This is a genomic window from Brevibacillus sp. FW301-21C12A, from assembly GCF_058788915.1.
The window spans coordinates 1-179,889 of sequence record NZ_JBYTBG010000003.1 but is presented as its reverse complement, the minus strand read 5'-3'; the positions used below and the strand labels follow the sequence as shown (position 1 = coordinate 179,889).

The 179,889-nt window shown below is 55.0% G+C and carries 180 protein-coding genes, 7 tRNA genes, 2 pseudogenes, 3 riboswitches and 1 other annotated feature; of the genes and pseudogenes, 49 read left to right on the top strand and 140 right to left on the bottom strand.

Going from position 1 to position 179,889, the window contains the following annotated elements:
- A partial coding sequence (locus AC3WQH_RS03670; protein WP_309520735.1) for a peptidoglycan-binding domain-containing protein occupies positions 1–294 on the bottom strand: 294 nt, incomplete at its 3' end.
- 393 nt (positions 295–687) lie between these two features.
- On the opposite strand from AC3WQH_RS03670, the gene AC3WQH_RS03665 reads away from it, so the two are divergent.
- Positions 688–1,002 (top strand): ArsR/SmtB family transcription factor, encoded by a 315-nt coding sequence (locus AC3WQH_RS03665; protein WP_007784302.1) that lies wholly within the window; start codon positions 688–690, stop codon positions 1,000–1,002.
- Positions 1,003–1,428: 426 nt separating this feature from the next.
- Positions 1,429–2,515 (top strand): annotated as a pseudogene (locus AC3WQH_RS03660) (saccharopine dehydrogenase family protein).
- Between the two features lie 215 nt (positions 2,516–2,730).
- On the opposite strand, the gene pyrE reads toward AC3WQH_RS03660, so the two are convergent.
- From pyrE to AC3WQH_RS03540, 24 genes are all read right to left on the bottom strand, one after another.
- Positions 2,731–3,369, bottom strand: a complete 639-nt coding sequence (gene pyrE / locus AC3WQH_RS03655; RefSeq protein ID WP_007784299.1) for an orotate phosphoribosyltransferase — start codon at positions 3,367–3,369, stop codon at positions 2,731–2,733.
- 30 nt (positions 3,370–3,399) lie between these two features.
- Positions 3,400–4,137, bottom strand: coding sequence for an orotidine-5'-phosphate decarboxylase (gene pyrF, locus AC3WQH_RS03650; protein ID WP_007784296.1), 738 nt, complete (start codon positions 4,135–4,137; stop codon positions 3,400–3,402).
- A gap of 49 nt (positions 4,138–4,186) precedes the next feature.
- The gene (carB, locus tag AC3WQH_RS03645) at positions 4,187–7,402 is read right to left on the bottom strand and encodes a carbamoyl-phosphate synthase large subunit (protein ID WP_007784294.1); all 3,216 of its coding nucleotides are present in this window, start codon (positions 7,400–7,402) and stop codon (positions 4,187–4,189) included.
- Entirely contained in the window at positions 7,386–8,483 is a 1,098-nt protein-coding gene (locus tag AC3WQH_RS03640) for a carbamoyl phosphate synthase small subunit (protein ID WP_005833371.1), read from the bottom strand. Before AC3WQH_RS03640 ends, carB begins: the two co-directional genes overlap by 17 nt.
- A gap of 64 nt (positions 8,484–8,547) precedes the next feature.
- On the bottom strand, positions 8,548–9,828 hold the full coding sequence (pyrC, locus tag AC3WQH_RS03635) for a dihydroorotase (RefSeq protein ID WP_007784292.1): 1,281 nt from the start codon (positions 9,826–9,828) through the stop codon (positions 8,548–8,550).
- Positions 9,795–10,736: an aspartate carbamoyltransferase catalytic subunit gene (locus AC3WQH_RS03630; RefSeq protein ID WP_005833375.1), complete on the bottom strand. Its 942-nt coding sequence runs from the start codon at positions 10,734–10,736 to the stop codon at positions 9,795–9,797. The genes pyrC and AC3WQH_RS03630 overlap by 34 nt, the downstream gene beginning before the upstream one ends.
- Before the next feature lie 184 nt (positions 10,737–10,920).
- Positions 10,921–12,255 carry a solute carrier family 23 protein gene (locus tag AC3WQH_RS03625; RefSeq protein WP_005833377.1) on the bottom strand — a complete coding sequence of 445 codons (1,335 nt, stop codon included), beginning with the start codon at positions 12,253–12,255 and terminating at the stop codon, positions 10,921–10,923.
- 181 nt (positions 12,256–12,436) lie between these two features.
- Positions 12,437–12,976, bottom strand: a complete 540-nt coding sequence (pyrR, locus tag AC3WQH_RS03620; RefSeq protein WP_005833379.1) for a bifunctional pyr operon transcriptional regulator/uracil phosphoribosyltransferase PyrR — start codon at positions 12,974–12,976, stop codon at positions 12,437–12,439.
- A gap of 210 nt (positions 12,977–13,186) precedes the next feature.
- Positions 13,187–14,530, bottom strand: coding sequence for a hypothetical protein (locus tag AC3WQH_RS03615; RefSeq protein ID WP_492331911.1), 1,344 nt, complete (start codon positions 14,528–14,530; stop codon positions 13,187–13,189).
- Between the two features lie 104 nt (positions 14,531–14,634).
- Positions 14,635–15,036, bottom strand: a complete 402-nt coding sequence (locus AC3WQH_RS03610) for a VOC family protein (RefSeq protein ID WP_005833383.1) — start codon at positions 15,034–15,036, stop codon at positions 14,635–14,637.
- An 18-nt stretch (positions 15,037–15,054) separates the two neighbouring features.
- Positions 15,055–15,984 carry an RluA family pseudouridine synthase gene (locus tag AC3WQH_RS03605; RefSeq protein WP_025844996.1) on the bottom strand — a complete coding sequence of 310 codons (930 nt, stop codon included), beginning with the start codon at positions 15,982–15,984 and terminating at the stop codon, positions 15,055–15,057.
- Between the two features lie 58 nt (positions 15,985–16,042).
- The gene (lspA, locus tag AC3WQH_RS03600; RefSeq protein WP_005833386.1) at positions 16,043–16,495 is read right to left on the bottom strand and encodes a signal peptidase II; all 453 of its coding nucleotides are present in this window, start codon (positions 16,493–16,495) and stop codon (positions 16,043–16,045) included.
- Positions 16,496–16,569: 74 nt separating this feature from the next.
- Positions 16,570–17,211: a serine/threonine-protein kinase gene (locus AC3WQH_RS03595; RefSeq protein WP_005833387.1), complete on the bottom strand. Its 642-nt coding sequence runs from the start codon at positions 17,209–17,211 to the stop codon at positions 16,570–16,572.
- Positions 17,212–17,366: 155 nt separating this feature from the next.
- The gene (locus tag AC3WQH_RS03590) at positions 17,367–18,797 is read right to left on the bottom strand and encodes a phosphoglucomutase/phosphomannomutase family protein (RefSeq protein ID WP_283857937.1); all 1,431 of its coding nucleotides are present in this window, start codon (positions 18,795–18,797) and stop codon (positions 17,367–17,369) included.
- An 11-nt stretch (positions 18,798–18,808) separates the two neighbouring features.
- Positions 18,809–20,770 (bottom strand): glycoside hydrolase family 15 protein, encoded by a 1,962-nt coding sequence (locus AC3WQH_RS03585; RefSeq protein ID WP_005833391.1) that lies wholly within the window; start codon positions 20,768–20,770, stop codon positions 18,809–18,811.
- A gap of 49 nt (positions 20,771–20,819) precedes the next feature.
- Entirely contained in the window at positions 20,820–23,195 is a 2,376-nt protein-coding gene (locus AC3WQH_RS03580; protein ID WP_429775763.1) for a sugar phosphate nucleotidyltransferase, read from the bottom strand.
- Positions 23,196–23,244: 49 nt separating this feature from the next.
- The gene (locus tag AC3WQH_RS03575) at positions 23,245–26,097 is read right to left on the bottom strand and encodes a 1,4-alpha-glucan branching protein domain-containing protein (RefSeq protein WP_290426288.1); all 2,853 of its coding nucleotides are present in this window, start codon (positions 26,095–26,097) and stop codon (positions 23,245–23,247) included.
- A gap of 14 nt (positions 26,098–26,111) precedes the next feature.
- Positions 26,112–26,756, bottom strand: a complete 645-nt coding sequence (locus tag AC3WQH_RS03570; RefSeq protein WP_429779426.1) for a DUF4912 domain-containing protein — start codon at positions 26,754–26,756, stop codon at positions 26,112–26,114.
- 404 nt (positions 26,757–27,160) lie between these two features.
- Entirely contained in the window at positions 27,161–27,940 is a 780-nt protein-coding gene (locus tag AC3WQH_RS03565) for a DUF4247 domain-containing protein (protein ID WP_005833399.1), read from the bottom strand.
- A gap of 12 nt (positions 27,941–27,952) precedes the next feature.
- Complete coding sequence (locus tag AC3WQH_RS03560; protein WP_005833401.1) at positions 27,953–28,459, bottom strand: DUF4178 domain-containing protein; 507 nt, start codon at positions 28,457–28,459, stop codon at positions 27,953–27,955.
- 27 nt (positions 28,460–28,486) lie between these two features.
- Complete coding sequence (locus tag AC3WQH_RS03555; protein ID WP_025845009.1) at positions 28,487–28,891, bottom strand: DUF350 domain-containing protein; 405 nt, start codon at positions 28,889–28,891, stop codon at positions 28,487–28,489.
- A gap of 119 nt (positions 28,892–29,010) precedes the next feature.
- Positions 29,011–29,676, bottom strand: coding sequence for a PspA/IM30 family protein (locus AC3WQH_RS03550; protein ID WP_005833405.1), 666 nt, complete (start codon positions 29,674–29,676; stop codon positions 29,011–29,013).
- A 115-nt stretch (positions 29,677–29,791) separates the two neighbouring features.
- A complete protein-coding gene (locus AC3WQH_RS03545) occupies positions 29,792–31,972 on the bottom strand; it encodes a DNA topoisomerase III (RefSeq protein WP_007784264.1) in 2,181 nt (726 codons plus the stop codon).
- 97 nt (positions 31,973–32,069) lie between these two features.
- Positions 32,070–33,032: a DUF2515 family protein gene (locus tag AC3WQH_RS03540; RefSeq protein ID WP_492331910.1), complete on the bottom strand. Its 963-nt coding sequence runs from the start codon at positions 33,030–33,032 to the stop codon at positions 32,070–32,072.
- Positions 33,033–33,344: 312 nt separating this feature from the next.
- Here AC3WQH_RS03540 and shc point away from each other — a divergent pair, with 312 nt between their 5' ends.
- Complete coding sequence (gene shc / locus AC3WQH_RS03535; RefSeq protein ID WP_429782174.1) at positions 33,345–35,246, top strand: squalene--hopene cyclase; 1,902 nt, start codon at positions 33,345–33,347, stop codon at positions 35,244–35,246.
- Positions 35,247–35,255: 9 nt separating this feature from the next.
- Here the strand turns inward: shc and AC3WQH_RS03530 are convergent, their stop codons facing one another.
- Positions 35,256–35,453, bottom strand: coding sequence for a spore germination protein GerPD (locus tag AC3WQH_RS03530; RefSeq protein ID WP_005833411.1), 198 nt, complete (start codon positions 35,451–35,453; stop codon positions 35,256–35,258).
- Positions 35,454–35,614: 161 nt separating this feature from the next.
- Between AC3WQH_RS03530 and AC3WQH_RS03525 the strand changes: the two genes are divergently transcribed.
- Genes AC3WQH_RS03525 through AC3WQH_RS03500 form a run of 6 tightly spaced genes read left to right on the top strand, consistent with a single transcriptional unit; the run spans position 35,615 to position 37,557 of the window.
- Complete coding sequence (locus tag AC3WQH_RS03525; RefSeq protein ID WP_005833413.1) at positions 35,615–35,875, top strand: spore germination protein; 261 nt, start codon at positions 35,615–35,617, stop codon at positions 35,873–35,875.
- Positions 35,872–36,096, top strand: a complete 225-nt coding sequence (locus AC3WQH_RS03520; RefSeq protein WP_005833415.1) for a spore germination protein GerPB — start codon at positions 35,872–35,874, stop codon at positions 36,094–36,096. The genes AC3WQH_RS03525 and AC3WQH_RS03520 overlap by 4 nt, the downstream gene beginning before the upstream one ends.
- A gap of 34 nt (positions 36,097–36,130) precedes the next feature.
- A complete protein-coding gene (locus AC3WQH_RS03515) occupies positions 36,131–36,745 on the top strand; it encodes a spore germination protein GerPC (RefSeq protein ID WP_005833417.1) in 615 nt (204 codons plus the stop codon).
- A 1-nt stretch (position 36,746) separates the two neighbouring features.
- Entirely contained in the window at positions 36,747–36,932 is a 186-nt protein-coding gene (locus AC3WQH_RS03510; RefSeq protein WP_122952808.1) for a spore germination protein GerPD, read from the top strand.
- A gap of 14 nt (positions 36,933–36,946) precedes the next feature.
- Positions 36,947–37,339, top strand: coding sequence for a spore germination protein GerPE (locus AC3WQH_RS03505; RefSeq protein WP_005833421.1), 393 nt, complete (start codon positions 36,947–36,949; stop codon positions 37,337–37,339).
- Between the two features lie 2 nt (positions 37,340–37,341).
- Positions 37,342–37,557 carry a spore germination protein gene (locus AC3WQH_RS03500; RefSeq protein WP_005833423.1) on the top strand — a complete coding sequence of 72 codons (216 nt, stop codon included), beginning with the start codon at positions 37,342–37,344 and terminating at the stop codon, positions 37,555–37,557.
- 114 nt (positions 37,558–37,671) lie between these two features.
- On the opposite strand, the gene AC3WQH_RS03495 is transcribed toward AC3WQH_RS03500, so the two are convergent.
- Positions 37,672–38,271, bottom strand: coding sequence for an Hsp20/alpha crystallin family protein (locus AC3WQH_RS03495; protein ID WP_005833425.1), 600 nt, complete (start codon positions 38,269–38,271; stop codon positions 37,672–37,674).
- A gap of 88 nt (positions 38,272–38,359) precedes the next feature.
- Complete coding sequence (locus tag AC3WQH_RS03490) at positions 38,360–39,715, bottom strand: LCP family protein (RefSeq protein ID WP_492331909.1); 1,356 nt, start codon at positions 39,713–39,715, stop codon at positions 38,360–38,362.
- Between the two features lie 226 nt (positions 39,716–39,941).
- Here AC3WQH_RS03490 and AC3WQH_RS03485 point away from each other — a divergent pair, with 226 nt between their 5' ends.
- Together AC3WQH_RS03485 and AC3WQH_RS03480 are read left to right on the top strand one after the other, a co-directional pair.
- Positions 39,942–40,865: an NAD(P)/FAD-dependent oxidoreductase gene (locus AC3WQH_RS03485; protein WP_005833428.1), complete on the top strand. Its 924-nt coding sequence runs from the start codon at positions 39,942–39,944 to the stop codon at positions 40,863–40,865.
- Positions 40,866–40,886: 21 nt separating this feature from the next.
- Positions 40,887–41,372 (top strand): NUDIX domain-containing protein, encoded by a 486-nt coding sequence (locus tag AC3WQH_RS03480; protein ID WP_005833429.1) that lies wholly within the window; start codon positions 40,887–40,889, stop codon positions 41,370–41,372.
- 99 nt (positions 41,373–41,471) lie between these two features.
- Here AC3WQH_RS03480 and AC3WQH_RS03475 read toward each other — a convergent pair whose 3' ends face one another.
- From AC3WQH_RS03475 to AC3WQH_RS03305, 35 genes are all read right to left on the bottom strand, one after another.
- Positions 41,472–42,860, bottom strand: a complete 1,389-nt coding sequence (locus AC3WQH_RS03475) for an MFS transporter (protein WP_007784246.1) — start codon at positions 42,858–42,860, stop codon at positions 41,472–41,474.
- 15 nt (positions 42,861–42,875) lie between these two features.
- The gene (locus AC3WQH_RS03470; RefSeq protein WP_005833433.1) at positions 42,876–44,015 is read right to left on the bottom strand and encodes a mandelate racemase/muconate lactonizing enzyme family protein; all 1,140 of its coding nucleotides are present in this window, start codon (positions 44,013–44,015) and stop codon (positions 42,876–42,878) included.
- Complete coding sequence (locus AC3WQH_RS03465; protein WP_286086004.1) at positions 44,002–44,763, bottom strand: TraR/DksA C4-type zinc finger protein; 762 nt, start codon at positions 44,761–44,763, stop codon at positions 44,002–44,004. The genes AC3WQH_RS03470 and AC3WQH_RS03465 overlap by 14 nt, the downstream gene beginning before the upstream one ends.
- Before the next feature lie 565 nt (positions 44,764–45,328).
- Positions 45,329–46,411, bottom strand: a complete 1,083-nt coding sequence (locus AC3WQH_RS03460) for a YncE family protein (RefSeq protein WP_492331908.1) — start codon at positions 46,409–46,411, stop codon at positions 45,329–45,331.
- 249 nt (positions 46,412–46,660) lie between these two features.
- Positions 46,661–49,447, bottom strand: a complete 2,787-nt coding sequence (ileS, locus tag AC3WQH_RS03455) for an isoleucine--tRNA ligase (RefSeq protein ID WP_007784237.1) — start codon at positions 49,445–49,447, stop codon at positions 46,661–46,663.
- A gap of 47 nt (positions 49,448–49,494) precedes the next feature.
- Positions 49,495–49,758 (bottom strand) — a binding site (T-box leader).
- A gap of 71 nt (positions 49,759–49,829) precedes the next feature.
- The gene (locus tag AC3WQH_RS03450) at positions 49,830–50,315 is read right to left on the bottom strand and encodes a DivIVA domain-containing protein (protein WP_007784235.1); all 486 of its coding nucleotides are present in this window, start codon (positions 50,313–50,315) and stop codon (positions 49,830–49,832) included.
- 99 nt (positions 50,316–50,414) lie between these two features.
- Positions 50,415–51,188, bottom strand: a complete 774-nt coding sequence (locus AC3WQH_RS03445; protein WP_007784233.1) for a YlmH family RNA-binding protein — start codon at positions 51,186–51,188, stop codon at positions 50,415–50,417.
- A 10-nt stretch (positions 51,189–51,198) separates the two neighbouring features.
- The gene (locus AC3WQH_RS03440; RefSeq protein WP_005832947.1) at positions 51,199–51,462 is read right to left on the bottom strand and encodes a YggT family protein; all 264 of its coding nucleotides are present in this window, start codon (positions 51,460–51,462) and stop codon (positions 51,199–51,201) included.
- Between the two features lie 29 nt (positions 51,463–51,491).
- The gene (locus AC3WQH_RS03435) at positions 51,492–51,917 is read right to left on the bottom strand and encodes a cell division protein SepF (protein WP_005832949.1); all 426 of its coding nucleotides are present in this window, start codon (positions 51,915–51,917) and stop codon (positions 51,492–51,494) included.
- Positions 51,918–51,959: 42 nt separating this feature from the next.
- Positions 51,960–52,664, bottom strand: a complete 705-nt coding sequence (locus AC3WQH_RS03430; protein WP_026557382.1) for a YggS family pyridoxal phosphate-dependent enzyme — start codon at positions 52,662–52,664, stop codon at positions 51,960–51,962.
- Positions 52,665–52,667: 3 nt separating this feature from the next.
- Positions 52,668–53,504, bottom strand: coding sequence for a peptidoglycan editing factor PgeF (pgeF, locus tag AC3WQH_RS03425; protein ID WP_026557383.1), 837 nt, complete (start codon positions 53,502–53,504; stop codon positions 52,668–52,670).
- Positions 53,505–53,579: 75 nt separating this feature from the next.
- Positions 53,580–53,864: a YlmC/YmxH family sporulation protein gene (locus AC3WQH_RS03420; RefSeq protein WP_005832955.1), complete on the bottom strand. Its 285-nt coding sequence runs from the start codon at positions 53,862–53,864 to the stop codon at positions 53,580–53,582.
- Between the two features lie 160 nt (positions 53,865–54,024).
- Complete coding sequence (gene sigG, locus AC3WQH_RS03415) at positions 54,025–54,804, bottom strand: RNA polymerase sporulation sigma factor SigG (RefSeq protein WP_005832957.1); 780 nt, start codon at positions 54,802–54,804, stop codon at positions 54,025–54,027.
- 147 nt (positions 54,805–54,951) lie between these two features.
- A complete protein-coding gene (sigE, locus tag AC3WQH_RS03410; RefSeq protein ID WP_005832959.1) occupies positions 54,952–55,674 on the bottom strand; it encodes an RNA polymerase sporulation sigma factor SigE in 723 nt (240 codons plus the stop codon).
- Positions 55,675–55,676: 2 nt separating this feature from the next.
- Entirely contained in the window at positions 55,677–56,639 is a 963-nt protein-coding gene (spoIIGA, locus tag AC3WQH_RS03405; RefSeq protein ID WP_005832960.1) for a sigma-E processing peptidase SpoIIGA, read from the bottom strand.
- A 260-nt stretch (positions 56,640–56,899) separates the two neighbouring features.
- Complete coding sequence (ftsZ, locus tag AC3WQH_RS03400) at positions 56,900–58,048, bottom strand: cell division protein FtsZ (RefSeq protein ID WP_005832962.1); 1,149 nt, start codon at positions 58,046–58,048, stop codon at positions 56,900–56,902.
- A gap of 148 nt (positions 58,049–58,196) precedes the next feature.
- Positions 58,197–59,450 (bottom strand): cell division protein FtsA, encoded by a 1,254-nt coding sequence (ftsA, locus tag AC3WQH_RS03395; protein ID WP_005832964.1) that lies wholly within the window; start codon positions 59,448–59,450, stop codon positions 58,197–58,199.
- A gap of 143 nt (positions 59,451–59,593) precedes the next feature.
- The gene (locus tag AC3WQH_RS03390) at positions 59,594–59,941 is read right to left on the bottom strand and encodes a small basic family protein (protein ID WP_005832967.1); all 348 of its coding nucleotides are present in this window, start codon (positions 59,939–59,941) and stop codon (positions 59,594–59,596) included.
- A 2-nt stretch (positions 59,942–59,943) separates the two neighbouring features.
- On the bottom strand, positions 59,944–60,690 hold the full coding sequence (locus tag AC3WQH_RS03385) for a DUF881 domain-containing protein (RefSeq protein WP_309478769.1): 747 nt from the start codon (positions 60,688–60,690) through the stop codon (positions 59,944–59,946).
- A 24-nt stretch (positions 60,691–60,714) separates the two neighbouring features.
- A complete protein-coding gene (locus tag AC3WQH_RS03380; protein WP_005832971.1) occupies positions 60,715–61,425 on the bottom strand; it encodes a DUF881 domain-containing protein in 711 nt (236 codons plus the stop codon).
- Between the two features lie 21 nt (positions 61,426–61,446).
- Positions 61,447–62,244, bottom strand: a complete 798-nt coding sequence (locus tag AC3WQH_RS03375) for a cell division protein FtsQ/DivIB (RefSeq protein WP_005832973.1) — start codon at positions 62,242–62,244, stop codon at positions 61,447–61,449.
- A gap of 144 nt (positions 62,245–62,388) precedes the next feature.
- A complete protein-coding gene (gene murA, locus AC3WQH_RS03370) occupies positions 62,389–63,645 on the bottom strand; it encodes a UDP-N-acetylglucosamine 1-carboxyvinyltransferase (RefSeq protein ID WP_025845050.1) in 1,257 nt (418 codons plus the stop codon).
- A 15-nt stretch (positions 63,646–63,660) separates the two neighbouring features.
- Entirely contained in the window at positions 63,661–64,566 is a 906-nt protein-coding gene (gene murB / locus AC3WQH_RS03365; protein ID WP_005832977.1) for a UDP-N-acetylmuramate dehydrogenase, read from the bottom strand.
- A 105-nt stretch (positions 64,567–64,671) separates the two neighbouring features.
- Positions 64,672–65,775, bottom strand: a complete 1,104-nt coding sequence (gene murG / locus AC3WQH_RS03360) for an undecaprenyldiphospho-muramoylpentapeptide beta-N-acetylglucosaminyltransferase (RefSeq protein WP_005832979.1) — start codon at positions 65,773–65,775, stop codon at positions 64,672–64,674.
- Positions 65,776–65,829: 54 nt separating this feature from the next.
- Entirely contained in the window at positions 65,830–66,927 is a 1,098-nt protein-coding gene (gene spoVE, locus AC3WQH_RS03355) for a stage V sporulation protein E (RefSeq protein ID WP_025845057.1), read from the bottom strand.
- A gap of 66 nt (positions 66,928–66,993) precedes the next feature.
- On the bottom strand, positions 66,994–68,358 hold the full coding sequence (gene murD / locus AC3WQH_RS03350; protein ID WP_005832981.1) for a UDP-N-acetylmuramoyl-L-alanine--D-glutamate ligase: 1,365 nt from the start codon (positions 68,356–68,358) through the stop codon (positions 66,994–66,996).
- Positions 68,355–69,326 (bottom strand): phospho-N-acetylmuramoyl-pentapeptide-transferase, encoded by a 972-nt coding sequence (gene mraY, locus AC3WQH_RS03345; RefSeq protein ID WP_005832983.1) that lies wholly within the window; start codon positions 69,324–69,326, stop codon positions 68,355–68,357. Before mraY ends, murD begins: the two co-directional genes overlap by 4 nt.
- Positions 69,327–69,370: 44 nt before the next feature.
- Positions 69,371–70,849: a UDP-N-acetylmuramoyl-L-alanyl-D-glutamate--2,6-diaminopimelate ligase gene (locus tag AC3WQH_RS03340; RefSeq protein ID WP_492331907.1), complete on the bottom strand. Its 1,479-nt coding sequence runs from the start codon at positions 70,847–70,849 to the stop codon at positions 69,371–69,373.
- A 145-nt stretch (positions 70,850–70,994) separates the two neighbouring features.
- Positions 70,995–72,923: a stage V sporulation protein D gene (locus AC3WQH_RS03335; protein WP_007784200.1), complete on the bottom strand. Its 1,929-nt coding sequence runs from the start codon at positions 72,921–72,923 to the stop codon at positions 70,995–70,997.
- Positions 72,924–72,989: 66 nt separating this feature from the next.
- Complete coding sequence (locus AC3WQH_RS03330) at positions 72,990–75,443, bottom strand: penicillin-binding protein (RefSeq protein WP_492331906.1); 2,454 nt, start codon at positions 75,441–75,443, stop codon at positions 72,990–72,992.
- A gap of 103 nt (positions 75,444–75,546) precedes the next feature.
- Complete coding sequence (gene ftsL / locus AC3WQH_RS03325) at positions 75,547–75,960, bottom strand: cell division protein FtsL (protein WP_005832993.1); 414 nt, start codon at positions 75,958–75,960, stop codon at positions 75,547–75,549.
- Positions 75,961–75,997: 37 nt separating this feature from the next.
- Positions 75,998–76,942, bottom strand: coding sequence for a 16S rRNA (cytosine(1402)-N(4))-methyltransferase RsmH (rsmH, locus tag AC3WQH_RS03320; RefSeq protein ID WP_026557387.1), 945 nt, complete (start codon positions 76,940–76,942; stop codon positions 75,998–76,000).
- 17 nt (positions 76,943–76,959) lie between these two features.
- The gene (gene mraZ / locus AC3WQH_RS03315; protein WP_025845067.1) at positions 76,960–77,391 is read right to left on the bottom strand and encodes a division/cell wall cluster transcriptional repressor MraZ; all 432 of its coding nucleotides are present in this window, start codon (positions 77,389–77,391) and stop codon (positions 76,960–76,962) included.
- 151 nt (positions 77,392–77,542) lie between these two features.
- Positions 77,543–78,802, bottom strand: coding sequence for an adenosylhomocysteinase (locus AC3WQH_RS03310; protein ID WP_007784192.1), 1,260 nt, complete (start codon positions 78,800–78,802; stop codon positions 77,543–77,545).
- Between the two features lie 166 nt (positions 78,803–78,968).
- Positions 78,969–79,907 (bottom strand): LysR family transcriptional regulator, encoded by a 939-nt coding sequence (locus AC3WQH_RS03305; protein WP_007784190.1) that lies wholly within the window; start codon positions 79,905–79,907, stop codon positions 78,969–78,971.
- Between the two features lie 127 nt (positions 79,908–80,034).
- Between AC3WQH_RS03305 and AC3WQH_RS03300 the strand changes: the two genes are divergently transcribed.
- The 4 genes from AC3WQH_RS03300 to AC3WQH_RS03285 all read left to right on the top strand — a co-directional run bounded on the left by AC3WQH_RS03300 (position 80,035) and on the right by AC3WQH_RS03285 (position 84,102).
- Positions 80,035–81,312, top strand: coding sequence for an APC family permease (locus AC3WQH_RS03300; RefSeq protein ID WP_197186679.1), 1,278 nt, complete (start codon positions 80,035–80,037; stop codon positions 81,310–81,312).
- Positions 81,313–81,463: 151 nt separating this feature from the next.
- Complete coding sequence (locus AC3WQH_RS03295; RefSeq protein ID WP_005833002.1) at positions 81,464–82,165, top strand: FadR/GntR family transcriptional regulator; 702 nt, start codon at positions 81,464–81,466, stop codon at positions 82,163–82,165.
- Positions 82,162–83,373 (top strand): CynX/NimT family MFS transporter, encoded by a 1,212-nt coding sequence (locus AC3WQH_RS03290; RefSeq protein ID WP_005833004.1) that lies wholly within the window; start codon positions 82,162–82,164, stop codon positions 83,371–83,373. The genes AC3WQH_RS03295 and AC3WQH_RS03290 overlap by 4 nt, the downstream gene beginning before the upstream one ends.
- Positions 83,374–83,511: 138 nt before the next feature.
- On the top strand, positions 83,512–84,102 hold the full coding sequence (locus AC3WQH_RS03285; protein ID WP_492331905.1) for a hypothetical protein: 591 nt from the start codon (positions 83,512–83,514) through the stop codon (positions 84,100–84,102).
- 61 nt (positions 84,103–84,163) lie between these two features.
- Here AC3WQH_RS03285 and AC3WQH_RS03280 read toward each other — a convergent pair whose 3' ends face one another.
- The 10 genes from AC3WQH_RS03280 to AC3WQH_RS03235 all read right to left on the bottom strand — a co-directional run bounded on the left by AC3WQH_RS03280 (position 84,164) and on the right by AC3WQH_RS03235 (position 94,742).
- Positions 84,164–85,219: an S-layer homology domain-containing protein gene (locus tag AC3WQH_RS03280; protein WP_005833008.1), complete on the bottom strand. Its 1,056-nt coding sequence runs from the start codon at positions 85,217–85,219 to the stop codon at positions 84,164–84,166.
- Between the two features lie 225 nt (positions 85,220–85,444).
- Positions 85,445–87,064 (bottom strand): bacillithiol biosynthesis cysteine-adding enzyme BshC, encoded by a 1,620-nt coding sequence (gene bshC / locus AC3WQH_RS03275; RefSeq protein WP_007784182.1) that lies wholly within the window; start codon positions 87,062–87,064, stop codon positions 85,445–85,447.
- A 113-nt stretch (positions 87,065–87,177) separates the two neighbouring features.
- Positions 87,178–87,735 (bottom strand): helix-turn-helix domain-containing protein, encoded by a 558-nt coding sequence (locus tag AC3WQH_RS03270; RefSeq protein WP_005833012.1) that lies wholly within the window; start codon positions 87,733–87,735, stop codon positions 87,178–87,180.
- Between the two features lie 52 nt (positions 87,736–87,787).
- Positions 87,788–88,186: a DUF3397 family protein gene (locus AC3WQH_RS03265; protein ID WP_005833013.1), complete on the bottom strand. Its 399-nt coding sequence runs from the start codon at positions 88,184–88,186 to the stop codon at positions 87,788–87,790.
- Positions 88,187–89,149: a ketopantoate reductase family protein gene (locus tag AC3WQH_RS03260; protein ID WP_238500896.1), complete on the bottom strand. Its 963-nt coding sequence runs from the start codon at positions 89,147–89,149 to the stop codon at positions 88,187–88,189. It lies immediately after the preceding gene.
- 705 nt (positions 89,150–89,854) lie between these two features.
- Positions 89,855–91,393, bottom strand: coding sequence for an acyl-CoA carboxylase subunit beta (locus AC3WQH_RS03255; protein WP_005832704.1), 1,539 nt, complete (start codon positions 91,391–91,393; stop codon positions 89,855–89,857).
- A 16-nt stretch (positions 91,394–91,409) separates the two neighbouring features.
- Positions 91,410–92,183 carry an enoyl-CoA hydratase-related protein gene (locus tag AC3WQH_RS03250; protein ID WP_007784177.1) on the bottom strand — a complete coding sequence of 258 codons (774 nt, stop codon included), beginning with the start codon at positions 92,181–92,183 and terminating at the stop codon, positions 91,410–91,412.
- A 14-nt stretch (positions 92,184–92,197) separates the two neighbouring features.
- Positions 92,198–93,112, bottom strand: a complete 915-nt coding sequence (locus tag AC3WQH_RS03245; RefSeq protein ID WP_005832709.1) for a hydroxymethylglutaryl-CoA lyase — start codon at positions 93,110–93,112, stop codon at positions 92,198–92,200.
- Between the two features lie 52 nt (positions 93,113–93,164).
- Positions 93,165–93,377 carry a biotin/lipoyl-containing protein gene (locus AC3WQH_RS03240; protein ID WP_005832711.1) on the bottom strand — a complete coding sequence of 71 codons (213 nt, stop codon included), beginning with the start codon at positions 93,375–93,377 and terminating at the stop codon, positions 93,165–93,167.
- An 18-nt stretch (positions 93,378–93,395) separates the two neighbouring features.
- Complete coding sequence (locus tag AC3WQH_RS03235) at positions 93,396–94,742, bottom strand: acetyl-CoA carboxylase biotin carboxylase subunit (protein ID WP_005832712.1); 1,347 nt, start codon at positions 94,740–94,742, stop codon at positions 93,396–93,398.
- 274 nt (positions 94,743–95,016) lie between these two features.
- Here AC3WQH_RS03235 and AC3WQH_RS03230 point away from each other — a divergent pair, with 274 nt between their 5' ends.
- On the top strand, positions 95,017–95,484 hold the full coding sequence (locus AC3WQH_RS03230; RefSeq protein ID WP_005832713.1) for an N-acetyltransferase: 468 nt from the start codon (positions 95,017–95,019) through the stop codon (positions 95,482–95,484).
- A gap of 69 nt (positions 95,485–95,553) precedes the next feature.
- Here the strand turns inward: AC3WQH_RS03230 and AC3WQH_RS03225 are convergent, their stop codons facing one another.
- The 3 genes from AC3WQH_RS03225 to AC3WQH_RS03215 form a co-directional block, all read right to left on the bottom strand.
- Positions 95,554–96,198, bottom strand: a complete 645-nt coding sequence (locus AC3WQH_RS03225) for an RsfA family transcriptional regulator (RefSeq protein ID WP_005832715.1) — start codon at positions 96,196–96,198, stop codon at positions 95,554–95,556.
- 141 nt (positions 96,199–96,339) lie between these two features.
- A complete protein-coding gene (locus AC3WQH_RS03220) occupies positions 96,340–97,098 on the bottom strand; it encodes an enoyl-CoA hydratase/isomerase family protein (protein WP_005832717.1) in 759 nt (252 codons plus the stop codon).
- Positions 97,099–97,281: 183 nt separating this feature from the next.
- Complete coding sequence (locus tag AC3WQH_RS03215) at positions 97,282–97,659, bottom strand: Spx/MgsR family RNA polymerase-binding regulatory protein (protein WP_005832718.1); 378 nt, start codon at positions 97,657–97,659, stop codon at positions 97,282–97,284.
- Positions 97,660–97,982: 323 nt separating this feature from the next.
- Between AC3WQH_RS03215 and AC3WQH_RS03210 the strand changes: the two genes are divergently transcribed.
- Both AC3WQH_RS03210 and AC3WQH_RS03205 read left to right on the top strand, forming a co-directional pair.
- Entirely contained in the window at positions 97,983–98,681 is a 699-nt protein-coding gene (locus AC3WQH_RS03210; protein ID WP_007784168.1) for a helix-turn-helix transcriptional regulator, read from the top strand.
- Between the two features lie 160 nt (positions 98,682–98,841).
- Positions 98,842–99,108 carry a DUF2626 domain-containing protein gene (locus tag AC3WQH_RS03205; RefSeq protein ID WP_005832721.1) on the top strand — a complete coding sequence of 89 codons (267 nt, stop codon included), beginning with the start codon at positions 98,842–98,844 and terminating at the stop codon, positions 99,106–99,108.
- A 32-nt stretch (positions 99,109–99,140) separates the two neighbouring features.
- On the opposite strand, the gene AC3WQH_RS03200 is transcribed toward AC3WQH_RS03205, so the two are convergent.
- Positions 99,141–100,277, bottom strand: coding sequence for a class I SAM-dependent methyltransferase (locus AC3WQH_RS03200; RefSeq protein WP_492331904.1), 1,137 nt, complete (start codon positions 100,275–100,277; stop codon positions 99,141–99,143).
- Between the two features lie 112 nt (positions 100,278–100,389).
- Here AC3WQH_RS03200 and AC3WQH_RS03195 point away from each other — a divergent pair, with 112 nt between their 5' ends.
- Positions 100,390–101,463 (top strand): hypothetical protein, encoded by a 1,074-nt coding sequence (locus tag AC3WQH_RS03195; RefSeq protein WP_007784163.1) that lies wholly within the window; start codon positions 100,390–100,392, stop codon positions 101,461–101,463.
- A 13-nt stretch (positions 101,464–101,476) separates the two neighbouring features.
- Here AC3WQH_RS03195 and AC3WQH_RS03190 read toward each other — a convergent pair whose 3' ends face one another.
- The gene (locus AC3WQH_RS03190; protein ID WP_290426265.1) at positions 101,477–102,766 is read right to left on the bottom strand and encodes a CapA family protein; all 1,290 of its coding nucleotides are present in this window, start codon (positions 102,764–102,766) and stop codon (positions 101,477–101,479) included.
- A 94-nt stretch (positions 102,767–102,860) separates the two neighbouring features.
- The gene (locus AC3WQH_RS03185; RefSeq protein WP_007784159.1) at positions 102,861–103,508 is read right to left on the bottom strand and encodes an MBL fold metallo-hydrolase; all 648 of its coding nucleotides are present in this window, start codon (positions 103,506–103,508) and stop codon (positions 102,861–102,863) included.
- 60 nt (positions 103,509–103,568) lie between these two features.
- Here AC3WQH_RS03185 and AC3WQH_RS03180 point away from each other — a divergent pair, with 60 nt between their 5' ends.
- Entirely contained in the window at positions 103,569–104,069 is a 501-nt protein-coding gene (locus AC3WQH_RS03180) for a hypothetical protein (RefSeq protein ID WP_005832730.1), read from the top strand.
- 149 nt (positions 104,070–104,218) lie between these two features.
- Here the strand turns inward: AC3WQH_RS03180 and AC3WQH_RS03175 are convergent, their stop codons facing one another.
- Together AC3WQH_RS03175 and AC3WQH_RS03170 are read right to left on the bottom strand one after the other, a co-directional pair.
- A complete protein-coding gene (locus AC3WQH_RS03175) occupies positions 104,219–104,755 on the bottom strand; it encodes a hypothetical protein (protein WP_005832732.1) in 537 nt (178 codons plus the stop codon).
- A gap of 76 nt (positions 104,756–104,831) precedes the next feature.
- A complete protein-coding gene (locus tag AC3WQH_RS03170) occupies positions 104,832–105,278 on the bottom strand; it encodes a hypothetical protein (protein ID WP_005832734.1) in 447 nt (148 codons plus the stop codon).
- A 134-nt stretch (positions 105,279–105,412) separates the two neighbouring features.
- On the opposite strand from AC3WQH_RS03170, the gene AC3WQH_RS03165 reads away from it, so the two are divergent.
- Positions 105,413–105,892, top strand: a complete 480-nt coding sequence (locus AC3WQH_RS03165; protein WP_007784154.1) for a DinB family protein — start codon at positions 105,413–105,415, stop codon at positions 105,890–105,892.
- A 360-nt stretch (positions 105,893–106,252) separates the two neighbouring features.
- On the opposite strand, the gene AC3WQH_RS03160 is transcribed toward AC3WQH_RS03165, so the two are convergent.
- A complete protein-coding gene (locus AC3WQH_RS03160) occupies positions 106,253–107,587 on the bottom strand; it encodes a PhoH family protein (RefSeq protein ID WP_007784152.1) in 1,335 nt (444 codons plus the stop codon).
- 199 nt (positions 107,588–107,786) lie between these two features.
- On the opposite strand from AC3WQH_RS03160, the gene AC3WQH_RS03155 reads away from it, so the two are divergent.
- Entirely contained in the window at positions 107,787–108,407 is a 621-nt protein-coding gene (locus AC3WQH_RS03155) for a YhcN/YlaJ family sporulation lipoprotein (RefSeq protein ID WP_005832742.1), read from the top strand.
- A 92-nt stretch (positions 108,408–108,499) separates the two neighbouring features.
- Here the strand turns inward: AC3WQH_RS03155 and AC3WQH_RS03150 are convergent, their stop codons facing one another.
- From AC3WQH_RS03150 to AC3WQH_RS03140, 3 genes are all read right to left on the bottom strand, one after another.
- Positions 108,500–109,708, bottom strand: a complete 1,209-nt coding sequence (locus tag AC3WQH_RS03150) for a trans-sulfuration enzyme family protein (RefSeq protein WP_025845106.1) — start codon at positions 109,706–109,708, stop codon at positions 108,500–108,502.
- Entirely contained in the window at positions 109,705–110,868 is a 1,164-nt protein-coding gene (locus AC3WQH_RS03145) for an aminotransferase class I/II-fold pyridoxal phosphate-dependent enzyme (protein WP_492331903.1), read from the bottom strand. The genes AC3WQH_RS03150 and AC3WQH_RS03145 overlap by 4 nt, the downstream gene beginning before the upstream one ends.
- A 95-nt stretch (positions 110,869–110,963) precedes the next feature.
- Positions 110,964–111,089: riboswitch (SAM riboswitch) on the bottom strand.
- A gap of 89 nt (positions 111,090–111,178) precedes the next feature.
- Positions 111,179–111,634: a pyridoxamine 5'-phosphate oxidase family protein gene (locus AC3WQH_RS03140; protein ID WP_003843022.1), complete on the bottom strand. Its 456-nt coding sequence runs from the start codon at positions 111,632–111,634 to the stop codon at positions 111,179–111,181.
- Between the two features lie 175 nt (positions 111,635–111,809).
- On the opposite strand from AC3WQH_RS03140, the gene AC3WQH_RS03135 reads away from it, so the two are divergent.
- Entirely contained in the window at positions 111,810–112,118 is a 309-nt protein-coding gene (locus tag AC3WQH_RS03135) for a DUF5665 domain-containing protein (RefSeq protein ID WP_035317338.1), read from the top strand.
- A 6-nt stretch (positions 112,119–112,124) separates the two neighbouring features.
- Here the strand turns inward: AC3WQH_RS03135 and AC3WQH_RS03130 are convergent, their stop codons facing one another.
- The 3 genes from AC3WQH_RS03130 to AC3WQH_RS03120 all read right to left on the bottom strand — a co-directional run bounded on the left by AC3WQH_RS03130 (position 112,125) and on the right by AC3WQH_RS03120 (position 114,357).
- Complete coding sequence (locus AC3WQH_RS03130; RefSeq protein WP_492331902.1) at positions 112,125–113,513, bottom strand: hypothetical protein; 1,389 nt, start codon at positions 113,511–113,513, stop codon at positions 112,125–112,127.
- Positions 113,514–113,756: 243 nt separating this feature from the next.
- Positions 113,757–114,029, bottom strand: coding sequence for a hypothetical protein (locus AC3WQH_RS03125; protein WP_122952923.1), 273 nt, complete (start codon positions 114,027–114,029; stop codon positions 113,757–113,759).
- Positions 114,030–114,039: 10 nt separating this feature from the next.
- Positions 114,040–114,357, bottom strand: a complete 318-nt coding sequence (locus AC3WQH_RS03120) for a YlaH-like family protein (protein ID WP_005832756.1) — start codon at positions 114,355–114,357, stop codon at positions 114,040–114,042.
- Positions 114,358–114,601: 244 nt separating this feature from the next.
- On the opposite strand from AC3WQH_RS03120, the gene AC3WQH_RS03115 reads away from it, so the two are divergent.
- Positions 114,602–115,075 (top strand): glutathione peroxidase, encoded by a 474-nt coding sequence (locus tag AC3WQH_RS03115; protein ID WP_005832758.1) that lies wholly within the window; start codon positions 114,602–114,604, stop codon positions 115,073–115,075.
- An 87-nt stretch (positions 115,076–115,162) separates the two neighbouring features.
- Here AC3WQH_RS03115 and typA read toward each other — a convergent pair whose 3' ends face one another.
- Positions 115,163–117,004: a translational GTPase TypA gene (typA, locus tag AC3WQH_RS03110; RefSeq protein ID WP_005832760.1), complete on the bottom strand. Its 1,842-nt coding sequence runs from the start codon at positions 117,002–117,004 to the stop codon at positions 115,163–115,165.
- 137 nt (positions 117,005–117,141) lie between these two features.
- On the opposite strand from typA, the gene AC3WQH_RS03105 reads away from it, so the two are divergent.
- On the top strand, positions 117,142–117,756 hold the full coding sequence (locus tag AC3WQH_RS03105; RefSeq protein WP_005832762.1) for a YhcN/YlaJ family sporulation lipoprotein: 615 nt from the start codon (positions 117,142–117,144) through the stop codon (positions 117,754–117,756).
- A 77-nt stretch (positions 117,757–117,833) separates the two neighbouring features.
- Here AC3WQH_RS03105 and speD read toward each other — a convergent pair whose 3' ends face one another.
- The 4 genes from speD to AC3WQH_RS03085 all read right to left on the bottom strand — a co-directional run bounded on the left by speD (position 117,834) and on the right by AC3WQH_RS03085 (position 120,748).
- Entirely contained in the window at positions 117,834–118,238 is a 405-nt protein-coding gene (gene speD, locus AC3WQH_RS03100; RefSeq protein WP_005832764.1) for an adenosylmethionine decarboxylase, read from the bottom strand.
- A gap of 236 nt (positions 118,239–118,474) precedes the next feature.
- On the bottom strand, positions 118,475–119,071 hold the full coding sequence (locus tag AC3WQH_RS03095; RefSeq protein WP_005832766.1) for a hypothetical protein: 597 nt from the start codon (positions 119,069–119,071) through the stop codon (positions 118,475–118,477).
- Positions 119,072–119,418: 347 nt separating this feature from the next.
- A complete protein-coding gene (locus AC3WQH_RS03090; protein ID WP_005832768.1) occupies positions 119,419–119,925 on the bottom strand; it encodes a DUF4446 family protein in 507 nt (168 codons plus the stop codon).
- A gap of 223 nt (positions 119,926–120,148) precedes the next feature.
- Complete coding sequence (locus tag AC3WQH_RS03085; protein WP_492331901.1) at positions 120,149–120,748, bottom strand: YkzI domain-containing protein; 600 nt, start codon at positions 120,746–120,748, stop codon at positions 120,149–120,151.
- 224 nt (positions 120,749–120,972) lie between these two features.
- Here AC3WQH_RS03085 and AC3WQH_RS03080 point away from each other — a divergent pair, with 224 nt between their 5' ends.
- Positions 120,973–121,599: a YktB family protein gene (locus AC3WQH_RS03080; RefSeq protein WP_005832771.1), complete on the top strand. Its 627-nt coding sequence runs from the start codon at positions 120,973–120,975 to the stop codon at positions 121,597–121,599.
- Positions 121,600–121,747: 148 nt separating this feature from the next.
- On the opposite strand, the gene AC3WQH_RS03075 is transcribed toward AC3WQH_RS03080, so the two are convergent.
- A complete protein-coding gene (locus AC3WQH_RS03075) occupies positions 121,748–122,710 on the bottom strand; it encodes an NAD(P)H-dependent flavin oxidoreductase (protein ID WP_005832773.1) in 963 nt (320 codons plus the stop codon).
- Between the two features lie 163 nt (positions 122,711–122,873).
- Here AC3WQH_RS03075 and AC3WQH_RS03070 point away from each other — a divergent pair, with 163 nt between their 5' ends.
- Positions 122,874–124,346, top strand: a complete 1,473-nt coding sequence (locus tag AC3WQH_RS03070) for an aminotransferase class I/II-fold pyridoxal phosphate-dependent enzyme (RefSeq protein WP_005832775.1) — start codon at positions 122,874–122,876, stop codon at positions 124,344–124,346.
- A gap of 130 nt (positions 124,347–124,476) precedes the next feature.
- The gene (locus AC3WQH_RS03065) at positions 124,477–126,513 is read left to right on the top strand and encodes a dihydroorotate dehydrogenase (protein WP_492331900.1); all 2,037 of its coding nucleotides are present in this window, start codon (positions 124,477–124,479) and stop codon (positions 126,511–126,513) included.
- Positions 126,514–126,539: 26 nt separating this feature from the next.
- On the opposite strand, the gene AC3WQH_RS03060 is transcribed toward AC3WQH_RS03065, so the two are convergent.
- The 5 genes from AC3WQH_RS03060 to AC3WQH_RS03040 form a co-directional block, all read right to left on the bottom strand.
- Entirely contained in the window at positions 126,540–128,681 is a 2,142-nt protein-coding gene (locus AC3WQH_RS03060) for a hypothetical protein (protein ID WP_005832780.1), read from the bottom strand.
- 109 nt (positions 128,682–128,790) lie between these two features.
- A complete protein-coding gene (locus tag AC3WQH_RS03055; protein ID WP_005832781.1) occupies positions 128,791–128,916 on the bottom strand; it encodes a GapA-binding peptide SR1P in 126 nt (41 codons plus the stop codon).
- Between the two features lie 137 nt (positions 128,917–129,053).
- Positions 129,054–129,857 carry an alpha/beta hydrolase gene (locus AC3WQH_RS03050; protein ID WP_005832783.1) on the bottom strand — a complete coding sequence of 268 codons (804 nt, stop codon included), beginning with the start codon at positions 129,855–129,857 and terminating at the stop codon, positions 129,054–129,056.
- 137 nt (positions 129,858–129,994) lie between these two features.
- Positions 129,995–130,294 (bottom strand): DUF3055 domain-containing protein, encoded by a 300-nt coding sequence (locus tag AC3WQH_RS03045; RefSeq protein ID WP_005832784.1) that lies wholly within the window; start codon positions 130,292–130,294, stop codon positions 129,995–129,997.
- 104 nt (positions 130,295–130,398) lie between these two features.
- Positions 130,399–130,923: a MarR family winged helix-turn-helix transcriptional regulator gene (locus AC3WQH_RS03040; RefSeq protein ID WP_005832786.1), complete on the bottom strand. Its 525-nt coding sequence runs from the start codon at positions 130,921–130,923 to the stop codon at positions 130,399–130,401.
- Positions 130,924–131,101: 178 nt separating this feature from the next.
- Between AC3WQH_RS03040 and AC3WQH_RS03035 the strand changes: the two genes are divergently transcribed.
- On the top strand, positions 131,102–131,530 hold the full coding sequence (locus AC3WQH_RS03035) for a DUF1885 family protein (protein ID WP_005832788.1): 429 nt from the start codon (positions 131,102–131,104) through the stop codon (positions 131,528–131,530).
- Positions 131,531–131,753: 223 nt separating this feature from the next.
- Positions 131,754–132,392, top strand: coding sequence for a glycoside hydrolase family 73 protein (locus AC3WQH_RS03030; protein ID WP_005832790.1), 639 nt, complete (start codon positions 131,754–131,756; stop codon positions 132,390–132,392).
- Positions 132,393–132,542: 150 nt separating this feature from the next.
- Here the strand turns inward: AC3WQH_RS03030 and AC3WQH_RS03025 are convergent, their stop codons facing one another.
- From AC3WQH_RS03025 to dapD, 5 genes are all read right to left on the bottom strand, one after another.
- On the bottom strand, positions 132,543–132,905 hold the full coding sequence (locus tag AC3WQH_RS03025; RefSeq protein ID WP_007784123.1) for a DUF4912 domain-containing protein: 363 nt from the start codon (positions 132,903–132,905) through the stop codon (positions 132,543–132,545).
- A gap of 113 nt (positions 132,906–133,018) precedes the next feature.
- Entirely contained in the window at positions 133,019–133,615 is a 597-nt protein-coding gene (locus AC3WQH_RS03020; RefSeq protein WP_005832793.1) for a hypothetical protein, read from the bottom strand.
- Between the two features lie 292 nt (positions 133,616–133,907).
- Positions 133,908–135,041, bottom strand: a complete 1,134-nt coding sequence (locus AC3WQH_RS03015) for an N-acetyldiaminopimelate deacetylase (RefSeq protein ID WP_025846348.1) — start codon at positions 135,039–135,041, stop codon at positions 133,908–133,910.
- 3 nt (positions 135,042–135,044) lie between these two features.
- Positions 135,045–136,259: an aspartate aminotransferase family protein gene (locus tag AC3WQH_RS03010; protein WP_007784118.1), complete on the bottom strand. Its 1,215-nt coding sequence runs from the start codon at positions 136,257–136,259 to the stop codon at positions 135,045–135,047.
- Positions 136,260–136,273: 14 nt separating this feature from the next.
- Positions 136,274–136,984, bottom strand: coding sequence for a 2,3,4,5-tetrahydropyridine-2,6-dicarboxylate N-acetyltransferase (gene dapD / locus AC3WQH_RS03005; protein WP_005832798.1), 711 nt, complete (start codon positions 136,982–136,984; stop codon positions 136,274–136,276).
- A 117-nt stretch (positions 136,985–137,101) separates the two neighbouring features.
- A riboswitch (Lysine riboswitch) is annotated at positions 137,102–137,291 on the bottom strand.
- A 155-nt stretch (positions 137,292–137,446) separates the two neighbouring features.
- On the opposite strand from dapD, the gene AC3WQH_RS03000 reads away from it, so the two are divergent.
- Positions 137,447–137,890, top strand: coding sequence for a flavodoxin (locus tag AC3WQH_RS03000; protein WP_005832801.1), 444 nt, complete (start codon positions 137,447–137,449; stop codon positions 137,888–137,890).
- 102 nt (positions 137,891–137,992) lie between these two features.
- Complete coding sequence (locus tag AC3WQH_RS02995) at positions 137,993–138,538, top strand: GNAT family N-acetyltransferase (RefSeq protein ID WP_310669839.1); 546 nt, start codon at positions 137,993–137,995, stop codon at positions 138,536–138,538.
- Here AC3WQH_RS02995 and AC3WQH_RS02990 read toward each other — a convergent pair whose 3' ends face one another.
- From AC3WQH_RS02990 to AC3WQH_RS02980, 3 genes are read right to left on the bottom strand one after another with little or no spacing between them, the layout of a single operon-like run.
- The gene (locus AC3WQH_RS02990) at positions 138,539–139,357 is read right to left on the bottom strand and encodes an EcsC family protein (RefSeq protein ID WP_005832805.1); all 819 of its coding nucleotides are present in this window, start codon (positions 139,355–139,357) and stop codon (positions 138,539–138,541) included. It abuts the gene before it with no gap.
- Positions 139,358–139,386: 29 nt separating this feature from the next.
- Positions 139,387–139,581: a hypothetical protein gene (locus AC3WQH_RS02985; RefSeq protein ID WP_005832807.1), complete on the bottom strand. Its 195-nt coding sequence runs from the start codon at positions 139,579–139,581 to the stop codon at positions 139,387–139,389.
- A 58-nt stretch (positions 139,582–139,639) separates the two neighbouring features.
- Positions 139,640–141,580: a hypothetical protein gene (locus AC3WQH_RS02980; RefSeq protein ID WP_310669838.1), complete on the bottom strand. Its 1,941-nt coding sequence runs from the start codon at positions 141,578–141,580 to the stop codon at positions 139,640–139,642.
- Between the two features lie 299 nt (positions 141,581–141,879).
- Here AC3WQH_RS02980 and AC3WQH_RS02975 point away from each other — a divergent pair, with 299 nt between their 5' ends.
- The gene (locus AC3WQH_RS02975) at positions 141,880–142,680 is read left to right on the top strand and encodes a class I SAM-dependent methyltransferase (protein ID WP_007784112.1); all 801 of its coding nucleotides are present in this window, start codon (positions 141,880–141,882) and stop codon (positions 142,678–142,680) included.
- Positions 142,677–143,354, top strand: a complete 678-nt coding sequence (locus tag AC3WQH_RS02970) for a hypothetical protein (RefSeq protein WP_290426262.1) — start codon at positions 142,677–142,679, stop codon at positions 143,352–143,354. The genes AC3WQH_RS02975 and AC3WQH_RS02970 overlap by 4 nt, the downstream gene beginning before the upstream one ends.
- Before the next feature lie 84 nt (positions 143,355–143,438).
- Here AC3WQH_RS02970 and AC3WQH_RS02965 read toward each other — a convergent pair whose 3' ends face one another.
- From AC3WQH_RS02965 to AC3WQH_RS02955, 3 genes are read right to left on the bottom strand one after another with little or no spacing between them, the layout of a single operon-like run.
- Positions 143,439–144,959, bottom strand: coding sequence for an HlyD family secretion protein (locus tag AC3WQH_RS02965; RefSeq protein WP_005832817.1), 1,521 nt, complete (start codon positions 144,957–144,959; stop codon positions 143,439–143,441).
- Between the two features lie 19 nt (positions 144,960–144,978).
- Positions 144,979–146,430, bottom strand: coding sequence for an ABC transporter permease (locus AC3WQH_RS02960; RefSeq protein ID WP_005832818.1), 1,452 nt, complete (start codon positions 146,428–146,430; stop codon positions 144,979–144,981).
- 25 nt (positions 146,431–146,455) lie between these two features.
- Positions 146,456–147,157, bottom strand: coding sequence for an ABC transporter ATP-binding protein (locus tag AC3WQH_RS02955; RefSeq protein ID WP_005832820.1), 702 nt, complete (start codon positions 147,155–147,157; stop codon positions 146,456–146,458).
- A 197-nt stretch (positions 147,158–147,354) separates the two neighbouring features.
- Between AC3WQH_RS02955 and AC3WQH_RS02950 the strand changes: the two genes are divergently transcribed.
- Together AC3WQH_RS02950 and pdxK are read left to right on the top strand one after the other, a co-directional pair.
- The gene (locus tag AC3WQH_RS02950; protein WP_005832822.1) at positions 147,355–147,525 is read left to right on the top strand and encodes a hypothetical protein; all 171 of its coding nucleotides are present in this window, start codon (positions 147,355–147,357) and stop codon (positions 147,523–147,525) included.
- Between the two features lie 170 nt (positions 147,526–147,695).
- Positions 147,696–148,508, top strand: a complete 813-nt coding sequence (pdxK, locus tag AC3WQH_RS02945; RefSeq protein WP_005832824.1) for a pyridoxine/pyridoxal/pyridoxamine kinase — start codon at positions 147,696–147,698, stop codon at positions 148,506–148,508.
- Positions 148,509–148,588: 80 nt separating this feature from the next.
- Here the strand turns inward: pdxK and rarD are convergent, their stop codons facing one another.
- Positions 148,589–149,497: an EamA family transporter RarD gene (gene rarD, locus AC3WQH_RS02940; protein WP_005832826.1), complete on the bottom strand. Its 909-nt coding sequence runs from the start codon at positions 149,495–149,497 to the stop codon at positions 148,589–148,591.
- A gap of 261 nt (positions 149,498–149,758) precedes the next feature.
- On the opposite strand from rarD, the gene AC3WQH_RS02935 reads away from it, so the two are divergent.
- The 3 genes from AC3WQH_RS02935 (at position 149,759) to AC3WQH_RS02925 (ending at position 151,628) form a co-directional block, all read left to right on the top strand.
- Positions 149,759–150,667 carry an EamA family transporter gene (locus AC3WQH_RS02935; RefSeq protein ID WP_197186686.1) on the top strand — a complete coding sequence of 303 codons (909 nt, stop codon included), beginning with the start codon at positions 149,759–149,761 and terminating at the stop codon, positions 150,665–150,667.
- Between the two features lie 131 nt (positions 150,668–150,798).
- A complete protein-coding gene (locus tag AC3WQH_RS02930; RefSeq protein ID WP_005832830.1) occupies positions 150,799–151,263 on the top strand; it encodes a DinB family protein in 465 nt (154 codons plus the stop codon).
- A complete protein-coding gene (locus AC3WQH_RS02925; RefSeq protein ID WP_005832832.1) occupies positions 151,260–151,628 on the top strand; it encodes a glyoxalase superfamily protein in 369 nt (122 codons plus the stop codon). The genes AC3WQH_RS02930 and AC3WQH_RS02925 overlap by 4 nt, the downstream gene beginning before the upstream one ends.
- 284 nt (positions 151,629–151,912) lie before the next feature.
- Here the strand turns inward: AC3WQH_RS02925 and AC3WQH_RS02920 are convergent.
- The 3 genes from AC3WQH_RS02920 to AC3WQH_RS02910 all read right to left on the bottom strand — a co-directional run bounded on the left by AC3WQH_RS02920 (position 151,913) and on the right by AC3WQH_RS02910 (position 152,164).
- A tRNA-His gene (locus AC3WQH_RS02920) sits at positions 151,913–151,988 on the bottom strand.
- Between the two features lie 20 nt (positions 151,989–152,008).
- Positions 152,009–152,082: transfer RNA gene (locus AC3WQH_RS02915), tRNA-Met, on the bottom strand.
- An 8-nt stretch (positions 152,083–152,090) separates the two neighbouring features.
- Positions 152,091–152,164: transfer RNA gene (locus AC3WQH_RS02910), tRNA-Gly, on the bottom strand.
- A gap of 419 nt (positions 152,165–152,583) precedes the next feature.
- On the opposite strand from AC3WQH_RS02910, the gene AC3WQH_RS02905 reads away from it, so the two are divergent.
- Positions 152,584–153,399 (top strand): hypothetical protein, encoded by an 816-nt coding sequence (locus tag AC3WQH_RS02905; protein WP_005832834.1) that lies wholly within the window; start codon positions 152,584–152,586, stop codon positions 153,397–153,399.
- Between the two features lie 154 nt (positions 153,400–153,553).
- Here AC3WQH_RS02905 and AC3WQH_RS02900 read toward each other — a convergent pair.
- From AC3WQH_RS02900 to AC3WQH_RS02870, 7 genes and pseudogenes are all read right to left on the bottom strand, one after another.
- Positions 153,554–153,934: pseudogene (locus AC3WQH_RS02900) on the bottom strand (LysR family transcriptional regulator substrate-binding protein); the annotation flags it as partial.
- On the bottom strand, positions 153,907–154,923 hold the full coding sequence (locus tag AC3WQH_RS02895; RefSeq protein ID WP_429779399.1) for an ABC transporter substrate-binding protein: 1,017 nt from the start codon (positions 154,921–154,923) through the stop codon (positions 153,907–153,909). The gene AC3WQH_RS02895 and the pseudogene AC3WQH_RS02900, both read right to left, overlap by 28 nt.
- Positions 154,924–155,046: 123 nt before the next feature.
- Positions 155,047–156,642: a helix-turn-helix domain-containing protein gene (locus tag AC3WQH_RS02890; RefSeq protein ID WP_429779400.1), complete on the bottom strand. Its 1,596-nt coding sequence runs from the start codon at positions 156,640–156,642 to the stop codon at positions 155,047–155,049.
- 340 nt (positions 156,643–156,982) lie between these two features.
- A tRNA-Leu gene (locus AC3WQH_RS02885) sits at positions 156,983–157,069 on the bottom strand.
- 11 nt (positions 157,070–157,080) lie between these two features.
- Positions 157,081–157,156: transfer RNA gene (locus AC3WQH_RS02880), tRNA-Val, on the bottom strand.
- Positions 157,157–157,258: 102 nt separating this feature from the next.
- Positions 157,259–157,332: transfer RNA gene (locus tag AC3WQH_RS02875), tRNA-Glu, on the bottom strand.
- Positions 157,333–157,336: 4 nt separating this feature from the next.
- Positions 157,337–157,429 (bottom strand) — tRNA-Ser (locus AC3WQH_RS02870).
- 286 nt (positions 157,430–157,715) lie between these two features.
- Here AC3WQH_RS02870 and AC3WQH_RS02865 point away from each other — a divergent pair.
- Positions 157,716–158,000, top strand: a complete 285-nt coding sequence (locus AC3WQH_RS02865) for a phospholipase A2 family protein (RefSeq protein ID WP_007784666.1) — start codon at positions 157,716–157,718, stop codon at positions 157,998–158,000.
- 139 nt (positions 158,001–158,139) lie between these two features.
- The gene (locus AC3WQH_RS02860) at positions 158,140–158,343 is read left to right on the top strand and encodes a hypothetical protein (RefSeq protein ID WP_005829080.1); all 204 of its coding nucleotides are present in this window, start codon (positions 158,140–158,142) and stop codon (positions 158,341–158,343) included.
- A 147-nt stretch (positions 158,344–158,490) separates the two neighbouring features.
- On the opposite strand, the gene AC3WQH_RS02855 is transcribed toward AC3WQH_RS02860, so the two are convergent.
- From AC3WQH_RS02855 to AC3WQH_RS02840, 4 genes are all read right to left on the bottom strand, one after another.
- The gene (locus tag AC3WQH_RS02855) at positions 158,491–158,634 is read right to left on the bottom strand and encodes a hypothetical protein (protein ID WP_197186690.1); all 144 of its coding nucleotides are present in this window, start codon (positions 158,632–158,634) and stop codon (positions 158,491–158,493) included.
- A 205-nt stretch (positions 158,635–158,839) separates the two neighbouring features.
- On the bottom strand, positions 158,840–159,652 hold the full coding sequence (thiM, locus tag AC3WQH_RS02850) for a hydroxyethylthiazole kinase (RefSeq protein ID WP_197186691.1): 813 nt from the start codon (positions 159,650–159,652) through the stop codon (positions 158,840–158,842).
- 1 nt (position 159,653) lies between these two features.
- Complete coding sequence (locus AC3WQH_RS02845; RefSeq protein ID WP_237716657.1) at positions 159,654–160,160, bottom strand: hypothetical protein; 507 nt, start codon at positions 160,158–160,160, stop codon at positions 159,654–159,656.
- 230 nt (positions 160,161–160,390) lie between these two features.
- The gene (locus AC3WQH_RS02840) at positions 160,391–161,572 is read right to left on the bottom strand and encodes an RtcB family protein (protein WP_007784671.1); all 1,182 of its coding nucleotides are present in this window, start codon (positions 161,570–161,572) and stop codon (positions 160,391–160,393) included.
- A gap of 219 nt (positions 161,573–161,791) precedes the next feature.
- Here AC3WQH_RS02840 and AC3WQH_RS02835 point away from each other — a divergent pair, with 219 nt between their 5' ends.
- From AC3WQH_RS02835 to AC3WQH_RS02825, 3 genes are all read left to right on the top strand, one after another.
- Positions 161,792–163,099, top strand: a complete 1,308-nt coding sequence (locus tag AC3WQH_RS02835; RefSeq protein WP_005829087.1) for a helix-turn-helix transcriptional regulator — start codon at positions 161,792–161,794, stop codon at positions 163,097–163,099.
- Entirely contained in the window at positions 163,086–163,892 is an 807-nt protein-coding gene (locus tag AC3WQH_RS02830) for a WYL domain-containing protein (protein WP_007784673.1), read from the top strand. The genes AC3WQH_RS02835 and AC3WQH_RS02830 overlap by 14 nt, the downstream gene beginning before the upstream one ends.
- 101 nt (positions 163,893–163,993) lie before the next feature.
- Complete coding sequence (locus AC3WQH_RS02825; protein ID WP_492331899.1) at positions 163,994–165,115, top strand: N-acetylmuramoyl-L-alanine amidase family protein; 1,122 nt, start codon at positions 163,994–163,996, stop codon at positions 165,113–165,115.
- Here the strand turns inward: AC3WQH_RS02825 and AC3WQH_RS02820 are convergent.
- The 10 genes from AC3WQH_RS02820 to AC3WQH_RS02775 form a co-directional block, all read right to left on the bottom strand.
- The gene (locus tag AC3WQH_RS02820) at positions 165,112–165,576 is read right to left on the bottom strand and encodes a hypothetical protein (RefSeq protein ID WP_492331898.1); all 465 of its coding nucleotides are present in this window, start codon (positions 165,574–165,576) and stop codon (positions 165,112–165,114) included. The two genes, AC3WQH_RS02825 and AC3WQH_RS02820, sit on opposite strands and share 4 nt — an antisense overlap.
- A 163-nt stretch (positions 165,577–165,739) precedes the next feature.
- Entirely contained in the window at positions 165,740–166,399 is a 660-nt protein-coding gene (locus AC3WQH_RS02815; RefSeq protein WP_007784680.1) for a YitT family protein, read from the bottom strand.
- A gap of 277 nt (positions 166,400–166,676) precedes the next feature.
- The gene (gene cobU, locus AC3WQH_RS02810; protein ID WP_492331897.1) at positions 166,677–167,243 is read right to left on the bottom strand and encodes a bifunctional adenosylcobinamide kinase/adenosylcobinamide-phosphate guanylyltransferase; all 567 of its coding nucleotides are present in this window, start codon (positions 167,241–167,243) and stop codon (positions 166,677–166,679) included.
- A 13-nt stretch (positions 167,244–167,256) separates the two neighbouring features.
- Positions 167,257–168,033, bottom strand: coding sequence for an ABC transporter ATP-binding protein (locus AC3WQH_RS02805; protein ID WP_005829098.1), 777 nt, complete (start codon positions 168,031–168,033; stop codon positions 167,257–167,259).
- Positions 168,034–168,040: 7 nt separating this feature from the next.
- The gene (locus AC3WQH_RS02800; protein WP_025846378.1) at positions 168,041–169,078 is read right to left on the bottom strand and encodes a FecCD family ABC transporter permease; all 1,038 of its coding nucleotides are present in this window, start codon (positions 169,076–169,078) and stop codon (positions 168,041–168,043) included.
- A gap of 2 nt (positions 169,079–169,080) precedes the next feature.
- Positions 169,081–170,058, bottom strand: coding sequence for an ABC transporter substrate-binding protein (locus tag AC3WQH_RS02795; RefSeq protein WP_492331896.1), 978 nt, complete (start codon positions 170,056–170,058; stop codon positions 169,081–169,083).
- 150 nt (positions 170,059–170,208) lie between these two features.
- Positions 170,209–170,357, bottom strand: a riboswitch (cobalamin riboswitch).
- Positions 170,358–170,492: 135 nt separating this feature from the next.
- Complete coding sequence (locus tag AC3WQH_RS02790; RefSeq protein ID WP_340673322.1) at positions 170,493–171,440, bottom strand: MBL fold metallo-hydrolase; 948 nt, start codon at positions 171,438–171,440, stop codon at positions 170,493–170,495.
- 77 nt (positions 171,441–171,517) lie between these two features.
- Entirely contained in the window at positions 171,518–171,649 is a 132-nt protein-coding gene (locus tag AC3WQH_RS02785; RefSeq protein ID WP_005829104.1) for a YbaK/EbsC family protein, read from the bottom strand.
- Positions 171,627–171,896 carry a cupin domain-containing protein gene (locus AC3WQH_RS02780; RefSeq protein ID WP_327991187.1) on the bottom strand — a complete coding sequence of 90 codons (270 nt, stop codon included), beginning with the start codon at positions 171,894–171,896 and terminating at the stop codon, positions 171,627–171,629. The genes AC3WQH_RS02785 and AC3WQH_RS02780 overlap by 23 nt, the downstream gene beginning before the upstream one ends.
- Positions 171,897–172,123: 227 nt before the next feature.
- Positions 172,124–172,882 carry a MerR family transcriptional regulator gene (locus AC3WQH_RS02775; protein ID WP_122953226.1) on the bottom strand — a complete coding sequence of 253 codons (759 nt, stop codon included), beginning with the start codon at positions 172,880–172,882 and terminating at the stop codon, positions 172,124–172,126.
- Positions 172,883–173,002: 120 nt separating this feature from the next.
- On the opposite strand from AC3WQH_RS02775, the gene AC3WQH_RS02770 reads away from it, so the two are divergent.
- Positions 173,003–173,173 (top strand): hypothetical protein, encoded by a 171-nt coding sequence (locus tag AC3WQH_RS02770; RefSeq protein WP_005829110.1) that lies wholly within the window; start codon positions 173,003–173,005, stop codon positions 173,171–173,173.
- Between the two features lie 158 nt (positions 173,174–173,331).
- Here the strand turns inward: AC3WQH_RS02770 and AC3WQH_RS02765 are convergent, their stop codons facing one another.
- The 5 genes from AC3WQH_RS02765 to AC3WQH_RS02745 all read right to left on the bottom strand — a co-directional run bounded on the left by AC3WQH_RS02765 (position 173,332) and on the right by AC3WQH_RS02745 (position 177,763).
- Positions 173,332–174,264, bottom strand: coding sequence for a manganese-dependent inorganic pyrophosphatase (locus AC3WQH_RS02765; RefSeq protein ID WP_005829112.1), 933 nt, complete (start codon positions 174,262–174,264; stop codon positions 173,332–173,334).
- Between the two features lie 190 nt (positions 174,265–174,454).
- Complete coding sequence (locus AC3WQH_RS02760) at positions 174,455–175,021, bottom strand: PepSY domain-containing protein (RefSeq protein ID WP_005829114.1); 567 nt, start codon at positions 175,019–175,021, stop codon at positions 174,455–174,457.
- A gap of 91 nt (positions 175,022–175,112) precedes the next feature.
- A complete protein-coding gene (locus AC3WQH_RS02755; protein ID WP_005829116.1) occupies positions 175,113–175,694 on the bottom strand; it encodes a PepSY domain-containing protein in 582 nt (193 codons plus the stop codon).
- Entirely contained in the window at positions 175,691–177,064 is a 1,374-nt protein-coding gene (locus AC3WQH_RS02750; protein ID WP_005829117.1) for a sensor histidine kinase, read from the bottom strand. The genes AC3WQH_RS02755 and AC3WQH_RS02750 overlap by 4 nt, the downstream gene beginning before the upstream one ends.
- 6 nt (positions 177,065–177,070) lie before the next feature.
- The gene (locus AC3WQH_RS02745; RefSeq protein WP_025846388.1) at positions 177,071–177,763 is read right to left on the bottom strand and encodes a response regulator transcription factor; all 693 of its coding nucleotides are present in this window, start codon (positions 177,761–177,763) and stop codon (positions 177,071–177,073) included.
- 303 nt (positions 177,764–178,066) lie between these two features.
- On the opposite strand from AC3WQH_RS02745, the gene AC3WQH_RS02740 reads away from it, so the two are divergent.
- From AC3WQH_RS02740 to AC3WQH_RS02730, 3 genes are all read left to right on the top strand, one after another.
- Entirely contained in the window at positions 178,067–178,717 is a 651-nt protein-coding gene (locus AC3WQH_RS02740; protein ID WP_005829121.1) for a TetR/AcrR family transcriptional regulator, read from the top strand.
- 334 nt (positions 178,718–179,051) lie between these two features.
- Positions 179,052–179,180, top strand: a complete 129-nt coding sequence (locus AC3WQH_RS02735) for a hypothetical protein (RefSeq protein WP_429777061.1) — start codon at positions 179,052–179,054, stop codon at positions 179,178–179,180.
- Positions 179,181–179,328: 148 nt separating this feature from the next.
- Entirely contained in the window at positions 179,329–179,805 is a 477-nt protein-coding gene (locus AC3WQH_RS02730) for a GrpB family protein (protein ID WP_310669832.1), read from the top strand.
- Positions 179,806–179,889: the final 84 nt, after the last annotated feature.

Below are 179,889 nucleotides of genomic sequence, written 5' to 3'. Positions count from 1 at the left end.
ACCTTGACCTGCTCCGCCACCGATGCCTTTGCCGCCGCCTTGACCTGCTCCGCCACCGATGCCTTTGCCGCCGCCTTGACCTGCTCCGCCACCGATGCCTTTGCCGCCGCCTTGGCCTGCTCCGCCACCGATGCCTTTGCCGCCGCTTCCGCGATGCGGATTTGAGACTACGCGGTCATAGGCGTAAACCATCCGTTGCATGGTGCGCTTGTCCACAGAACCTGTTGCGGGCAAGCCGTGCTTTTTCTGAAAATGCTTGACACCACTCACCGTGACATTCGTCGTAGTATCCATTGATTTGACCCGAATAGCTACCTAATGATTTCAACATCCCTTGGATCACATAGACGTCTGGTCCTTGGGCCCCTTTTCCTACTGCCAGCCCCGTGTTCGGGATGAAAAAGAGCAGCGCCAGCGCCAAAACGCATAAACTGAATACTTTTCTGATTTTCCCCTTTGTTTCTCGGGAGGCTGTACTCCCATACCATTGCTTCATGACCAAAGCACCTTCCTTCAATTTTTTGTACCCCCCTTACTATTACCTGTTTTTCTTTACAATTACATCTATCCCATGAGAGGGACAGAGCGATTTTCCTTTGAAAAATCAGCTTTTTTTCGTGTTGCAAAAAAAAAGGAAGAAGCTTTATACTACGTTCAAATGATTAAGTTTATTAACGGAGTGTGGCTATGAGTCATCCAACCTGTAACGAAAAGGCCATTCAAATTTTCATGCAATTGAGCCCTTATTTCCAAGGGCTAGGAGATCCGGTTCGCCAGCAAATTGTCGCTCTGCTGATTGACAAGGAGAGTTTGAACGTCTCTCAAATCGCCGAGCATATCCCCATGTCCAGACCGACAGTTTCCCATCATTTGAAAATTTTGCGGCAGGCTGGATTGCTTCAGGCTAAGAAGAAAGGGACAGAGATTTACTACCGTCTGGAAATTGCGGAGGCGATCAGCCTGTTTAAGCAGCTCGTCCAATTTGTGGAGGAAGAATGTTAGCAGAGCGATTGGGTGAGACAGGCGTTTGATTTTTGCGGCTGGTCGTGATTCGTTGAAATCTACAACCCGTGGAGGAACCAGGAGAAATAAGCGAGGTCTTTTGGACTCGGACCGAGCCTGCGGGAAAAAAACGCGCTTTCAAGCGTCCACCTTGAACGACTCCCCAGAATCCCCGGCTTTGGATGCGGTTTTCTCTTTCCCCACAGGCGGGCAGTCTCCACTTCCTTGTTGGAGGCACAAGCACCTTGAACGTTTTCTCCCGGTTCCTCCCTCCACTGCGGCACCGATCCAAGCGCCTTTCACAGCGACTATAGCGACCATACGGGTAGCCATCGAAACAAACACCCAGGGACAAAGCGTCCCTTTTCTTAACTCCTTTATGTTAATAAACTTAAATAAATGAACATTTCATCCAAGGAGATTATCATGCGTGAGACAACGGAGAAAAAAGTATTGATTGCAGGCGGATTCGGGACTGTCGGCAGCCAAATCGCCAAAATTTTGCACGGCCAAAACCAGGAGCTACTGTTGCTGCTGGGCGGCAGAAATCCGGGAAAACCGCTTCCTTTTGCTTCCCCGCGACTGCATCCGCTGCTCGTGGACACGACAGCGCAAGATCCGCTTGCCCACGCCCCCGAAGATTTGGCGTTGATAGTCAACGCGGTCAACGATCCCGACGACGCCCTGTTGCTTGCTGCCGTCTCGCGCTGCATTCCGCTTGTGGACATTACGCGCTGGACCGAGCGATTCACGCGCCCAATCGACCGGCTGGCCAGCAGCGAGCTTCAATCTCCGGTTGTTCTCGCCTCTGGCTGGATGGGTGGCACGCCAGCTCTGTTCGGCAAACTGCATTCCGCTGACCTGCAAGAGGTGACGATCGACATTTTTGCGCTGTACGCTACCAAGGATAAGGCCGGGCCGAATTCTGCTGCTTACATGAACCGTTTGACCATTCCGTTCAATATCTACACGAAAGGCGCGGCGAGAACGGTCGTGCCCATGTCGGAGCCGCTTGCCGTTACGTTCCCGAACGGCTTTCGCACGAACTGCTATCGGCTGGACACTCCCGATCACCTGACGCTCGTGCAGACGCCGCCTGTCACCTCCGCCAGCTTCCGCATCGCTTTCGATCAGAAATGGTCGACGGCGGCGCTAGTTTCGCTCGTGCGCAGCGGCTTATGGAAGCTGCTTGGGCAAAAGGTGCGGCAAAGCATCCTGTACAATCCGGGCCAGGGCGCGGCTCACGAAGTCGTCGTGCAAATCGAGGGACGCGATCAGCGCGGCGTTCGCATACGTCGCCAGGTAGAGATCAGCGATCCAAATGGCCAGACCCATCTGACGGCGACAGGCGCGGCCATCCAGGCCCAGCGCATACTGGCAGGCGAGGGGCAAAGCCGCTACACCCGGCATCTTTTTTCCGGAAAACTTGGCCGCGTCGCAAGCCGATGAGCCGTGGATCACTGCTTATTACGAAGCGGAAGGGGTGCAAATCCGGTTGAAACGTTTGAGCTGATCCGCACTCACAATCCGCTTGCCGAAAAAAGCAAGCAGCGGCGGACTTTCTAGACCAGAGGCCAGCGAGCAAAGCACGAATGCCTGTCAGCCAATGCAAAGACGCTTCTCTCTCCATTCCTGCGCCGCAACAGTGCGAAAAAAAGCAGGAAAAAAAGAGTGGAGCAGTTTTCTCAACTGTCTCCACTCTTCACAAACTTTTGGCCCATAAGCGTATTATTCAAAAAACGTCCGCGGGGATTTGCGCCATTCGCCCAGCACGGTTTCCTGCTCGGCTGTAATCACGCCTTGCTCTTTCGCTGCCTCAAGCAGTGCGGTGTAATGGGAAATCGTCGTGCAAGGAATGCCTGCCTCGGCAAACAAAGCTTCGGCATCGGGGAACTGGTAGCTGAAAATCGCCACTACGCCAAGCACTTCGCCGCCCTCTGCCTGAACCGCTTGCGCTGCTTTCAGGGAACTGCCGCCTGTGGAAATCAAGTCTTCAATGACCACTACTTTTTGCCCTGCAGACAGCGCACCCTCGATCTGGTTTTGTCTGCCGTGGCCTTTGGCCTTGTCGCGCACGTAAATCATCGGCAGGTCGAGCAGCTCAGCGACCCAGGCCGCGTGGGGAATGCCCGCTGTAGCCGTTCCCGCCACGACTTGCGCGTCCGGATAACGCTCCTTGATAAGCGCGGCAAACGCGCCCGCAATCGCCCGACGCACATGCGGATAAGACATCGTAATCCGGTTGTCGCAATAAATCGGGGATTTGATCCCGGAAGTCCAGGTAAAAGGCTGTTCCGGGCGCAGGTGAACCGCTCCGATTTCCAAAAGGTGCGCCGCAATCTGTTTCGCCGTTGTCGTTGTCGTCATTTCTTCCATCCCTTCCCGCGTGAATGCTTGTTACGCACGATCTGCCTCGACCGCTGCCACGATGCTTTGCCATACGCCTGCCGGATCGCTTGCCCCGGTGATGGCGCGTCCGATCACGAGATAGTCGCTGCCCAGGCGGAAAGCCTGTTCCGGAGTCGTAATCCGCGTCTGGTCGCCCTGGTCTGTCCCCAGCGGGCGAATGCCAGGTGTCACGGTGACAAACGAGTCGCCCGCCGCCTTTTTAATCATCGGCACTTCAAGCGGCGAAGCGACAACCCCGTCCAGTCCTGCCTGCTTGGTCATCATCGCGTAGTGTACCACTACGTCTTCCACCGAACCTGGAATCGCCAGCTCGTGGTTCATCGTTTGCACGCCTGTAGAGGTCAGCATCGTCACTCCGATCAGGAGAGGACGACGAGCGCCAGCCGCTGTCCCCTGCTCCAGTCCTTCCCTCGCCGCTGCCATCATCGCCACGCCGCCAGCCGCATGGACGTTGACCATGTCCGCTCCGAGACGGGCAAGGCTTTTCATCGCGCCTTTGGCTGTGTTCGGGATGTCGTGCACCTTCAAGTCGACGAACACCTTCAACCCTTTTTCTTTCAGGTACGTAACGATGGCAGGTCCTTCGGCATAGGCCAGCTCCATCCCCACTTTTACGTAGCGGATATGCCCTTGCAATGGCTCCAGGCATTTTTTCACTTCATCCATCGTGGAAAAGTCGAGCGCAACAATCATACGCTCCCGCACATCTGTCAGTTGTTGTTGCACACTGCTCTCCCCTTTTTCTCCCTGCCGCCATGGCTTGGGTCCGTTTCGTTTATACAGTCACCGCTGCGACTTTGGCACCTGCGCGTTGGGCAGGCATCGCTTCTGTCGAGAAGGTGATCGTTTCCAGTACGTGCAGCAGGGCCGCAGCCGTATCCAGCGACGTCAGGCAAACCGCGCCGTTCTCCACTGCTTCGCGGCGAATGCGGAAGCCGTCGCGCTGTGGCGTTTTGCCTTTTGTCAGCGTGTTGAGCACGATGTTGGCCTCGCCTGTATGGATCACGTCGAGCAAATTCGGCGTACCCTCGGACAGTTTGTTAACACGCGTCACAGGCAGGCCCGCCTGTTCCAGATAATCCGCTGTGCCCGCTGTCGCCATCAGCTTGAAGCCGAGGTGACGGAAGCGTTTCACGATTGCGAGCGCCTCTTCCTTGTCTTTGTCGGCGACCGTTACGAGCAAGGTGCCTTGCGTCGGGATGTTCATGCCTGCTGCGACCAAGCCTTTGTACAGCGCTTTGGCCAGGGTGCTTTCGCGTCCCATTACTTCCCCGGTGGACTTCATTTCCGGTCCGAGCGTAATATCCACACGGCGCAGCTTCGCAAAGGAGAACACCGGAACTTTTACCGATACGACAGACTCTTCCGGATGGTAGCCAGGCGTGAAGCCTTGGTCGGCAATCGAGTGACCGAGAATCGCTTTGGTCGCGATGTTCGCCATCGGGATGCCTGTCACTTTGGACAGGAATGGCACTGTACGGGACGAGCGCGGGTTAACCTCGATCACATACGGACGATCTTTGTAGATGACAAACTGGATGTTGAGCAGCCCTTTGATTTGCAGTGCCCGCGCCAGCTTCGTCGTCATCTCGATCAGCTCGTCTTTGATCGCCTGGGACAGCGATTGCGGCGGATAGACCGCGATGGAGTCGCCGGAGTGCACCCCTGCGCGCTCGATGTGCTCCATGATGCCCGGGATCAGGACGTTTTCCCCGTCGCAGATCGCATCGACTTCGGCCTCTACCCCGACCATGTAGCGGTCGACCAGTACCGGATGATCCGGGTTGACCTTCACTGCTTTTTCCATGTACTCCAAAAGCTCAGACTGATTGTAGACGATCTCCATTGCGCGTCCGCCGAGCACGTAGGATGGGCGAACGAGTACCGGGAAGCCGAGCGCTTCCGCTGCTACCACTGCTTGCTCCACGGAGGTTACCGTCTTGCCTGGCGGTTGTGCGATGTCGAGGCTGCGCAGGAGCGCTTCGAACTTCTCGCGGTTTTCCGCTGCGTCGATGTTTTCCAGGCTCGTTCCGAGAATGTTGATACCGCGTTCCGCCAGCTTGTCAGCCAGGTTGATGGCGGTTTGGCCGCCGAACTGGACGATTACGCCTTCCGGTTTTTCCACATCGAGAATGTTCATCACGTCTTCGATGTACAGCGGCTCGAAGTACAGCCGGTCCGAAGTGTTGAAGTCTGTCGATACCGTTTCCGGGTTGTTGTTGATAATGACGGCTTCGTAGCCTGCTTCGCGCAAAGCCCAGACAGCGTGCACGGTCGCATAGTCAAATTCGATCCCTTGGCCGATGCGGATCGGGCCGGAGCCGAGCACGACCACGCGCTTTTTGCCTGTTTCGATGCGCTCGTCCTCTACTTCGTAGCTGGAGTAGTAGTACGGCGTTTGCGCCTCAAATTCGGCTGCGCACGTATCGACCATTTTGTACACAGGGACATAGCCTTTTTCCTTGCGCAGCGCGCGGACTGCTTCTTCCGTTTCGCCGCACAGTTCGGCGATTTTGCGGTCTGTGAAGCCCATCCGTTTTGCTTCGAACAGCTTCTCAGCCGTCAGACCTTTTGCCAGCTCCTGTTCAAAAGCAACCATTTTATGGAACTTGTGCAGGAAGAACAGGTCGATCTTCGTCAGGCTGTGCAGCTCCTCGATGGTCCAGCCGCGGCGCAGCGCCTCTGCCACGAGGAACAGTCGCTCGTCATCCGCATGCACCAGACGGGTCTTCAGTTCCTCTTCGCTGATTTCCTCTGCTCCTTTGATCTCGATGTGGTACGTGCCGATCTCCAGGGAACGGATCGCTTTCATGATCGATTCTTCAAACGTGCGTCCGATCGCCATGACTTCGCCTGTCGCTTTCATTTGCGTACCGAGCTTGCGGTTGGCAGACTGGAACTTGTCAAACGGCCAGCGCGGAATTTTGCTCACGATGTAGTCGAGCGTCGGCTCGAAGCAGGCGTACGTTTGCCCAGTTACCGGGTTTTTCAGCTCATCCAGTGTGTAGCCGATCGCGATTTTCGCCGCCATTTTCGCGATCGGGTAACCTGTCGCCTTGGAAGCGAGCGCAGAAGAACGGCTCACGCGCGGGTTTACCTCGATGACGTAATATTGGAAGCTATGCGGGTCGAGCGCGTACTGCACGTTGCAGCCGCCTTCGATGCCGAGTGCGCGGATGATGTTCAAGGCAGACGAGCGCAGCATTTGATACTCGCGGTCGGCAAGCGTCTGGCTCGGCGCGACGACGATGGAGTCACCCGTGTGCACGCCAACCGGGTCGATGTTTTCCATGTTGCAGACGACGATGCAGTTGTCGTTGGCATCGCGCATGACTTCGTACTCGATTTCCTTCATGCCAGCAATGCTGCGCTCGATCAGGCATTGCGTAATCGGCGAGTATTTCAGGCCGCTCGCGACAATTTCGCGGAGGCTTTCTTCGTCTTCACAAATGCCGCCGCCCGTTCCGCCCAAGGTGTAGGCTGGCCGCACGATGATCGGGTAGCCGATCTCGTTGGCAAAATCAACGGCTTCCTCTACCGTGCTGACGATGACCGATTCCGGCACAGGCTCGCCCAACTCCTTCATGAGGGCGCGGAACAGCTCGCGGTCTTCTGCTTGCTTGATCGATTCCAGCTTCGTGCCGAGCAGCTTCACGTTTTCCTGCTCCAAAATGCCCGCTTCGGCAAGCGCGACAGCCATATTCAAGCCCGTTTGGCCGCCGAGCGTAGGCAAAAGTCCGTCCGGCTTTTCCTGGCGGATGACGCGTGCTACAAATTCAGGCGTGATCGGCTCGATGTACACTTTGTCCGCCATGTTGGTATCGGTCATGATCGTCGCCGGGTTGGAGTTAATCAGGACAACCTCCATCCCCTCTTCTTTCAGCGCTTCGCAAGCCTGTGTGCCTGCGTAGTCAAACTCGGCAGCCTGCCCGATGACGATAGGACCAGACCCGATCACGAGGATTTTTTTCAGGTTAGCGTGTTTTGGCATAGTTTTTTTCCTCCTTAGCGGTTTCCAGCATCGCAAGAAACTGGTCGAACAGGTAGCCGGAGTCGTATGGGCCTGGAGCCGCTTCCGGGTGGTACTGGACGGAGAAGGCGTTCTTCGCTCTGTTACGCAGCCCTTCGACTGTTCCGTCATTGAGGGCGATATGCGTAATTTCCAGCTCGGTTCCTGCGAGCGAATCTTCTTTTACGGCGTAGCTGTGGTTCTGGGATGTAATGTATGTGCGCCCGGTCGGCAGCTCTTTTACCGGATGGTTGCCGCCGCGGTGTCCGAATTTCATTTTCATCGTGTCGGCGCCAGAGGCGAGTGCGAACAACTGATGGCCGAGGCAGATGCCGAACAGCGGGTATTCCCCGAGGATGCCGCGAATCATTTCGATCGCTTGCGGCACGTCTTTCGGGTCGCCAGGGCCGTTGGACAACAGGATGCCGTCTGGCTGGATGCGGCGAATTTCTTCCGCCGTCACGTTGTACGGCACGACCACCACATCACAGTTGCGCTTGGTCAGCTCGCGCAAGATGCCGTGTTTGGAGCCGAAGTCTACCAGCACGACGCGATGGCCTGTACCTGGGCAACTGAAGACGCTTTTCGTAGAGACGCGCGATACTTGATCGGTCATCAAGGCAGTGTTGTTCAGGGCTGCGAGCAGTTCGGCCAGCGGGGCTTCGCTCGTCGTAATCATGCCCTTCATCGTGCCGTGGTAGCGGATTTTTCGCGTCAGCATCCGCGTGTCAACGCCTGCAATCCCCGGGATGTCGTATGTTTTCAGCAGCTCATCCAGCGTGTTCGTATTCCGCCAGTTGCTCGGCATATCGCAATGCTCGCGGACGACGAAGCCGTGAATGTACGGACGAACAGCTTCGAAGTCGTCGCGGTTGATCCCGTAGTTGCCGATCAGCGGGTACGTCATGGTCACGATCTGTCCGCAGTAGGACGGGTCAGACAAAACCTCCTGGTAGCCCGTCAGTCCTGTGTTGAACACCACTTCCCCGTAGGATTCCTTCGTCGCTCCGAACGCCGTTCCGATAAATTCCGTTCCGTCTTCCAAAATCAATCTTGCACGCATCTATGCTCCTCCTTCATTTTCGTGGTAAAGCCGCCTTCTCCGTGGGGCACTGGCGTGTGTGGCTCTACGCCTCTTGATGTACGATCTTGCCGTCTACCAGCGTGAGGATCGGCCATCCTTTGCACGGCCATCCGGCAAACGGTGTATTGGTCCCTTTGCTCGCAAAGGTGGTCGGATCAATCGTTTTTTCTGTCGCAAGGTCGATGACGGTCACGTCTGCTACCGCTCCGACTTCCAGGCGTCCGTACGGCAGCCCGAAAGCTTTCGCTGGCTGCACCGTCAGCAGCTCGACCAGTCTTTGCAAAGTCAGCTCGCCTGTTTGCACGAGGTGCGTATAGAGCAGCGGGAAGGCTGTCTCCAGACCGACGATGCCGAATGGCGCGCGGGCCATGCCGTTCGCTTTTTCTTCCTGGGTGTGTGGCGCATGGTCTGTGGCGATCATGTCGATCGTGCCGTCTTTGAGTCCGGCGATCAGCGCCGCGCGATCCTCGCGGGAGCGAAGCGGCGGGTTCATTTTCCAGTTGGTGTCGAGGCTGTCCGGGATGTCCTCGTCGCACAAAAGCAGGTGGTGCGGCGTCACTTCGCACGTCACGTTGACGCCGGCGCGTTTTCCGTCGCGCACCAGGCGCACGGATTCTTTGGCACTGATGTGGCACACGTGGTAGTGCACACCTGTCTGCTCCGCCAGCAAAATGTCGCGTCCGACGTGGACGGACTCCGACTCGGAAGGAATGCCAGGCAGTCCGTGGCGCGCTGCGACCACGCCGTCGTGCAGGGCGGCTCCCGGGATCAGCAGATCATCGTCTTCGCAGTGAGCCACGATGGACAGCCCCAGCTCGGCTGCTTTTTTCATCGCTTTTTTCATCATCGCGGTCGACTGCACGCCGACACCGTCATCGGTCAGGGCAAAAATTCCCGCTTCTTTCAAGGCGGCGAAGTCCGTCAGCTCTTTGCCCAGTTGGCGCACGGTGATCGCGCCGTACGGAATCACGCGAGCCAGTCCCGCTTCGCGCGCTTTGTCCAAGATGTACGTCACCGTGTCCACGCTGTCGATGGACGGGCGCGTGTTCGGCATGCAGGAAATCGTGGTAAAGCCGCCGCGCACCGCCGCTTTTGCTCCTGTCTCAATCGTTTCTTTATGCTCGAAGCCTGGCTCGCGCAAGTGGACGTGGACGTCGATCAGTCCCGCGCTAATCATTCCGCCTTTGCAATCTACCCATTCATGGCCGTCGCGGGAGAGCTTTTCGCCCATCGCCGCGATCCGTCCATCTTCTACCAATATTTCTACCGGAGTGAGTTCCCCCGCCTGATTTAGTACGTTGCCGTTGCCAAGGATGATTCCCATTTTGTTTCGCTCCCTTTCAGCAGAGTTTCCAGCACAGCCATTCTAGCTGCGACTCCGTTGGTTACTTGTTTTTGAATCAAGGATGTTTCGCATTCTACCAGATCGGTGTGAATCTCAACTCCGCGATTGACCGGGGCCGGATGCATGATGACCGCGCCTGGCTTCATCATTTTGGCCCGCTCAAGCGTGAGGCCGAACGCCTTGTGATACTCTTCCTTGGAGATGTAGAGCGATTCGGTGTGGCGCTCCAGTTGCACGCGGAGCATCATGACGACGTCCGCTGTCTGAACCGCTTCCTCCATGCCGACGACTTTGACGCCTTGCGGAATTTGCGCTGGCATCATCGTCGGCGGGCCTGCGAGCAGCAGATTGATCCCGAGCTTCGGCATGGCGTGCAGATGCGATCCCAGTACGCGGCTATGGCGCAAGTCTCCGATAATCGCTACCGTCAAGCCCTCCAGCATCCCAAACTGCTGCTTCATGGTCAGCAGGTCGAGCAGGCATTGGGTCGGATGCTCGTTTGTTCCGTCGCCCGCGTTGACCAGCTTCAGGTCAACGCTTTGGGCGAGCTCTTGCAGCAGTCCTTCTTTTTTCGTGCGGATCACGGCTGCTTCCACGCCCATCGCTTCCAGCGTGCGGATCGTGTCGTACACCGTCTCGCCTTTTACGGTTGAGGAGGTTTCCGGAATGAAGTTCAACACATGTGCGCCGAGTCTTTTTTGTGCCACCTCGAACGAGAAGCGGGTTCTGGTGCTGGCTTCAAAGAACAGATTCGCCACGAAGCGGCCGTGCAGAATGTCTGCCTGCTCGCCCGGTCTCTCGGTCCAGTAATGCGCGCGGTCCAGGAGCTGGACGATCTGTTGTTTGGACAAGTCTTTCAAGCCAATCAGGTGCGCTAGGTTGTTCATCGAAATCCCTCCGATTACTCTGTTTTTTCCTGTTTTATCGAAAGAAAAAAGCTTCTTGGCTCACGTTGCCTGTCGCAAGGCAAGCGAGACAAGAAGCCGATCCGGCGCCATTTCTGGGCAGCCAAAACGACGTTCTATGCCTTGCCAGCCTCTCGGGACTGGATTTAAAGGAATGAGGAACGTTTTAGGCAATTTGTTTTTCGTCTTCGCGGGACGCTTCCCCCATCGCCGACTCTTTGCCCGGCAGGATGAGGTGCAGGAAGATTCCCAGGAAGGTGGAGAAAGCGATATTGTCAATGGTCAGGTCGCTTAGCAACCCGACACCGGCAAAGCTGATTTTGTATCCGCCAATTCCCGTTACCAGGATGGCAGCCGCGACGATCATGTTGCGCTTGTTGGCAAAATCCACTTTGTTTTCTACGTACATCCGCAAGCCTTGCGCTGCGATAATCCCGAACAGGATGATCGAGACGCCGCCAAGCACCGGAGTCGGAATCGTCATCAAGAGAGCGCTGATCTTGCCGTTGAAGGCGAACAGGATGGCGAATACCGCAGCCAGGCCGATGACCACTCTGCTGTAAACGCGGGTGATCGCCAGAACCCCGATGTTTTCGCCGTATGTCGTCGCAGGCGGTCCGCCGATGAAAGCCGCCAGGGAAGTGGCGATCCCGTCCCCGAGCAGGCTGCGGTGCAGACCCGGATTTTTCATCAGGTCGCGATCCATGACCTTGCTTGTAACCAAGAGGTGGCCCAGATGCTCGGCCAGGGTTACGAACGCGACTGGCGCGATGACGAGCGCCGCGATCCAGGCAGAACCGTCACTGATGACACTCATCACTTCGCCCACCTTGAGCGGCGGAGCGGCAAACACTTTTGCTTGCACAACCTTTTGAAAATCAATCAGTTCAGGGTGACGAACGAGCGAGTACGCATAACCGACGATAATTCCGATCAGAATGGGGATCAGGCCAAGGAAACCGCGCAGCATCACCGCTGCCAGGATGGTCACCAGCATGGTCACCAGCGAAATTTCAATCGAAGTCAGCGACATTTGCGACTGGCCGTCTACCGTCACCTTCGTCGCCATGTCTACCGCTACGCCAGCCAGGCTCAGCCCGATGACGACGATGACCGAAGCGATGACGACCGGAGGCAGCACTTTGTCCAGCCATTTGACGCCTGCCTTTTGCACGATGCCTGCGACGATGATGTACACGATCCCTGACAGGAAGCAGCCGAGCAAGGCCGTTCCGACTCCGTGCGACGCCGTCACTGCGATAATCGGACCGATGAAGGCGAAGGACGAGCCGAGGTAGTTCGGAATTTTCCCTTTGGTGATCCAGAGGAACAAGAGCGTCCCGATCCCGCTTGTCAAAAGGGCGGTAGCGACATCCAGCCCGGTCAGGATCGGCACCAGAACGGTTGATCCGAACATCGCGAACAAGTGCTGAATGGACAGTGGCAGCAGTTTGGAAATATGTGGTGTTTCATCGACGTCTACATAGTTTTTTTGGCTCATGACTTTATCTTCCCCCTGTGTTTCTTTATTCTTCCCTCTCGTCGCTGTTGTTTTCGCTCTTTCGGCAAACAAAAAGCCTCTTTGTGCGGACACAAAGAGGCCAGCTTCACCATATGCGCATGGGAAGATTCCTGCCTCTTGTCGACCTCACGGGATCGCTTATTAAAGAGGATTCATTCAATTAGATGAGCTGACGGATGGACACGATATCCATCACGTCTACCTCCGACAGTTGCACATCGACGATTTCTGTGCGTGCCGTCGGCAAATTTTTTCCAACGAAGTCCGGGCGAATCGGCAGCTCGCGATGACCGCGGTCAACGAGTACCGCCAGTTGAATCATCCGCGGACGCCCGCTGTCGATCAACGCATCCAAAGCGGCGCGTACCGTCCGTCCGGTATAGAGGACGTCATCCACGAGAATGACGGTCTTTCCGGTGATCTGCTCCGGAAGCTGCGAACCTTGCAGCACCGCATCCTCCGACTTGTGCTGGAGATCATCGCGGTAAAACGTAATGTCCAGCTCTCCGACCGGTACTTTGACGTTTTCGATCATCTCGATTCTTTCGACCAGGCGCTTCGCGAGGTAAATCCCTCTGGTCTTGATGCCAACGATGATACAATCCTCGACACCCTTGTTTCGCTCGATAATTTCGTGAGCGATACGAGTAAGCGCGCGGCGGATGGCCGCTTCATCCATGATGACACTTTTGTTAATCATCTCGATCCCTCCTCGACGGGAACAGTGGCTTTACGAAAAAAGGCTCCTTGTCAGGAGACAAGAAGCCGTCGGACAAAGAGGCCAGCTCGCGCTATGCCTGCTTGTCATTCCGTGCCCTTGCCAGCCTCACTGGACTGGATTTAAAGGTTCCATTCGTCAATTAGGATTATGTCACGAAACAAGCCCGGTGTCAACGCAATGGAAAGAAATCTAACTATTCCAATAGACAGCGATCCATTCCGGCAAGTAGTTGGCGTAGTAGCCAATATCGCCTGTAATGCCTTTGACCAGCTCGCTTTCTTTTCCGTCTGCCTGATAGAATAGCGAACCGTGCTCGGCCCGATCGAGTCGCAGGAACAAAAGCTTGCTGCCGTCCGGTGACGGGGACGGATAATAATCAGCCGTTTGCTCCGCGCCTTTTGTCCAAGGCTGTTCCGCACCGTTCGCGTCCCTCGCCCAGATGCGCTGGCCGGGAACCATCACCTTTTTCGGATCAAACGCATAGTTTGTCGCTTTTCCTCTGGAAAAAAACAGCGTGTACGGCGGCTTTGCCGTCCAGACCGGATACGTATCCACGCTGTCAGCCGGGCTCGCCGAGACGACTTTGCCGTCGCGATTTGCCAGCTTCAGATGTTTGTTTTGCGTCGCCATCCGGTCCGTCCCGTCGATGAAGGCGAGCTGCTGGCTGTTCGCCGTCCAAGAGAGCCACTGCGGGTAAGCCAGACCTGTGCCCGGCTCGATCGGCTTTTTCGCTGGCTGCTTCAGGTTGAACAACTGGATTGGCACGCCGTCCGCAGACAGCGAAGCGGCGTTGTATCGCACGTAGTAGGCGACGAGCTGGCCGTCGGGCGATACGTTCATCCCTGTGGCTGCCAGGGCGTAAATGCCTTCTTCGACATTGGGCGGTTCCGCGAGCGGATAAGTAGCCAATGGCTGTCCGGCCAGATTTTGCAGGACGAACGTCATCGGACGGTTTTTCCCCGCCTCTGTGGAAGTCAAAATCGCTTCTCCGTCCGGCATCCAGGTGAAGTCGAAGAAAGCGGCAGGCGTCGCAGCTCCTGCGGCCACTTCTCCGTTGTCGCGGACTTCCTTGAGCACGAGCACGCCTCGAGGCTGCTCGCTGCTGCCTGCATTGACGATATAAGCCACCTGGTTTCTTTTCGGCGACCATTTCGGCACTCCCGTGACGGGCCTGTCGTCGAGCTGAACCGCTCCGCTGCCATCCGCGCGAACGAGCCACAAGTAGCCGGGGGCGGAATAACGGTCGGCTCCTTTGTATTTCACGAACAAAAGCCATTGGCCATCACCGGACCAGCCGACGATTTCCGCCAGTCCGTCTTTCGTAATCGGCTTTGGCGCTCCATTTTTGTCCTGTAGGTCCAGCAAGTACAACTGTTGGTTGCTCGTAAAAGCGATCTGCGCCGGAACGGTCACTTCCTTGTTGCTTCTGACCGGGAGCTGCCCCTGTTCGGCTGCCATGGACTGTCCACCCGCAAGCGCCAGCATGCCGAGCATCGCCGCCACAGAGACCGCTTTGCGCCATATTCGGTTCATGAGTATCCCCTCCTCGCCAAACTCGATTGAAAAAACGCCAGAAAAAAACGGCTGCCCTCTTCTAGCGTTTTCGAATCCCAAAGCCTTTATGCCTTTATGTACGATCACAAGCTCGCAGGTGCAAGCAGCAAAAAGCGATTGCCGTACAAATCCTCAAAAATCGCTTCCATGCCGTAGACGACTTCGACAGGCTCGCTGACAAACTTCACGCCGCGCTGACGCATCGTTTCATACGTCTGCCAAAAATCGTCCGTCTCCCACACCCACATCGGGTTTTTGCCGACGGCCGCGAGCATCTCCCGTGCGATCTCCTCCCGGTGCCAGTGGGTCGGATCATGCAGCACGATTTCCAGCTCCTGGCCGGGAAGGCCGACCGTCAGCCAGCGCGAGCCGTCGTCCATGCGCGTGTCCATCCGTTTTTCAAAGCCGAGCTTTTCCGTGTAAAATTGCAGAGCTTCCTCGCAATCGCGAACGTACAGCGTCACATGCGCCAGTCTTTTCAGCACTTGCCTTCCTCCCGTCTTTTACGCCTGTCTGAGAAAGTCTACGAGATCGCTCAAATCTTTCGGCATGGGCGCCTCGAACTCCAGCCGCTCCTGCGTGCGCGGATGAGTAAAGCCGAGCGTCTTCGCATGCAGAGCCTGTCCGTCGATCTCCAGCGTGTTTTTCGGTCCGTATTTCGGATCGCCCGCCAGCGGATAGCCGATGTATTTCATATGGACGCGAATTTGGTGCGTTCGGCCCGTCTCCAGTTTCAACTCCACCAGCGTGTATTCCTTGAAGCGCTCCAGCACGATAAAATGCGTCACAGCAGGCTTGCTGTTTTCAAAGACGACCGCCATCTGCTGGCGATTTTTCGGGTCGCGTCCGATCGGCGCGTCGATCGTGCCCATCTCGTGCGGAATGACCCCGTGGACGATCGCGATGTATGTGCGCGTCACAGAGTGCTCCTTCAACTGTTCAGCCAGGCCGACATGCGCCTTGTCGTTTTTCGCTACCATGAGCAGCCCTGACGTGTCCTTGTCGATGCGATGCACGATTCCCGGGCGAAGGACGCCGTTAATGCCGGACAAATCTTTGCAGTGCGCCAAAAGTCCGTTGACGAGCGTACCGCTGTAATGCCCCGGAGCAGGGTGAACCACCAGTCCGCGCGGCTTGTTGACGACGACGACGTCGCTGTCCTCGTAAACGATCTCAAGCGGCATCGGCTCCGGCTTGATTGCCATTTCTTTTGGCGGCGGAACGCGCAGCGTAACCTCATCTTCTGCCTGCAGCTTGTAGTTGCTCTTGATCGGCTCCCCGTTTACCGTTACGCGACCTTCCTTGATCCACGCCTGTACCTGCGAGCGCGACCAGTCTTCATTTTGCAGCGTGATGAACTTGTCGATCCGCTCGTTTGCGTCCTCAGGCTCCACGTTCCAATCATAACGTTCGAATAGTTGCGTGTCGTTCATGTTTGTCTCCTCACAAAGTTACTGTCCGTACCCCGTTTCGTATCACCCGAAACGGGCATTACCGTCCGCTTTTCCTGCCTTCCAGGAAGACATCCAACAGCAAAATGCCGACGCCGATCGTAATCGCCATGTCCGCGACGTTGAAAATCGGGAAGTTAATCAGGGTGAAATCCAAAAAGTCCACGACTTGTCCGGTCGTTGCGCGGTCGATAAAATTACCGATGGCCCCACCCAACACGAGGGACAATGCGAAAGAAGCGCGCGGCTGTTTTTTGCCGAGGCGGATCAGCGAATACACGATGCCGACGACGACGGCAACCGTAATGACAATAAAGAGCCAGCGCTGATTTTGCAAAATGCCGAACGCGGCCCCCATGTTGCGGTGCGAGGTGAGATGAAACACATCCGCGATCAACGGGATGGATTCTCCCCGCTCCATATGGTTCACTACAAGGTGCTTGGTCCACTGATCCAGTCCAATAATCACAGCCGCAATAAGAAAATACAACAATGGAACGTCCTCCTTCATCTGCTTCGACCAGCCATGAAAACACAATGTCAAATGCTCATTTTACCAGAGTGCGCTCACGTGAACAAGCGCCTCGCCTTTTTGTACAGCCGATACCCTTTGCGCACCCCGTTGAGCACCCACAACGGAATTTTCCAGCCACGGTCCTTCAAAAACGGAAGGTATATCTTGTAGTACGCCTTGCGCAAATCCCGCCATTTGCTGTCCGGAACGTTCTTGTAGTAGTCCGAGACGTCAATGAGGTACCCCCGCCCCTGGTCCATCAGCACGTTTTTGCCGTGGACGTCGTGCGGAAACAGCCCCTTTTCGCGCGCTTCCTTCAGTGCCCGCTCCACGTCCTCGATCACCTGAGGCGGGATGGGGATGCCAAAACGAGCGCAGTCAAACAAAGAAATGCCGTTGATTCGTTTAATGACCAGATAGCCTTCGCCATAGTCGTACATCATCGGGAACGAGCGCGTCTCCCCGAGCTTTTTGTACACCTCGATCTCCTGCTCCCAGCCTGGTCTGCCTGGGGCGTACAGCTTGATGACCACACGCGGATAATCGGGATGGGCAAAGACGGCGGCGTAGTTGCCGGTGCCGACCAACTCCCACGGATAGGGGATGTGCAGGGCGACGACCGGATCGTCAGGCGACTGGCTTTCTATCTTTACTTCTTTCAAAAAAGCTTGCAACACTTCTCGGTCAATGCGCATAGGTCCCCATCTTTCATTCCATACCGGCTTCTTTATGTTGATTCTAGCAAAATGAATTTTTTTTAAAAACCCCGTAAGCAAAAAAACTCCCAAGCGGCCGAAAACGCAAAAAGAAGAACGAGGCAGCTATGTGCCCGCTCTTCCTTGCTATTGGCTCATACATTGATTTCCGAAAACCAGTCCCGAATCGCTTCTTGCAGCTTGGAAAGCGAAGTCGCATTCGTCGCCTCGCAGTAGATGCGCACCAGCGGCTCCGTGCCCGAAGGACGGATGAGCACCCAGTGCCCTTCTTCCAAAAGCAGCTTGATCCCGTCCATCCGGTTGATCCCTTGCACCGCGTACGGACCGATCCGTTCCGGCGGCGTGGTCACCATCTGCGAAATCCACTTGTCTTTTTCCGCAAGCCGCATGTCGATGCGCGTATGGAACAGCTCGCCGAACTGATCGTACACATCGCGCAAAATCTGGTCGATCTCCTTGTTTTCATAGGCGACCAGCTCTGCGAGCAGCAGATTAATCAGCACCCCGTCTTTTTCAGGGATATGGCCGAGAATGCTCGCGCCTCCGCTCTCCTCGCCGCCGATCAGGACGTCTCCCTTGCGCATTTGTTCCCCGATGTATTTGAAGCCGACAGGCGTCTCCACCAGTTCCAGCCCGTAGCGCTCTGCCATATGGTCGAGCAAATGCGTGGTCGCTACCGTGCGCACGATGCGCCCGGTCAGCTTGCGGTTTTTCACCAGGTGATAGGTCAACAGGACGAGCACATCGTTTGGCGGAATGTATTGTCCAAACCGATCCACGACGCCGAAGCGGTCAGCGTCGCCGTCATTGGCAAGCCCGAGTGTCGCCTTGCGTTCCAGCACTTCTTTTTTCAGCAAGCCGAGATGCTTGTCATTTGGCTCAGGCAAATCCCCGCCGAAAGCCGCGTCTGGCGTCTCCCGGATGCCGATCGTCTTCACCCCGGCTTCTACCAAAAGCGAGCTGACATACCCCTTGCCTGCCCCGTGCATCGCATCCACCACCACGTGCAGGGACGACCCGCGCAAAATGTCCATGTTGACGATGCGCCGCAGATGCGCCTCGTAATGGGGCCGCAGCACGATCACTTGCAGCAGCCTGTCGCGGGTCGCATCTGCCAAAGAAACCGTCGGCACCTCTTTGGCGGATGCGATCTCGCTGATCCAAGCTTCCAGCCGGGCGGTAATTTCCGGCGTCGCCGGACCTGCGTACTCGGGAATGTATTTGATGCCGTTGTACTCAGGCGGATTGTGGCTGGCGGTGACCATGATCGCTCCGCTGGCGGCAAAATGCTTGACCCCGAAAGCGACAGCAGGCGTAGGGGCCGCCTCATTGACCAGGTAAGAGCGTATCTGGTTCGCGGCCAGCACGCTGACGATTTCCTCGGCGAATCGCCGACCGAGAAAACGCGTGTCGTGCCCGACCAAAATCGGCTGCTCCTGTTGGCCGATTTCTTTTGTATAGCTGGCGATAGCTTGCGCGACTATGCGGACATTTTCCATCGTAAAGCCGTCCGCCACGATGTCGCGCCAGCCGTCCGTACCGAAACGGATTGCGGTCATCTCCATCTCTCCCCTCGTTAGCGCAACTCATTCACTTTTTCCAAATAACGCAGAACAGTAGCTACGAACGTAGCATGAGACCAGGTCAAAGGCGCAACCGATACGGGAGCACCCGAATACGGGTCAAGCTGCTCGGACAGCACGCCGCTTTGCAGCGAATGGCGCACGACCCACAGAAGCCTGTTTTTCGGCTCTTGCAATTCTTCGAGCGATTTTGCCTTGGCGATCTCCCAATCCGCCACCCATAGCGTGCAGATGATCCACGGGTTTCCCGGCACTCTGGCAATATCGTGCGACTTTTTGAAGTAGTAGTCGCCCTGGTAGCGGGCGAAGCCGCCTACTTCCGTGTCGACCCGCAGGCTCTTTTTCACAGCCTCCATCGTGCGCTGCACGCGCGGATCGTCCACCGGGAACACTTCGAGGGCAAACAGCGCGTACAGGCTGCTTTCCACCGTAAAGTCTTTTTCCACGCCTCCGTCCGGGCGCAAGTAAATGCCGCGCAAAAACCGGCCGATCCCCGGGTCGTACAAATGCTTTTCCATAGCGGCGCGAATGCTTTTCGCCCCGTCCTCGTAGCGCTTGTGGCGGCGGTCGTCGCCGAACAGTTGCGCAAACCGCGCCGCAGCCATCAAGCCCGCGTACACCGTGGCGCTCGTGAACGTGAAGATGCCGCGCCGCTCCTCCCACAAGTCATAGCTCGGCTTCGGCAGCTCCAGGGTCGGGTGAACGTATTCCAGCAAAAAGCGGGCAGCCGGGCGAACGAGTGTCGCATACAGCGCCTGGCAGTCTTCAATCTGCTTGCCGCTCTTGTACTGCTCCCAAAGGGCGTACAGCACCAAAGCCGTCTCATCCTCCTGAATCGGGAGCTGGACTTCGCCGTCTACGACGTACGGATGCCAACTGGAGCCGACAGAGCCGTCCGGGTTGTATTTGTGCTGCAAATAGCCGTCTTCGTTCAAGGCTTGCGCGCAAAACGTAAAAAACGGAGCGACCGTTCCCGTGTAGCCGGCCTTCGCCATGGCGCTGGCGATCAGCGCCCCGTCCCGCGGCCACATGTAGCTGTAGTGGTCGCGGTTAAACTGGAGGATGTCGGAGTCGTTCGCGGCGAGAATCGCTCCGTTCTGGTCGATCTGCGTCCGCACGAGAAGCAAGCTGGTCTTGTACAGATGGACGACCTCCGGGGGAAGGTCGGCGAAATCCCGCTCTTCCTTGTTCACCCAGCGCCGCCAGTACACGGCTACCCGGCCCAGCAGCCGATCCGGGTCGTTGTCCAGCACGTACTGGTTCAGCGTTCTCACGGCGTCGTACGAATCCCCGACGCACAGCCAGTAGTACATCGTTTTTTCCTCGTGCGGCTGCAGCAGCAAGCGAAACGAAATCGTGCTGTCCACAGAGCCTTGCGCGATCGGATTGCCGGCGAGCAGCCCATCTTCCGCGTCGCGCCACGTTCCTTCCGCATAGTTGAACCGCTTGATGCCGACGCTGAACTGGTCGATTCCGCCTTCCGGTGTTTTGCCGTTGGCCATCATGTACACGTTGCGTTTGTAGTGATAGACAGTGGAGAGAATCGGGTCGTACACGGCGGTGTCCCCGACCTCCGTCTCGTTCAGGCTGAAGTCGTGGTTGAAAAACAGCCGGATCTCCCGCGCCTCGCTGGCATGATTGCGGACGCACACTTTTTTCAAATAAATCGGATCGCGCTGGTGCACGCCATCTGCCATCTGCAAGGAGACGGCCAGATGCTCATGATGGGCATGAACATCTGTCACCAGCGACTCCCGGTCATAGCCAAGCTGCCGCTTCCAGCCATCCTCATCGAGCCAGGAGAACCGTCCCTGTACCCAGATTCCCAGCTTACTGAAATGTCCGCCGACATGATTCAGTTGGCCTACATACGGATAGTAAAGATCGCGCATGTGCAGCCTGTCGTCAAAATTAATCAAAAGTTTCCCGTTCCCGACGACGAGCGGTCTCGGCATGCCTTCACATCCTTCCTTCCCGTACTCAGGCTGTCGATTCTCTTTTTCCTCATTGATACTCCGCAATCCGTCTGGCGTAGGAGGAGGCGAGCGTTGCCGCCGTTTCTGCCGTCGCTCCTTGCGAAATGACTCTGACGTGCGAATCTTCCGAGTCAGGCAAAATCAGCACCCAGCCGTTCGTATCGTAAACCTTGATTCCGTCCACGAGTTCAAGCAGCTTGCCTTTGTTTTCCTCCAGCACTTTGCGCATCACTTTGCCTTTCGCTCCCCATGGGCAAAAGACCGTTTTGCGCTCCATATGGCACGCAGGCAGAAGCTCCAGCAGCACGCTGAGCGGCTTTTCCTCCTGGGCTAGGTAGGACAGAATGCTCATCAGGCTGTACACCGCGTCAAACAGCGGATGGAAACGCTCGTCGGACGCTACCTCCATCATCGCGCGCGGCGCTACTTTCGTCCGCACGACCTCGATTTGCAGCAGCCCGGCGAGGTGCTCCAGCTCGGCTGGCGCGCTGACTGGCAAGCCGATCCGCTTGTGGCGACCGCTGCAAGCCAAAAGCTGCAAGGCCAGCAGTTGCTCCGTCGACAGCTTCGCGCCTTCCTCGGTGAACAAGGCGAACGCTTCTCCGTTTTTGTCCAGGCGTATGCCGAGATCGGCTTTCTTTTTGCTGATGCCGTCCTGGATCGCTCCATACGTGACCGTCACGCCCAGATCGTGAAGCAGCGGGGCGAGAAAAGTCGGGAAAAACCGCGTTTCGCTGTCGATCAACAGGTGAAAACGCTGGCGCTGGATGGATGGCACATCAAGCTGCTCGGCCAAGGCGCGCAAGTAAGCTTCCTGGACCTGATGCTCGACGTGCAGTTCGCCCAAATGGTGCAGGTTGCGCACATACGTCTCCTGCCAGTAGGCATTTTCGATTTTCCGCTCCATGTCGCGCGAGATCGGCAACCCTTTCTGGTCGATGAACTGGAGGACGATCTCTTTTTCGTCTCCGTTTTCATTCATGAATACATGGATGCCGCCGATGCACGCGAGCGAGCGGACGCCGTAGCGGATGAGCGGGGAGTTGCCAACGCCGAGATCCACCGTGTCAATGCCCGAGGAGCACAAGCTCGTCATGATGCTGTGCTTGAGCAACTGGGCAAAAGGATGCGAGCACGCAGACAGCGCGATTTTGCTGCCGGGCTTTTGCAAATAGGCATATGCGGCAGCGAGCCGCGTCACGAACTCCGGCGTGATGTCTATATTGCCGATGCCTTTGATCCCGCTGTTTCCGAACAAATTTTTCGTCTGCTTCATGCCGTAGATGAGAGAAGTCGTCACGATCGCGCTTTCTCCCACTTCCTTGTCCGGCCAAATCTTGACGCCTGCCTTCACGACGGATTTCGCGCCGATCAGGCAATTGTCGCCGATGACCGCACCGTCTCCTGTCTGCACGCAATCGGCAATGCGGACATTGCGGCAGAGTGTGGTCCCGGTGATTTCCGTCTTTTTCCCGATGACGTTGTTCTCCCAGAAGATCGCTCGCGACAGCTTGCTTCCCGAGGAGACGACGGTGTTGTCTCCGAGCACGGTATAAGGCCCGACCTCCACTCCCGCCTGCAGGTGTACATTTTCACTTATATAAACCGGCCCCTCCAGCCGCACGGAAGAGTCGACACGGACGTGATTTTCCAGAAAAATGCGCGGGGCAATTTCCTGGGCTTTGATCTCCAGGTTGACACGGCCGTCCAGCAGGTCAAACTGTGCCTGGCGATATACTTCCAGAGAGCCGATATCCGACCAGTACCCGCTCGCTTCGTAGCCGTAGAGCGGTTTTTGCTCCTGTAAAAAGTACGGAAAAATTTCTTTGCTGAAATCGACTTCTTTTTTTTCTTCTATATAAGACAGCACTTCCGGCTCGCAGACGTACATCCCGGTGTTGACCGTATCGCTGAACACTTCCGCCCAGCTTGGCTTTTCCAGGAAACGGGTGATCCGCCCGCGTTCGTCCGTCATGACGACGCCGAACTCCAGCGGCGTCTCCACACGGGTGAGAATCAGCGTAGCCAGGGCGTCATTCTGCTCATGAAAGCGAATCGCCGCCGTCAGATCAATGTCTGTGAGCGTATCCCCGCTGATGACGAGAAACCGTTCATCGAGAAAATCGGCGCAGTTTTTCACGCTGCCCGCCGTTCCGAGCGGCGTCGTCTCTTCAAAGTACACGAGGGAAACACCGTAGCGCGAACCATCGCCAAACGTATCGCGGATGACATCAGGCAGGTACTGGAGCGTGACTGCAATCTCTGTAATTCCGTGCTTTTTCAACAGATCGATCGTGTACTCCATGCACGGCCGGTTCAAGAGTGGCACCATTGGTTTTGGAGTATGGGACGTTAACGGACGTAGACGTGTACCTTTACCACCAGCCATAATTACTGCCTTCATCTTTTTTCCTTCCTCCTTCATCATCGTTGCGAGCATGCGCTGTTTGTGCTTATTTCTCCGATAGCGCCAGACGGTTTACGCCAAGCGATCGGTACTCCTCTATGGTCTGGGTCGCCAAAGCCGTCCAGTTGTAATGGTGCAAGACGTCGTTTTGCGCTGTTTGCGCCATCTGACGCCGTTTTTCCGGGTCCTGTAAAAGCCAGCGAAGCTGATCGGTGAGCGAATCCGGATTTCCCGCGTACATCGTCGCTCCGTTTTCTCCGTGCCGGACGATTTCGCGAAGCCCGCCCGTATCGGCCACCAAAACCGGCACTCCCAGCGCCATCGCTTCCAGAGCCACGATGCCAAATGGCTCATACAGACTGGGGAAAACCGCGAGATCAGCCAGCAAAAACAGTTGGTCACGCCGTGCGTCGTCGACAAAGCCGAGAAACTTCACGCGGTCCGCTATGCCCATCTCTTCTGCGCGCCGCTGCCACTGCCCTTGCATCGGCCCTTTGCCCGCAATGAGCAGCGTGGCGTGGCCGAACTCGTAGCGCAGTCTGGCCATCGCTTCGAGCAGAAGGTGGACTCCTTTTTCCTGCACCAGACGCCCGACAAAAAAGAGGACGGGCCCGTCGCCAATCGACAGCTCTTCGCGCAGCTTGCCTTTGTCGAATGCTGGCGGCGGAGCCAGATCGACACCGTTGTATATGACGCGCAGCTTCGACTCGGGGATGCCGAACAGCCGCCGCACTTCCTCTGCCATGTAGTGGCTGCAAACAATGACCCGATCCGAAGCGTGGGCAAGTGTTCGCTCGCTCTCGTGAATCCGCTCCTGAAACGGCGTGTGAATCCCTTGGTGCCGCCCGTGCTCCAGGGCGTGGATCGTGCTGATGAGCGGCAGCGAGTAGCGCTCCCTGATTTCCATGGCGGCCCAGCCGACCAGCCAGTCATGGGCGTGAATGATGTCAGGCCGCACGCCGCTATTCCACAAGCGTTCGGTGGCATCTGCCATCGCCAGGTTAAGCTGGAACACCCATGACAGAAAGTCTTCTTGCTCTGCGGGAATGTACGTCGGCAAACGGTGTACGTGGACACCATCCATGACTTCCTCCGCCACGCTCCAATCCGATGCCCGGGTCAGCACGTGCACCTCAAGGCCCTGGCGCACCAGATGCCGGGCGAGATCGTAGACGGCGCGGCCGAGCCCGCCCACCACGTGCGGCGGAAATTCCCAGGCCAGCATCAGGACGACTCCGGCCGGCTCCGGCCCTTTGCTTGCCGCTACTAGCTGACGCGATACGTTCACTCTATGCGTTTGTTTAGGCAAATAGTACGTCTCATCCATGTGGGGAAAAATCGGGAAAGCAGTCTCCATCTGGGCAATTTTCTCTATGTCCAGTCTGTTTTCGCGAAGCATCGCGAGCAACTCGCGCATGCCCGCCAGGTGATCGTGGGTCCGGCGCACCGCGTATTCGACGACGGTTTGCCCATCCAGGATGAACGCCCAGTCGCTGCTTTGTGCCAGCATCAGCTCTCTGGCCGCCTGGCGCAAGGCGCGGCTGGCAAGCTCGTCGTGCTCTGGCTCCTGCCCGCCGTTCTCGTAAAAAGCGGTCACGGCCTCAATCAAGTCGCGCTCCGCCTGATGCAGATGCCGATAAATCCAGCCGTTTTTTTCATTCAGCCACACTTCCCCGTAGCCGTTGCGTCCCCAGGTCGACATCGGCAAAAATCCGCGGTCTTGCTCGGGGTACTCCGCGAGGTACTCCGACGGGGTAATCAGCTTCACCGTTTGCGAATCGCACGCGGTCTTGCGCAGCAAATAGTCCAGAAACTGCGGCCCCTCGTACCACCAATGCCCGAACAGCTCGGCGTCGTACGTGGCGACGACCAGCGGCTTGCGGTCCATCCACGCTGCCGCCGCTTCGACCTGGCGCTCCCGGTGGTACAGGAAGTGGCCTGCATGCGAAGCGGCCTTTTCCCGCGCCCAGTCCGGCTGATACAACTGCTTTTCCCCATGGGGTCCCGTGATCCGGTGGTATTTCAACCCGGTATGTATGCGGATGCCGGCAGGGTGGATGTACGGCTCGATGTAGTCCATATCCCTGTCGAAGCCAATATCCCGGTAATATTCCCGGTAATCGTAGTCGCCGGGATAGCCGTTGGAGGAGCTCCACACCTGGCTGGAAGCAACTTCATCCCTGGCGAATGCCACCACGTCATGGCCAGTGCCGAGCGGGGCGAGCACGCCTCTTCTCGGTTGGGGCGTTGCGTGCTCAATCGTGTGGGAGTCGACGAAAAAGTAGTGCAGCCCTACCTCTTTCAGCAGCCGATCCAGCCCTGGCGTATAGCCGCACTCCGGCAGCCAGATTCCGCGCGGGCGCCTGCCCAGGATTCGTTCGTGGGTGTCGATCCCTACCCGAAGCTGCGCCAAAATCGCTTCTTCGGTTTCTACAAAAGGCAGAAACGCGTGTGTCGCCGCGCATGTAATCAACTCCAGGCAGCCGCTGTCGGCGACCCGCTTGAAGCCTTCGACGAGCCGGTAATCCAGCTTGCTGCAAAACGAGGCGATCCCGCGAAACCGTTCCAGGTACATTTTGGCGATGCGCTGTTCTTGCGGGTTGTTCGCCGCACGCTTTACTTCTTTGCCTGCCAGCTCCACCGTTTTGGCGAGATGCGCGCGAAACCGCGTCACGATAAGCTCGTCGTCGAGCATCGACAGCAAGGTAGGAGACAAGGCAAGCGTCATGCGAAAAGCGATTTTGTCCGAGAGAAGCTTGTCGAATACCATGAGCAGCGGGATGTAGCATTCCAGCATGGCTTCGTACATCCAGCGCTCTTCCAGGCGATCGTCCCGGTCCCCGTGCCGTACGTAAGGCATGTGGGCGTGCAGCACGAGGGAGAGATAACCGTTATGCACAGTGGACACCTCACTTATTTGGATGTTTTCGAATAGAGGGAATACGAGGAAAAGTTCTCAAACCAGGCAGGTGTTGAAGGATCGGGTGCAGGCTCCACCAACGGCTCTCCCCAGGCAGCTTTTGTATTTCGCGGAGTCACGACCACATCCGAGCGCAAAATCGGACAAAAGCGGCCATGCTCAAATAAACCGAAGTCCATGATATACGTCCGCCCTGGCAACACGTCGTACACGTACCAGGAGTGCGCATCCTCGTTCACCAGGATGTCTCTGACAGAATGGGCATTTTGGCCATCGAACAGGTGCTCCGTCACGTCGTACAAGCGCAATCCCTTTTGAATATGGCGAAAATCTGCCCGTAAGTACGATGCCACCATTCTCATTCGTGGCCAGGTGATTTCCCAGTAGACGAACAGTACGGTCGGACCTTGCGCCATTACTTTGACGATATCCCGCCCGTAAAAGGCCGGAAGCTGCCAATCCCCGTCTCGTAGGGATGGCCGCGAAGGCGTCTGTCGATTCTCCGACGACACACGCTCCACCTTCGCCCTGTCTTTTTGCAGACGATATTTTACCTGGCCTATGGTCAACCCGCATTCTTTGGCAATTTGTGCGATGGATTTGGATTGTGCACGCAATTCGAGAATTTTTTCCAGCATCGTGATGCGCTCCTTTCCGCCAAGTTTCCCTTCCGCTATCCACTTGCATGTCGTCTTTATATATTCACAATGTCATCATAGCGAAAGCTGTTAACAAAGGCTGTCGAATGTTGGACGCACATCCCTTCTTCTTTTGTCGATAAACAATCATGTTTTCGTCACTGCCAAACAAAAGTCGAGAAAGCAGCTTTGGAAATCGCTTTCACAAGTCGAAGGCTGCCTCGCTTTCTTTCCCCGGTTTTTCGTGTACTCTACATCTTACAAAGGCAACAGAGCTTCCATGCTTTGCTTTATGAAAAATTGATTACAAAACATTGTTGGAACAAGCGAATTTTTTTTAAGGCAGGGCTGCCGCTTGTTCAGGCACGCAAAAAACCCGCCTTGTCAGCGGGTTGGTCTTGCGCTTATCTGCGTTTCGTAATTCTGCCGGAGCTTCCTACCTTCGTGCGCGGAGGCGACTTGCTTTTCGGCTTGGTAAAAACCGAGGATTTTTTCGAGGAAACGGACGAGTTGCTGTCGGACGAGCGAATAATTTTGCCTGTGCTCCCGCTAGACGACGTATCCTGCTTTTTGAACAGGTTGCCGTCCTGGCCGACTTTAGCGCTGCTCTTCTTCTTGCTGTCGCTGCGCTTTGTAATGCTGCCCGTGCCTTCCTTCGTGATCGGCGGCGCAGCCTTTTTCTCCGCCTCGGACGGCACGTGGTAGCTGCCTGTCGGCTTGTAAATGTCCTTGCTCGAATAACCGCGATAGCTGCCCTTCGAGCTTTTTTTATGTCCATCGAACAGGTCGTCGAGGACGCTGGCCAGGATGTAGCCCTGTAAAAAGGACGAATCGTAGTTTTCCCGGACGTACTCCTTCGTATCGACCTCAATCAGCGTGTCGGACGGCTTCGCCTGATCTTGCTGCAAATGGTACAGCTCGTCAGGGTAGATGAGGAACATGTGCTCTGCATCTTCTTTGGAAATCTCGTCCGGCTGCTTCTGTTCAGCAAGCTCCTTCGCTACCTCAGGCACCGTCTTGTTTTCAGCGCGGTAAATGCGCGACGTCTGCCCGTTATCTTTTGTGGAGACGGATTCGAGCGGATAGCTCTCGCCAATCGCGGGGCTGCCGCAGCCGGCCATTGACAGCAGAAGCACCGCCGGAATCAGCAAAAGCTTGATCCATTTCATCCAATCGTTCGGCATGCCCACCCCTCCTTACGTTCCGCGAAGTACCTGCACATCCGCTGGCAATACCGCCTCTCCTTCGTACAGCATGAATCTTCCATCCTGCCATTCGATCCGCAGCAGCTCGCGGCCATCGGATTGAAACTGCCAGATGTACTGCTCGCCGGACGTATGGAACGGCGCTTTGCCAACCACCTGGACTCTTCCGTTGTACTGCTCCTCCAGATGGTACGTCACATCGTCCATTTCAATCGTGGTCGGCACCTCGTCAACCGAATCGAGGCGGCCGTCGATGACGCTGTAAAGCTGAAAAATCGTTTTTTCGCGTTCTTCGATGTATAAGTAGCGGATGGTCGTTCCATCCTGCAAAGTCAGCATCGTCGCGTTGCGGCTCGCATTGGTCGACTTACCCGTGACCTGGTAGGTAACAAGCGAGACTTCCACCACGTCACCGGGTCCTACTGTCAGGATGCTCTTTTCCGGCGCAGGCGGCTCATGCTTGGCAAATAAGTTTTGAATGCGTTTGAACAAACTCATCTGGTCCTACTCCTTCCTTAGCCTTCCCTAGACCAATGCGCCGAGAATGAGCGCCCCTACCACGTGCAGCGATCCCGCCACCATGGCGTGTCCTACCATGCCTTGCTGGGTTCCGCGCTCCAGGTCAAGTCCGGTAAAGGTTTTCAACAACAGCTCGGCGATTTTCTCCAACAACAGCAAGATGATAAATGAGACCACAGATACCAACAGCGCGATCCACAGATCGTTCGAATTGAGAATTGACTGCGACAAAATATACCCTTGGGCAAACAGCTTCATCACAAAGCGGGTTGTGACAGCCACGTTGCCTTTTTTGATTTCGGCGATGTCCTTGTATTTTGTGAACAGCGTGTCAATCCACATCAACAAAAACAGCAGAATGCCGCCAGCACCCGTCCAGACCAGCATCCCCAGTATTTGCTGCAAATCCACGTCGATCCCCCCGTAGCCCAAAAGAGTTGAGAAAGCTCGGCTTCGCCACCTGTTTTGGACGAAGCCTTTTCGTTGTCATTTCGATTTCCTCAAGGAAAAAGGGGCACCGCCCAAGCGGTTTACCCCTCGTATTTTTTCAACAGCGCGGCCAGCTCGTCTTCCACCTGCTGGTCTTTGGACAGTTTCGCGATTTCGTCGTCGAGCGAGCTTTGCTTTTTGTACAGCTCCCCGCTTGCTTCTGCCTCCGCTTCCATTTGCAGCGCTTTTTCTTCCATGCGCTTTAAGCCCGCCATCGCCGAGTTGCTGTCGAATCCGGCCATCGTCTGGTTGATCGTCTTCTGGGCTTTCGCCGCATTCACGCGGGCGACGAGCGTCTCGCGCTTGTTTTTCAGCTCGGTAATCTGTTTTTTCATTTCCGCCAGCTTGTCGCGCAGTCCGTCTGCCGCCAGCTTGTTTTTCTCGTAAGCTTCCTTGTATTCGGCCATTTTTTGTTCAGCCGCTTTCTTCTCTTCCAGTGCGCGGCGGGCCAAGTCGATATTTTTCGCTTGCGCAGCTACGTGTGCCTGCTCATCGCGCTTTTTCACCAGCGCTTCCTGCTCTTCATACAGCACCTTGAACTTTTTCTCCAGGGCGATCTGGGCAGCGACCGCTTTTTCTGCTTCATTCAGGTCGTCTTGCATATCGCGCAAATATTGATCGGTCATTTTGATCGGATCTTCTGCTTTTTCAATCAGGGCATACAGGTTGGACATGGTCAAATCGCGAAGCCGTTTAAAAATGGACATGGTTCGTTCCTCCTTCAGTACGTGCCGGGTAATTCGGCCCAGTTTCGCCGCACCCTTTATACATGTATCTACGTTACTTACGCAAGCAAGTTTCAAAATGATGCGGATTTCTTTTTCAAGAGCTTTTTTCTGCCAACGACGGCACGCTGATTTTCGCCTTTTTGTCCGCTTCGTCCCATTGCAAATAGGCGTCGAAGCGCTCTTTTCCTTTGGCAAAGCCTTTGATGAGATTCGTCTTGCCCGTCTCCATCAGCTTTTTCACGGCAGCGGGCGTGATCTTTTTGCTCATGATCGTCTTCGATACGGTCACGGTGCACTGCGACTTTTTGTAGTTGGCGCACCCGTAAAAATCGCCCTTGTCCACGAAATCCCCGCCGCATGCCCGGCAGGTCGCCACTTTGGAGCCGAGCGAAAACTTCGTCGCCTGCTTCGATTTGGGCAGCGCCTCGACGTCGTAGCCTTCCAGTTTCCACTCGCGCGACTGCTCGACGGCATCTTCGACGATTTTATGCGAGAGCTTGCGCACTTGTTCCATGAAAACTTGTGCGGAGGCTTCTCCCTGCCCGATCTCCTGGAGGCGCTGCTCCCATCTTGCCGTCATTTCCGGGGAGGCGAGAATTTTGTCGCCGATCACGTCAATGAGCAGCATGCCCTTTTGCGTCGCAAACACCTGGTTTTTGCGCACCTCGATGTACTTGCGCTCTTTGAGCATGTTGATGATCCCGGCGCGGGTCGCTTCCGTGCCCAGCCCTTCCGTTTTCATCAGCACCTTTTCCAGCTCCTGGTTGTCGAGATGCTTGCCCGCTGTCTTCATCAATGTAATCAACTGGCCTTCCGTGTAGCGCTTGGGCGGCTGGGTCTTGCTCTCCTTGGCCTCTACCTTGTGCACTTTGCCCGTCTCGCCTTTGGCGAGCGGCGGCAGCACCGCTTCCTTGTCGTCCTTTTCCTCGTCGAACAAAACATCGCGCCAGCCTGCGCGAATTTGCACCTTTCCTTTGCTGATGAACACGGCGCGGCCATCGACGAGCGTCGTCACCGTCGTGTAGTCGAACAGCGCGCTCTCCTGGTGCGCGGCGATCAGGCGTCTGGCGACCAGGTCGTATATTTTCCGCTCCTCGTCGCTCAGCCTGGAGACGGTCGGCACCTGCTCGGTGGGAATGATCGCATAGTGATCGGTCACCTTTTTTTGGTTCACGTACCGCTTGTCCTGGGCGATGGACGCTTTGGACAGCGGAAAGTGCGACTGGTACTCAGGCTGCTTGGACAGCTTCGCCAAAATGTCGGGAAACGTCTTCGCCTCTTCTTGCGTGACAAACGACGAATCGGAGCGCGGGTACGACAAAATCCCTTTCACGTACAGCTTTTGTGCGATTTCCAGCGTCTTTTGCGGCGAGAACTTGAACATTTTGTTCGCGGTGGCCTGCAGCGAGGAGAGGTTGAACAGGTACGGCGGCAAAAATTCTTTGCGCTCCGTCTCCACCTCGCTCACCTCTGCCGGCTTGTCCCGGCAAAAAGCGGCGATTCGCTCCGCGAGCTGCGGGTCGAGAATGCGCGATTCCCCGTCGTCCTTGTGCCAGACGCCTTCGTAGCGCTTCTTGCCGATCGCAAACGTCGCCTTGACCTCCCAGAACGGCTCGGGCTTGAAGGCGGCGATCTCCTTTTCCCGCTTGACGACCAGCGCGAGCGTCGGCGTCTGCACCCGGCCTGCGGAAAACACGTCGTTGATCCCTTTCTGCTTCAACAGCAGCGTGTAGACGCGGGAAGCATTCATCCCGACCAGCCAGTCTGCGCAAGAGCGGCTGTACGCCTCGTGGTACAGATTGCGCGTCTGCGTCTCGTCGAGCAAAGCGGCAAACCCTGCGGTAACGGCGCGCTCCGTCAGCGAAGAAATCCACAGCCGCTTCATCGGCTTCTTCACTTTGCACATTTCGACGATGGTGCGGACAATCAGCTCCCCTTCCCGCCCCGCGTCGCCCGCGTGAATAATTTCCGTGACGTCCGCGCGTTTCAGCAACTGTTTGATGATGCCAAACTGCTTTGCCTTTGACTTCATCACCTGATGCTGAAACGACTCGGGGATGAGCGGCAACGTGGCGATCGACCATTTTTTCCACGCCGGGTTGTACGCCTCTGGCGGCACCAGCTCACAGATGTGCCCGACCGCCCAGGTAAAAAAGGCCCCCTTGGGAAAAAACCGATTGGGGTGCACTTCGAGGAAGCCTTGTTGTTTTCTATGGGGAAACGGACTGGCAAGCTTCATGGCCTGGTCCGGTTTTTCTGCTATGACAACTTTCATGCCTGCTCTTCTCCTACGTGTGTAATCTCTCTTCCTATTTTACTACATTCGGCAAGCGAAGCTGAAAAAATTGGCAACAGCTTATCAGGCGCCGCTGTTACGAGCCAAGCAGCTTCGCTTTTGCCAGCACCGCCCGCTCGATTTTTTCCGGCGCCTGGCAGTACGCGTCCTCTGCCCGGGAAAAAGTCGACTGGTCCCGTGACAAAACGAGCTTGTGCACGACGCCTTTTGTGGCCGGGTACCAATCCACTGCCGTCGGCGGCTCGTGCCGGACTGGCTTCCAGGCTTGCCGCAGGGCGGGGGAATACAACCGCCGGGCGCCCGGCAAAAGCTGGCAGCTCGCCAGTTTTTTCTGGTACGGCTTGCCGGGTGCCGTCTCGCGCAAGTCGTGGAACAGATGCGGCCAAAAGTCTTTGCGGGAGCCGGTATGCGGCTTGTGGCTGGCCCACGCTATTGCGCCTTCCTTGATCTCGTTGTCGCAAAACAGCAGGCTGTACAGTCTTTTCCCCAGCTCGATGCGCTCTGCCAAGGAAGCAAAATGAAAAACAGGTTCGCCTGCAAGCCGCAATGCTCCGTCCTCCTGGCCCGCCGCCCGGTACGGAAACAGGATCAGATTGAGCCGCAGTACCTCCTGCAAAGCAAACGGCAGTGTCTTCACCACAGTAGTCTGATAGGCTTCGTCGCCCATCATGTGCGTCTGCAAATAATGCTGTTCGTTCACAATCAGGCCGATCGAAAGCAGCTTGCTGTCGCCTGTTTTCCAGAAATGGTTCCAGACAGCCTGCATGAACACAGAGACTTCCAACTCGGGAAGAAGGTGAAAAAGGTTGGTCTGTCGCTTCAGGCTCTCCTCATACAGTAATAATTGAGGGTACGCATCTTGAAAAATCAGCCAGTTGCCCCGCTCCAAAAACGCAAAATAGTCGTGCTGTACTTTTGCGGGAAGCAACTGCAGCAATAGCTCGCCGCGAAGATCGGTCATGCTCCAGCCGGCGTTGCGCGATACGAGGTGCGCCAAAAGGGACCAGTGAACTTCCGGATGCTTGTGAAAAAAAGTCAAATAGGCGCTCGTTCGGTCCAGGTTGTCGGCGTTGCTCGCTGCTGTCTTGCGCCTGATTTCGGCGATCGTGTCCTGTTCTGTTGTGACGAGGGAGTTGGCTGCCTGCCTCGCTTCTTGCTTTCGCTAGCTCGCGTGCGAGCGGCCATAGAGCCGGATTCGCATGCCATGACCATCCCATACAGATCCCTCCTGCCTGGCGAACGCATTTTTTGTACAGATAAGAATGGATAAAATTCTTATCCAGTATAAGGGCAACGAAGGCTGCGCCAAAGGCTTGGCGCAGCCAGGTTTTCTACATGGAGGTGGTTTTCGTTGCGCGAAGTACGCGAAGAAATCAGCCGGATTCAGTCTGTTGTCCTGCACAGCCAACAGCAGGACGGCTCCTGGCGCTTCTGTCTGGAAAGCTCTCCGACGACAGACGCCCACATGATTATCTTATTGCGGACGCTCGGGATTGATGATGAGCGGCTCATTGACGGGCTGACTGCGCGGATCACCGCCCTTCAGCAAGAAAATGGCGCATGGAAGCTGTACCCGGACGAGGCCGAGGGAAATCTCTCGACGACTGTAGATTGCTACTATGCGCTACTGCTCTCGCGTCGCTATGAAAAAAAGGAGCCGCGGATGGCTCGCGCTCGCGCGTTTATTCGCGGCAAAGGCGGCTTGAGCGAGGCGAACCTGCTGACGAAGTTTGCCGCTGCCTTGGCGGGGCAGTACAAGTGGCCCGCTCATTTTCTCGTGCCTGTAGAAATTGCGCTCTTGCCTCCTAGCTCTCCGATCAGCTTTTACGATTTTGTCGGGTACGCCCGTGTGCATCTGGCGCCGATGATGATTGTCGCTGACCGCAAATACGTCAACGTGACGGCGGATACCCCCGATCTGTCCGATTTGTATGTGAACCCTTCCATCGCTCCCGGCGTCTATCCCCATCGGCTGCTGGAGCGCTTCACGCGGGACGGACAAAGCTTTTTGTCCTCTATCCACGAGTACGTGTTGCGCTTGCCGTTTTTACCCGGCCTGCTGCACGAGCTATCCTTGCGCAGATTGGAGCAGTTTATCCTCGCGCGCGTGGAGGCAGACGGGACGCTGTACAACTACTCGACCTCGACGTTTTTCATGATTTTTGCCTTGCTCGCCCGCGGCTACTCTTTGCGTGATCCGCTGATCGCAAAAGCGATGTCAGGTTTGCGCGATTCGGTCTGCCAAACGGCGGAAGGCGCGCACTTGCAACTGGCGACCTCTGCCGTCTGGGACACGGCGCTGCTGTCGCACGCCTTGCAGCAAAGCGGCCTGCCCGCAAGCCACCCTGCCATCCAGCGGGCGAACCGCTATTTGCTCAAAAAACAGCAACATACGTACGGAGACTGGAAAATTCGCAATCCGGGAGGGGTTCCTGGCGGCTGGGGCTTTTCGGACTACAATACGATGAATCCGGATATCGACGACACGACAGCGGCCTTGCGCGCTCTGCGCAGCCAGTCCCGCCTGGATAAAGCAACCGCTGCCGCCTGGAAGCGCGGGCTGGATTGGCTGTTGTCCATGCAAAACGACGATGGCGGCTGGCCTGCCTTCGAAAAAAACACGGACTCCCCGCTCATTTCCAGCCTGCCGATCGAAGGCGCAGACACGGTCAGCACCGACCCGTCCTCGGCCGATTTGACCGGAAGAACATTGGAGTTTCTCGGCCGTTACGCCGGGTACAAAGAGAACGACGCGCCTGTCCAGAAGGCGGTTCGCTGGCTGCTCGCCCGCCAGGAAGCAGACGGCTCCTGGTACGGCAGATGGGGCATCGCCTATTTGTACGGGACGTGGGCGGCGCTCACCGGGCTGATGGCAGTCGGCGTCTCCCCCGCTCATCCGGCGGTCCAGAAAGCGGTCGACTGGCTGACGCGACAGCAAAATGCCGACGGCGGCTGGGGCGAATCGTGCCACAGCGACGAGCAAAAAACGTACGTCCCCCTCGGCGCCAGCACGCCATCGCAAACGGCATGGGCGCTCGATGCCCTGATCGCCGTACATCCCCGGCCGACTCCGGCTATTGAACGCGGCATCGACTATTTATCCAGGCAAAGCCAGGCGGCAGACTGGACCACCGCTTATCCGACGGGCGGCGGACGCCCCGGCGGCACTTATTTTGCCTATCACAGCTATCGCTGGATTTGGCCGCTGCTCGCCCTTAGCCACTACCAGAGCAAATACGCGTCCGCAAGCTAGACGAGGCGATCAGTCGCCTCGTCTCGTTGGTGTGGTCGGCCGGATCGGAACGTCTTTGCTGAAAATGAGCGAGTCGTCTGCCGTGTCAAAAACCGACGAGCAACTGATGACGTCCGCGTCCCCGATCAGCACGAGCGATGACTGCTGCACGCCGCCCATCTTGATTTCTCCCACGGCGATTTTTTTGTTGTTGACCTTCATGTTCATCGCGTTTCCCCTCCTTTTTCCATCCTCGCAAAACTCTTCTGCCTGTCGCTGATGTATCGTATGCCCACGCTGCCCGGTGCGAACCGCAAAAGCGCGAAAAACAGGTATGAACACCCAGTGCCGTCACACATACAATACAAAAAGGACTCTTCCGAGGGGATGTGTCGAAGCTGCCAGCTATTGTTGGAGTCATCAACGTAAACAGCATAAGCGGCGTCTTCAATGTCGGAGACGTCCGCAAAATCTCGCCTGTCAGCTACTCCAAAACTTTTGCTGGCGGCGGATCGTTCAACTCCGGAACGAATCTTTCGTTCAAGATTCCCCGCAGCGTCGTCTACGTCAATGAGACAGCGGGCAACGAGCTGCCGATCTTTGTAGAGGATACAAGCGATCCGGCGGCAAAGGGACGGGATTTTTCATGAACTTTTTCGTTCATCAAAACATCGTCATCCACAACTTGAAAATTGATGGCATCACCAACTCGTCGGTTTGCCAAATTGGCAGTGCAGGTATGATTAAACCGTTATCCCAAATGTACAACACAGGCGGATTCACAGAGCCGGCTCCCCCTGCGGGGCCATTGCCCGAGACTTCGTCAGAGGAGTTCATTCCGCTTGTGCCTTTGGTTTCGCCTTCCCTCTAACCGGCTTTACGTTTGATGAAGAAGGATGATCGTCATGTACATGGGTCCCGAAATGATGCAGTATTTGCAACAGTTACATGACTATATACAAACGCAGAACAAAAAAATGGAAAAAATGAAGCAAATGATAGAAGAACTGCAACAGGATGTCAAAGAGTTAAAGGAAAAGCAGGTTCCTTCCGTCATCAAAAACGAATACAAATTTGATCTGCTGAAAGTCGAACGGTTGGAAGGAACGCTCAACATCGGGCTTAATCCAAAGAGCAACGATTCCGGCATCGGCGATTTTTCCATTAACCAGAGCATGGATGTGCCAAACGGGGAGAAAAAGAACACACCTTTGTTCGAACGAGTGCAAAAAGAAATTTACCGTTACCTGAAAGCGGACGCCTACCATGTGCTGGAACGAATCGAGGAAGAGTGCGGTTATCCGCTCAATGACGACTATCGCGATTTTATTTTGGAGGATATCAAGAAGCAGATCGACCAACGCATCCGTTATTATGTCAATCAGCTTCAGACCGATGAATGGGAGCCTGAACAGATCGACGTCTGGGCGGGAAAAATCGTCCAGAAGGTCAAGCGCGATATCGAAAAAACGTGTGAAGGCTTTGTCAAAAATCTCCCGCGCGAGGTGAACGAACCCTGATATGATCTACCAAGTGATAAACAGCGACATTTGCGTGCGCAGCGTTTCGATCGATGCCCTGTCGTCGTCCGCCTCCCTGTTTATCGGCGACACGACAACGGTCACGCTGCTCTCGTCCTACGAAACGCCACCCGAGTCGATGATTCTCGGAGCGATTCCGGTTGATACGGCGCTCACTCCACCTTGAGGAGGTTCCTATTGATGCACCGCAGAACGAGCCATGTCAAGAAGCTGAACAGCATTTCCATCGACTCCTCCTCTGTCTTGCAGATCGGGGACTCGAAGGAAGTCAACGCCCGCTCCAACATTTTGGCGGTCCAACGGGAAAAAGCGATTTTTTACCAGCACGAATTTGAATTTGCCGATTACGCTGTTTTTTCCGTGCCGTTACCCGCTCCTTGCCCTGCCGAGCCGATTTGCCTCGATACGTTTCACGACTGTCCCCGCATTCACGTCAAAAAGGTCGACGTACCGTTTACTGCGGCATCGTCGCTGATCCATATCGGCTCAACCGACTGCCTGACCTTGGAGACTCGCGTGAAAACCATCCGCCACCTGCTTCGCGACGAGCCCAAGCGCGAGAGGAGGAGCTAGCCGTGCCTTCCGTGGTCGGAGCGGTCAACATCAACAGCAACTCCGGGACTGTCAACTTCGGGGACACCTTGAACATCTCGCCCAAAACCGCATCCAAGACTTTCTCCGGTTCCGGTGGCGGCAATACGGGCAACGTCGTGAACACGATCAACGGCGCCAACGCAACCAATACGCTCGATCCGAGCATCGTCGATCAGCCGCTGGTTGGCAATATATGAACGGACAGTGTTAATGGCTTACATTAGCACTGTTTTTGTTTGGGCGCGGACATGCTCCCCCGTCCCTTGCAAGTTGCGGGAAAAGGAAAAGAGGAGGGCCGAAAAGTCCCTCCTCTACAGCTTCGCCTTGAATGTTGTTTTTCGTTCGCGGTAATCGGCATCGCGCTGCAAATAAATTTCCAGCAAGCCATCCTGGTACTGGGCTCTCATCCCTTTGGCGATCACCGGAGCAGGCAGTTCGATCTTGCGGTGAAACGAACCGTAGCTTCTCTCCGCCTGCACGCATGAGCCTTTGTAGTCCGGCTCCTTGACCAGCCCTTTGATTTCGAGCACTTTTTGTTCGACAAGCGAAAGCTCCAGGCTGTCGCGCGCAAAGCCCGGCAGCTCGCAGCATACGATCACGGACTGCTCCGCCAGGAACACATCCGTCGGCGGGTAGCCCTCGGTTTCTTCGACCTGCACCACCCGCAGCGGCCTATCCGTTGCTGGCTTTTTCCGGTTTTTTTGGATGGTCGGCACGACTTTCGCGGCCGTGCTCGGCGACTGGTTCGGCGATTTTTGGCTGAGCGCCGCAATGTTTTCCCAAAAATTCGCATCCATGATCTGGTTCATCTGGCGCAAGGCCCCCCACGGATGGTCTTTGTCCAGGTTCAGCTTTGCCAGGCTTTGCGATGCCTTTTGCAGTTGCTTCATCGTCTCCTGCCAATTTTTCAAAGAACATCGCCCCCTTCCCGAAAGCGGGCAGCGCTTCCGCTCCCTGGCAGTATATGTGCCCGGCTTTGCGGAGGGTGCAAAAAAATCGTTACGTTTGCCCACTGCCCCCGCCATCTGGCGCAGGAGCTGGCGGCGCGAGAATATCAGGCGGCGGCATGTCGCTCGGATACGACTCGCTGTCCTGGCCTGCTTCTCCACCCGGCACAGGTGTCGGCTCTGCTGGCGTCTCTGGCTTCGGCTGCGGTTTTGGCGCCGGAGTCGACGGCTTCTGCGGCTGCGGCTTCGCTACTTCCGATTGCGAAGAGGTCGACGGCTTCGTAGTTTGCGGTCTGGTCTCTGTTTTCATCTCGACTTTGGCTATTTCCGCTACCGCCGCATCGCTGAGCTTGTCGCTGGCTTCTGCCACTCCCAGCTCTTTCTGCAGCGTGCTGCGGACCGCCTGCATGTTCTCCTTCGGCCACAGAGAGTACGGAAAGCTCCAGATCGCGCCGTTTTCCAACGAGACGATATTGTCGGAAGAGATGCTGCCAAAGTCCATGGCCAGCCCTTTGATCTGGTCTTTGGACAGATCGGTTTTGATATGCTTGCCGACGGTCGCCATTACCTCCGTCAAGTGGGTAATTCCGTCCATCGAAACCATTTTGTCCGCGACAGCGCGAATGACCTGCTGCTGGCGGCGGTTGCGGTCGAAGTCGCTGGAGTTGTAGGCGCTGCCGCGTCTGTCGATCCGGTGTCTGACGAAGCCAAGCGCCTGCTCGCCGTTCAATACTTGCGTGCCTTTTTTCAAGCTGCGGTAGACGCCCTGCTTGGGCAGCTCGTACACCAGGTCGCGGTCCACGTCTACCTTGACGCCGCCGAGCTTGTCGACCACAGCGGTAAAACCTTCGAAGTCGAGCTGGACGTAGTGATTGACCGAGACACCGAGCATGTGCTCCAGCGTCTTTTTCAGCACCGTCATGCCATTTTCCGTGACAGGCTGTCCTTTGCTCTCCGCCAATTTCTTTTTCCCTTCGCCAATCGAAAAAACTTCGTTAATCTTGTGATAGCCTGGCTCGCCAGGAATTTGGACCCGCGTGTCACGGGGCAGCGACACCATCGTTACCTTTTTCGTGACAGGGTTAGCGACAGCGATGACCAGCACATCGGTGTTCAGCATCCCGATGTTGGCGCGCGTGTCCAATCCGACGATGACAAAGGAAATGGATTTCTGTTCCTCATACGGCTGCTCCACGACTGGCTGATCGGGAAGCTTGTACGGGTTTTTCGTCACGTCCTCCAATGTTTTGTCCACCTGGTTCAAGGCATACCCCGCCCCGACCGCAAGCAAACAGAGGAACAGGCACGCAGCCAGAAGCAGATACATCCGCTTGGATCGCTGTCCGCGTTTTTTTCGTTTCCGCGGCGTCTTCACAGGAGCCACTTGTTTTTCGTTCTTGGCCTGCACGCAGGTTCACTCCTTTTCCCATGGTGCCAACATTTCCGTTCAATTTTTCTATTATTCTGGAAAACCATGTCCCATTTTACCACATTTTGCTGTCAAATTGTAGGTGACGGTCAAGGCCACGCACCTGTTTTGTCGTTTTGGCGGTGAGTCCTTGCACTCCGGAAACGAAACAGGTAGTCTAAAACTATTGGGAAATCGGAAACAGAAAAGATCGGGGGACTGGAGAGTGGAACACGTACAGGTGCTGATCGCAGGCGGCGGCATCGCGGGTTTGTCTGCCGCTATTTGGTGCCAACGATTGGGGTTGTCTTGCTTGCTGGTGGAAAAATCGGATCGGCTCGGAGGGCAATTGCACCAGATTCACAATGAAATCTGGGATTTTCCTCCGCGGGTGTACCCTCGGGGCGCTTCGCTTCTCGACGAGTTGTACCAGCATCCTACCATCCAAAACCTGAATGTCCGGCTGGGAGAAGAGCTGTTAGCCATTGACCGCGATGCGCACATCGTGACGACCTCCAAGACTGCCTATCGCGTCGACTATCTGCTTATCGCTACGGGCGTTACCCCCAATGAGATCCCGGCCCTCAACGGCTGCAAGCGCGTCCTGCCCCCCGCTTTTTCCTCTACAGCGGAAGCTACATCGGTCGCAGGGCTGGCGCTTGCCGTCATCGGCGGAGGGGATCGCGCGCTGGAAAGCGCCGTCAATCTCGCCAGGCATGCGCGCCATGTCTACTTGCTGATCCGCAGCAACCATCTGCGCGCCCGCCCCGAGTGGCTGCGCAAAATCGCGGGGCTGCCCAATTTGTCTTTGCTGTGGGAGACGGAAGTAACAGGCTACCAGGACGAAGGAGAGCGGCTGTGCTTGACGCTGGCCTCGCGACGGCCTGAAAATCCGCCAACGCTGGCCGTCGACTGGATTTTGCCGCGCATCGGCGTCCATGGCAACTGCGCAGGGCTGGGCGGCCTTGCCACGTTTGGCGAAGGGTATTTGAAAACAGATGAATTTCAGCGCGCGGACGATTCGTGGATTTACGGCACGGGTGACGCCACCAATGGAGCCGCCTATGCCAGCCTGTCCCTCGCTGTCGGGCAAGCGATGAAAGCAGTCAAGCATATTTCCATGCAATATCGCTCATCTACCCCGTTCTGATCGTAGAAAGGAGAGCTGTTCTTGTACGCTTTTTCAGATGATTTCGGTTTGCCTGTGCAGTTGACCTTTGACCCCGACGAATATCGCCTTCATCCGGCAGGCCACGTGCTCATTCTCCCTTTTTATGACGGAAAGCTGCTGTTTACCCGCCACCGCAGCCGGGGCGTAGAGCTGCCCGGAGGAAAAATCGAGCCTGGCGAAAGCAGTCTCGCCGCTGCCGTCCGGGAAGTGTACGAAGAGACGGGAGCTGTGCTGGAAGGCATTGAGCGAATCGGCCAGTACACGCTTGCCGGCGGACAGCGAAAAGACATCTACATCGCAAAAGTGCTTACATACGCTGCGACGCCTTCTGGCTCTGACGTGACGGAAACAGTCCTCTTCGACACCATTCCGCGTGATATCAAAAGCGACGGGCAGTTCAGCCGCATTTTGCGCGACGATGTCTATCCTCTGACGCTGGAAAGAGCGTTGCTGCATCCGTTTGCTGCCCCATCTGTCCGCTCCTGACCATAAGCGCATAAGCTGTTCACACAAACAAACAGGCACGTCCCTGCTGCTGCTTCGATCCCCATTTTCCTGAGGGAGAGCTGCGCAGGGCTGCCTGTTTCAGTTTTTTTCCTTTTCTTTTTTCCCGGACAAGATACGTGCAAACAAGTCGTTCACATCGAAGCCGTACTTCTCGATCGCCCGCGCCCGCCGCTTTTCCTGCTGCGTCCCCGGCTCGATCCCGAGCACCTCTGACACTTGCCGCCACGCCTTCGTTTCGCGCTCTTTGGCAGCATCCTGCTCCTGGTTTTGCCCGCCTTGTTCGGCCTGCTTCGGCTTCAAGAAAAAAATGGCCAAAATCGCGAAGACAAGCGACAAGCCGGCAATCGAGAAAAACATGACCGTCCGGGAGATGCCGAGCAGCCAGGTGAAAATCGGCGGCCCGACAGCCACGCCGATAAAGCGGACGCCGCTGTACAAAGACGTAATCATGCCCCGCTCCGCTTTTTGCACCGCTCCTACAATCATCGAGTTCAGGCAAGGCAAAATCATGCCTGTACCGATGCTGCCGATGATGAGAATGCCGATCAGCGCATAGGCGCCTTTTACAAAGCTGGCGAGAACGTACGACGCCGCGAGCAGAAACATCCCGACGATCACAAACAGGCGCATCAGGCCTAGCTTCTTTTTGATAATCAGCCCTGTCACATAGGCAGCGATGCTCATGACGAGCAGCGGAATCGCCAAAAATCCGCCTTTGATGACGCCGTCGATCTTGTATTTTTCCTCCAGCAGATCAGACAGGTAGAACAGAACGCCAAACAGCGTGAACAGGCAGATGCTGCCGATAAAAAACGCGGGAACGAGCCATTTGCCGTGCTGCTTAAACACCTGTGCGATTCTGTGCAAATACTGCTTGACCGGAAGCGGCTGCCGCTCCTGCTTCTTTTCCTTGGTCAAAAACAGGAACAGCACAAGGACGACGCCGCAAATGATCGGGAAAGCGAGAAAGACCATGTACCAGGAAATGAGCGCAAGCAGCGCCCCGAAAATGGGACTGAGCACTTTGCCCATCCCGTTCGATGTCTCCATCAGGCCGAGCGCTTTGCTCTCTGACGCTCCCTCGAACAGATCGCCGACCAGCGCCATGGCAATCGGCGCTGTCCCGGCTGCGCCGATCCCTTGCAGGACGCGCCCGCCCATGATGAGCATGTACGGCTGATCGAGCCAGAGTGCCGCAAGCCCCGCCAACAGCCCGCCCGTCCCGTACAGGGCGAGCGAGATCAGGATGACGATTTTGCGGCCAAAACGGTCAGACAAGTATCCAGCCAGCGGAATCACGATTCCGGCGGCAATGGAAAAAGCCGTAATCAACAGACTGGTCTGGAGCGAAGTCAGCTCCATCTTGTTTTTCATCGTGGGCAGGACGGGAATGAGCATCGAGTTGCCAAGCACCATGACTAACGGAATCCCTGTCAGCCCAATCAGGTTTTTCGCATTTTGCGCCATACGAAACTCCTCGTCTCACGCATATGCGCTGCCATCCCAGCGCGTGGCGTTGATAATCTCCCAATTCGGCTCCATGCCGATCCCCACTCCGCTCGGGATGGCTACTTCACCGTTGACTGGGTACAGCGGAAAGAGGTGTGTGAACGGATTTTCCATGACATCCCACTCGACTGGCTCGATCTGTTCGCTGTCCATTTTGCTCCAGGCAGGCAAGCATGCTTGCGCGAACAGCGTGTACAGCCGAGCCAGCCCGCCATCAAACGAATGCGGCGACACGCGATAGCCAAATTCCCGCGCCATTTGCAGATGGGTCCGGTAGCTCTCGATCCCTTCTGTGTGCAGCAAATCCGGCTGTGCGATATCGAGCGCCCCCGCTTTGAATAGCGGCAAAAACTGCGCACAGCGGACCAGGTTTTCCCCGCCCGCAAGCGGAATGGGCAATGCGGCACGCAGCTTGGCGTATTCTTCCGTGCGCTCCATCGGCATCGGCTCTTCCAGCCACAGCCAGTTCGGATAGCGCTCGATTATGCGCGTCCACTGTCTGGTGGTCGCCAGATCGTAGCTTTGGTTGGCGTCAAGCGCCACCTGTACCTCCGGCGAGAGCATGTCCATCAACTGAACAATGTGCGCCTGATCTTCTCGAACGGAGCGGCCGCCGATTTTTACCTTGAACCTGGTGAATCCTGCTGCGAGAGCGGCTGCCACCTGGTTGAGCGAGTGCGTCATCCAGTCCTCGCGCTCCGCATACGACTGAAAGGATGCGTAGACGGGAATGGTCCGGTGGAGCGCCCCGCCCCATAGCTGGCAGACCGACATCCCCGCTGCCTTGGCGACGATCTCTGTCAACGCCATGCTGACCCCTGCTGCCGATCGCTGGTGCCATTTGTTGACGATCGCTGCGATCTGTGTCCGGCTGGACGCATGCTTGCCGAGCAAAAAAGGGACGATCCGCTCGCGAAACCCGCGGTCCAGGGTGGGCAGCCAATCGACAATTTCGCCCCAGCCATCGATCCCGGCTTGCGTGATGATGCGGATGAGGTACGTGCTGCGGTAGCGCTTGTACCCGTTGGCGTCCCCGTAGGCTTGCGTCAAGCGGTGCAACAGCGGATAAGTCTCGACGCGTTCGATCAGCAGACTGCGGTCATTCCACGCCATCGCGCCCCTCGCGCGGTTCGTTTTGCGACTCATACTCGTCGTAGGGGAGGAAGTTGCCTTTTCCTTCGCCTTTGTGCATGTAGTCTTCGTATGTTGCACTGCGCATGAAGTGCACGCTGTCGGGACCATGGTAGCCGTCGATATCGGTGTAGCCGATTTCTTCTACGGCTTCGACGTACCCATCCGGCTCGTCGCTTTCGATGTACATTTCGCCATAGTCGGCTTTATCGCTGTCCTGGAAGGAGAACGGCGTGCTGGATGTGCCCCACGACTCGACGATCTGCCAGGCGTCTTCCCCGTCGAAGCCGTTTTGCCCTTCTTTTTCGTCGAGCGACGTGCGGCCAAACGGGGGCTGCAAAAACTCTTCCTCGATCGGCCGGGATTCGTTCACATGGGGCGCAGGCGCGTGTTCCTTGCACGTCTGCGCCTGGGGCAAGGCTTCGAGTCGCTCGGCAGGAATCGGCTCGCCACAGACGGTGCACAGCCCGTATGTCCCTTCTTCCATGCGGGTCAGCGCCTGTTCGATTTCTTTTAATGTCTCGCGGTCGAGGCTGTCGAGGGCGAGGTCTTTTTCCCGTTCAAACAGCTCGCTGCCGATGTCGGCCGGATGGTTATCGTACATGGAAAATTCCTGCAAGGAGGTCGTCATCGGCTCTCGCATGCCGTAATGATCCTGTACGCGGTCTTCGAGTTCTTTTTTCTGCGCAAGCAGCTTTTCCCTGAAGCTGGCCAGCATTTTTGGGTCCACGTCGGCCACCACCTTTGTTTGGTTTCCTCAACTGGTAGTATGGCTTTGCAGGCGGGAAATAACCGTTTGAAGTGATTGGGGAAGGGTATGGGTGTGGCTTGTTCGTTCGGTTCTCGTGCTCTGCAAGACCCTGGCTCCGTCAAGCTTACTTGTCAACCTCGGCTTGCGGATTGTTCGTTGCTGTTTTGTCAGGTATAGCAGCTTTTGGTGTTCGCTCGGTTTTCTTTTTTAAAAGCTTCTTAATCGTTGCTTCCCTGGAGGCGAGGAAAGAGGAGAAATCGCTGTAGCTTCTTGGGGCCCCTGCAGGAAGCTTTGCTGCCCGGCTCCGTGGAAAAAACGAAACCGCGTCCAAAGTGGTTGACTCAGGATGCTTCTCAGCGTGGACGCTTAAAAGCGTGTTTCGTTTTTTCCACTCCGCCTCGGTCGGGACCCCAAAGAGCTTTCGCGGATTTCTCCTCTTTCCTCGTCAGGGGCTTGTAGTTGTTCGGCGAGGCTTAAAAAATTTGCTTATGCAACGGAAAAACCGCGCAGCAAAAAACAGCCCTGTTAGTGAAGGGCCGTTTCATTATTCTTTCGGTATGGGATTGCTTGAGTCTGGAACAACCAGCACTTTTGTCGGCCACTCGCCAACGTCCACTTGCTGTATTTGCTTTCGCTCCTGCGTATCAATCACGCTTACCGTTCCCGGCACAAAATTCGCAACAAGAAGATGGGAGCCAGCCAGGGCAATGGAAGACGGGGTTTCCGAGCGAATCTTGGTTATCAGCTTCATTGTTTTCAAGTCGTAGACGGAAATCATCTCCCCGCTCATATCCAAATCCGTATAATGATTGATAAAAGCAAGATCGTCCTTGCGCACAATCTGCTGCGGGAACGACTCTTCCAGATCGATTTCCTGTAAAACGGAATCATTCTTTTTGTCCAACACTTTTATTTTACTTGTATAGGCTTCTGGCTGCTTTACCCATCTCGGCTTTGGCCCTTTGGCGAATCCCGCATAGACCGCGATATTTTTTTCCGGATACGAAATGACATTGGTAGGCGGAAGCTCTTGCGGCATGTCTTTCGTTTCCAGTATTTCGTATTTTCCGGCTGTCCCTTTCCCCACGCGAACTTTTTTGGCATACGGGCCAAATTTGTTCGGTCCTCCCGCATTGACATGCATCGTGACTCCATTCGCTTCGGGGATGAAGGAACTGACAGCGCCGGGAACGGTAAACGTGTCAATCAGCGAAAAAGATTCCAAATCGACAAGCATAAGCGGAAAGCCAGATTGTTGGACCGAAGAGGAAGCGATATAGGCTACCCGATCATGAATAAATATTTTCTGGGGAATGTAGGGCAAGGTTAGCGTTTGATACGAGAGATCATGGACGTTTATGGCATACAAGTTTTTCAACGCCGGCTCAATTCCACAGTCAATCGCGTACAAGGTCTGCCCATCCACCTGCCCATCAATCAGAAATTCGCCGATTTTCTTTTCCCCTACGACCTTGTAGTCTTTATTCAAGATGACGACATTGGCTTTCCCCCTCTCTTTGATAACGGCCAAATGCGGTGTTTCCTTTTTTACAGGTAATTCATTCACCGTCTGACAAGCCGTTGACAAAAGGATGATTACCAGAAGAAACACCAAGTACTTTTTCATACGGATCCCCCTCCAATCATACGGAAAAACGGACCGAAACAAAGCTGCCTCGGTCCATTGACAGAAAAAATTACCAACTAAACCCATTTGTGGTTATTATGACATAGTCATTTACTTTATCGTAAATTAATATTTTGCAATTTTGTTAATAATTTGCACCAAAATCTTCGACCATAGTTCGACCATAGATGGGACCGAAAAAACCTGCCATCCCTTTAGGAATGACAGGTCCTGAAAAAACATCTGAAATTACGATTCAGCTACATGCGCATAATGCTGCTCCACGATATCTGCGCAGCGCACGCAGATAGATGGATGCGCTTCGCGGGCGCCTACGTCCTGCTTCACGACGCGGCAGCGTTCGCATTTTTGGCCGTCAGCCGCGGAGACGACAACCGCGATGCCTTCGAGTTGGGCAGCTTCTGCCGGAGCGGCTTCGCCTTGGGCGTGCAGGTCGACATGAGCGACGATGAACAGGTCGGCCAGATCGTCCATGGCCGCCAATGCTTTTGCTGCTTCCTCTGTTTGCGGATAGAGCGCCAGCTTCGCGTCGACGGAGTTGCCGAATACTTTGTTGCGGCGCGCTTCTTCCATCGCTTTGAGCACCTCGTCGCGGACAGCGAGGAACGCGTCCCATTTGCTTTCCGCTTCGGCAGAGAAGCTCAGGTGCTGCTCGTCGCCTTCCGGCATGTCGGTCAACTGCACGCTTGGCTCGGTCACGCCCGGGATGAAGGACCATACCTCGTCGGCGGTATGCGGCAAAATCGGCGCTACCAGCTTCACCAGGCTGAGCAGGCAATCGTACATGACCGTTTGGGCAGCGCGGCGTTTTACGCTGTCAGGCGCTTCGACGTACAGACGGTCTTTGCAGATGTCCAGGTAGAAAGCAGACAGGTCGATCACGCAGAAGTTGTGCACCGCGTGGAAAACGGTATGGAACTGGTATTCGTCATACGCCTTGCGGGAGCGCTTGACGACCTTCGCAGCTTTTGCCAAGACATAACGGTCCAGCTCGCCCAGTTGCTCATACGCTACGCGGTCTTTCGCCGGGTCAAATCCATCGAGGTTGCCCAGCAGGAAGCGGAACGTGTTGCGGATTTTGCGGTACACCTCGGCGATCTGGTTCAGGATCGCATCGGAAATGCGCACGTCTGCCTGGTAATCGACAGAAGCTACCCACAAGCGCAGGATGTCGGCGCCCAGCTTGTCGATGACTTGCTGCGGCACAACCACGTTGCCGAGCGACTTGGACATTTTGCGTCCTTCTCCGTCGAGAGCAAAGCCGTGGCTCAGTACCGCCTTGTACGGTGCCGTGCCATAGACGGCAACGCCTGTGGACAGCGAAGAGTTGAACCAGCCGCGATATTGGTCGGAGCCTTCCAGGTACATGTCAGCCGGCCAGGCGAGGCCGCGCTCGCGCAGAACCGCCTGGTGGGAAGAACCGGAGTCGAACCATACGTCCATGATGTCTGTTTCTTTGCGGAAATCTTTGCAGTCGCACTTGCTGCAAGCAAGCCCTTGCGGAATCAGCTCGTTTGCTTCGCGGGCAAACCAGACAGCGGAGCCTTCTTTGCGGAACAGCTCGGCAATGTGGTTGATCGTCGTGTCGTTGATGATCGGCTCATTGCACGATTTGCAATAAAAAATCGGAATCGGAACGCCCCAGACGCGCTGGCGGGAAATGCACCAGTCGCCGCGGTCGGCGATCATGTTTGCGAGACGGGTTTCTCCCCAATGCGGAATCCATTTCACGTTTTTGATCGCTTCGAGCATTTGCTCGCGAAAGCCGTCGATGGAAGCGAACCATTGCTCGGTCGCGCGGTAAATCACCGGCTTTTTCGTCCGCCAGTCGTGCGGGTAGGAGTGCGTGAAGAAGTTAAGCTTCAGGAGCGCTCCGTTTTCTTTCAGCTTCTCGGTGACCGCCTTGTTGGCATCTTCGTAGAAAAGACCTTCAAAACCAGGAGCTTCACTGGTCATTTTTCCTTCATGGTCAACCGGGCAAAGCACGCCGAGATTGTATTTTTGTCCGACAGCGAAGTCGTCTTCCCCGTGTCCAGGAGCGGTATGCACGCAGCCTGTACCGGCATCCAGTGTCACGTGCTCGCCCAAAATCAGCGGCGATGGACGGTCGTAGATTGGATGCTTCGTCACTACGCCCTCCAGCTCCTGTCCTTTGAAGCTGGCGAGAACTTCTACGTTTTCCCAGCCGATTTCCTTGCTGGCTGCTTCGATCAGGCCGTTTGCCACGAGGAATTTGCGGCCATCGGCTTTGACGACGCTGTACTCCAGTTCAGGATGAAGCGAGATCGCCAGGTTTGCCGGGATCGTCCACGGTGTGGTCGTCCAGATGACAACACCTGTTTCGGTATCCAGCTTGCCTTTGCCATCTACGACCTGGAAGCTTACGTAGATGGAAGGAGAACGCTTGTCTTTGTATTCGATTTCCGCATCAGCCAGTGCCGTCTCGGAAGACGGAGACCAGTAGACACAGCGAAGTCCTTTGTAAATGTAGCCTTTTTTCGCCATCTCGCCGAACACGCGAATTTGGTTGGCTTCGTACTCAGGCAAAAGCGTGACATACGGATTTTCCCAGTCGCCGCGAACACCCAGTCGCTTGAACTGATCGCGCTGCTTGTCGATGTAGGACCAGGCGTACTCTTCGCAACGCTTGCGGAAGTCGTTGACCTCGATGTTGCGGCGATCCAGTCCTTGAGCGTTGACAATCGCCTGCTCAATCGGCAAGCCGTGCGTATCCCAGCCCGGGATGTACGGCGCGTAGAAACCTGCCATGGACTTGTAGCGAACGATGAAGTCCTTGAGAATTTTATTCAGCGCGTGCCCGATGTGGATGTCTCCGTTCGCATAAGGAGGGCCATCATGCAAAACGAACGAAGGGCGTCCTTCCGTGCGGGCCAGCACTTGTTGATAAATGTTTTGCTCTTCCCACTTCTCCTGGATTTGCGGCTCGCGTGTCGGCAAGTTGCCGCGCATCGGGAAATCGGTTTTCGGTAGCGATAAGGTTTTGCTGTAGTCCATAGCCTGCTTCACTCCTAAAAATAAATAAAAGCCTTCCTTCATCCCAAAAAAGGGACGAGAGAAGGCTCCCGTGGTACCACCCTGATTGAACAAACCCGTCGGCAAACATGCAGAGGGATTCGTTCCACTCGTTCATTCGTAACGGGAATGACGCGCTCACTTACTTGCCTGCCTCAACAACGTGCGGCCAAGCTTTCGGATTTTGAACTCCCGGGTGATTTTCAGCAGAGGCGACTGGTCGGGCTTTCACCTGTTCCCGACTCTCTTTGACAGTGCTGTTTCCGCGTACTCTTCCCGTTCATCGTCTTGTCGTGATATGGATTAATGTTTTCGAAAAAGTTGTTTTTCATTATAGTACCATCATCGGCACAACGTCAATGTTTTATTCAACAACTACCGCAGAATCCGCCTGCTCGATGTCGTCCCATGCTCCGTGCTCCAGCATTTCCAGTTGGGCCTCCAGCAGCGTGCGGAAGCGCATGCGGTAAACGGACGCGCGTTTTTTCAATTCTTCGATTTCAATCGCAATTTTGCGAGACTTCGCCAAGGCTTCGTTGACAATCCGGTCCGCGTTTTTCTCGGCTTCCTTCAAGATCAGTTGCGCTTCCTTGCGGGCATTGGACTTGACATCCTCCGCCGTCTCCTGGGCGACGAGAATCGACTTGCTCAAGTTTTCTTCCAGGCTCTTATAGTGGTCCACACGCTCATTGAGAATGGCGATCCGTTCTTCCATTTCCTTTTTCTCTTTAATCAGGAGTTCAAAGTCTTTGATGACCTGATCGAGAAATTCGTTCACTTCGTCAATGTTGTAGCCGCGAAAGCCTGTGCTGAATTCTTTATTGTGTATATCCAATGGCGTTAATGGCACATGAACCCCCCACTTTTCCCGATAATTCGTACTTATGTTTTCGACAGAATCGACATTGTTTCCTGCCTTATTTTACATTTTTTTGCGCCCTCGTTCATTTTATGTAACCAGTCCGACAATCATGCGCAGTCTTCCGCTGCGCGTCGGGCCGGCTATCTCCAAAATTTTAAACCGCCCGTATCCGGCGAGCGACACCATGTCGCCTTGCTGCAATTGGGTCGAAGGATCTTCCGTAACCTTCCAGTTGACCTTGACTTTGCCCGCGCGAATCGGCACCAGTGCCTTGGCCCGGGACATATTGTGCACTTCCCCGATTACCGCATCAATTCGCGGCGAAGGCACGGTGATCGTTTTTTCGGCAAAGCGGGTCGCAGGCGGGGTAAACGACTCCCACGCCACGCGTTCAAACTGCACCGAGGTCCGGTGAATCTGCGTCACCTGCGTGCAGACAAAATCCGCGACTTCCTCGGCCACAATCGCATAGCATGTCCCGACGTCCGTCAGCATGTCGCCGAACTTTTCCCGCTTCATCCCCGCATGCAGCAGCGCTCCCATCACATCGCGATGCTCCAGGGTGTGGAAGCGCTGGTCTGCCTTGATTGCCAACAGGGCAAGCCGGAAGTCCTCGGGCTCCACTTCGATGTACTCCGGATGAATGAGGACGCGCACCCGCTCGGCGCCTTCATAGCCGCCGCTCGCGGAAATTTTCACATCGCGCACTTGCGACGTAAGGCTTTTCATAATGTGCCATTGCCGTGGATCCACAAAATCAGTAAGGCGCATGGCCTGCTTACGCTCTACCAGCGTCAGCATTTCCAGCGCCCGTTCCACAAAGGGACGTTCTTCTTTTGCAAAATGATCGAATACGCTCATAGCACTCGTCCTACAGCAGTTTTTCCAGAATGCTGAACAAGCCATACTGGGCAAAGCGAAGGGCAATCAAAGCGACGATGGGCGAAATATCAATGAAACCGAGTGTGGGAATAAATCGGCGAAACGGAGCCAGATAAGGCTCTACCAGTCTCTCCAGCAGTTGGCCGATGCCAGTCGCCCGCATTTGCGGCACCCATGACATCAAAATGTAGGCAATAATCATGTACTGATACACTGTAAAAGCAAAATTTAAAATGGTAAACAAGTACGCCATTAGCTCACCCTTTTTATCGTGTTAGTCCGTTACTCTTCCATAACGCTGGAGATCGTTCCTTGAATATCTACATGGTCCGGGGTGCATACAAAAATCGTATCGCCCACCTTTTGAATGTCTCCATTCAGCGCGTAAACCGTCCCGCTCAAAAAGTCGATAATTCTTTTGGCCTGATCTTTTTCCACCCGATGCAGATTGACTACCACAGGTCTGCGATGACGAAGGTTGTCGGCAATGTCTTGCGCATCGCTATAATGACGGGGCTCACAGAGAATCAAACGGATTCCCTCCTTTTCCCGCGCTTGGAACGGCACTACGTTATTGGCCCGGCTGACAGGCTGCTGCTTTTTGTGGTGAGAATCGTATTCGTCGCGTTCCTCTTCTACCGTGGTTTCCTCGATGTATTCCTCGTTATCCAGCCCCAGAAACCCCATCAATTTGTTCATGACACCCATACGCTACCTCCTCTCCTGCTCGTTGTCGCGTCTGTTTCTTCCCTATTCCGGCTTGACCAAAACAGAGCCAAGACGAATATATGTAGCTCCCTCTTCAATTGCCACTTCAAAATCACTGGACATGCCCATGGACAATTCTTCTATGTGAGCATGCGGGAACGCGCATTCATTGATCCGCGCTTTCCACTCGCACAGTCCGCGAAATACAGGTCGCGCCTCCTCCTGATCTTCGACAACAGGCGCCATCGTCATTAATCCGACGATCTTTATATGTTTCATATTACTGGTTTCACGCAAAAAAGCCAATACATCGTTGGGACTAAGCCCAAATTTTGTCTCTTCCCCGGAAATATTGACCTGCAAAAAGCAGTTGACGACCTGGTCGATCGCCTCGGCTCGGCGATTCAGCTCCTGGGCGAGCGAGAGGCGGTCCAGCGAATGAATGTACGGGAAACGCCCGACGACTTCTTTTGCCTTGTTCGTTTGCAGATGCCCGATAAAATGCCAGATGCCTCTCTCTTTGTGCAACTCGTATTTCGGCAAGGCATCCTGCACCCGGTTTTCCCCGATATGCTCGATCCCGACATCCAGCAAATCACCGATGGCCTGCTCGTCGACGTATTTGGTCACAGCGATGATTTTCACTTCCTCGCGCCGACGGTTCGCCCTCTCGCAAGCCGCCTGAATGCGCGTCTCAATCGCCGCCAATCTTTCTTTCAACACTTCCTGCTCCTTGATTTTCACGATGCCCTATCTCCCTTCTGTTTCCTTCCAGCCGATATACGAAGCCATTCGTCCTGTCATTTTGCCCGGCCCGGCTTCTTTTCGATGCGAGAAAAACAAGTCTGTCCGGCAGCTTGTACACCAGTCCGTCACCAACATATTTGCCCGGGAAATCCCCGCTTCCCGCAAAATTTCCGTATTTAACTGCCGCAAATCGAGCATGTACTTCCCTTCTGTGGAGGCAGAGACTGCCGTCTTCCAGTTTTCCGCACTCGTCCGCACCTGCGTCATGATCCGTTCATCCACCTCGTAGCAGCACCCCCCGATGGATGGCCCAATCGCGACGCGGATGTCCCCCGGCTTCGCCTTATAGTGCGTTTGCAGCGCCTTCACCATTTCCTCGGCAATACGCCCGACCGTCCCTTTCCAGCCTGCGTGGGCAAGCCCGATCGCTCCTGATGCCGGGTCGAGAAAATAAAGCGGAACGCAATCAGCGTAAAACGACGTCAGCAAGACTCCCTTTTGCTGCGTGAACAGCCCGTCTGTTGCGGCAATGACGTCTCCGAGGCTCTCTTTTCCCGCACCTCCCGCCGTCACCTGACAGACGCGGTTGCCGTGCACCTGGTCGGCGCATGTCCACGCCTCAAACGGCATCCCGACATGCTCGGCCAGCTTTTTTCGGTTCGCGATCACATGCGCCGGGTCGTCTCCCACGTGCAGTCCCATATTAAACGAGCCGTACGGTTCCTCGCTTTCCCCGCCAAGGCGAACCGTAAAGCCCGCCACGAGCCCCGGGAAATGCGCTTGCCAGTCCGCCAGCGCCAAAATGGATTTTTCCTCTTCCAAGACAAACGGTTCTCTCATCCTGTCACCTTCCTCATATGGCTTATCATACCATAGCCGAAAAGAAAAGAAAGGCTAACTGCCGCCTTTCTCCCTTTACTCCCTGTATTCATCCCCGCCAGAGGTTCTGGCTTCTACCTTGAGTGCCTCCTCCATCCGGACCAGCACCACATCTTTCCCGATCTTCACAATATTGCGCCACGGAATGACGTAATCATTCCCGGAGGAAAAGAACCCGAGGAATTTGCCTGGCCCCGGCACGACAATCGCTTCCACGCGTCCGTGGCGCAGATCAATCTCCAAATCGGATATCGTCCCCAGCCGCTTCCCATCCAGGATGTTCACCACTTCTTTTGTCTGGAAGTCAGAGATTTTTACCATTCTCCTCACCCACTTTTCTCCGTTACTTTCAGTATATGAACCAGCGGGAGAATATGTCCTCCTCGGCCCGAAAAAACAAGAGCGGCTCTTTGCGGCGGAGCGCCTGCGGGAATAAAAAAACCCAACGGTACAAGACCGTCGGGACCTATGTCGTTTCTCATTACGATTGGACGTGCTTTTGCATATGGGCGATGGCTGCCTTCTCCAGCCGGGAAACTTGTGCCTGCGAAATTCCGATTTCCTCTGCTACTTCCATCTGGGTTTTTCCCTCGTAAAAGCGCATGGATAAAATCATTTTTTCCCGATCACCCAGACGTTGCATCCCTTCGCGGAGGGCGATTTCTTCGACCCATGTGACATCCTTGTTCTTTTCATCGCTGATTTGATCCATGACGTAGATGGGATCTCCCCCATCCTGATAGATCGGCTCAAAGAGTGATACGGGGTCCTGAATCGCATCGAGCGCGAACACGACGTCCTCCTTGGCGACGTTCAATTCCTGAGAAATCTCGGTAATGGTGGGCTCTCGCGAATGCTTGTTGGTCAGGTTGTCTCGCACCTGAAGGGCTTTGTAGGCGATGTCCCGCAGCGAACGGGAAACGCGAATCGGGTTGTTGTCGCGCAGATAGCGCCTGATCTCCCCGATAATCATCGGGACGGCGTACGTAGAGAACTTCACGTTTTGCCCCAGATCAAAGTTGTCGATCGCTTTCATCAATCCGATGCAGCCTACTTGAAACAGATCGTCGACGAACTCTCCGCGATTGTTGAACCGCTGAATCACACTCAACACCAGACGCAGGTTGCCGTTGACCAGTTTCTCACGGGCAGCCAGCTCACCGCTTTGCAGGCGCTCAAACAAATCACGCATTTCTTTGTTTGTCAGCACCGGAAGCTTGGAAGTATCTACCCCGCATATCTCTACCTTATTGCGCGTCACGTCTTTCCCTCCTCGAAGCAAGAAAAAAGTCCCTAACCCGGTTGTCTTGAAAGGCCGCGTACTGACGCGTAGCCGCCAAGAAGGTGGCAAAAGCCACCATCTGTTACGGTTTAGGAACAGTATCCCCTGAGGCTGGGAAAATATGCGCTAGACCATTTTGTTGAATTCTTTTCGCAACCGTTTTATAATTCGCTTTTCCAAACGGGAAATATACGACTGGGAGATTCCGAGCAGATCGGCCACGTCTTTTTGTGTCTTCTCCTCTTCGCCTGCCAGGCCGAAGCGCAGCTCCATGATGATCCGCTCCCGCTCGGACAGCTTATCCAGCGCTTTTTTCAACAGCTTGCGGTCCACCTGGTCCTCGATATTTTTATAGATCGTGTCGTTTTCCGTGCCGAGCACATCCGACAGCAACAGCTCGTTGCCATCCCAGTCGATGTTGAGCGGCTCGTCAAAAGACACCTCGGAGCGGATTTTGTTGTTGCGGCGCAAATACATCAAAATCTCGTTTTCGATACAGCGGGAGGCGTATGTCGCCAGCTTGATGTTTTTCTCCGGGTCAAACGTGTTGACCGCTTTAATCAAGCCGATCGTCCCGATGCTGACCAAATCCTCAATGTTGATCCCCGTATTTTCGAACTTGCGGGCAATGTAGACGACCAGCCGCAGATTGCGCTCGATCAGCATACCGCGCACCGCAGGATCGCCCGATGGCAGGCGTCCCAGGAGCACTTCCTCTTCTTCTCGCGTCAACGGTGGAGGCAATGCTTCACTCCCGCCAATATAATAGACTTCTTCAGCGCGTACACCAATCCACAGCAGGAAACGGTACCAGGTCAACTGGAGTTGTAGGCGAAGTTTTACATACATGATTAGCCCTCCTGTTTGAGAATAAAGGTAGGTTCTTGCGTATATGCTTCCATCATGGCAGGATGCACGATCGCTTGGTACTTCCCGTCGGCTGAGAGCGGAATCGGGTTCAGCCCGATCAGCACTTTTTCGGTTTCATAACGAAGCCCTTCCTGTACAACCAACACATGATCTGGCTTGATCGCAAGCAAAAAATCCATTCCCCGCGACACGCTCCGATACGGGATCAGGCGCACGCGAGACTGCCATTCGATCGGCAGGTCATCCCAGGATCCGTCCAGCTTCTCCCACACTCCACCGTTTTCATCGGTTTGTCGGAGAAGCGACGGCGGAAGCAGATGAGCCAGCATGCGACTTTCGATAATCATGACCGGCAGACGCGTAATCGGCTCGTGGAGCTGATTGCCTGTGTCCACCAAACCGCGGCAAATGACTTTCTCCTTGGCTATGGTCACGACGACATCGACGAGAAACGTTTCGATCCTGCGCGGCTCCTGGATCGCCTTGTAGCTCTTTTTCCCTAGGAAAAAGACGAGCGTGAAGCCGACGGCAACAATCGCGAGCGTAGGCTTGAAGCCGACGCCAAACCCGTCATTGTGCGTCACAACCAATCCGTTGACGATTTCGTTTTGCGGGGCCAAAAAATATTGCAGACCGAATACCCCGCCTCCAAAGACAAAAGCGACAAAGTAAAAGATGATTAAGTTTTGCGCAAACGACAACAACCTCCTGTTACCAAATGCAATCCAGAGCATGAGAATGGAAAAGAGCAGTTTGACTGACCATTGATACATGGATGAAAACGCCGGGAAAAAGAAAAAGACCAGATACGAGCACCCGAACAAGGCGGCCGCGATCATTCTCCACCACACCACGCGCTCTTTGCGAAAATACGCCGTAAACCAGAGCAACAAGGTATCAATGGCGAGGTTGAGGAGTAGAATGATATCAAGATACACAACCACTTGCTCTCACCTCCGATCTGGTTTCGCCTTGGCGAAAATCCGAGAGCTGCAAGAGTTGCCAAGTGTGTTTTCGGCCAGTGCTGCGCTGCCTACGTACACTGGCTTCTATCAGTAAAAGCAGTATATATCAATGTGTATGTAAAGTCTGTCAATTCTTGACGGTGTTTTTTTGGATTTTTTGTCTAACACTTTCTGGTCTACGCACGCAAAAAAGCCTCGTTCCCGCAAGTAAGGGAACAAGGCTTTTCGTTTTGGCGACACTATTTTTTGTTACGACGACGATTGCGCAAAAATGCCGGAATATCGAGGTTGTCGAGGTTGCTCATGGAGAAGAGGGACTTGTCATCCTCTTCTTCCTTCGCACGACCCGTATTCACGTTGGAAATCGGCGTCGGGCGGTTGCCGGCCGTGCTGATCGGCTGTTGCTGGCGACGAGGCGCTTCTGCCGCGCGCTGCGTTTGCTCGAAGCCGGTCGCAATCACCGTAACCACCAGTTCGTTTTTCAAGTCTTCGTTAATGACCGCACCGAAAATCATGTTGACATCCGGGTCTGCTGCGGAAGAAACGATGTCGGCTGCTTCATTTACTTCGTACAGGCTCAGATTCGTACCGCCTGTGATGTTCATCAGGACACCGCGTGCGCCGTCGATGGACGTCTCCAGAAGCGGGCTGGAAATAGCGCGGCGAGCCGCTTCTGCCGCACGGTTTTCCCCGCTGCCTACGCCGATCCCCATCAGGGCGGAGCCGCGCTCGGTCATGATCGTTTTCACGTCAGCGAAGTCGAGGTTGATAAGCCCCGGTACCGCGATCAGGTCGGAAATCCCTTGCACCCCTTGGCGCAGGATGTTGTCCGCTTCACGGAATGCTTCCAGCATCGGCGTATTTTTATCGACGATTTCCAGCAAACGGTCGTTTGGAATGACGATCAGCGTGTCTACTTTTTCCTTGAGCGCAGCAATTCCGGCTTCACCGTGCTGGGAACGCTTGCGGCCCTCGAAGGAAAACGGACGGGTTACAACGCCAACGGTGAGAGCGCCCAGTTCCTTGGCGATCTCTGCAACTACAGGAGCCGCCCCCGTACCCGTTCCTCCGCCCATTCCCGCTGTAACGAACACCATGTCCGCACCGCGCAGGGCATTTTCAATCATATCGCGGCTTTCTTCCGCTGCTTTTTTTCCGATTTCAGGATTCGCGCCTGCTCCGAGACCGCGCGTCAGTTTTTCGCCAATTTGCAGTTTGATGTCTGCACTGGACAATTGGAGCGCCTGGGCATCGGTGTTCAAGGTGATGAACTCTACCCCTTTCAAACCGCCTGCAATCATGCGGTTGACTGCGTTGCTTCCGCCGCCGCCGCATCCAATTACTTTAATTCGTGCAAAGGATTCCATGTCCATATCAAATTCCAGCATATTGCTAGTCCTCCCCAATTCAACATAAAAACTTCGTGGCCCAAGAAGCCGATTGACAAAACGAATGGGACATCCCGTTATTCTCTTCCATGTTTTTCGAAGAACGAAACGTTCCAATTTTCGCCATTGTGTTAACTACGGCAAGCGACTAAATAAACTCGCTAAACCAGTTTTTCACTTTTTCCATTAAACCGCCGCCTTCTTTCGGCTGCTTCACAACGGTTTGCTTCTGAGTGCCCTTGAATGAGGGGGTGACGCGTACGCTGCGGCGCTCCATCAACTGCAAGGCATATTGAATCAAACCTACCCCTGTGGTGTAGGCAGGATCCCGCACTCCGATGTAATCAGGAATTGCGATGCGAACAGGTGCGTCCAATTCTTCTTTTGCCAATTCCAGCATGCCAGGCATCGCTACGGTACCGCCTGTGAGAACGTAGCCACCTGCAATCTCGTCGCGGAAGCCCAGCTTGTAGACGGCCTCCTCGACCAGTTGGAATATTTCTGCAGCGCGCGGCTCAATGATATTGGCCAAATCCACTTGCGTAAACTGCTTTTCGACTTCACTGCCAATCCGGTTCACCTTGAACTTCACATCTTCAGAAGCTTCGTCGATCAATGCACACCCGTTTTTTATCTTCACGCGGTCTGCTACATCCGTATGTGTGCGCAATCCCAATGCAATGTCGCTCGTAATGTGGTCGCCACCGATGCCGATCACGGTGGTCGCTGCCAACTTCCCTTGCTCGAATACACCGATCGTGGTAGAACCCGCACCGATGTCGACAAGAACGACACCCATGTTTTTGTCATCTTTGGAAAGGGCGACAGTGCTAGCCGCAAGCGGTTGCAAGAAAATTCCAGCCACGCGCAAATTGGTCCGTTGAGCACAGCGAACAATGTTATGTACAACCGTCTTCAATCCGGTCACAATGGTACCTTCCATTTCCAGTCGGACGCCAATCATGCCCCGCGGGTCTTTTATACTACCTTGCCCGTCTACGATGTACTCCTTTGGAACTACCTCAATGATTTCACGGTCCGGTGGAATCGCTACGACCTTCGCTGCCTGAATGACGCGTTGGATATCTTCTTCTCGTATCTCACGGTCTTCGCTGGATACAGCGACAACCCCTTGGGTTTCATGCAACTCGATATGGTTTCCAGTGATCCCCACATACACTTCTTCGATTGAAACGCCAACCATGCGCTCGGCATGGTCAACCGCTTCCCGGATGGCATGCACGGTTTGGTCGATGTCAACAATCACGCCTTTCTTGATGCCTTCAGAATGTGATTGTCCGACGCCGATGATGTTGATGGAACCGTTGTTGATTTCGCCGATCATGACGCGTACTTTGGATGTTCCAATGTCTAGGCTGACGATGAGTTCATTACTTACCAAACCTGTGACACCTCCCCTGCTACGTCTTTTGTCTTGCTAATAAAATGAGAACACCTGCATAAATTATTCCACACAGGACAACCATTCCCTTTTTTTCATATAGAATTTTTGTAAAAAAATGACCTTCTTCCCATTAGTTACGGCTATTCCTGCTGATTGATCCAACGGGATAGAACAATTCTCCTAATTACGGCCAGGTTATTGAAAAGACGCACCCCGAAAGCCACAATCGCCGCCAGGTAAAGATCAATCCCCAGGAAGCCGCCGATGAAGGCAAGGCCGGCTGCAAACAGCGTATTGAAAAAGAATCCGGACATGAAGATCCGAACGTTGAAGGTGCGCTCCAGAAACGAGCGGATTCCCCCAAAGATCGTGTCCAATCCAGCCAAGAGGGCGATGGAGAGATAGCTGCTATACTCCTGGGGCACGCGCCAATCCAGAAGGAAGCCGACAGCGAGACCGACAATCAGTCCGATAAGCGGGAGCCACATGGTTACGAATCTCCTTTTTCTTTTACAGGTTTCATAAATTGAATGACGCGTGTTTCTTTGTTTGCAGAAATCATCAGCTTGTCCCGTTTTTCGGCCAGCACCTTTTTATTCGCGAGCCGGAAGTTCTCTTCGACCCCTTCCAGCTTCAAGGCGGACAGCAGTACTTCGGGCTCCCCCAATGCTTTTATTTCATACGGAGGTTTAATCGTCCTCGTATCGATCTGAATGACATCCCCGACATTGCGAATCGCAGAGGTGGCAACCAACCTGTGCTCATTGATGGATACCGCCTGCGCTCCGTTCGCAAACAGGATATTGACCAGCCAACGCAAATCTTCATCGTCAATCGTGTATTCCCCTACAACAGGCACCTGCATGTGATCGTCCAGAATCGGCTCCTCGGGCATGGGGGCATCGACGACTTGCAGCACAATGCCTTCTCCTTCCACTTCCACCATTCCGGCCAACCGGCGGTTTCGTTCCAGCTCTTCTTTCATGACAGAAATGCTCTCGTCTTCACTTAGCGAGGTTTCGTATTGGTAGTACAACTGATTGTACTTGGAAATATCTGCAAGCAGGTTCTTGTGTTTCTCCAGTTCTTTTTGCAGCGTGGTCCGAAGTTCCGCGATGCTGCGAGACTCCTTATGTACGGGATGTAAGCTGCTGCGCAACTGTACAGCCAACATCACACCTATGATAGCACTAATAACGGCAAGAATAAACGTGATTTTACGGCTTTTTTGTAACATGGGGCAAACGCATCCTTTTCCCTTTTAGGAGTGTTTCGTTTTGGCGTCGCCGACGAAAGCCGGCAGTTGCAACTTGTCCTTTTTCGCCAGGTCGATTTGAACAAAATCTTGCAGGGAGTGCAGTACTCCCCCCGGCAAATTGAGAGCACTCTCCATCGTCTCCGGATTGCCGATTGCCGAAATCACAAAGGGAGCCGCTGACTTGATCCCGTTGACGATAATCGTCGGCCCGACACAGCGGATGGAAGAGTTGCTCACCAGCCGCTGGCCGTTGATGCTGATCGCCTCCGCTCCCGCTGCACGCAGCTCGTTGACGACCAGGCGGACGTCCTGCTCATGCACGATGAAGTTGGCGATGTCCGAGCTGCTGGCGGCCGTTTGGCTGTCTTGCATCGTGATGACGATTCCCGGCCCTTCTACGGCTACTACGCCAGAGAGCATCCGCGCGGCTTCCAGTTGGCTGAGCGTTTCGGCTGCTTCCGATTTTCGCTGCGCCATCGCTTCCTCGACTTTGCCCACCTGCCGCTGCAGATCGATCAGTTGTTTTTCCAGATGCCTGTTTTGTTCTTTTTCGGACAAAATCCGATCGTTCAATTGCGTTTCCTGCTGGAACAACTGATCGTTCAGCCGCTCTTTGCGCGTGAGCTTGGTAGTCTCAAACGAGGTCGCTACCAAAAAACCGGTACAGAAGGTCACAACAGTTAAATACAAATGAAACTTGCGGCGACGACTCATTGTCTGCTTCCCCTTTTTCCTTTACTGCGGCTTTTCTGTTTGCTGCTGGTTGTCCGTAAGCGGCACGCCATCGCTTCCCGCCGCGCCGTATGGAACAAACCACGGCTGCTCAAACATGGAGAGCACCCCTTTGGTACCTGCGGGCAGCTCAGCCACGATTGCCGGATACCAGTTCAACATTTTGTCGAGCTTGTAGACCACACTGCGCACTTCGTTTCCGTCGCGCATGTACAAGGTCACCCGCTGCTTATCGTACACCGTTGGCGTCAGAGTTATGTCCGAAATCTCTGCGAGCACGTTCGGCGTCAGTCTGGATAACGCTTTGGCGAGGTTCGGGAGGAGCTCAGGCGCTGTCCAGGAGCTGATTAACGGCCTGTCCACCACGCGATCGGCAAAATTCACCTGCTTCAATACTTTCCCGTTTTCGAGCAGCGGATAGCGGCTGCCGTCCTGGCCGTTCCAGAAAGCGACCCGCTTCAGCTCTGTCACGTGCAGGCGGATGACTCCCGGGAACGAGCGGCTGACCGTTACGCTTTTGATGCCTTCCAGCGGCTGCAGGTTGCTCTGCACGCTGCTCTCCCATACGTTGAGAAATTGCATGTCGCGCGCGAGGCCAGACTGCTGGACAATTTGCTCCGCTGGGTAAATGTCATTGCCGATCACTTGAATTTCCTGCACTTTGCTGTATGGTGATCGAATAAAAACGATGATAAGTACGGTAAGAAAAAACAGCACCAAGAGAAAAACTAGCTTGCGGTTTCCTTTTCTTCTGGGGCGTTGCTGCTTGACTTGCGGAATGCGTTCTTCAAATACCGCCATGGCCGAATCCTTCCTCATGCATTCTAGGCTCATCGCCCGCAAGATTACTCAAAACAAAAGAAAATAAAAGGTTTTTTTCCAAATAATTGCCACTTTACAAAACAGGGAAAGCGGCATAGCACTATGCCGCTTGTCTTCCCTCGATCATATCGACACCCTCGTAATATCGGCTCCCAGCCTGCGCAATTGCTCTTCCAGCCGATCGTACCCGCGATCGATATGATGGATCTGGTTCACCGTGGTAATGCCTTCTGCAGCAAGCCCTGCCAAGACCAAAGCAGCTCCTGCTCGCAGATCCGTCGCTTCCACACTCGTGGCGGTCAGCTTCCCTACGCCGCGAATGATGGCAGAGCCGAGATCTACGTATATAGAGGCGCCCATTCGCGCCAATTCATTCACATGTTTGAATCTTCCTTCGAAAATCGTTTCCTTGATGACGCTGGTTCCCCTCGCCTGTGACAGAAACACCATCAACTGCGCCTGCAGGTCTGTCGGAAACCCTGGGTATGGCGAGGTGATGATCCGGTCGTAGGCACGCGGACGGGAGTTGCTTTTGATTTCCATTATATCATGGCGGGTTTTGATTTCAACACCGCAGCTACGGGCAACCTCAATCAATGCTGTGAGCTGCTCAGGCAGCGTGTTCGTCAGTTCGACATGGCCCTGGGCAATTCCGACCGCCAGCACGTACGTACCCGTGACAATTCTGTCGGGGATGATCCGGTAGCTGACGGAACGAAGCCGCGGCACGCCGCTGATCTCGATCGTATCGGTGCCTGCGCCCCTGATCCGCGCGCCCATGGCGTTCAGAAAGTTTTGCAGGTCGATAATCTCCGGCTCTCGGGCCGCATTGCAGATGCGTGTCGTCCCTTTTGCCAAGACCGCCGCCATCATGATATTTTCCGTCGCACCCACGCTGGGGAAGGAAAGAAAGATATTGGTCCCGCGCAATTGCTTTGCCCGAAATGTAATGTAGCCTTCGGATTCTTCTATTTTAGCCCCGAGTGCCGTAAGACCGGACAAATGCAGGTCAATTCGGCGTTCACCAATGTCGCAGCCGCCGGGACGCGATATGGTGACTTCACCCAACCTGGCCAGAAGCGGCCCGGCGAGAAAAATAGAAGATCGCATCTGGCTCATTAAATCATCTGGTACATGCGGGACGGAGACAGACGTTGTATCCAGATCGACGCAACCGTCCACATGCTTCGTGTTGGCCCCCAGCGCCGTCAATATTTCCAACATGACCTTGATATCTTTCAAGTGGGGGACATCGTAGATATAGAATTGCCCTTCCGCAAGCACAGCAGCGGCAAGGATAGGAAGAGCAGCGTTCTTAGCTCCTTGGATCCGAAGCGAACCGGACAGAGGTCTTCCGCCTTCGATCGCAAAAGTCTCCAAACTTTCACCTCCGTGTTACCCCTCGCCCACCACCAGAACTTCCGGATGCAGATCAATTCCGTATGTCGCAAGAATTGTGCTCCGTACATGCTCGATTAAGGTGAGGACGTCGGTAGCCGTGGCTCCTCCGCAATTCACGATGAAATTGGAGTGTTTTTCCGAAACCTGAGCTCCGCCGATTCGATAGCCTTTCAGCCCTGCTGCCTCGATCAGACGTCCTGCGTGGTCGTTCGGCGGATTGCGGAACACACTGCCGGCGCACGGCATCTGCAACGGCTGTGTCTGGCGTCGCCGCTCCTTGTTGGCAGAAAGCGTAGCGGAAATTTGCTTGCGATCACCAGGGCGCAGCTTGAAACGGGCCTCCAGCACGATCCCTTTTTCTCTCTGCAAGAGTGAAGTCCGATAGCTAAAGCTCAGTTCCTCGTTACTCAACACCTTACATTCGCCGTTTGCAAAAAGGATTTCGGCTTCAATAAGAATACGTGAAAGATCAGATCCGTGTGCCCCTGCATTCATATAGACGGCTCCGCCTACCGTACCAGGAATCCCTCCTGCGAATTCCATCCCTGTCAATCCCATCTTGCCTGTCTCCACCGCCAGGCGGATCATGGAATATCCGGCACCCACACACACCTCTTCATCCCTGAACTCGCAGTGGCTCAAGCCCTCAGCCACTTTGAGCACGGCTCCGCGAATCCCTCCGTCCCTCACCAGAAGGTTGGAGCCGCGCCCGATAACACTCCAAGGAATTTCATGACGATGGATGATTTGCAAGGCTTTTAGCAAGGATTCTTTGTCCTTGGGCTGGATCAACAAATCAGCAGGACCCCCGATCCGCCAAGTCGTATGATTGGCGAGAGGTTCATTGGTCCACACTTTTTCGATTCCTGCTTGCTTCAGCTCATCTGCGATTTTTTTCATTTGTGAACCTCCTGATACGTTTGCTAGGTCGGACCTTTAAGTCTTCTCACGTGTTTGCTCCATACTATGCCATCGCCCAGAGCGGCGTGACAATCGCCCATCCGATCATTTTTTTCCGGAGACTTCCTGCAGCGTGCGAACGATCTCGGTCGCTGCCTGCGGCATTCCGAGCGACAGGGCGCTTTCCTTCATCTGCGCCCACCGCTCACGGCTTTGCAAAAGGCTCTCTACCTCGCCCAGCAGGCGCTCGCCGGTCAGTTCCTTTTCGACAATGACCCGCGCTGCCCCTGCCCGTTCCAGGCCGCGCGCATTTTTCTCCTGATGGTTGTTGGTCACGTACGGAGAAGGGATGAGGATCGACGGCACGCCGAGCGCCGTCACTTCGGCCAGCGTGGACGCGCCGGCACGTCCAACCAAAATATGCGTCGCCGCCAAAACGTCCGGCATGTTATGGACGAAAGGAAGCACGGAAAGGTTTTCGGGAAGCTTCCCTTTTGCGGCAAGTTGTTTGGAGATGTTCTCGAAATGAACGTCACCCGTTACATATACAAAATGAGTATCGGCATATTGGCCCAGTTGTGTGACGACAGCTAGCACCGCTTCATTGATCGCTCGTGCGCCGCGACTGCCGCCAAAGATCAGGACGATTCGCTTGCCAAAGTCTACCCCGAGAAAGCTTCTTCCCGCCTGCGCGTTGCCGTGCATCACTTCTGTCGCGCGCGGGTTGCCGGTAAAGACTGTTTTGCCCTTGGGAAAATAGGCGAGCGACTCCGCAAACGACACCGCCACCCGCGTAGCCGACTGCGACAAAAACTTGTTGGTCAAGCCCGGGACGACGTTTTGCTCGTGAATCAGCGTCGGAATGCCCAGACGGGACGCCGCGTACACGACCGGGCCGCACACGTATCCGCCAGTGCCGACGACGACATCCGGCCGGAAGTCGCGCAGCATTTTTTTCGCCTCGGACACCGCGCGAACGAATTTCCACAAAGTCTTGATGTTGTCCAGCGACAGCTTTCGCTTCAAGCCGCTGATCTCGACAGACTGGAACGGAATTTCCGTGCGCGGTACAAGCTGCGCCTCCAGCCCTTTTTTACTGCCGATATACAAAAAGGCAGCCTGCGGTGTTTGGCGAGAAACTTCTCTCGCCACCGCAAGCGCCGGATAAATATGTCCACCTGTGCCACCGCCTGTTAGGACGACGCGCATACAATCACACCCTTATTTTTATGCAGGGAAAAAAACTGGCTTCCTGCTGAAAATTCATGATCGGGAAAAGCGGGAAATGTTCAAGAGAACGCCGACCCCTGTAAGCATCAAGGTCAGGGATGATCCTCCGTAGCTTAGAAACGGCAGCGTAATCCCGGTAACCGGGAACATGCCCGTGACGACGCCGATGTTGATGACGACCTGAATAGCGATCATGCCGATGATCCCGAGCGCAAGGAGGCTTCCGAACAGGTCTGGCGCCGTAATCGCGGTGCGCATCCCTCTCCACAACAGCAGCAGGAACAAAAGCAGGATGAGCGTGCCGCCGATAAACCCCAACTCCTCCGCTACGATGGAAAAAATGAAGTCGTTGTACGGCTCCGGCAAGTACAGATGCTTCTGCCTGCTTTGTCCCAAACCGAGGCCGAGCAAGCCGCCTGGGCCAATCGCATACAGCGACTGGATGATTTGGTACCCGGTATTGAGCGGATCAGACCATGGATCGAGAAAAGACGTAATCCGCTTGATGCGGTAAGGGGCCGACAACACCAGCCCGATAAAGCCGACGACGCCAATCATCCCCAGACCGACGAAGTGGCTGATTCGCGCTCCCGAGGCAAAAATCATCACAACCGCCGTTCCCATCAGGACGGTGCCGGTTCCCAGGTCCGGCTGGAGCATGATGAGCCCGAAGCAGACCATCGGGATCGCCAGGGCAGGCATCAGCCCTTTTCGGAACAGGACGATCTGTTTTTGGTTGTCCGACAGCCAGCGCGCCAAAAACGCGACGACGCCGAGCTTGGCAAATTCGCCAGGCTGAATCCCGAAAGCCCCGAAGCCAAGCCAGCTTTTGGAGCCGTTCACTTCGATCCCGATCACGAGAACCAGTATCAACAAGCCGATACTCATGTAAAAGCCCGGCTTGGCCCATTGTTTCCACACCCAGTAGTCAATGTTCATCGTAATGTACATGGAGGTAATGCCGAGCAAAGCAAAAATGAGCTGCCGCTTGGCAAAGAAGTACGGGTCGGAAAAAGGCGGCTTCTGGGCGACGATCGCACTGGCGCTGTACACCATCACGATGCCAATTCCCAATAAAAAAAGTGTTGCAAAAATAATTACGAAGTCGGGGGCAGAGCGTACCTTGCTCATAGTGCCAGGTCATCCTTTCTCATGCCGTCCCGTATTGCGCTGTATTCATGAGGCTTTCGTGGGACGTTATGCTAGGCTTGTTTTAAGTCTATGCACGCCGTCCTTAAACATGCTCCCCCTGACCTCAAACGAAGGGAACATATCCCAGCTCGCACACGCCGGGCTGAGCAGTACTACGTCTCCTGATTGCGCCAACCGGGAAGCAGCAAGAACGGCTTTTTCCACAGTATCGACATGGATTCGCTCGTTAATCCCTGCTTCTTCCGCACGCGCAAGCAAAATCGGCGCTGTCTGCCCGAGCGCGACGACCGCTTTGACCCGTCCTTTCATGACAGGCAAAAGCTCCCGAAAATCGACGCCCCGGTCAAGGCCGCCGCAAATCCAGACAACAGGCTCCTGGCACGCCTGCAGCGCGCGGGAAGCCGCTTCCGGATTGGTCGCTTTGGAGTCGTTGTAATATTTGACCCCGGCAATGGAATCGACGTATTCCATGCGATGCTCCACGCCAGGAAAAGTAGACAGCACCTGCACGATGGCGCTTGTATTGGCACCAGCCAGCTTGGCGACGAGAATCGCAGCCAGGGCGTTGTCCAAATGCGGAACAGTCATATCCGCTACCGCGATGATGTCATCCGACTGGCCCTGTCCATCTGTAAACCGGATCACGCCATCCTGGACAAAAGCGCCTCTCGGAACTTGCTGCGTCTTGCTGAAGTAGTAGACACGGGCAGGCAGCTCGCCGCATTTGGCGAGAATCTCCGGCTGGTCAAACGGCAGGATCGCGATATCATCTGCTGTTTGGTTGGCGAACATTTTCAGCTTCGCGTCCAGATACGCCTCCATCGTATGGTGGTAGTCGAGATGAGCAGGATACAGATTGAGCAAAACACCGATGTGCGGACGAAACTCCCTCGTCCCCATGAGCTGGAAGCTGCTCAGTTCGGCCACGAGCCACTGGTCCGGGCCCGCTTCTTCGGCGAGGCCGCACAAAACCGTGCCGATGTTGCCGCCAACGAGCACATCCAGGCCCGCTTCCTTGAGGATTTGTCCGACGAGCGTCGTCGTGGTTGTCTTTCCGTTGGAGCCTGTAATGCCGATGATCGGTGCCTTGGCAATCTGGGAGGCTAGCTCCACCTCCGTCACGACAGGAATTTCCAGTGCGAGCGCCTGCTGCACAGGCGGCGCTTCGTACGGAATCCCCGGATTTTTAACGACGAGCGCCACGCCCGGATGAATCAAATCGTCCGGATGGTGGCCGCAAATGACGGTGATCCCGAGCGCCTCCAGTTCCTCGATGCCACCTGCTTCTTCGCGCGGCTTTTTATCGTTGACCACGACATGAGCGCCAAAGCGGTGCAGCAGTTTTGCCACTGCCACACCGCTTTTCGCCATTCCTAAAACGACTATGTGCTGGTTTTGATAACGAATCATCTGATTGTCACCACCTCAAGATATACGCCCAATCCGGCAAAAAACATCCCGACCAGCCAGAAGGTGACGACGACGCGCCACTCGGACCAGCCTGTCAATTCAAAATGATGATGGAGCGGACTCATGCGAAAAATCCGTTTGCCGCGCGTTTTGAAAGAAACGACCTGCAAAATGACGGACAGTGTCTCCACGACGAACACGCCGCCGATAATCGCCAAAAGCAGCTCGGTTTTCGTCATGATCGCAATTCCCGCAAGCGCTCCCCCCAAACCGAGCGAGCCTGTGTCTCCCATGAACACGCGGGCCGGATGCGCGTTGAAGACGAGGAAGCCAAGAACGGCCCCGACGACGGCGGCGCTGAAAATCGCCGTGTCGTAGTCCTGCCCGAACCAGGCAATGATCGCGTACGCGCCAAAGGCGATGGCTCCTGTCCCTGCCAAAAGTCCGTCCAGGCCGTCTGTAATGTTCACGGCGTTGGTCGTGCCGACGAGCAAAAACAGCAGGAACGGGAAGTAGAAATAGCCGAGCTCCAGCTTCCACGGCGTTCCGGGCAGATGCAGCGACGTGTCGTGCCCCATCATGAGCAGCAAAACATACGCGCCGATTGCCAGCAAAATCTGACCGGCAAACTTCTCTTTGGCGGTCAAACCGAGGTTGCGTTTTTTTCTGATTTTGATAAAGTCGTCCAAAAACCCGATCAGACCGTAGCCGAGTGTCACCAGTAACAGGAAGTAAATTTCCATGTTGGCATTGGCAAACTTCAACACGGTAAAGATAAGTGCCAAAAGAATGATGGTACCCCCCATGGTAGGGGTCCCAGCCTTCTTGTAGTGCGATTGCGGTCCTTCCTCGCGAATGGCCTGCCCGAATTTCAGGCGGCGAAGGAAGGGAATAAACAGTGGGCCAATCAGTACGGCAATGAGAAACGCGGCGACGATCGTGACGATTAGGACGTTGTCAGCGAACATGCCCGAGCCTCCTTTCTTTCGATGCCAATGTGTCGCATCTGTCTCTATTCTTGGTTGTACCGGGCAATCGCTTCCCGTGCTACTTCACGGTCGTCGAAGGGCAGTACTTGATCTTTAATAATCTGGTACGTCTCATGACCTTTTCCGGCGATCAAAATGACGTCGTCAGCCTTTGCCAGCGAGATGGCATGATGAATCGCTTCGCGGCGGTCTGTCACCGCTGTGTAACGGGAAGCGTCCACGTCGCGCACGCCAGCCAGCATGTCGTCGATAATCGCTTGCGGCTCCTCGGAGCGAGGGTTATCTGATGTTAAGACGGTCATATCCGCATACTTCGTTGCGATCTTCGCCATAATCGGGCGCTTCGTGCGATCGCGATCTCCGCCGCAGCCGACGATGCAAAATACGTTGCCTTTGGCAAACTCTTTGACCGTCACCAAGGCGTTCTCCAGGCTGTCCGGCGTATGGGAGTAGTCGACCAGAACGGCGAACGGCTGTCCGGCATCGACCGACTCGAATCGCCCGTTCACACCGAGGACCGCCTCCAGGCTGGCCTTGATGTCTTCGAGGCTCACGCCTTCTGCCAGTGTAACCGCGATAGCGGCCAATGCGTTGTACACATTGAATTTGCCCATCAGCTTCAGGTTGAGGCGAATGGTGCCTGCAAAGGTTTCCGCTGTAAACGACGTTCCCTTGCTCGTGATTTCGATGTCCTTCGCGCGCACGTCCGCCGGCTGGTCGATCCCGTACGTAAGGACGCGCGCAGGGGTCACCGTCGCATACAGCTTCGACGCCTCGTCGTCTGCGTTCAGCACGGCTGTCTTCAGGCGGTTCGGGTCGTAGTGGTTCCCGAACTGGGAAAACAGCAGCGACTTGGCATAGCGGTAGTTTTCCATCGTTTTATGGTAGTCGAGATGGTCCTGCGTCAAATTGGTGAAGACTGCGGTATGTATGTCGCAGCCGCGCACGCGTCCCTGCTCCAGCGCGTGGGAGGACACCTCGATAATCGCGTAGTCTGTATGGACATCGCACATGCGACGGAAGCTTCTTTGCAGGTCCACGGCATCGGGCGTCGTGTTTTTCACTTCTTCCGTGACATCCCCGATCCGCATGTGGATCGTGCCGATCAAGCCTGTTTGCTTGCGCTGGTCGCGCAGGATCTTGTCGATCAGATGAGTGGTGGTCGTCTTCCCGTTTGTTCCGGTAACCCCAATCACCTTTAACTCTCTTGTGGGAGATCCGAAAATGCGATCAGCCAGCATAGCCATTGCCCGCCGGGTGTCCGGCACCCTGACAATAGTCGCTGGCACGTCCAGATCTTGTTCGGATAGCACGGCGACGGCGCCATTTTTCACCGCCTGGGCCGCAAACGCATGACCGTCCACGGTGTACCCTGTCAGACACACAAACAAGTAGCCGGGCTTCACCTGGCGCGAGTCTGCTGTCAAACCCGTAATCTCCATACTGTCATCCCCCGAAACCTTCACTGGCAACAAAGGCATGAGCAGATCCCGTAGAAACATGAAACAGGCACCCCATTCTCCAACTAGTATAGACAGAAATTTGCCCTTTTTTACGAAAGGAAACCGATCCATTTCTGTGACGAACAAAGGCAGAGCGACTGTAGACAAGCCTACTTCCCTCCGCCTTCGAAATCTCATTTTATAGCTAATTGGTCAATTTGTCACCAAGATGTATGCGAATTTTTCCGCCCTGGTCAATTTTCACGCCAGGCGCAGGCGACTGCTGAATGACATAGGTCCCTTTTCCGGAAACGACCAGCGGAAGCGTCTCATACGTCTGCACGACGTCCTTCATCGTCTGCCCGACCATGTTCGGAACCTCGATCGGCTCGCGCTCGCCCAATGCCTTGTTGATCTCCTTGGCGATGCCGTCCTTGCGCTTGGGCACATTCATATACTGCAGGGAAGATTCGATAATGCTCTTGACGCTCGGCGCGGCAATCAGTCCGCCAAAAGCCAGCGCCTTCGGATTATCGACCGCGAAGTAGACGACGATTTGCGGATCGTCCGCAGGGGCGAAGCCGATAAACGACACGATGTACTCCCCGTCCACGTAGCGGCCGTTTCTGACCTTTTGCGCGGTTCCCGTTTTTCCGCCGACCCGGTAGCCTTCAATATAGGCCTTGTTTCCTGTTCCTTGGGCCACGACGCTCTCCAGCGCATACCGCACCTTGGCAGAGGTTTCCGCTGAAATCACCTGGCGCACCTCGGTCGGAAGCGTCCGCGCTACAATATCGTGTGTGACGCTATCCCGCCATTCCTTGGCGACAAACGGCTTCATCAGCTTCCCGCCGTTAATCGCAGCCGAGACTGCGGCCATTTGCTGGATCGGCGTGACCGATACCCCTTGGCCAAACGAAGTCGTGCCAAGCTCGACAGGTCCGACGCGACTGAGATTGAACAACAGCCCGTTCTCTTCCCCGATCAGGTCGATGCCTGTTTTTTGCCCGAAGCCAAATTTTTTGATGTATTCAAACAGCCGCTCTTTTTGCAGGCGCTGCCCCATCGTTACAAAGCCGGGGTTGCACGAGTTTTCCACGACTTCCAGCATCGTCTCCTGTCCGTGCCCTTGCCGCTTCCAGCAGCGCAGCCGCTTGCCTGCCACGGTAATGAAGCCGGGATCGTAGAAGCTTTCCTCCAAAGAGACTACGCCTTCGTTCAAAGCGGCAGCGAGCGTGACGATTTTGAAGGTCGAACCTGGCTCATACGTTTTCCAGATCGGCAAATTGCGGTTGTACACTTCTGTCGGATAGTTTTGATACTCGTCCGGCTGGAAGGTCGGACGGCTGCCCATCCCCAAAATTTCTCCGGTCTTCGGGTTCATCGCGATGGCGAGAACATCGTCCGGCTGATAAGCGACGACGGCCTGGTCCAGCTCCCGCTCGATAAACGACTGGATGGCGCTGTCGATCGTCAAATACATGTCCATCCCGCTCACCGGAGGGACGTAATCTTCGGAGCCTCCGGGCATGACGCGCCCTTTGGCATCGGACGGAAAAGAAATGTGCCCCTCGGTTCCTTTCAGAAACGGGTCGTAAATTTTTTCCAGTCCGGTCAAGCCCTGATTGTCAATTCCGGTAAAGCCGAGAATGTGCGCGGCCATGCTTCCGTTCGGATAAAAGCGTTTGGAGTCTCCGGCCAAATAAATCCCCGGCAGGTTCAACTCCTGAATTTTCCGCGCTTTTTCGATCGGCAGCTTTTTTCCGCCTGGAATCTTGTCGTTGCTCATCTGTTTTTTGGTGATGGCCTGATAAACGTCTTCTTCTTTTTGCTCCAAAATGATCGCGAGCTGCCGGGCCGTCTCCTTCGGGTCCTTGATTTGCGCGGGGACGGCGACTACCGTTGGCACCGTCATGTTTGACACCAACTCGTTGCCGTTCCGATCCAAAATCCGGCCGCGATTCGGCTTGAAGTCGATTTCCCGGTTCAACAGTTGGTCAGCCATCTGGGCAAGCTTCGGTCCTTCGATCAATTGCACATACCCGAGCCGGGTGATGAGCGCCGTGTACAGGACAATGCCGATGACCAGCGATATGAAAATGCGACGGCGTACAGTAGCATTGGATACCCGCAAAGCGAGTCCCCCCTCGGAAATAGGTTGTCTCTTCCTTACCTTATTCCTTGGGGGGACGGGATAGAACTATGGGGTTGCGCTTGTTTGGCTGGCATCTGTGCCGGCAGGAGGGGCTCCCTGGTTCGACTCTGCCCCGCCCTGCTGGCCTGTCGATTGTCCAGCAGGCTGTTCCGTTTGTTCAGCCGGATCGGTCGCTGCACCTGTTCCGGCCGGAGGCGCCGTTCCTGACGGTGGAGCGGTTCCGGATGTCGCCGCTCCGTCCTGAGCTGGAGACGGCGCTGGCGGCTGCGATTCGGACTGCAGCGTGATCTGCAGCTTTTCCTTGCCGTTTAGCGCTGTGCCCGGCGCAATGCTCTGCTGTACGACAAAGCCCGTGCCCGTAGCGTGGACATCAATGTCGAGCAGCGAGGCAAATTCCATGACTTCCCTGAGCGACTTCCCTTTGAAGTCAGGCATTTTCGCGCCCGTCAAGCGGTCCGATACCAAAATGATTTGCTTCCCAGGCACTACCTGTTCGTAGGCGGCAGGGTACTGCTCCACGATCTTGGTCCCGGTTCCGAGTACTGTCACGGTCAAATTGTCCTGCTTCGCTCGCAGTTGCGCCGCTGTCGTGGACATGCCCACGAACTTCGGCAGCGTCTGGCTTGCAGCAGACTGAGCCGCCTGTACCTGCTCCTGTGCGGCCGTAGCGGTCGACTTGCCTTTCCCGCTGTCGGCTGCTGCGCGGGGCAGTTCTGGCTGCTGCTGCAAGTATTGCAGGCTGCGCTCCATGATCGACTTGAACGTCGGCGCGATCATCATTTTGCCCCAGTACGCGTACCATTCTTTCGTATCGGGATCGTCAATTACGACGTAGACGAGCAGGCGCGGATTGTCTTTCGGCGCAAAGCCGATAAACGAAGCGATGTAGTGCCCGTCCATGATCTTACCTGTGTTCGGATCGTACTTTTGCGCGGTACCGGTTTTCCCGGCGACGTGGTAGCCGTCGATGGCGTACAGCTTCCCTGTTCCGTGCTCGCCGGTCACGACCGTTTCCAAAATGTCGCGGGTCTTCTTCGCCGTCGCCTCCGAGACGACCCTTCTCACGACTTCGCGCTCGCTGCGCTTCACGACCGCTCCTGTATGCGGATCGCGCATTTCCTTGACGATATGCGGCTTCAACAGCTCGCCGCCGTTGGCGATGGCCCCTACTGCCATCACCTGCTGGATCGCCGTAACCGTCACCCCTTGTCCGAAGGTCGTCGCGGCCCAGTCGCGAGGAGACTGCGGTTTTTCCAAGTTAATCAGGGTTCCTTCTTTTTCGTAGGGCAACTCGATTTCAGTCAGGGAGCCCATCCCGAACTTTTTGAAGTACGCCCTGAGCTTCTCCAGCTTCAGACGCTCGTAGCCGAGCTTCGCGAACATCACGTTACTGGAGCGTTGCACCCCTTCCAGAAACGAAATTCTGCCCCAGCCCACCCCGTTGTTATGGTCGCGAATCGGAACTTGTCCCTTGATCGTGTACTTCCCGGAGTCATACGTCTCATTCGGGTTGAACAAGCCTTCCTCAATCGCGGCGGCCAGCGTAATGATCTTGAACGTGGAGCCAGGCTCGAACATGGAGGTGATCGCGTGGTTCGTATAGTTCGAAATCCCGTTATAGTACGTATTGGGATTAAATTGCGAACGATTGCCCATCGCCAAAACTTCGCCCGTCTGCGGGTCGGATACGATGACCGTCATCCCTTTTGGCTTGTACTGCCGATCCACCACATCCAGCGCTTGTTCGACGTAATCCTGAATTTGCCTGTCGATGGTCAGATAGACATCGTAGCCGTCTTTTGCCGGGATGTATTCGCCTTCTCCATCCGGTAGCTGGTAGCCAGCTCCGTCTCTTTTATACTGCATCTGCCCTTCTTCTCCGGCCAGCTCCTTGTTGAGCTGCAGTTCGATCCCCATCTTCGGCTCATCGTACAGATCGAGATACCCGATCACGTGCGAAGCAAAGCTGTTGTTCGGGTAGACGCGTCTTGTCGTCTCATTCAGAAAAATCCCCGGAAGCTGATTTTCTTCCACCTGCTTACCGCTTGGCAGCTTCGGATATTGCAACTCCAAAATCCGCTTTTTCTGCTCTTCGCTGATTTTCCTTCCGTAGCGGCCCAGCTCCACCACCTTGTTCGGCTTGGTCAGCATCTTCACCAATTCAGGCACCGGAGCGTTGAGAATGGGGGCCAGACTGTTTGCTGTGTAGTAAGGGTCCTTGACGACGTCCTGATCTTTTTCATCCCGCCCTTTCAGCCTGGCGTTCACGGTGTATGCCTTGCCTTGGAAGGCGAGAATTTCGCCGTTTCGGTCTTTGATGGCACCGCGCGTCGGCTGCAGGGTCCGATTCCGGTCCCATTGCTCCTGTGCCTGTCCCATGATTCGAGCTGCGTCTACCGTTTGAATCCAGTAGATCCGAATGCTCAAGCCTGAAAAGATCAAAATCAGGCATAACGCACAAATGAGGATGCGCCAATTCACGAGTCGTTTCGTTTCCATTTCCACTCACTCCATCACGTCAATGATCGCCTGCCTGAATCGGCACGGACAGTCAAGCGTAAGAAAAAAATGTTACCGCACAATTGACGCAGTAACATTGATTTTAAGGCTGGTTTGGCTGTTGTTGTTGAAGCGAACTCGCCTTTACTTTCCCCTGACCAATCGTATGTACGGCATTCGCGTTGTACACCATGCCTTGTCGCTCTGCTTCTCTCTGGATGCGATCGCGATTGCTGAGCTGCTCGATCTGAAGCTTCAGAGTGGCGTTTTTCTCGGCTACCAGACGGTTTTCTTTTTTCGTGCTCTGGATTTCGTAATTCATCTGGGAGATTTGCGAGTACCTGACTCCGACCATCCCCAGGCCGATCACTGTCAACGAGATAAACAAGAGATAGAGCAATTTTTCGCCTGTCGGAATGGTTGGTTTGATTCGGATCGTTCGTTTTGTTGTCTTGGTGACGGAGCGGGACTGCTTCTCCAGCTCCATTGCCAGATTCCCTTGGTAGTAGTAGCTCAACGCTTTCTCACCCCTTTTTCCTCGTTGCTGTCTCCCTCTACACCTTCTCGGCTACCCGCAGCTTCGCAGAACGCGCGCGTGGATTGGCCGCAAGCTCCTCTTCCGACGGCAAAATCGGCTTGCGCGTGATGACTTTGACAATCGCTTCGTTCCCGCACGTGCAGATCGGAAACGACGGCGGGCATGTGCAGCCCTTGGAATAATCTTGATACACCTGCTTGCAAATCCGGTCTTCCAGCGAATGGAACGTGATGACGCTCACGCGGCCACCCGGATTCAAAATATCAATGGCATCGGCGACAGCTTCTTTGAATGCATCCAGTTCATCGTTGACGGCAATGCGGATCGCCTGAAACGTCCGCTTCGCAGGATGTCCTCCTGTGCGCCGCGCTGCTGCCGGGATTCCTTCCTTAATCAGCTCGACCAGCTCGCCTGTTGTACGAATCGGCTGCTTTTTGCGCTGCTGTACAATTTGCCGGGCAATCCGCCGGGAAAATTTCTCTTCTCCGTACAGCCAGATGATCTTGGCAATCTCCTCTTCGTCCCACTCGTTGACGATGTCGTAGGCCGAAAGCGGCGCTTGCTGATCCATTCTCATGTCGAGCGGCGCGTCCGCATTGTAGCTGAAACCGCGTTCGCCTTCGTCGAGCTGCGGGGAAGACACCCCCAGATCAAACAAAACTCCATCTACACCTGTAAGCCCCAAATCTTTGACAATCTCTTTCAGATGGCGAAAATTGCTTTTGACCAGTGTTACCTTGTCCATATAGGGAGCCAGTCTTTCCCGGGCGTTGTCGTGCGCCCAGTCATCCTGATCGATCGCAATCAGGCGGCCGCCCTCGGTCAAACGGGACGCGATCAGGCTGCTATGTCCCGCTCCACCGAGCGTGCAGTCCACATAAATGCCCCCGGGCCGGATGTTCAGGCCGTCTACAGCTTCGTCCCTCAGTACGGTTACGTGATGAAACGACAATGTCGTCACTCCTGTTCTTCTCGCTGCTACAAATTAAAATCAACCAGTTTCTCAGCAATTTCTCCAAAAGAGCCTTCCGACTGGGCGAAATAATCTTCCCAACGTTCTTTGCTCCACACCTCTACGCGGTTGGATACGCCAATGATGACACATTCCTTTTGCATACCGGCATGCTCGCGCAGATTGGGCGGTATGTTTACCCTTCCCTGCTTGTCCCACTCACATTCGGTTGCGCCGGAAAAGAAAAACCGTGTAAACGCGCGTGCATCCGCTTTTGTAAAGGGAAGAGTCTTCAGTTTTTCCTCAAGCTGCTTCCACTCTTCCATCGGATAGGCGAACAAGCATTGATCGAGTCCGCGGGTAATGACAAAGGAAGCTCCCAGTCCTTCACGGAATTTGGCAGGGATCGTCAGGCGGCCTTTTTCATCGATGCTGTGCTGGTATTCCCCCATGAACACGCCCTAGTCCCCCACTTTCCTGTCCTTTGGCTCCACTTTCCCCCACTTTTCCCCACTTTGTCGCCTACTTGCTATTATAAAAAAAAATCCTGCATTTGTAAGCAGGATTTTTTCGTTGAATTTTTTGCCGGGAAAGGACGGTTTTCGCGAACTATTCGACCCAGCTATCGAGATATGCTTTTTGCTCGTCGGTCAATTTGTCGATGCCGATGTTCAATGCTTCCAATTTGTATTGGGCAACCATTGCATCCAGCTCGTAAGGTACGTTCAGCACTTTTTTGCCGATGTTTTTGTACTGTTCGTTGACATACGCCAGCGAAACAGCTTGCAGGGCAAAGGTCATGTCCATGATCTCTGCCGGGTGGCCGTCGCCTGCTGCCAGGTTTACGAGGCGTCCTTCTGCAAGAAGGTACAGTTTTCGACCGTCTGCCATGACAAATTCTTCAATATCTTTGCGCACGATTCGCTTGGATGTCGACAGGGCGCCAAGCTCCACTTTGTTTACTTCGACATCGAAGTGGCCTGCGTTGGACAGGATCGCGCCGTCTTTCATCACTTCAAAATGCTCTTTGCGGATCACGTCGCGGTTTCCGGTCACGGTCACGAAGTAGTCGCCGTGCTTCGCCGCTTCGCTCATCGGCATTACTTCGAAGCCGTCCATGTACGCTTCTACCGCTTTGATCGCGTCGATTTCGGTCACGATGACTTTCGCGCCAAGACCTTTCGCGCGCATCGCCACACCTTTTCCGCACCAGCCATAGCCGGCTACGACAACGGTTTTCCCTGCTACGACCAGGTTGGTTGTGCGGTTGATGCCATCCCATACGGATTGGCCTGTACCGTAACGGTTGTCAAACAAATATTTGCAGAAAGCGTCGTTCACCGCTACCATCGGGAACTCCAGCTTGCCTTCTTTTTCCAATGCTTTCAAGCGCAGAATCCCTGTTGTCGTTTCCTCTGCGCCACCGCGCACTTGCGACAAGAGATCGCGGCGCTCGCTGTGCAGGATGGTCACCAGGTCGCCACCGTCGTCGATAATCAGGTCAGGGCGCGTCTCCAGCGTTTTAATCAGGTGCTCCTTGTACTCGGCTGGATCTGGATTGTACTTCGCAAAAACGCGGATGCCGTCTTCCACCAGCGCCGCGCAAATGTCGTCCTGAGTGGAGAGCGGGTTGGAGCCTGTAATCGTTACTTCAGCGCCACCGGCTTGCACGACTTTTGCCAGGTACGCGGTTTTTGCTTCCAGGTGCAAGGAGATCGCCACTTTCAGTCCTGCAAATGGCTGCTCTTTTTCAAAACGCTCGCGGATGCGGTTGAGAACGGGCATGTGCTCTTTTACCCAGTCAATTTTCAAATGGCCGCTGTGTGCAAGCGACATGTCTTTTACAATGCTTTCAGAAACGGTGTTCATGTATGGGTAGACCTCCTTTTATCTCATAAACACAACCCTGTCTATCATATCATACGCAAGTACAACCATCATCTCTTTTTCCTGTTCCCGCCAATTTTTCGGCACACGGCTGCAGGTGTCGCCCCGCGAACGGCTGCGCTGCTGAAAGCGAGCCTCGCCGCTGCTGTCAGATCGCATCCGCCTTCGCTGCCGAAATGGCGTTTTTTGCTGCGCCCTGCTGCTGTCCTGCATTTGTCGTCAGCAGCTCCAAAAACCGCAGCAGCGCCTGTGGCATCCATTTTTTCTTATGATAGACCAGTTGGCGGTAGACGCGGACTTCCGGATGGGAAAAAGGCAGGATGGTGAGCGTACCGTTTTTCGCTTCTTCGGCGACGGCGATGTAAGGAACGAGCGCAATCCCTAAATCATATGCGACGCATTGCTTGATCGCTTCCAGACTGCCGAACTCGGACGACGATTCGATCGTCGCTCCGGCGTCGCGCAGGACAGACTCCATGATCGAGCGGTAGCTGCATCCGGCTTCGGTAAAAATCCAGTTTGCTCCGGCGAAATCGCGCGCTTCGAGCTTTTCCACCCGGGCCAGCGGATGGTTGGGCGCGGCGATGACCACCAGCTTTTCTTCGCCGAGATTGGTGTTCACCAAATCGGGATGATCCTGTAGCCAGTCGAGCACGAAGGCGAAGTCGTAGTGCCCCTCCTTGACGCCCTGACGCAGTTCGTGACAAATTCCCGGCTTCAACAAAATGCGCACGCGCGGGTGCTCCGTGCGAAATGCTTGCAAAAAAGGCGGGAGGAAAAAAGCGGCGAGCGATTCCACCGTGCCAATGCGCAAGGTGCCAGCCAACTGCGCCTGCTCGGACAGGTTGGCCCTCGCTTCGTCCAGCACCGCCAGCAGTTGCTCGCTGTAGGCGAGAAGGGCTTCTCCGGCGTGGGTCAGTCTGATTTTTCGCCCCCACCGCTCAAACAGCGTGACGCCAAAATCCGCCTCCAGGTTTTGAATCTGCGTCGTCACGCTGGATTGCGCATAGCCCAGCACCTCTGCCGCGCGGGTAAAGCTCTGGCATTTGGCTACCTCGCGAAAGGTCAGCAAGTAGCGCGTATCCAAATTCCTCTCCCTCCTTTTTCATCGAAAAAACCGATTTTGATTATCTAATATTATAGATAACTCCGATGATTATGTCTATGCTACACTACCTCTACAAACAACCGAACGATAAAGAGAGGGAACATTCATGGAAAAAGCAACTGTGCAAACAGCGGGCTTCGCCAAAACGCTGCGGCTGCCGCAAATCGTCGCCTTGTACATCGGGGCCGTCATCGGGTCCGGCGTGCTGCTCATCCCGGGGCTGGCGGCAGAAAAGGCAGGCCCCGCCTCGATCCTCGCCTGGCTGGTCATGTCGATTCTCGTCTTGCCGATGGCACTCACGATGGGACTGCTGTCCGCCCGCTACCCAAGTTCCGGCGGCGTCTCCACCTTTGTCCGCACGGCCTACGGCGACCGCTTCGGCAACATCGTCGGCTGGTTTTTTCTATTATCTGTGCCCATCGGCGCCCCGATCCTCAGCGTGACCGGAGCCAACTATCTCGCGGTGCTGCTCGGCTGGGGCGACACGCAAATTTACGCGGCGGCTGCGCTCATTTTGACCGCGGTGCTCATCATGAACGTGTTAGGGATGCACGTTGCCGCTCGCGTGCAAACGATCGTCGTCGCGCTCATTATCTCGATTTTGATCGTGGCCGTCGTCGCTGCGCTGCCGCACGCTTCCGCCGCTCACTTCACTCCGTTTGCCCCCAACGGCTGGCTTAGCGTCGTGCAAGCGGCAGGGCTGTTATTTTGGTGCTTTATCGGCTGGGAGGCGGTCACGCACTTGTCCGAGGAGTTCGTCGATCCGGCGAAAAATGCCATCCGCGGCGTATTGTGGAGCGCGGGCATCGTCGCCCTCCTGTACTTTGCCGTCGCGTTCATGACGGTCGCCACTCACAGCTATGGCGCAGGCATCTCGGCGGCAGCGCTGTCCGTCATGGTTCAACTGTCACTCGGGCCTGTCGGCGGCTGGATCGTGGCTGTGACTGCCTTGTTTATTTGCATCGCCACCACCAACGCCTACATCGGCGCGGCGGCGCGGATCGCCTATGCGCTGGCGCAGGAAAAGATCGCGCCCCGCTGGTTTGGGCTGCTGCACGCGAAATACCGGACGCCGATCGGCGGGCTGTTGTTCCTCTCGCTCTGCTTTGGCGTGGTGCTGACGGTCCTGTATGCAGGAGTGATTGACCTGGCCCGGCTGATCGAGCTGCCCAACGCCACGTTTTTTGCCACCTACATCGGCGGGTGTCTCGCCGGAATCCGGCTGCTGCGCAACCATCGTCTCGGACGGCTGGCTTCCTGGACGTCGCTCGTCTTCACTGTCGCGCTTTATCCATTTCTGGGCTGGTCCGCGCTCTATCCGCTCGTGATCGCCGCCTTGCTGCTACTCTGGCAAAAGCGCATGGAAAAACGCATGACCGCGTAGCATCAAGACAGGTCGTTTCTTCTTCCCGGGAAACGCACCTGTCTTTTTTTGCGCTTGCAAACAGTTTCCTCGCTCATGAATCTTGCCCGTCGTCTTTCCCCATGCTAAAATGGCGACATTCCCAATCGTCGGATGTTTGGAGGTTTATCCTATGACATTGCAAAAACCTGTCCGCTCTTCGCTCGTGAAACAGATTGCGGAACAACTGGTGCAGCGGATCGAATCAGGCGCGTGGAAGGTCGGAGAACGCATCCCGCCTGAGCCGGAGCTGGTGGAGCAGCTCGGCATCAGCCGCAACACGCTGCGCGAGGCGGTGCAGGCGCTGATCCACACAGGCATGCTGGAAGCGCGCCAAGGCGATGGCACTTACGTCCGCTCGTCCAGCGAGTTCGGCGCAGCGATGCAGCGACGGCTACGGCGCTCGACCTTGCTGGAAATTTTGGAGGTGCGGTACGGACTGGAGCGCGAAATCGCCCGGCTGGCTGCCATGCGCAGGACGGATGCCGATTTGCTGCAAATCCGGCAAAAGCTCGACGCTTCCCTCTCGCTCAGGCACGATCCGCAAGCGTACATCACCGCTGACGTGGCGTTTCATATCGCGGTCGCCCACGCGACACACAACAGCGTCATGATCGACCTGTACGAGCAGATGACCGAATCCTTGCGCCTGTCTGTCAGCGGCACGCTGGATTTCCACGACCTGTTGGACCAGCAGGCAATCACACATACGGCTCTCGTCCAAGCGATTGCCGAACAAAGTCCTGACGCGGCGGAAGAAGCGGCAAGCAACCTGATTCAAGCCAGCAAAACAGCTCTCACGGAGCTGATCGAGAAAGGAGGGATGGACGCATGAGCCCTGCCACCCTGACAGCAGCGAAAAGCAAAGCGCAGCCTGTCACTCCCAAACCGTTTCTCATCATCGCCGGAATTATTTTGATTACATTTGCCATGCGCTCTCCGCTGACGGCTGTTGGCCCTCTGGTCGGCTCCATCCAAGGCGACCTCGGCCTGTCCAATGGAATGTCCGGACTGCTGACTACCGTTCCTTTGCTCGCCTTCGCGCTGCTCTCGCCGCTGGCACCGGGCATCGGGCACCGCTTTGGCACGGAGCGCACGCTCTTTGCCGGACTGCTCGTCGTCCTCATCGGGCTGATTCTGCGCTCGTCCGGCTTCGTCTTCACACTGTTCGCCGGAACCGCCCTGATCGGAGCAGGCATCGCCATCTGCAACGTGCTGCTGCCCGGCCTGGTCAAGCAGCGCTTCCCGCAAAAAGCCGGGTTGATGACCAGCGTGTACACGACCACGATGTCGATGTGTGCCGCGCTCGCTTCCGGCATCAGCATCCCGCTCGCCAGCACAGGCGGCTGGGGTTGGCAAGGCTCGCTCTTCTCCTGGGCGCTCCCGGTCCTGTTCGCCATCGCCGTCTGGCTGCCGCAGCTTCGCGCTGACGGAAGCCAGCCAGGAAAAAGCACGGGCGAAAAAAGCAAACAAGGGCTGTGGAGCTCGCTGCTCGCCTGGCAGGTCACGCTGTTCATGGGCTTGCAGTCGTTTCTGTTTTACTGCACGATCGCCTGGCTGCCTACGCTCTTGCAGCAGCACGGCATCAGCCAAACCAGCGCCGGATGGATGCTGTCGCTCGTGCAGGCGGTCAGCCTGCCTGCGAGCTTTTTCACCCCTGTGCTCGCTTCCCGCTTGACGAATCAGCGTTTGCTCGCGGCTGTAGTCGGCCTCTTCTCCCTCGTCGGCTTCGGCGGGCTTTTGCTCGGCACAAGCGAGCTTCTGCTCTACCTCTGCCTGTTGCTGCTCGGCCTCTCGCAAGGCGCCTGCATCAGTCTCGCCCTCACCTTTATCGTCATTCGGGCCAAAGACGTGCGCCAGGCCGCCCGGCTATCCGGCATGGCCCAGTCTGTCGGCTACTTGCTCGCTGCGGTCGGCCCGATTTTTGTCGGCTTTCTCTACGATTTGCAGCACTCCTGGACCGTGCCGCTCAGCCTGCTCTGCCTCGTCAGCGTGTTGGTCGTCACAAGCGGCATCGGGGCCGGGCGCAATCAAACCGTTTGAGCGTCACGTCAAAAAGCGTGCGGACCGTCACTGGTACCCGCACGCTTTTTTCTTTTGGAGGCAGAAGCGCCTTCCCGCGCTTGTTATATGGTAAAATATAGAAAAAGAGCGGCACAGGCCAAGGAAAGGTGGCGAATCATGAGACGCTTGTGGTTGTTCAGCTTGACGCTCCTGCTGTTTTTGCCAGGATGCGGGGAACCGGAAGTGGAAGTCACGCTGCCGAAAGAGGTGGAAAAGCGCATGGAGGAGCAGCTTCACGTCGACATTGTCGTTCCGCCTGCGGAAAAGCTCGCGGTCAAATACGCCGAAATCCGCTACCCGCCGATCGTAAACCAGCAGCAGATCGCCGGCCCCTCTGTCGCCGTCATTGTGTACACCGATGAAAAAGGCGAGCTTCTGCCACTGACTGACGAGCAGCGCGCCGTGATGCGAAACAGGCAGCAACGCGAACTGTTTTACGGTGAATACGCTGACAGGCCGGTCATCATCATGGAAATCCACACGATGAAAAATTTCCTCGCCGACGCGCAATCACAGCTCATCGAAGGAATGGCGGTCGAGTACGGGCAAAAGGAAACCGACTCAGGGACGTACGCCTTTTACAGCTTCAATTACGATGACACCGCTTATACGACCACCTTTTTGCTCCAAAACGGGATGACCACAGAAGCTGCCGTCGACTTCAACCGCAAGCTGATCCGCCTGCTTAAAGGCCAGGGGGAGTCGTAGCGCGTTTTCCTCAAAATCGCAAAAAGCTGGATGCAAAGCACCCAGCTTTTTTTGTTGCCCGCTATTCGTCTTTGCCAATCAGCCGGAACGTCTTGCCGTCCGCAGACGAGAGGTAAAAAGTTTTGTCGACGCTGCCGCCCAGTTCGCCCGCGTAGTATTGGACGGTCAGTCTGTACTTGTTCGTGCCGATTTTGGCGAAGTACAAAAGTTCATTGAATTGCGGAAAACGCACGAAGTCGTAAATTTCGTATTTCATGAACGAGAAATGCTCGCGCAAAAAAGACTCGCTGACATTCAGCTTGTTTTGCTTCACATACGCGACGAGGTCGTCGTAGCGCCTGATCTTTTTCTGGTCCATCACATCGCGGACAAACGCCGCTACGGCATCGGTCATCGCCTTTTTCTCGCTCTCGCTCACCTGGCCCGGGAACAGCTCTTCCATTTTGCTGTCCAGTCGGGTCAGCATCGCGACGGCCTGCGCTCTGCTGATCGTTTCTTGCGGGCGGAACGTGCCGTCCGGATAGCCGGAGAGAAGCCCCATTTTGTACGCCGGATAGACGGTCATGACCTCATGCTCGTTTTTGGGCGACAGGTCGGAGAAAAACCGCGCCGTCGTTCCCCGGTATTTTTCGCCCTCGGACTGATGGCCGAGCGCTGCCAACAGAAGGCGCGCCGCCTCCAGCCGCGTCATCCCATCCGTCGGTTTGCCTGTCGTCATGATGCCTGCTGCCGCCAAGTGGCGATACGTTTGCTCCGACCAGCGGCCCGAAGCTTTCGCTACATACGTCTCTTTGACAAAAGCGTCCGGCTCGTGTCCTTTGTAGGACGGGAGCACGCGCTCTATCAACGAAAGAAACTGCTCCTGTGTCACTGTTTTCTCCGGTTGAAACGTCCCGTCCGGGAAGCCTTGAATCAACCCGGCTTTGGCTGCCTGCTCAATCTCCTTGGCCGCCCAATGTCCTTTTGTGTCGAGGAAGGAGACGGAAGCGGTGACGGCCTTTTCCTCCCTGGCCTGGGCCTGATTCGACTCGCCAAGTGCTGTGCCTGCCCAGGCCATCGACAGGACAAGCGCCCATACAGTGGCTTTTTTCCCGAATAGTCGCGACTTGTTCTCCATCCCGAGTACCACCTTTCTTCACAGGAATTCCGTTATTCGTAGGACGCAAACTTTGTCGGAAAAGTTTCGGCATACGCCGTAGAAATTGTTTCCATTTTCCAAACACGCAAGAAAAATCAGCGAAGCCAAGCGATTCGCAGCGCCTTCGTTGCACGAAAAAAAGCCGACTGGCCGTCTAGGACGATCAGCCGACTTTTTGTTTTCATCCGTTTTGTTTTTTGCCTGTTACACGAAAAAGAGTTGATGAGTGCCGTCGTGAGCAAACGGAGCCTCGACCAGACGGTCAACCAGTTCCAGCCCGTACTTGTTCGCGAAGGGGAAAAAACAGAGCTTGCGTTCCTGCAAGCCGCCCTCGGGCAAAAGCGTCGTCTCGATCCGCTTGATCCGGTTATAGGCGACATCTTCTTTTTGCTGCAAGGAGCGAATCAAACGTTCCTCCAAAAAGGACACCTGCTCAAGCAACAGCGCACTGTTCTTTTCCGCCAGGCCGCGCATTCCCGGGTCCAGACGCAGCACCTCTTCCACGAGCGGACGGTACATGGCCAGGATTGATTCGCGCGCACTGGCAAATTGCTCATGCAGCGGATGCGGCCCTTGCTTTTTCTCCCACTCGGCTTTCCAGCCCGCAAAGTCGGTCAGCACCTGTTCGACCGTAAGCTCCAGACTCTCCAGCAGACGGAGGTGAGCGCCTTCCACGAGGGTGATGGACATGCGCGGCAAAACAATCGGCATCTGCATCCCGAACAGCTCGAAAACTTCGCGATAGTACGCCCAATAGGCGATCTCGCCTGGCCCCCCGATGAAAGCCACAGTCGGAAACAAATGCTCCTGCATCAGACCGCGCGTGACGACATTGGCGCTGAATCGCTCAGGCTGCTCCTGGACCAGCCGCAGCAATTCCTCGCGACTGTACGACTGCCGTCTGTTGACAAAGCGATCCAGATGCCGGGACAATAGCAGCCGGTCTTCCCCTTCGTAGATGAACAGGTTGGCCTGTTGCTCGTCAACTTCAAGCTGCAACGGATACCCGGCCGCTGCGATCCGGTCTTTTGCCTTCACGAGCAGGCGGGCCATCTGCTCGTTTTGTTCGATCACCTGCTGAAACACGGGGCGTTCCAGCTCCCGTACGAACGGCAGCGATGACTCGACGAGGATCAGCCCATGCTTTCCGAACAGTTGGGCCATCAGCCGGGCAAACCACTCCGCCACCGTAGCCGAGCTTTTGGCTGTTTGCGTCAGCAATTCCCGCACGTTTTTCGTTTCGGCTGTCTCAGTTTGTTCCTGGAAAAAAGCATCCAGGAACTGCATACACACCTCTTCTTCCAAAGCCAGCTTGCTTGCCGACATGCGCCCTTTTTTTCGCAGCTTCAGCCGTTCCTTGTGCAGACGGGTATCGCTATCCGCCGCCCAGTACACATGATCGATTTCATCAATGTCATGGTCTTCTCCGGCGATCCAAAAGACGGGGACGACGTTTGTTTGCAGTTCGGCCGACAGCTTTCGCGCTGCCTGAATCAAATGAACCGCTTTGTTGATCGTGTACAGCGGGCCTGTGAGGACTCCTGCCTGCTGGCCGCCGATGACGACATATGTATCCGGCTGCTTCAGTAATTCGATGTTTTTCAGCGCTTCGGGGTGAGTGCCTATTGCTTCATTAAAGTTATGTAAGCCTTCCGCCAGTTGCTTCCGCTCGAAGGTTTGCGTGGAGAGCCACTTCAACCGTTCCCGGTATGACTGATCTTGGTAGGGATTGTGCGCGAATAAGGACAAAGCAGATTCGTTCTGCTGCTGGTACTCTCGTGCCAGCCGATTTGCCAATGGAAGCGCAACACGTTCAACATTCATGCTAGCTCACCTTTCTTAGGGCGATGGTCACTGCAAATTATACCACGCTAGCCATCCACAAAAAACAAGACAACCCGCCAAAATGGGTTGTCAAAGTGTAGCGCTGTTTTTTCTTAAAATTGAGGCGGTGTGACAGACCAGATCAGAACGGCTTCCACGTCGCCGCTGTTTTCAATCGTGTGCGATTTGCTGCTGTCAAACGAGATGCTGTCGCCTGTCTCCAGCACGTGCTCTTCATCGTTGAACCTCGCTGTCACGCTTCCGGCGATCACCGTAAAGCATTCCTCGCCTTCGGTCTGGACGAATTTGTCCGCGACCATTTCTCCTGGCATCAGCCGGACCTCCAGCATGCCCAGCTTGGCGCTCCCTCCCATTGAGAGCAACGAATACGTGCCTGTCGATTCGGGAAAAACCAGTTGTCTGCGCTTTTGCAGACGTGTCACGTGTACTTGCTTTTGATCGATGTCCTCGAAGAAATGAATGATCGGGGATTCCAGCGCCTTTGTGATTTTCCACAGCGAATCCAGCGATGGCTGGGAAATTCCCCGCTCCACCTGACTGAGTAGCCCTTTGCTCAGCCCCGTTTTTCCTGCCATGATCTCCAAGGTAAATCCACGTTCTTTTCGAATCATCCGAATCTTATGTCCGATGCTCTCGATGGGAAGTCGCATAGTTCCAACCTTCTTTCTTATCGGAATAAATACGATATGTATAGCCAGTGCGTTACACCACATCCATCGTCTTGATTATGCCCGTCGTAAACAGCACTATATAGACAAGTCCAAACCAGAGAAACGACAACCGCCAAGCGGAAAATCCTACCTTTTTCAAGGAGAGCTTCCCTTTCAACTTCACCTGGAACCAGCCTAGCAGCACAATCGTCACCAGGAAAAAGCAGCTAACCCACCACCAGGCTGACATCGCTTCTGGCCAGATGAGCTCGTACGCGGAAACAGCGGAACGAATCACCAAAAAATTCGTGATATTCACCGCCCAACGACCTGCCAATCTTTTGTTCCGCTTCACCATGTACACAATCAAATAGACAAGCGGAAATCCTAAGAATGGCACTACGGTCAGCGTCCCCCAAAAATAGGACCAGAAAGTTGTCCACATGGCCATCTACTGTCGCCTCCCCTCCTTCCCTATTCCCATGCCAGATTTTAGAAGAATGACGCGAAGCAAGGTCTCGTGCAACGGAGTAGGAATCCCGGACTTTTTTCCTAGTTCGACAAGATAACCGTTGATTGATTGTACTTCCGTAGACCTATTTTTCATCACATCTTGCAGCATAGAGGAAAGATTACGGGAAGTACTTCGGCAAATAACGACAATTTCCTGCCAGTCTTTTTCCCCAATTTTTTGTCCAGCGAAAGCAGCTACCTGCGCGGCTTCATCAAACAAATCGCGCATCAGCGCTTGTGTATGCGAACTGTCGAGGAGTGCCCCGTTCGGGATTTCAAACAATGCCGTAAGCGGATTTATCAAGGCATTGGCGAGCAGCTTTCTCCACGCATGCGGTTCAATCGCTTTTTCGTAGATTGCCGTAATCCCCGCAGCCGATGCCCATTCGACAAAGGAAGCGATCACGGGATCTCTGCTGTTTCTCTCCTGCCATGGTCCGACACGCAAAGTGCCTGTCCCGGTATGCTCCACTTCCGTCGCGGAATGCCTTCTGGCTCCTTCTGTGTGAATGGCGAAAAAGCATTGCGCGTCCGCAAGCACTTCTGCGAGCATTTCCTGGTGCCCCATCCCGTTTTGCAGCGCGACGACGCGCGCGGCAGGATTCAAGTCGGTCAGCGCCGGAAGCAACGGAGGCAAATCAGGCTGCTTGACGGCGAGCAGGTACAGGTTCCCTGCAGGCAAGCCAGCTTCAATGGGGCGGGCAGGTACCATCACCTTTGTTTTTGTGCCGTCCAGACGCTGGAGCGAAAGTCCTTGTTCCATGAGTTGATTCGCCTGAAGTGAACTGCGCGTAACGACGGTCACGGACAGTCCAGCGAGCGCAAGCCTTGCTGCGTACAGCAAACCAACGGAACCACCGCCAACTACGACCACTTGAAAATCGCTAGTTACTGGCTGCATTTGTTCACCTACATTAATCAATACTTATTTTATAAGAATAGCAGAGTTTAGGAGATTGTTCAATTGATTGGAACAAAAAAAGATCGCAATTATCGAAAAATTCTCTGTTGATTCTTTCGTTTACATGGCCGGATGAGGTGAAAACTTTGGGTGTAGTACGTGCTGTGTTTTAAAAGCGGCCTTCATCGGCACTTTTGGTGCGGCGAGGAAAGAGACGAAATCGCTGTAGCTTCTTGGGCTCCCTGCTGGAGGGCTGGACTGCCTGGCTGCGGGGAAAAAGCGAAACCACGTCCAAAAGTGGTTGATTCAGGGAGCTTCTCAGAGTTGGACGCTAAAAGCGTGTTTCGCTTTTTCCCCGCAGCCTCGGTTGGGAGCCCAAAGAGCTTTCGCGGATTTCGTCTCTTTCCTCGTCAGGGGCCAAGGGGGATGTCGGAGGGGAAAAAGAAAGGGCAAGGTAAAAAGATTGGACAAGAATTAAAGAAGAAGTGCGGGCATTCGTGTAGACCTTTCTGGGAGCTATCATTCTACCTGCTCGACCATTCGCAATGCTTTTTGAATCTGCTTCCTTGCCTTGGGCAGCCTGACTTCCTGATTTACAATACAAAAATCAACATCGAACGAAAGAAACAGCTCGCAGAGGAATTTACCTTTTCGCCAGCCAAAAAAGACTGCCGCCCAAAGGCGACAGTCTCCAGCCATTCCCTCCTACACCGGATAAACCGGATGCTTCCGGTCGGAGAACACTTGCCGTTTGTCCTTGTAAATCTCGTAGCGCGCAATCAGGTCCTGGCGCAAGCTGCTCGGCGGAACGATCGCGTCGACGATCAGGTTCGAGGCCAACAGGTACAGATCGATGTCCTCCTGGTACTCCTTGCGCTTTTCCTGAATGAACGCCTGGCGCTCGGCCGGGTCTTCGATGGCCTGAATTTTGTTGCTGTAAACGGCGTTCACCGCTGCTTCCGGGCCCATTACCGCGATTTGCGCGCCGGGCAGGGCGATACACGCATCCGGCTCGAACGCCGAGCTGGCCATCGCGTACAGTCCTGCTCCGTACGCCTTGCGCACGATGACGGAAATTTTCGGTACGGTCGCCTCGGCCATCGCCGAAATCATTTTCGCCCCGTGGCGGATGATGCCCGCGCGCTCCACCGCTGTGCCGATCATAAAGCCCGGGACATCGGCCAGGAACAGGAGCGGGATGCCGAACGCGTCGCACAGCGTAATAAACCGCGCCGCCTTGTCGGCCGAATCGACGAACAGGACGCCGCCCTTCACCCGCGGCTGGTTGGCGATAATCCCGATCGGCTTGCCGTCCAGACGGGCAAGACCTGTAATCAGCTCCTGGGCAAACAGCTTTTTAATCTCGAAAAACGAATCCGCATCGACCAACGATTGAATGAGATCGTGCATGTTAAAGGGCGCGTTTTGATTTTCCGGGACAATGCTGGAGATGTCCTTGGCCGTTTCGATAGGGCCTTTAGCCGCTGCCAGCGGAGGCTGTTGCGTGTAGTTGGCCGGAAAGAAGCTCAAGTAGGTGCGCGCCGACCGAATCGCTTCCTCTTCATTGGCAGCCAGCACGTCGCCGCAGCCGCTCACCGAGCAGTGCATCCGGGCGCCGCCCAGCTCTTCCAGGCTCACCTTTTCCCCGATCACCATTTCGGCCATGCGCGGGGAGCCAAGGTACATGCTCGCGTTTTTGTCGACCATGATGACAATGTCGCAAAATGCCGGGATGTACGCTCCGCCTGCAGCGGACGGGCCGAACAGGATGCACACTTGCGGAATTTTTCCGGACAGCTTCACCTGGTTGTAAAAAATCCGGCCCGCTCCCCGTCTGCCAGGGAACATTTCCAGTTGATCCGTAATCCGCGCCCCGGCCGAGTCGACGAGATAAATCAGCGGCACGCGCATTTTTTCGGCCGTTTCCTGAATGCGGATGATCTTTTCCACCGTCCGCGAACCCCAGGAGCCAGCCTTGACCGTAGAGTCATTGGCCATGACGCACACTGTCTGGCCGTTTACTTTTCCGATGGCGGTCACGACGCCGTCTGCCGGCAAATCTCCCGCCATGACATTGGCGAACAGCCCGTCCTCGACCATAAATTCATCGTCGAACAACAGCTTCAGCCGATCGCGGACAAACAGCTTGTTTTGCTCCTTGAGCTTTTCGTGGTACTTGGCATCGCCACCTTGCTGGATTTGCGCGATCTTTTCCTGCAACGTCTCTTCCAAATGTTTGCTCATCGGCTACTCCCCCTCGTCACTCTCCGCGATAGTTCGGTTTTCGTTTTTCGGCAAAGGCTGCCAGCCCCTCCAGGCGATCTTTGGTCGGAACGAGCAACTGGTAGGCGTTGCTCTCGATCAACAGCCCTGCTCCCAGCTCGACCTCGCCCCCGCAGTCAATCGCGAACTTCGCCTGTGCGAGCGCCAGCGGAGCGTTGTTCGCAATCTGGGCAGCCATCTCCAGCGCTGCGCCCATCAGTTGCTCCGCAGGCACGACGCGGTTGACCAGCCCGATCGACAGCGCCTCGTCCGGCTGGACGCGCCGCGCAGTAAAAATCAGCTCTTTGGCAATGCCCTTGCCCACCAGCCGCGGCAGGCGTTGCGTCCCGCCCGCTCCCGGAATAATCCCGAGCGACGTCTCCGTCAAGCCCATTTGCGCCTGATCGCTCATGATCCGCAGATCGCAGGCGAGCGCCAACTCTGTGCCCCCGCCCAGCGCCAATCCGTTGATGGCGGCAATGACCGGCTTCGGCAGCTTTTCCAGCTCGCTGAACGTGTCGCGAATCGTCCGGATGTAGTGCTCGACCTGTTCAGGCGACATGCCGCGCCGCTCCTTCAAATCCGCGCCCGAGCAAAACGCCTTGTCTCCCGCTCCTGTCACGACCACGACGCGCGTGCTGCGATCGCCCGCCAACTCTGCGACAAGCTGTCTCAGCTCGGTCAATGTCGCGAGGTTCAGGCAGTTGAAAACGTCCGGCCTGTCAATCGTCACGACACCGACCATGCCCTCTTTTTGGTAAGAAATCGTCATGTAGCCCTTCCTCTCTACGTATGCTCCTCCAACTGGCGTTTTGCCAGGTTTGCTTTCAGCACTTTCGACGACAGCTCCCGGCCAAGCTGCTCCTGGATGTAGGCGCCTGCTTCCGTCAGTCGGTTCAGGTCGACTCCGGTTTCATAGCCCATGCCGTGCAGCATGTAAACCAGATCTTCCGTCGAGATGTTGCCTGCCGCGCCGGGAGCGTACGGACAACCGCCCAGGCCGCCAATCGAGCTGTCAAACGTGCGGATGCCTTCTTCGAGCGCCGCCACCACATTCGCCAGACCCGTTCCGCGCGTGTCGTGAAAATGCCCGGCCAAGCGCTCGGTCGTAACATCTTTCACAAGTTCCGCAAAAATCTCGTGTACCTGCTTCGGCGTCGCCACCCCGATCGTGTCCCCGAGCGAAACCTCGTACACGCCCATCTCCAGCAGCGCATCGGTGACTCTACGGCTGTTGTCGACAGGAACGTCGCCTTCGTACGGACAACCGAAAACGGTGGAGACGTACCCGCGCACGCGCATCCCGAGAGCGAGCGCCTCCTTCGCCACTTCCGCCAGCACGGGAAAAGTTTCCGCGATGCTCTTGTTAATGTTTTTGCGGTTGTGGCTCTCCGAGGCGGACATGAACAGGGCGATTTCATCGAGACCGCACTGACGCGCCCGCTCCAGACCGCGCACATTGGGCACAAGGGCGCTGATCTGCACACCTTTTTTTTCGACAGGCAAAATCCCTCGCAACACTTCTTCCGCGTCAGCCAACTGCGGAATCCAGCGCGGGTTGACAAAGGAGCTTGCCTCGATCCTCTCCAGTCCCGCATCCAGCAGCTTGTGGATCAAGGCGATTTTCGCCTCTGCGGGCACGATGGCACTCTCATTTTGCAGCCCGTCTCGGGGGCCAACCTCTACAATTTGCACCTTCACGCTCATCCCGCCTCCTTTCCTAGCGACCGCTCAGTTTGAAAGGAAAAAAATACTACTCGAGAACGACGATAACGTCGCCATCGTTGACAAAGTCCCCGACGTTCGCTTTGACTTCCACGACTTTGCCTGCTTCCAGCGATTGCACCGGCACTTCCATTTTCATCGATTCCAGCACGATGACGTCCTGGCCGTCGCTAATTGTGTCGCCTGGCTGCACCAGGACGGAAATGACTGTTCCTGCCATGTTTGCGGTTACTTGCTTCATGAATGACCCTCTCCTTGTTTAGTGATTGGATTTGGCTTGGCGCTCGGTGATAAACCAGGTGGTGTAATCTCCGGCCTGGAAATGCTCGTCTGCCAATACTTCCTGTAAAAACGGAATGTTCGTTTTAATACCAGTAATCAGAAAATGGTTCAGCGCTTCCTGCGCCCTTTGCACCGCTTCTGCGCGGGTCTGCCCGGAAATAATCACCTTGGCGATCATCGGATCGTAAAAAGGCGTGACCTGTGTGCCCGACTCCACTCCGTCGTCGATCCGCACATGTTCCATGACAGGCGACTGATACAGGCTGATCGTGCCTGGCGATGGCAAAAACGTCACCGGGTCCTCCGCGTAGACGCGCAGTTCGATCGCGTGGCGCTTTGCCTGCACTTCGTCCTGGCTGATCGGCAGCGGATGTCCGTCCGCGATGGCAAGCTGCATGGCTACCAGATCGTAGCCGGTCATTTCTTCCGTCACGGCATGCTCCACCTGCAAACGCGTGTTCATTTCCAAAAAGTAAAAGGTTTTGTTTTCATCTACAATAAATTCGACCGTGCCCAGACCCGTGTAGCCGACGGCCTTCGCTGCCTTTACGGCTGCTTCGCACAGCTTCGCGCGCGTGGCTGGGTCGAGGAATGGCGACGGGCTTTCCTCCAGCACCTTTTGATGGCGCCGCTGGATCGAGCATTCGCGCTCCAGCAAATGAATGACGTTGCCGTCGTTGTCCGCGGCAATCTGCACCTCAATGTGACGCGGGCGCTCCACGTACTTTTCCACGTACATCGCATCGTTGCCGAAATAAGCTTTTGCGCGGCCCTTGGCCGACTGATAGGCCTGGAGCAACTGCGACTCCTCCCGGCATATTTGCATCCCGATCCCACCGCCGCCTGCACTGGCCTTCAGCATGACCGGATATCCGATTTCGGCCGCTTTGGCTGCTGCCTCTTCCACGGTCGCAAGCGATTCCTCGCAGCCTGGTACGACAGGCACGCCTGCCTCCTGCATGATTTTGCGGGCGGTCAGCTTGTCGCCCATTTGCCCGATGACTTTTGGCGAAGGGCCGATGAAGATGAGTCCTTCCGCTAAAACGCGGCTCGCGAACGCTTCGTTTTCCGAAAGCAGTCCGTAACCGGGGTGAATGGCATCGGCATTCGTGCTCTTGGCAGCCGCGATAATTGCCTCCACGTTCAAATAGCTGTGCGGCACTGGTGGCGGGCCGATATGGACGGCCTCATCTGCTTCGCGGACAAACGGCAGGTCGCGGTCGGCATCCGAATAGACCGCTACGGTCGCGACTCCTTGTTCGCGGCAGGTGCGAATGATCCTTCTGGCAATTTCACCACGGTTTGCGATCAATACCTTGCGCATGGCAACGCTCCCCTCTTTGACAAACCGGCTTCAATCGAAAGCGTTTCCAAATCGTTTGCTCGGTTTGTTTCATGTGCTGCTTACTTCTATTTTGCCATGAGAATGAACATAGTTCTAGCAAGAAATTTTAATTTTTTCCAAGGAAGCGCGATCACTTCCTGTCAATTCCTAGACGAATCAAAGAAAACGCTTCGGAAAATCCAATCCTTGTGTATAATAGAGGAGAGTGGCCGAAGCTGGCCAAGGCAAAGAGCTGTGAGAGGAGTGGCTAACCATGTTTGAAGTAAGACGTTTACAGATCAACTACAAGACACTGGAGGAATTCCAAAAGTTTCGCGAATTTGGCCTGGAGGAGCTTTCGATGAAGGAAGACCTGGAGGCGAACATCGTGGAGAACGATTCGGAATCTCCTTTTTATGGTATTTATGACAACGATCTTCTGGTAGCACGCATGAGCCTCTATAAAATCGACGGGAAATACGATCGTTATTTCCAGCCAGCCCAAGATTACTACGAGCTGTGGAAGCTTGAAGTTCTGCCTGACTACCGCGGCAAAGATTACGGGACAGCTCTGGTTAACCACGCAAAAAGCTTTGGCGCTCCTATCAAAACCAATTCCCGCTGTCGTGCGGACGAATTTTGGCTGAAAATGGGCTTTACCCCTGTCAAGTACAATCCGATGCGCGACCGTGGCGAAAACCCTTACGTCTGGTTGCCGGAAAACGTGGAGCTGCAAGACTAGCTCTTCGTCTGGACGAGAAAAAAGAAGCGGACTGAACACCGCTTCTTTTTTCTGTCGAAAGCCCTGCATTTATTTTTCCACGCGCTCCAGATTGCCGTTTTCATCCATTTTGAAAATGGCTTTGGCGGATTCTTCTTCCTGCAAAAAGGCAAGCTTGCGAGCCCGGTCCATGATCTGGACGAGGGCGCGGTAGTCGTCGTTTACGCCCTGCACCTGCTCCAGTTCTTTTTTGGCGCGCTCGTGCGCTTCTTTCAATTCTTTTAACTCCAAATCTTTTCCTTCCAACTCTTGTTCCAATTGTCGCAAGCGACGGGCCATTTCTTTCTGGTTGACGAGCATGCGAATCACGGATTCGATCTGCTCCTCCTCCACTACCTCCAGCTTGGCAGCCTGCGTCTCCGAAGCAGCAGGCGCCGCCTGCCTTGGCGGCAACAAAACCGCATCCGTCTCGGCCGCTGCGGCCGGCGCTTGTATCCGACCCATTTTTTTCAGTTGCTGTCTTTGGCTCTTGGCAATCGAGATTGCTGCATCGTAACGTTTGCGCACGCAACTATTCCAGCGAAAACCGCACGCTGCCGCAGTCCTACCCAACCTTTGACCCACTTCTTCAAATGCGGCAAGCTGTGTGCCGCCTTCGCGTATGTGGCGCAAGGTGACTTCCGCCAACACGAGATCGTCATCTTCGGTCCATGCGTCTTGTCTGGAAGCTACCATATGAGTCCCTCCCGTTACCTTTAAAAAGGATGATGTAGTTCATCCTATGCTTTTCCCTACTCTTGTAGAATCGCTTTCTACTAGAAAAAGTATGTCCAAGCAAATAAATGTTTAAACGAGAAGAACCCGAATAGGCGAGAACTACTGCTTGGTGAGGAACTTTTGCACGACGGACACGTGTTCGGGACTGCCCCAGAGCTGTGCGCACTGATCGACTTCCCGCCTGATGCGCTCCTCGCGCACGAGCCCTTCCCGCTTCCAGCGGACGAGTTGCATGTACGCCTCGATCCCGACAAGCGGCTGCGCCGCGATTTTTTGCGCAAAGGCGTAAACGGCGTCCGCAAGCTGCTCGTGCGGATAGACTTCGTCGACGAAGCCGTAAGCCTTGGCCTGCTGTGCAGAAAGCCTTTCCCCGGCGAGCAAAAGAGCCAGTGCCTTTGACTCAGGGAGCAGGTCCAAAAGCCGGCTGCCTCCGCCCCAGCCAGTCGTAATATGCATGCTGATCTGGACGAAGCCAAACAGCGCCTGCTCGCTGGCGAAGCGGAAGTGGCACGCCCCGGCAAATTCGCAACCGCCGCCTACCGCCGCACCGTTCACCATCGCGATGACCGGTTTCGTGCAGCGGTCGATAGAAGACAGCAGACCCGCCACTTTGCTGAGCAGCGGATGCGCTTGCGCACGCCCTCGCGCCGCAATGAACTGGTTCAGGTCGCCGCCGGATACAAAGCTTTTGCCTGTGCCCGTGATGACGAGCACCTTCACCTGCGGATCGGCCTGGCAATCGGCCAGCACCTCGTGCAGCTCGTCGACCAGCTCCATGCTGATGGCGTTATGTACGTGCGGACGGTTCAGCGTAATCGTGGCAATCCCTGCTTCTTTTCGGATCAGTAACGTATCCATGAACAGTCTCCATCCTTTTCTTCGAATGTATTTGCTTTATTGTACCGTGTCGCCCGCGAAAATCATATCGGCGCGAGAAAACTTGGCTTTGCCGGTCTTTTGGCGAAGCCCTGGCTGCTCTTGTGCCGCTAGAACTTTTTAACGACGAAAAAAAAAGAGAAGGCCTACGCCTTCCCTCTCCGGTTACGACAACAAGTTTTTCATGGCGGATGAATTGAAGCCGACGATCAGATTCTCGCCATCGGTGAGAATCGGACGCTTCAGGAGTTGCGGCTCTTCGCTCAGCATCTCCAGCAGCTCTTTTACAGACATGTCGTTGATGTCCACATCCAAGTTTTTGAAGCGCTGGCTTCTGGTCGACAAAATTTCGTCGAGTCCGTTTGTCGTCATTTTAATGATGTCGAGCAGCTCTTCGGCTGTCGGTGGATTTTTGAACAGGTGACGCTCTTCGTAGTTGACGCCATTCTCTGCCAGCCAAGCTTTGGCTTTGCGACAGGATGTGCAGCTCGGATACGTGAAAAACGTCAATTTTTGTGTTCGTGTACGCTCAGCAACTGCCATCGGTTACCCCTCCGTCTCATCTATACAAATTCATTTGCGTATGTTCTTGGTGCTGCTGTCTGCTTTCGTTAATTGCTTAGAGCTATTAACTTGCAAAAAGTAAGCTAATAAAAATTCTTTCTTTAGTTTGGATTATAAATCTACAATAAACACTATGTCAATAGTAGTTAATCTAAAAACTAGGCAGGAAATCGGGGGATGTGCTGTTGTAGCACACTGCCACCTTAACAAGCCACACAAAATCGGATACACTTATGAGGATGTGAAATTTTTTCAAACAAATGTTGAACAAGGCTTGTCACGTTGAGAAAGGGGTATCCGGCATGGACCAAGATGCGCAGAAGTTAACCAGTGCTTTGGCAGACCCCACCCGTTTTTCCATTTACCAGTTTGTCGCGTACAGCAAAGAGCCCATCACGGTTCAGGACGTCGCAGACCACTTTGCCATTCACCCGAATGTAGCGCGCCTGCACCTGACCAAGCTGGAGGACGTGAATCTGCTCACGGCCGTCTCGGACAAAAGCGGCAAAGGAGGACGTCCCAGTCGATTGTATTCACTGTCTGAACAGGTGGTGAGCCTGCAGTTCCCACCGCGCGACTATCAGTTGCTGGCCGATATCGCGATCGAAAGTCTGCTGTCGCTCGGTGAGGCGGGCGAAGCCGCTCTTATCCATATGGGGCATCGCATTGGTACAGAGATGGCGAAACGGGCGATTGTCCAAAGCGGATTGAATTTGCAAACGGCTACGTTGGAAGAAAAATTGCACCTGATCCATCGCCTCGTCGTGGCTCAGGGATTGAGACCGGACATTGAAAAGCTGGAAGACGGCAAGCTTCGTTTTCGCGTAAACAACTGCACGTTTTCCGACACCGCCAAGAAATATCCGAGCGCTGTCTGCCAGATGCACAACGCTCTTTTGATGGGAATATTCGAAACGTACTTAGGGAACATTGAATTACGTGAGGATGACTCCATGATTCGGGGCTGCAAATCGTGCAACTATACGGTCATCCAGTTCTGAGCAAGCGAAAACGTCCTCCCTTGGGCGCGCCCGTCTTTTTTTTGTTCGGCGCGTCAAAAAACCGTCATAGCTTTATCGTTTACACGTCTTCGCCTGTCCTATATAATGGGGAAGGAATCTTGTAAATCTTACCGATCTAGGCAAAAAGGGGGGACAACAAATGGATCGTATGTATCGCGTTCTCGGTTTTTGGACCATTGTAATCGCGCTGATGGCGTTCTGGGGCGGTCTGTACCCGATGTCGCTCATCTTCTTCGGTCTTACTGCATTCTTTGTAGCGTTGAGCTACATGAGCCTGACTGAACGAGTGTATATCAACATTTTCTTCGGCTTCATGTTCCTGTCTTTTGTAGGGTTCACGTACTACACCTTCTTCGTGATGCCTGTAGGCGGACAAGAACACGCTTTCATGCAACTGATGATGTAAGAAAAAAAGATGCTCAATCGCGAGCATCTTTTTTATTGGCGGAAAAACGCAGGCAAGGCAGCGGCATTCGGCTCCATGCCTTTTTGCTGTACCATGACCCGGAAGCGGCCGCCCAATCCGGCTGGATCGATCAGTTGCAAAATCGCCCGGTTGCGCTTCATCGCCTTGCTTGTAAACGGGTCCGTATCCTGGTGCGCGACCGCTTTGTGCAGCAGTCCGCATTGCAGCAAAAACTTGTCCTGGCGCATGTAGCAAACCTCCTGCAAGCCTGCTGCTTCTCCATAGCGGCTCCAGGCGGAAAAGTTGACGTGCGCGGTAATATCCTGCTCCCCGACGTGGATGTACGGATTGTCGTGGGCCTGGTGGCGGTAGTAGCACATCAGCGTCCCTTTTTTTCGGCTCGGGTGGTACAGCTCTTCCTGGCGATCGCCGTAATCAATCGTCACGACAAAGCCTTTTGCCAAGAGGCGCCCTACTTCTTGCGCCGCCTGTTCCAACCCCAGGTTCACCTCGATCCGCATGCCTGCCGGAATCGGCAGAGCCGCCTCTATTTCAGCCAGAGCAGCGAGCAATGGCGCGGTCGGCTCCCGCAGCACCTCGCAAAATTGCCCCTCTTTGCAAGTCACCGCTACTTCCTGCCAGCCTGTCTTCGTCCGCTCGGCCACGTGAACGGGAAAGGCATCGAGCCATTCGTTGGACAGGACGACGCCTTCTACTGCTTCTCCGCAAGCGGCATCCGCAAGCGAAGCGTGCCACACCTTTTCCACCTCATGCTCGCGCAGCGCTTCCTCCTGTCTTCTCCGGTGATAAGGGCTTGCTTCGATGAGAACGACTTTCAACCGTTTGTATACGTCCGGCGCACTCTCGCGTATTCGTCCCAGCATGCTGCTGCACAAGGAGCCGGTACCTCCGCCGATTTCGACGAGCACGGGCTGCTTTATCCCCGCTGCGCGCCACAGCTCGCTCACCGCATCCGCCAATGTTTCTCCAAACACCGCGTGTACCGTCGCGCTGGTAAAAAAATCGCCATCTTTGCCTACCTTGGGCAAGTCCGACATATAATAGCCATAGGCGTCGTGATAGAGAGCCAGCTCCATAAAGCGCGAAAACGAAATGGCGCGTCCCTCCTGGCTTTCGATTTCGTGGCGAATCTGTGCGATGATATCCATTCGTCTCTTCTCCTGCTATCCAAATTCAACCTGATAAGGCTATAATACGAAAAAGAAGTCATACAATGTGGAAAGGTAAGCGACTTCCATCATGAAAGCAAAAGGTGAAAACATGCGCAAATTTCTGCTCGTCTTGTTCCTGCTTGTATGTCCGCTGACGGCGTTCGCCCAGGAAGAAACGGCGCTTCCTCTGGAACAGCTCATCCTGCAGCAGCATTTCACTCAGAAAGAGCTGGAGCGAACCCTCACCTTGCTCAAGGATGAAGAGTCTCGGACATACCGGGATATCGCTCAAATCGATCTCGACCTGCAGCGTCAAAAGCTCGTGATCGAAGCGATGCAGCGCCATGCCGGCGAGGTGGCACGGGCTTACTACATGGGTGAACGAGTCAATCTTCTCACTCTTTTACTCAATGCTGAAAATTTCAATCAATTTTTATTGATGTTCGAATTTTATCAGCTACTGTACGAGCACGACATGAATCGGCTCCAGGCGTACCATGCCGAGCGCACAAAGCTTGCTGTCATGCAGACAGACAAGCAAGACCGGCTGGCTCTGCTCCAGGATCTGCGCAAAAAATACGAGCAGCAACTGGCCGAGATGCTCGCCATCCAGGCGGAAAAAGAGAAAAACGTGCAGAAGCTGGACGACCCGACGGCCGTAGAAGCGTTGATGGACCATTTGATTGATGATTGGGAAAAGCGCGGCTTGCCCGCCTTCCAGACGTTTTTCGGCATGCTGGCCAAGGTGATGGTGCAAGTGCCTGAGCTGGCTACGCCCGATCGCATCCAGTCGGACGGCTTTTTCAACCATACGCTGACGATCAAGCAGAGCGATTTCAACCAGTTTTTGATGCAAAAGGACGAGTTGTTCAAGCAGTCGCGCTTCTCTTTTGAAGACAACAAACTGATTGTCGAAGGCACCTACGACCATATGGAGCTTCGTCTGGTGGGCAGCTACGAGCTCGTCTCGCCCACCCAGTTGAAATTCCACATCAGCGAGCTTTACTTCGACGGCTTCGCGTTGCCGCAAGCGACCGTGGACGAGATGGAAAAAGCGTACGATCTCGGCTTTTATCCCGAGCTGATCTCGCCCAACATCCAGGTGCAGGGCATCAGCCTGCAAAACGAAGAACTGAAGCTGCAACTGAAGCTGAACTTGCCGTTCGGCTTCGGAAAGAAATAAGGCCAGCTATCCATTAGCTGGCTTTTTTTCCGGAGACAGCCGTATTCACGTGAACCGACATCTCCTTTTGCAAACGGGTCATGTACTGGATCGCTTCTTTGGTGAGGGTCGGATATTTTTCCCCGCGCATAAGCCCTGCCAGCGTTTCATTCACGGGATAAATCACGTAATTGCGCTTGTTGTTTTTGCGGAAAAAATGAACGTAGGTCGGAAGCAGCTCCGCCTGTTCAATACTCGCTTTTCCGGACTCGTCCTTGTGCAAGGTGAGCTTGAGAATCGCGCCCACGTCCTTGTAATCCCAGCGCTGGGCCGAGACGAAGTTGCCAAGCGAATACGCAATCAGTCCTGTGTGCTCTGTACCGTCCTCCCGCGTGACCGTCTTCCACTCGTACGGCTGCACAACATGAGGGTGAGCGCCCAAAATCAGATCGGCCCCGTACGTCAGGCACAGCTCGGCTGTCCGAATTTGCTCCGCATTGGGCAGCCGCTGGTACTCGACGCCGAAGTGCAGCGCCACGGCGACCAGGTCCGCTCCGTTTTCCTTCGCCCGGGCAATGTCTTGCTTCATCACCTCAGGCGCGATCAGGTTCACGAGGTACGGCTTCTTTGGCGGAACGGGAATGCCGTTCGTCCCGTACGTATAGGACAGCAGGGCGAGCGTAAAGCCGTCCTTGGTCAAGAGAAGCGGCTCGTTGCGTTCCTCGGCGCTGGCAAACGTCCCCGTGTGCAAAATTCCTGCCTGATCCAAGTATTTGATCGTCTGCAGTACCCCCTGCTCCTTGCGATCCATCGAGTGATTGTTCGCAGTCGTTACTGCGGTAAAACCTACTTCCTTCAACGTTTGCGCCAAAGATTCCGGGGAATTGAACATCGGGTATCCCGAATAGCGGGCCTGGCTGCCGCTCATCGTCGTTTCCAGGTTGCCGATCACCCAGTCCGCCTCTTGAAACAGTGGCGTGACATAAGGGAAAAACTTGTTGAAGTCATAGGTTTTGGTCGCAGGGTTCCAGACGGCATCCATTTGCTCCTGGTGAACCATGATGTCCCCGACAGCGAGCAGCGAGATTCGCTGTTCCGGAAAACGCGAAGGCGCCTGTTCCGGGGGAGGGGCGGGCGGATTTGCTTCCGTGTCGGCGGCAGGCTCGTCTTGCGGCGGCTGCGGCGTGGCGGGCTCAGATGGGGTCACATGCTGGACAGGAGCCTTGGAAGCTTCGTGATCCGGGGCTGCCGGCGGGACGCACCCGACCAGGCTCATACAGCCGACCGCTGTGATGATGACCCACTTGCTCCATGCTTGCTTCATCGCAATAGCTCCTTTTGGCGTTAAGATAACCCCTTCTTTTTCGCCGCCATCCGACAAAATCCTCTTCGCATCTCCAGAAAGAGTCGAGCAGTCTTTACCGTAGCATGCCCGTCACAAACGGATTGTACGTTTTTTCGTAGTCAATCGTCGTCTTCGGGCCGTGCCCCGGGTAGACGATCGTGTCGTCATCCAGCTCAAACAGCTTGTCTTGGATGCTAATCATCAGCGTCTCGTAATCGCCCCCGGGCAAATCGGTCCGGCCAATGCTCTGCGCAAACAGTACATCACCGCCAAAGCAATGCTTGCCGATCACAAACGAACAGCTTCCTGGCGAATGTCCCGGCGTGTGCAGCACCTGGATGTCAAATCCGGCGAGTTGCAGCGTCTGCCCGTCAGCCAGTTCGTGCTCGGCGCGATCGCACACGATCGGCTCAGGCAGCCCCCAGCGGCTGGAACCGTTGAGATCGGGATTGGTCAGCCACTCCTGTTCCAGCGGATGGATGTACACGGGCGCTTTTGTCAGCGCGCGCACCTGGTTCAGTCCGCCGATATGGTCGAGGTGGGCGTGTGTCAAAAGGATCGCCACGACGTTTTTGCCGGAAATCGCCTGCAAAAGCCGCGCTGGCTCCATGCCGGGGTCAATGACAATCGTCTCTTCTGTATCCGTGTTGGTCAGGACGTAGGCGTTTGTTTGAAAGCCTCCCAAGGCAAAAGATTGGATGGCAAGCTGTTGGTCGCTCATAGGAACCTCCCTGTTTTTTTGGTACGATAAGAAAAAAGCCTAGAGAAAAGGATGAAGCGCATGCGCCATATGTACGGAATCGAGCTTGCGATCCCAGACGGGAAATTGCCTGGCTTCTATGCTCAAGTCATACATAAAATCGGGGACCATGTCAATGTCTTTGATCGGGACAAACTGCTTTTTATCGTCGAAAACGAGGCGGAAAAAGACAAGCTGGAGGCGATTTTGCAAAAGTCGCAGATGCTGGGCGATGGCTTCTCGCTGCTATTGCTTCCTCCCGAAGCGATGGTCGGGCACTTGGACGATATCGGTTTCGTCTCGCCGAATGACCATATGTTTGTGTATGCAGACCAGGTTGCGCTGTTTACGGTAGACAAAGCGTCTGGCACCCCTGCTGATCGCTGGGCTGCGGCTGAGCAGTGGAAGGAGCACGTCAGCGGCACGATCCCGCAAGCGGAGGAAGAAGAGACGATCTACCTGCTCGACAGCAGCCTGACCGAGCTTGTTGAAGGGATCGCCAAAGCCTATCAGGTGCAAGTGCAGTGGCTGCACAAAACGTAGCCGAGCCGATGCGCTGACTGCGGCCTTCGCCCAGAAAGAAAGTGAGCTCTCCGCTTTGGGAGAACTCACTTTCTTTCTGTCGGCTTGCCAGGGCTGGCGGGCCATGCGCTCCCTGCGCCAGCCAAGCGACTTCCTTCCTTGCTTGCTCGCTACTTGCTGTCAAACCGGAACCAGACCACCTGGTTGTCTTCAAGGCCGAAGTTGGCCGTGTACTTGCTGCCTTCGTACACGACTTCCTTTTCCCCGCTGCCTTCGCCGTACAGCTTTTTCAACTGCTCCCCGCTGTCGTACATGGCAAGCCCTCGATACGTTTTGAACCGCGCAGCGTCTTCTTTTGCCACTCCGCCGAGCATGATTGAGCTCAATTCGCCTTTTCTGACCTTGACGAGCAGTTGCGTGCGATCGAGCAAAAGCATGCCCATGACGGCCTCGCCTTCGCCTTTTGCCATTCTGTCCACCGTGTAGCTTTCCCGAGACACCATGTCCATAAAATCGGCTTTGCTCGGCTTGATGATGTCCATCGCTTCCTTGATGTTTTGGCCCAAGTAAATTCCGCCCACGCCGTATTCCCGCTGGTTTTCCGGATCGAATACGCCGGACGGCTCCGACTGCCCCGAACAGGCTGTCAGCATGAAGATGAATAGCGCCAACCATGCCAATATTCCGAATGAATTTCGCTTTGCCATCGTGCCCACCTACTTTAGCGGTATGTGCTTTTGCTATCTTACCGCACGCGGCAGGCACTGTTCAAGCTGTGGCCGGTCATTCCCGCGGGCCGCTCACCTTCTGCCGCGGGCGATTCGGCGGGTTGCTGTTATTGACCGACTGCTTGAATCCCTCCAAAATTTTCAGGACCGAAGCAAAAAACGGGGAACCGAACACGGCGATAATGCCCCACAGCCATGTTCCTACCTGCCATGGATTTTCCACGTAAGCCGAATCCGCTCCGGTCAAAATCAGCGCCGGGTCCAGGCCGAGCATGCCAAAAATCGCGCCGGCGGCCAACACCGAGATGAGCAGGTTGAAAAAGCGTTTGTAGTGCATCAGACGCGCCGCCTCATTTTGGTCCTCCCAGCAGTCTTCCTTCGGCTCGTAGTCAGTGGACAAAAACGGAATGATCGATTTGAACGCTTCTGTCACACCTGCCGCTGCGCTGGAAACAGCGGTTACATAAACAAAAAAGGCAATGGATGAGTCCAACGTGACCATGTGCGCTCCCTCCTTGATATATATATATGAAGGGAGGAGGACAACTTGCAAAAAATTGTCCGGGCTTGTTTTCCTCGCTACGGATTTACGGTAACATGGAGACGAATGGAAATTGACGAAAGGTGGTTTTCGCCATGCAGGATTATTCATTCGTTTGGAATCAATACGATTTGATTCGCGGCCTGTTTTTGGAGGACGTGACCAAGACGACTGAGGAGGAGGCTGACATCGTTCCGGAAGGATTTAAAAACAACATCCGCTGGAATATCGGCCATATTTTGCTCACGCAAGATTATTTGCTGCTTGGACCAGCCAAAATGAACTGTCCTCCGTCCTACGCGGCTATGTTTAGCCCAGGGACAAAACCGGCAGACTGGCAGGGAAACATCCCTTCCCTGGAAACGTTGGCTGCCCAGTTGAAGGAGCAGCATGCTCGCATCAAGGAGCAATTCCAATCCCGGCTGAACGAGTCGCTCCCGAAGCCGTTTGAACTGGGAGACAAGGGTGTTATGCACACGTATGGCGAAATCATGGTCTTCACCCTGTTCCACGAAGGCATGCACATCGGCATGATCTCTTCCTTGCGCAAGGCGATTACCGCAGCCAAAGCCTAGCCCTTATCATTTGCCTGCAAAACGCGGAGCCGTCCACACGGCTGTCCGCGTTTTTTTATGGACGTGGAACGCACGTTGATTTGCGCCAAAAAGCGAAACCGCTCCCAAATAGGGAGCGGTCCTTTGTCGAGCCCGATTGCTTATGGGGTTTTACCGGTTATTCTCTTTGGCACTTCAACCTCCATGAAAGAGATAGGTTACCCAAGGAATCGGCTTATTTCCATACGACTTTCGTCGACTGCTTGTTCATGGTTATCCACGGATCTTCGCCTCCTGCAAGGCATTTCGCCGTTTCTTACATGAATCGTCGGGCTCGACAACTATAGTATGGTCAGCCAGCCGGTTTTCATACACGATTTTTTACAACAAATCGGCAGCCAACTGGGCAAGCACGCTGCGCTCGCCTTTTTCCAGGCGAATGTGCCCGGCCAGCTTCTGATCCTTGAACACCTCGACCACGTACGTCAGTCCGTTGTTGCTTTCGTCCAGGTACGGATGGTCGATCTGTTCCGGGTCGCCCATCAGGACGATTTTCGAGCCGTCCCCTACCCGCGTCAGGATCGTTTTCACCTCGTGCTTCGTCAAGTTTTGCGCCTCGTCAATAATGATGAACTGCCCGGGAATGGAACGACCGCGAATATACGTCAACGCCTCGACTTGCAGACTGCCCATCCCCGCCAAAATTTTATCGAGATCGCCTGGTCGCTTCGTGTTGAACAAATATTCCAGATTATCATAAATCGGTTGCATCCACGGCCGCAGTTTTTCTTCTTTCTCGCCGGGCAAATAACCGATGTCTTTTCCTAAAGGAACGATAGGTCGTGCCACTAACAGTTTTTTGTACTTTTGCTGGTCTTCGATCTGCAGCAGCCCCGCTGCCAGCGCCAGCAACGTCTTTCCTGTCCCCGCTTTGCCCGTCATGGTCACCAGCGGGATATCATCTCGCAGCAAGAGATCGGTTGCCATCCGTTGCTGCACGTTTCGGGCCCGGATGCCCCAAATCGGATCGTCGTCTGAAACAAGCATTTCCAGCGTTTTTCCATCGGGGTCCACTTTTCCGATGGCAGAAATGGACGGGTTGCATTCGTCCTTCAGTACGAGAAACTGATGCGGATAAAAGCGGTAGCGAGGGAAACAGGAGGCCAAGTGCAGTTTTCTCGTCGCGTAGTACGTCTTGATGATCTCCGAGGCGACCAGCATTTTTTGATAACCCGTGTAGATGCTGGAAAATTCCCCCACTACGCGATCGGAGAGAAAATCTTCTGCCGAAATGTTCAAGGCATCTGCCTTCACACGCATGAGCGCATCCTTGCTAACCAATATGACGGGTCTGGGCTGTGGGGATTGGTTCTCCTCCTCCTGCAGATTAAGTGCGACCGCCAAAATGCGGTTGTCATTGGTCATTTCCGTAAATTGCTTTTGCAGTTGATGAAGCGAGGAATGGTTCAGCTCCACCCGAAATAGCCCGCCTGTCTCCAGGGTAATGCCTTTGTGCAAATGACCCAGCTCACGAAAACTGTCAAAGAGCCGCGATACGTACCGAGCGTTGCGGCCAATTTCATCCATGTACCGCTTTTTGGAATCGATTTCTTCCAACACCACAGCGGGTATGACAATTTCGTTGTCAGCGAAAGAGAACATCGCCCGTGGATCTTGCAGGAGTACGTTGGTGTCCAGTACGTAGATTTTCTTCAAAATCTCGCCTCCTATTACCCTTCTTATATACGGTATGCAATTTTTGGAGGGATGCTCAATTGTGGCGACGTGATGTACTACAGTCTATGTTCGGTCGGACAGAGATAGACGGCCCTTTGGCAGAATGAAATGGGGCTGCAAGGACAAAATACAGGTAACCTGCCCTCCGCTTTCAGGAGGCATTACGGGGAAAGGGAGAATGCGTATGAAACGGATGATTATCGGCTGCCTGGGCGCCAGCCTGCTTTTGTCTGGATGCATGTCGAACAACAAGCCGCCAGCCAATCAGGCTGCCCCACAGCCCAACCAGCAAGTGCCTCATACCCAGCGCGTCCAGCAAACGGCCCCGGAACCAGCTTACAACCAATCTTCGCAAGCGACGGCCGACCGGCTTGTGCAACTGGCTACCCGTGTGAAAAAGGTTAACGGTGCGACGGCGGTCGTCATCGGCAAGATCGCTGTCGTCGGGATTGATGTGGATGCCCATCTCGATCGGCCCGAGGTCGGCGTCATCAAGTACACCGTTGCCGAAGCGATGAAAGAAGACCCGCAGGGCGCAAACGCAATCGTGACAGCCGATCCGGACATCGTCCAGCGCCTGAAGGAAATGGCTGCGGACATTCGCCGGGGCCACCCGATCTCGGGCTTCGCCGAGGAGTTGGCTGACATCGTCGGCCGCATCATTCCACAGTTGCCGCGCGACGTAAGGCAGCGGGAGGAAACGCCCTCGCAGGAAAATGAACAGCGCATCAACAAAGACGGCCGCGCGACACCGCAAGGAAACGACAAGATCAACGTAAACCGCACAGGCGCACCATAAAAAAAACTCTCTCGAAGCCATTTCAAGGATGAGCGAACGCGTTTTCGTGGAAGATTCCGATTCAGTAAAAAAGAGGCATTCGCCTCGGGAAATTACGCCCGGGAGAATGCCTCTTTTTGTTGCGGCTGGACGGATTGTTGTGACTGAACCGAACTCAGCGGCGGCAATGCGTCCAGTACCTGCTTCAAGTCCGCGAGCAAGTCGTCCACGTCCTCCAACCCTGCGGACAACCGGATCAAGCCATCGGTAATGCCGCGCGCTTCCCGCTCCGCTGCGGGCATCGCCGCATGCGACATCATCACCGGATACGACAAGATCGTCTCGACAGCCCCCAGGCTCACTGCCACAATCGGCAGCTTCACCCGGTCAAACAACGCCTTGGCTCGCTCACGGCTCCCTACATCGAACGACAGAACCGCACCGTGGCCGCTTGCTTGCTGTTGCTGGACGAGATGCCCCGGATGGTCAGCCAAGCCCGTGTAGTAAACGCGGCTCACGCCAGGGTGCGTGGACAGCCACTCCGCGAGAATCCCTGCCGACTTTGTGCTGACATCCAGACGTGCCTTGAGCGTTTTCAGCCCGCGCATGACGAGCCAGCAATCCTGTACCCCAAGAATCGCGCCCATGCCGTTCTGGATCAGGTACAGTTGCTCGCCGAGCGCGGCGTCGCGCGTCACTGCCAGCCCGGCAACCACGTCGCTGTGGCCGCCGATAAACTTGGTCGCGCTGTGGATGACGACGTCCGCCCCCAGCTCCAGCGGCCGCTGATAGTACGGCGTCAAAAACGTATTGTCGACAATGACGAGCAGCCCGTGCTCCTTCGCAACGGCTGACACCGCCGCGATGTCGGTCACTTTCAGCGTCGGATTGGACGGCGTTTCCAGATACACTCCCTTGGTCGCCGGAGTAATCGCCTCCCGCACGGCCTCTGTCTGGGTCGCATCGACAAACGTAACGGAAATGCCCATTCTCGACAGCACGCGGGTCAAAAAGCGGAAGGTGCCGCCGTACACGTCCTCCGCGACTACGATATGGTCGCCAGCCGAAAACAGCATGAACACGCTGGAGATCGCCGCCATGCCGGACGAGAAAGCAAAGCCGCGCGCGCCGCCTTCGAGAGCGGCAATCGCTTCCTCCAGCGCGTGTCTGGTCGGATTGCCGGAACGGGCGTAGTCATACGTGCCTGGCTGGTCGAGATCAAACTGGTGAAACGTGGAAGCCTGGTAAATCGGAACCGACGACGCCCCTGTGAACGGATCGATGCAAGTAGAGCCATGCAAAACCTTCGTTGCGAAATTCATCGCGCAGCCCCCCCAACGACAAGACTTGCGTCCAAAGCCTGAAACAGATCAGCGATCAAGTCTTCCGGATGCTCAATCCCGACCGACAGCCTCAGCAATCGGTCACAAACGCCGACATACTCCCGTACTTCCAGCGGAATGTCAGCGTGGGTCTGTGTCGCCGGATACGTACACAACGACTCGACGCCGCCAAGGCTTTCCGCAAAAGAAACGATGCGCAGATTTTGCAAAAACAAGCCCACCTGCTCCGCAGACCGTACCCGGAATGAAACCATACCGCTATAACCGCTTGCCTGGCTCGCCTGGATGGCATGCCCGGGGTGTTCTTGCAGCCCTGGGTAAAACACTTCGGCGACAGCCGGATGCTCCTGCAGCTTTTTTGCAACCGCGAGCGCGTTTGTCTGATGTCTTTCCATGCGCAGCGCCAATGTCTTCATTCCGCGTACCAACAGCCAGCTATCTTGTGGACCCAATACCGCTCCGATGGAATTATGCAAAAACCGGATTTTTTCCGACAACTCCTCGCCTTTTGTCACGATCAGTCCGGCCAGTACATCGTTGTGGCCACCCAAGTACTTCGTCGCACTGTGCAACACGATATCTGCGCCAAGCTCCAGCGGGCGTTGACAATAAGGGGTCATGAACGTGTTGTCGACTATCGTCAAAAGTCCATGCTGCTTTGCCAGCCCGGCGATTTGGCGAAGATCGGTAATCTGCATGAGCGGATTCGTCGGCGTCTCGACGAAGATCGCCTTTGTCTCGGCTCGCAGCGCGTTATGCACCGCTTCCAGGTCGCGCAAGTCTACGTACGTAAAAGACAGGCCGTAGCGGGAAAGCACCTGATCAAACAAGCGATACGTCCCTCCGTACAAATCGAGCGACACAATGAGATGATCTCCCTGGGAAAACAGCCCCATGACCGTATGAACCGCCGCCATTCCCGATGCGCAGGCAAAGCCCGCATCGCCCGATTCTGCCTCGGCGATGGCTTCTTCCAAAACCGTGCGGGTCGGATTGGCCGTGCGTGTATAGTCAAAGCCTGTGCTCTGCCCCAATGCCGGGTGGCGATATGCGGTGGCATAGTAGACAGGAAAGCTGACCGCCCCTGTTTTTTCATCTCTGCCTACGCCTGCTTGAATCAATTTTGTTTCCAGTCTCATACGTAACTCTCTCCCTCCAATGATGTACGAGGGGCATGAAAAAAGCCCCCTTTCCTCTGAAAGAAGGCTTTGTTTACGTCACCGTAAGCAAGACCTTCTCATCTTTCAGAGTTAAAAAACTCTGCAGGAATTAGCACCATTATCTCCCCGCATGAACGAACATGCAGGTGATTGGTTGCCGGGCATCATCGGGCCAGTCCCTCCGCCTCTCTGGATAAGAAGTTTTGCTATTCAATTTGAATGACCTAATACTAAAGGATACGGCGGTTTTTTGTCAACAGGATTTTCCACTGTTGTGCGGCCGTCTTGACTAGGCGTTTTTCAGCGCAGTCATGACCTGGTTGTCCAGCTTCGCAGCCGCGTTTTTGTCGTACGTCTTTTCGTATTGCGGTTCTACGGAAATGCGCGAGCCGTAAAACATGACGTCTCGGACGGAGTCAATCGCGATCTCCACCAGCGCCAGCTTCAGCGGAACGCCCTCCAGCCGCTCGGCTTTCACTGCGGCGCGTCCGTTGATCGCAAAAGAGGAGCCTGCCCCGATCAGATGCAGGACGACCTGCGGCTCTTTGGCAATATTGGCGAGTATGCGCGAGCGGTTATCCACGGCAAAGCGGATGAGTCCGCTGTTCACCGCCAATGTCCAGGACAAGGAGCTGAGCGATGGCGCTCCTGTCTCGTGATCGACGGTGCCGAGCGTCACAAATCGCTCTTTTTGCAGGAGCGCGAACAGTTCTTCCGACAAGGTTTGGGATACGGTTTCAGCCATTCGGATGCCTCCTCGTAAACGGTAGTACGTCTATTGTACCCCTCGCATCTGCCATTAGGCAAACGTTTCCTCCACGCCTTGATTCTGCCTGTTTTTTTCCCTACACTGGTAAAAAACAAAGCCGTACCGGATAAGGAGGTTGGAAAAAGTGGCACCTACGCCTACAGACCGGCTTATGCACAAAATCGACCAGGTCCTCCACGAGCTGCAGGAAGTGAGGAAATTGAACGAGCGCATGGACAAAATCGCCATGTTTTTGGAGGATATCCGGCTCGCAGACGTGATCCAAAACTACACAGCCCCGCGCAAGCTGCTCTGGATCAATTTCCTCGCAGGGCTTGCCCGGGGTCTTGGCTTGACGATTGGAACAGCGATCGTGCTGGCGCTGCTCGGCTCGCTTTTGACGCAGTTTCTCTCGATCCCTATCCTCGGCGATTACATCCGCGAGCTGGTCGAGTATGTTCAGACTTACAAGCAGCCGTAAACGAGACTACTTGCCGCTTCTTTTGCCGCGGTCGTCGTCATCGTCGTCGTCGCGGTCATCGTCGCGGTCATCTTTGTCGCCATCTTTCCATTTGCCGTCGTAGTTTTTCCAATAGCCGTATGCTTTTCCGTTTGGATAGTGGTGCTTGTCTTTATCCTTGTCGTCCTTATCGTCATCCTTCTTCGGCACGGCGGTAATTTTCGTGCTCAGCGCGATGTCCGCCTGCTTCACCAGCTTGTCTTTCGCGTACAGTTCCAGATGGACGGTTTTCGCAGCAAACGAGCGGTTTTTGTAGGTAAAGGTCACGGTGTATTCGCCCTTGTCGTTTGGCTTGATCTCCTTTTTCTTGCCGTCCGGGGTGACGACGACAAGCTTTGCTTTTTGCTTCTCGTCCCAGCCCTTGACGGTGCCTTTCAGTTGAACGGACTTTTTCTTCAAATCGTGCACTGCCGTTCCGGCAATGGCATAGGCCGCGCCAGGGTCTTTGTCCGGTGGGTTGACGACATCGACTTTGATCGTGTCGGAGTCGACTTTTTTCCCGTCTTCATATATTTCGACCAGCACTTCGTCGCTTGCGGCTTTCGCCTTCACGTCCTTGACCGTCACGCTGAAGCTGTCCACCCCGTCCCACAGCTTCTTCAAGCTCGTCTCCTGTTTCACGCCGTTGTAGGAGACGACGACCTTGTCCGCTCCGTGCTTGACGACACCTTTTACCTGCCATTCGGCTTTTTTGGCGTCGTACACGGAAAAGGCGTGGATCAGCCTGCTTTTTTCCTCGTCAGCCTGCGGGATGAGCTTAACTTTTTCACTGTCCGCCAACAGACTGCCGGCATACGCCTGTACGGTGACGTATTGGACGGAATCTGTTTCCGGCGCGGCAAAGCTCACGGTAAACGAATGCTCGCTCGTCGGCACTGCCTCGATAAAGTCGCCGTTCGGCTTGGTCACGACTACTTTCGTCACTTCCGGCGTCACGATGCCTTTGATGTACACCTTGCCGTTTTCGGTCTGCGCGCTCACGCTGACTAGTTCCTCGTCCGCCTCTGTGCGGCGAACTTCCAGCCAGATGTCGCCGTAATAGTCGCGATAAATGCGCTCCCACTCCGACTTGTTCGTTTCCATGTATGTTTGCAGCTTCGTATTCAGATGGATCGGATCTACAATCAGGTACAAATGGTCTGCCTGGTTTTTCAGCAGCATATTCAGCGTAGCCGGGTCGTTTTTCGCAAGCTCTTTCAGGTTGTAGCGGGTAACCTGCTTGCCTTCGTCGCTCATCACTACCTTGGTCGCCGGCGTGCTGCTGGAGCTGGCATCTGCAAAAATCGGCGTCAGGCAGCCGATGAGTCCCGCCGCCGTAACGACCGCCAATACGGGCTTGGTCATGATCTTTTTCACTGGTGTCTCCCCCTCTATTTTTGCCAATCATCCCCTGTCTTCTGTGGGCAACCATACAGACGTAGCGTTTTTTTCAAAAGTTGCACCGCAGCCGAAAACACGTCTAAATACCCACAGCGGCTCCAGACAGCAAAAAAGCGCGCCGGGACACTCTGAACGCCTGATAATGCCCCCGTGCGCACGACAAAAAAGACTCTTCCGCCGCCGAACAGGTCGGAGCCGGAAAGAGTCTTTTCCCTTTTTTTAACTATTGTATTTAGGCTCGTTTTCAATCGCGACCAGCAAGAACTCGACCGTTTCAGCCGGATATTTGCGCTCGAACGTCGCCGCTTCCTCCTTTGCCGTCAGCACGTACCAGCCGCCTTCCTGCCGATAGGCAAGCTCGCTAAGCGCGTGGTCCTCCTGCAACATCTGCAAGAAAAACGCCGCCGTCTCCTGCGCCGACTGATCGTCCGGCCGCGCGTCTGCTACCACTTGAATCTGCAACCAGTTAAAGAGTGCATCATCACGTTTCACGAGGGCAACCTCACTTTCGCTCCGGTTTGATTCTCAGCTTGACGACGACCAGAATGACAATCGCGACCAGCATCGCGCTCTTCACAGGAAGCTGGACGTCCAAAATCGCAAAGATCAGCGCCCCGACGAACAGGAGAAGGTATAAAAGCAACGTTTTCAAGATCGGCATGCGAATTACCGTCGCAAACCCCAGGTAGTAAACGATAATTAATTGCACAAACAAAATCCAAGCCCGATTATGGTCCGCCCACAGGCGGAAGCTGTCGTAGGCGCTCAGTTGATCCGGGTTTGCCGGTACGTAGGTTGAAGCAAGGTGTATCCAGTCCATCACAAATCTCTCCTGTAACGCAAAAGGCCGTGTCCTCTCACCGCGACGGGAAAGACCCGCTCTTTTGCATAATCTTTTCCTTTTTCCAACGTTTTTTCGTATGTATCCTTTTTACTTTATCAGGTGATGGATTTCCTGTCAAAAACGGACTGCTCCTGCACTTGGCGCACGACAATGCTAGCCTGCCTTTTCGCGGACATGCTATGATGAGAGGGTCGCAAACTTAGAAAAAGGTGGGAAAAACATGAGCCTGTACGATATTTCCGTCAAGACGATTTCCGGCGAAGAACAGACGCTGGCCGAGTACAAAGGACGCGTTTTGCTGATCGTCAATACCGCCAGCCAGTGCGGACTAACCCCGCAGTACAAAGGCTTGCAGGAGCTGTACACGCGCTATGCGGACAAAGGATTCGCCGTTCTCGGCTTTCCGTGCAACCAGTTTGCCGCTCAAGAGCCTGGCAGCGAGGAAGAGATCGCGGCATTTTGTGATCGCCACTACGGCGTAACGTTCCCGCTGTTTGCCAAAATCGATGTGAACGGTCCAACTGCCCATCCTTTGTACCAGCACCTGAAAGCCAACGCTCCCGAAGGCCAGGGTGAAGAGATCGAATGGAACTTCGCCAAGTTTCTCGTAGACAAGGAAGGCCGTATCGTCAAGCGCATCGGTGCCCGCGTGCAGCCGGAAGACGTGGCCGCTGACATCGAACGCTTGCTGTAAAAAACGGCTTCCCTGCCAAACCAAAAGCCGCTTTGCCCATCATCGGGGACAAAGCGGCTTTTATTGTACCGCGATTGCGCCGCGAGCTTACGCTTGCGGTTGTGCTTCCCAGCGCTTTTGCTTTTCGTAGCGCTCGCGATCCGATTTGTTCAAATACTTTTTGCGCAAACGGACGGATTGTGGCGTAACTTCGCACAGCTCGTCGTCGTTCAAATACTCCAGAGCCTCTTCCAGCGTCAGCAGGCGAGGGGTCTTCATTTTCACCGTCTCGTCCTTCGTTGCGGAGCGGACGTTGGTCGCGTGCTTCTCTTTGCACACGTTGACGGTCAAGTCGTTGTCGCGGTTGTGTTCGCCCACGATCATGCCTTCATAGACTTCCGTACCCGGCGTGATGAACATGATGCCGCGATCCTCGACAGACATCAGGCCGTACGTGGTTGCGGTTCCGGTCTCGTGGGAAATGAGCACGCCTGCGTGACGTCCACCCACAGCGCCCTGGACAAGCGGACGATAGCTGTCAAAGGAGTGGTTGAGGATGCCGTAGCCGCGTGTGATCGTCAAAAACTCCGTGCGGTAGCCGATCAGTCCGCGGGACGGAATGATGAACTCCAGACGCACCTGGCCGAAGCCGTTGTTGACCATGTTGACCATCTCGGCCTTGCGTTGGCCCAGCGTCTCCATGACAGCCCCGGTGTATTCTTCCGGCACGTCGATCACGAGAAACTCAGCCGGCTCCATTTTTTGTCCGTCGATCATTCGCACGATGACTTCCGGCTTGGACACGCCCAGCTCGAAGCCTTCGCGGCGCATGTTTTCCACAAGGATGGACAGATGCAATTCCCCGCGTCCAGATACAATGAACGCATCTGGAGAATCTGTTTCTTCCACACGAAGAGATACATCTGTCTCCAGCTCGGCCATCAGGCGATCGCGCAGCTTGCGGGAAGTAACGTGTTTCCCTTCGCGGCCTGCAAACGGGCTGTTGTTCACCAAAAACGTCATTTGCAATGTCGGCTCGTCGATTTTCAACAGAGGCAGCGCATCCGGGTGGTCGACGTGGCAAACGGTTTCGCCTACGTTGATATCGTCAATCCCTGCGATCGCGACGATGTCCCCTGCTCTCGCCGTTTTTTGTTCCACGCGCTGCAAGCCGGAGAAGCCGAACAGCTTTTGAATCCGCGCTTTTTTCACTTCGCCGTTGCGCGTGGTGACCGATACCATTTCATTTACATTCATGGTTCCGCGATAAATGCGGCCAATCCCGATACGACCCAAAAAGTCGTTATAATCCAGCATGGTTACTTGCATTTGGAGTGGTGCGTTTTCATCGGCATCAGGTGCGGGCATGTGCTCAACAATGGTGTCGAAAAGTGGACGAAGGTCGCCTTCCAGTTTATCCGGCTCCATTCCGGCGATACCTTGCAGGCCGGAAGCATAGACGATCGGGAATTCCAGTTGATCTTCCGTCGCATCGAGATCGATAAACAGGTCGTACACTTCGTTGATGACTTCTTGAGGACGTGCATTGTCGCGGTCTACCTTGTTCACGACAACGATCGGGGTAACTTTTGCTTCGAGCGCTTTTTTCAATACGAAACGGGTTTGTGGCATACAGCCTTCAAATGCGTCAACAATCAAAAGGACGCCGTCCACCATGCTCATGATCCGCTCTACCTCGCCACCGAAGTCGGCGTGGCCTGGCGTATCCAAAATGTTGATGGTGAACTCTTTGTATTTCACGGACGTTGTTTTCGCCAGGATCGTAATCCCGCGTTCCCGCTCCAGGTCGTTGGAGTCCATCATTCTCTCCTCTACCTGCTGGTTGCTGCGGAATGTGCCCGATTGGATCAAAAGCTTGTCGACCAACGTTGTTTTTCCATGGTCAACGTGGGCAATAATGGCAATGTTGCGTATGTCAAGACGCTTCATGTGAACCTCCTCTGTTATGCATACCTTCCATATTAACAGGTCGCGAAACACGGCACAATGGGCATTTTTTTACTCGGAAACACTTCCTGATTAGCATGCGCCACAATCGACATACTAAAGACAGGAGGTGGTCTGCCATGAGGAAAAACGAGCCAAGCTATTTCACAGGTTTGTTCTTGATCGCAGCAACGCTTGTCGGGTGCGCGTCTTCCAACGCAGGGCCTGACACGGGCGCACAGACGCAAAGCAGTTCGCATCCAGCGACACCGATGACTCGCTCAAGCATCGGACACGATTTTAACGCCTATACGCAAGGAATCAACGCCCAGAACTACCTCAAAGGGTACACCTCAAACGGCTTCAATCAAGACCTGGCAGAGCAGCTTACAAAAGCGGCTGATGATGTCCCGGGCGTCGATCGCGCTACTGTCGTCGTAAGCGGCCAGGACGCCGTGATCGGCATTCGCGTGCGCGACAACCTTGGCGAGCCGCAGGCAAAAGTGATCGAGCAGCAAGTCCACTCTGCTTGTCGGGCTGTGTCGCCTACCTTGCAAATGCAAGTCTCGTCCGACCAAGCCGTCTTTGACCGCGTGCGTGCGATCAACGCGCAAATTTACGAGGAAGCGACGAACCGCAGCAACCAGGTTTTGCACGAGGGCACCTCGGTAGAACAAAAAATAACGAACACCTCGACCGAATTTACCAGACTTCTGCACGACATGCGCACGACGATCCAGCAGCCGTTGCGGTGATGGATAGACAGCGCATGCTCTCACGTAAAAGAGGTGCGGACATGTCTCCCGCACCTCTTGAATACTCTTCCGTTTTGTTACTTACTCACAACTTCAGCCACTTTGATTTCTGGCTCAACCACTTGCAGTTCACCTGTTCCGCGAACGAGTTTCTTCGCGTAGGTTTTCTCCGGCTTCAGCACGGATACCAAGTAGTCGATGGCAACTTGCGGATCGACTGTCTCGCCACAAGTGTAGCAATCCAGAGCGGCAAAACCGCGCTCAGGATAAGTATGAATGGACAGGTGGCTTTCCGAGAGAAGAACCAGCACGGTAGCACCCTGAGGAGAGAACTGCTTCGCTTGCACGCTCAGCACCGTAGCTCCGCATGCCTCAGCAGCTTCAATCATTTCCTTTTTCAAAAATTCTGCGTCGTTCAACAAGTCAAACTGAACTCCCCATGTGTCAACAGCAACGTGTCTTCCGAAAGTCGAGTATTCCATCTTTCGGTTCCCCCTTCCTAGCAAGTGTAATGTTAAACATCGCTAGGACCTGCGTCATTCACTAACGGGGGCGGTTTCCCTCTTGTTATCCACCCTTTGAAGTGAATCCTGGTTCCTAATCCTGTTTCCAACGAAAACAACAATACCATGTATTTGCCTACTTTGACAATACCCTTTTTCGAGAAAGTCCATGAAAAAAACGGGCACCACTCGGCACCCGTTTTGTCTTACGTTTTTTATACTTCTAGTTCAAACAGACGCTGCGACAACATCACTAAACGCGTATCGATTGCTGGAAGTTTCTCCGGAGCAGCTCCCTTTGCCCAATTACGCAAATCCAGCCAGCGGTCCGTTTCCTGACGCAAGGACTCAATCTCCCTTTCGCTGCCCTCTTGCTGGAACAACGCTTCCAGCTCGTTGGCAATGTTCAGAGAGGTATCTTCAAAGATGGACGTCTCCTCGTCCCCCGACAGCTCCTGGATGCTGACCACCGATCCTTGATCGTAGTGGTACACCATCGTGAAGCCTTCGTAAATTCTGTGGACGATTCCATAGCCCCGAAACGTTTTCATCGCTTTTCTCATCGCATTCGCCAACTGCCGATCCCGAATGAGATAGGAGCTGTCGCAAGAGTAGCGATTGCCGACACGGCAAAAGCTCAGTTGAATTTCGCCGTTATGGTCAGACAAGATTACGTCGCGGTCGCCGTTGTCGCATACTTTGACATCGACTGAAATGTGTTCATTGGTGAAGAGCGAGACGAATTGGTTCAACTCCTCTTCATTCACCGTAAAATAGGCCTTGGCGTAGTTGGTTGCTAAACGCTGTGCCATAAATATCTCCTCAATTCTTTTGGTTTCCGTGGGCCAGTTACGACCAAACTGTGTCCAAATGTAGAGGAGATACGCTAAGTGTCAACGAAGGAACGCTGTAGAACCTGGCCTTGCCCCGCGAATCGAAAGTCGATTTGGGTAATGAAGGCGGATCACCTACTTTTTGTTTTTCCGAAAAAAAGCCATCCTTGACACCTTTATTATACAACAGAAGCCCTCAAAAGTCTTGATGAAAAAGTAGATGAATTTACGCAAAAATACCGAATATCCGCAATATGACGCAGAGAGACGCAATGATCTCCCTGATTCATTCATATGCTTGCGGTTTCAAAAGAATTCGCCGCGAGTCAGAGGCCGGAATTTGCCGTCATTGCCTTTTTGATGGCAGCCTGTTCTTCTTCGGACAAGTGGTAGGCGGATGCTCCCGCTTCAATCGGCTTGGCGTACACGCGCGACTCTTCCCGCCCGAAAATACTGGTAATCACCACACCGTTTTCGGCGTCATCTAAAATCGCCAAGGAAAAGCTCAGATCGCTGCCGACATCCCCGAAGGCGTTGTAGCGAATGATGGCTACCCTGCCACACTGGGCTGCTATACGCTGTGATAGACGATTGAGCGTAAACTGCTGATCGCCTTGCAGTTTTTTGACTTCATCTACCTGATCCAGCAGCCTGTGCAAGCCTTCCTCCAGGTTGGCTCCTCCGGTACCTGTCATCAGCCTGTTGATCGACTTGCGCATGCGGCTGATGCGAACCGATTGCAGGATGACGACGAGGAGCAAAATCAGCGTCAGCGCGATGATCGCCAGAAGCAAAATCGCGACATTGGGTATTTGGGATAGGAATGGTTCCAAAACATTTTCTTCCTTTCTGGTACATGCGTTGCAATAAGCAGTCAAAGCCTTCTCTATTGTACCTCCGCTTCGCCGCCCGTTCAAATAAAGACTTTGGCAAACCGGGAAATGCGAAAATTTGCGCAACCAAAAAAAGCGACACCCTCATTTTGTGAGATGTCGCTTTTTCATTCCGTATGCCTATGTGTCAAGCTCATCGTCCTATGGTTATCCTCCAGTCTACCTACGCTTCCAAAAGCAGCATTTCTCGACGAAGCTGTTTTAATACTTCCATAGATTTTTTGATTTGGGCCTGATCTTCTGCCTTTATCGCGTCAAACAACGTCGCCAGTTCATAATCGAGCTCCAGACGCAAAACCGGAATACGCTCCTCTGAGTCACGCCGTTTCAAAGCGGCAATCACTTGGTCCATCGTCACATTGCAGAATTTTTCGTAGATCATTTTTTTCTCAGCTCCTTTTATTTCCACTATTCTGACGACTTCTCCGTACTGGACGTGCTTCATCAAGATGCAGTCATCCAACCTGACCTTGATGATGGCGTGCCCCTTTGCTCGTTCCACGAAGTGGTACAATACCAGCGCCACCCGCGAGTCATGTACAGGAACGCCTGCCACTTGCAGCTTGTAAGACCCGTTTAATCGCTGCATGGTCCAGTCGGAAAGGCCGTCCATGGTGTTCACGAGGAGGTGAAACTGCTCGGGAGATTCCTTCCACGTGACGCTCACCCCCGCTTCCACCAGGGCCTGCACCATCGCGTGCAATGTCTTGCGATCAAACCAAACCGCCAGATTGTCATACTCCAGCTCCATGCCGAGATTCATCCTGGCTCCTCCCGTTGACAGAATACTCAGATTTCGTTTCGGCTGTAAGGGAGTGAGTGGTATATCATATTATTCACGCTTCGGTTTTGCTATTCATATCCCGGCAAGTATTTTTTTCCTGCGTGGTATGATATCATATGGAGGATTCCAAGCTCCCTTGACAAGGACGTTCGCCCTTTTCTTTATACGTGGCGTTCGATCATGATAAATGAGGTGTTTGTTCCATGACTGCGTTTTCCGGCTTTCGCCAAGAAGATTTTGACGTTTTTGCCGTTGATGGACTCGACCAGCGGATGGACGCAATCAAGACCGTGATTCGCCCCAAGCTTGAAGCGCTTGGCCACCATTTTGCGCCCATTTTGTCGGCCGCAACCGGCGATGAGATGTTTTACCACGTAGCCAAGCATGCCCGCCGCACCGTAAACCCGCCAGCAGATACGTGGGTCGCCTGGGCCAATGACAAACGCGGGTACAAAAAGCATCCGCATTTTCAAATCGGCCTGTGGCAAACGCATCTGTTCGTCTGGTATGCCGTCATTTACGAAGCTCCGGCCAAGGCCCAGATCAGTCAATCATTCAGCGAGCATCTCGACGAAATCATGACGCTGGTGCCCGATTATTTCCACTGGTCGCCCGATCACACCGCGCCCGACAGCACTTCCCAGGCGGAGCTGGGCAAAGCCGGTGTGAAAAAGCTGGTGGACAGGCTGGCGCAAGTGAAAAAAGCGGAGCTGCTCTGCGGCTTGACCATTGATCGTCACGATCCGGTGCTTGCTGATCCGCAGGCGCTTTTGGGACAACTCGAAAACACGTTTGCCGTTCTCAGCAAGCTGTACACAATCGGTCGTTAAGCTTTCCTAATCGCCTCCCTGGCATTTGCTAAAGATATATGCAAAAGAACAGGTCCGCTTTCTTTTGAAAAGCGCTTGCCTGTTCTTTTGTTTTTTGGCATACCGTCACCGTGCGGGGCATCCTAGAGGAAAAGGAAGCGCCTCTCTTTTAGCCGCGAATGGCATTCAGCCGCTGAACGCCGCTTTCCGCCTCCCGGAACATCCGCTCGAACAGTTCCTGAACGGAAGGGATGTCCGAAATCAGGCCGATGACCTGGCCTGCCCAGCCAAAGCCGTGCTCACGGTCGCCTTCGTAGATGAAGGTGCGATTATTTTCGCCGCTGATGAAGCTTTTCAGCTCTTCATAGCCGGCGCCTTCTTTTTCCATTTGCAAAATGCGGTCAGAGCCTGGCGTGCGCACAACCCTCGCCGGCGCTCCCAGCGTTCTTTTGATGACAGCCGTATCTTGTTCGGTTCCTTTCAGCAAAGCTTCCTTGTACGCTTCGTGGGCGTGGACGCACTCCTTGGTCGCGATGAACCGGGTGCCCATCTCCACGCCTTCCGCGCCGAGCGCGAGCGCAGCGAGGATTCCGCGTCCATCGCCAATCCCGCCGCTGGCCAGCACCGGAATGCGGACGGAGTCCACAACGCGCGGAATGAGCACAAACGTCCCGATGTCGTCCCGGCCCAGATGGCCTCCGCCTTCCTGGCCGACAGCCATGACGGCGTCTGCCCCGATCGCCTCCGCTTTTTGCGCTTGCCGCACGGACGCGACCAGCACCAGCTTTTTGATCGGATGGCCGTCGAGTCGGCGCAGGAGCGGCTCAGGATTGCCTCCGGTCACAGAGATGGCGGCTACTTTCTCTTCGATGGCGACCTCCAATGCTTCTTCATACGGCCGATTGTATTGCCCAATCGCGAAATTGACGCCAAACGGCTTGTCTGTCAGCTCGCGCACCTTGCGAATTTCTTCGCGCAGCGCTTCTGCCGACGAAAGCGACATCGCCGTGACTTGTCCGAGTCCGCCTGCGTTTGACACAGCAGCGGCCAGTTCTGCGTATGCTAGATAGGCCAATCCGCCCTGCACCACCGGATATTTGATTTGCAACAGCTCGGTTACTTTTGTTTTCATCTCCATCCCCCCGTTTTTGTTAAGCTTCTCGGCAAGCGGGGAAAACTCCTGCTGCCACACGCGAATATGAATAAAAATTCGCTTGCTTTCCCCCCCTATTTTGCTATACTCAATTTGTTTGTTTTTCCCCTTTATTCTTGATTCGTAAAGTGAGGCGATCGTAGTGAGACAAATGAAAACTCCTTTGTTCAGCGGGTTGTTGGAGCACGCCAACCGGAACCCGATTCAATTTCACATTCCGGGCCATAAGAAAGGTATGGGCATGCATCCGGCATTTCGCGAGTTCATCGGGGAGAATGCTCTCTCGATAGACCTCATTAACATTGCGCCACTGGATGACTTGCACCATCCGAAGGCGATGATTAAAGAAGCGCAGGAATTGGCAGCCGAAGCGTTCGGCGCTGACCATACATTTTTCTCCGTCCAAGGAACAAGCGGCGCGATTATGGCGATGATTATGGCGACGTGCAGCCCTGGCGACAAAATCATCGTGCCGAGAAACGTGCATAAATCTGTCATGTCGGCGATTATTTTCGCCGGAGCGGTACCGATTTTCATTCATCCGGCGATGGACGAGCGTCTGGGCATCTCCCACGGGATTACAGTGAAATCCGTGCAAAAAGCATTGGAAGCCCACCCTGACGCTGCGGCTCTGCTCGTCATCAACCCTACTTACTTCGGCATTGCCGGAGACTTGCGCGAGATCGTGCGAACCGCGCACAATTACGAAATTCCGGTCCTGGTGGACGAGGCGCATGGCGTGCACATTCACTTCCATGAGGACTTGCCGATTTCCGCCATGCAGGCCGGAGCTGACATGGCAGCGACGAGCGTACACAAGCTGGGCGGCTCGCTGACCCAGACATCCATCCTGAACGTGCGCGAGGGCCTCGTAGATGTAGATCGCGTCAAAACGGTGCTGAGCATGCTCACGACGACGTCGACCTCTTACATTTTCCTGGCTTCGCTCGATATGGCCCGCCAACATCTGGCGCTCAACGGCAAGATGCTGGCCGACCAGGCGATGAAGCTGGCGAACAAGGCCCGCGACCTCATCAACGACATCCCGCGCATTTACTGCGTAGGCAAAGAAATACTCGGAAAGCCGGCGACTTTTGCCATGGACCCAACCAAGCTTTTGATCCACGTACGCGATCTGGGCATTACCGGCTGGGAAGTGGAAAACTGGCTGCGCGACAAGTACAACATCGAAGTGGAAATGAGCGACCTGTACAACATTCTCTGTTTTGTCACGGCAGGGGACACCGAAGAATCCCTTCACGCGCTCGTCAACGCGCTGCGCGAGCTGTCCGTGGAGTTTGCCCACGTGCAGGCAGAAGAAAAGCCGACCATTTCCTTGCCGAACATTCCGGTGCTGTCCACGACGCCGCGCGATGCTTTTTATGCAGAGACGGAAACCATCCCGCTCGTGGAAGCCGCAGGCCGCGTCACTACGGAGTTCATCATGGTGTATCCGCCAGGGATTCCGATTTTCCTGCCAGGCGAGGTCATCACTGAGGAGAACATCGCGTACATCCAGGAAAACATCCGCGTCGGACTGCCCGTCCAAGGTCCAGAGGATGAGTCGTTAAAAACGATCAAAGTCATCAAAAGACAAACCGCGATTTCGGGGTAAACCCCTCATTGCGCGCAAAGCCGTTGCCTCTATTTCGAAGGCAACGGCTTCTTTCATGATTTGGGCATGTATTGCCTGAACCTTTTGAGCTAAGATAGAAATGGGAAAAATCAGGAAGGTGATGATGCGAATGCCAGACTGGTCGTACCAGACGTTGTTTAAACCGCTGCTTTTTCTCATGCCGCCAAAGCGCGCACGCAGCTTCACGCTCGCTGCCATCGGCACATTGGCGAAGCTGCCCGGTGGCACTTCCGTTATCGAGCTGATGGGGCACATGCAGCCGCCTGCCGCTTTGTCCAAAACGGTCAGGGGTTTGCGTTTTCCGACTCCAGTCGGCCTGGGAGCAGGGCTTGATCCCGCAGCAAAAGCGCTTGGAGCGCTATCCCGCTTTGGCTTTGGCTACATCGAGCTGGGGCCGGTTACGCTTGCGCCGCTGTCTGATCCAGGTATTACTTTGCGCAAGACGACGAATCTCTCCGTTACATACAGCGCCCCGTTCGAAAATCCCGGGGTCGCCGCTCTCGAAAACTGCTTGCGCCGCTCCCCCTCTGTAGCGATTCCGCTCGGCGCCAGATTGGGTTTTCGCCCAGGCGCTGCACTAAAGGAAGCGACCGCTGAAAGAGAGCAACTGATTTTGCGCCTGCAGCCGTACTGCTCGTTTTTTTCGCTGGACTACCGCGCCAGCCAAAGACATGAGCCGTGGAGCGCTGCCCAGTGGCAGGAGCATTTGACCTGTCTGCGGCAGGCGACCGAGCGCCCGCTCCTGTTCGCGCTCCCGCCCGGAATAGCGGAAAAAGAGTGGCTTTCGCTGCTGCAAATCGCCCGTAACGCAGGACTGGATGGGATCATGGTTGCGGGTGGCGTGAAAAGCGCTCCACACGATTCAAGCGACTCGCCAGCGCCCCTGTACCAGACAGGCAAGCCATCCCGCGAAGCCGCCTTGCGATCGGTTGCGCTGACGAGGCAAACTTGGCCAGACTGCCTGCTGATCGGCTCCGGCGGCATCATCGAGCCTGCTGACGCTTTGGCCTTTTTGGAAGCTGGCGCCGACTTTGTGCAACTGCACAGCGGCCTTGTGTACGCCGGTCCGGGCTTGCCCAAACGAATCAATGAAGCGATTTTGCAGTCCGGCGCTGCGCGTCAGGCTGTCGAGCCAGCGAATAAGAGCGAGCGCACGGAAGCAGCAGCGGAAGTCGCAGCGGCACAACTGCCTCTTGCTCCTGCAGCGAGACAGGCACGTGCCATCCGCTGGTTACCCGCCTGGGTGTGGGGGCTTCTGCTCGGGCTCGGGATGATCGTCGGCGGAGCATTGGCCTGGCTGGTCGCTGTATCCACTGTCATCCTCCCGTACGACGAGCGTTTTTTGCAAATGTCTGCGGAGCAATTGTCACAGATCAGCCCCCAGTTGCTTTCCTTTATGTCGCATGACCGGATCAGCCTGGCGGGAACGATGATCTCGATCGGAATCATTTACGCGCAGCTTTCCTTTCACGGCTTGCGCCACGACATTCACTGGACGCGCGCTGTGCTGCTCGCCTCCGGAGCCGTCGGATTTTCCAGTTTTTTTCTGTTTATTGGCTACGGCTATTTTGACTACATGCATGCCGTACTCGCGCTCCTTCTGCTGCCCATGTTTCTGCTTGCTTTGCGCACACCAGCGAAAAGACACTTGCCTGCGCTCCCTCCCGAGCGGCACAACGACCGCACGTGGAAAATGGCTTTGTGGGGACAGCTTTTGTTTGTCGTCATCGGCTTTGCTTTGACCGGAGCTGGGCTGATTATTTCCTTGATCGGGATCACTGGCGTCTTCGTCCCGTCCGATCTGGTCTTTCTCTGCGTGTCCGCCGAGATGCTGCAAGCGTTTAACGAACGGCTGATTCCGCTGATCGCCCACGACCGGGCCGGCTTCGGCGGCGCTCTCGTCTCCGACGGCCTCGCCGTGCTGCTCATCAGCCTCTGGGGCTTTCGCCGCGGAGAAGCGTGGGTATGGTGGACGCTGTTTCTCGCGGGCATCCCCGGCTTCGCTGCTGGCATCGGGATTCACTTCGCGGTCGGGTACGTCGATTTTGTGCATTTGCTTCCTGCCTACGTAGCGGTCTTGTTCTTTTTGGCTGGGCTGGTGTTGGCGAAGCCTTATTTGACGGGAACAGTAAAAACAGGCGATTAGGACTGTGCCTAATCGCCTGTTCTCGTTTACTTATAGAATCGAATGTCGATCGTGGTGAGGCCAGCTTGGTTAAACAAATCAACCATACGTTTGCTATCGTTGAAAGCCTCTATCAGCGGCATTGTTATTTCATCCTCTGTCCCTTGGAAGAAGACAAACACAATTTTGGTAAAATCGGTACTGTTCATTTTCTCCGCCAGCGTGCCGTCGAGCATCAAGTCAACCAATTTGTACTCTCTGTAATCGCCCGGCTCAGGGTCCGGTTTTGGATCTGTACCTGGCTCCTCTACGGCATCGTCATCCCGTGGGCTTGCAAATGCCATCGTGTAGACGACAGGTTTGCCATCGCGCTCGTCGATCCAGACGATGCGATTGCCGCCGATTCTTGGGCTGGAAATCTCAGCATTGTCGTCCCACTCCACATCGCTGTAAGAGCGGTCTTCTACATCGTACAGCTCATAATAAAAATCTTTTTCTTTGGAAGACAAGCGGTTATCTTCAAAAAGAATCATATTGCGGGAAGCTTGCGGATTTTTTTGGTCGCGTTCAGAGTAGCGGATCAGCAGTTCTGTCCGTTGACGATCGATTCTGTAGTAGTACAAATCCCAACCGTTTTTCGCGCCTCCGCTATTTTCGCTCCAGACCACAAAATCGTCTCCGATTTGCGCGGATTGTACTTCCACGTTTTTGCGGATTACCGTCTCGTCTCTTTCCTCGATGTCGTACAAGTAAATGTCTGCCTTTTTCGAGCCTGTTTCTTCCACCCAGGCAGCGTAATTGCCGTAAATATCTACACTTAACGGCTCGGTTCTCAGGCTGGCAATTTCTTCTTCCTTGCCCGTTGCCAGGTCGGTGATGATAAGGTCGGCGCGGCGATCCACATTGACCCACAACAGCTTGCTGCCGTCGACCTCATACAGTTTTTCACTCGGCTGCTGGTCGTCATCTTCGTTCGTAATCTGCTTTTCCGTGCCTTTGCGAATATCGTACGCGACGAGTGCATCTTCCCGCTGATCGTACCAGACTACGTACTTGCCGCTCACAACCGGACGAATCGGGTCTGCGCTGCTTTTGCTGATGACCTTGCTCGTCCCTTTTTCCGTATCGAACAGGACGACGGAGTTTGCCTTTTTCGACTCTGTCACGTACACTACGTAACGGTCAGAGCCATCCGGTTGGCTCGGCTCCCCGGAAGTTGCGCCCAGCCCGATGTCAGCTCTTTCGTCCAGATCATAAATGTGGAGGCGCAGCTTTTTGTCGTTGTCTCTCTTTGCGTACATGACGTAATCTTCAAAAATGCGCGGACGCACCGACTCGAACACGCTGCTCGCGATTTCTTTGCCGGAAGATTTGCTCGCGTCCCGATATGCCAGATCGTCATCGTCCAGGTAGACGATCGTGTCTTTGTAAATATGTACGCCCGACTTGGAGGTCGAAGTATCCGTCAACTGCTTGTTTCTTCCCGTGCCGATGGTGTACACGTAAACCTGCTGTCCGTTTACGTAGGCGATTTTGTCACTGAAAAGGCTCGGCTCAATCTGGTGTGCCTTGCCCCCTGCTGCCAATTCTTCCTTTTGCTTGTCGATGTCGTAGTAGTAGATGTCCGGGTTGCCATCGCGGGAGTCTTCCCACGCTACGTAGCTGTCGCTGACGGTCGGATCGCTGGCTTTGCCGCTCGTGGAAACGCGCGTTGTGTCGCCTGTCGCGATGTCGTACATGTAAATGTCTGTTCCCGCATCGCTTTTATCGGACCAAACGACCTTTTTCCCCGAGATCTCCAGATCGGCTGCAGCGGCTTTTCCGCTGGTCAAGCGAATTTCCTCGTCTTTGGCAATGTCGTACAAATACACGTCTGCTCCGCCGTGGCGAGAGTCGATCCAGACCGCGTATTTTCCGTCGACCCGCGGGTTTTTCTTGTCGGAGTTTTTGTCGCCGATCTTCGTCTCGGCCTGCTTGCTCAAATTGTACAAGGTGAGCTTTTGTTCCCCCGCAATCTTCCAGATCGCATATTCCTTGGAAATGTCAAAGCCGTCTTTGGAAACTTCCGGCTGACTTACGTCTATTTTGATTTCCTGTCCGATACTGTTCGCAAACGCTGGAGTCCCGGTCCACAGGGAGGTGACCAGCAATGCGGCGGCCAGCAAACCCTGCATGGGCTTACGTTTCATGAAACAATTCCTCCTTTTGCAACGATTTTCACACTTCTCCATTATCCTCCAAGATGAAAAGGTTGTCAAAAAAAACAGGCCTTTGTAGAAAGGCCTGCACGGTTTTTCGCTATTCTTTTTCCTGTCTTTGCTCCGGTCTGCACTCGCAATGGCATACTCCATAAAGCGTTTTCACTGAGTTGCTTTCAAAATGCTCGATGATGGTCCCGCAAGTCTGACATACGATAGTTCCCATCTGTGTCCCCTCCGCATTTGTGATTCCAAATGAAATGTGATGTCACATATTCTTCAATTCAACATGCTTTTATATTAATATGCCACACCATTTGGAGTCAATACGGTAATTGCACACAACTTTTGTCGATTAGTATGTCACATTTTGTTTTGGGCGATCTCTTTCATCCATCTGTCCATGTGGCTGAGCACGTCCTCGCGTTCCGGCTCGTTCAGCACCTCGTGGCGCAAGCCCGGAAAGCGGCGAAACGTCTTCTGCCCCTGGATGCCCTCTGTAAAGCGCCCCACAGCGTCTGCATCCACCAGCGAGTCGTCGCCCGCCTGCAGCACCAGCACAGGCACCGTGAGCCGTTCCCGCTCCTCCCAGGCCGCCTGCATCGCTTTGTGCAGTTCCAAAAACCAGCGCACGCTGACTTTCGGATAATTGAGCGGATCGTTTTTGTAGGCGGCTTGCACGGCCTCATCCCGTGAAACCATGTCAGGCGTAATCCCGTTTGCAATCGCAAGCGTCGGCCAAAAACGGTCCAGCAGTCTCGCTGCCTGCGCCTTCCAGGCGGGCACCTCCAGCTTTAGCTGTAAGCACGGGGAGGTCAAAACCAGTCCCGCCAGCTCGTGTGCCGCTTTTTCCCGCTGCACGAAGCGCGTAGCGATCAGTCCGCCCAGACTGTGGCCCAGCAAAAAAACGGGCCGTTTGCCTGCGCTGTCTTCCAGGGCGGCCACGGTCCACTCCCGCACCCGCTGCACATAATCGTCAAACGAATCAACATGCCCCCTGATCCCCGGGGAGCGTCCCCAGCCAGGCAAGTCTTCCGCGTAGACGTCCCATCCTTGTTGATTCAAAAACGCCGCGACATGCTCGTATCTGCCATGGTGCTCTCCCGTGCCGTGCACGAGCACGACCGCTCCTTTTGGCTCGCTTGCCGACCATTTATGTACGCTCATCTACGTCCCTCCTCTTCCCTATCCCGATTTTATGCTGTCGCAGCCCGCTTCGTAAACAGGGCGCTCCGTGCTGCCGGCTGTCTGGCAGCTTCGGGAACCAGTAAAAAACGAGCAGAAGATAAACTTCTGCTCGCCCGCTAATACTGATTTTCTTCAAATGGGATGGGAGGCAAGTATTCTTGGAAAAATTCAGCGAGTGCCTTGGCTTCACTTTCCGAGTCCAGTCGGAAAATCCTTTGCAGGTACCCTGGATTTACCGCATCATCTGAACTGAGAAGGGTAGATTGCCCCGTCTGCATACAGATCACCAACGGCTTTCCATAAAACTTGTGCGTGAATACAATGCCGAAGTCGTGTCTCGTTCCTTCGGAGATAAACCCGAGAAAACGGACATTGGCGTTTTCCGAAACGTCGTATAAGTGGTCGTAGTGCTCCATCAGCAATCCCTCCTCGTCTTGATTTTCACTCCGACAACATTTTCAAAAATATTCGGAGTATTTAACATTATACGCGAAAATCCGCTTTTTGCCACCCATTTCGCCTAACTAATCAAATGAGTGGGGTTCATGACCCGCTCCTCGCCCTCCTGAATCCACCTTACCTTCTCCGCTCCGTGCAGCGATTGAGCCACAAAGGAGAGGCATTCGAAGAACAGTTCGACTACTGCTGTACTGTATCGTTCCTCCATTTTCTCCAGCGCATACGTCAATCTGAAAATAGATGGCACTTTTCTTCGGCTTGCCTCCAGAACTTCCTTGCCTCGCTGGGTCGGGTACACGTGTACGACGCGTCCGTCCAGCTCAGACTTTTCAATCGTCACCATTCCTTTCTCCATCAACTTTTTGATGTGGATGACGATCGACGACGGGTGCCAGAAAGTCCAGTCGGCAATTTGCGTGACGCGCACCCCCTCATAACAGTAAATGATCCAGAGAATGTTTAATTGCACGGAGGAATCCAGTTCGGCTTCCTTCGCTGCTCGCTCCCAGTCTTCCTTGTTCACTACGTCAATGGCGCGCATCGTGTTCAATGCTTCAAATACGTGTCTAATCGAGGCCTCCTGCATGGGTTTACTCCTCCATGATCCTTTATCGTTCACTTATCGACTATATAAATAGTATTTATATTTTACACTTTTCAGAAAAGACGCGCAATTGTTTTCCTTTCCCAACTGTCTCATTGCCAAAGTGTGGAAGCAATGCTACACTAAACGCAGATATTCCCGGTACTAGGAGGGTGCAATCGTGAAACTTCAATCGGCCTACATCTATTTCGTTAATGGCTCAACTGCCCAATCCGCAAGTATTGACGACGTAAAAGCCAAGTTTACGCGATATATGGACATGACCTCGAAAACAGGGGAGCAGCTCGGCTGGTCCTACGCAGAGGCCGCTTTTCCATATACCATAGAAGAACGTCCGGAAGGCAAGGACTCGTGGTTCCTCCTGAAAGGAAAAGACCCGAGCATGTACAAGTCCATCGTCGTAGGGGTCGGCAGCAAAGAGGAAAACGGCACCGAGAAGCACTACATCCAGATTGCCCTGCCCGAATCAGCGACGCACGGCGACAAGAACAAAGCAAACGAATACTGTCGTTACTTGGCCCGCGATTACAAGGCGGAGCTCCATCTGTTCAACAAGCGCATCCAGTACTTTCAGCCGCGCAAACCATAAGAACGCAAGCAGCCGATGTTGTCGGCTGTTTTTTTGTGGCCGCTTGGCAAAATGCGCGCTGTCGCTTACTGGCTGCCTCCGCGTTCGGCTTTCTTCCGCAAGTGGGCTTTTTCGCTGGCTCCGGCATAAGAATGGTACGGATGGCCCTTTTTGTGTCCCGAATCGGGGGCGACACAAAAAAGCGGCAAAAACCAGCATGCTCACCATGAAGAGAGGTGCCCGCATGGAACCGAAAGCATTCATCGAGCTGGTGGCAGGCTCCGCCAGGCAAACTTTTCTCAATTACCATATCTTCCCTTCGATCACCATTGCGCAAGCCATCCTGGAATCGGGATGGGGGCAAAAAGTCCCGCAAGACCCAGTTACAGGCCGCTCCTCGTACAATTTGTTCGGGATCAAAGGCACAGGCCCGGCCGGTTCCGTCACCATCACAAGCAAGGAGGTGGAGAATGGGCAGACCGTGTCCCGCCAGTCTACGTTCAAAGCGTACTACAGCTATCAGCAATCGATTGACGATCACGCCCAGTTTCTGCTCAAGCCTACCTACAAAAACGTGCTGACGGCATCCACACCGCAGGAGGCTGCCCAGGCTCTGTCAAAAGCCGGCTATGCCACAGACCCGCAATACGCCGACAAGCTGATCCGCCTGATCCAGACGTACAACCTGACGGCCTACGATCAGTTCGCGCCAGAGGAGCCGTCACCGTATCCGCCCTGGAAGCTTGATCTGGGCAAACGCGTGCTTCGCGAGGGGCTTATCACCTCGCCAGAGTGGCTCAGCAAGCTGGACGAACCGATGCCTGTATGGGCCGTCCTCGCTGTCGCCCTGCGCCTGCTCGACAAACAGCGCGAAGCACCATAACGTTATCGTATGCGAAAACAAAAGCCCCGTTCCAGCACAGGCGAACCTGGGCTAAGCGGGGCTCTTTCCTTATGAAAAAAACAGGTACTGCATCATAGAGAGCTTCGCGCGAGCTTTCGCCCGGAAGCCAGATCAAATGAGCACGATGATTCAAATCATTTGAGATCTTGACAGCGAATAGAACCTTCCGTCCACCATCCGAATGCCCAGGTCTACGCAATATTCCAATCCTTGCGTCACTCCGTACAAAATCCATTCGGAAGAACGATGGTTGATATCAAAATCAGTGTAAAGGTCTGTGCCATCATTGCGGATCTCTTTGCGGTCAGTCACGTCAAAAAGGCGCAGGACAAACGGCAGCTCGGCAAAAGGTATCGCAAATTTCTTCTCCACTTCCTGCTCGAACTCCTTCGTCATACTCCACTCCGCCTGAATCGAATGCTCATCTTTCCAGGCGATGTGGATACTCGGGCCTTCTACATCCGTGGACGATCGCGGGGGATTTGTCTCCATTTGCTCCCATCGTTCCTTTCTTTCATGTACTTGCTTTCAACATGTATATTGGTTTTTTCAGTCTATTATACCATGTGACCTAGCCAAGTGGGAACGTATCAGGAGCATTTAATTTATCGTCCTACCGTAAACGTGTTTTCGCCTACGACTACGTAGGAATTAAACTTCTCGGACTTCATCTGCACCTGGACCTTGTAATTTCCATACGCCTCCAGCTTTGTCGATACAAACGGCTCGGAGAAGTAGAAGCTGTTCGCATTTTGCGTGGAGTACTTCCACTCTTTGCCTTTGCTCACTTCCTTGCCGTCCGGTCCAATCAGGACGAGCTGCATCCGCAAGTCTTTGGCGACAGGCGCTTCGTCTACCTCAACGAATACGTTGAAAGTGCGCGGTACGTTTTTGTCGCTGTAGCCTTTGACCGGGTTGCTGAAGACGATATTTTTATTGCGCGTCTGCTGAATTCCTTCAATGACGATGATGTTTACGTTAGGCTTGACTACCTGCAGCTTGCCCGTGCGCGAATCGTAATCAACAAACCCGCCAAGCTTGTTGACCAAGGCCTCAACCGAATCGGCCTTGGAAGCAGGCATATCGCTTGAAATCGTTTCCGTGCCTAAAAAAACGCGCAACGCACCTTCTCCCAAAGCGGCGGTACTCCCAACTCCCGCTACAGTCAGCGCCAACAAGGCCGATAACCATGCTTTTTTCATGTCATAATCCTCCTGTATGTGTGCGCGGCAGCGCTTGATTTTCCGGAATTGCTTCTCCCTATTTTATACGTGGAAGACAGCAAATAGTTGTGGTCCGAAGACAAGTTTTTTCAACAGTATCCACAGAATCCACAGGCGCGGGACATCCAGGAAGAAAGACTTATACACAATCTCGAAAAGAAAATACGCAGGACTCTTGACAAAAGACATCCCCATTCTCTCACCAAACCTTTTTTCGCATACAAAAAAGAGCGGCCAGCTTCGCCGCTCTTTTTTTGCTGCCTGTCTCGCGCTAATTTTGTTCCGACAGCCACGTAAAATATCGGGAGACCAAGCGGATCGCGACTTCGATCGCGTCCTCGCTCGGCTCGATTTTGGAATGGTGCAGCCCGTACGGAGTATGGACGCCCAGCCAGAACAAAAAGCCCGGAATCTCCTGCAGGAAGTAGCCAAAATCTTCTCCGGTCATCGCTTCCTTGCAGGCAATCAGCGTCACGTCTTCGCCCTGCTCGCGCACCCAGTCCATAAAGGCCGTCGTCAGCTTTTCCTCGTTGTACACTTGGCAATACCCTACTCCGTAGTCGATGGACGCCGTACAGTCGAAGCCCGCCTCGATGCCTTTGACAAGCGCTTCAATCCGCGCTTTGACCAGCGCCATGGACTCTGTCGAGAACGTGCGAATCGTCCCTTCCAGCCGCGCCTTTTCCGCAATGATGTTTTGCTTGGTGCCGCCCTCAAGCTTGCCGATGGTCACGACAGCGGAATCGAGCGGATCGACGTTGCGCGCCACAATCGTCTGGAGCTGTGTGATGAGATGGCTGCCTGCGACCACCATGTCGTTTGCTTTGTGCGGAAAAGCTGCGTGCCCGCCTTTTCCGACCAAATCAATGTACAGCTCGGACGTGTTGGCAAACAAAATGCCCGGCTTGGTGGCAATGTAGCCGACGGGATACTCCGGCGCGATGTGCAGCGCAAAGATGCAATCCGGCCGCCAGGAAGCAAACTCCTCGCTCTCCATCATCGGCTGAGCGCCGCCTGGGCCCTCTTCTGCGGGCTGAAACAGGAACAGCAGGTCATCTGCAATCGGCTGCTCCACAAAATGCGTCACAAGCCCGAGCGCGATAGCCATGTGCATGTCGTGTCCGCACGCGTGCATGTAGCCTTCGTGCAGCGAGCGAAACGGATACGACGTCTCTTCTGCAATCGGCAAGCCGTCCATGTCCGTGCGCCAGGCGATCGTGCGCTTAGGATTCGTCCCCGCGATCCGGACCAAAATCCCGGTGCGCCACGTCTTGATCTGCATGCGCTCCTGCGGGAGACGCTCCAAGTAATCGAGCAAATACTTTTGCGTCTTCACCTCGGCAAAGCCCGGCTCCGGAATTTGGTGCAGGTCGCGCCGAATCTGGGTAAACAGCGATGTCGCCATCGTTTACGCCTCCCCTTTGGCCCCGTGCCGCACAGCGAGTTCCGCTGCAAAGCTGTCCAGGAAAAGGTCGACGTCTTCTTTGGTCAAGGTGAGCGGCGGCAGCAGACGCACGATTGTCTTTTGCGTCACGTCCACGAGAATGCCGCGATCAAGCAATGCCTGCTGCAAACGGCTGACCTCTTCCGGTGCGGCGCTGAGCGGGATGCCGACCATCATGCCTTTGCCGCGGAGCGCCTGCAACTGTTCCGGGAGACGCGCGCGCAGCGATTCGAGGCCCGCCCACAAGTACGCGATCACTTCGTCCACGCTTGCCGCAAAAGCAGGATCGAGCAGCTCATCCAGCACCACGTTGCCGAGAGCCGCCGAAAGCGGCGACGGCGCAAAGGTCGTCCCGTGGTCGCCCGGCTTGAACTGGTTCATCAGCTTCGTTCCGGCAATCACGCCACCGAGCGGAAGCCCTCCGCCTACGCCTTTGGCAAACAAGATCAAATCCGGCGTCACGCCTGCGTGCTGGTAGGCAAACAGCTTACCAGTGCGTCCCATGCCTGTCTGGATTTCGTCCATGGCAAACAGCATGCCTTCCTCCTGGCAAATCGCCGCCACTTCGCGCAAAAACGGCTCCGACAGCGGCACGACCCCTCCAGAGCCGAGCACAGGCTCCATCAGGACAGCGGCCGGCTTCGCGTCGCGGCAAATCGCCCGCAAGCCGTCCGCATCCTCAGGGTCTAGCTCGTACACCGGAAAGTCCGGCTGCGGAAAATCCTGATACACATGGGCCTGTCTGGTCAGCCGCACCGCGCCCAATGTTCTGCCGTGAAAGCTGTTGCGGAGCACGACAATCCCTTCGCGCCCGGCCCCTTCTGCCTTCGTCCATTTGTGGATCATTTTGATCGCGGCTTCGGTCGCTTCCGCACCGGAATTTGTGAAAAACACTTTTCCCGGGATCGTCTGCTCCACCAGCCGCTGGGCCAACCGGATTGCCGGCTGGTTCAAAAATACGTTGGAAATGTGCAGGAAGCGCTCGCCCTGTTCGCGCAGCGCCTGGACGATCCGCGGATGGGAGTGGCCGAGCACATTGACGGCCAGCCCCGTAAACAAATCCAAATACTTTTTGCCCGCTGTGTCGTACAGGTAGTTGCCTTCCCCTTTTTCGATCGCGATCGGCAAGCGTTTGTAGGAAGAGACGATGTATTGTTCATCAAGCGTACGCCAGTCCATGTGAGCTCTCTCCCCTACAGTTGACGTAGCTCCTGCTTGATCTCCGTCTTGGAGCGAGTTTTGTCGTCGATCTGTTTAATCACGCGCGCTGGTGTACCAGCCACCACAACGTATGGCGGCACGTCTTCAATGACGACCGCGCCCGCTGCCACAACCGCGCCTTTTCCTACGCGCACGCCTTCCAGAACCACGGCGTTGGCACCGATTACGACGTCATCTTCCACTACGACTGGCTGCGCGGAAGGCGGCTCGATGACGCCTGCGATGACAGAACCAGCGCCGATATGGCAGTTTTTCCCGATCGTTCCGCGGCCGCCGACGACGACGTTCATGTCGATCATCGTGCCTTCGCCAATCACAGCACCGATGTTGATCGTAGCGCCCATCATGATGACTGCGTTGTTGCCGATCGTCACCTGGTCGCGGATAATCGCGCCTGGCTCGATGCGCGCCTGGATTCCTTTTGTGTCGAGCAACGGAATCGCCGAATTGCGGCGGTCGCTTTCTACTACGTAGTCTTCGATTTTGTCCGCGTTCGCAGCCAGAACCGGCTCGATTTCTTTCCATTCGCCAAACACAACGCCAGTCGTGCCTGTAATGAACGTCTTGGAGCTGGCACCGAAGTCAATGCCCTCCAGATTGCCTTTCACGTATAGTTTCACTGGTGTTTTCTTCTCGCTTTTTTGAATAAACGCGATAATTTCATTGGCATCCATCATGTTCACTGGTACATCCTCCTTTTAATAAAAAGCGTGCCTGTCAACGAGAGCGAACCGCTCCCCTGACTAAAAAAAGCAATGAGTGCATTCGCTATCTCATTGCTTTCCATACTGCCCAAGCAAATCGTAAATAGCGCTCCACAAACAGGCGATTGCCTTTTGTGACAGGATGCTCATTGTTCACGAATCACCCCAGCCGCTGCTATCCGAGGGGAACAGCAACAGCTTCGGCGCTTTAGCCTTTCCCTCTCTTCCCGCCCCCTGGCAGATTACGAAAAGATGTACTCATCTTCGGCGCACCTCTATTTAGACTTCCAATATTATAATTTCATTTTACTCTACCAAAATCAATCACTTGTGGCAACAGCTTTATGGAAAGAAAAATAACTGTTGACAACGAGAATCATTTTCATTATTTTATTTGTGTGAGAATGATTTTCATTATCTTATTTGGAGGGTTTACTTCTTATGAGCCGCATTTTGATGGTGTACGCAAGCATGACAGGAAACACGCAGGAAGTTGCTGAAGCAATTGCCGAAGGGATTCGTTCCACCGGAAAAGACCTGGAGATAAAAGAAGTCATGGATGCCACTGCCAAGGAACTGGAAGACTACGATGCCATTTTGCTCGGTGCCTATACATGGGGCGACGGCGATCTGCCAGACGAGTGCCTGGACTTTTACGAAGAGATGGACGATATTGATTTGAGCGGCAAAAAAGTCGCGGCTTTCGGTTCCTGCGACTCCGCTTACGAGCATGTGGGCGCTGCTGTAGATATTTTGCTGAAAAAAGCGAGCGAGCGCGGAGCGGAAACTCCACTCGAAGGTCTGAAAATCGAGCTGTCTCCTAACGCAAAAGAAGTAGAGATTTGCAAACAGTTTGGCGTTTCCTTCTCCGAGCTGCTCGGCTAAGACTAGCGCCGGAAAAGAAGTTGTCCAAAAAAATCCTTTTCAAGCAAGCGCTGTCATGATAAAATGTCGATCCATCTTTTCTCAAGAAGGAGGATTGATATCATGACGTTACATACGCATACGGTCTACTTGCGACCACTGCAAGCAAATGACGCAGCCGAGCTTCTGAAGCTTCGGCTGCGTAATCATGCCTTCCTGCAACCGTTCGAGCCGCTCCGCTCCGCCGCCTTCCTGACGCTGAGCGGTCAAGAGTCGCAAATTGCGCAAGCGGAGCAAGACTTTGCAGCAGGGACCGCCTTCGCCTTTGGCGTGTTTTTGCGCGACACGGACGAAATGATCGGCCGCGTCGCTCTGTCAAACGTCGTGCGCGGCGCCTGGCAAAACGCGACCATCGGCTACTTCATGGATGAAGCCTGCAACGGCAAAGGCTACACCACTGCGGCCGTACGGCTTGCGCTCGCGTACGCCTTCCAGGAAGCCGGGCTGCACCGGGTAGAGGCCGCTGTCATGCCCCGCAATACTCCCTCCATCCGCGTGTTGGAGAAAAACGGCTTTCGCCACGAAGGGTTGTCCTTGCGCTATTTGCAAATCAACGGCGTGTGGGAAGATCACCTCCTATTTGCGATCACGGCAGAGGACTGGAGCTAATCATTCCTCTTTGTTTTGCTCCACGCGCAATCGCTCCAGGATTCGCCGCTTGCGGTACAGCATTCGCCCCGCTTCGGCGACATCCTGGACGGTTGAGCGATTCAAGTACGCCCCAAACAGGATGCCTGCAATCGGCACCATCTGAAACAGCTTTTTCCAGCCAAAATTTTCCGTGTACGTCACCACGACTTCCCGCCAGCCCTGCAATTGCGCCATGACGTCTTTTTGCGCAGCAGGCTCGTCAAAGCGCGACAGCTCAGCCAGTATCGCCTTTTTGCCGACGATATCGGAAGAAGCGAACTGCAGGCATTTGACCACGAACAGCCGCTCCCGCTTGTCCTCCGGGCGATAGCCGTAGCATAGCGCCATTTCTTGCAGCACTTTCAGCGACGTGCCGAGCAGCAACGGAATATCAATCGCCAGCGTAAAAATGCCGCCGATGCCTGTCGTTGCGCCCTGTACCGTGGCAAAGGTCGCGCGCGATTCTTTCAGCTCGCGGGCAATCTCATCCATGAGGACGAGCGGTGCCCCTGCGACTTCTGCGGTCTGCGGAATGCCCGCGCCATCCCTTTCCAAGCGGGGAGCGAACTTGCTGTAAATCGCCGTATCCTGAACGAGATACGTTCCCCCTGTTTCCAGAAACGCGGCCATCTCGTCCACGGCTGTCCCCAGCTTTTCCCGGACGAAATTCGGCGTCATTTTATCGAGAAAAACGAACGGAAGCCTGCCGAGCTTTTCCCAGAACCACAAATCGTTCTGGTCGCGCTCCCATGCCTCCACCTCTTCCAATGCCTGCTGCAAAACCTGTCTCGACTCCATCTGCCGCAATCCCTCCCGGATCATTGCTTCTATGTTTCTTTGCCGCGCTTCCATTGGCATTGGTTGCGAAGCAGCGATTTGATATGCGCCCGCAGCTCCTCTGCCTGGGAAAAACGCGCAAATTCCTCACTGTCTGTTACGATTCCCAGCTTCAAATGTTTCACTTGTCCGTTTTCGACGCAAAAGCCGAACGCTTGCAGAATCGCAATCTGTTCATCCGTCATCTTGCTTGCCCCCCACCTTTGCAAAAACCCCCTTGCCACATGCAAGGGGGTCATCTGTTTATTTGACCTCTACGGTTAAGGTCATCGTTTGATTTCGTTCCGATTCACCCAGCTCTTTGTCGTATTTCTTGTATTTTTGCACGACCGAGCAAGTTTTATTGCGGAATGTGTTCGTTACTTTAACTGTGTAGACGCCAGGCTTGTTCTCGTTGTCTGCGATGATCGCTTTCAAATCGAGCGATTCATCGCCCTCGTCCACGTATTCCTCGTCCGTGTTCGGCTTCAGGCTTGCAATCTCTTTTCCTTCATAGAACACCTGAATCGCGTTTGCCGAGGAAATGGTTGCTCCGATGTACTCCTGGCGGGTGCCGATTGGCGTTTCGCCGTACGTCCAGACGAGATTCGGCATGTAGTAGGTGATCATGTCCTTGCCGCTTCCGTCTTTCAGCTTTTTGTTCCCGATCCGCTTCGCATACGTAGACGTCAGCCGAAGCTCGCTCAAGCTGTCCAGTTCCGCCGCCGAGCTGACTCTGACGGTTTGCCCATCGCGATATTCGTTGCCGCGACTGTTTTTCAAAAGAATCGGCCCTGGTGAGGGTGCCAGTCCTGCTTCATTTTTGGCGCAAACAGGGGCGGACGGGATCGGACGGGTGTCCTCTACGACCTGAATGTAGCCGCACCACGACTGACGCGGTTCGCGCTTGCTGTAATAGTTGACCTTGTAGCGGCCCGGCTTAAAGCTGGACAGCAGCAAAGCGGTATGGTCCCAGTTCAGCTTGGATTCATCCACGACGACGTTATCGACTGCCCAAAAGCCCGGCCCCTCGTCATCCGAAGCTTCACTGCCCTGCTCCACGTGCTCGGCAGCCGTCGCCAGCCAGATGACGTGCACCGGATTTTGGTAGAGCTTCACGGTGACATCGGACGAGTACAAGTTTTCCCGCTCTACCATCAACGAAGACTGCGCATTTTGCTGCATCAGCACATCCATCGTCGCTGTAGCGCTGGCAGAATCGCAGGAGTTCGGCGCACCGGGCACCTGAATTTTCACTTCCGTTGTCGAGCCTCCCCACAGATCGTCGGTGTTGGCGGCCTGATTCGGCTCAAAGGTGACGGACATGGTCATTCCCGCCATCATTTCCGGAATCACGACCTCGAAGTGCTGGGAGTCGGTCAAAGTTTGGCCTGTTCCGTTCACCGACCAGCGACCGGCAACCGGCGAATACAGTTGCACGACGCCTGGCGCCGCCGGAGCAGTCACTTGCTGTCCTTGGGCGAGCTTTTGGCCGTTCGCATCCGTTCCCATGTACAGCTCTGCCATTCCGATCCGAATGTGCGTCATCCAGGCGCTCAGGCTGCTGTCATCGGGCGTAAACACCAGATCGTAATTGCCAGTCGGCAGCGTGCCTGTCGCGAAGATTTTGGCCGGCACGGATCGGAGCTCCGCATTTGTCGTTTTGTTAATCAGCTTCCACGTTCCCGGAACCGTACTGGCAAAGCTGGTCGAGCCCATCATGCCAAAAATCGCGGTCTGGCTACCCGATGGAATCGCTGCGCCTTCCGGCTTCTCCCCTTCGAAGATGCTCGGGTAGTTTTGCGCCTCTACTTGAAAGCGCACGTGCACGGTGCTTTTTTGCCCCTTGGCATCGGTTACAACGAACGTGAGGATGTGCGGTCCGGGAGACAATTTGGCGGCAGGAATCGAGAAGCGGGGCACCTGCCAGCGGAACGTGCTTTGCGAGGACTGCTGCTCGACCTGGTATTCCGGCAGCTCCACTCCATCGAGCAACACTTCGCTTCGATTGAGATTCGTGCCGCTCCCATATGTCGTTTGCAGCAGATCGATATCAAGAGCGGTTTCAGGCGGGAGGATAAACTCGTCGTTTTTCACCCAGTTCCATCCGCCGGAGTCCTGGCCTGCTACCTGATAGTCGTTGAAGATAATCATATTGTGAACAGGCTGCGAAACGGGCTTGGATACTTGGCTGTTTTTTTTCATCGATGCTGTAGCCCCTGCTCCCATGGCTGGCGGAGCCGATACGCCCGACAAGAAAGTGCCGGTTGCCAGACACACAAGAAGTGCTTTTACAACCCATTTTTTCACGAAATGTCCTCTACCTTTCTTTCATTGCTCGTGTTGCCACTCGTCTTTCTTCGACAAAAAGAGCGCAATCTCCTGTGTAGCTTGAAAATATTTCGTCGGGATTCGATATAGGCAATTCCTATTTAGTTCATAACTTTTATAGGATTGATTTATACCACGCAAGCTGGTAAAACAAGAACAAAGGGGTGAGCCAGGTGAGTACTACGAATCAATGGAACGCGAAGCTGTACGACGACAAGATGAATTTTGTTTCTGCTTATGGCAAAGGAGTTGTAGAGTGGCTGTCGCCGCTGCCGGGAGAGCGCATTCTCGATCTGGGCTGCGGAACAGGGGATTTGAGCGCACAGTTGGCGCAAGCAGGCGCAAACGTAACGGGCATTGACTTTTCGGCCAGCATGATTGCAGCAGCCAGACAAAAATACCCGCAAGTCGCCTTTTTCGTCGCGGACGCCCACGCTTACCAATCCGCGGAAACGTATGACGCTGTCTTTTCCAACGCTGCGCTGCACTGGATGAAAAAGCCGCGCGAGGTGATTCGCACTGTCTGGCATGCGCTCGCGCCCGGCGGACGGTTCGTTGCCGAGTTCGGCGGAAAAGGCAATTGTGAGCACGTCGTCCAGGCGCTGCGCATCGCCTTGAGCCGTCGGAATCTTTCGGCAGACGAACGCTCTCCGTGGTATTTTCCCGCTGTCGGCGAGTACACGACGCTGCTTGAGGAGCAAGGCTTTCGCGTGACGCTCGCTTCGCATTTCGACAGGCCGACGACGCTGCCTGACGGGGATCGGGGGCTTCGACATTGGCTCGATTCCTTTTGCAGCCCCTTTTTCACCGGGCTGTCCGCGCAGGAGATCGAAGCCGTCTGCGAGGAAGTGACAGAGCTGGTCCGTCCGACGCTGTTCCAAGACGGCAACTGGGTCGTGGACTACAAGCGCATCCGCATCATCGCCTACAAGGAAGCTACGAACGCATCACCAAACGCCGGAGAGCGCCCGTGAAGAAAATAGCTTGCCTGCACGCCCATCCGAGCAATATCGCGCTCTTGTCCGCTGCCTTCGCTATGTACGATGTCGAGCTGGTTCACTTCGTCGATGCCGATCTGCTTTTGCCAGGCGACGGCCCTGCCGCCTCGGCTACAGAACAGGCTTACGCCAGGCTTCGCCAACAGTTGAAAGGGATGGACGACGGTTCCGTTGACGCCATCGTCATCACTTGCACCCAGTACGCCTCCTATCTCACAGCCGAAGCTGAAGCGGCATGTGCCGCGCCTGTCTTCACGATCGACGGCCCCTTCATCCAGGAGTTGTCCCGCACGACCGAAAGGCACTTGCTCGTATTCAGCAATCCCGCGACCGTCGAACCGACGATGAGCCGGATACGGAAGCAGGCGCAGACCGCAGGAGCCGTTCCGGCAATCGAGCTGCTCGTAGTCGAGGACGCTTTTACCCTGCTCATGGAAAACAGACAGGAAGCCTATTTGGCCAAACTCACAGCAGCGTTGCACGACCTCGATCAGACGCTGCACGGCGTTCCGCTGTCCGTAGCCCAACTTTCCATGGCTCCGGCAGCCGAGCGGTTTGCCCGCGAGACAGGCAGGTTTGTCGCCTATCCGTTGCACAGCTTGACATCGCAACTCGTCCAAACGCTTGCCTTGTCCGAAAAGCACGCGTAAAAAGCCAACAGCCCTCACGCTTCGTCCCGGGACGGATACGCAGGGCTGTTGGCTTTATCTGGCTGGGCGTCTACGCTGCAAAGTTTACATGCCTTCCGGATTCGTCAGCAAAACTTCGTCTCCCTCATTCAATCCTTTTACCACTTCAATAAAGTCGGTTCCTTCCACGCCAATCTCAATTTCTTTTGGCGTCGGCTCGCCACTGGCCGGGTCTTTTACCATCACCGTGCCAAGCCCTGCTTCCAACACTTCCACGGCGTTCAAAGGCAGTCGTTTCACGTTTTCCTTTTGCTCCACGTAAATATCGCAATCCCCTGTCATGCCGTGCTTCATATCAGCCGTGTCGCTCAGTTCGACCTTGACCGCGAAGCGAACCGACTTGTCCTCTTTTGTCCCCTCTTTCGGCAGCTCGGTGACTTTGCCTTTGAACGGCTTGTTGCCGAATGCCGTCAAGTACACATCGACGCTTTGCCCAAGCTTGATCGCTGGAATGTCCATCTCGTCCACAGCCGCGACGAAGTAGACAGAGCTCGTGTCCATGATGACCGCAACCGGCTCGGAGCCAGGCGCTTCCCCTTCCTTGACGTTCAGCTTCGTAATGACCCCGCTGATTGGCGCTTCCACTTGCTTTTTGGCGATTTCCCGCTTTTTCTGTTCCATATTCAAAAGCGCTTCTTTCAAGGAAAGCTCCTTGTCCTTCATTTCCAGCTCGGATTCGGTCAGGTCCATTTTGAACAAAAGCTGCCCTGCCTTGATCTCGTCGTCTTTCTCCACTTCTACTTTGCCAATCTTGCCGTGCGTCCCTGCCACGATCTCCATCTCATCCGGCAATTCAAACGGCGTCGCTTTTTGGCTGGCGAACAGCAAGCCTTTTGGATCGGTGTACTGCACCTCGCCCAGATCGCCCACGTAGAGGGCACCCGGTTTTTTGACCAAGACGTCAACATCGTGAACGCCGCCGACTCCTTTTTCCTTTTGACCGATATGGTCTACCTTCGTCACGACTCCGTCCACGTAGTAAAGCGACGAGCTGATAAACACTTTCACCTGCTGCCCTACGCGGAAATGCTCGGCTTCGTATGCGGTGAACTTCCCTGTAATTTTCAAATAGTCGGTATTGGTCAGCTTCGCCACGACGGTGTCGGGGGTAACTGTTTCGCCTTCCTTCACGAGCACTTCCTTGACTTTCCCCGTTTTGTCGGCCACAATCTTGTCTTTTTTGTTCTTCAGCTCGTTCAGCTCTTTTTGCGCACGGATGATCGCCAACTCCTGCTTTTGCAATTCCAGTTGGGCGTCCACGCTGTCTACCGTAAACAACACGTCGCCTTTTTTCACGGCTTGTCCTTCCTTGACAAACAGCTTCTGCACCTTGCCGCTGATCTCCGGTCTGACTTCCTCGCGCGCCTTTGCTTCGATGGTACCGGAAGAGAAAATCGTCTTCTTTACTTCCCCCACATCTACTGTAGCCGTCGGGAAGGAAGGCGGTTCGGCAGGCGGTTCCTCTGCAGCCGTGTTTTTCGACTGGTAGTACGCATAGCCACCGTAGCCGCCCCCTCCCAAAACGACCACAATCGCTGCTAGTATGATCCATTTTTTCTTGTTCATCTTTCGTTCCCCACATTTCTTATTCTGATCGAATCGCTTGAAGTGCACTTAGACGGGAAGCCCGAATCGCCGGGAAAATGCCCGCGAGCAGCCCGATGATAAAGGAGAAGCCGATGGCAAACAACGCCAGCCAGGCCGGAATCACTGCCAATTTGCTCTGTTCGCCTTCCGGTCCGCCGCCATACCCCATGTTCAAACTGTCCATAATGCCGCCGGATGCGCCGAAGTAGTTCACTAGCTCTACCGCGCCCCAGGCCATGCCAAGCCCGGCCAGGCCGCCGATCAGTCCAATGAAGCCTGACTCCATCAAAAACAGCCAGCGAATGTTAAATACGGTTGCTCCGATTACTTTCATAATGCCAATTTCTTTTGTTCGCTCCAAAATGGACATAATCATCGTATTGACGATTCCGATTGTGGCAACGAGCAAGGAGATCGCTGCAATGCCGCCCAGCACCATCTGGATCACGAAGAAAAACTGGTTGATCGTCTCCAGTTCGCGCGCTGGCGACCACACTTCATAGCCTTTTTCCTTCAACGCCTTGACGACGCTCTCTACCTGCTCCCGCGATTCTACCTTGACGGTCATCTGGTCAAATTCAAACGTGTCTTTTGTCGCCTGCTCCCGCGTACGGCGCGACGAGCCTTCGCTGCCTTCGTCGCTGCGTCCGCGGTTCACCCAATCGTTCAGCTCTTTCACGACGCCAAGCGGGACGTAGACCGCTGTGGAGTAGCGAAAGTTTTCCGATTTTTGAAGCTGGCCGACGACGCGCACCCGCAATTCTTTTTTCTCGAATTTCGGTTCGTCGTCGATGCGGTATTCCCGCGTCAAAATGAGTGTTGCCGCTTTGTCGACGATGTTGAAGGCTGCCGACTCTCCGCCGCCGCCCATATCGGGAGGCATTGCGGACATGCCCGACTGTCTGCCGTTGTCGGCGTTGCGCCTGCGCGCCTCCCGCTTTTCTTTTTCCACATCGCGCATTGCCCGCGGAACGTCAAAAGCGACGACGACCTCCTGGGGAGAACCTGTCAAATACGTCCCTTTTTCTACATCGTTCTTGCGGTAGGCGGCCGACTCATTCACGTCGACCCCGACCAGCTCGACGTAGCCTTCGCGCCTGCCTACCTTCAGCTTCGCCTGCTCATTCAGCCGCTTGACAGGCATGACGGCTGCGATGCCCGGTATTTTTTTCAGCTCCTGAACAGCTTCCATATTCAGCCGCTTGCGTTGATCGTCCGGGATCATCTCGCCCTTTTCCTGGTCGTAGTACATCGGTTCGACGTCCATCTCTGTCAAGTTCCCGAAGTTTTCCAGGCTTTTCACTGCGTTTTCCTTCAGCCCCAAGCTCAGCGCCATCATCGCGACGATGGCAGCCGTGCCGATCATGACACCGACCGATGTCAGGGCGGTCCGCAGCTTCATCCGCCACAAGTTTCTCCAGACGATGCGAAACGAATCCATTACCTTCACAATATGTTCACCTCATACCCCTCGCCTACGCTGGCCTTGTCCTTTTTTGTACAACCCGGCCGTCCTGCAAATAAATGACGCGGTCGGACTGCTCTGCTACTTCCTGTTCATGGGTAACGATGATGAACGTAGTCCCATTTTCCCTGTTCATTTCTCTCATGAGATGGAGAATTTCCTGTTCGGTCTTCGAGTCCAGGTTCCCCGTCGGTTCGTCAGCCAAAATGATGCCTGGCTGGTTGACGAGCGCCCGCGCAATACTGACGCGCTGCTGCTGCCCACCGCTAAGCTCGTTCGGCCGGTGGTCGATCCGTCCTTCCAGTCCGACCCGATGCAAAATCTCTTTTGCTTTCGCCCGCCGCTTCTTGACGCTTTCGCCCGCGAAGATCAACGGCAGCTCCACGTTTTCCAGCGCCGTCAAGTTAGGCAAAAGGTTGTACGACTGGAAAATGAAGCCCATGTGCTTGCGGCGAAACAGGCACAATTCATTTTCGTTAAACTTGGAGATTTCCTCGCCGCTCACCATCACGCTGCCTTCCTCCGGCTTGGTCAGACCAGCGAGCAAATTCAGCAGCGTCGACTTCCCTGAACCGGACGAACCGCACAAGGCGACAAACTCGCCCCGGTTGACGTGCAGGTTGATATCAAACAGCACCGGAACCTTGATCTTCCCCGTTCCGTAGCTGTGATTGACTCCGGTTACTGTCAGCTCTCCCGTTGTGTTGGCCATCTTTACAGCACCTCATTCGTTCTTTTCTCATACTAAAGACGTAAAAAGTCGAAAAACGTAACGGACTTGACAAAAACTATTTCGCCTTCACACAAATGCAACAGCTTTTTCAAAATCATGTAACAAACGCGTAACCAACTGCTGCCAAATACGTACTACAATATGAGTGTGAAGAAAACACGAAAGGGCGATGACCGATGACAATCTATCGCTTTTTATTTGAAACCGCAACTCGCAGATGGGTAGAAATCATCAAGGCGCCGAGCATGTTCGAAGCAGCCAAACAGGCCAAACAGCTCGCGACCAAACGCTCCCGCTCCCTGTCTACGCCGATCAGCTTTTCTTTTCATCACGCTGCCTCCCGCTAACATGGTCTACATAATGAAAACCGTTTCTCATCCCGGGAAGCGGTTTTTTATTTATGGGGATATTATTGACACCGCTGTTTTTTTCCTCTTAATATAGAGGGAGACATTACAGTGCATGACAGTAAAGCTCTGCATTCACTTCGCTGCTGCACAAGAGGGAGATAATCAAAATGACAATGAAAAAAGCGCTTACCATTGCAGGCTCCGATACCAGCGGCGGTGCTGGACAACAGGCAGACCTCAAAACGTTTCAGGAGCTTGGCGTCTTCGGAATGACAGCCCTTACTGTTATCGTGGCCCAAGACCCGCACAATGACTGGTTCCATGAAGTGTTCCCGATCGATGTGGCTATTCTGGAAAAACAGATCGAAACGGTGCTCGCCGGAATCGGCGTCGATGCAGTCAAAACCGGGATGCTTGGCACCACCGAGCTGGTTGACCTCGCTGCCCGCAAAATAGAGCAATACCAATTGAAAAATGTCGTCGTAGACCCGGTGATGATCTGTAAAGGCGCTGAAGCGCTCCATCCGGAAATCGCCATCAGCCTGCGTGAAGTGCTGCTCCCGCGTGCGACGGTTGCCACGCCAAACTTGTTCGAAGCGGGCATCCTCAGCGAAATGGGCGCGCTGACAAGCGTAGAAGACATGAAAGAAGCGGCAAAACGCATTCATGACTTCGGCACTTCTTACGTCGTGGTAAAAGGCGGCACCAAGCTGCAAAGCGGCAATGCTGTCGACGTTTTCTACGACGGGCAAAACATCGAAGTGCTCGAATCCGAGCGCTTTGACACTACATTCACGCACGGAGCAGGCTGCACCTTCTCTGCTGCGATCTGCGCTGAGCTGGCAAAAGGCAATTCCGTGCGCGGAGCCGTCGAAGTCGCGAAGGAATTTATTACAGAAGCGATTCGCCACTCCTTTGCCCTCAACCAATACGTCGGCCCAACCAACCACGGCGCATACCGCCGCAAGCACCAAGGCTAAGGCCAGCGGTTCGCAAACAAAAACTCCTGACCCGCCGAGAGCATCGTCCCGGAATCGGTCAGGAGTTTTTTTCTCTAATCTCACGCTTGCTTTTTGATCGCCACTTCCGGCTTGAGCGGAACCGTCGCCGGCTTTTTGCGCATCGAGCTTACGGTAAAGATGACGAGCGCCGACCAGATGCACGAAAAGCTGATGAGATGCGTCGTCGTAAACGGCTCTCCGAACAAAAACACAGCGGTAAGCAGCGTAATCGTCGGCGAGACGTACTGGATGAAGCCGACGATCGAGAGCGGCAAGCGCTTCGCGGCTTGCGCAAACCAGTACAACGGCATCGCCGTCGCGACTCCGGCCAGCGCCAGCAACAACATCTGCCACCATGCCAAAGTCGTCACGGTCTCTGTCCCGTTGGCCTGGAGCATAATCAGATAGCCGAGCGCGATTGGCGCGACGAACAGCGTCTCCCACGCAAGCCCGATCATCGCCTCCATCTTCACCACCTTTTTCGCCAGGCCGTAAAACGCAAACGTGAGCGCCAGCGAGAGGGCAATCCACGGAAACTCGCCGTATTGCACGGTGATGAACAGGACGCCGCAGGCAGCCAGAATCAGCGCTACCCACTGTCCGGCATGCATTTTTTCTTTTAAAAAGATCACGCCGAGCAGCACCGTAAACAGCGGATTCATATAGTAGCCAAGGCTCGTTTGCATGACCTGGTTGTTGTTTACCGCCCAAATGTAGATCAGCCAGTTCGCACTGATGAGCAGGGAGCAGATGGCAAGCGCCGCGGCTATTTTGCCTCCGGATACCGATCCCCACATCGCGCGCCAGCGTTTCGTTACCTGAATAATGATTGCGACAAAAAGAACAGACCAGACGATGCGATGCGCCAAAATCTCCCATGCGCCCATCGACTGGAACAGCTTCCAGTACAGCGGGAGCATCCCCCATGCAAAATACGCGGCAAACGCGTAAAGTATCCCCTGTTTCATTTTTCTTCCTCCACTGATTTTGCCATGTGCCCATCCTATAGAGTAGTGTAACGGAATTGTCGCCAATCGGCTATGTATTCATCACCAATATAAGCGCTCGAGACACTTTCATTCGCTACCATGGCAGCGATGTAACAAGACATCTGATTACCTCAGTAACACAATGAAGTGATATCAAATTTTTTATTGTACCATTTTTAACGCTGGTGTACAATAGGCATTATTCAACCGAGTTTAGTCATAAGAAAGGAATTTTTACCTATGACATACTGGCGTTCTGTTTTGTTAGTCTTGCTCGGCGCATGCAGCTACGGGGTGCTGTCCCTGTTCATGAAGCACGCGTTCGCCCTTGGCTTCACTCCTTTTGAAATGAGCGGGAGCCAACTGATTTTCGGCGGCTTGATTATGTCGATTGCGGCCTTGTTCTTCTCGCGGGAACGGTTTCGTTGGAAATATTTGCTGATTTTGGCGCCAGTCAGCCTGATGATGGCTTCCACCAGTATTTTTTACCATCAGGCTGTCAGTCGCGTGTCTGCTTCGCTCGCCATCGTGCTGTTGTTCCAGTTCACCTGGATCGGTGTCCTGCTCGAATCGCTCGTCGACCGCAAATGGCCGACAGCAGAAAAATGGGTATCGCTGCTCATGCTCGGCGGCGGGACGGTGCTGGCCAGCGGTCTTAGCGAAGGCGGGCTGCAAAACGTCAGCATCACGGGTCTGGTCTGCGGCCTGTTGTCGGGGGCAACGTTCGCGCTGGTCATTTTCTTCAGCGGGCGCGTCCTTCCGGGCATGAATCCTTATTTGCGCAGCGCGATTACGATCAGCATGGCAGCCGTGATGCTCTCCATCGTCTACCCGCCTACTTTTTTGCTCAATGGACGGCTGATGGACGGACTGCTTCCGCTCGGCTTGCTCGTTGCCGTATTCGGCTCGGTCATCCCGATTTTTTGCCTGGCGGTAGGCGTCCCCCGCATCGGCAACGGCCTCGCCACGATCTTGAGTGCCGTCGAGTTGCCAACCGTCGTGCTTTTGTCCTGCTTTGTCCTCCAAGAAAACGTGACGCTTTCCCAATGGGGCGGCGTTCTGATGATCCTCGCGGCCATCTGCGTGCCGCAAATCAAATGGCGCAGGCTTTTCGCGCCCGCCCATGTCTTGGAGAAAAAAGGCATGTAATTGAATCAAGCGTGTCGGTCCACCGGGGACCCGGCACGCTTTTTTTCTGTGCCTTTCCCTTCTCGCGGATAGGAGAAAGCGGCGGTGGCATGGAATGGTAAGAAGAAGCGAAATCAGGAGGGAACAGAGGTATGGAAAAACGGCATATTGTCCTCTTTCAGCAGTTGGAAGATTATCGAAAGGAAGTGCTGGAGGCGGTAAACGGCTTGTCAGAGGAAGAAGCGCTCATCGTCCCGGCGGGCTTTTCCAACAATATTTTGTGGAACTTGGGACACATCTATCTGGATCAATACTTATGGCTGCAGCACTTGACGAAAGAGGAGGCTCCGATTCCGCCCGGCTTCCGCGAATGGTTCGGCTACGGGACCAAACCGGCAGACTGGCAATCTCCTCCCCCTCCCCTGCAAACCATCCTCGCCTTGCTGGAAGAACAGCCTCAGCAAATTCGCTCCGCCTATGGGGAGCGGCTGGAGGAACCATTTCCTGCCACCGAATCTGGCATGCACACCATCGCCCAGGTGCTGGTGCGGACGATTTTTCACGAAGGGCTGCATTTGTCCACGATTACTGCATTAAGGAGGTTTGTGAACAGATGACTCTTGCCGTCACGCCTGTCTTCCGCATTTTTGACGAAGCAAAAGCGAAGGAGTTTTACGTCGATTTTCTCGGATTTCAGGTCGATTGGGAGCATCGCTACGAGGACCATTTTCCGCTGTACATGCAAGTCTCGTCGCCCGAGTGCGTGCTGCACTTAACCGAACATCACGGAGACGCCTGTCCGGGCGCGGCTGTCCGCGTGCAGGTCGAGGACATCGAGCTGCTGCACCAGACGCTTACCGGCAAGTCGTACAAATACGCCCGGCCCGGTCTGGAAAAAACGCCATGGGGAACGCGCGAGGTGTGCGTGACAGACCCGTTTGGCAACCGGATTCACTTTTTTCAGCCGCATCCTTTTCCGTAAGCAGGCAAAAACAAGCTCCCGCTGGCAGCTTCTTGGCCGCGTAAGGAACTGTGTCGCCCCGCCGCGAACCTTTCTCGTGCGCGCGCTTGTATGCTTTTTTCGCACCGCCTGCATGTTTCGCCGCATGAAGGCGGGGCGGTCGATCGCGTGTGTGCCTATGCTCGGACCACTGCCATGCTGCACCGCAACATGTAGCGAGCGAGAAACTCGTCCTGAAAATGCGCATACAAAAAGCCCAGCCAGATCCGTGCAGGAATCTCGCTGGGCTTTTGCTGTTTCTACTATGGGGCGATCGATGGGACTCGAACCCACGAATGCCGGAGCCACAATCCGGTGCGTTAACCCCTTCGCCACGACCGCCATGTGTGGAATCAATCAGGTAGCGGCGGAGGGAGTCGAACCCCCGACCTTTCGGGTATGAACCGAACGCTCTGACCATCTGAGCTACACCGCCAAACGCTATGGAGCGGGTGATGGGAATCGAACCCACGCGACCAGCTTGGAAGGCTGGAGTTCTACCATTGAACTACACCCGCAAAACAAATGCTGTCCCCTTTTGCGCAAGCTGTCGCTTGCCAGGTTCGCATTGCTGAAAAGTGGTTTTCGGACCTCTTTTACAAGCGTAATTGTAACATATGTGAAAAAAAAGTCAAGGATATGGAAAGTGACGCCATATAAAGCCGTTGTGTATAGGCTCGGGTCGACAAGCACAAACTTGTCCGTCCGCGACGGCGCGGGCTGTCCTTTGTATATTATATAGAAGAAAAACATCCTGCTTCCTCCGAGCCGTTCGCGGAAATTCGCCCTAGTTCATGATAGGCAGGCTGTTTTTTGCGGCCTTCTCCGTTCAAAAAAACTTTAACCATTGTCCGCAATTCCTATACACAAATGGAAAAATATAGCCGATGGTAACAGGAGAAGCAGCATTACCGCTGATTGGAAAAGAGGAACCCATGTGAAAATTTCCATGTCGCACGCCCTGCACCCCCAAAGCCCCCTTCGCTTAAGCAACGGGGCTGAAAATCAGGCAGTAGCGGACAGGCAGCAAAAAAAACAAGCCGATTCCGTCACTGTCAGTTCCCAGGCTCGCAGCCTTTTTGCGAAAAACAACCAGTCGAAAAAAAATGACCTGATGCAATCGTTGCAGCCCCAACGGGAAAAGCTGCAAGAGAGCAAAAGCAAATTATATGAGTCAGCATTGAAATCGGGCGGGCAAGCCCAGGGCATCCAGGAGCAGATCAAGGCGCTCGATGAGCAAATTCGCGCTCTGGATGAACAAATCAGCCAAATCAAGCTGGATGAAATGCAGAAGACGTTCGTCCAGGATGCAGACAGCAAACAGCCGACTCCTGAAAAACCCGCTGACGCTGGCAACCAGACTGCCGAAGAACCTGCCTTGCAGCATTTCATGGCGTTGTCCGGTAACTTGGAGCAGCTCGAACAGCTTTCTGCCCAGAAACATAAAATCGCCCGCGGCATCCGGGTGTTGAATCAGGAGATCAAGCTGGACGAAAGCCGGGCTTTGTCAGGCCAAACGGCAACAGCCAAACGCGAGCAAGTGGCCGCACTGGAACAGACGATGGGCAGGCTCGATGAGCAGATGGGAGAAAAGTTTAAGGCGCTGGCAGCACAGCTCATCGAGCAGACGAATTTTGCCGAAGCCGAATCTTTCAGCACCGCTGCCCCTCCCCGCAATGCAGATGAATCGAGCAGCGGCGAGTCTTCGGCAGAAAACGCCCAGTCCGCACCTGACCTGGAACTCGCCCCGTAACGCGAGACAGAACAACCCACCTTTACGAGTGGAGCGACCACGCCGCGCCAGATGTTGCGGCCCGCTCGTAAAGGTGGGTTTTCGTATTCTTTCTTGTGTGGCAAACAGCAGCAGACTGGCTCTGACCTGGCTGTCGTGGCCGCCCGTCTGCCTGTCATTTTCCACGCTCCAAGCGGAAAGCATCCGGTTTGCAAAAGGACAGCAGCGCATTGCTCGTGACGTCCGCAAAGTATTCCTCCACGATCTCGCGAAACTCCCGGGCAGCGCGGGAAATGTACCGGCTCTTGTGCCAGAGCAAAGCGATCTCGCGCGCCAAATTGCAGCCCTCTACCCGCAAATAGTGGACCTGCTCGTGCAAGCTCCTTCCCGTGCAAGGGATAAAGGCGATGCCGATTCCCGCCTCTACGAGCGCAACCAGCCGGGCAGGTTCATCGCCTTCGTACACGTAAGCTGGCTCGAGGGCTGATTTCAGCATGTATCCAGATGGCAGGAGGAAATATTCCGCTGTCAAAACTGATGCTTGCCCTCGACCAGCATGTCGGCAATCAGATCGACTTGTGCTTTTACGGCAATCGGGTCGTACGGCCAAAAATAGTCGGTATCCATCTGGTAAACGCGGCCGTTTTTGACTGCGTCCAGCGTGTTCCAGATCGGATTGCTCGGATCAAGTCCCGCCTGCTTGCCCGACTCCACAAAAAGGTAGTCGCCGGAAAATTCGTTGACCTGCTCTAACGAGATGGTCACATGCTCTTTGCCCTCGTCTACGCTTTTTTGCACCAGCGGCGGTCGCTTCAGCCCAAGATGCTTGTACATGGCTTCGGCTCCCCGCCAAAGGCCGTCGGCGTACACCACCAGTTGCTTGTCGAAGCCGCCCATGATCGCAGCCGTCGCGTTTTCGCCGACGACTCCCTTGATGCGCTGCTTTGCTTTCTCTACCGTTTCGTTGAAAGAGGCAATCCAGGCTTCCGCTTCTTTTTCCTTGCCGAGAATCTCCCCGAACGTGCGGATTTGCTCGCGCGAGTCTTTGAATGTCGTATGGACGAAAACGAGTGTGGGCGCGATTTTGCTCAACTGCTCATAGAGCGTGGGGTCGTCGCTCAGCGTGACGATCAGGTCGGGATTCAGGGCCAAAATTTTCTCCACACTGCTGGCGTCAATCGTGCCGATGTCTTCGATGCCCTCTGTCTGTGCCTTGATATGCGGGGAGTCGATATCCCAGAACGGTGCCCCGACAGGCTTGATCCCGAGTGCCAGGAAGGTAGCCAAATATCCTTGGGCGACAATGCGCTTTGGCTCGGCCGGAATTTCAATTTCTCCGTTGACCGTCTTTACTTTACGGGTAGACGGCTTGGCCTCTCCGCTCGTCGCAGCCGTTGCCGCTGTTTGCCCCTCTACTGCGTTTTCCTGCGAGGCCCCGCTGCCCCCTCCGGCTCCACCGCAAGCCGCAAGCAATACCGCCATCGCCAATAGTAAGGCGCTCAGCATGCCAGGCGCTCTGTGTGCTCCAACCTTGTTTCTTTTCATCCTGTACAGCTCCTTCTTGCTAAAAATGGGAAACGACCTTATCAATAAAATCCGTACCCATCATAGCAAGCTTTTCCATACACCGTCTATTTCATAAAGTTGCCGTTTTTTCTGGACAAATGTTCACTCTGCGCCGCCGCGGAGCAAGCAATTTGTCTGGATGTGCAACTGGCGCTCTAGCGCCAAGCCGTCACTGCTCCAAAATTCGTTCAGCTCCAGCGCATACACCTGTCCGGGAGCCTTTTCGAAGGCTGGCAAGCTCAGGCCATGCACACCCGCCCCATGGTCATCGCGGGCATCAATGACAAACATATGGTCTGCGGCGTATTCGGGCAGCCTGTCTGCTGCAATCCAGAGATGCCGTCCAGGCACGAGCACGTCCCTGTGCACGCTCTCCGGCGGACGGAAGCCAAGGGCGTCGTACAGGTTGTACGCCCCTCTCGCCGTTTTGTTCCAGATGAAGACGCCATCGTGGCGCAGCTCGTAGACGGCGGCCGTGTCCCCTCTGTCGATCAGCTTTTGCAGTTGTTTTCTCGCAGTTTCGACCTGTGCCTGATAGCGCTCGATCCATCGCTCCGCTTCCCGCTCTCTGCCAATCAGCTTGCCGACCAGCCGAAGCTCCGCGAGCGGGTCCAGCTTGTCCCATTCCAGCGCCAGCACCGGGGCGATGTTTTGCAGTCGCTTCATCCTGCCAGGCGTGTAATAAAAGTAGGTCGGAGCCAGGACGAGATCCGCTTTCAGGTTGGCGAGCTGCTCGTCGTCGTATGCGCCGTTGACCGTCGGAACATTTTGCAGTTCCTCTTTTAACAGCAGCGCTCCGCGCACAAGCTCATCGTCAGTGGCGACAGGCGTGACACCGAGCGCAAGCAAATCGCCCACGAATTGAAAGGCGGCGATTCGCTTCGGAATCGGCCGACTGCGGAACTCGCCTGGGGACATGCCGGTCAGTTGCTTGAATTTTCGGCTCAAATACTCGCCGTTTGCATAGCCGACCTTCGCGGCAATTTCGTTGACCGTCATGGCCGACGTCAGCAAATGCTCTTTGGCGCGGTCGATCCGCACGCGATTCAAATATTCGGAATAGCCCCACCCCAGCTTTTTCGCAAACAAGGTCGAAAAATAGCTTGTATGAAATCCGGCCAGCCGCGCCAGCTCGGGGCGGGTAATAGGGCTTCGGTAGTTTTCCTCGATATAGGTTATCGCTTTCTGGATCGACGGCTCCCAATCCAGTTCAGGCGTAATTTCGTACTGAAGGGCAAGCTCCATCAGCTCTTTGAACAAGCGCTGGTGCTGCTTTTGCTCTGCCGTCTGGCCGTGGGCGGACGCTTGCTGGCACGCGTGCGAAAGCTCGTTCAGCAGCACATTTGCCCGATACGGCAGTCGATTCGTGACCCAGCCGCTCGCAGGCAAACAACTGCGGTCGTTGCGGTAGACGAGCTGCTCATCGTCGTGCTCCGCCAGCCGATAGCTCTCGAAGGACAGGCGGCAAACAGGCGGGCTCTCGTTTTTGTCGGCGCAGATCGTCACCGAGTGGCCCGGACGCAAAAGCACGATTTGTTCCGGGCCCAGCCAAACCGTCCGCTTGCCGTCCTGCATGCGCATTCGCCCTGACAGCGGGGCGAGCATCGTCGGGGACGAGAACGCCACTTCCAGGGACGGCTTCCCTTTTTCCCACGCCAGGAGACTGCACTCTTTTAAAACGTGAAGAACCGAGTCCATGCATGCAACCTCTTTCCTGCGTTCTCTTTCTTTTTAGTTTAGTTATACCATATCTTGCCCAAGCGACCTGTTGGGGCCACGTTTTTGGGGACAAGGTGCTGGCATGGCAGGGGGAGCCGCTTCAAGGAGAAGAAACGAACAACCCGCGAGACGCCTTGTACAATCAACAAGTCTCGCGGGCCACTTTGTCCATGCCTAAGCCGTTGGTGTTTGCCGTACGCTTCGGCCATTCCGAAACGGCCGCGCCGAATATGGCAGCGCCAGTGGAGAGAGCGCGAACGCCTAACAAAAAAGGCCCCTGCCTGCCACAAAAGCAGACTGGAACCTGTCGTTTACGATATGGTGCGGTCGAGAGGACTTGAACCTCCACGGTGTTGCCACCACTAGAACCTGAATCTAGCGCGTCTGCCAATTCCGCCACGACCGCAAATATGAAAATGGTGGAGGCTGACGGGATCGAACCGCCGACCCTCTGCTTGTAAGGCAGATGCTCTCCCGGCTGAGCTAAGCCTCCACTCTTCCCCGACAAAAGTCGGGTTCCAACCAGTTGTTGGGGCCCCGCAAAGTACTCGGCGTTGTTACAACGCATCCACTTCGCTTTGCGGGGGGAACTAGGTGACCCGTAGGGGATTCGAACCCCTGTATGACAGCGTGAAAGGCTGCTGTGTTAAACCGCTTCACCAACGGGCCATGATGGCGGATGGAGTGGGATTTGAACCCACGAGACGGGTCGACCCCGCCTACACGATTTCCAATCGTGCTCCTTCGGCCGCTCGGACATCCATCCAAATTTTCCGCTTGCCCTGTTCGCATATCGCTCGGGCAAGAACTAATCTATCATATCTAACAGCCGATTTCAAGGAGTATTTTAAAAGTTTTTCTGCGTGCAAATCTGTGAAAACGAAGCGGCTCCCCGCTGGCGTTCTCGTCCTGGCAGCGACCGCCATGACACCACCCTCTCTCCGCTCTGCCTCGCAAGTTTTTGCGTCAATTTTCGTGGAAATTGCCTAAAGCAACTTCCCCGCTTTTCCAATATGCTACCAATAATCATTGACGATGCGGAGTGATGGCTGGTGGGCAGAAGAAGACGGCGGGCAGGTCGGATTCCTTGTTTGTACGGAAACTGGTGCGGCCCGGGCTGTTCGGGGCCGGGCGCCCCGATTGACGATATCGACCGCTGCTGCAAAAAGCACGACCGCTGCTATCAAAAGCGCGGCTATTTTTCCTGTAGCTGCGACCAGGAGCTTTTGCGCTGCTTGCAAAACAAAATCGACATGAACACGGAAAAGGGCAGGGTGGCCGCGATGATTTCCGCCTATTTTTCCCGCTCCAAATGCATTCCGGACGACTTGAAATAGGCTGTTTTGCGAATTGTCACGATTGTCATTCTTCATACAAAAAATGGTAACACCTTGGACATGAATCTGCCATAACTCCCGTGTTTTTCCTTTGGCTTTTTTTGGTACTCTAGTGAATGTCCAAGGAGGGTACAAGGCCGTGGAAGTGCATATACGAACCGATGCCAGTGCAGCACTGACGTTAAAGAAAGAAATTATTTGTCATGGAATTTCCTGCTTTTATGTCCGCCCGTTTGAAAATGATCAAGTAGAATTTGTATTCCTCGCGCTCTCGGAGCACCAGAAGAAGCTGTTATCCTATACGCTGCGAAACTACAGCTACGCCCTAACTTACCTATCCTAATCCTAGCCATATAGCCACGATCATTTTCGTCCCCTGGGCAACCAGGGGATTTTTTACGGTACAAAAAAGCCATGCAAACCGCGCATGGCAAAGCGAAGCAACGGAGTGGCGGCTTGCGAGTAGCGGGCCGCTCTGTACAAAAGCCTGCTAGTTCCGCTTGTCCCGCGCGTGACGGCTCCGCACGAATGCCGCTACTTCCGCCTGTCCGGCATGTGGCCGCTTCCGCACGAATGCCGCTACTTCCGCCTGTCCGGCATGTGGCCGCTCCGCACGAAAACCCTTTACATCCATCTGTCCGTCACGCGGCCGCTCCGCACGAAGCCCACTGCATCCCCCTGTTCGTCACGCACCCACTCTCTTAGCTCTCTCCTTATCCGCTTCCTTCTTAAAATACGAAGAAATTTTAACTGGAACAGGAGGAATCCCCTCTCCCCCAACAACGACAGGCTGCCGCAAATCGCACGGACAGATGCCTGCACGCCTACACGCTTTTCGCCTACAGCCCCACCTGCTCGATAACCCCCAGGCGGTGCACATCGTCGGCGGTCACGACGGACAGGGCATTCAAAAACTGAATCTGGAAGCTGCCCGGCCCTTCGTCGGCCGTCTTTTGCGCGGCGAGCTGGGCGGCGACACCGTATGTGACGAGCGCGGCGGCTCCGGCTAACAGCGTGTCTTTTTCCACAGCGGCAAATGCGCCCATCACGGAAGTCAGCAAGCAGCCCGTGCCTGTCACTTTGGTCAAGATCGGATGGCCGTTATGGATGGCGTACACCCGGCTGCCGTCGGCAATGACGTCGACCTTTCCGGTAATCGCCACGACCGTTTTCAGCTTTTGCGCCGCCGCTTTTGCCAGCGTTGCGACGTCTCCGCCCGCCTCGCCTGCGTCCACGCCTTTGATCTCCCACGCCTCTCCGATGACGTTGGCAATCTCTGCCGCGTTTCCGCGAATGAGGGCCACGTCCAGCTCGCGCACGATTTTTTGCGCGGTTTCCGTGCGGTACGGGGTTGCGCCTGCGCCTACCGGGTCAAACAGCACCGGGACCTGGTGGCAGTTGGCCGAGCTTCCGGCGATCAGCATCGCTTCTACTTCGCGTTCGTTCAACGTTCCCATGTTCAGGACGAGTGCCCCTGCGATTTTCGCCATATCAGCGACTTCCTGCTCGGCGTAAGCCATGACAGGTGACGCGCCGAGGGCGAGCAAGCCGTTGGCCGTGAAGTTGGTCACGACAACGTTTGTGATGTTGTGCACCAGCGGATTGCGCTTTCGTACTGTTTCCAGCAGTTTGCCGATGGACTCAAGCTTCATCCTAGCGATCCCTCTCTTTCGTATCTGCAGACTGGGGAATCATCTTGAACACTTCCACAATCTCCCCCAGCTCCGGATGATCCTGTCTTACTCCTATGATGATATAGGATTGCTCGAGCGCAGGCAATTCGGGCATGGTGGCAGAAAGCCTCCACGCTGTTTTCTCACGGTCCGTCACGGTCGCCAGGAAGGAAACGCGTCCGGCCCTTCTTTGCAAAACTTCCACTTCCACAAGCGTGCCGTAAATCTTCAAGCGGTCATCCGGGTGGGCAATCCGGTTTTCCTCTACCCATTTTTCCTTTAATTCCTCAACTTTTAGCGACTTCCAGCGGTCGAGAAACTCCCAATCCTTCGAGTGCGGAAAAATATGCTTCGTCTGCTCCAGGAACGTGTTGTACTCTCCGTGAAGCTGATCGATGTATTCGTCCACTTCCTCCGAGATGACGCGGATGTGCTCCTCCCCGCACGTGCGAATGTGATGAGCCAGGAACTTAAAGGACTCGATCATGTCAAAGTTCCCCCACCCCCAAGGTTGTTCGCCGAAAACTCCCCCCCGGGTCCGGCACTTTTGGCAGGTGAAGTAGTAGTATGTAGCCATAGCTGTTCCCCTATCTCCCCTATTTGGTCTCTTTTCTCATATCGGTTGGGGAAGCGGTGCAATTTATGTTACATTCGAACCTATTTTGCCAAAAGGAAAGCAAAAGATGGCTCCCGCCCGGCAGCGGAAACCATCTCGGCTCATACTCCTTTGATCGCGACGAGCGGCTTGCACTTGGCTACGACTGTCGCCAGCTTTGCCCCCACGACGGAATCAATAATCTGATCCACGTCTTTGTACGCCTTCGGATTTTGGAAGTGGCCAGCCGGAAGCGCTTTGGTCGCCCCTTTGCGATGGACGAGCATCGGCGTGTTGCGGTGATATTCCTGCAAGGCGTAATTGTGCATCAAATCGTACAGGACCGGCGTGGAAAAGTCTTTTCCCAGCACGTCCCGGAAAGCCCGCTCGACCGCATAGCCGATCAGATGGCGGTTCACCACCGCGTAATTCAAGGCCGAGTACATCAGGTTCAAATATCGCTTGCCTTCCTCTGTATCAATCGGGGCGTAGACCAGGCTCGGCTCCGGATTTTCAATCCCCCACTTGAACATCGCTTCCTTGAAGCTTTTCGTGTAATCCCGTCCGAGCATGGCGCCCCAGGCGCGGGAGCCGGAGTGAATCATGATGACGACCTGCCCGTCGAACAAGCCCCATTCCTGTGCGATCTCCCGGTTGTCCTCCGCGATTTCGAGCGACTGGATTTCGATAAAATGATTCCCGCCGCCGAGCGTGCCGAGCTGTCCCCACGCTCTTTGCCACGACTTGGCCGGGATGTGCGCAAGCGCCGCGTGATCGAAGGCAAATGTATGCTTTTCCACATGAGTCAAGGAGCGGCTCACCCCGCCCGGCTCGCCCGCCGGCTCCGCCAAATACGCGGCAGGCAGGCCGTTCAGGCCATGCTTCACCACTTCTTCGAGGGAAATATCGGTGTAGCTCGTTTGCCCGCGCTCCGTCGTCGGCACGTACGTTTCAATCGCCTGAATCAGCTCGCGCTTCAATTGCTTGTCTTTCAGCTCATCCCGATGCAGCGGCGTCAGGTGCACGCGCATGCCGCAGCCGATATCCGAGCCGACAATCGAGGGCGACACAAACCCGTCATGCATATTCCAGACGGCCGTCGTCCCGATGCACGTCCCGATTCCGACATGGGCATCCGGCGTATAGGAAAAGTACACATTGCGAGGGATGCGCAAGTTATGTTCCGCCATCTCGAACACGCGCTGCCCAAATGTGGCAAACACTTCGTCATTGGCAAACACGTGAACGGAGCCAGCGCCAAGCTGCACTTCCCGATGGCAATTCCCGTGATCGATCGTTTTCATTTTCGTTGTTGCTCCTCTCCTTGCCGAGCCGCGCCAGCAGACAACGCGACGGCTTTCTCTTGCTGCTATCTTCGCTGATTTTTCCATGGCTGAACATGGCAAAAGTATTACGACCCGCTATTTTTGGCAAAATCGTCGCCACGTCTTGACTTGTGCTCCCCCGCTTTCGTAATATGAGGACTAATTTGGAAATTACCGCACAGATAAGGATGAATGCGGATGGCAAAAGAAGGCTTTGACAAAGAATTGCAGTTGCTGCGCCTGATGTTTTTGACCGCAGGGGCGTACAACCGCCAGCAGTTGGCGGAGCGGCTGGGCATTTCCGTCCATACGCTGGACAAAACCGTGAAAAAGCTCAGGGAGATTCAGTCCACCCTCTACCAGCACGTGACAGATAGCGAGAAAAAAGGCTGCTACGCGCAGCTTCGCTACAACTACTTTGCTGTGACAGACAATTTTTTGATGTTCCTCTACCACGCCAAATCGCTCAAGGAATCGGAGGTAGAGCGGCTGTCCCGCATCCTCGAGCAGCTCAGCCAGCAGCCGCGCTCGATCAAGGAGCTGCTGGACGCGTTTCTCGCGACTCCGACGGGCGAAGTGCCGGACGAAAAAACGTTGCGCCAGGACTTGAAATACTTGGAAGAGCTGGCCGTCATCAAAAAGAGCGGCGACGCGCGGCCTTATGTTTATCATTTTGACCAGGAGCTGTGGAATTCGCTCGCCGATGACGAGCTGTTGGACCTGCATGACTTTATCGACGTCATGGCCAACACCCAGCTCCCCGCTGTGCCCGGCTACCTTTTGCGCCATAAAGTCAAGCGCTGCCTGGACACCCGGCTCGAGCGCGAGGACTGGGCCGTCTTTTTGTACAAGTACCACTTTGTGTCCCGCATCCTCGACGAGCATCAGGCGCTGCTGCTCGCCACTGCGATCGCCGAGCAAAGAATGGTGGAATTTTGCTACTTCACGCCCAAACGGCGCAAATTTTACGATTCGCAAAACACGAACCCCGCCTTCCTGCGCGACTCCTCGGGCAAGCCGCAGAATGTATATCCGCTGCGGGTCGTGTTTGACCATCAGTACGGACGCTGGTATTTGCTCGCCCAGGAAAGCGAAAAAAGACCGCTGCGAAAGTACCGGGTGGAAGGGATCACCCAGCTTGCTCTCGGCCGACAGGCTGCGCCGGACGTTTTTTCGCGCATGCAGGCGCGCGTAGACGAGCGCATTCAACACAGTTGGCTGATTGATACGGGGGAGCCTGTGACGATCCGGCTGAAATTTTTCCAGCCCAAAGGGACGCCGCACTCGTTCATCAAGGAACGGGTCGAGGCCCAGGGCCAGTGGGGCGTGATTACGGAAGAGACGAGGGAAAGCTTCCTCTACGAAATTACGGTCAACAGCACGCTGGAGATCACGCCGTGGATTCGCAGCTTCGGTTCCAGTTGCGAGGTGCTGGAGCCGCTCTTTTTGCGCAGGCAATTTCAAAAGGAATGGAAGGAGCTGCTCGCTTACTATGAATCTGTTTGACAAAATCCACAACTATCAGCTCGTCACCCGGCTGGACGAGGCTGGCTTGTACCCGGTGACGTCGCACGAAAAGGCGTGGCTCGCCATGATGCTCAAGCACCCGGCGGCGCAAAGCTTTTTCGAAGCCGGGACGCTGTCCAAGCTGCAACAACTGACAGCCGCCTACGCGCCGGCTGACGAACGCGAGCTGTTCATCGAAAAAGCCGGAGCGCGAACCCGGAACGTCTGGCATCCGCTCGTCCGCAAGCTGCGCCGGATCATTCTCGGCAAAAACCACATCCTGATCCACGCGGGCACCCGAAACGGCCGGGCCTACCGCAACCAGCGCGGCGTCCCGTACAAGCTGGAGTACTCGCTCGCCAAAAAAGACTGGTATCTCATCTGGCTGACCTTCGATTCCGAGCATCTGCTCACAACGCCGCTGTCGCTCATCCGTTCCGCGAAGGAAATCTACGTCGAGGACGCGTGGTACGACAGTTTTTTGCCCGTGATCGAAAACATGCTCGCGGCGCGCCGACAAACGGCGAAAATTCAGGTCGTGCGCCGCTACAACCCGGAGCTGCAGCGCATTTTGTACGCCTTTTCCTGCTTCGACAAAGAAGTCGCCTACGACCCGGACACGCAGGAGTACACGATTACGCTCCGTTTTTTGCAAGACGAGCAGGAGTTTATTTTGTCGCGCCTCCGCTTTCTCGGTTTGCGGGTAAAAGTAGTGGAAAACGACCAGCTCAAACGGCGCATGGCCGAGTCGGCGGCAAACGCTTTGGCCCGCTACGCGCCTCCCCTTCACTAATTTCCTAAGCAAAATCAGGAAAAAATGCACTACTGGACGATTTCGTTTCCCTTTATCATTGTCCAAAGAGAGACAGACAATCGAGACCAGAGGTACACATCATGAAACTAACCGCAAAAACAGCGTCACTCCTGGGAGCGGGCCTGCTGACGGCGCTTTTGGCATGGCCCGCGCTCATGGAGCCGACGCAAGCAACAGCAAATTCTTCCCAGGCAAAAGTCGCCGCGACTTCCCTGAACGTTCGCAGCGAACCGTCCCTCCAGTCGTCCGTCGTCGCCACGCTGAAATACGGCACTACTGTGGCTGTCGTTTCGGAAGATTCCCATGGCTGGGTCAAAATCAAATACCAGCAGGCGAGCGGCTGGGTAGCCGGCTATTATTTGCAAAAAGGCAAAGCAGGCACTGCTGCCTCGCCAGCTCCTGCTCCCGTTCCTGCTGCGTCGGCAAGCAAAAAGACCGGGACCGTAGCGGCGGATGCCCTGCGCATGCGCAAAGGCCCTGGGCTGGAGCACGACATCCTTCATGTGCTCGCCATGGGCACACAGGTTGAGATACTCAAAAAGCAGGCCGACTGGCTGCAAACCAGAACCGCCGATGGAAAAACAGGCTGGGTATCGTCCATGTACATCCGCGAGGGGACAAGCAACCGCGTCGTAAGCAGCAGCAACAAGTCAGGCGGATTGCGGGGAAAAGTGATTGTCATTGATCCGGGGCACGGAGGAAGCGACGTGGGGACGCTCGGAACCAAATGGAGTACCGAAGAAAAGACGCTGAATCGGCAAACTTCGCTACTGGTGGCGAGCAAGCTGCGCCAGCGAGGGGCACAGGTGATTTTGACCCGGACGAGCGATGCACAAAAGCCTTCTCTCGCCCAGCGGGTAGCCATTAGCGAAGTGAAGGCGGCGGACGCCTTTGTCAGTATTCACTACAACTCCTCCACGAAGCCGAACAGCGGGACCTTGACGTTTTTTTACGCGCAAAACAAAGATTACGACCTCGCGCGAAGCATCGAGACTCGTCTGGCAGGCGGGATCGGCTTGAAGAGCAACGGCATTTCTTTCGGCGACTACCACGTTTTGCGCGAAAACGACAGGCCGTCTGTGCTTGTTGAGCTTGGCTTTTTGTCGAATCCGAAAGACGAGCAGCTCGTTCGCACTGCCGCTTACCAGGAAAAAGCAGTGCAAGCGATCGTGGACGGACTTGCCGACTACTTCGGCGGCTAGTGGTACGGCTGGATGCTGTAGGAGAACAGCCTGCGCTCGAACTTGCCTTTGGTGCCAATAAGCTGGTACCACGTTTCTCCGATCAACAGGTCCGTCGCGAAATCTTTTTCCAGCAGATGGGTGATCCGGTTCATGACCGCCTGCTCCTGATCGCTGGCTGTTTTGCAGGACAGCGCCAGCACAAAGTAGGACTGGTCCTCCTCCATCTCCAAAATTTGCAGGTAAGCATCGCCGCCATGCTTGAGGTTAAAGGCGTCGACGACTCGCGCCAGGCCCTGTCGCGGCTGGACTTTGAACTTGGCGGCTTCCTTCCAGTTTGCAATCAGCGAATCATACAAGGAAAATGTGAGAACGAAGTGGCGGGTGTAGTCGCTCGGATCAAACGCTTTCGGCTCCGCCTTTTGTTTTTTTTCCGGGATGACCACGAACGCTTTGTAGTTGCCAAAAAAACGATCGCTCATGCAGACCCCGTCCTTTCCGTCAGACAGCTTTACGTATGGGTTAGTATCCACTACTTCCCCGTGTCGTTATGTACAGGAACAGGGAAAAGGCCAAGTCGACTGGTAAACCGACCTGGCCTTTTTCGCGCTTTTGTATAGGCATGTTTTTCAACTGGATTTCTCATCATTGGTGTGTCATCGAGACGTTGCCATGTCCGTGCGCCTCTTCCTCCACAGCGATTCCTGCACCGCCGGCATTCACCGTCCAGGTAATCACTTGGCTGGAGATGACGACGGCCAAAATGGTGTAGAGCATCTCTTTCATCGGTACATACCAGAACGACAGGCCCAACACCATGGCGTCCAGCAACAGAAAAATCGTACCGATCGACAATCCTGTGTACTTGCTGAGCAACAGGGACAAAATATCGTCGCCGCCTGTCGCAGCTCCGTAGCGCAGAACCAGCCCGGTGCCGAGTCCGGTCAATACCCCGGACAACACAGAAGCGAGCGGCATCACTCTGCTCATATCCATCACAATCGGGGAAAACTGTTCGAACAGTTCATAAAACCCGGTAAACGCCAGTGAGGCAAAGATCGTGTCCCAGATGAACTGACGCCCTCGCACTAACCAGGCAACCAGAAACAGCGGGATGTCCAAGAGTAAAATCATCATCGCTGGCGACAGGTCAAAGGCGTATTTGGCCAGTAACCCCAGGCCGACGAAGCCGCCCTCAGACAAGTGGTTCTGAAAGTTGATGTGATAATACGCAAAAGCAAGCAAACATGCTCCAAACAAAATCATACCGTAACGTCGAGTAAATTGCAGCGCTCTCCTCATCATCGATTCCTCGCATTTTTGTCGGTTTTGGCACAGACGACCAACCGACTACGGAGGAACATCGCAAGTATAAGTCGCTACTCATACAAAGGGCCTCGCTTTCGTAGTAGGCTAGTCGTCCAAGTGACGGTCGACTACTACGAAGCTAGATGTAGGAGAGGTCATACCGTTTCCAGATCGTCCTATGGGGACGCATGGTATCCTGATCCTTTCCATTGCTTTTCTTATAGTATAGCACAAAAAAGGGAAAAAGACGACGCGAAACCGTCTTTTCCCCTGCCTAAAAGCGAAACGCCCTGCTTTTGAGTTCCAGCGGAATGCCTGCTGTGAGCAGAAACACCTGGTCGGCCACCGTCGCCAGCCGCTGATTCATCAAGCCTGCCAAATCGCGGAACATGCGCCCTAACGGATACTCCGGCACCAGTCCGGCCCCGACTTCATTTGTGACAAACAAAATCGTCCCGGGAAAGTCCTCTACAGCCGCAATCAGCTCGTCTGCCTGCGCAAGCGTGCGCGCGAACGCCTTTTCCTGCTCGTGGCGAATCAGCCAGTTGGACAGCCAGACGATCAGGCAATCGACCACGACGACCGCCTTTTTTTGCGCCAGCTCGTCCCGTTGCCCAAGCGAGCGGATCACGTCTGCGAGGGCGTAAGGCTCCTCGATCGTCTCCCAGCAAAACGCGCTCGTTCGCCTGCGCTCGCGATGCCTGGCTATGCGCTCCTGCAACTCCTCGTCAAAAGCTTGCGCGGTGGCGATATAGACGCCCGATTGCCCCAGATGGGCCGCGTATTTTTCCGCGAAGGTGCTCTTGCCGCTGCGAGCGCCGCCTGTCACGAGTACGATCATCTTTATTCCCCCATTACGACCCGGATTGCAGCATGATTTGCGGCAAACGGTGGACAGGATGCTCCATGACGATCGGCCGCGTCCCGTACACCGCCTCGATCCGGTCGCTTTGCAGCATGTCTGTTGGCGTGCCTACGCCGATCTGCTCGCCTTTGTGCAGCATCAGGATGCGATCGCAATAGAGCGAAGCGAGATTCAGGTCGTGAAGCACCGCGACCACGGTCACCTGCGTCGTCTTTTGCCACTTGCGCACAATGTCCATCAGTTGAATCTGGTAGCCGATATCGAGATAAGTCGTCGGTTCGTCCAGAAGCAGCACCTGCGGCTTTTGGACGAGCGCCTTGCCCAAGGCGACGCGCTGCTTTTCCCCTCCGCTCAGTTGATCCAGCGTGCGATCGGCAAGCGGTGTCAGGCCCAAAAGCTGCATGATCTCGTCGATGAGCGGCCCGACGTCTGTCTGTTCCTCGCCCAGCCAGTTTTGGTACGGGTAGCGCCCCATTTCCAGCACCTCGCGAACGCGAAAGCCGACCGGAGGCAGCCCCTCCTGTTCGAGTACGGCGAGAACCCGCGCCAGCTCCTTGCGCGTATAGCGGCCAACCGGTTTGCCCGCGAGCGTGATTTCTCCCGCATCAGCGGCAATCACACCGGAGAGCATTTTCAAAAGCGTTGATTTTCCGCTCCCATTCGGGCCGATGATGCCAAAAAACTCGCCCTGCTGGACTGTAAACCCGATCTCGCGCAGGACGGACACATCCTGGTAAGACTTTTGCAGCCCGCGCACTTCGATCATGACGCGACTACCTCCTTCCGATCCGTTTGTTTTGCTTCAGCAAATAGGCGAAAAACGGCGCGCCCAAAAACGCAGTCACGACCCCGAGCGGGATTTCTGTCGGCACGAGCAGCATTCGCGCCAGCGTATCCGCCCACAGCACGTACACACCGCCGCAGATGGTCGCCATCGGCAGCAAAATGCGGTAGTCAGGCCCGACCATCATCCGCACCAGATGCGGCACGACCAGCCCGACAAACCCGATGACGCCCGCAATCGAAACCGCCGCTGCAGTCAGGAGCGTAGAGACGAGCAAAATGATGAGCTTCGTCTTGTCGACGTTGACTCCGAGATGCGCCGCCTGCCGCTCCCCGAGCGCAAACAGGTTCAACGAGCGGGCATAGCCAAGCAGCACGAGCACGCCGATCAGCAAATACGGGACCAGGACGTACGTGAAGGCCCAGCCGCGAAACGACAGGCTTCCCATCAGCCAGAAAACGATCTCGTTCACCGTCTGATCCGACAGCGACACCATGAAGGACACGAGCGAGCCGAGAAACGCCTGAATGACGACGCCGGACAAAATCAGCGTCTCCGTCTGCAGCTTGCCTTGCGTCTTGGCGAGGGCAAGCACAATCCACAAGCTGACAAGCCCCGTCAAAAAGGCGACGACAGGCGTGCTCCACTCTCCAAGAACAGCGAACTGCAAGCCGAACAGGATCAGAAAAGCCGCCCCGACGGCCGAACCGGACGCTACGCCCATCGTGAACGGGTCCGCAAGCGGGTTGCGCAGCACGCCTTGAAAGCCCGCGCCCGCAAGCGACAGGCAAGCTCCGATCAAAATGGCCAGTACGACGCGCGGAAAACGCACCTTCATCACGATCTGCTCGGACGACTCCGGCCATGTCGCCGGAATCCACTCCGACATGCCGGGAAGCTGGTGCAAGAGGATGAGCCATACTTGCGAAAGAGGGAGCGACGCCGCCCCCATCGAAATGCTGACCACCACGGATACGAGCAGCACAAGGCTGCTCGCTCCTCCCCATATAAGCCATTGCTTTTTCATTTTTATTTCACCAGGTCAGGATAAATCGCTTTAGCTACCTCGATCAAACCTTGTGTAATGCGCGGGCCTGGGCGCGCCAGCAGGTTTTGGTCCATTCCTAACACTTGCTTCTCGCGGATCGCCTTCATCGTATCCCAGCCGTTGCGGTTTGCGATGATCTCTTCCAGCTTCGTGCCCGTCTTGTCATCCGTAATGCCTTTGGCGTACAAAATGACGTCGGGATCGCTTTTCAAAATCTTTTCCTCGCTGATCGGGTTCCAGCCCTCTGTGTCGGCCGCAATGTTCGTCCCGCCTGCCAGCGTCACCAACTCGTCGAGGAACTCCCCTTTGCCCACGGTCCAGCCTGGCGCAAACTCCAGGTACACTTTTTTCTTGTCTTCCGGCTTCACCGCTTTGACGGCTTCCTGTACGCGGGCGATATCCTGCTTCATCGCGGCGACGACTTTTTCCGCCTGCTCCTGTCGGTTGGTGATAACCCCCATCGTCAAAATGTTGTTCAGGATGTCATCCACTTTTTTCGGATGCGTGACGTACACTGGCATGCCGAGCGATTTCAGCTTGTCGGCAACCGGCTTTTCCATCGAAATTCCGCCGATGACCAGATCGGGCGACTGGGCGAGAATCGCTTCTTCGCTCGGCTTGACGACTCCGCCCACTTTTGGCTTCGTGCTCGCTTCTGCCGGATAGTCGTCGAAGTCGGAGACACCGACAATCCGCTCGTTCAAGCCGAGCGCGAACAAGATTTCCGTCTCTGCCGGGGAAGTCGAGACGATTCGTTGCGGCTCTTTTGCCACGGTCACTTCTTTTCCGGTCGCGTCTGTGACGGTAAGCGGGTAGACGGTCTGCTTGGCAGCCGCGTCCTGTGGTGCTGTCTGCGGTGCTTCTGCCTGCGGAGCAGGTGCCGTCTGGGTGTTGCCGCCGCAGCCGACGAGACTTGCAGCAAGCACCAGCGGGCTGAGCAGTTTCCATGCGCGTTTCATATGTATGACTTCCTTTCTGTGCGACTGGTTGATTCTTAGCAAACAAAAACCCTTCGCTTCCAACCGGAACCAAAGGGTCGACATGTCAGGCTCATCCATGCTCACGCAAAAAAACGTCCTGAACGGGCCGAACCTTTCCGCGAAGGCGCAGGCACATCAGGCAAACAGGCAGGTCTCCTGGCTTGGCAGCTATTGCGACAGCCGCTTTACAGTGGCGGGACCGCGCCGGACTTGCACCGGCTTCCCTTTTCACCTCGTCCTTTGGCAAGGACCAAGGCACCTGTTTGCGCGTATTCAATTGCAATGGCCTACAACTGCTAAGACTCATCCATCATGATAGCATTCCTTTGCCAAAAAAAGAATGCTTTTTCGCTGCTGCCACGGCTACGTAAGCCCATGCTGCCCGTCTCGTACCCGCTGTCTGGCGTCTCCCGCTATTTCCTGCGCTTTTGCAAATAGTCGACAATTCCCATCGCACATACTTGCAAATCGAGCCGCAGCACGTCCAGCACCTCATGCCCGTCGCCGATCCCGAACGATTGCAGATGCGCCAGTACACGCCTGAACAGCCGCTCCGCCAGTTCGCCATCGCCGAGTCCAGCGGCTACGACCGCCTCCCCTTCCGCGACAAAGACAGGAAGCCACTCGCGCACCTGCCGATAGACGTCGGCAACATCGTCAGTCATGCCGAAATGCCCGAAATAGATTCGCGCAAGCCCGCGCTGTTCAAAGCGTTCCACGGAGCGCAGCATCGCCTGCGGGTCAAACTGGTTCGGCGAGGTGGACGGCAGGACGAAGTGAATCCCGTCCCGTTGAAGCTGCGGATAGAAGACACCCGCTGTATCTCCCGTGAACATGCCGCGGCTGACCGGGTCGTAAATGCTGAAATGATGGTTGGCATGTCCCGGCGTGTCCCAAAATTCCAGGACACAGTTGGCGCCAATTTGCAGCGTCTCCTGGTCGGCGCGCACGATGATCCGCTCTTCGGGAACGGCGACAATCGGGTCGAACAGGCGGTCAAAATCGTCGTGATACACCGCTCTGGCGCCCGCGATCAACCGGCTCGGGTCCACCAGATGGCGCGCTCCTTTTGGATGCACCACGATTTTTGCCTGCGGGCACTCGCGCAAAAAAAGTCCCGCTCCCCCCGCGTGATCGAGGTGAATGTGCGTCACGATGATGTACTTCACTTGCTCCGGGGAAAATCCGAGCCTGCGCAGCCCTTCCCGTATGTACGGGACAGAAGGACTCGGCCCTGTCTCGACCAGGGTCAGCTCGTCCTCGGCGATGACGTACGTTCCCGTCCGCTGCGCCCAGCCCATATCAAACCCGTCGATCAGATGGATGCGATGCCCCAGGAAAATCGGTTCTGTAGCTTTCATGTATACCCTCCTCGTTGTTTTAGGAATATTTCCACTTTATCATCTATTCTACAACGAGGCGATAGACCCCTTTGCCGCTAGCGGCACGAAGCGATACAGGCGACCTGTCCGTTCGTCATTTGCACCAGTTGCTCGGGAGTCAGTCGAAACACCGCTTTCGGATGCCCTGCCGCCGCCCAAATGACTTCATAGCGGCTGTTCGCCGTCATTGCTGTACGCGTGGGGGACGTTGCCCGTGAAGCGAATCGCGTCCCCTTCGCCGAGGCGAAACGTCTCTTCCTTGATTTTCAAGGCAAACCGTCCGGCGCTGACGCTTATATACTCGTAAACACCGTCATTGTGCGGCATGGAGAGATAGCTCGCGCCCGGGTCCAGCTCGAACAGATTATATAACGCAACAAACAGAAAAGAAAAGCGGTTGGGCGGCTCCCTGCTGCCCGCCCGCTGTCTGTTCACGGTAACACGCGTTCAGCGCGAAATAACTCGACCTCGATGGACGGATGGCTCACTCCCTTGGGCCAAAAGTTTTCGTCAGCGAAAAAATTCCGGTTCCAGCCAAGGGGCGTGAGCCAGGCCAGCTTGGCATGAAACAGGCATGAAAAAACACCGCCCCAACCGGATCGAAGCTTTCCGATCTGATTCAGGGCGGTGCGCGGTTTGTTTTTCTCGACGCTATCGGCTGTCTACGCTTGCGTATAAATCACGACCGCATCGCGGAGAAACGCCGCCAGTCCCGGCTGGGTTTTATCGTAGTAGGCGGTGAAGCGCGGGTCGTCCACATACATTTGCGCCACCCCGGCGTGCGCTTCCTTGCTGTAACTGTCCCAGTAAAACGTCAGCCACTGGCGATGCAGGTCGGCCGCTTTCTGCGCAAGCTCACTGCCCGGATCTCCCGTGGCAAACGCCTCTTCCAGCGTCTTGTGCAACTCTGCGTTCAACTGCTCAAGCCGGTTGTACTCTTCCTCGGTCATTTCCTTGAATTTCCGGTTGGAACGGTCCACCTGCTCGTCGCCGTATTTGGCGCGAATTTCTTGCCCGTACTGCTTCTCGTTGTCATCAATCAGTTGCTGCTTGAAGCCTTCGAATTTTTGTTTGTCCGTCATCGTTTTCGTCCCCTCTCTTTGCGCTAAGGTTAGATCGACATTGGCGATCAGCCGATCGAGCTGAGCCCGTTTGTCCAGCAGCTTCGCGCGGTGCTCCCGCAGTGCCTGGACGGCGTCGAAGGTCGGCGAGCTGACAATTTCCTTGATCTCCTCCAAGCTCACACCCAACTCGCGGTAGAACAAGATTTGCTGCAAGCGATCCACTTCTGCCTGCCCGTAAATGCGATACCCGGATGAATTGATTCTCGCCGGCTTGAGAAGGCCAATCTCATCGTAGTATCGGAGCGTCCGGGTGCTGACGCCCGCCAGGAGACCCAGCTTTTGCACCGTATATTCCATCTTCCATCCCTCCTGACAAATTCATCGTACACATTTACGCACCGTCAAAGTCAACCGTAGTTCTGTCAGGAAAAATATGTTAACCTATTGGTAAGCCACTGGAAAAAGGGGGACTTTCGAATGCTCTATACCCTCGTTGTTATTTTGGCTGTTCTCGGCGCCGCCTACTTTTTGACAGGCTCGATCAGCCTGCGGGCAAGAGACAAACACGCAATCCGGCATTACGACGATGACGCCTATGCGCAGCAGACGATGAACCATCTGAGTCATCACAACCACAATCCGTTTTGAGCGCCATGAGAAAACCAAAGGCTGTGCCGATGACTTGGCGCAGCCTTGGTTGCCCTTATCCTGGATGAGAATCTGATCCGTTTTTATTTGATAGGAAAAAAGGCTGCCCACATTTTCGCGGGCAGCCTTTGTGTTTTTTGGTATTTCGGTAGCGTATTTTAGAGAGCCTGGAATGTATCTGTCAATACAGGCACGATCTGCTTCTTACGGGAAACGACTCCTTTGAGAACGGCTTTGTTGTCAACCAGCGTGACGTTGTACGCCTTTTCTACCGCTTGTGTAGCCGTACCGAGCGCCAGCGCCACAGAGTCGTTGTTCAGGATGTCGGTTACGACGAACACGAACAGGTCCAGACCTTTGTCCGCGATGATGGCGGAAATAGCCGCTTCCAGTTCGCCTTGGCGAGCCAGCACGTCATTGACGTCTACTGCGTTGACTTGGGCGATTTCCACTTTCGCGTTGCCCATTTGAAATTCTTTGGCATCGAGGGAGAGCAGTTGGGCGATGGTTTTGTCGCTCAAATCTGCGCCTGCCTTGAGCATTTCCAGTCCGTACGCTTGCAGGTCCACACCTGCGATTTCCGCCAGTTCATGGGCAGCGGCTACGTCTTGCTCTGTGCAGGTCGGGGATTTCAGCAGCAGCGTGTCGGAAATGATCGCGGACAGCATCAGACCCGCGATGTCTTTTGGAATCTCCACGCCGTTTTCTTTGTACATTTTTTTCAAGATGGTCGTGGTGCAGCCGACAGGCTCCGCGCGGAAGTACAGCGGATTGCTTGTCTCGAAGTTCGCGATGCGATGATGGTCAATTACCTCGACTACTTGCACCTGCTCGATGTCGTTTGCGCTCTGTTGACGCTCGTTGTGGTCCACGAGGATTACTTCGTTGACTTCGTTCGCCACGGTTTCCACGAGGCGAGGCTCTTTTACCTGGAAGTAGTTCAGGACGAACGCCGTCTCGCTGCTGATGACACCGAGGCGAACCGGCTCTACGTTTGCGCCGAGCTTCGTTTTCAGATCAGCGTAGACGAGCGCCGAGCAAATGGAATCCGTATCTGGATTTTTATGACCGAAGATTAGCTTTTTTTCCATCATCCATACTCCTTAGTCGTATATTGGCGTCAAAATTATACCACAATCTAGCGGGTAATCCCAAGTAACATTATAGGTTCTACGCTGATGAATGGGAATACGGAATTGCCAGAAAATGAAAAAACCGGCCTTGTCGTCTGGACAAAGGCCGGTTTGCGGTTTGCTGCGGACTGTGCTCGCGCGTTACAACTTAGTCGTCCCACTCCATGCTCAAAATCTCGCCAGTCGTAGCCGATATGTCCATCTCGGCTTCCTGTCTGTTGCCTGTGCGGACCTCTACCTCGTAGATGTAGTAGCCGTCGTCTTCGTCCAGCTTGATTTTTTTGATGCTTCCGTTTACTTTGGACAACGCGATTTTTTTCGCTTCCTCCACAGTGATCTTCACCGTTTTCTGCTTGCGCACCGGATCGTTCTCGCGCCAAACCTCGCCCGTTACCGCGTCGACGTAGACGTCGATCTCACGGTAGTTGTGGAAAATCTCCGCCTTGTACACAAGCGTTTTTCCCGCGCGGTCCAGCTTCCATTCCTTGATGACGCCAGGCTGGACGCCCAGGGCCAGTTTTTGCGCCTGCTCAGACGTGATGCGGATTTGCTTTTCCCAACCGAACGGAACGTCGTCATCCACGTGCAAATAGTTGAAGCTGGTCGGCTGCTGGTTCGGCTGAGGATTGTGCTGGTATGTCTTCGCCATGGCTGACGCGCCAAGGCTCCCCACGACGATTGCACCTGCTGCTATCATAATGACGTTTCTCTTCATGTTTCTCTCTCCTTTTTTTCTACTGACCTCATCGTACAAGAGGCAGATGAGCAGAAAGCGAGAGAAAGATTAAAATTTGATGAGAAAGCCTTTAGTCCTCCCACATGATCGACAGCACTTGTCCGGTGAGCGGGTCGACGGCGACCTTCACTTCCCGGTTTTCGGCGGTGACGACCTCTACCTCGTAGACGGCCATCCCATCCTTCTGCTCCACCTCGATGCCGTCAAACGTCCCGGCTACTTGTTGCAAAGCGATTTCTCGCGCCCGGTCGAGGGAAATGCCGCTTTTGGCAATCTCGCTAGTTGGCGCTGGCGAAGCCGGGCGGCTGCCGCCTTCCTCCGCTGTCTGCGGCGCTGTTTCTGCGGAAGCAGGCTGCGGCCTGGGCTTTGCCGACAGCAGCGTAATGTGGGTGACTTGTCCGGTGAGCGCATCCGCTTGCACGCGATACGTTCCGGTTTGATTTTCCACTGTCCCCGCGTAGACCTCCCTGCCGTCCTCTGTCGTCAGCTCAAAAGCTGTCTTCGCCTTGCCGTATCTGGCTTCCAGCGACTTCGTGATTTCTTCGCTCGTGCGTTTCTTGTCCTGCTCGCCTGCCGCAAGCTGCGACACGCCGAACACGGCTCCCGCCACCAGCGCCAGTCCGATCATCCCGATCGCATGGTTTCGCTTCATTCGCTCTCCCCCGCTTTCTTTTGGGTCGCACTCGGCAATGTCACGGTAAACGCGCTGCCTACCCCGACCTCACTGCGCACATCCAGCCTGCCGCCGTGCACGTCGACAATCCGCTTGGCGATCGACAGGCCGAGCCCTGTGCCGCCTGTATCGCGTGCGCGCGCTTTGTCCACCCGGTAAAAACGGTCGAAAATGTGGGCAAGGTCTTCCGGCGGGATGCCCACCCCTTGATCGATCACAGACAGCGTCACCGTGTCCGCCTGCTCGGCAATCTCTACCCGGATCGCCTCCGTGCTGTAGGTCAGCGCATTGTCGAGCAAAATGACCAGCAACTGCTTGAGCCGCTGCTCGTCGGCGAGCACGTGAATCCCCGGCGTTTGCGCCTCGACGCGAATCTCCTGCTCGTAGGTGCGCCGCATCCATTTGCTCGTCTCCTCGCACAGCTTTTCCACGTCTACCGCCTGCACGTCCAGATTCGACTCCTCGTCCGGGTTCGCCAGCATCAGCATTTGCCGGGTCAGCTTTTTCATCCGCACAGCTTCCGAGTAGATAGCCTCGACGGATTCTTCCAGCAGCTCCGGCTTGTTCATGCCCCATCTTTTCAGCATCGTCGCATAGCCTTCGATCACGGTGAGCGGCGTCTTCAACTCGTGGGACGCGTCCAGCACAAATTGCTGCTGCTTGACAAAATGTTGCTGCAAAATGTCCATCATTTTGTTGAACGTGTTTCCCATCTGGTACAGCTCGTCGTTTGATCTGGCCGGCAGCTCCAGCTTTTTGAACTGGCCTTTGCGCTGGATTTCTTCCATCGTGCGAATGAGCGAGTTGATCGGTCCGACGATGAGGTTGCCGAGCATTTTGCCCGCCCAAAACGAAGGCAAGAGCACGACAAGCGAAGCGATCAAGAGCACGACGAGCAGCACCTGCATCGTCTCCTGCACCTGCGGCAAGGCCGTCGTCACCTCCATCGACATGACGCTGCCGTCTCCCGCGATCAGCGGCATCTGCCCGATGGCGTAGAGCACGCCGTCTTTTTCCTCGATCCGGTACGTTTCTTGCGGGCTGAACGCAGGCGGCCACTTGCCGTAGGCCAGCTCCTTCGTCGCCGTCACCACTGCGCGGGACTCGGCGTTTACGATGCGGATCATGTCGATCGGGGACAAATACGCCTGCAACAGCTCGGCCGGCTCGGCCTGACTGCCCGCTTCATGCAGCCGCTGGGCGATGTTTTCGGTCTGGAGTTGCAGTCTTTCCAATTCCAGGTCGGTCGTTTGTTTGTAAAACAGCCAGTAAATCGACGTGTTGATGAGACATAAAGTCAGCACGAGCCACACCGTCGAGAACAGATGGATTTTGCTGCGAATCGTCATCGTTTTTTACTCCTTCAGCGCGTAGCCGATTCCGCGCACCGTCTGGATCAGCGGCGGATGGGCAGGATCGTCCAGCTTTTTGCGCAAATACCGGATGTACACGTCGACGACGTTGGTGTCGCCGTAGTAGTCGTAGCCCCATACCTCCGTCAAAATTTGCTCCCTGTCCAGCACCTGATTGACGTGCCTGGCCAGGTAGACGAGCAGGTCGAACTCCCGCGGCGTCAGCTCCACCACCGTTTCCCCGCGCATGACGATCCGCTTTTTTTCATCGATAAAAAGATCGCCGACCTTGAGCGGCGCCTCTTCTTCTTCCTTTTTCCTGACGCCCGCCGCCACACGCAGGCAGGCGCGGATTCTCGCCAACAACTCCTCGATGGCAAACGGCTTCGTAATGTAGTCGTTGGCTCCCAAGTCGAGGCCGCTCACTTTGTCGGGAAGCGAATCCCGGGCGGTGACCAGAATCACCGGAGTGACGCTGTCCGATGCGCGAATGCGCCTGAGCACCTCCATCCCGCTGAGCTGCGGAATCATCACGTCCAGCAAGACCAAATCCCACGGCTCGCTTTTGAACCACTCCAGTCCGGTTGCCCCGTCCTCGGCCGTCTTCACTTCATAGCCTTCGTACTCCAGCTCCAGCTTCAGGAGACGGGCGATTTTTTTCTCGTCTTCGATCAGTAATATTTTGGCATGGTTCATGTTGACGCCTTCCTCTCTGCCGATACCCAATGACACATCGCGCAAAATGTGGTCTGATACCGTAGATTAAACCATAAAAGTTTGCTCGGGTGCGCATTTTTTTCCAGCGGTCCGGGCGCTTTTTACGAAAAGGCGCGCTGCTTGAACCCCGATGCGGCCGCCTCTTCGTTTCCCCGATTCGGTCCGTTGAAACAGGCGGGCAACGGGTGAAGTTTTCTTTTTGACTGACTACCATTTAATTACGGTGACAGGTTTGACTGATAACTTGTCGGATGCTTTAATGAACAGGAGGTGATATGACCGATGCCAAGAATTTCGAAAGATCCTCTCGTCCGCCGCAATGAAATTCTCGACACTGCCGAAGCCTTGTTCAACCGGGTTGGCTATGAAAAAACATCCACGATCGACATTGCCAAAACGATGCAGGTCGCGCAGGGGACGCTGTACTATTACTTTGAATCCAAGGACGCTCTCGCCAGCGCCCTGATCGCGCGGCAACTGGAGCAAATCCGGGAGCACTATGCGCGGATTGCCCGCGCCCCACACCTTACCGCCTACGAAAAAATCGCCTGGGTGTTCGTCTACGAGCTGGACGCTCCGACCGGGCATGTGGAAAACTTCAAATATTTGCAGCATGACAACAACGCCGTACTCCGGCAAAAACTGTACATCCAAACCATTTGCAAGTTCACGCCGATCTTGACGGAAATCATCGTCCAGGGCAACCGTGAACAGCGGTTTCGCGTCGCCAACCCGGCGCTTGCTGCCGAGTTTTTTCTCAGCACCTTGCACCATTGGGCGGACTCGGCCCTGTTCAAATGGACGCCCGAAGAACGCCGCCTGCGTCTGCAGGCGATCCAGCCGATTTTTGAAAACTTGTTTGGGGTCGCGCCAGGCTCGTTTGCGCTGGAAGCACTTCGCGCCGCCGCGCGCGGCATTGCGCTAGACAACTGACAATCACGCGCGCGATTGCCGCCGAGCGCTGGCTACGTACGCGATGAGCGAGCGACCTGCTCAGGTAAAACGGCCCCAGCCTGCCCGAAAACCGTCCAAAATGCCGAAATGGCAGCTTTGCATCCCGGCCCAGGCAAGCCTTACAATATAACCAGAGCAGCGATCATTTGCCACGATCGCCAAGATCAGGAAAGAGAGTGTGAAACACGTGTAACCGTATCGTTTCTGCCATTTTTCTGTTGGAAAACACCGTGAAAATGAGAAGGAGAAACGATTTTCGTTGGAATCACCCATTTGGAAAGCTATCTTTTTTTGAACGTATCTGGTTGTGACCATGCAAGCCGTCGTCAGCTCGATGATTACGCTGGAAGTGACAAACCCGGCGCGCGTGCAAGTCGCTGGACCGCCGAGCCAAGTTTTCGGTTCGGCTCCTAGCGAATGGTCGCCGAACCGAAAATCATAACTAGAAAAGAACCAAAACGCGCCCGGACATTGCTCGCCTTGCCAAATGTCCGGGCCTTTTCACGCCAAAAAGCGATCCCTCTCACGTACAGGAAGGAGTCTGTCATGCGAAAAGTCGAAGTCCGCCCTACGATCCGCGCTGGCAAGCCTTGTTTGCCGCGGAAGCCGAGCTGCTGCGCCAAGTATTCCAGGACAACCTCATACAGATTCATCACATCGGCAGTACAGCCGTGCCCGGGCTGAAAGCAAAGCCGATCATCGACCTGTTGCCAGTCGTGCGCGATATCGGGCGCGTCGATGAGACAAACGAACAGATGCGCTCGCTAGGCTACTTGCCAAAAGGCGAGTTCGGCTTGCCCGGCAGACGGTATTTTGCCAAAGGCGGCGACGAGCGCACCCATCACGTCCACGTTTACCAGCAAGGCCATCCGGCGATTCGACGCCATCTGGCGTTTCGCGATTACTTGCGCGCCCATCCTGACTGTGCCCGGCTGTACGGGGAGCTGAAGGAGCAGTTGGCAGAGCGCTTCCCGTACGACGCTGCCAGCTATGTCGCAGGCAAGCATGAGCTGGCCTGGTCTCTGGAGCAAAAGGCGCTGGCCTGGAAAGCGCGTGGCGCCAACTAAGCGCCCATAAGAAAAACAGTCAGGGAAAAACGCCCTGACTGTCCTTTTTTGCGCTAGAGGATATCCGAAAGTTTGTATTCATAG

Bases quoted from the DNA above. Each gene is read 5' to 3' on its own strand.
- AC3WQH_RS03665 (WP_007784302.1), top strand. From the start codon at position 688: ATGAGTCATCCAACCTGTAACGAAAAGGCCATTCAAATTTTCATGCAA.
- pyrE (WP_007784299.1), bottom strand. From the start codon at position 3,369: ATGACGACAACGACAACGGCGAAACAGATTGCGGCGCACCTTTTGGAA.
- carB (WP_007784294.1), bottom strand. From the start codon at position 7,402: ATGCCAAAACACGCTAACCTGAAAAAAATCCTCGTGATCGGGTCTGGT.
- AC3WQH_RS03640 (WP_005833371.1), bottom strand. From the start codon at position 8,483: ATGCGTGCAAGATTGATTTTGGAAGACGGAACGGAATTTATCGGAACG.
- pyrC (WP_007784292.1), bottom strand. From the start codon at position 9,828: ATGGGAATCATCCTTGGCAACGGCAACGTACTAAATCAGGCGGGGGAA.
- AC3WQH_RS03630 (WP_005833375.1), bottom strand. From the start codon at position 10,736: ATGAACAACCTAGCGCACCTGATTGGCTTGAAAGACTTGTCCAAACAA.
- AC3WQH_RS03625 (WP_005833377.1), bottom strand. From the start codon at position 12,255: ATGAGCCAAAAAAACTATGTAGACGTCGATGAAACACCACATATTTCC.
- pyrR (WP_005833379.1), bottom strand. From the start codon at position 12,976: ATGATTAACAAAAGTGTCATCATGGATGAAGCGGCCATCCGCCGCGCG.
- AC3WQH_RS03615 (WP_492331911.1), bottom strand. From the start codon at position 14,530: ATGAACCGAATATGGCGCAAAGCGGTCTCTGTGGCGGCGATGCTCGGC.
- AC3WQH_RS03605 (WP_025844996.1), bottom strand. From the start codon at position 15,984: ATGAACGACACGCAACTATTCGAACGTTATGATTGGAACGTGGAGCCT.
- AC3WQH_RS03595 (WP_005833387.1), bottom strand. From the start codon at position 17,211: ATGCGCATTGACCGAGAAGTGTTGCAAGCTTTTTTGAAAGAAGTAAAG.
- AC3WQH_RS03590 (WP_283857937.1), bottom strand. From the start codon at position 18,797: ATGGAGATGACCGCAATCCGTTTCGGTACGGACGGCTGGCGCGACATC.
- AC3WQH_RS03585 (WP_005833391.1), bottom strand. From the start codon at position 20,770: ATGCCGAGACCGCTCGTCGTCGGGAACGGGAAACTTTTGATTAATTTT.
- AC3WQH_RS03580 (WP_429775763.1), bottom strand. From the start codon at position 23,195: ATGAAGGCAGTAATTATGGCTGGTGGTAAAGGTACACGTCTACGTCCG.
- AC3WQH_RS03570 (WP_429779426.1), bottom strand. From the start codon at position 26,756: ATGCTGGAAAAAATTCTCGAATTGCGTGCACAATCCAAATCCATCGCA.
- AC3WQH_RS03565 (WP_005833399.1), bottom strand. From the start codon at position 27,940: ATGCCGAACGATTGGATGAAATGGATCAAGCTTTTGCTGATTCCGGCG.
- AC3WQH_RS03560 (WP_005833401.1), bottom strand. From the start codon at position 28,459: ATGAGTTTGTTCAAACGCATTCAAAACTTATTTGCCAAGCATGAGCCG.
- AC3WQH_RS03550 (WP_005833405.1), bottom strand. From the start codon at position 29,676: ATGTCCATTTTTAAACGGCTTCGCGATTTGACCATGTCCAACCTGTAT.
- AC3WQH_RS03545 (WP_007784264.1), bottom strand. From the start codon at position 31,972: ATGAAAGTTGTCATAGCAGAAAAACCGGACCAGGCCATGAAGCTTGCC.
- AC3WQH_RS03530 (WP_005833411.1), bottom strand. From the start codon at position 35,453: ATGAACATGAAGGTCAACAACAAAAAAATCGCCGTGGGAGAAATCAAG.
- AC3WQH_RS03520 (WP_005833415.1), top strand. From the start codon at position 35,872: ATGAACTTTTTCGTTCATCAAAACATCGTCATCCACAACTTGAAAATT.
- AC3WQH_RS03515 (WP_005833417.1), top strand. From the start codon at position 36,131: ATGTACATGGGTCCCGAAATGATGCAGTATTTGCAACAGTTACATGAC.
- AC3WQH_RS03510 (WP_122952808.1), top strand. From the start codon at position 36,747: ATGATCTACCAAGTGATAAACAGCGACATTTGCGTGCGCAGCGTTTCG.
- AC3WQH_RS03505 (WP_005833421.1), top strand. From the start codon at position 36,947: ATGCACCGCAGAACGAGCCATGTCAAGAAGCTGAACAGCATTTCCATC.
- AC3WQH_RS03475 (WP_007784246.1), bottom strand. From the start codon at position 42,860: ATGGCGCAAAATGCGAAAAACCTGATTGGGCTGACAGGGATTCCGTTA.
- AC3WQH_RS03470 (WP_005833433.1), bottom strand. From the start codon at position 44,015: ATGGCGTGGAATGACCGCAGTCTGCTGATCGAACGCGTCGAGACTTAT.
- AC3WQH_RS03460 (WP_492331908.1), bottom strand. From the start codon at position 46,411: ATGAAAAAGTACTTGGTGTTTCTTCTGGTAATCATCCTTTTGTCAACG.
- ileS (WP_007784237.1), bottom strand. From the start codon at position 49,447: ATGGACTACAGCAAAACCTTATCGCTACCGAAAACCGATTTCCCGATG.
- AC3WQH_RS03445 (WP_007784233.1), bottom strand. From the start codon at position 51,188: ATGAGCGTATTCGATCATTTTGCAAAAGAAGAACGTCCCTTTGTGGAA.
- AC3WQH_RS03440 (WP_005832947.1), bottom strand. From the start codon at position 51,462: ATGGCGTACTTGTTTACCATTTTAAATTTTGCTTTTACAGTGTATCAG.
- AC3WQH_RS03435 (WP_005832949.1), bottom strand. From the start codon at position 51,917: ATGGGTGTCATGAACAAATTGATGGGGTTTCTGGGGCTGGATAACGAG.
- pgeF (WP_026557383.1), bottom strand. From the start codon at position 53,504: ATGAGAGAACCGTTTGTCTTGGAAGAGGAAAAATCCATTTTGGCGCTG.
- AC3WQH_RS03420 (WP_005832955.1), bottom strand. From the start codon at position 53,864: ATGGTAAAAATCTCTGACTTCCAGACAAAAGAAGTGGTGAACATCCTG.
- sigE (WP_005832959.1), bottom strand. From the start codon at position 55,674: ATGTATGTAAAACTTCGCCTACAACTCCAGTTGACCTGGTACCGTTTC.
- ftsZ (WP_005832962.1), bottom strand. From the start codon at position 58,048: ATGCTGGAATTTGATATGGACATGGAATCCTTTGCACGAATTAAAGTA.
- AC3WQH_RS03390 (WP_005832967.1), bottom strand. From the start codon at position 59,941: ATGTGGCTCCCGCTTATCGGACTGATTGTCGGTCTCGCTGTCGGCTTC.
- AC3WQH_RS03385 (WP_309478769.1), bottom strand. From the start codon at position 60,690: ATGTTACAAAAAAGCCGTAAAATCACGTTTATTCTTGCCGTTATTAGT.
- AC3WQH_RS03380 (WP_005832971.1), bottom strand. From the start codon at position 61,425: ATGAGTCGTCGCCGCAAGTTTCATTTGTATTTAACTGTTGTGACCTTC.
- AC3WQH_RS03375 (WP_005832973.1), bottom strand. From the start codon at position 62,244: ATGGCGGTATTTGAAGAACGCATTCCGCAAGTCAAGCAGCAACGCCCC.
- murB (WP_005832977.1), bottom strand. From the start codon at position 64,566: ATGAAAAAAATCGCAGATGAGCTGAAGCAAGCAGGAATCGAAAAAGTG.
- murG (WP_005832979.1), bottom strand. From the start codon at position 65,775: ATGCGCGTCGTCCTAACAGGCGGTGGCACAGGTGGACATATTTATCCG.
- spoVE (WP_025845057.1), bottom strand. From the start codon at position 66,927: ATGAGCAAGGTACGCTCTGCCCCCGACTTCGTAATTATTTTTGCAACA.
- murD (WP_005832981.1), bottom strand. From the start codon at position 68,358: ATGATTCGTTATCAAAACCAGCACATAGTCGTTTTAGGAATGGCGAAA.
- mraY (WP_005832983.1), bottom strand. From the start codon at position 69,326: ATGTTCGCTGACAACGTCCTAATCGTCACGATCGTCGCCGCGTTTCTC.
- AC3WQH_RS03340 (WP_492331907.1), bottom strand. From the start codon at position 70,849: ATGTTTCTACGGGATCTGCTCATGCCTTTGTTGCCAGTGAAGGTTTCG.
- AC3WQH_RS03330 (WP_492331906.1), bottom strand. From the start codon at position 75,443: ATGGAAACGAAACGACTCGTGAATTGGCGCATCCTCATTTGTGCGTTA.
- AC3WQH_RS03310 (WP_007784192.1), bottom strand. From the start codon at position 78,802: ATGAACACCGTTTCTGAAAGCATTGTAAAAGACATGTCGCTTGCACAC.
- AC3WQH_RS03300 (WP_197186679.1), top strand. From the start codon at position 80,035: ATGGAAAAAGCAACTGTGCAAACAGCGGGCTTCGCCAAAACGCTGCGG.
- AC3WQH_RS03295 (WP_005833002.1), top strand. From the start codon at position 81,464: ATGACATTGCAAAAACCTGTCCGCTCTTCGCTCGTGAAACAGATTGCG.
- AC3WQH_RS03290 (WP_005833004.1), top strand. From the start codon at position 82,162: ATGAGCCCTGCCACCCTGACAGCAGCGAAAAGCAAAGCGCAGCCTGTC.
- AC3WQH_RS03285 (WP_492331905.1), top strand. From the start codon at position 83,512: ATGAGACGCTTGTGGTTGTTCAGCTTGACGCTCCTGCTGTTTTTGCCA.
- AC3WQH_RS03280 (WP_005833008.1), bottom strand. From the start codon at position 85,219: ATGGAGAACAAGTCGCGACTATTCGGGAAAAAAGCCACTGTATGGGCG.
- bshC (WP_007784182.1), bottom strand. From the start codon at position 87,064: ATGAATGTTGAACGTGTTGCGCTTCCATTGGCAAATCGGCTGGCACGA.
- AC3WQH_RS03270 (WP_005833012.1), bottom strand. From the start codon at position 87,735: ATGCGACTTCCCATCGAGAGCATCGGACATAAGATTCGGATGATTCGA.
- AC3WQH_RS03265 (WP_005833013.1), bottom strand. From the start codon at position 88,186: ATGGCCATGTGGACAACTTTCTGGTCCTATTTTTGGGGGACGCTGACC.
- AC3WQH_RS03260 (WP_238500896.1), bottom strand. From the start codon at position 89,149: ATGCAGCCAGTAACTAGCGATTTTCAAGTGGTCGTAGTTGGCGGTGGT.
- AC3WQH_RS03255 (WP_005832704.1), bottom strand. From the start codon at position 91,393: ATGAGCAAACATTTGGAAGAGACGTTGCAGGAAAAGATCGCGCAAATC.
- AC3WQH_RS03250 (WP_007784177.1), bottom strand. From the start codon at position 92,183: ATGACGATTTCTTACCAAAAAGAGGGCATGGTCGGTGTCGTGACGATT.
- AC3WQH_RS03240 (WP_005832711.1), bottom strand. From the start codon at position 93,377: ATGAAGCAAGTAACCGCAAACATGGCAGGAACAGTCATTTCCGTCCTG.
- AC3WQH_RS03235 (WP_005832712.1), bottom strand. From the start codon at position 94,742: ATGCGCAAGGTATTGATCGCAAACCGTGGTGAAATTGCCAGAAGGATC.
- AC3WQH_RS03230 (WP_005832713.1), top strand. From the start codon at position 95,017: ATGTTTGAAGTAAGACGTTTACAGATCAACTACAAGACACTGGAGGAA.
- AC3WQH_RS03225 (WP_005832715.1), bottom strand. From the start codon at position 96,198: ATGGTAGCTTCCAGACAAGACGCATGGACCGAAGATGACGATCTCGTG.
- AC3WQH_RS03220 (WP_005832717.1), bottom strand. From the start codon at position 97,098: ATGGATACGTTACTGATCCGAAAAGAAGCAGGGATTGCCACGATTACG.
- AC3WQH_RS03215 (WP_005832718.1), bottom strand. From the start codon at position 97,659: ATGGCAGTTGCTGAGCGTACACGAACACAAAAATTGACGTTTTTCACG.
- AC3WQH_RS03210 (WP_007784168.1), top strand. From the start codon at position 97,983: ATGGACCAAGATGCGCAGAAGTTAACCAGTGCTTTGGCAGACCCCACC.
- AC3WQH_RS03205 (WP_005832721.1), top strand. From the start codon at position 98,842: ATGGATCGTATGTATCGCGTTCTCGGTTTTTGGACCATTGTAATCGCG.
- AC3WQH_RS03200 (WP_492331904.1), bottom strand. From the start codon at position 100,277: ATGGATATCATCGCACAGATTCGCCACGAAATCGAAAGCCAGGAGGGA.
- AC3WQH_RS03195 (WP_007784163.1), top strand. From the start codon at position 100,390: ATGCGCAAATTTCTGCTCGTCTTGTTCCTGCTTGTATGTCCGCTGACG.
- AC3WQH_RS03190 (WP_290426265.1), bottom strand. From the start codon at position 102,766: ATGAAGCAAGCATGGAGCAAGTGGGTCATCATCACAGCGGTCGGCTGT.
- AC3WQH_RS03185 (WP_007784159.1), bottom strand. From the start codon at position 103,508: ATGAGCGACCAACAGCTTGCCATCCAATCTTTTGCCTTGGGAGGCTTT.
- AC3WQH_RS03180 (WP_005832730.1), top strand. From the start codon at position 103,569: ATGCGCCATATGTACGGAATCGAGCTTGCGATCCCAGACGGGAAATTG.
- AC3WQH_RS03175 (WP_005832732.1), bottom strand. From the start codon at position 104,755: ATGGCAAAGCGAAATTCATTCGGAATATTGGCATGGTTGGCGCTATTC.
- AC3WQH_RS03170 (WP_005832734.1), bottom strand. From the start codon at position 105,278: ATGGTCACGTTGGACTCATCCATTGCCTTTTTTGTTTATGTAACCGCT.
- AC3WQH_RS03165 (WP_007784154.1), top strand. From the start codon at position 105,413: ATGCAGGATTATTCATTCGTTTGGAATCAATACGATTTGATTCGCGGC.
- AC3WQH_RS03155 (WP_005832742.1), top strand. From the start codon at position 107,787: ATGCGTATGAAACGGATGATTATCGGCTGCCTGGGCGCCAGCCTGCTT.
- AC3WQH_RS03150 (WP_025845106.1), bottom strand. From the start codon at position 109,708: ATGAATTTCGCAACGAAGGTTTTGCATGGCTCTACTTGCATCGATCCG.
- AC3WQH_RS03145 (WP_492331903.1), bottom strand. From the start codon at position 110,868: ATGAGACTGGAAACAAAATTGATTCAAGCAGGCGTAGGCAGAGATGAA.
- AC3WQH_RS03140 (WP_003843022.1), bottom strand. From the start codon at position 111,634: ATGGCTGAAACCGTATCCCAAACCTTGTCGGAAGAACTGTTCGCGCTC.
- AC3WQH_RS03135 (WP_035317338.1), top strand. From the start codon at position 111,810: ATGCACAAAATCGACCAGGTCCTCCACGAGCTGCAGGAAGTGAGGAAA.
- AC3WQH_RS03120 (WP_005832756.1), bottom strand. From the start codon at position 114,357: ATGGACTGGATACACCTTGCTTCAACCTACGTACCGGCAAACCCGGAT.
- AC3WQH_RS03115 (WP_005832758.1), top strand. From the start codon at position 114,602: ATGAGCCTGTACGATATTTCCGTCAAGACGATTTCCGGCGAAGAACAG.
- typA (WP_005832760.1), bottom strand. From the start codon at position 117,004: ATGAAGCGTCTTGACATACGCAACATTGCCATTATTGCCCACGTTGAC.
- AC3WQH_RS03105 (WP_005832762.1), top strand. From the start codon at position 117,142: ATGAGGAAAAACGAGCCAAGCTATTTCACAGGTTTGTTCTTGATCGCA.
- speD (WP_005832764.1), bottom strand. From the start codon at position 118,238: ATGGAATACTCGACTTTCGGAAGACACGTTGCTGTTGACACATGGGGA.
- AC3WQH_RS03095 (WP_005832766.1), bottom strand. From the start codon at position 119,071: ATGGCACAGCGTTTAGCAACCAACTACGCCAAGGCCTATTTTACGGTG.
- AC3WQH_RS03085 (WP_492331901.1), bottom strand. From the start codon at position 120,748: ATGAATCTCGGCATGGAGCTGGAGTATGACAATCTGGCGGTTTGGTTT.
- AC3WQH_RS03080 (WP_005832771.1), top strand. From the start codon at position 120,973: ATGACTGCGTTTTCCGGCTTTCGCCAAGAAGATTTTGACGTTTTTGCC.
- AC3WQH_RS03075 (WP_005832773.1), bottom strand. From the start codon at position 122,710: ATGAAAACAAAAGTAACCGAGCTGTTGCAAATCAAATATCCGGTGGTG.
- AC3WQH_RS03065 (WP_492331900.1), top strand. From the start codon at position 124,477: ATGCCAGACTGGTCGTACCAGACGTTGTTTAAACCGCTGCTTTTTCTC.
- AC3WQH_RS03060 (WP_005832780.1), bottom strand. From the start codon at position 128,681: ATGAAACGTAAGCCCATGCAGGGTTTGCTGGCCGCCGCATTGCTGGTC.
- AC3WQH_RS03055 (WP_005832781.1), bottom strand. From the start codon at position 128,916: ATGGGAACTATCGTATGTCAGACTTGCGGGACCATCATCGAGCATTTT.
- AC3WQH_RS03050 (WP_005832783.1), bottom strand. From the start codon at position 129,857: ATGAGCGTACATAAATGGTCGGCAAGCGAGCCAAAAGGAGCGGTCGTG.
- AC3WQH_RS03045 (WP_005832784.1), bottom strand. From the start codon at position 130,294: ATGGAGCACTACGACCACTTATACGACGTTTCGGAAAACGCCAATGTC.
- AC3WQH_RS03040 (WP_005832786.1), bottom strand. From the start codon at position 130,923: ATGCAGGAGGCCTCGATTAGACACGTATTTGAAGCATTGAACACGATG.
- AC3WQH_RS03030 (WP_005832790.1), top strand. From the start codon at position 131,754: ATGGAACCGAAAGCATTCATCGAGCTGGTGGCAGGCTCCGCCAGGCAA.
- AC3WQH_RS03025 (WP_007784123.1), bottom strand. From the start codon at position 132,905: ATGGAGACAAATCCCCCGCGATCGTCCACGGATGTAGAAGGCCCGAGT.
- AC3WQH_RS03020 (WP_005832793.1), bottom strand. From the start codon at position 133,615: ATGAAAAAAGCATGGTTATCGGCCTTGTTGGCGCTGACTGTAGCGGGA.
- AC3WQH_RS03015 (WP_025846348.1), bottom strand. From the start codon at position 135,041: ATGGCGACATCGCTGTTTACCCAGATTCGGCGCGACCTGCACCAAATT.
- AC3WQH_RS03010 (WP_007784118.1), bottom strand. From the start codon at position 136,259: ATGGACTGGCGTACGCTTGATGAACAATACATCGTCTCTTCCTACAAA.
- AC3WQH_RS03000 (WP_005832801.1), top strand. From the start codon at position 137,447: ATGAGCCGCATTTTGATGGTGTACGCAAGCATGACAGGAAACACGCAG.
- AC3WQH_RS02995 (WP_310669839.1), top strand. From the start codon at position 137,993: ATGACGTTACATACGCATACGGTCTACTTGCGACCACTGCAAGCAAAT.
- AC3WQH_RS02990 (WP_005832805.1), bottom strand. From the start codon at position 139,357: ATGGAGTCGAGACAGGTTTTGCAGCAGGCATTGGAAGAGGTGGAGGCA.
- AC3WQH_RS02985 (WP_005832807.1), bottom strand. From the start codon at position 139,581: ATGACGGATGAACAGATTGCGATTCTGCAAGCGTTCGGCTTTTGCGTC.
- AC3WQH_RS02980 (WP_310669838.1), bottom strand. From the start codon at position 141,580: ATGAAAAAAAACAGCCAAGTATCCAAGCCCGTTTCGCAGCCTGTTCAC.
- AC3WQH_RS02965 (WP_005832817.1), bottom strand. From the start codon at position 144,959: ATGAACAAGAAAAAATGGATCATACTAGCAGCGATTGTGGTCGTTTTG.
- AC3WQH_RS02955 (WP_005832820.1), bottom strand. From the start codon at position 147,157: ATGGCCAACACAACGGGAGAGCTGACAGTAACCGGAGTCAATCACAGC.
- AC3WQH_RS02950 (WP_005832822.1), top strand. From the start codon at position 147,355: ATGACAATCTATCGCTTTTTATTTGAAACCGCAACTCGCAGATGGGTA.
- pdxK (WP_005832824.1), top strand. From the start codon at position 147,696: ATGACAATGAAAAAAGCGCTTACCATTGCAGGCTCCGATACCAGCGGC.
- rarD (WP_005832826.1), bottom strand. From the start codon at position 149,497: ATGAAACAGGGGATACTTTACGCGTTTGCCGCGTATTTTGCATGGGGG.
- AC3WQH_RS02935 (WP_197186686.1), top strand. From the start codon at position 149,759: ATGACATACTGGCGTTCTGTTTTGTTAGTCTTGCTCGGCGCATGCAGC.
- AC3WQH_RS02930 (WP_005832830.1), top strand. From the start codon at position 150,799: ATGGAAAAACGGCATATTGTCCTCTTTCAGCAGTTGGAAGATTATCGA.
- AC3WQH_RS02925 (WP_005832832.1), top strand. From the start codon at position 151,260: ATGACTCTTGCCGTCACGCCTGTCTTCCGCATTTTTGACGAAGCAAAA.
- AC3WQH_RS02895 (WP_429779399.1), bottom strand. From the start codon at position 154,923: ATGAAAAGAAACAAGGTTGGAGCACACAGAGCGCCTGGCATGCTGAGC.
- AC3WQH_RS02890 (WP_429779400.1), bottom strand. From the start codon at position 156,642: ATGGACTCGGTTCTTCACGTTTTAAAAGAGTGCAGTCTCCTGGCGTGG.
- AC3WQH_RS02855 (WP_197186690.1), bottom strand. From the start codon at position 158,634: ATGGATGTAAAGGGTTTTCGTGCGGAGCGGCCACATGCCGGACAGGCG.
- thiM (WP_197186691.1), bottom strand. From the start codon at position 159,652: ATGAAGCTTGAGTCCATCGGCAAACTGCTGGAAACAGTACGAAAGCGC.
- AC3WQH_RS02845 (WP_237716657.1), bottom strand. From the start codon at position 160,160: ATGATCGAGTCCTTTAAGTTCCTGGCTCATCACATTCGCACGTGCGGG.
- AC3WQH_RS02840 (WP_007784671.1), bottom strand. From the start codon at position 161,572: ATGAAAACGATCGATCACGGGAATTGCCATCGGGAAGTGCAGCTTGGC.
- AC3WQH_RS02835 (WP_005829087.1), top strand. From the start codon at position 161,792: ATGGCAAAAGAAGGCTTTGACAAAGAATTGCAGTTGCTGCGCCTGATG.
- AC3WQH_RS02830 (WP_007784673.1), top strand. From the start codon at position 163,086: ATGAATCTGTTTGACAAAATCCACAACTATCAGCTCGTCACCCGGCTG.
- AC3WQH_RS02825 (WP_492331899.1), top strand. From the start codon at position 163,994: ATGAAACTAACCGCAAAAACAGCGTCACTCCTGGGAGCGGGCCTGCTG.
- AC3WQH_RS02820 (WP_492331898.1), bottom strand. From the start codon at position 165,576: ATGAGCGATCGTTTTTTTGGCAACTACAAAGCGTTCGTGGTCATCCCG.
- AC3WQH_RS02815 (WP_007784680.1), bottom strand. From the start codon at position 166,399: ATGATGAGGAGAGCGCTGCAATTTACTCGACGTTACGGTATGATTTTG.
- cobU (WP_492331897.1), bottom strand. From the start codon at position 167,243: ATGATCGTACTCGTGACAGGCGGCGCTCGCAGCGGCAAGAGCACCTTC.
- AC3WQH_RS02805 (WP_005829098.1), bottom strand. From the start codon at position 168,033: ATGATCGAAGTGCGCGGGCTGCAAAAGTCTTACCAGGATGTGTCCGTC.
- AC3WQH_RS02800 (WP_025846378.1), bottom strand. From the start codon at position 169,078: ATGAAAAAGCAATGGCTTATATGGGGAGGAGCGAGCAGCCTTGTGCTG.
- AC3WQH_RS02795 (WP_492331896.1), bottom strand. From the start codon at position 170,058: ATGAAACGCGCATGGAAACTGCTCAGCCCGCTGGTGCTTGCTGCAAGT.
- AC3WQH_RS02790 (WP_340673322.1), bottom strand. From the start codon at position 171,440: ATGAAAGCTACAGAACCGATTTTCCTGGGGCATCGCATCCATCTGATC.
- AC3WQH_RS02785 (WP_005829104.1), bottom strand. From the start codon at position 171,649: ATGACGGCGAACAGCCGCTATGAAGTCATTTGGGCGGCGGCAGGGCAT.
- AC3WQH_RS02775 (WP_122953226.1), bottom strand. From the start codon at position 172,882: ATGGAATATACGGTGCAAAAGCTGGGTCTCCTGGCGGGCGTCAGCACC.
- AC3WQH_RS02770 (WP_005829110.1), top strand. From the start codon at position 173,003: ATGCTCTATACCCTCGTTGTTATTTTGGCTGTTCTCGGCGCCGCCTAC.
- AC3WQH_RS02765 (WP_005829112.1), bottom strand. From the start codon at position 174,264: ATGGAAAAAAAGCTAATCTTCGGTCATAAAAATCCAGATACGGATTCC.
- AC3WQH_RS02760 (WP_005829114.1), bottom strand. From the start codon at position 175,021: ATGAAGAGAAACGTCATTATGATAGCAGCAGGTGCAATCGTCGTGGGG.
- AC3WQH_RS02755 (WP_005829116.1), bottom strand. From the start codon at position 175,694: ATGAAGCGAAACCATGCGATCGGGATGATCGGACTGGCGCTGGTGGCG.
- AC3WQH_RS02750 (WP_005829117.1), bottom strand. From the start codon at position 177,064: ATGACGATTCGCAGCAAAATCCATCTGTTCTCGACGGTGTGGCTCGTG.
- AC3WQH_RS02745 (WP_025846388.1), bottom strand. From the start codon at position 177,763: ATGAACCATGCCAAAATATTACTGATCGAAGACGAGAAAAAAATCGCC.
- AC3WQH_RS02740 (WP_005829121.1), top strand. From the start codon at position 178,067: ATGCCAAGAATTTCGAAAGATCCTCTCGTCCGCCGCAATGAAATTCTC.
- AC3WQH_RS02735 (WP_429777061.1), top strand. From the start codon at position 179,052: ATGCAAGCCGTCGTCAGCTCGATGATTACGCTGGAAGTGACAAACCCG.